The following is a 230686-nucleotide window of genomic DNA, read 5'->3' as shown; positions in this document are numbered from 1 at the left end:
CCTTGGTTAGTGATTTTGAGCAAGCCTTAAAGCTCGAAACGCGTGTTATATACCTGGAAAGCCCCAATACCTTTACATATGAGTTGCAGGATTTAAAAGCCATAGCCGAATTAGCCAAGGCGAAGGGTATAATCACTGTAATTGATAATAGCTATTGCACACCGCTTTTTCAGCAACCGGCTAAACTGGGGATCGACTTGGTAGCGCAGTCAGCAACCAAATATATCAGCGGCCACTCTGATGTTATGGCGGGGGTATTAACCGGCAGCCGTGAGCTTATCAGGCAAATATTTGAGCATGAGTTTATGAACCTTGGCCCCGCCCTTTCGCCACACAGTGCATGGTTATTGCTTCGGGGACTACGTACTTTGCAATTACGCCTGCAAAGCAGTTTTAACAGCACCCAGATAATAACCAAATGGCTTGCCGGCCACGACGCCGTTGAGGCTGTGCTTTGGCCCTTTGGCCCATCCTTTACACAAACTCAACTGGCGCACCAGCAAATGCAGGGTTGCGGCGGCTTGTTCAGCATAGCACTTAAAAACTCTACTTATGCAAAAATTGAGACATTTTGCAACAGCCTGCAACATATGCTGATTGCCGTATCATGGGGCGGTCACGAGAGCTTGGTGTTACCTGCTATAGCATCCATACCACCAGAAAAGTACGACGCCAAAAACCCAAGGCATCAATATATTCGCGTATATATCGGGCTTGAAGATCCGCAATATTTGATCAACGACTTGGAGCAGGCGCTCGAAAAAGTAAAATCAGCCGACGCTGTTTACAGCTGATACTCGCCTAAATATTAAATTATTGCTTTTTAAATTGTTGAGGCGCTACATAGATTGTACCATTGGCCATCATGGTTTTACGGGTAAAGCTTTCCACTTTACCGGCAGCATTACGGTTAACATACAACCGCGAACTGTTAGGCGCAATGTTGGCGTTCAATCCGTTTATCACTAACACATCGGGTTTAACTTCCTGTAATGTAAAGCTTTCAACCGGCTTACCTGGCACGCGGTATTTATAAACCAAGCCATTTTTGGCAGATTCTATGGATACGTTATTAGGATATTTACCTATCAGCTCATTATACTTGCTTTTAATATTCACGGGTTTGTTAGCAGCCATATTGCCGTTATCAATCACCCATTGCGCAGCTTCGCGGGTTATGCTATCCTTGTCAGTTTTAACAATATCTTCCAGTATCAGCTTGCGGGTGGCCAACAGCGCGTCGGCCTTACCGGTATTAACATCAGGGATTACGCCTGTGCCTTCCCAGCCTACATTAGTGCCGGGCCCCACTACCATTTTGAACGGGGTGAAAACAATCAGGTTATTTTTTAGCGCGACGTAAGTGCCGGCTATACCGGCCCCGGCGGTAGTATCACCTACTATGGTTGCACGATTTAACTTCTGCATAGCATACGCAAATCCTTCAGATGCTGATCCGGTACCTCTGCCTACCAACAGGTAAACCTTTGCATCAGGATTACGCCTGCCGGGCACGTAAGCGTAGGTCCACTCCTGCTCATCCTGCTTACGGTCTTTATAAAAACCGTTCAGGTAAAACTGTTCGTGGCCAGCATTATAAAAATACGAAGACAGAAAACGCCCCATCTGTCCGGTACCACCCGGATTATGCCTTATGTCGATGATGATATATTTACTGTAAGAGGCCATATTCATAGCCGCGGCGGCCATCTCAAACGCTTCCTTTGAACCATAGAACGGACCCGGCGCGTCAATATACGCCGTTGATGTAGCTCCATCTATTTCCACCTTTTTAAACCCGTAGTTAGCACGGCGTTCCGAATCATCCTCACGGTGATTACCGCCACCGGCTTGCGGCTCGGTCATGCTTTTATAAACCTGTTCGTTGCGCATAACTCGCAGATGCACGTCCTTATGGGCTTTGTTCAGGTCATCAGTCAGTCGCGATGCCAGCTCGTCCTCACTCAAATTATTGTAGCGGCCTGCGGCTTCTGCCTTTTTTAATGCCTCGCTGTATTTAGCGCTGATCTCTGGGAAAGGGTAAACATCTACCAACTTATCGGCCAGCTTAGTTACGATCTCGTGTCGGTCGCCTTCATTAACTGTTTGGGCTTGGACTTCCTGCTTTGAAACTAACGATATTAAAGCAAATACTATTGCTAATTTATTTTTGAAAGATGTTTTCATATTTATAAGTTATGGGTCTATAAATATAACACAATAGAAAAACGTTTTATCAACTTATTTCTATTATAAACAATCAGCTGATCAAATTAAAAAATGCCAACAATCACAAGCTCAAAACCATTAGCTCTGATTATATCACACCTACGCGAATTTAATTCGTATCAAAAACGTTACATTTGTTTCAAACTATCTGGCCCTAATTAATGAAACTTCTTGCTGGCAAGCATCAGCCTGCACCGGTAAGTAGTGTTTGCATATTTATGAGCCGTTTTTATTAAAAGATTGTGAACCAACGGCAAACAACTGCAAACATTTTATTTATCAATGCTTAAGGATAAACTTACCCTGGATTATCTGTATCCGCGTATTATTCAAAAACGCACTTACCAACGTATTAAAGCCCGAACTATTGACCTCGTTTACCGTGTGTATGACAGGCTTTTGTTTCCACAGAAAAAATATAATCAATACGCCATACTGCTTACCAAAAAAGGCGATCATAGGAATGCCTTAACCGCGCGTCCGTTTAAAACACTGCCCTTAAGCCTGAATTTTGAAGAATTTAGCAACGTAACAGATTTCGGCTTATACGACTTGGTAGTACCTATGACTGTTGATGACGTAACGCGTTGTAATGCTTCCAGAAACGTAATTAAAAGCGATGTTATACCCATTCCGTCGGCAGACGCTATAATGATATGCGACAGAAAGGATTTGCTGATAGAAAAACTAAGGGAATGCGGATTGGGTTGTTTAGTGCCGGCGCAGCGAGACAATTATCCTTACATCCTGAAAAAGAATGCGGGTGATTTTAGTAAGAATGCTTATATCATCACCAGTAAGCAGGATGAGGATACCCACAAGAGTCTATTGGATGACCCGGATTATTTTACGCAGGAACTGATACAAGGTAAAAAGGAATTTGCGTCGCACATTGTGTTTAAAAACGGTAAAATTATAGCCAATGTGACCGTGTGCCACCGTTACGCCGAGGCTGCCTATCTGCAAGGAAAAACCACGTCAAACTCGCGAAACCGTATTGCCAACAGGCATCAGGCGGCATTTACGCAGGTTTTAAACTTGATAGGTTTTGAAGGCCTGTGCTGCATTGATTATAAAGAGGTGAACGGCCAACCTAAAATATTTGAGATTAATCCACGCTTTGGCGGCAGTTTGAGATTTTATTTTAGGGGCTTACTACGCCAGTTGGGTTCAGCTTCGTGACGCCTGCCACATGTTAGTTAACCCTACGAAAAAGCCCTTTCACTTTAAAGTGAAAGGGCTTTAATATTTATTGATATTAAAACAGCTTTGCCTCATTTAAAGTTGCGGCTGCTTCAATCAGCATCATGCCACTGAGTTGTACAGTCAAATCAGTTGAGCCAGATGGTTTCTTTGTCCAATCCGGACTAACCGTGTGAGCAGGCCTTGCTATACCGTTTGTATATAAGGTTTCCGCATTTAGTTTCAAGAATTTTACAAGCTCATTCCTGTCAATAGCTGCCACGGCATCTTCCTGCGCTAACAGGGTAAAATACCTGATCAGGATGCCCTTGAACAAGCCCCCATCGCCCTGACCTTCGCCTTTAAGTATGCCACCCGGTGTAATATCACCGCTTATCAGCGCAGCTTTAGCCGTGCGCACCGCATCACTCAAATAAGCGGCATCGTTGGTTGAATGATAAAGTTCAAGCGCAGCGCCAACAAATATACCTTGGTTATACGTGTACAGGTTTTTGCTGATCTGCCCGTCTCCATTGGCGTTAACACCATCCCACACTAAACCGGTTGATGGGTCAACCAACTTTCCTTTTAGCCAGGTGTACAATGTTTTGGCCAATTCCAGATCTGCCGTGTTATTGTTTATACGCGATAGGCGCGCAGCAAAAATAATAGCAGGAGCATTAGCCGGAGTGTTCTTGTAATCGAGCTGATTTTTACGCCAGGCAATACCTCCACCCTGATTATTGTTTAGGCCGGTTTTAATATCCGTCCATAACGTGTTGGCGGCGGCCAGGTAATCGGCATCATCAGTTGCCTCATATGCCCGCAATGTGGAAAGTGCCAGCCATTCCATATCATCATAATAATCATTGATGAGGCTATTACCGTTGGTTTGCCTGATGCCGTTCAGTTGGGCTTTCATGCGCTGCACATATTTATCGTCGTCGGTACGCAGGTAGCCATCAACCAGCACATCAAGCGCGTGGGCATTAGGCCAGTAATGAAAGGTTGAGTTGCCGGCATCATTCTGCACAAAATAGCGCCCGTTTGCAGACAGGAAGCTGTTGTATAATTTCTCCTGCAGTGTATCAGCCGTTAAGGCCCAGTTGTACGTAACCGCCGGGCGCTGGTTGTTGGAACCGTATAGCGGAAAAGCTTTATCCTTACAGGCCGGCAGCGATAACGCTACCACAGCCGCCGCGGCAAGCTTTATAATAGTTAATTTATTCAGTTTCATAAATCGGTATCTTATTTATGAATGCCGGACTTTGGCAGTTCCGGCATTCATAGATGATAAATCAGTGGTTATTTTACAGTTACTGAATGGGTGTAGGTAGCACCGCTAAAGTCAACCTTAACATCTATGTTATGATTATCAGCGCCAGAAGTGAATTTGAACGAGTAATCATATTGAGAGTTATCAACCGGTACCATTTCGTAATATGAAGCCGCGGTAGACGCATCCGGACGGTTGTTGTCTTTATTTTTGCTGCCATAATACTCGGTGCTTGACTGTCCGGCTGCATTTTTCACCGTAAAGCGGAATTTATAGCGCTCATCCTTTCCCCAGTTTTCGGTTTTGAAAACTATCGGCTTGTCATTAGCTAACCAGGTGCCATTACCCACGTATGGCAGATCAAATAGTATTTTGCCGTCAGGTGAAAACCATAGGCCCAAAGCTGTAATTTCAGTCATTTGTGCTTCACGTGTACCAAAGTCAAGTACCAGGCGCACCACTTTCTCGCCTGCGAAAGCAGTTGAGCCGTTTTCGGCAAGTTTACCTGAAGCGTTAATTGAGAATAATGAAGGCGTACCTTTATTATCTGATGCGAATTGATATTCACCATCTTTCAGTTTAGTAAAGATTTCAAACTTACCGTTACCCAGGTTTTTAAAATGCCTGGCGTTAGCTAAATCCGCACCGCCCTCGGTAGCCGCACCGGTAATGAACAAGTCATTAGGTGTAACAAACGAGTCAGGGCGTTCCACCTCAATTACGTTTGATACGGTAGGTATTTTAGTATTGATGCCCTTTGAGGCAATCACTGTCCATTTCAACTTGCCTGTTTCTGCAGGTTTAATACCCGCCAGCGTTGCCACGCGGTTAAGGTCAGAGAAAGTCATTACCAGCGTGTTATCAAAACCATTGCGGCCAGATGCTACGGAATAAATAGGGTTAACGAAATCACCGTCTTGCTTGGCGAATGCTACCTCATAGCTCACATAGCCATTATCTTCGGCTTTTGCTTGCTGCCATTCAAAGGTTACAGTACCATTTCCGTCAAGCTTAACAAATTTATCGTTCTCCGGAAAATACAGCGCCTGTACAGCGGTTACGTTGGTATGGCTGAGTTCTTTATCCTTTTTACAGCCCGAAAATATAGTTGCTACTATGCCTGCAAGTACTATGCAGAATATATTTTTTTTCATGTTGATTGATCCTTTTAATTGATATTCAAACTAAATATTGTTACCAGCCCGGGTTTTGTCCAAGGTTAGGGTTAAGCAGCCGCTCGTCAAGCGGAACAGGCCACAGGTAATTACGGCTCGCATCAAACCTGCGCTCATTAGCACGGATGTAGCCGTTATCCACATTGGCAGGGCCAAATTTGGCACCATGCGCCCAACCGTTAAGCACATCCTCAGCAATACGCCAGCGACGAATGTCGAAAATGCGCAGGCCTTCCATAGCCAGCTCGGTACGGCGCTCATTACGCACAACGTCACGCTGATTGGCTGATGCATTAAAGTTGATGGCTGCCGGCGCGGTAAAACCTGCACGTTGGCGCAGCAGTTTTATCGTTTTGTCCCAAACAGAGGCATCCATCTGGTTAAGCTCTGTTTTGGCTTCAGCATACATCAGCAATACATCCGCGTAACGAATCAGGATCAGGTTAAGCGCGGCTTGGAAGTTGGTACGCGATTTTGGATCGTAATATTTACGGGTATAATAACCTGTTGGGGATGATATACTACCCGAACGGTACTCATCCGGCGCATTATCATCAGGATCAGTACCTGGCTTAGTATATATTACTTTAGTGCTTCCGCTCGGCAGTTTCCAGTTATACAGGTGATAAACCACGGTGTTGGTTAAACGCGGATCGCGGTTGTTGTATGGATCATTCTCATCATATCCTGAACCTGTCTCGTTTATCCTGCGGCCGTTAAGCATCAGGTAGCTATCAACCAACTCCTGCGTAGGTGCAAGCGCATTCAAGCGGCCACCCACCGACAGCGGCGCCAAATCGTAAAAAGTTTGGTATTCCCTGTCGCCGGTTACATAACCGATGTCATAGATAACCTCGCTGTTGTATTCGTTATCAGGCAAAAACAACCCCTCGTATGATGGGAACAAGCTGTAAGTACCGTTAGCATTGCTGTTCATCAGCTTTTCACATTCGGTAACCACGCCAGCCCAGTTATTTTGATAAAGCAGCACACGTGCCTTTAAAGCGATAACAGCACCCTTGGTTAAACGCCCTTTATCTGCTGCCGGGTAAGCGGTGTTAACTGGCAGTATAGCGGCACATTCATCAAGCTCTTTCAAAATAAAATCTATCACCTGCGCCTTTGGTGTACGGCTTACCACTTTAGTTTCTTCAACCGTTGGGTCTTTGGTAAACAATGGCACATCGCCAAACCAGGTAGTGAGGTAAAAATATTGCCATGCACGTAATACACGGGCTTCAGCCTTCATGCGGTTTTTCAGATTTTCATCCATACCGGCAATACGGTCGATATTTTCGAGCAGGATATTGCTGGTTTTAATACCGGCATAGTGGTCACCCCACTCGCTTTTAAGCCTCGGTAATGACGAATCGTAGGTACCCGCGCCTAATGAGGCTGCACCCTGGTTATCGCCACGGCCGTTAAAGGCATTGTCAGACAGGCCCTCGTTGTAAAAGAACCTATCGGCACCCATTAATTGCGAATACGCTGTGTTTAATACGCTATTTGCCTTGGCTGCGCTGGTCCAGTAATTTGCATCGGTGAAATTATTGGTAGGCACAAGGTCGAGCTTTTTACATGCTGATAATACGCTTACCAGTATGATCAAAAATGCGGTTTTTGTTAGTTGCGATCTTTTCATATTGGTACTATTAAAGAGTTAAATCAATACCTAAACCATAGTAAACAGGCAGTGGATAGCTACGGCCACTATTGGCACCGCCAACACCACGCCCGTTATCAAACTCGGTAGATTCCGGATCGACGAATTTGATACCCGATAAGGTTAGCAGGTTTTGACCTGAGAAATAAGCGCGAGCTTTTTTCATACCTATTTTTTGGGCAATGTTGCCGGGTAAAGTATAACCAAACTGCACATTCTTTAAGCGAACGTAAGCGGCGTTATACAGGTACAGGTCTGAGCCACGGCGGAAATTGTTGGTGTTTGACTGGCTTCCGTTTGCCGCAAGGCGCGGAAACTCGGCATTAGGGTTTTGTGGTGTCCAGTAATCCAGCTGGTGCTGGTACATTACCTGCGAGTAATTAAAGTGGAACGGCTCTATCAGCTCTCCACGTAAAAACATGCTGCGCTTGCCTACGCCTTGAAAGAACAAGTTAAGATCAAACTGTTTGTAGCTGATATCGTAAGTTAAACCGAAAGTATAACGAGGCAGCGGATTGCCTAAAACATGTAAATCATTCTCGTTAATTACACCATCTTTATTCACGTCTACATAACGGATATCGCCTGGCAACACACTTAAACCCGTTGGCTTAGGCCCGCTGTTAACTTCATCAAGGTTTTGGAAATAGCCATCGCGTTTGTAACCTACGTAAGAGTTTATCGGCAATCCAACTTTAAGCAACACCTGCATCTCATCATAACCTGAGATTTGCTGGCCACCCTCAAAGTATAATACCTTGTTTTTGGAGTCAGCAATGTTAAAGCTCACCATGTGTTTAAAGTTTTTGGTGCTTTTACGATAGGTTGCTGTAAACTCCCAACCCTTGTTGTTAACCTCACCTGCGTTAAACGATGGTAAGCCTGAGCCGAATGCGCCGGGTACTGCAGGCGGTATCAGGATATCGCGGGTGGTTTTGTTAAAGTAATCAGCCGAGAAACTAAGGGCGTTTTTAAACAAAGTAGCCTCAAAGCCAATGTTAAATGAAGCAGCACGCTCCCAGCGAATGTCAGGGTTAGCGATATTAAAGCCGGTACCTGAAGTAGCCTGGTTGTTGAACACGTAATTGTTCGGGATGTTAAAGTAAGTGGTTAAGTATTGGTAGTTACCCACACTCTGGTTACCCAGTACACCGTATGAACCACGAATTTTCAAATCACCAAAACGCTCACGATAGTCTTCCATAAAATCTTCCTGGCTGATACGATAACCTGCCGATATTGATGGGAAGAAAGCATTACGGTTCTGCTTGGCAAACTTTGATGATGCATCTATCCTGAAGTTAAATTCACCGTAATACTTGTTATCATAATCATAAGATACACGGCCGAACAGCGAGTTAAGGCTGCTTTCGTTGGTGTTGCCAAGTGTACCGTTGGTGTTAGCTTCGTCTATAATGGTGCCATCAATAGGTGTGCCCAGGTCGGGGTCGGTTAATTTATAACGTAAAGCCGTTCCCCTGTTGGTAACCGACTCATTAGCCACGCCAGCCAATACGCCAACTGTGTGTTTCTTTGCAAATACCTTGTTGTATTCGGCTATAAACTGGGTATTCAGGAACAGGTTCTTCGAGCTTATATCATTCGTATTCGCATCAGCGCCATATACACCTTTCGGCAAGTAGTTAACACGTTGTACCCGCTCCAAAGTATGGTAGCTACCCAGGTTACTGCCAAACACACCACGCACTTTTAAATCCTTGGTAACAGCAAACTCCGCGCTGATGTTCGCGGTAATTACGTCATCGTCAAACTTGCGGTAACCACCTTTTTCCAATATACCCAGCGGGTTAAATTCCGACAGTACGTCGTTAGTCAGGTAATTGCCTTGAGCGTCCTTTATATCATAATAAGTTGGAGTACGTCCGGCATCAACTATAAGCGTACCGGTGCTATACGAGTGCTCTTTACGCTCGGTACGGGCATAGGTTAATATACTGGTCAGCTTTAACCTGCCTATTTCGTTAGTCAGGTTTATACGATAGTTATAACGTCGCGCGCCGTAGTCAGGACCCACCAGGTTGCTGCGCTGATCAAGCAATCCGGCTGATACCAGGTAGCTTGTTGACGCGTTACCACCGGTAATGCTTACGTTATGATTTTGCTGTAAAGCATTTTTCAGGATAGCATCCAGAAACCACTCATGGTCACCTTCCTGCTGAAACTGGCGCACCTGGGCTGGTGTATAAACAGCTGGTAGGTTAGCATTAGCAGCTGCTTCGTTACGCAGAATAGCATTCTCATACGAGTGTACCGGCCTGTAAGTAATACGCGGCACCTGTGTACCCACCAAGCCGTTATAAGCAACGGTTGCTTTACTATCTTTTTTGCCTTTTTTGGTGGTGATTAAAATTACACCGTTGGCAGAGCGCGAACCGTAGATAGCCGCACTACCCGCATCTTTCAACACGGTAGCCGTTTCAATGTCTGATGGGTTAAGATTGTTAATTGCGCCAACATCCTCGCTGATGATACCATCAATTACGAGTAATGGCGAGTTGTTATTAAGCGTACCCAAACCACGTATGTTGATGTTAGGCGTTTGGCCCGGCTCCAGGTTTTTTTGCTGGATGGTTAAGTTAGGCAAAGTACCCTGTAAGGCTTGTATGGCACTTACTGCAGGCTTGCCTTGAATTGCTTCAGACGTAACCTGGTCAATAGCGCCAACTACGCTTGAGCGTTTTTGAGTGCCGTAGCCTACAACAACAACCTCGTTAAGGGCAGTTTGTGCCGGAGCGAGTTTTACATTTATGGTCGACTGGCCATTAACAGCCACTTCCTGTTGGGTATAGCCAATAAAAGAAAATACCAGGGTGGCATCTTCAGGCGCGTCAATGGTGAATACACCCTGCGCATTGGTTACCGCTGCTATGGTGGTACCTTTTACCTTTACGGTTACTCCAGGTAGCGGGAAATCGGTATCATCAGTTACTTTACCACTGATTTTTGCCTGCTTATCCGCGGCTTCCTGCCGGGTAAAAGTGATGGTTTGAGCTGTTGGCTCGCTGATCACGATAACATCACCTATAACTTTATAGCTTAGGTTGAATGGGGCCAGTAGCTGGCTTAATACGTCGCGCACGCTTTTGCCTTGAACGTTAAACGTAACCCGGTAACTTTGCTTTAGCACATTATCGGTATACGCGAAACGAACGTTATTATCGGCGGCAATTTTTTCGAGCGCGTCGGTAAGCTTAATGTTGTTTAGTTTAAGCGTTACCCGCGATTCTAAAAATTGCTGCCCATAAGTATTGTCTGCAATGGCGGTTAGGCACATAAAGCAAACAACAAAACAAACAAGCGAGGTAATTTTCATTAGAATTAGCACATGACGAATCACTCCATTATAAAACAGAGATTTATTCATAATTTTGAGAAAATTAAAGTGTTAGAAACTAAAGTGTTTTGCTACGAATTGCAGCTCTGACGCAAACTCACTTTTATTAACCTGCATTGATTTTTGCCCTGTTCAAATCCGTTTGAACAGGGTTTTTAATTTTAATTAAGTAGATCCTTTTGTCATAATTTAGTTTTTAAGTTTACAACTGGTTATGTACAGTTTAATTTATTGGTTAGCACTTAGCAGCCTTTGCCCTGTAAATGATATACCGTACCGCTTAATGTAGCCTTACCTTTTACCAGGCGGGCAATAACGGCCATAATATCCTTAATGGGCACATTAGTAAAATTGGCCGATATGTTACAGTTGGTTAAATTGGCATCGGCACGTATACTTACTTCAAATTCCCGGTTCAATGTTTTTATCACTTCAGGCAGTGCTGCATTTTTAAATATCAGCTTGCCTGCGCGCCATCCAGAAAGGTTGGCTATATCAATACCACTATTTTTTGATATCGAATTATCTTTTTTATTGAAAGTAATACCTTGTGCAGGTGTAAGGTAAATGGTACTGAATGACAAGGCGCTGCCTTCGGCGGGCACTACGCCTACTTTACCGCTTACCACATCAATGTGCAAAAGCGGATCATCATTATAAGCCTTGATGTTAAAGCTGGTGCCCAATACATGCGTAGTAATGTTGCCCGTATGTACAATAAAAGGCTGGTTGGCATTATGCGCCACATCAAAAAAAGCTTCGCCGGTTACGGTGACTTCACGTTTTTCACCCCTGAATATTTCAGGATAGCTAATGTGGCTACCGCCGTTAAGCCATACTTTGGTACCATCGCCTAATACAATGCTGGTAACGCTGCCACGCTCTGCACTAACTTGCATGGTATGCACCGGCGACACATAATTCAAAATATCATACCGGAAGTAATAAGAAAGCGAGATAAAAACAGCAACGATTGATGCGGCTGCCAGCCAACCGGTGTACGAACGGCGCTTTGGCATTTCATATTCCGCATCTATAGTGTTGAGTATTTTATTGTAAACCCCTTTGCCGTCAAATTCAGCATCGTGCGCGCCGGCCTGTACATTGTCAAGATCAAGGTTTTGAAAATACTTCTCTACCAGTTTTTCCTGCAAACGGCCGTCATTTACCCTTCCGGGTTCATTAGGTTTATTAAATCTTCTCATTGGGTTTACATAAGCAGGATGCAAAAAAAGCATCTACCCCCTAAGCCGAATGAAAAAAAAATTCGATCGTTAAATTTTACTCTGAATAAGCAGTGCCAGAACAGCCACCGGCAGATAATCGGTAAGACCGGTGCGCAGGTAACGCAACGCAATAGTCATTTGGTTTTCAACCGTTTTTACCGAAATGTTCAGCCGCTCGGCTATTTCCTTATTGGTGAGATATTCTTTGCGGCTCAGCAAAAATATCTGGCGGCATTTTTCGGGCAGTGCGGCAATGCCTTCGTTAAGCAGGCGGGCAATATCATTTTGCACCAACTTACTATCGGCACTGTATTGTTCCATTATGCGGTCAATGGTATCAATATCAATAGTAGCTTTTTGTGTGCGTATGTACACCAGCACCCGGTTTTTTATAGCAACCTTAAGGTAGCCCGGCAAACTGTTTATTTGTAAAGCATGGCGTTTAAACCACAAGTCTGTAAATAACTCCTGCACCAGGTCTTCACACACATATTTATCCCTGAAAAGGGCATACGCAACATGAAACACCTTGGCCGAGTAACGGTTATACAACATTTCAAACGCACCCCTGTCATCGAGTTTAATTAACTCTAACAACTTTTCATCGGGCCATAACTGATGTTGCGTTGCTTGGTGCATGGTTTAAAAACTTGCAAAGCGGCTTTGCTAATTGGTAAATTAAAACAGAGGGCATAAAGCTACCTAAAATTTTAATTTAATTGCAAGTAATAAACCTGATGGATTTATCTTAAAAGAACGAGATACAGATTGACTGTTATTTATTTATTGACTACCCAACGGTTAACGGTGTTATACTGTCCCTCAAGTACTACTTTATAAATATTTGACGATGCTACTTTAGTAAGATCGATAACAAATTTACCATCACTTACAGGCACTTCACCAACTAACTTATAAGCATCGGCTTTACCGGTTTGCTTAAAATTGTTGGTAGTGGCCAGCCATACTTTTACTTTACCTTCGCTGTTTTGAGCAGTCCAGGTCAGGTTGATCTTGCTATCCGCTTTAACAGCCTGCGGCTGCGATAATGACACTTTGCCTATAAGCGGAACACCGTCCAGCTCGCGCTGCTGATCGGCCGATAGTTTGATGTTTACAAAACGGGCAATGGTAGGCAATATATCAACCACGGCAACCTGATTTGCTTGCCTTGCATAGCTGTTAAGCGGTTGCGCGTTTGTAGCTATCCATGATGCACGCTCGCGGTCAGTTTGGCCGCCATGCCCCCGGCCTGTTTTAGGATCACGGCCATGGTCGGTAGTTACTACAATCAGCCAATCCTCCTTGTATTTAGCCTTACGCTGTTTAATGGCTTCCCATAGCTGCCCTACACGGCGATCGGCCGCTCGAACGGCATCATAAAATTGTTCACTGTCGCCATACATGTGGCCCATATCATCTGTATACTCCAGATAAACCCATGACAGGTCCGGCGCATCCCGGTTAATGGTTTTTACCGCATCATCAACAACGGCCTGGTCAATATCGGCCATGAATTTTCGCCCCTTATCGTGTGGATACTTTAAAGTATCAAGCTCCAAGCCATCAAAATGATGGTCAAGCTTGATGTTGCCGGTTTGCGGCAATCCCTCGCCTACCAGCTTAGTACGGTTATCCTGCCAGCTCGAAAAAACGGCAGTTTTTTTAGCCGGATACTGATCTTTAAAAAACCTAAAGATGGTTGGGTAATGATAGTTTGGCGCCTTGATGTCATTATCAGGCACGTTATGCTTATGAAACCACACACCGGTAAGCACATTGGTGTAGCCGGGGGCCGAGATAGTTGGCGTTTGGTTAAACTGACCTTTTTCACCGCCCTGGTAAGCGCTCAGCAGTGTACCCTCTTTAGCTATGGCATGCAGGTTAGGTGTTTCCACCTCTTCAATTACATCCTTTGATACACCGTCAATAATTATAAAAATAGCTTTCTTTTTTTGCGCGGAGGCCATGCCTGCAACGAAAACAAGTGCCGCAATGGCTATAATTTTTTTCATGTTTAATAAATCTGGCAATGTTATAATAAATATACTTGCTAATTGAGATAAAATTAAGATTACTGATACATTGACGCCGAGGCACAAGTAATCAGCGGTAAAACAACATGGATAATATTAAACTGACGTGAATTGCTTATTAATAAATACGTGCTATAATTTTTGCAAGACTGAAAGGCATCAACAATTATCTATCGTGAAGCGCACAAAATAGAAAATAAGAGTATAGTTGCTACAATAAAAAGAACCGCTAACCACCCTTTATTACCGGAATTATGATTAGCGATGTAACTGGTGATAGATCGTGGAGGATAGAATATCCTAAGCAAAAGGCTTGATATAATTAGATAAGAAAAGCTTATCAAAAAAACTTTCCCTTTTTGTGTTGGAAGCAAATTTAAAAAGCCAATATCACCATAAAATATTATTAACAAACTCGCTATGTTTAACGTTAGCAGCGCAATAACAACCATTAGTGCCATCCCGTAAGCTATTGTTCGAGTACTTCCGTTATTTTAGTATCTGTAGAATACAGCTATTAAATATTTCATAGTTATAATCTTAAATAAGGTTGGTTTCTAAATGAGATCTATTTCGGCTCTTAAAATAAAAAATGCCGAACATCCAACAGACGTTCAGCATTCAGTGTAGCCCCGACGGGAATCGAACCCATATCTAAAGTTTAGGAAACTTCTATTCTATCCGTTGAACTACAGGGCCGGATATTTTGAGCAGCAAATTTGCAAAATTTAGCTGACGATGGCAATCGCACCGCGTAATTATTTGCCGCACATTTATCGCTTAACAACTTATAAAAGTATTCGTCCAGTTTGACAGAGCCGTTCTCGAAACGCCACTCCCCGTTTTTTATCCCTTATGCTTGCATCTCATTTTATCGTATTATCGATCCGTCAGGCATTTCATCAGCCGGAGCAACAAAGCTTAGTTTACCCTCTGCATTTTCGGCCATCAATATCATGCCTTGCGAGGTAATGCCTTTAATATCCCGCGGTTCAAGGTTTACCAGTATGCTCACCTTCGCGCCTACAACAGCTTCAGGTTCATAACACTCGGCAATGCCTGATACCACCGTACGCTGATCTATTCCCGTATCAATGGTCAGTTTAAGCAGCTTTTTGGTCTTAGCAACTTTTTCGGCAGCTAAAATGGTACCGGTGCGAATATCCAGCCCGGCAAATTGCTCAAAGCTGATATTTTCTTTTGCCGGGGCGACTACAGCTTCTACTACTTGTGTAGCGGCTGCTTTTTGCGCCTGTAGCTTTTGCAATTGCTTTTCTATCACTTCGTCCTCTATCTTTTCAAACAATAACTCCGGCTTGTTCAACTGATGCTCATTTAGAAATGATAGTTCTTCTTCAAAGCCTATTGTATCAACCGGCCAGTTCAGCATGTGGAATATCCTTTTGGCTGTCGCCGGTAAAAACACTTGCAGGCAGGTAGCTAAATGACCTATCAGCACCAAGCTGTTATGTAAGGCCTCCTTAGCCGATTCAGGCTCAGTTTTAATGGTTTTCCAAGGCTCTTTCTCGGTCAGGTAACGGTTACCCAGGCGTGCCATATCAATAACCGACTGTAAGCCCTGGCGGAATTTAAACTCTTCCAATGCTTTGGCCAACTCATCGTAGCCTTTGCCTATCTCTTCATTTAAAGCAGCGTCTGTTAACTCAAGAGACGGGCCGGACGTTTCTATCTTACCCTCGTAAAACTTGTGCATCAGTATCATCACCCGGTTAATGTAGTTACCCAAAATGGCCACCAACTCGTTGTTAACACGTGCCTGGTAATCTTTCCAGGTAAATTCACTGTCGCTGGTTTCGGGCAATATGGAGGTGAGTACGTAACGTAGTTCATCCTGCTTATTCGGGAATTCCTCCAAATACTCATGCAGCCAAACCGCATGATTACGCGAGGTCGATAGCTTATCGCCCTCCAGGTTCAAAAACTCATTGGCCGGTACATTATACGGCAGCACATATTCGCCATGCGCGTGCAATACCGATGGGAAGATGATGCAATGGAAAACAATATTATCCTTACCGATAAAATGTATGAGGCAGGTATCGTCCTCCGTGTTCTGCTGCTTTTTCCAGTACAATTGCCAATCCTTGTTATTATCAATGGCCCATTGTTTGGTGGCCGATACATAACCTATCGGCGCATCCAGCCAAACGTATAGCTTTTTGCCCTTTGCTTCTTCTAAAGGCACGTCAATACCCCAATCCAGATCACGAGTCATAGAGCGGGGTTGCAGGCCCGATTTTAGCCACGATTTGCACTGGCCGAATACGTTTACCTTCCACTCCCCTTCCTTCTCGTCAATCCATTTTTCCAGCCATGGCTGATACTTATCCAAAGGTAAATACCAGTGCTTGGTTGGTTTCAAAACAGGCGTTTTTCCGCTCAGGGTTGATACCGGGTTAATCAGGTCGGTAGGGTTAAGTGATGTACCACATTTTTCGCACTGATCGCCATATGCATTTTCATTATGGCAGTTAGGGCAGGTACCTACAATGTAACGGTCGGCCAGAAACTGCTGGTACTCCTCGTCAAAATATTGTTCAGAAAACTTCTCTTCAAACTCGCCCTTCTCATACAAATTCAAAAAGAATTCCTTTGAAAGATCATGATGGATAGGCGATGAAGTACGGTGATATATATCGAAAGAGATACCGAATTTTTCAAAGCTATCTTTTATCTGATGGTGATATTTATCAATGATAGCCTGCGGCGTGGTACCTTCTTTTTTAGCTTTTATGGTGATAGCGGCGCCATGTTCGTCAGATCCGCATATGTAAACCACATCCCGCTTTTTAAGGCGCAGGTAACGCACAAAAATATCAGCAGGTAAATAAGCCCCTGCCAGGTGCCCGATGTGCAAAGGCCCATTAGCATAGGGTAATGCTGATGTTATGGTATATCGTTTAAATTTATCGAGTTGTGACATTATGTACTGCGTTATTTATAATTTGGCAAAGATAATTCAATATGAGCATAACTCCCCCATATCTTAAAAAAGGTGACAAGATTGCGATCACCTGCCCAGCCAAAAAACTGCCCAAACCCATGACGGATGCCATAAACCTGCTGCAATCATGGGGGCTTGAGGTTATTTTGGGCGAAACGGTTAAGGCATCGTTCCACCAATTCTCCGGCGATGACGCTTTGCGGGCAAAGGATATGCAGCGCTTTGTTGATGATGACAGCGTAAAAGCCATCATTGCCGCCCGTGGCGGTTATGGTACCATCCGAATTATTGACCATGTAAATTTCGATCGGTTAGCTACTAACCCTAAATGGGTTTTAGGCTTTAGCGATATTACCTTGCTGCATAGCCACCTGTACGGCAAATACCAATTACAGAGCATACACGGGCAAATGCCGGTAAACATTCCCGACGCATCGGCACAATCCACACAAACGCTTTACAAGGCGTTGTTCGGTGAGCCTTTTATCTATGAGTACACTTCACCGGGCCACTACAATATCAGCGGAGAAGCTACAGGAACAATAGTTGGCGGCAATCTTACCTTGCTGGTGTGTAGCCTCGGCTCAGTATCCGACTTTGATTATACTGGTAAAATCCTGTTTATTGAAGATGTAGGTGAATATCTATACTCGATAGACCGCCTAATACGTACACTTGACCGCGCAGGAAAACTTAAAAACTTGGCGGGCCTGATAGTAGGTGGGTTTACAGATTTGAAGGACAACGATATTCCTTTTGGCCAAACTGTAGAAGAAATTGTGCTGGATGTGGTAAAAGGTTATGGCTACCCGGCTTGCTTTGATTTTCCGGCGGGCCACATTCCTAATAACCACAGCATAATTCACGGCGCAGCACTACACTTAGTCGTTGATAATCAGCAAGTGAAAGCAAACTATATATAAACGTAACTGTTTATCGTTGTATAATTTCCGATCAATCAAATAAAAACTTATGGCAGTTTTAAGCAACCTTGGGCAGTATAAAGATGCCGGTTTATTAGTATTACGAATTGGCCTTGGCGCCATGATGATTTTTCACGGTTACCCGAAGCTTATAGGCGGGCCTGATGGCTGGACGCAATTAGGCGCATCCGCCAAGTTTGTAGGACTTAATTTTGCTCCGACATTTTGGGGACTGATGGCAGCGTTAGCCGAAGCGGCAGGTGGCGTATTGATTTTACTTGGATTATGGTTTAGGCCCGCAGCGATATTTTTAACGCTTAATATGATTGTGGCTTCAGCCATGCACCTGGGTAAGGGCGATGGATTAATGGAAGCGTCGCACGCTATTGAATTGGGTTTTGTATTTGCAGGGTTGATATTTATTGGCCCAGGGAAGTATAGTATTGATAAACGATAAGTTCAATCAAAACAAAAAAGCCGCTATTAAGCGGCTTTTTCGTTTTAGATAATTGCAGAATTAACGACTTCCTTCAAATGTCCATTTTTCATGGAAAAATGTTCTGTCAGCACCGCCTTGAACCATAATATAACTTACGTCAAGCGTTTTGGTAGTACCATCTACTGAAACAGTAAACTTATTAACACCTGATGGGTCAAGCCTTGCAGCACGATTACTTGAATTGCTACCTTGACCGTAGAAGTTAGTAACACTTGTTACGTTACCATTATCATCCATTGTGAAGATTGGAGCAAAGTTACCATAATATGAGTTTGCTGTACCACTTTTAATAGGGTGACCTTGCAAACCACCAAGATATGTGTTACAGAACATTACTACTGAGTTTGGTGAGGTAGTAATCAAATCCGAATCTAATGGGTAATAACCGGTCAAACCAGGGTTGGTGGCATCAACCATTGGCGCGGTAGCGGTAACTGTATAATTTCCATCATACTTGTTTTTCACACTTACCTTAGTTAAAATGGTACCGTAATTGCCACTAATAGTTGTACCATCGGCATCAGTAATACTGATAGGGAGTACATATTGCGCATCAAAATCTGTTATCAATGTAGTATTCAATTTTACATTGATTTTAACCATGCGCTGCCCTTTCGGAATGGTAACCTCGGCAGGTATCGAATAAAATGCACTTGGTAATAACGAGTAATCTAACGTAATACCGTCTTCGGCTTGTTCTGCAACATACTCGTCAATAGCCTCAGGCTTAATTCCCAGTTTAATTTTAATATCCTTTGGAGCCGCTGAACCACCTGCGTAATTAATTACGTAGGGCATTTCAATGTTTGGATCCAATTCATATGCTCTTTCATACAGAGCATATTTTGTACCTACTGATGAGCTGGGCAACTCAAGAGTTGATGAAGAAAACTCAACAACTGCTGGAGAATTTGTAGGAGTTAAGTTAGGCCTGTCATCCTTTAAACAAGATGTTAAGCTTGTAACGGCAGCAGTGAATAATAATATGCTTAAATACTTTTTCATTTTTTTAAATTTAAATAGATATTAATTTAAATCGTAAAACACACGAGACGTAAACGGATTAATACCTGCAGGAACATTCTGAGCGTTAAGTGCATATTCAGATGCCGGGTACAATACGCGAACAGGCAATTTATCCTGACGAGTAGACACTGACTGAACTGAAGCAAAGTTGTTATATTCATTGCCGCCTGGGCTTGTAACCGGATAACCTGTTCTTCTGTAATCAGACCAGCCTTCATTACTATGAATGTAATTAACAGCTATCCATTTTTGCGTAACAATGGCTTCAAGTTTCTGTGCAGTAGTAGTAGCCACGCCCAAATCAACCAAATAAGGCTTAGAAGCACCGGCATTTTGCTCAACATAGTAATCATAAGACTCTTGTCCCGCTCCGTTGCCTTCAGCGGCATCAGGTTCTGCGGCATAATCAGGCTGCAATGCTTCGTTTTGATCTGTTAACAAATAACGTTGTGAAGCACGGATTCCGCGGGCAAATAACTCATCTTCAGTTAAGCCTGATGAAATAATTCCGAACAATTTAGCTTCAGCCTGAATAAAATAACTCTCAGCAGCTAACATTAAAGGTTGAGCCATTTGCGCTCCCTTAATAGTACCATAACCTGCCGATGCGGCACCGTTACTGTTTCCTGTAAAGAATTGGCCGCCTGTTGCAGAACCAGGTACATCAGCATCAACTACACCTAATTGATTGGCGGTTGTATAGTTTCTGTAGGTTACAACAGGATCGTACAAACCTAAGCCTCTAACATCATCCTCCAATTTATGACCATCGTAAAAACCGACAGCGAAGAAAGTAGGGATTGTAGTTAATTGCGCTGATCCGCCTGTGTAAGTATAAGCATAAGCGTTAAATGACGGATTTTGTTTACCGTCCTGGCCTGATGCATATCCCGGTTGGGCTTTTACATCATAAGTAACAAAAGCGGCGCTTGCAAGCTTTGCCTTTTCGGTATTGAAAGTTGACGAAAGACTTCCAACTTCGCGAATACGTACTAACATTTTAAGCTTTAAAGTATTTGCAAAAGCAGTCCATTTAGCCGTAGGAAAACCGTTAGCTTCCCACTCACCGCCGCCGCTTTGACCAGACGTGATAATATCAATACGTTGGCTGTTAGCGCTGGTTGCAGTAGAGATAGTTGTTTGAGAATTGTTAGCTATTGCTAATGACGCTATTGCAGCATTCAATTCACCAAATAAAGCAACGTATATATCTTCTGCCTTATCATATTTAGGAGTAAGGTTTTCAACTCCTTTCAAGGCGTCAGTATAAGGCACATCATTGTAAACATCGATCAAACGCAGGTAGCAAAAAGCTTTCATTATTTTTGCTATTGCGTTATAGTTCTTATACGGGCCGGTTGCATCAGTTTTATTGATGATAGTTTGATAACTGTTAAGGTTGCTATAGGTAGATGACCACAAACCATTGTTATCACTGGTTGCATAGTTATAAGTCAATACTGAACCAAAACCACCATAGCCACCTGCATTTGCCTGGTAACCACCAGCCCAAGCTCCATAGCTATTAAATGTTACGTTGTTTGCCGCTGTTTGTGCAAGTGCTGCTGGCAGGATCAAGTCCGGACTAACATCAACTGGGTTATTCGGATTATCGTTTACATCCAGATACTTGTTACAAGAGGTGGTTGCTAATAAGGCCCCCCCTAAAAGTATCATATTTAAAAATTTTATCCTTTTCATTGTCTTTTTCTCTTTTTAATTATAATGTTACTGATAGGGTTGCACCAAAGTAACGGGTTGGAGGGGTTTGGCTTAATGATTGGATACCAATAGCGTTACCATCTGTGAAGTTAAACTCAGGGTCGGTGTAAAGGTTTGATTTTGGAACCCACAGGAACAGGTTACGACCTTGTGCGCTGATGGTTACACCTTTAACATATTTTTGGTTACCTAAAATCGATTTTGGTAAATCATATGACAAAGACACCTCACGCAACTTCCATGATGCACCGCTGTAAATATAGTTGGTAGCGATGTTCATGTTATAGTTGTTATCAGCAAAGAACCCTGCGCCACCGTCTGACACGGTGATGTTTGTGTTAGGAACGTAAGAGTTAGTAGCTTCATCAAAATAAGATGAGTTAGGGAACACGAAACGCTCACGGTTATAGTATGCTGTTCTGATACCTGAACCAGAGAAATCGTAAGTACCGGCACCACTGTTGTATACTACGAAACCACCACGGTATTCAGCCAATGCAAATAATCTGAAGCTTTTGTATTTAACCTCCATATTCACGCCAACACGATGTTTAGGGCTGGTGTTACCTAATATAGTTTGAGCAGCATTAGCAATCGGATAACCGGTGGCTCTGTTAATCACTACTCGGCCTTGGTCATCACGAAGATAATCGGTACCCTGTAGTACTGGGTAAGGCAATCCGGTAATAGCATACACCTGCGCAGAAGCGCCAGTGCTCAAAGCAACCTGGTTAAGGTCAGAGCTGATTTCAACAACCTTGTTTATTTGATAGGTGTAGTTACCGCCTAATGTTAATTGCCAATCAGTATTCTTGTATGCTATAACGCTTAAAGTACTTTCCAAACCTTTGTTTAATACGTTACCCGTATTAGTTAAGTAAGAGGTAAAGCCGGTTGCGTTTGATACGCCTGTAGGAACTGTTTGGTTAGTAGTATTTGTTTTGTAGTATGTTAAGCTTGCGCTTACACGTTCGTTAAAGAACAAACCATCAAAACCAGCTTCCCAACCTTTAGTGATCTCCGGACGTAGTGAAGATGATACTAAACGGCTGCTCAGGATGTAACCTGGGCCTGTGCTGAATGGATAACCTGCAGCTTGGCTGTAAGTTGGAACATTAGCATAAGCATCGATGTTAGCCTGACCTACTTTTGATAATGAAGCACGGATTTTTAAGCTGTTAACCATGTCATTATCTTTTAGTGATTCAAAAGCCATTGTTGGCACGAATGAAGCACTTAATGACGGATAGAAGAAAGAGCGGTTATCTCTTGCTAAAACTGAAGTCCAGTCGTTACGGCCCGTACCTTCTAAAGTTAAATAATCTTTATAAGTTACACGTAAATCACCGTAAACACCCATTTGCCTTCTTGTAGCAGAACTTTGGCCTCCACCTGTATTAGCGGTGTAGCGAGCGCCAACGTTAAATAAATCCTCTTGTATTAAACCACTGGCATTGATTGTTTGAGAATTGTCGTTATTCCCACGAAGCTGAGTACCGGCAGTAAATGACACCTTGAAATCGCCATAGGTTTTTTCAAAAGTACCTTGAAACTCTGATAACAATTGAGTGGTGTATGAACTACCGTCTTCAACACTACCTGGAATATTGTTAGCGCCATTGAATTTACCGCTTGCAATTGTATAAGGGGTAAACACAAATTTGTTAACAGTGCTCTTATATGATGTATTGTATGTTGAAATACCCACACGGCCTACAAACGTTAATACATCAATAGGGCGCCACTTTAACTCAGCTTTACCAATTAAATAATCCTGACGGGTTTTGGCACGGCTGTTAGCAGCCCTGTAATAAGGGTTATCGTAATAATCGTTGTAAAAACCGTTAGGGTTAGCAAATTTATTATTGCGCCAATCTTTATAATCAGTAATACGGATGTTATCAGGCTGGTTTAATAAGTTGTCATAAATTGTACCGGTCGCGCTGGTTACATCCAAACGGTTTTGAACATAGTTAGCAGAGTAGTCTAACGAAACGTTGCTACCGATATCACGGGTACCGTTCAAACGCAATGACACACGGTTGTACCTGTCACCAGGAGTTGTACCTTTTTGAGTAAAGTACTGACCTGAAAAATAAGTTGTTGACTTGTCATCACCTGTTTGTAAAGTGAAGTCTGACTGGTTAGCTACACCTGTTTCCCAAAAATCATTTTTTGAGTTTGTTGCTGCGTAAGGAAGTATTTGTTGAGAACCATCTTCAAGCACACGGCCCACTGGTTTTAATGAACCGTCAAACGCAGGTCCGTATTGTTGGTTTTCGTAAGGCGTATATTGTTGGATACCTGACGCAGAACCTGAACCAAACTGGTTTTGAACTTTCGGGAAGTAACTAACCTGCTCTAAACTGGTTGTGTTTGAAAAGCGGATTGATGTTGATCCTTTTTTACCTTTTTTGGTTGTGATCAGGATCGCACCGTTTGACGCGTCCGAACCATAAAGAGCAGCACCAGAAGCACCATTCAACACCTGGATGTCTTCGATATCCTCTGGGTTTAAGCTGTTTAATACCGCATTTGGAACAATGATGTTATCCAACACGATCAGGGCCTGGTTGTTACCAAGTAATGAACGGTTACCACGAAGTACGATACGTACGTTAGGGTTAACACCGCTGCTTACAACGTTAACTTGCAAACCTGCAACTTTACCAGAAAGGGCCGCGGCAACACTTGGGGTTTTACCTTGAGTGATGGCCTGGCTCTTCAGCTGAGTGGTTGCGTAACCTTGCGTACTTTTTTGTACCTGAAGACCGGCAGCTGCAACAACCACCTCATTAAGCTGGTTTGAGCTTGACGACAGGGATACAGAAACGTCAGTACGTGTTCCGATTGATGCATCCTGGCTTTCAAAGCCGATAAAAGAAAAACGTAGCGATTTTGCATTTGCGGGCACAGAGATGGAGAATTTACCTGCCGCATTTGTTTGCGTACCAATTGTAGTTCCCGATACGGTTACACTTACTCCGGGCAACGGAAGGCCGTCGTCCTTTGAAGTAACAGTACCGGTAACTGTCCGATTTTGCGCAAATGTCTGCGTTACGCATAACAACAGAAAGCACAAACTTACGAGTAGAAGTTTTTTCATTTCGTTAATAAATAAGATCAGTTAATAGTTAATTGAACATAAAAGTAATGTTACATTATTAAAAAGTCAAATAATCTGTTAAAAAAAGTTAAAAAACTTTCTCCTGACATACTAAAAAAGAAATTTCAAAAAATTTAGTACTATGTATTGCATAATACATTTTTAAACATATATCTTTGTATTATGATTGTTGAAAATACCCAAACACAAATGAGGAAAGGCATACTGGAGTACTGCATACTTTCCATAATTGCCAAGGGTGAAACATATGCCTCAGACATTATTGCCGAATTAAAAAAAGCGCAACTACTTGTTGTTGAGGGCACTTTGTATCCCCTGCTTACCCGGTTAAAGAATAATGGATTGCTCAGTTATAACTGGGTTGAATCAACTTCCGGGCCGCCGCGCAAATATTACGTCCTGTCAGACGATGGCCGCAAAGTGCTCGAGCAACTCGATAAAACCTGGCAGGAACTCGAGTTTGCCGTTAAAACCGCTATTGGCGACAGAAAGTAACCCTATCCTATCACCCCAAAAGTTATCATCATGAACAAAACCATTATTATAAATATAAACGGCACCGTTTTCCACATAGAAGAGGATGCCTATGAGACACTTAAGAATTACATGACTGACGTTAAACGTCATTTTATGAACTCGGCCGACAGCCTGGAGATTACTACTGATATTGAAAACCGCATAGCCGAAATGCTAAGCGAGATATTGGCGCGCGACGGCAAGCAAGCAATTATTGATGCTGATGTACAACTCGTAATTCAGCAGATGGGACGCGTTGAGGATTTTGCAGGTGCAGACGAAGAAGGCAACATCACCGAACCTATGATTGGCGAAAGCGAACAAACCCATCGTAAACTATTCCGCGATCCTGAGGACAGAGTGATTGGCGGCGTATGCTCCGGTATAGCCAGCTATTTTGACTTTAAAGCCGTTTGGATCAGGCTTGCGTTCGTTATCGCGGTTTTGATGTTTGGCACGGGTATCATTTTATACATTATACTTTGGTTGGTGGTCCCTAAAGCCGCCACCCGGGCCGACCGCATGGCCATGAAGGGCGAAAAATTAAACCTACAGGGTTTTAAACGCAATTTTGAAGAAGAGATGACCGGCTTAAGAGGCAGCATGAACAGTTTTGGTAAAGAAGCGCGCCCCTTTGTTTACCGTGCACGTGATTTCGCGGGCGACTTTTTTACACATTTCGGCACTTTTTTAAGAGGCTTTGGAAAAGTATTGCTTAAAGTATGCGGCATAGCCCTTGTTGCTTCAGCCTTTGCAGGCATCATAAGCCTCGCAGTAGTGATAGTGGCCTTTATAGCATATGGAAATACAGCCTTATACACATGGTTTCCTTTTAACATTGTGAATTACCAGGTAAATGTTATTTTCCTGATATGCGGATTTTTACTGGTAGCCATACCACTACTTACCATTATTTTACTTGCAGTAACGTTGCTCTTTAAAAATTTCAATTTTTCAAAAACTACAGGGCTTACGTTATTGGCTATTTGGTTCACTTCAATATTTGTGGTTATTTACTATTCCGCCAGATCGTTTGCTGATTTTAAGGAAGTGGGCAGATTCAGGAAAACGGTTAACATCAAGCCGGCAAAAGGCACTTATTATTTGAAACTTAATGACATTAAATATCTCACCAGCGAGGATAGTACCCGGCTGAACATTAAAGAGCAGTTTAAAGGCCTGACAATTGTAGAAAACTATTATGATCGTAATAATCCGGAATCCTTTATAAACAATGTATCCATCTCTATTGAAAAAAGCGATGTAGCTACACCTGTACTTATTGAAGAATTCGGATCATATGGCAAGAACTATGAGGAGGCTTTAATTAACGCCAGGGCAACCAACTATCAATTCATTCAGCAAGATTCCGTACTAAAATTTTCACCGAAGCTTGATCGCCGGGCCGGTTCACCTTGGCGCAGGCAATCATTACACCTCACGTTAAAGGTTCCTGTGAATACAAACGTAGTTATTGATGAAGAGCTGGACCGTTATGTTAACAACATCGACGCTTGGAGTTGCAGATCAATGAACGGGCAAGAAAATGCCCCAACTACCAAGTTTGTTATGACGGCAGAAGGCTTGCAGTGCAAGGCAGACACTGCTGCGGCAGCAGTAGCTGCCGCCGTTACTGTTGGTGCCGATTCGGTTGTTATTGCAAAAGACACCATCATCACTACAAAAAAATGAAAGCCCTGATAAAATATATAAGCCTGCTGTTATTCAGCGGGCTTATTATTCCCCTTTATTATTACTACCTGCCCGAGAAAAACAACCGTGTTGACAGACATGCAATTAACGCCGTAACCGATAATACATCGCTCGAAAAAACCCATACCTATCTGCAAAAAATCGCCGCTGAGTTATTCCCAGTGATAAAAAAGTTTGACTAAAACTGTAACCAAGGCACATGTTTCAGCATCTTATGTATAAATAACAGATGCTGGTTTGTTAAACAACATCTACAAGACGGTTCAACCGGAACCGTAAAGCCAAACTTTTTAACTAAACACTTAAAAAAACATGAAAATGCTTTTACAGGATAAGTATTGTCCTAACTTTTATACCTATATTATATACATACGCGCATTTATAATCAGGATAGCGGCAACAATTGCGCTTTTTGCACCAACATTTAGTACAGCGTTTGCTCAAACTTCAACCAAAATATCGGGCTCGGTGTTAAATGAGGCCGGCAAGCCGATGGAATTTGCTACGCTAAGCCTTTTACGCGCTAAAGATTCGAGCATTGTTAAAGGAACAATGGCTGACGCGAATGGAAAATACGCTTTTGACCGTATTGCAGCAGGCGATTATATGATTGCGGCCACCACAATGGGCTATCAAAAAACTTATAGCGCAAAATTCACTGCCGGCGCTCAAGCGGTAACTGTTGCCGCTTTAAGTATGCAGCCCGCCAGCCAAAGCCTTAAAACGGTAAACATTACCGCCGCAAAGCCTTTGGTTGAACGCAAGGCTGACCGCCTGGTGATGAACGTGGAGAACAGCATTGTAGCCACAGGCAACAGCGCCTTAGAGGTGTTGGAACGCGCCCCGGGTGTAACCGTAGATAAGGATGATAATATAAGCTTGCAGGGAAAAGCCGGTGTAACGGTAATGATTAACGATAAACTGACCTACCTTTCGGCCACACAACTGGCCAACCTGCTGCGCTCAACCGACGGCAGCACTATCCAGTCTATCGAACTCATCACTAACCCCTCATCAAAATACGATGCGGCTGGCAATTCCGGTATCATCAACATTAAGTTGAAAAAGAATAAGCAGTCGGGCTTTAACGGCTCGTTAACAGCGGGCGCGGGCTACGGATTAAACTTTAGAAACAACAGCAGCCTTAACCTCAATGTAAAGGAAGGCGATTGGAACTTTTTTGGATCATTTAGTCGTGGTGATATTAAACGCGAAAATAACATGAACCTGCGCCGTACGGTTACTAATAATACCGGCACAACTTACTTTAATCAATATACCGACTTTGTTAATCAGGTGCATTTTAACAACTACCGTTTTGGAGCCGACTACAATACCTCTAAAAGAAACGTTGTAGGTTTTATTGTAAGCGGCGATCACTCCAACGGGTTTGATACCAATGGCAACATTACCAACATCGGTCCATCTTTTGACAGGGTTGACAGTGTTCAGAACACGCCATCAACTATCGATCAATCATTCCGTAACATCGCTTTAAACCTGAATGACAAATTTGATATCGACACACTTGGCCAAAGCATCAGCGTTGATGTGGATTACTCCAAGTTCCGCAATAACTCTAAAGGATATTATAACACCGATTTCTTTTTAGCCGATGGAACCACGCGCTATAGGGATCCTCTCCTGATCGCGAATATTACCCCATCAAAAATTACAATCAACACCCAAAAGGTTGACTATGTAAAACCGATCAACAAAACGCTTAAATTGGAACTGGGCGCCAAATTTAGCTTCGTTAAAACAGACAATGATTTACAGGCGAAGATAGATTCTACCGGAAGTGGACTGGTGGACGATGCCGGCCGCACCAACCATTTTATATACGACGAGAATATTAAGGCCGGTTACTTTAACTTGAGTAAAGAATTCAAAACCACGTCGGTACAATTGGGCTTGCGTGCAGAGCATACCAAATCGAAAGGCGACCTCATTACCACCAACAACGTGGTCGAGCGCAGTTATCTTAACTTTTTCCCTACCCTTTTTGTTAACCAAAAATTGGGAAAAAAACACGAATTGGGATTGAACTATAGCCGCCGTATTGACCGCCCAAGCTACGAGGATTTGAACCCATTTGTTTATTACCTGGATCAGTTTACCTACTCGCAAGGCAATCCATTTTTAAAACCACAATATACTAACTCATTTGAGCTGAACTATACCTACAATAAAACCATCAACCTAAGCTTTAATTACAGCCACACAAGTGATGTTTTTACGGAGATTATATTAACTGATACCGCTAAAAAGGCAACATATCAAACTAATTTGAACTTAAACGCGCAGGATTCGTACTCACTTAACCTGAATACGCCGTTCACTTTTTGGAAATGGTGGACAGGTAATTTAACCTTTACCGGTTTTTACAACAGCTTTAAAGCTAATGACCTGCTTGGTGGAAATTTGAACAGGGGCCGCGCATCGTTCTTCTTTAAAACAACGCACAACTTTTTGCTCCCTAAGGAGATCAAGGCCGAGATTGTAACCTTTTACCAATCAAACGTTACTTATGGTATATACAATATAAAGCCGCAATATTCAATCGATTTGGGCTTTAGCCGTTCGTTCCTGAGTAAAAAACTGAATGTAAAATTAGCCGTGAGCGATGTTTTCTGGATGCGCCGCAACAACATTACGGCAAACTACCAAACAGTTGACCTGGACATTCGCCAGAAACGCGAAACCCGTATTGCCCGTATCAACCTTACGTATAACTTCGGCAATACCAAAATTAAAGCCCGCAACCGCCAAACCGGTGCCGACGATGAAAGTAACAGGGTGAAATCGAGGAATTGATTAGTTCTACGTCATTGCTTCGTACCACGCAATGACGTAGGGGCTTTATCGCTTGTCATGCTGAGCTTGTCGAAGCACTCGCCGCCGGTTAGGCCCCTCGCTCGACCCTTCGACAAGCTCAGGGTGACTTGGCCTTCACTAATATTTGTCATTCCGAACGATAGAGAGGAATCTGTCTGCGCTCATCGTATAGCGGCAGATTTCTCGCTCGTACCTCGTTCGAAATGACAATTTTTAATCCTCTCCAAAGGGGGAGGATTAGGTGGGGTTAAAGCTCCAGATCCAACAGCACCGGGCAATGGTCAGAATGCCTTGCTTCAGACAGGATAGCTGCACGGCGGATGTGTGGCTCCAACGCTGAGGTGGCCATGTTGTAATCAATACGCCAGCCCAGGTTTTTTGCACGGGCATTAGCGCGGAAGCTCCACCAGGTATAGTTATGCGGCTCCTGGTTCAGGTGCCTGAAGGTGTCAATAAAACCTGAATTAATAAAATTCTCCATCCAATCGCGCTCGGCGGGTAAAAAGCCGGATGAATTAGCGTTTGATTTGGGGTTATGAATATCAATCGCCCTGTGGCAAATATTATAATCGCCACAAACCACCAGTTTAGGATGGGTGTGTTTTAACTGTTGCAGGTAAGAGCCAAACTCATCCAGAAAACGAAATTTGAAATCCTGGCGTTCATCGCCACTTGAGCCCGACGGGAAGTACACGCTCATTACCGACACCTCATCGAAATCAACACGTATATTACGGCCTTCACGGTCAAAATCGGCAATACCGCAGCCATATTCTACATGCTTGGGTATTTGTTTAGTAAAAATAGCTGTGCCACTATAGCCTTTCTTTTCTGCCGGGTACCAATAATGCTGATAGCCCATTTCTTCCACTATCAATAAATCGGTCAACACGTCGGGCGTAGCCTTGATCTCTTGCAAACAAACCACATCGGCATCGGTTGCCTGCAGCCATTCCAACCAGTTTTTGCTTATGGCCGAACGTATGCCATTAACATTGTAAGTAATTATCTTCATTATTTATTTCAACTCTTTCTGCATCACAAAATTAATAAGACCCGTTCCTTGAACTTTAACCGTTTGCTGTTTTATCATTTTAAACCCTTTCTTAAGAAAAAACGGCTGGGCCGTTATGCTGGCATGTGTGGTTAATGTTTTTTCTGAAAGGTTATCGATTACATATCTCTCAATCTCAGCTAACAAACCGGTGGCAATGCCCTTACCCTGGTAATGCTGATGCACAAACATTAAATCCAGATACCCATTTGTAGCAACCGAGCTGAAGCCTACTATCTGCTCGCTATGCACTGCAACAATAAAATATTGTGTGCTTAACCTTTTGCGCCATAATTCATCGTTCTCACGGTTGGCAGACCATACTTTGATTTGACTGGCATCATAATCTTTACTGTTAACAGCGTGAATTGTATTATAAAACAGATCGCATATCGCATGTAAATCCTTCAGGTTGGCCTGTCGTATGTCAAGATCCATGTTAAATAGAAAGTATTTTATCCAACTGGTTACACTCCTTTTTGCTGAGCAGCTCAATCGTCATGGGTACATCTTTAAGCGGGCGATCGTTACCGTCGGTTTTTTGGGCGGCTATCAGGTCAACCATATCCAGGCCGGTGATCACTTCGCCAAACACGGTATAACTTTGATCGAGGTGCGGGGTGCCGCCTACCGCTTTATAATACTCACGCCAGCTTAGAGGTATCTTGCGGCCTTTGAGGCGGGTTTGTTCCAGCTTATCCAGTTGCTCGTCGGTAAAACGCTTGCCCTCTACAATATAAAACTGGTAACTGCTTGATGCCTTGTCGGGGTTATCCTCACGAGCCGCTGCTAATACACCTTTTTTATGAAATATGCTGTCGCGAATCTCCGCAGGTACAGTATAAGTTTCTTTACCATTACCCAGAGTATCGCCCGGCTTGGCATCTTTTGAGGTCGGGTCACCGCCCTGAATCATAAAATCCTTGATTACTCTATGGAACAAAGAGCCATTGAGCGTACCGGCCTTAGCCAGCTTTATAAAATTATCGCGATGCAGTGGCGTTTCATTATATAGTCGGATAATGCACGTACCGTACATGGTTTTAATACGAACATACTGGTTTTTAGGCCCTTTAGCATGGGTAGCTATCGCGGTAAACAGCAGTAAAACAGCAAGTAAAATTTTCTTCATATTAATTTTCGTACGGGTATATGTCGGCGAAATAATTTACAATAAGCGTTTTCATTACCATCTCCTGCTCAAGCAGGGTGTAATTCGGGATAGGCTTCACCAACTTCCAGTGCGGCCAGCCATCCTGATCGAGACCCTCAAGTTCGTAAAACCCCATCTGGCTAAAAAGGCGGCAATTGGCAATGTGCATCAATTCCTCTTTTTGGCGCTTGCTGAATTTGCGGGGGCCCTGCCCCAATTCCTGTACGCCAATTAAAAACAGCATCACCTTCATATCAGGCGTGTCGGTATCAAAATCCCTGGCGATGTGCTGCTGCAACTCGTCCCATCTTTTATTTACTTCGGCAGGTTTCATACAGGCAAATATACATTTCACAATTTTGTTACCCTATGCAGATGAATTGTTTATTTGTATTGCTTTATATTTGCACAAATTTCAATCGTCTTGAAAAAGAAGCGTTACACCTTGATCGCCGCCTGGCTTATGCTGTTCTGCTTTATAGCAGGGCAGGTTATAGTGTATTCGCATCAGCACCACATTTTAAAAGGCATCCATAACCACGCTGATGCCAAAACAAAGGGGCTAACGCAGGTAAGCGAAAAATGCCAGATTTGCGATAGCATGCACCATACGGATATGGAGCTGCAACAACATTATGCTGCCATTAACCTGCAGGCGGCGTTATTCACCCATTCTTCTGTCAATATCTACTTTAAATCCTTCGGCCTTATACTTGCCGACGGGCTCTCCCCTCCTGTTTTCATAATATCTTAAAAAGAGAGAACACACCACCTGCGCAAGCAGTATTTATTAATTTTTTCTGAACAAGAATTATGAAATTCAAGCTATTGATATGCTTGCTATTGGTATTTGTCCAAAGCATGGCATCAAACCCTGTTATAACTTTAAAAGGTAAAGTTGTTGATAATAACAGCCAGCCGTTACCCGGTGCTACAGTCACTTTCCCGGATCTAAAAATATCAACCCAAACTGACTTAAATGGTGAGTTTACATTCAATAACCTGCCTGTGCGCGGGAAATTTTTAGTGCAGATACAATTTGTTGGCTTCCGTACCCTTACCCAACTGGTGGATATGGCGGCAACAACGCCACCGGTTTTTACAATGCAAACCAGTGTTATTGAAACCCGCGAGGTAGTAATAACCGGCACCCCAATAAGCGGTAACAGCAAGCAAAACAGCACATCGGCAACCACGGTTACCCGCGAACAGCTATTGCGCCCATCAACCAATATTATTGACGCGTTGGCCTCGCAGGTGCCGGGCATGTCACAAATAACAACCGGGCCATCCATATCAAAACCGGTTATTCGCGGCCTGGGTTATAACCGAGTGGTTACCCTGAGCAATGGCATTAAACAGCAAGGCCAGCAATGGGGCGATGAGCACGGTATTGAGATTGACCAGTACGGTGCCGACCGCGTGGAAGTTTTGCGCGGCGCGGCTTCGCTCCTTTACGGATCGGACGCGCTGGGCGGTGTAATTAATATGCTCGACCCGCTAACCCCGCCAAGCGGACAAATAAAAGGCGAGTTTTTAACCAACTACGCTACCAACAACGGCCTTACCGGTACATCACTGATGTTTACAGGTAACGAGGACGGATTAGTATGGCGAGCCAGAGGATCATACAAGAACGCCTATTCGTTTAAAACACCCGATTATTATTTCCCGAACTCCGGCTTTAACGAAACCAATATCAGCGGTATGCTGGGGTTGAACAAGCAATGGGGTTATTCGCATATCAACTTCTCGTACTTTAAAAACAACATCGGGTTTTACGAGGCGGAGCCGGATAACGGGTTTGACTTTTTGAAAGAAGACGGCGAGCCTTTTACAAAATCAGATTATAAAAGCCGCAGCCTGCTGTTTCCGCGTCAGGATATCAGGCATTATAAAATAAACTGGGATAACAATTTTATTATCGGCAGCGGCTTTTTAAAAGTTAACCTGGGTTACCAGAAAAACCAGCGCCGCGAGCTGGAAGAAAGCGTTGATCCATCTCTGTTCTTTGACTTGAACACCTACACCGGCGATATTAAATATTACCTGCCTGAAAGCAACGGCTGGCAACCTGTTTTTGGTGTAAGTACTGAAATAGGCAAGAGCCTGAACAAAGGCGAAGAATTTTTAGTGCCTGATTATAATTCATACGGAATAGGCGCATTTGCTTATATTAAAAAAACATGGGACAAAAACACCTTTAATGCAGGCATACGCTATGACTACCGCAAAAATACCGGTAAGGGTTTAATCGAAGAGGATGAAGTGCGCTTTGAGCCATTTACAAACAAGTTCTCAAACGTAAGTGGCGCGCTGGGTTTCACACATCAGTTTAATGATCAGCTTAACTTTAAGGCTAATGCAGGTTCGGCATTCCGTGCACCAAACCCGGCCGAGCTGGCATCAAACGGTGTACATGAAGGTACTTTCCGCTACGAGGTTGGTAACCCTAATTTATCGCCCGAGCGCAGTTTTCAGGCCGATGCTACTTTGGAGTATGACAATAAATTCATCAGCGCCAGCGTAGGTATTTATGAGAATTACATACATAATTTCATCTACGCATCGCATACCCCCGGCGATGTGCAGCAAGATGTGGATGAAGATGGCAACCCGAAAGAGTACGATGTTTATCGTTACGGCCAGGTAAATGCCAATTTATATGGCTTTGAGGGTAGCCTTACCATACACCCGGTAAGTTTTATACACCTGGAAAATACTTTTGGCTACACACATGCGCAAAACACCACCTTAGACAGGCCTTTGGCATTTATACCTGCCGGTAGTTTGCGCAACACGCTGCGCTTTGAGCCTAAGGTTAAAGGCTTAAAAGAATCGTATTTATATGTAGGCATTGATAACTTTTTCAGGCAGGGGCGTTTCGATGCTACCTTTGAAACCCCTACCGACGGTTATACCTTATTAAACGCCGGCTTGGGCACCAACGTAAAATTAGGCAACCAACCGCTTAAGCTTTATGTTGCGGGCAATAATCTGCTTAATAAAAAGTATTACGATGCGCTTAGCCGCTACAAACCGGGCCGCTTAAGCAGCGAGGATCCGACTTTTGGTATATACAATCCGGGCCGGAACATTACCTTCGGCGTGTATCTGCCATTATCAATCAAATAAAATGATTTATAAACGCCTCCTGACTTAATCAGGGGGCGTTTTACTTGAAGGTAAACTTTTGCCGGCATCTGCTGTATTTTAATATGATGAAAAAGTTTCTTTTAACGCTATTATCTACCGTTATCTGCCTAAGCGCATTGGCACAGCCTGATACTGTATCCATAACGCTTGATAATATAGCCTATCCTTACCCGGTTAAATTTTTGCCTGTGAGTACTGACGGACAGGATCTGCGTATGGCTTACATGGATGTGCCTCCAACAGTTAACACCAACGGCAAAACAGTGATGCTTTTTCATGGAAAGAATTTTGGCGGATATTATTGGACCAGTGTGATTAAAGCGTTGACAGCGAAAGGTTACCGGGTGGTAGTGCCCGATCAGTTAGGTTTCGGTAAATCATCCAAGGCTTTCATCCATTACAGTTTTTACAAGCTGGCACAGTTAAATAAAAAGCTGCTGGATACGCTGGGAGTAAAAAAGACTTACATCCTTGGTCACTCCATGGGTGGTATGCTAGCCACAAGGTTCACGCTGATGTACCCAGAAACGGTTGAGAAACTATTGCTTGAAAACCCAATCGGCTTGGAGGATTACCTGTCATTCGTGCCCTACAAAAGTGCCGAAGAACTCTATAAAAGCGAAATTAAAACTACCGCTGAAAGCGTAAAGAAATATTACCAGACATCTTATTTTGATGAGTGGAAACCGGCGTATGATTACCTGGTAAAAATAGGCGGCAATGTGAGCAATAGCGCCGATTTTCCGCGCTATGCCATGATATCGGCTTTAACGTATGAAATGATATTTGAGCAGCCCGTTTGCCACGAGTTCGGTAATATAAAAGTACCAACCGTTTTGTTTATTGGCTTGGAGGATAATACTATTGTGGGTAAAGCCTACCTATCGCCGGAAGAACAGACCAGACATGGTAATTATAAAAAACTGGCACCAGCAACGGCCAAGATGATACCCGGTGCCAGGCTGATTAGCTATCCGGGGGTTAAGCATGTACCGCATTGGCAAATACCAGAAAGGTTTTTGAAGGATCTGATAGACAATTTGTAATCAGCTGCCGCCTAACCGCTGCTGATATAACCCGTAATTATCATCATCAAAACATACAAACAGCACTTTAGTAATGGTGTTGTTCTCCGTCAGAAAATCAGTAATGGTTTTGATCGCGATATCCGCGGCTTGTGGTTTGGGGAAGTGATATATACCTGTACTGATATTGGGGAAAGCGATAGTTTTTACACCATTTTTAACCGCCAGTTTTAAACTGTTGCGATAAGCATTAGCTAACAACGTTGCAGCTTTATCAGCGCTATTATTACTCCAAACAGGGCCAACTGCATGGATAACATATTTGGCCGGCAGGTTACCGCCGGTGGTAATTACCGCCTCGCCGGTATTACAACCACCCTGCCTGTCACGAATTTTGATGCACTCCTCTAAAATCGCTTTTCCGCCCGCACGATGTATAGCGCCATCTACGCCGCCGCCACCAAGCAGCGATGAATTGGCTGCGTTAACTACCGCGTTAACCTGTTGTTTGGTGATATCGCCCTGTATTACTTCTACCCTGCTATCTTTCATAAACAGATAACAATTTGTGTAAAGCAATGTTCGGCTATTCGGCTACGGGTAGCATAACCTGTATTTCGGTTCCCATTTGCTCTTCAGATATGATATTGATCGAACCCTGGTGTAGTTTAATGATGTTAAGCGTGAGCGGCAAACCTATACCGTAACCCTCAAATTTACCAGTGTTGGAGGCGCGGAAAAATGGCTCAAAAACGTGTTTCTGCTCCTGCTTAGGTATGCCTATCCCCTTATCAATAACACTAATTTTAATGGTGCCCTTTTGCGATACAATTTTAACAGTAACTGGTTGATTGCTTGAGTATTTACAGGCATTCATTATAATATTGCTCACGGCCAGGTGCAGCAGGTTCATGTTGCCCTCGGTTTGCAGTTGATCGTCATTTTCAGGCAAGGCCGAAAAATCAATATCAATAGTGCACTCTGTCGCTATCTTTTTTACCGACTCCACTGCAGTTATTACTAACTCATCTGCCCTTATCAACTGCCAGTTTTGTTTTTTGCCATCAAAACCGCTCTGCGCCAGTCCGAGCAGGCTGGCCAGTATGTTCTCAAGCTTTTCGGCCTCGTGCAATATGGTATTCACATTGGCAATGGCGTCTGCATCCAAACCCTTGCGCGCAAGCAATAGTTCCGTTTCTCCGCTGATAATGCTTAACGGCGTACGCAGCTCGTGCGAAGCATTGCTTACAAAGTTGTTCTGTGTTTCAAATGCTGTCTCCAGGCGGTTAAGCATATGGTTAAATGTTGATACCAGTTCGGCTATTTCGTCTCTGCCTGTTTCATCAACCCGCATATGCAGGTTATTCGCACTTATATTCTTGACACTCCTGATGAGGTTGCGGATAGGCTTTAAAGCGTAGTAAGAAAATACCCGGCCTGCCACGTAAGCCAGTATAACCGAAATAAAAAATATAATGATCAATATTTTCCTTAACTCGTTTAACTCTTTATAACCGTATGGGTCAATTGCTTCGGCAATTACTACGTATTTACCGTATGGCGTGATAAATAGGGAGCCGGCATAAAAGTGATTTTTGCGATCGTAACGGGCGCGGTTACCGTTAAGTATGGTTGTATAAAATTCATCCGGTAAGTTTAACGGCCGTTTAAAACTACCATCTGAGTTTACGCGTACTACAAAATCGCGTTCACCTTCCAGCATTTCCAGGTTTTTAGTCTTGGCCTCGCGGTAAGCCGCGGTTCGCCCGTCAGGGTGAATTTTTATCTGCGCGGCAAACCGCACGCGTGCTTCCAGCCGCTTAAAAAAATCCTCGAAATTAAAATCAGATACAAAGTAAAATATCGCGGCATTCATCAACAGCAAGCCTACGGCCGATATGACGAGGAACAGCAGCGTTATTTTGGTTTGCAGCTTCATTCACCATCCGTTTTAAACATATAGCCCATGCCAAAAACCGTTTGAATAAGGCGTGTTTCGTAATTATTATCAAGCTTTTTACGCAGGTAATTCACATAAACATCAACTACGTTGGTACCCATATTAAAATCAATATCCCATACGTTTTCCAGTATCTGTATGCGCGATAATACCTTGTTAGGGTTTTTTACAAAATATTCTAATAAGCGGTACTCTGTCGCGGTAAGGTTTATCTGTTTATCGGCACGTTTAGCTGTTTTGGATACCAGGTCAACTTCCAGGTCGGCAACATTAATTACATCTTTGGGGGCAGTGTTATTACGGCTGCGGCGCATTAATGTACGTATGCGCGCTTCAAGCTCGGCAAGCTTAAAGGGTTTTACAATATAATCGTCGGCGCCGCTATCCAAACCGGTAATCACATTCTCGGTGCTTGAAAGGGCCGTTAACATTACTATTGGTATGGCATCGTCCTTTTTTCGTACCTCGCGGCATATCTGAACACCGTTCATGCCGGGTAGCATAATATCCAATATTAACAGATCGAACTGGTAATTGGTAGCCATTTGCAAACCGGTTATACCATCAGGAGCAATACTTACCTCCATGCCGGCAGCGGCGAGCCCACGGCTGATAACGGACGCAAGCCCGGGTTCATCCTCAACTACTAAAACCTTCTTATCTTTCAATATCATAATTCAGGGTTTACGGCAACAATGGTTAATATAAACCAAGTATAAGTAATTAAGTTCGGAGCGAGGCGGTTGAAGCGGTAAAAAGTTGGTTTTTACGCATTGTAACTAATATAATTTAGTCGTAAACATTATTTTATTTTTTTGATGCATTGCCGCAATACGATTTATTTTCAGATTTTCGTTTTACAAGGAATAAACCTGTAAATGAACAAGGCTGATAATTATGATCTGCTCATTATTAAGGTAAATACCTTCATTCGAAAGTATTACTTTAATAACCTTTTGAGAGGCCTTATATTTTTAGGAGCCGGGCTATTTTCGTTGTACCTGTTTGTTACCCTTGCCGAGTATTTTGGTAATTTCAACACTACGCTGCGTTCGGTGCTTTTTTACCTGTTCATAATCATTAACCTCGTTCTGCTGATATGGCTGGTGATACCGTCCCTGCTGGCCTGGTTACGTATTGGCCAAACGCTTACGTACGATGAAGCTGCGGTAATTATTGGCCGGCATTTCGGTAACGTGAACGATAAACTACTGAATACCCTGCAGCTTAAAAGGCAAGCTTTGGCCGACCCAGAAAAACGAGCATTGCTTGAAGCCGGTATAGACCAAAAGGTAAATGAGCTTAGCCCAATCAGCTTTCCCTCGGCGGTTAATTTAAAGGAGAACAGGCGCTATTTAAAGTGGGCGCTTATTCCGCTGGGCATCATCTGCATACTTGCGCTGGCAGCACCATCAATACTTACAGATAGCACAGAACGCTTGCTGAAACACGATAAATATTTCGCTCCGGTTGCGCCTTTTACATTTGTTATTATTAACACGCCTTTGACTGCGGTACAAGGTGACGACCTAACGCTTGACTTGAAACTGGAAGGGAATAACCTACCGGCAGAAGTTTACATACGCAATGGCGACAATACATTTAAGCTTGAAAAAACCGCCGTGAACAGATTTAAATATGACTTTAAAAATTTGCAACGTGACGTTAATTTCACCTTATCAGCAAATGGCTATAATTCTCAAGATTATCAGCTTAAGGTAAACGCCAGGCCAACATTGGTCAGTTTTGATGCAACGTTACAATATCCGGCTTATTTGCATAAACAGCGCGAACTTATACCAAATGCCGGCGACCTTACAGTACCGGCCGGAACTATAGTTAAATGGCACATAAAAACGCAAAATACCTCAGTGCTTACCTTTAAAGTAGACGACGTACTAAATGAACTGAAACCAACTCAAGGTGGAACGTTTGTTTATCAGCAGAAAATAACGCAAAACACAACTTATAAATTAAGCGCGGCAAATCAGTTTGTAAAGCATAACACTGATTCATCGGCCTATAATGTTACTGTAATTGCCGATCAATCTCCATTAATCACTGCCGAACAAAAGCAGGACTCAATAAGCAGTAAAGCTCTATATTTTAATGGTACCGTGCAGGATGATCACGGCTTTACCTCATTAACTTTTAACTACCGTACCGGCAATAAAACTTACCACTTACCGGTCAAGGCTGATCTTTCTCGAAATCAGGCAGGTTTCTTTTTCTTTTGGGATATGAAACAAGTTAAGCTGCCAGAAGGCCGGCAAGTATCCTATTATTTTGAGGTTGCTGACAATGATGCCGTAACCGGCCCGAAGCGCGCTCGAACTCCGGAACAAACGCTCAACATTCCGGACGCAAAGCAGCTTAATGAGCAACTTGAGGCGGGCACTAAATCAGTTGCCGATAAAACACAATCGGCCATAAAACTTGCTGCGCAGATTGAGCGTGAATCACAACGGCTTAACCGGCAACTGCTTGAAAAAAACAGCCTCAGCTTCGAAGAAAAAAAGCAGGTAGAACAACTGCTGCAAAAGCGGATGGAGCTAAATAATCTGGTGAAAGATATACAGGAAGAGAACCGCAAAAACCAGTATAACCGCCAGGAGAACCAGCAGCAAAGTGCAGAATTACAACAAAAACAGCAACAAATTGCGGATTTGTTCAACAACGTGCTCGACCCAAAAACGCAGGAGCTTTTAAAAAAACTGCAGGATATGCTGGAAAAAGGCGATAAGGATGACGCGCGTGACGAGCTAAACAAGATGCAGCAGGACAACCGCTCGCTGAAAAAGGAACTTGACCGGGTGCTTGAACTGTACAAAAAACTGGCTTTTGACCAAAAAGTTGAACAGAATATAAACAAGCTCAATAAGTTAGCTAATGAACAGCAAAAATTAGCGGAGCAAACCCAACAACAAAAACAGGATAAGCAGGCCTTGCTTCAACAGCAGCAAAAATTGAAAGATGAATTTAGCGATGTAAAAAAATCGCTTGATGAATTGAAGAAAGAAAACGACGGCCTGGGCGAGAAAATGAACCTGGACAATCAGAAACAGGAAAGCGATGCCGTTGACCAGCAAATGGATCAAAGCAAGCAAAGCATTCAAAAGAATGACAGGCAGAAGGCGGCAAAGTCACAGCAGCAGGCAGCGCAAAAAATGCAGCGAATGGCGGGTAAAATGCAACAGCAACAGCAAGACGGTGAAGAGAGCGAAAACGCTATCAATGCCGCACAATTGCGCGAGTTGCTTAAAAACTTGGTTAACAGCTCTTTTCAGCAGGAAAAGCTGATGCTGAGCCTGAGAGGAATTAATCCGGCAGATCCGGGCTATAATAAACTTGCCCAGCAGCAAAAGGATATTAAGGACAACTTAAAAACCGCACAGGACAGTTTGTATGCCCTGAGCAAGCGCGTTCCGCAAATACAATCTGCTGTTAATAAAGAGGTGGGTGCCATTAATGATAATATTGATAAAGCGCTGAGCCTTATGGGCGAACGGCGCAGTGGCGAAGCCAATCGCAGCCAGCAATTTGCCATGACAGCCATGAACAATTTGGCATTACTATTGAGTGAAGCGCTTGAACAATTACAAAACGCACAAAACCGCCAGGGTGGCGGTAAAGGCAAAAAACAGCAATCGGTATCGCAATTAGCTAAAATGCAACAGCAGCTTAACCAAAATATGCAAAAAGCAAGGCAGCAGATGCAGCGGCAGGGCAACCAGGGCAAAAGCGCCCAGGGAGAGAGCGGCATGAGCGAGCAGCTGGCGCGTATGGCCCGGCAGCAACAGCAAATACGCCAGGCACTTGAGCAGCTAAACCGTGAGCAGAGCAAGGATGGTAAAAGCGGACTTGGTGACCTTGACAAAATTTCAAAAGAAATGGAACAAACCGAGAACGATATCGTAAACAGAAGAATAACAGAAGAAACCGTAAAAAGACAGCAGCAAATACAAACACGTTTGCTTGATGCCGAAAAGGCAGAACAGCAGCGCGAACAGGATAACCGGCGCCAAAGCAATGCAGGTAATAACTTCCCACCGGGATATATTAAAGCCCTGCAAAATTATCAGCAGCAAAAAAACAAGCAAACAGAGCAACTGCGCACCGTTTCGCCAGCGTTTAACATATATTATAAAAGTAAAATACAAGCCTACTTTGAACAAATTAATGGAAAGTAAAATGGAACATAATAACGTTCACACCAGTGAACTATATACGTTGCAGCTGCCTTCAAAATTGGAAAGCATTAACCAGCTTGAGCTTTTAATTGAAGAGATTGCCGATAAACATCATGTTGGAGACGATGTTTTCGCCAATATGATGACTTGCCTGAACGAAGCCGTTATGAATGCTATAGTACACGGAAACCAGCAGGATGAAAGCAAAATTGTTATAGTTAACGCTGAAGTTGAACTTAAGCGCATTATATGGACAATCACCGACGAGGGCGAAGGTTTTGATTATAACAGCCTGCCAGACCCTACCGCGCCGGAAAACCTGGAAAAACTTACAGGCCGGGGCGTGTTTATATTAAAACAACTGGCCGATCAATGCATATTTAACACGCGCGGTAACGAAATTGAACTTCACTTTAAGATATAATGCCGGCAATTAATTTTTTTGAAGAGGACATAAAATTCAAGCTGAAACAAAAAACCGCCATAAGGCAATGGATAAAAGACACTATTGAAGCCGAAGGTTATAAATTAAAGGAACTCAATTACATTTTTTGCTCGGATGCTTACCTGATCGAGATCAACAGGCAGTATCTTAACCACGATACCTATACCGATATTGTAACGTTTGATAACAGCGAAGTAGAGGGAGATATTGTAGGCGATATTTTTATTTCAGTAGAACGAACGCGTGAAAACGCCGCTAAATTTAGCGTTGCTGATGCTGACGAGTTGCACCGCGTAATAATTCATGGGACACTACACCTGCTTGGCTACCCGGATAAAAAGCCTGCCGATAAAAAAATTATGACACAAAAAGAAGATTTTTATTTAGGCAAACGCTCATTTTAATTCCTAATTTTACCCGTATAAACTGTTTATCAATTTATTAAACCATGAAAACACTGACCATTTTACTGGCTTTGCTTTTTGTTGCACCGGCAAAAAGCGTATACGATTTTAAACTGAAATCCATCGAAGGCAAAGATTTTTCTTTAGCTAAATACAAAGGCAAAAAAGTGCTGATCGTTAATACAGCCTCGCAATGTGGTTACACGCCGCAGTATGCTGAACTGCAAAAGCTGGCCGATCAGTATAAAGATAAGCTGGTAGTGGTAGGCTTCCCGGCAAATAACTTTGGCGGACAGGAACCCGGCGCTAACCTGGAGATCAAGTCTTTCTGCCAAAAAAACTATGGCGTAACTTTTCCACTTAGTGAAAAAGTAAGTGTTAAGGGCGATGATATCAGTCCGCTATTCGCATACCTAACCACTGCCGAAAACCCTGATTTTACAGGCGAGATCAAATGGAACTTCGAAAAATTCCTGATTGATGAAAACGGCAAGCTGATACACCGTTACCGTTCAAAAACAACTCCGTTATCACCGGAAATAACAAATGCATTATAATTGAAAAGGGCGCTTGATAAGCGCCCTTTTTATTTGATGCTTATTGTGCAATACGCTGATCAAGCAAGCGTTAACAGCATGATGAAAACCCTATTGCAATTTTTTAAGAAATCTGAACTATACCTTATACTGGTGCGATACGCTTTGGCAATTACCATGCTGCCCTACGCATTCACCAAAATACTCCGTACACAGTTTGTAGTTACTTCAGCAACCTTATTGCTACCGCTTGAACAAACACCAGGGACTGCTTTAACCTGGGCTTTTTTGGGGCATTCTCCATGGTTTGAGGTATTATTAGGCTTTTGTGAGCTGATACCGGCCCTCCTGCTTCTTTTCAGAAGAACATCCTTCTTAGGCGCTGCGCTTATGCTGCCTGTAACCGTCAACGTATTTTTGATTAACTACGCATTAGAGCTATGGGATGCTACTAAATTAATAGCCTCGATTCTGTTGCTATTGAACCTGTTAATATTTGCAATTGAGTGGTGTAAAGTGAAAAGCATAATAATGCTGATCCTATCTAAAACATCAAAACTTAAATTTTCAGGTATTGAATGGGCCGTTAACGTTTTAATTATTGCAGCGGCTTATTGGCAATTTGTTATGCCTTTAACAGACTATCGAAATACAAGTAATGAGCTGATTGGCGACTGGCTCAATAATCATCCGATTGAATGGGTGCAGGTAGGTGAAACAATAGGAGACAGTACAATCTCTAACAATAATTTAAAATTGTACTTCGGCCAGTTCGGGTTGTATACAGAAACCGGTGGTATAGCGGCACCACCCAATAAATATAAACTTGATGCCAGTAAAAAAACTATTGAATTTACCTACCAATATGATAATTCCAGCTTCGTTTGCAATTACACCCTTTCAGCAGATATATTAGTCGTAGAACGATTAATAGATAAAGATAATCCTAAACGTTTAATCAGAACCTTTGTAAAACGGGTGATGAATTTAAAGATGGCTCGTGATTAATTATCATCCTGCTTTTTCTTAGCCTCTTCTTCTTGTTTTTTACGTTCTTCTTCGGCCTTCTCCTGTGCCCTCTTCTTTTCTTTTTCAGCCTTTTCGTTGGCTTTGCGGATGGAATCTTGTTTGGCTTTGGCTGCCTTTTCCTTCTTTTTAAAGAAACCTCGCAGCAGGAAGTTGCTTTGTGCTGCCTTTAAATCTTCGTGCAGTGTTACCGTAGCGGCGTCAACCGTTTTTATGGTTGATTTGGCTTGCTTAACGGTACCACGTAAATCCTCGGCTATCTTGTCATCATTCAGCAAACGGCCAATGCTGCCCTTGCCATGATTGATTTTATAAACCACATCGGAAAGATTGGCCGATAGCTTCTCGGCATTATCAGCAACGCGGGTTAGCTTGTTGATCATCTTGTCAACATCCAATGGGTTCACCGCTTCAAGCTTATCGCCGTTCTCTACTATCTCCTGCGTTTTAACTCCGCCCGGTGCAATGGCTACCAATTTATCGCCCATCAAACCATCACTGCTGATGCTCACCTTCGAGTCCTTTTTTATGAATTTATTTACGTTGCTGTTCAGCGTAAGGTCAACACGTACCATGCTATCCGTAACAATGGTGATGTTTTCTACAACACCTACATTTATACCTGCAAAGCGCACATTATTTCCTACCTGTAAGCCGCTCACATTCTTAAATTCGCCATACACGTTAAAAGTGGAGTTGAACATACTCTTTTGGCTGCCAATCAGAAAGATGGCCACAATAAGCACCGCGATGCCAACTATGGAGAAGATGCCTATTTTTATTTTTTGTGATGATGTTGCTTTCATTTCTGTTCGTTAAAAAAAGATCGTACAAATTCATTTTCCGAAGCTTGCAGCGCCTCGTAAGTACCCTCGGCTATATATTCGCCATCATTCATTACCACTACCCTGTCGGCGGTTATTTTAGCGCACTCCAAATCGTGTGTGATGATGATTGATGATGTTTTGTATTTACGCTGCATGTTCAATATCAATTCGCTTATTTCGCGCGATGTTATTGGGTCGAGGCCTGTAGTAGGCTCATCGTAAAGCATAATTTCAGGCTTTACAATAAGCGTTCGGGCAAGCCCTATCCGTTTACGCATCCCACCCGATAGGTCGGACGGCATCTTATCGGCTGCATCAGCCAATCCTACGCCCTCTAATACCTCTTCTACCCTTTGGTCTATCTCTTGCTGGTCCTTCAATTTTAAAACGCGTGTAAGCGGAAATTCAAGGTTCTCTCGAACGGTCATAGAATCATACAGCGCCCCACTCTGAAACAGGAAACCTATCTTTATACGCAACTGCTTCAATTCGTCCTCATTCATTTGGGTAACATCCTCGCCAAATACGGTTAACTCCCCATCGTCAGGGGTTAGCAAACCTGCAATGCATTGTATGGTTACGGATTTACCCTGTCCTGATCGGCCTAATACCACCACGTTCTCGCCTCTTTTTAAATCGAGGTTGATATCGCGCAGCACTTCTTTTTCACCGAAAGACTTTTTCAGGCCTTTTATATGAATAACCACCTCGTTAGTGTCCGTTTTAACCGGCTGATCAACTGTCGATATATCTTTGTTGTCTGCCATGGTATCAATAGTATAAAAGGTTGGTTACCTGAACAGCGATCGCATCAATCACAAAAATCCATAACGAAGCGGTGACCACTGCCGAATTAGCCGCGATGCCCACACTCTCAGTTCCCTTATTAGAGTTGTAACCCTTATAACATCCCACAAAACCAATAGCAAAGCCAAAAAATATGGTTTTGATGAATGCCGGTATGAAATCAACAAATTCAATGGAGGCTATACATTTTTGGAAGTAAAGGTAAAAGCTGATATCATCCGTAAGATTAATGGCTATATATCCGCCAAACAGGCCGATCACATCACCAATTAAGGTAAGCAGGGGCACCATAAAAGCGGTAGCAATAATGCGGGTCACCACCAGGTATTGTACCGGGTTAGCGCCCGATACTTCCATAGCGTCAATCTGTTCGGTAACTTTCATACTGCCCAGTTCGGCACCAATGCTGGATGCTATCTTGCCTGCACAAATGATGGCGGTAATAACCGGGCCTATCTCACGTATCAGCGCGATGGACAAGGTTCGCGGCAGCATGCTTTCGGCACCGAAATCAACCATGGTAGGCCGCAATTGTAATATGAGCACCAAGCCCATAATAAATGAAGTTATGCCTACCAGTGTTAACGATTTGTAACCAATTTCATAACACTGGCGAACAAATTCTGACCATTCAAAGCCACCAGCGAAAATATTGCGGACAAAGCGCGTAAAAAATACGCCCTGCTCGCCAATGCCTTCAAGCCACTTTTTCCATGCGGGTATTACCTGCTCTGCCATATTCGTCCAAATTATAATCAGCAACTACATACAAACATTCCCGTTTGTTTTAAGCAACATTGTTCATGACAAACACATGGATAATATGCGCGGAGCGGGCAGGTTACATAGGTACTTCGAGTATCAGTAAACGCGAGTGCGCAACGGTTTCAATGGTTACAGAACTGGTATCATAAACACCCAGTGCGTCTCTTTTGTTTAAAATTGCGCCTGCAATTTCAACGCTTCCCTCTAACAGGAAGATATAAGCTCCGTTTCCAGCCGTTTTCATATCATAATTGATGGTCTTTCCGGTTTCAAATTCGCCCATACTAAAGGTAGCATCCTGATTAATCCAAAGCGTGGCCTCATTTTGATCGGGAGATATTAGCATAGTTAATTCATTTAATTTAAGCGCGTCAATAAAGCTTTTCTGGTCATACCTTGGCTTGATGTTCTGTTCCTTCGGAAATAGCCATATCTGTAAGCTGCTGGTATCTTTATCGCGCAGCGGATTGTATTCGGAATGTGTTATACCCGTGCCTGCTGACATTACTTGCACTTCACCGGCTTTTATTATTCCTACATTGCCCATGCTGTCTTTATGTTCCAACGCACCGTCAAGCACAATGGTAATAATTTCCATGTTATCGTGCGGGTGCGCGCCAAACCCGCGGCCGCGGCCGATAATGTCGTCATTCAGTACGCGCAATGCACCAAAATGTATTTTTTCAGGATCATAATACGGACCGAAGCTAAATGAGAAGTTAGCCTTCAACCAGCCAATATCATTATAACCACGTTGATTAGCAGGATGAAATATCTTTTCCATATCAATGTTATTTAATATATGTTTAAACATTCAATATTTATTCCACAAATTTATTATATGTATTTTTGCATAATTTTTTCAACATTATGGCATACAAAGCGATTATAGCGGGCGCAAGCGGACTTATTGGCAGTAACTTACTGACCATGCTTTTGCAGCACCCTGAATATGATGAGGTTTTGGTGTTAACCCGCCGTCAGTTGCCGGTTGAGCATAAAAAGTTGATACAAGCGGTGATAGATTTTAACGACCTGGACAGATATAGTAATCTGATAAACGGGCATGTCCTGTTTTGTGCTTTGGGTACAACTCAAAAGCAAACGCCAGATCGTATTCAATACCGGCAGATAGATCATGACTACCCCGTTAAGTTGGCGCAATTAGCCGCTAAAAATGGTGTTAATGAGTATCATTTGATTTCTGCTATTGGAGCTAACTCCGCATCATCTAACTATTATTTGAAAACAAAAGGTGATGCAGAACTTGATGTAAAAGCTGCCGGTGTTAAAAGTACCTATATCTATCAGCCATCATTTTTAGAAGGTGATCGTGATGAGCCGCGTTTAGGTGAAAAAATTGCGAATGTAGTATTTGCGGTATTAAATCCTCTGCTGATAGGCGGCTTAAAAAAATACAAAAGCATAAAAGCTGAAACGGTAGCACGGGCAATGCTTAATCAATCATTAACTAACGACAACGGAGTGTTTGTGTACACTACCGAAAAAATAAAACAATTAGCGTGAGCACGTATATATCAGGAGAAAATTTAGGCCATTCGTTTCATGACCACTGGCTGTTTAGGAACATGACCATTGGTATTAACCGTGGGCGCAGGGTGGCCTTAGTGGGCGTTAACGGCGCGGGTAAATCAACCCTGCTCAAAATTTTATCAGGGCAGCTAATGCCTACCGAAGGCAAGGCTGTGCGTGCCCGCGATTTGCGAGTAGGTTACCTGGAGCAAGACCCTGACTTTAAAAGTGCTGTTACCATCAGCGATTATATTTTCAGCGAGGATAACATCCAGCAGCAATTAATAAGGCGCTATGAGGAATTATTAGAGAACGATCCTGAAAATAGTAAGGCGCTCGATAAAATAATGGAGGAGTTGAGTGAGGTTGATGCCTGGGAGTATGAGTATAAGATCAAGACCATTTTGGGCAGATTGGATATTCACCATCTCAATCAAAATATAGCATCATTATCCGGCGGACAAAAGAAACGTTTAGCGCTTGCCCGTTTACTAATCGAAGATCCGGAACTGTATATTTTGGATGAGCCTACCAACCACCTGGACATTGATACGATTGAATGGTTGGAGAAATTGCTTACTGAAGGCAACAAAACCATCCTGATGGTAACGCACGACCGATACTTTTTAGATAACGTTTGCAACGAGATTATCGAGATCGATAAAGGCCGCATATTTACTTATGCCGGCAACTACGGATATTTTCTGGAAAAGAAAGCTGAGCGGGAAGCCAACGATGAAGTGCAGTTTCAAAAAAACAGCAACCTGTTAAAGAAAGAGCTGGAATGGATGCGCAGGCAGCCGCAGGCACGTGGCACCAAATCGCAGGCGCGTATTAATGCTTTTTATGAGCTTGAGGATAAAACCAAGGGTGCAGGCCCAAAGGCGAAAGTTGAGCTTAGTGTTAAGACAGCAAGGCAAGGCAACAAAATAATGGAGCTTGAGCACGTGAATAAAAGCTTTAATGGCCAAACTATCGTCGAGGACTTTGATTATGTATTTAAAAAAGGCGATCGTATTGGTTTAGCCGGTAAAAACGGCAGTGGTAAGTCTACCCTATTGAACATGATCACCGGCAATTTATCACCCGATAAGGGTCAAGTGATCAAAGGTGAAACTACTGTATTAGGTTACTTCCATCAATCGGGCATTACTTTTAAGCCTGATGAAAGGGTGATTGATGTAGTAAAAAACGTTGCCGAGTATATTACGATGGCTGATGGTAAAACCATATCAGCATCACAACTCCTTACGCTGTTCTTATTTCCACCTAAAAAGCAACATAGCTTTATCAGTAACCTGAGTGGTGGTGAAAAGAAGCGCTTACAGTTGATGAGCATCCTGATGAAGAACCCCAACTTCCTGATACTGGATGAGCCAACCAATGATCTGGATATCGATACGCTGAACGTATTAGAGGAGTTTTTAACGGGATATAATGGCGTATTGATGCTTGTATCGCACGACCGTTATTTGCTTGATAAACTTACTGAGCAGCTTTTCATTATGCAAGGCAATGGCGATGTACGCATATTTAACGGTAATTATTCTGAATATCGTAACGAACTGGAAGCTGAAAAAATAGCCGAAAAACAAAAAGCTGAAGTTAAACCGGCACCAGCTCCTGTAGTTGCCGCACCTAAAAAGAATAAGCTTAGCTATAAGGAACAACGTGAGTACGAAGGATTAGAAAACGAAATAGCAAAGCTTGAAAACGATATTAAAGATCATAACGAGAAGCTAAACACATCAGGTTTAGGCAGTGAAGATTTAAATAAAATATTGGCTGACTTAGCTATATTAAACGACAAACTTGATGAGAAAAGTATGCGTTGGCTTGAGTTGACTGAACTGATTGAAGGATAATGTTCCACGTGGAACGTTCGTTATTGTTAAAAATTTATGTTCCACGTGGAACATGGAGGGAATATGTTTAAGAAATATGATGTAATAGTAGTGGGCGCAGGGCACGCAGGCTGTGAAGCGGCGGCAGCAGCAGCCAATATGGGTTCATCCGTACTGCTGGTCACTATGAACATGAATACGATTGCCCAAATGAGCTGCAACCCCGCTATGGGTGGCGTTGCTAAAGGGCAAATAGTGCGTGAGATAGATGCAATGGGTGGTTATTCAGGTATTATAACCGATAAAACATCTATCCAATTCAGGATGCTGAACCTAAGCAAAGGCCCGGCAATGTGGAGTCCACGCGCCCAAAGCGACCGCATGCGCTTTGCGGAAGAGTGGCGTTTAGCTTTGGAAAATACGCCGAACGTAGACTTCTGGCAGGATATGGTTAGCTCCTTATTAGTTAAAGGAAATACTGTATATGGCGTACGTACTTCAATAGGCGTTGAAATAGAAGCGAACTCTGTTGTACTCACTAATGGTACTTTTTTAAATGGCATTATTCACATCGGCGAAAAACGCTTTGGCGGTGGTCGCACCGGTGAAAAATCAGCTACCGGTTTAACCGAACAGTTAACTGAGTTAGGCTTTGAAGCCGGACGTATGAAAACCGGCACCCCACCCCGTGTTGATGGCCGCAGCCTGAATTATTCGTTAATGGAAGAACAGTGGGGCGATGAAGAAAGAGGTCGTTTTTCGTATACCGAAGTTGAGCAAATCCAAGAGCAACGCTGCTGCTGGATAACCTACACTAATTCCGATGTGCATGAAACTTTAAAAGAAGGCTTTGAGAAATCGCCCATGTTTACTGGCCGTATCAAAGGCTTAGGTCCGCGTTATTGCCCATCAATTGAAGATAAGATCAACCGTTTTGCAGAGCGCGAGCGTCATCAAATATTCGTGGAGCCAGAGGGCTTAAATACGGTTGAGATATACGTTAATGGCTTCTCAACCTCTTTACCGGAGGACGTACAATATAAAGCCTTGACCAAAATACCAGGGTTTGAAAATGCTAAAATGTTCCGTCCGGGTTATGCGATAGAATATGATTACTTCCCTCCTACGCAGTTAGGTTTAACGTTAGAAACCAAACTGATCAGCAATCTGTTCTTTGCCGGGCAAATCAACGGTACTACTGGTTATGAAGAAGCGGCATCACAAGGCTTTATTGCAGGCATAAACGCCCACCAGAAAGTACATAATAAACATGAACTGATCATGAAAAGATCAGAATCATATATAGGCGTATTGATCGACGATTTGGCAACAAAAGGAACCGAGGAGCCTTATCGTATGTTTACTTCGCGCGCTGAACATCGCTTACTACTTCGTCAGGACAACGCAGATATACGCTTGTCTCCTATCGGCCATGAACTCGGACTAATATCAGATGAGCGTTTACAAAAAGTAAATGATAAGATCAGAAACTCTGATAACATCGTGGCTTACACCAAATCAAAATCAATAGAACCAGCAAAAGTCAATAGCTTGTTAGATGAATTAGGAACAGCGCCGCTATCACAAAATGCCAAAATATTTAACTTAATCAGCAGGCCACAGGTATCTATAGATGATCTACGAAATACAGACGATGCATTTAATGAATTATTATCAGCTTATGACAAAGAAACTATTGAGCAGGCTGAAATAAAAATTAAATATGAGAGTTATTTTGAAAAGGAACTGGACATTGTTGCCCGGATGAAAAAAATGGAAGACAAAGAGATCAATCCTGATTTTAACTATCATCAACTGGTATCCGTATCAAAAGAAGCGCGCGAAAAATTAATGAAGATAAAACCTCGCACATTAGGCCAGGCTTCACGAATTTCGGGTGTTTCACCGTCGGATATATCAGTTTTGATGGTACATATAACAAAATAATATATAATTAACTGATTATTAGATATTTATAAAATCTCGCTTATAAGGCGTTAATTTTAATTTTTAATATCAGCGTTCATAAAAAATAGAAAATCGCTTATAAGCCTTAAAAATGCTGTCAAATAAAAAAGTAGCTGTTTTTACTAAAAATTTAACTTTTGTAACAGCCATTTTGTTGATGTGGAGCTGTGCCAACATGAAAAGACCGGAAGGCGGGCCCAGAGACCTCACTCCTCCTAAGTTAGTAAAGGCAACACCAGCAAATATGACCCGCAATTTTAACGCAAAACAAATTACACTGGAGTTTGACGAATTTTTTAAACTGAGCAATCAGTATCAGGAAATAAGCATGAGCCCTGCGCAGGAAAAACTGCCGGAATATAATATTCGGGGAACGAGCCTGGTGATCGACTTTAAAGACACCTTGCAGAAGAACACCACTTATGTAATTAATTTTGGAAAATCGATTGCGGATGTAAACGAATCGAACGCATTAAAAAATTTCACGTATGTATTCTCAACAGGGCCGCACATCGACTCGTTGAGTATAAGCGGATCGGTAACCAATACACAAACGCAGCAGAAAGAAAAGGATATCGCCGTTTTACTTTACCCTTTAAGCAAGGACACCGCATTTTACAAAAAGAAAAAGCCGGCCATATTCGCTTTGACGGATTCATCGGGCAATTTTAGTCTGAATAACCTCAAAGAAGACAGGTACCGTATTTATGCTTTGAAGGAAACATCGCCCAATAAGATATATGATAATGATGCGGAGTTAGTAGGTTTCATTAAAGACACCATTAATCTGACCAAAGATACATCGAACATACAACTCCGTATATTTCAGCAGGAGCCCACTAATTTTAGGTTTGTTGACCGTAGGTTTGATACAGACGGAAAAGTATTACTTGCATTTAATAAGCCTTTACAAAAGCCTTCCATAAAAATATTAAATCCTGCTAATCTCGATAATCAAAAGATACTGGAATACAGCAGCAAGCGCGATACGGCACTCATGTACATGCGTACGATGGATTTCGACTCGCTAAGTATTCAGGTGGCAGATAACAATAAGCCCTTAGATACGGTTGTACTACGCAAAAACCGGAAAGAAAGCTTTCAGAAAGTAGTTAAGCTAAGCTTTAATACGGGTAACGATAACAAGCTGAAACCAGGTACTGATCTGATTATAACGGCCAATTTACCTATCGAAACAATTAACAGTACGTTGATTACGCTTAAGGAAGATTCTGCTACTGTAAGCGGTTTTAATATAACCAAGGATAGCACATCGAGAAAATTATCAATGAAATATCGTTGGAAACAAAATGCCACCTACCAGGTAACCCTTGCTGACGACGCGTTGACGGATTTATTCGGTAATAAAAATAAAACCACCGGTAAAAAATTTGACATTGATAAGCCTGAAAATTATAGCATACTTACCTTAAAAATAACCGTACCGGAGCCTAATAAAAACTACGTTATTCAGTTATATCGAGATGAAAAAACCATTTTAAGAAGCGACGTAATTACCAAAAGCACATCTGTAGTATACAACAACTATATTAATGGGAAATACCACGTTAAAGTTATTTACGACGCCAATAAGAATGGCCGGTGGGATAGCGGTAATGTGAAAGAAGGCCGTCAGCCGGAGAATATCTGGTTATATGATAAAGAAATAACCCTTCGCCCTAACTGGGATGCAGAGGAAGCCATAAGTATTCCGAAAGAACCTGTTACTCCATAAACCAATCGGAGTACATAATGTAATTATTGGGCAAACGGATAAGCAATTCCCGTTGCTCATCGGTTAATGGTTTCATTTTTTTTGCGGGCGTACCGGCATATAGATAACCACTTTCACAAATAGTTTTCTCTAAAACCACTGAACCTGCCCCTATAATTACGAAAGGTTCTACCACCGCATCATCCATTACAATAGCGCCCATACCCACCAATACATGATCGTGTAGGGTACAACCATGCACTATGGCATTATGCCCAATGGAAACATTGTTACCAATATTAGTAGGCGCTTTTTGATAAGTCGCATGAATAACTGCACCATCCTGAATATTGCTGTTATTACCTATTTTTATATAATGCACATCACCCCTAACAACCGCATTAAACCATACAGAACAATTATCGCCCATAGTTACATCACCAACAATGGTACTGTTTTCGGCAATAAAACAATCTTTTCCCCAGCTTGGCGACTTATCTTTTACAGGCAAAATAACAGGCATATATAATTTGATTTATTGATTGACTGATTAATTTTATATGTTTGATTTATCAAGCGAAAATAGCTCAGCTGGTAGAGCATCAGTTTCCCAAACTGAAGGTCGCGGGTTCGAACCCCGTTTTTCGCTCAAACTTATATTACCGTATCATATAATTCAGCAGCATGTTCAGGGTAATCAGTAGTATAATGCAGCCCCCTGCTCTCCTTACGTAATGTAGCTGATTTTACAACAAGGTATGATACCTGTATCAAATTACGCAACTCACAAAGTTTAATGGATAGCTTGGTACGCTTATAAAACTCTTCGGTTTCTTCATATAAAAGACCCAAACGGCGCATCGCCCTTTCCAGCCTGAAATCCGAACGAACGATACCTACATAATCATTCATAACCTTTTGCATTTCACGTACATTATGGGTTACCAATATATCTTCGTTTGATAATTGTACACCTTTTTCATCCCAATCCGGTATAGTATCCGGAATCACCGCTGTTTCAAAAGATTTAACTGCATCTTCGTATATGCGATGGGCAAACACAAGCGCCTCCAATAATGAATTTGATGCGAGACGATTAGCACCATGTAAACCTGTTGATGAACATTCGCCGCAGGCATATAACCTTAATATAGACGATCGGCCAACGTGATCTACTGAAATACCACCACACATATAATGACAAGCCGGAGCCACAGGAATCATATCCCGGGTCATATCTAAACCTATATCTAAACACTTGGCATATATGTTAGGGAAGTGCTGTATAATATCCGCTTTGCTACGATGACGAATATCCAGGTACACATAATCTTCGCCCGATTTTTTGATCTCAGAATCGATGGCGCGTGCAACCACATCACGGGGAGCTAATGATTTACGTTCATCATACTCCTGCATAAATTCTTCGCCATTGGTACGTTTTAATATGCCACCAAAACCACGCACAGCTTCAGATATTAAAAAGGAAGGATATTCGCCCGGGTTATATAAGGCCGTTGGATGGAATTGAATGAACTCCATATTACGGACCTTACCTTTTGCACGATATACCATGGCCACACCATCACCGGTTGCTATAGTAGGATTTGTAGTTACTGAATATATATGCCCCGCACCACCGGAAGCCATTACAGTAACCTTTGACAGTATTTTTTCTACCTCATTGGTTTCCGTGTTAAAAGCATATATACCGTAGCAGGTAATGTCTTTTGATGACTTATCCACAAACTCACCTAAATGGTGCTGTGTAATCAAATCTACGGCAAAATAATGCGTAAGTATTTCGATATTAGGGTTTTGATGTATTTGGGCTAACAAAGCGCGTTCTATTTCAAAACCAGTTATGTCTTTATAATGTAGTACCCTGAATTCAGAGTGGCCGCCCTCTTTTGCCAGGTCATAAATACCATCGTTTGTCTTGTCGAAATTGGTTCCGTAATCAATAATTTCATTAATTCGCTCCGGCCCCTCCTTAACAACTATTTCCACAACTTCAGGGTCACATAGCCCATCACCGGCGATAAGGGTATCTTTTATGTGCTTTTCAAACGAATCTTCTTTTTTATCCACAACCACCGCAACACCGCCCTGGGCATACTTAGTGTTTGATTCATCTTCATTTGCCTTTGTAACTATCAGTACCTTACCATGCTTTGCAGCCTTAAGTGCAAAACTTAGTCCGGCGATGCCTGAACCTATTACCAGGAAATCCACATTTCGGGTCATATAATATGTATAGATGTGTAAAAGTAATACTTGTGTTAGTAAGCGGGGTAAAACATGTTAATTTTGTGTAAGTAAAAAAATAATAAACTATAAACACGTGGATAACCCGTAATTTTACGCTGTTGATCGACAAATTTTGCGGGACTTATCAGCATTACAAACATCGAATTCAACATTTTTAACACAGCGAAAATATTAACATAAAAGTTTATTAAATAAATCTTGTTTATCATACCAATCTAATTTTCAATTCACTGAATAAAATTTAATTGGAATAAGATGTTAATAACTATGTGAAAACAACTTTTCGCTCATTTTGTACCATTAGTTTTTAACAAAACTAACAGCTTAATAAACTATAGTTTTCTTACTTATATTAAAAAGTGTTGTTTTTATTGATTTGTTGAAATGGATATCTTCGAAGAAATAAATGTGAAGGGTTTTATGGAGGAAGCGATCGATCCGACGCTTGACCTTTTCGCTGAAATTGAAAAATTAAAAAAGCAAAAAAATGCGGTCATACTTGCCCACTATTATCAGGACGGCGATATACAGGATATAGCCGACTATATTGGAGATAGCTTGGGCTTATCGCAACAGGCCGCGAAAACCGATGCTGACATCATCGTGTTTGCAGGTGTGCATTTTATGGCCGAAACAGCCAAAATATTATCGCCAGGCAAAAAAGTATTATTGCCCGACGTTAAAGCAGGTTGCTCGCTGGCCGATAGTTGCCCGCCGCATCTGTTTAAAAAATTCAAGGAGCAATACCCTGATCATCTGGTAATTACCTATGTGAACTGTACTGCCGAACTGAAAGCTTTAAGCGATATCGTTTGTACATCAAGTAATGCGGTGCAAATTGTAGAAAGCTTGCCGAAAGATCAGAAGATCATCTTCGGGCCTGATAAAAATCTTGGCGCGTACGTAGCCAAAAAAACAGGCCGCGACCTGGTGTTATGGAATGGTGCCTGTATGGTGCACGAAATTTTTTCGCGTGAAAAAATAACCCGTCTAAAAGAGCGCCATCAGGGTGTAAAGCTGTTAGCACACCCTGAATGCGAGGAAGTTATATTGGAAATGGCTGATTATATCGGCTCAACAACCGGTATATTAAAATACGCGACCAATTCCCCTGATAAGGAATTTATTGTAGCGACAGAATCGGGCATATTACATCAGATGCAGAAGGAAAACCCGGATAAAACATTTATTCCGGCACCGCCTAATAACAATTGCGCTTGTAATGATTGTCCGCACATGAAACGTAATACGCTTGAAAAGCTTTACCTGTGCCTTAAAAATGAATTACCAGAAGTAACTGTACCTGAACATATTATAAAGGATGCAGTTAAACCTATTGAGCGTATGCTTGTCATATCTGCGCAACTGGGGCTATAATTTATTATAATATGTTTGATAATATAGATCGTACCAACATACAGGAGTTAGGCGAATTCGGCCTGATAAAACACCTTACTCAAAATATAAAACTTAAACAGCCGTCAAGCTTAAAGGGCGTGGGCGACGATGCCGCGGTGCTTGATCCGGCAGGTAAAAAGGTACTGGTATCGACCGATATGCTTTTGGAGGGCATACACTTTGATTTGGCGTATACTCCACTAAAGCATTTAGGCTATAAAGCCATACAGGTAAACCTGAGTGATATTTATGCTATGAATGGCACAGCTACCCAGGTAACAGTATCATTAGGTTTATCGAGCAAATTCCCTTTAGAGGCTGTTGAGGAACTTTATGAAGGTATGTACATCGCTTGCGAAAAGTACAATGTAGATATTATTGGCGGTGATACTACGTCATCAAAACAAGGCCTGGTGATCAGCGTAACCTCTATTGGTTACGCTGACGACAAGGATATAGTTTACCGTAATACAGCTGAAGAAGGTGACCTGATCTGTGTATCCGGTGACTTAGGTGGTGCCTACATGGGCTTGCAATTGCTGGAGCGTGAAAAACTGGTTTACCTGGAAAACCCAAACATTCAGCCTGACCTGGAGGGTAAGGATTATATTGTTGAACGGCAATTAAAACCCGAAGCACGCCGTGATATTGTGGAATTATTAAGGGAGATAGATGTTAAACCTACAGCCATGATCGATGTGTCTGACGGATTAGCGTCCGAAGTATTACATATTTGTAAGCAAAGCGACAAAGGCTGTAATATTTACGAGGAAAAAATACCGATCGACCCTATGACCTATGAAACAGCCCGGGAGTTTAACCTCGACCCTACCGTGTGCGCCCTGAGTGGCGGCGAGGATTATGAGCTGCTGTTTACCGTTAAACAAGCCGATTACGACAAAATAAAGTTCAAGATGGACTTCACCATCATTGGCCATATTACCGAAGCTTCTGCAGGCTGTAATTTGATCAGCAAAACCGGCAATGTACACGAGTTGACCGCACAGGGCTGGAATGCCTTTAAAAATTAAAATCAATATAAAATGAAAACAACCTTCCTAACCTTATCACTGCTGGTGTCAGTATTGTTTGCCAATGCGCAAAAATCTGTAATATTTAAACTGAAGTATCTGCCGGGACGAAACTATCTATCTAACATGCAGATGAAAATGAGCATGAAGATGGATTTGGACGGGGATTCTGCTTCCGTTGCTAAAGCGAAAGGATCCGGTACAGATTTTCCGATCATAATGGATATGACGGCGGATATGGAAATGACAATGAAAACGAATAATAAGCTGACAACGGCCGGATCATTACCTTTTTTGATGAATTATAACAAGGCCGATGTTGCTGCGACAATGAATGGTAAAACCCTACCGATACCTAATAATCAATTTAAGGATCAAAAAGTGTATGGTACTTGTGTAGATAATTCCGTGCTAAGGATTGACTCAGTCCCAGGAAAGAATATTGATGAAGCCAGAAAGATCATGTTTGCTAAAACATTGAATGATATAACCAGTCAACTCAAGTTTCCTGATAAACCGATTGCGGTAGGCGAATCATTTATGATGGAGGTGCCCATGTCAATGCCTGTAAACGGAAGCAATATGCAAATGATGATTAAGGTGAATTATAAAGTTACTGACATAAAAAATGGTATAGCTTATTGTGATCTTATTTTAAATACCTCGGTGGATATGAATGCTCAGCCATCTGCAATGAAAATGAAGGGAAGCGGAACAGGTAAAATGCAGTATTCTATTAAAGATCAATTTTTTACAAACATGACGCAGGATTTTGCTTTTTCGTATAGTATGAATATGAATGATGTTACCATGAAAGGTGACGCAAAAATGAATAGCGTTTACGACATGAAAATTTCAAACGGAGTAAATTAATAGCTCATATCAAAATATGTTACTGATTGTTTAGCAGACTGCAATTGATAAGCGGAACTGGTAATATATATGTTTGCTGTGCAAGGATTGAAAATCATCGACAATAATTAAAGTTTGAAGATTAGCCGAAATCTTCAAACTTTAATTTAACTATATCATGTATCTTAATAGCTGGATGTTCGTAACTTTTTTCTGGTGTGTCAAGTAGTTTAATTTCTTTACCTCCAGCAAAACCTAATTTATAGCCAATATTATCCTGAGTAGTTAAAAAAACATTGTCATATTCTTTATCTAAAGCCGGGATATAAAGCATCACCTTTTTATTGGCACTTTTTTCAGTTATCCATTCGTCATTACTTTTTGTTGTAGCCCATGCCCGAACATCTGCATTCCATTTAATATCTGTTGGATATTCAAAGTAGTTTACAGCGAAACAAAATGTAGTAAAGTCGATATCATATGGAAAGGTAATTGAAAATTTATTATTGCCAATTTGTGTCAAGCGCAAAATAGCGGTATATGATTCATTGTTATATGTCTTGCAAAAATCAGTGATCGCCTCCCGTACATCGTCTATAGAGGCGTTGTTGATAATAATAATCTTATCATTTTCTTTTAAAACTGCTGGCTTGGTAGCAGGGCCAGGCCGTTTATAGTTTAGCGTGTTGTTTTTTTGTGAAGCAAGGTATTTAAGTGCGAATGCAATTATTAAAATAATGGCGGCTATTATTAAAACTTTTATCATGTTATGTGACAGTATTTATATTTATCATGCTGAAATAAGAAAGCCGCTTAATTAAGCGGCTTTCTTATAAAGTATTTTAATCTTACATTTTCGGCATCCGGCGCATCATGTTGGCCATGGCTGCCGGGTTGCTCATTTGTTTCATCACCTTACGCATATCTTCAAACTGTTTTATCAGCCTGTTCACCTCGCCAATGTCAGTACCCGAGCCTTTGGCTATACGTGTACGGCGGCTTTGGTTAATGCTGTCGGGGTTTTCCTTCTCAAACGGTGTCATAGATTGTATGATGGCTTCAACTGCTTTAAAAGCATTATCATCAACCTCAACGTCCTTCATCATTTTACCTACGCCCGGTATCATACCCATCAGATCCTTCATATTACCCATTTTTTTGATCTGCTGTATCTGGCTATAAAAATCGTTAAAGTCAAACTTGTTCTTACGTATTTTTTTCTGAAGCTCGGCGGCTTGTTTCTCGTCAAACTGCTGTTGCGCGCGTTCAACCAGTGATACCACGTCGCCCATACCTAAAATACGCGAGGCCATACGGTCAGGATGGAAAACGTCCAGCGCTTCCATCTTTTCGCCCGTACCTATAAATTTGATAGGCTTGTTTACTACCGATTTAATTGAAAGTGCAGCACCACCACGGGTATCACCATCAAGCTTGGTTAATACAACGCCGGTAAAGTCAAGCCTGTCATTAAAAGTTTTGGCTGTATTTACCGCGTCCTGGCCGGTCATGGAATCCACCACGAACAATATCTCATGCGGATTAGTAGCGGCTTTAACCTGATCTATCTCCACCATCATGGCCTCGTCAATAGCTAAACGGCCGGCGGTATCAATAATTACTACGTTATTGCCTTGCTGCTTAGCCAGGGCTATACCCTCTTTAGCTATGCCAATAGGATCTTTAGATTCCAGGTTAGCATAAACCGGAACACCTATTTGCTCACCTAAAACCTGCAACTGATCAATAGCCGCGGGGCGGTAAACGTCGCCGGCAACCAGTAAAGGTTTTTTGTTTTTTTGCGTTTTAAGGAAGTTGGCCAGCTTACCGGTAAAGGTGGTTTTACCCGCACCGTTCAAACCAGCTATCAATATAATAGTTGGCGTAGCCGGGAAGCTGATATCTGTAGCTGTACCACCCATTAAGGCGGTCAGCTCATCGTTCATGATCTTGGTAAGCAACTGCCCCGGCGATATAGTGGTCAACACATTTTCGCCCAGCGCTTTTTGTTTTACCTCGTCAGTAAAGGCTTTGGCTGTTTTATAGTTTACGTCGGCATCCAGAAGGGCTTTACGTATTTCCTTCATGGTTTCGGCCACATTTATTTCGGTGATCGATCCCTGTCCCTTCAGGACTTTAAACGCCCTGTCTAATTTATCCGAAAGATTTTCAAACATTGTGTATACCTCTGTTTTTGAGGTTGCAAAGTTAACAATTAGTTGTGAGTTATGTGTGGCTTATATTATACCCTTATTTATGGGAATTTATATAATATGCCCAAAGCCAAACCCTCGGTAGCCTGGATATCATTTGAGGTATCTTTATTGTAAAGTACCGTGCCGTTAATGGTTACGTTTATCAGCTTATTCACGCGTGCCAGTAAGGTGGCATCTAAACGGTGGTTGGTATAAGCTATTGGCCTGCCGTATGGAATGAATAGCGCGTAACGCCAATTCAGGTGCAGGTTTTGCATGATATCCTTGTCAAATAAAGCAATGGCCTGGAATGCGAGCTCGTTACGTATGGTTTTGCCTATAGGTACACCATAATTACCGGGTTGGGTACGGTATATGGTGGTATCGAGCACTAAGGTTTGGCGGGCCGTACCGGTACCTATACGTAGATCAAAAAACCGCGATGGTTTGTACTCCAAACCGAATGATTCTGTAATATAACCAGGCGACATAAATTTAGAGATCAATATCGGCGGGTTGGGATCAGGGTATTGAAAACCCTTATCAACCTGCGACTCCAAACTTAATGAGCCGAACAGATACCAGTTTTGTGATAATTTGGTGGATAGTTTGTTATCAATAAAAATACGGTCGTTTGTTTTACGAGCGCCCTGCCCCTTGTTTTTTGACCGTCCGTATAGAAAGTTAACTTCTGCCGTGTATATAAATGGCGATTTATTGTACTCCGTTCGGTAAATAATGTTGGTACCTACCGCAACAGCACTTACACCACCCGCGGCCCAGTTACTGCTGAATGCCGATTGGTTGAAGTTGATAGCTACTGTAAACCATTTTCGCCAGCGCTTAATTTCATAATCAGGCATATTTACCGGTATGTATTCCGGTTGCAACTGCATTGGCCTTATGCGTAATGGCAACGCGTTTTTACGCGGCTCAATACGATACCTGTTGATCAGGTTGGTATCTACCTTAAATGTATCAACCTTGGCGCTATCGGTTTTAACACTGTCTGTTTGTGCAAATACGCCGGTTGCCAGGCATAGGCCGATGATAATTAATGCGGGTACTTTTTTAATCATAGATAACCGTTTAACAGCACCGCCTATTGCGGTTGGGCCAAATTTAGTTATTTGTTTATAAATAGAAACGCCACCACCAAAAGCCGCGATTTTTAGCATAAACGAGGTTTTCTTCATTTTGATATGCTTCGCGCTCAAATACGATGTTTTTATAGGCCTGGTAATGATTGCGATATTTTATCAAATTAAGAAGATAATTAAACAGATAGGCAATGTAAAAAAATATAACGAGCATTTCCTGCTGTTGTTTAATGTGGATCATCTCGTGATGTATGATCACTCTATCATTCGCCGCGTTTTTATGGTTAACTAATATAAACGGGTAAAGGGCCATGCCGGTAACGCGCAATTTTTTTACTACAATTACAGGGTACCTCATTTGCTGGGTTCAAGCGGCGATACGGTAAAATTACCCGGGTTGCGCATATACCTTTTATAGCTGTTGCGCACATACTTTACAAACTCGTAATCACTCGCGGTAGTAACAAGGTAGTAGCCGGGGCGATATTTTTGCATAAAATCCGTCAGTTGATCGTCTTTGAGGCCGGTTACGTTGCTTACAAAGGTGCGGTTAAAACGGTAATCAATCACATTTTGATGGTAATCGCGCTCAATAACCTCTTTAAGTTTTTCAGCATTGCGGCCGCTGCGGCTAAGCGCGTTATAAAGGGCATCAATACCAATGCCGGCACCCATGCCGTATGGTGAAGTTGTGAGCAAATCGGGGTTTGATGATGGGCCGTATAAACGCGTATAATCTCGGCGGGTAGCGGCCATCCATTTTTCAGGGTTTATCAACTTATCATTGATACGTACTTCCTGTAATTGAATGCCGGTTGTCCGTAAGTTAACAGCTAATGATTTTTTGTCGGTTATTTTAACGGTATCAATAAAATAACCCTCCTTTGAAAAAACCAAACGATCACCAATAGATGCATCTATACTAAACTCGCCTTTTAAATTATTGTAAACAGCTTGCCCGTTATCAATATTACGAATGTTTACCTTGGCAATACGGTCATTAGCCCCCTTATCAAACACAATACCCTCAACCTTTTTATCCTGCGCATAAGCACCTGCACCTATAAACAAAGGCAGCACCAAAAGCCATATTTTCATTACAGCTTTAAAACTAACCATTTGTATAGTCTGGAAACGCATTTTTAACAGATATTAACAGTAAGTTACGGAATAACTACCAGTTTTTGGCCAATTTTTATGCCATCATCCGTAATGTTGTTAAGGGTTTTTAACTGGTCAACTGTTAATGAAAAACGCTTGGATATATTGTAAAGTGTATCGCCCTGTTTTACAATATAAGTTTTATCAACCGGGGTATCTTTGGCTACACTATCGGTAACGGGTTGGTTAATATTATTGTTGATATCAGCTAATACTCGGTCCTCCCTTTTTATTTTTTGAATTTCGGTTTCCGGGCGATCAAACTGATCCAGATTGTAACGTTTGATAACACTGATCAACAATTGCGGGTAGCGCGGATTTGTGGCATATCCGGCGGCTTTTAAGCCATATGCCCAACCTTCGTAATCATTTTTTTCAAGCTCGAACAACTTCGCATAACGCTTTTTCTTAAGAAATTCTGAATGATCGCGGAAGGAGTCCTCCGGATTATTATAAACCCGGAAGCAATCATTGGCATTATCGTCGTCTTTATAATAGCCTTTACCGCCCCAGTCGCCGGTACATTTAATACCGAAGTGATTATTGGCTACCTTGGCCAGCTCGCCATTACCATTGCCCGACTCGAACATGCCTTGCGCCAGGGTAATACTGGCAGGGATGCCATACAAATTCATCTCGGTAATGGCTATACCTTTAAATCGCTCAATGTATTGTTGGGGAGTATAATTGCTATAATTTAAAATAGCATCCTTATTAGCCTTTTGTATGCTCTTGTTATTTTTACGGGCCTGCCTGTTGCTTATCCCTTTTTTACGGGACGAACATGAGGACAATGCTATAGCGGCAACTATAAATAGTAGAAGAATTTTACGCATACGGGTACTTTAGTAATGGCTAACGAATGGGCCAAAATTAAAGTATTTTTTATTTTTCGGTATTTTGGGCAAGCTGCTTAGGCTCGGGCACGCTATCAAGCTCGTTCAATCCGTATCTTTTAATGATACCGATAACTTGTGATGACCATTTTTTACTGCTGCAATAGCCGCTGCGTTGTATGCCTTTTGCCCAACCTTTGTAATCATGCTGGGTAAGTTTATCACCCAAATGACTGAATTGTTTACGCTGCGTAAGTACGCGGGCGAAATCATTAAATGATTCAAGTACAGAATCGTATTTTTTGTAGCTGGTGCGTACTTTACGTTTCTTTTTATAGTAAACTGTACGGGTACTGCCCTTTATTCCAAACTGATTGTTTAGTTTTTTAGCGATGGTAGAGTTACCATTACCTGATTCATGCATGGCTACGGCCATAATAATGCTGGCCGGTATGCCTGTTTCGTGCATAATGCTTATGGCATTATCTTTGAACTGTTCTATGTACGATTGTGAAGTATTTTGCGCGAATGACGCAATTGAGAAAATTGAGAACAGTGTAACGAATAAGAGTTTCTTCATAATTACTTTTTTCTGATGAGCAACAAGCCATCACGTACGGGCAGAATTAATTTTTCAACCCTTGTGTCAACAGCTATCTGCTCATTTAGTTTGCGGAAGCTCTCTGTGTCGGCATCGTTTTGATGTGCATCATACACTTTCCCTTTCCACAAAACATTATCAATAATTAGCAATCCTCCGGATCTGACTTTATCAATTAAAAGTTCAAAGTAAGTAAAATTATTTTTCTTATCCGCATCAATAAACACTATATCAATGTTTTGCCAATTATTTTGTGCTATAATCTGCTCTGCCGCGCCAAAATGGACATTTATTTTTTTCTCCACATTTGTGAGTTTTAAATGTGAATTTATCATTTCTTCCATTTCATGATTTACCTCAATAGTGTGCAAAATGCCACCCTCCGCCAGCCCCTCGGCAAGGCATATTGCCGAATATCCGGTGTAAGTTCCTAATTCCACAATCAGTTTAGGCTGCATCATTTTACTTAGCATGCTCAACAGTCTGCCCTGGTAATGCCCGCTTAGCATATTGGGTTTTAACACCTTTAAATGTGTGTTGCGATTAATTTTTTTTAGTGCTTCAGGCTCATTGTCGGTGTGGTTTTCGAGATAATTGATTAGCGAGGGATTGAATATTTCCATTTTGTCTTAAACCTTGATTTGTGGGATTAATTGATTTTAGGATTTTCGGCAGAGAATAGTAGCTAATTAAGCTCTCGACATATAAGATTGCAACAATATCACCGCCGACACCGTGTCCACCAACTCCTTATTCTGCCGGGCCTTTTTACCCATGCCGCTTTGGGCTATTACTGCAGAGGCCATTTTTGAGGTAAAGCGCTCATCCAACATTTCGACAGGTATTTCAGGGAAAGTCTTTTTCAGCAGGTTAACAAAGCCTTTTACATGTATGGCCGATTGCGATGGCGTGTTGTCCATCTGCTTGGGTTCGCCTACAATAAAGCGTTCCACCTGCGCGGTTTGCAGGTATTTTTTCAGGTAGTCTATAATGTGCATCGGGTGTACGGTATCCAACCCGGTAGCGATGATTTGCAACGGATCGGTTACTGCTATGCCTATGCGTTTGGTGCCGTAATCAAATGCCATTAACCTCATTTTGTAGCTTTATAAGTTGGGCCAAAGGTACGGTATATAGCTGCTTAACTAAAATCACATATGTTAATACTCACATCAATTCACTATCTTGCACCAATGCGGTTTAGTGAAATTGTTGGCCAGCATGCCGTAAAGCAGCGTTTAATTAACTCGGTAAATGAGAACCGGGTGAGCCATGCGCAACTGTTTTTAGGTCCGGAAGGATCAGGCAGTTTGGCGCTCGCTGTTGCCTACGCACAATATTTGTCGTGCGAAGACAGGCAGGCCGACGATTCATGTGGTGTTTGCGCTTCATGCAGAAAATATCAAAAACTGATGCACCCGGATCTGCATTTCTCCTACCCTTTTTTCGCTAAGCATAAGGATGATACCGCTATTACCTTTATTGAGCAATGGCGTGAGGCTATTGAGGCTAATATCTATTTAAGCCTGGATGCCTGGCGAGGCTACCTTGATGCCGAGAACAAGCAAGCCAACATCAACATAGCCGAGTGCCATCAGATTATTAAAAAACTCAGCTTAAAACCTTTTGAGTCGGAGTATAAGATATTGATCCTGTGGTTGCCTGAGTATCTGGATAAGGAAGGTAATGCGTTGCTTAAAATAATTGAAGAGCCGCAGCCCAACACCTTGTTTTTACTGGTGGCGCAAAATCAGGATCAGATACTGAACACCATTCTATCGCGCACGCAACTGGTAAAAATACCACCACTGGAGTATAATGATATAAAAGCTTATTTGCTTAACGAACGCGGTCAGCCCGAGGCTACAGCCGCTGAAATGGCTTATCTGAGCAACGGCAATATGGCCGAAGCTTTAAGCATGTTACAGCACGATGCCAGCAACTATCACAGCCAGTTTATACAATGGCTACGTATGTGCTACAGCAACAAAGGTATTGAGGTGGTTGCCTTTGTAGAGCAACTGGCAAAGCTGGGGCGCGAAAATCAAAAAAACTTTTTACGCTACGGCATAAACTTTATACGCGAGTGTTGCCTGCTGCTGGCCGGTGCCCCTAATCTGGTGCATTTGCCTGCAAGCGAGTTTGACACGGCGCAAAAAATGATTAAAGTAATGAGCATTGAGGCTACCGAAGCCATAAGCAGTGAGCTGGAAACCGCACACTACCATGTGGAACGGAACGCCAACCCTAAAATTTTATTTTTAGATGTATCTTTGCAGATTATAACAATATTACATTATAAAACGATTCGCCAGGGGCGAACACAATATATACCGAAATAACTATGGGATGCGGAAGTTGCTCATCAGGTGGTTGTACACCTGCGGGCTGCAAAAGTAATGGCTCATGCCTTACTAATGGTTGCAGCAAATTAGATGTTTACGACTGGCTGTCGCATATGGACATGCCGGCAAATTATAAACCATTCTCAATCATCGAAATAAAGTTCAAAGGTTCGCGTAAGGAATTCTATAAGAACGTTGATAACATTTACCTTGAGGCGGGTGAACTGGTAGCGGTTGAAACCACCACCGGCGGATATGACATTGGCCATGTATCGTTAACCGGCGAACTGGTTCGCATGCAAATGGTAAAACGCCATGTTAAGGAGGCCGATGTGGTAAAAAAAATATATCGCCGTGCCACCGCTGCTGATGTAGACAAGTGGAAGGCGGCTAAAGACCTGGAATGGGAAACCATGCACCGCTCGCGCAAGCTGGCGTTGGATTTAAACCTGAGCATGAAGATAAGTGATGTGGATTACCAGGGCGATAAAACCAAGGCCACATTCTATTATACTGCTGAAGGACGTGTTGATTTCAGGGAGCTTATCAAAAAAATGGCCGAGGCTTTCAGGATACGTATTGAGATGCGCCAGATTGGTATGCGCCAGGAAGCAAGCCGCCTGGGTGGTATCGGATCATGCGGGCGCGAATTATGCTGCTCAACTTGGTTAACTGATTTTAAAACCGTGTCAACTGCCGCGGCGCGTTACCAAAACTTATCATTAAATACACTAAAACTGGCCGGGCAATGCGGTAAACTGAAATGCTGCCTCAACTACGAGTTGGATACCTATATGGATGCTCTTAAAGGCATTCCTGATGATGTGCATGTCCTGAAAACCAAGGTTGGCGATGCCCGTTTGCAAAAAACGGATATATTTAAAAAGCTGATGTGGTTCAGTTATCCTAATGCCGAATCGTGGATTCCGTTAGAGATAACTAAAGTAAAAGAGATACAAAAGCTAAATAAAGAAGGCATCTTCCCTGATGATATTGTACAGGAAGAGGAAGTTGAAACCAAACCGGCAAAGGCACTCGATTACGAAAACGTAGTTGGGCAGGACAGCCTTACCCGCCTTGACGAACGCGCTAAAAAGAAAAAGAATAATAATAAGAACCGTAATAAGGGCAATAAGCCAACCGGCGACAACAATAACGCACAGCCTCAGCAACAAAGAGCTCAACAACAGCAGCCAAAACCCCAGCAACAAGGGCAGCAGAGGCAGCCGCAAAATAAACAGCCTAATAGTAAACCGCAGCAGCCCAACAACCAGCAGCAGGGCAATAATAATGGCACCGCTGTAAAAGTTGAAGGCAGTAAAGGGAATAACAACAGGCGCCACAGGCATCGGCCTAACAGTGGTAATCAAAATAGTCAACAACCAGGCAGAGAGCAGTGAAAAAGCTGAAATATTTATTAACGCTTACCGCTATAACAGCCTTATTTTCATCATGCGCAAATCCTAATACAGTGCTTGATGAAAATAAGGCCATCCCTAATCATAACTGGGCGTATACAGACCCATTAAAATATGATGTAAAGATTGACGACGCTGCCCTGCTTTATAATATCTACCTGAACTTGCGCGTTACCGGCGATTATAAGTACTCTAATATTTTCATCATATTCCGCCGGGCGGGGCATGGAAAAAAAGCGCAGGCAACCCGGTATGAATTTAAACTGGCTAAACCTGATGGCGAATGGCTGGGTGCAGGATCGGGCAATTTGTATAGCTATCGTTTTGTATTACTTAAAGGCCATAAATTTCCCGAAAAAGGCGTTTATCATGTCGAAATAGAACAAAATATGCGGGATAACCCGCTACGTGAAATTAGCGATGCGGGGCTGTGTGTGGAGAAGGCGAAATAATCCGATATCAATTAAAAGGTAGTCGAAAAAAAGAAAAAGCAGCTGTATCAGCTGCTTTTTCTTTTTTAATTACTTGAACGGCTTTTATCGCCGTCAGATATCTGTTTAATCAAACTGCCCCAGGCCAGCGGGTTAAGCAGGGGATTAGGCTGCAGCGAGTTCTGATTAAGTATACGTGTATGCATAGCACCGGCGTTGGCGGTTTGTATTTCGCGACCGTCGCGGGCAAGCGTATTTTGTAAAGCCATTAGTGATGACCGGCTCACATTCTTTTTCGCTACTTCCAAATCGTCATCAGCTATCTTCATAGCCAAAAAGTCTTTCCTGAATTCATCTGTAGTAGCCCACGGGAATACCCGGAATGTAGGCAGGTTTACAATCTGCGGCTTCAAGGGTACTTTTACCGTATAGCTTTTATTGGCATCAGCAGGTATAACTACCACCATAGGGGCATAACCAACAGATGTAAAACGCAGGCTATCTCCCTCATGAGCAACGAAGGAAAAGTAACCTTTATAGTTAGATGAGCTGGCTGATTTTCCGTTCGACAAATTAGTCACCGTTACATAAGGTACGGCAATGCTCGTACTATCAGCATTAAAGGTAACACCTGAAAACTGAACCAACGGACGCTCTTGCTGCTGCGCGAGGGCAGCAGTGGTAAACATTAAAAATAATATCCCGATCAAATACTTCATCTGCACTTATTATTTTACCACTTTTATGCCAAAAGGTTTAATTGATGGTCAAAAATATCCGCTTTTTTGTAAAGCGGGTATGTTTTAACAATACTTAACAATTAACGCAGGTTTTCAGGCAGCACAGCGTTAGGATCATCAATATCGGTTAAATTGATGGCTTCAACAGCAGTAATTTCAGGCACGGCCTTTTTAATAGCCTGCTCAATGCCGGCTTTCAAGGTCATGATGCTCATTGGGCATGAACCGCATGAGCCCAGTAGTTTTAGTTTAACAACATGCTCAGGAGTAATTTCCTCTATTGATACGTTCCCGCCATCAGCCTCCAGATACGGACGAATAGTATCCAGCGCTTTCTCAACCTGATCTAATAAATCACTCATTTTTATTATTTTATTACTGTAAAGTTAATAATTATTTACAACATTCTTGTCCACCACGCCGCGGGCGTTGTAGATGGATACCTGTTGTGCAACCATCTCGGCCATCTTGATAAAGGCATCAGCGGTTACGGTATTATCCTGTAAAATTACCGGTACTCCGGCATCGCCCGATTCGCTGATGCTTTTTACCAGCGGTATCTCCCCTAAAAACGGCACATCGAGCTGTGTTGCCAGATTTTTGCCGCCATCCTGTCCAAATATGTAGTATTTATTTTCAGGCAATTCAGCCGGGGTAAAGTAGGCCATGTTTTCAACCACGCCTAAAACCGGCACGTTGATAGCGTCCATCATAAACATGCCGATACCCTTTTTGGCGTCAGCAAGTGCTACGTTTTGCGGGGTTGTTACAATAACAGCGCCCGTAACCGGGAAGGTTTGTGTTATGGTGATATGGATATCGCCGGTACCCGGAGGCAGGTCAACCACGAGGTAATCCAGTTCGCCCCAGTCAGCATCATTAAACAATTGTTTTACGGCTGTTGATACCATTGGCCCGCGCCACGGCACCGGTTGGTTTGGATCAGTAAAGAAGCCTATGGATAACAACTTCAAACCAAATTTTTCAATCGGCTCGATACGCGTTTTACCATTTTGCTGGGTAGCATTTGGCCGTGCGCCTTCTAAACCGAACATAATAGGCAATGATGGGCCGTAGATGTCCGCATCAATTAAACCCACTTTAGCGCCTGATTTTGCCAGCCCTAAAGCCAGGTTAACCGCAACGGTTGATTTGCCTACGCCACCCTTACCTGACGCTACCGCGATGATGTTTTTAACTCCCGGCACACCGGTATCTTTTTGCGAGGTAACGCGCGAGGTCATGTTAATATTTACTTCAACATCTTTGCTAATGAAGTGGCCGATGGCATTACGGCAGGCATTCTCTATCAGTCCCTTTAACGGGCAGGCCGGCGTGGTAAGTATAACCGAAAAACTGAGGCGGTTGCCATCAATATGTATATCCTGAATCATATTCAGGGTAACCAGGTCCTTTTTCAGGTCAGGCTCCTCAACATGGCTAAGGGCTTGTAAAACTTGTTCTCTTGTAATTGTCATTTATATATATTAACACAAAAATATGAAAACCGCTTGGGTTTGGTTTTGTTACCGAAATAATTTACTGTACTTTAACGTTTGAAGCGGATAAGAAATACTTAGTTTTGGATAAAATTTACTGATGCGTCGCCTTAACCCGAGATATATCCGGATAGCCGGAATTGTACTTGCCTGTATACTGATAGTAATTGTAATTAGTGGCTTTGTAGCTTACTCTAAACGCGAAGCCCTGCTTCAAAAAGTTATTTACAAAGCTAAAGCCAAAGCAAAAAACGATTATAATTTAGATGTAAAAATAGGTACCGCTCATTTTACAGGGCTTAGCCAGGTAGCTTTCAATAACATCTCGATTGTGCCGGATGGTCGCGACAGCCTGCTCCGTATAAAAAAACTGGTGGTTGATGTAAAGCTGATGCCGCTGGTTTTGGGCGATGTAAAACTATCTGACGTTACCCTCGAAGACGGTTTTGTAAGCCTGACCAACGTAAAAGGCGTTAAGAACTTTGACTTTTTATTTAAAAGGAAAAAGCAAAATACGGAAAGCAAAGGCAAGGTTGACCTGGCCGATCTATCATACCGCCTGATTAATCAGGTTCTTTACAAAGTTCCGGAGAACCTCGACCTGAAAAACTTCAGCATCTCGTACCAGGAAGATACAACCCGTGTTAGTTTACTTGCCAAAACCGCTGTTATTGATGACGGCGACCTGAAATCGACCATCAACGTAAACAACGGTGAATCAACCTGGCACCTTACCGGTAAAATGCACGCTTCAGACAAAGACATCGACGTAAAGCTGTACGCTGATGGTAAAAAGGTAGAGCTGCCCATCATCGAACGTAAGTTTAAAGCCAAACTCAATGCTGATACCATTACCACCCGCTTAACCAAAGTGGAAAAAGACGGTAGTGAAACGCGTATTTACAGCTATTGGGGCGCAAAAAACCTGCTGATCAATCACGCCGGTTTATCCACACAAGATATCATTATCCCGAACGGTGCTATTGACGCCAATGTGTTTATCGGCGAGAATTATGTATCGCTGGATAGCACCTCGACCATTCACTTTAAAAAGATCAAGGCACATCCGTTTATTAAGTACACGCTTAACCCGGTTAAGATATATGAGTTAAAGATAAATACCGGCTGGATGAACGCGCAGGACCTTTTCGATTCTTTCCCGGTAGGCATGTTCGAATCGCTGGATGGCATGAAGGTATCGGGTAAATTAAACTATGCCCTTAACTTTTACATGAACAAAAACCAGGTAGACAGCCTGAAATTTGATTCGCGACTGGATAAAGAAGACTTTAAGATACTCAAGTTCGGTAAAGCCGATCTCACCAAGCTTAATAAACCCTTTGTTTATGTGCCGTATGAAAAAGGCAAGCCAATGGGGCCGCACCTGATCGGGCCGGAAAACCCGGAGTTTACACCATTGAACCGGATACCTGCCGACATGCGTAACGCTATAATGACGGCGGAAGACCCTTCATTTTACCGCCATAACGGCTTTGTGGAACAGTCTATCCGCAGCTCAATCGTTACCGATTTTAAGGAGAAGAAGTTTGTTCGTGGCGGCAGTACCATATCAATGCAGTTAGTTAAAAATGCGTTTTTGAGCCGTAACAAAACGCTTTCGCGCAAAATTGAAGAGATACTGATTGTTTGGCTGATCGAGAATAACCGCATCATGACCAAGAACCGCATGTTGGAGGTTTACTTTAATATTATTGAGTGGGGCCGAAATATTTACGGTATACATGAGGCATCGCATTTTTACTTTGGCAAAAACCCGTCAGACCTTACCCTTGGCGAGAGTATTTACCTGGCCAGTATTGTGCCTAACCCTAAAGCCGGTTTATATGCCTTTAATCCGGATGGTACTTTGCGCCGTGGCTTGCATGGCTACTTTAACCTCATAGGCCGTTTAATGGCAAGCAAAGGGTTGGTAGCACGAGATACTAACGCTTACGGGTTTTACAACGTAAGGCTGCGCGAAGGCTTGCGCCGTGCCGCCCCTGTTGATACTACCGCTGTGCTTGATAGTACCATACTGCAGCAAAACCCGGATGCCATGCCGGTTGAGGAGCCCGAAAAGAAGCTAAACTTCTTCCAGCGCTTATTTGGCGGCGGCAAAAAGGATAGTACCGATAAAGAAGAAAACAAACCGGACTCGGCAGAGATACGTAAGCAGCGCGAGAAAGAAGAGAAGAAAGAACGCAAACGCCGCGAAAAGGAACGCCGCGACGAGTTACGTGAACGTGGATTATTTTAAATTTTAAAACGCTGACAATTACCTGTGAAATAAATTTTTTTTCGGAAAAAATAATGCTTGTATTTCTGAATAATAAAATGCCTATATTACAGGCGGATTGAGGTGTATAGATAAAACAAACAACTAAACAGGCAAAGTAAACTCAACTACTCACTTTACAAGTAAAAATTTAATGAACATTTTCGTAGGAAGCCTTCCTTACCAGTTACAGGAAGAAGATTTAAGGGCCCTTTTTGAACCATTTGGCGAAGTAAGCTCTGCAAAGTTAATTATGGACAGAGAGACAGGCCGTAGCAAGGGCTTTGGTTTTGTTGAAATGCCTGATGATGAAAGCGCACAAACAGCAATTGACGCACTTAATAAAAGCGAAGTTAAAGGCCGTTCAATAGCCGTTAGCCAAGCTGAGAACAAGAAACCAAGCGGCGGCGGTGATCGCAGAGGCGGTGGTGGCTTTAACCGCGGTGGCGGTGGTGGCTACAACCGTGGCGGTGGCGGCGGCTACAGCCGTGAAGGTGGTTATAACCGCGACAGAGGCGGCGACCGCTGGCAGTAAAAATAAAAAAGGCTTTGAGCATTGCTCAAAGCCTTTTTTGTTGCGCTTAACTTTTATTATTTAAGCGACAGAATGTATTTTACCATCTTATCAGCATCGGCAGCTGCAAGGCTTGGGTGCGGCGACATTGGGATCTGGCCCCAAACGCCTGAACCGCCATCAATTACTTTTTTAGAGAGAGCTGCATAATTAGCAGGAGTTGCCGGATATTTCTTGGCCACATCAATATAAGCCGGACCAACCAGCTTTACGTCAGTTTTGTGGCATGATAAACAATCAGATTTAGCAATCAGTGCCTTACCTGCGGCAATTTCAGCAGCAGTAGCTTTGCCACCTACCGGTTTTTTAGCAGCGGCCTTTTTTGCCTTGCTTTGCGCGTTAGCGTTATTTATGGCCGGAGTTGCAAGCAATAATGCCAGCATCATTCCGGGTATAACTAATAATTTTTTCATCCTTATATAATTCAGCTTTATTTTTTACAATTTATAAACTCAATAATAAGATTTTGATTGTTCTGTGACATCAAAATAGTCTAATTTTTAAACGTTCTAAATAGTGGCTTTGTGTTATTGCTACACCAGCTTATTTTATATCCAAAAGGCGACTGTTGGTTTATAACAGACGCCTTTAGTTGACAGCTATAATCATAGACTGATCGAAACCGAATTGGTTTAATTGATAAAATCAAGATCCTATAAACTTTCAGCCATCGACTTAATCTTTAATAACGCTTCATCCCATGCCGCCGACATTTGATCGAAATGTTCCTCGCCCATATCTGAAGATATGGCCAGCACTGTATGCCCGTTGTTTTCGGTTAACAAGTAACTTTCCTTAGCTCCTTTGTAGTTCTGCGCATCCTCGCTTGTGGTATCCGTTACACCGTTTAAAATGAAGCCGTCATATTCAATTACCACTTCAGTATGCGGTTTCCCTACCAAAATAAAACCGGTTATGCCGTTATTACTGCCGTCTGCAAAGGTTACGCGGCTACCTTCGCGCCAATCGGTTTCGGCAAAAGTGCCGGCCGAAAAATAACTTAGCCATTGCCGGTTCAATTCGTTATTAAATAGTACCCGCCAAACTTTCTCGGGCGATGCGGCTATTTCTACTTGCTTTACAATAGGTACGTTTTTCATGATAGTGGTTTATTTAATGGTTTGGATTATAGCTCAGCATCCATTGAATGCCAAATTTGTCGGTAAATGAACAATAGTAATCGCCCCAAAACATCTGTTCCGGCTGCATTTGCACCTTTCCACCCGCAGATAGTTTTTCAAATATGTTATCGGTTTCTTCTTTGCTATCCGTGTTAATAGAGATATAAGTGTTATTGCCCGTAACCAGTTTAAAGCCCATCGCTTCAGGGGCGTCAGTGCCCATCAGTATATTATTTCCTAACGGTAGGGCAATGTGCATAATCATGTCCTTGGTATTAGCGGGCGGTGGGTTTTGCGGCTCTCCGGACATATCGGCACATCCGTTACCGGCATCTGCCCCGTCGCCAAAGCGCATCAATGCTATAAATTCGCCGCCAAAAACTGATCTGTAAAAGTTAAAAGCTTCTTCGGTATTACCGTTAAAGTTTAAGTATGGATTTGCTGATTTCATAATGGGTTGGTTTTGTATAATTAGTTTTCCAGTTTACCTTTCAGGTTACCAAGGCCGGCCTGTAAGTCGTTTCCTATCATCTGCTCTACATCAAAAAACAGGCACATAATGTTAAACGGGTATGGAACATGCTCTTCAAACCCCCAGGTTACCTTGGTCTGTGCCGGAGCGATGCTATCAGTAATCATGTAGGCCGGGGCAACAGCCTCCATTGGTTCTATAAAGCGTATTTCGTAATCCACGCGCTTGCCCTCGTCAACCTTTTTAATTTCCTGCTCGCCTTTGCCCACACTGTCGCGTTCGCTATCCCAGGCAGAAATAAAGCCCGGTTGACCATCTGTACCACGGAATTCCACCTTCATCCCCGGATCCATACGAGCCCATTTACTGTATTCATTTTGGTTTTTTAAGTATTTGATGTAACTGAACACCTCCGTTTTGGGTTTATTAATAACGATTGAGCGCTTGATGGAATAATTGCCGTTTACAAATAGTGCAATGATCAGTGCAACCGCTACGATAGTGAGCAATGAAAGCAAAATAATTTTTAAGATCTTCATGGTTGTTTTAGTTTAATCAACTCAAATATAATGTATTACGAGCGGATGGCAATTACCCGTAATGGCTAATAAATTGAGTTGATTTACCAAAAGTAGCTGAATAAACGTTTGCGTTTGAGGGGTGAAAGAGGCAATTAAAGGGGGCGGGCAGGACACAAAAAAGGGCATCGTTTAAAACGATGCCCGAAGGTGCATTTTGGTAAGAAAGGCCACACCACCGCACTTTCTACAAAATATAGAACACCTTATCTTTTGAGGCTGGTTCTTCAGCCGGTTTATCTTCTTTATAATATTGTTTGAGCATTTGTAATATATCGCGCTCTATAGTACCTGATATGGCCGTTGTCGGCGTATCAGTTGGTTTGTTCTCGAACGGATCCTGCAGGTGAATGGCCATTTTTTCGATCAGGAAAAAGGAACTGGCTATTGCTATAACCATAGGTATTTCTACCAACCCAAAAAACTCTATCAGGCCAAAGGGTAGCAACGCAACAAAAAGGATCAACGCAAAGTGTATATACACCTTATAGGTTGATGGGAATACCGTGTTCTTAATACGTTCGCAGCCACCCATGTGGTTGGAGAATCGTGTTAATGTGGCATCCATCTCTATTTGCTGAAATTCATTGATCCAACCTAATTTATAGGCATGGCGTAAATCGGCGCCGTGCAATTCAAGCAGGGCAACCGCTTTATTGCTGTAGCCTTGTATATACTCAAAATCCTCTTTACACAGCCATTTATCCATTCCGGGCATCGGGTCGTGCCCGCGCAACTGGCGACTGAGCACATAGCACCAGGCGATTTGACGTTTGGCCATACGTTCGCAAAAAGCTATTTCTTCTAATTTGCCGTAATGCGTATCAATGTAAGTGAACAACTGGCGTGTAAGTGTACGTGAATCATTAACTATAGCACCCCAAAGCGTGCGTGCTTCCCACCAGCGATCATACGCCTGGTTTGATTTAAATGCCAGCAACAGCGAAATAACCGTGCCCAGCAATGTAGGTACCGCGATAGGTATTGATATACGCGTAAAATGAAAGTTTTTATACAACAGTGCTATTAACAGCGCATATATAGTAACCAGCATCACCTCGACACGTATTTTGCCGAAGATGTACTTAACGGGTATATTTTCTTGTAATAACATTGCTTAACTTTTTAATGATCAATAAATCATATTTCAGCCATAACCGGTTCCATTGGGTGCGTTTGGCCTATTGCCTCAGCACGATGTGGTTTTATAGGTAATACCGGTAAGCCGCTTTTTTGTATCAAGATGGCCGGGTCAATACTGGCTTTGTTGATTTTACCGGCATAACAATGTTTAAGATCAAGCACCTGGTTTACCGCGTTCGCTTCTAAAAAAGCTTTAAACATGCTTAACGTGCTACCATACAAAAATTCCACCTTTATAGCGCCTATTTGCGGATACTCTTTTTTTAAGGCAGTACAACCGTTATAAAAAGCGTCGCTAACCTGCTCGTACTCCCGGCTTCTTCTTGACAGCATCAGCAAATCGGTAATCGAATCTGATAGCTTAAACATGTGCATAAAAATGAAGTTGAGCGGTTCGCCTTTCATTTGCTCACAAACAAGCGGTACAGCCTTCAGGGCTTCCGTATTAAAATCTGTTGGAATGAGTATGGTTTGCATAGGTGTAATTGTTAATATTAAACCTTAGTTATTTTACCTATGCAATATTACCGGGCAGGTATTAGAGTGTGATAAGGCTTTAATTAGAATATTATTAGAATATACAACAATTTGCGTTTAGGTTTATAATAAATCGCTTGACTTATACTCATTATTCTAATAATTACAACAATTGAATGGATTTTTATTAGAGAATTGTTAGAGCGCTTTGCTTATATTTCAATATAACCCTCAAACACACGCTCGGCAGGGCCTTCTAAAAATATTTCGGTATAGCGCTCGCCGTCGTAATTGAAACGTATGTTCAGATCGCCGCCCAATACCTTTATAGGTGTAGTAATGCTTCCTGTTTGATTATTTTGACTGGCCATTGCCAATGCTACAGCTGTAACGCCGGTGCCACAGGCAAAGGTTTCGTCTTCAACGCCGCGCTCGAAGGTGCGCACAAAGTAACCGTTGTTCTCTGCAAGAGCCTCCACAAAGTTTACATTAATACCGTTTGTTTTATATGTATTGTTATTGCGAATGGCTGAGCCGTCGTTGTAAACGTCTTTGCTCTCAAGATTCTGAGCCAAGGTTACATAATGTGGAGACCCCGTGTTGAGCACATAGGCTTCTCCATCCCGTTCTACCACGTCAACATTAATCATTTGTAAGCTTACCCAGTTGCCTTCGGCTGAAATTTTGGCATAATGCGGTCCATCAACTGCCACAAATTCCGTCTCGTTGCCAATCACGTTTAAATGGCGTGCGAAAGCGACTATACATCTGCCCCCGTTACCACACATACTGCTTGGGTTACCGTCGGCGTTATAATACACCATCTCAAAATCATAGCCATCGGCATTCTGCAAAAACATAATTCCATCAGCGCCAATGCCAAAACGCCTGTCGCACAAACGTGCAAGTAGTTCCGGATTGTTATGATTTACAGCAAGTTGCCTGTTATCAACCAAAATGAAATCGTTGCCGGCACCCTGGTATTTATAAAAATGAAGTTTCACAACGGTACGTATTAATATGTTGTAATATTACCATATAATATTTAAAAAGCTGTCATAGCGCCGTTAAATCAGGTTTAACACTTTTTAACATAAATGCTTATAACATCTCATTGTTCTTACCGTCTATATGGTATTATATTTGAACATTGTAATCAAACCCAGTAAACAAAAAATTATCAATAATAACATGAAAAAAGTTGGTTTAACATTATTAACCGCCTTTGCTGGCGGTGCAATGGCGTTAGGCACCTACAAAATCTTCGAGAAGAAGTATGCCGATAACATGACCTTTGAGGAACGCCAGAAGGTATATTTTACAAATAACCCGGTAACCGTATCATCAGCCGGTTCGGTTGATTTTACCCAGGCCGCCGCAACTGTTACCCCTGCTGTAGTTTATATACGTACCACATATTCATCGCAACAAGGCAATGGCGGCAGCAGCCCGTTTGATGATATGTTCGGTGATTTTTTTGGCCAGCGTATGCGCCCCCGTGGTCCGCAGCAGGCATCAGGCTCTGGTGTAATTATTTCGCCTGACGGTTACATTGTAACCAATAACCACGTGGTTGAAAAAGCGGATAAGATCACCGTTAACCTGAATGACCACCGTACTTTCCAGGCTAAAGTTGTAGGTACCGATCCAAGCACTGACCTTGCCCTGATCAAAATCAGCGGTAATGATTTGCCGATAGTTAAATTAGGTAACTCTGACGATGCTAAAGTTGGAGAGTGGGTATTAGCTGTAGGTAATCCTTTTAACCTTAACTCTACCGTAACCGCCGGTATTGTTAGTGCCAAAGGCCGTAACATAGGCATTATCGGCAGCGAGAATAATGATGAAGACAGCAGTCCTTTTGGCATGCGCCAGCGCCAATCACAGCAGCCAAGGCTTAACAAGGCAATTGAATCATTCATCCAAACTGATGCCGCTATTAACCCTGGAAACAGTGGTGGTGCGCTGGTAAATACAAAAGGCGAGCTGATTGGTATAAACGCAGCTATTGCTTCACATACAGGCTCGTACGAAGGTTATGGCTTCGCCATCCCGATCAACCTGGCTAAAAAAGTATTGAATGATATTAAACAATTTGGCTCTGTAAAACGCGGTTACATTGGCGTTAGCTTTAGAGAGCTTAATGATGATGCCGCTAAAGACCTTGGCATTAGCCGTAACACCGGTTTGTATGTAAGTGAACTGGTTGATGGCGGTGGCGCAGAAGCGGCGGGTGTTCGCAAAGGTGATATCATCACTAAGGTTGAAGGCAATCCGGTTTACGAGTCGTCAGACTTACAAGAACGTGTAGGCCGTTTACAACCCGGTGATAAAATTAACATTACCGTATTGCGCGATGGCAGCGAGAAAAACCTGACTGTGACCCTAAAGGGTGAAGCAGCAGCTCCAAAATCAGCAGCAGTATCAAAATCAGCAGAAGAGCTATTCAATAAACTTGGTGCCAGCTTTCAGCCGCTTACCAAAGAGCAAAAAGCCAAATTCCGTGTAAACAACGGTGTTGTGGTAACACAGGTTCGTCCGGGCCGCTTGTTCTATGAAACCGAGATACCGGTAGGTTCAATTATTACAAATATCAATAAACAGCCAATAAACAGCGTTGCTGATATTGATAAAGCCATAACCAACCTGCGTAATGGCAACCTGATCATAACAGGTGTTTATCCAGACGGAACAAGCTTTAACAACATGTTCCAGGTACAATAATATATTTGATTATTAGTTTGCAAAACGCCCGGCGTCACTGTCGGGCGTTTTGCTTTTATGGCGATTTGAGAATACTTTAATGAGCAGGTTCTGCTGTGAAATTCTGCAATTCATCAGCACTTGGACCGTAGCTACCAGGTATCGGCACATCTAACAATCTTAAAAACACGCCCAACTGCGCACGATGATGTACCAGCTGGCAAAAAGTAGTGCGTATCATTTCGGCGCGGGTGCAGGTAACATATACAATCTCACCATTACGTAGCGTCCAATCAGGCAAAAGCTCCTCTTCGGTCGCATTCTCCAATCTTTCTTTGGCGCTTGCATAGTTTTGCTCAAAAAATTCGGCAGCGGCCGCAGCACTTGGGCAATTATGCTCGGTGTAACCACTTGTAGCAAAGTCGAGTTCATTGGTGTTAAGCACCATTGTTACCCAGGCTGGCAATTCACCTATATGGCTTGTTAGCTGGCGCAACGTCATGCTCTTGGGGTGTGGCTGCCAGTCTAATTTATCTTCAGGAACAATGCTTAACATTTTACGGGTAGTTACGGCCTCTTCGGCCATTTCTTTTAATAACATCGGGATAATTTTCATGATGGTTGTTTTTAAATTTAATTCAAAGTAACCACCCGGTAATGACAGCCCTATGTCAACAGCAATAACAAAAATTAAAAAAGATTTTCTTCGTTACAAAATCTAAAAACACGTCGCTTATTTGATCGGAAACCTGCGCGCCATACAAACGCTTTGCTGAAATTGGTTGACGGTTTTTTGAATAATTTTCTATTGTTTTTTTGAAAAAATAAATGGTTAAACACAATTTTTTTCGGTTTTTAAATGTTTTAAATACATATAAAACAACAAAAACATTTTAGCAGGCGTAAATCAGTTAAAACAATTAAATTTTTATTGTACACCATACAATATTGATTTTTTTGCGTGTTTTTGCGTGTTTTTTATGACATTAACAACGATTGTGTAAGATGTTTGCGATATGCATAATTTGGTGTATTTATATTTAAAATTTTTTTAAAAAATATTTGCACGAAATTAAACTTAGTGTTATCTTTACACCGTTGAAACAACAACACAAAATAGTCTTCTCATAATTTAGGTTTATAATTGGTTAGTAAAGGCCTCCTGCCCATCAGGAGGCTTTACTTTTTTTAAGCCTTTTTTGTTTAGCAAAGCCGATAAATTAGAGGAAAATTTGGGGAAGAGGTGTATCAGTGAAAAGCATTAACGCCTGCGCGCTCAACCGCATTAAAAAGCGTGTTCAGAGAAGTTTGTGAAAGACAGGCCAGCAAAGTAATTTATATTATTGCGCCAATTGCCCGTCCTGATCTTGTACGTCAGGGTTATAATTAAAGAGCCTGCGTTCTTTTATTATAGAAGTTACCTTTTCAGGTACATATTCTTCCCATCCGGGCTTGTTATGCTTAATAAGGTTCAGCACATTGTCTGACACTATTTGCAGATTAACTGCATTAAAGTCGCGGATATCCTCAATTTTATCATTTGCAACCAGGTATTCTAACAAGTCAATCAATTTTGGAGGTAAGGTGAATTTGCCTACGTTCAGTATTTCAACATCTCGTAAGGTAGGATAAACATATAGTTTCACCTTGCGGCTGAACAGGGTAGAAAAGGATTCTAATATACCGCCCGGCAAATTGGTGTAATGATCTTCAGAGAAAATGTACTCGAGATTAGGATAACCCAGCACAATACCAATTTTTAGTTTGGTTATACCTGACAGATAGGCGGCTAATTTATAATACTCATGAAAGTTAGATATCATTACTGTTTGACCCATACTGCAGAGTATGTCCACCCGGTCCAAAAAGTCTTTCTCATCAATCAGCCCGGTTTCATCGTCATCTCTTTCTTTAAGAGATTTCAATGTAAGCTCCGAAAGCACCACGATGTTATCTTTATCTATATCAGGCTCCTGTGTAAACTGCTGTAAACCGCGTTCAAGCATTTCTACATGAACGTTGATCAGCGGCCTGAACCTGCCGCGTACTACTACTATATGTTTTTTGTATAGTATTTCTGAAGGTTGTTGGTTTTTTCCATTAGGTCCGAAGAGCGCCGCGTCTGAGAAACCGTACTTCACCAGGTAAAGGCTCATCAAACGGTTATCGATCTTCTCAAAATCGGGTCCTTCAAAATGGATCATATCGATCTGTATACGCCCGGTGTTAAGATCATGCATCAGCGATAGCAGAAAATCCTCGGGTGATTGCCTGTGATAAAAACAGGCATATAACAGGTTTACCCCTAAAACGCCTACTGCCTGCTGTTGTAGTACATTGTCATTGTCCAGCAGTTTAATGTGTAATATAACCTCGTGCGACGGGCCGTTAGGTACGGTTTGAAAGCGCACGCCGATCCAGCCGTGGCCTTCGTTGGTTTTATGATAGTTCAGGGCCGAAAAAGTGCCCGAAAGTGCAAAGAAAGTAGTGCTGTTTCCGCGCAGTTCGGCAAGCCTTTCTATCAGGAGCTGATACTCATGGTCGAGCATGGCAACCAGCCTTTGGCGGCTTACATACCGCTTAATTTGTTGCGTGCCGTATATCGCGTCAGAAAAGGTCATGTCATAGGCAGACATGGTTTTGGCTATGGTACCTGCTGCCCCGCCCGCCTTAAAAAAATGAGCTGCTATATCCTGCCCGGCGCCTATCTCCGCAAATGATCCATATATCTGCGGATCAAGGTTGATGGCCAGCGCCTTCTGCTTAGTTGATATATAATTGTTTTTCATAATTAATACTTTGTGTTAAACAGCTGCTTTAAAAATCTTTCCTGACCGGCTAATTACCTAACTAAATTATGAATCGTACAAAAATCAACTAAACAAGCTACAAACCTTGTTACCAGACTTAACTACGTTGGTGCAATTATAACAAATGTTCTGCAAGGGGCATCCGCTAACAAGCAATCCTAACGGAATTCTAATACCAATTAAGTACAGCGAAAAAGTATTAAGGTTTTTATTACTGATGGTATCTAAATATGTAACCATGTTAAAAATATACGCGTCACAGGCCTAAATCTTAATCATGTTTCAATTCAATAGCTCAAAAATCTTAATCCTTATTATTCTTAGTTTTTGTTTTTCGATCAGCAAACTGTCTGCCCAAAAGCTGGACAACAAAATTGATAGTGTTATAAAAACGGTGTTTAATGAACGCAATGGCCCGGGAGGGGGATTTATGGTTGCTAAAAAGGGAAAGGTTGTCTATTTAAAAGCATTCGGCAAAGCCAACCTGGAACTTAATGTTGATATGCAAACGAAAAACGTCTTTGAACTTGGCTCAATGACCAAACAATTCACCGCAATAGCGATATTGATGCTTGAGCAGCAGGGCAAACTAAGCGTAAATGACCCGTTATCAAAATTTATGGCTGATTATCCGGCCGGAGATAAGATCACCATACATCACTTACTCACCCATACATCCGGTATTAAGGATTTTACCAAAATGAACACGCTACCAGACATTGCCCAAAAAGAGATGACGCCCAAAATGATGATCGACTTTTTTAAAAATGAACCTGTAGATTTCGCGCCCGGCGAAAAGTTTGAGTATAACAACTCTGGTTATGTATTATTGGGCTATATAATTGAACTCGTATCCGGCGAAACCTATGAGGATTTTATTGCCAAAAACATCTTTGAAAAGGTGGGTATGAAGCATTCATATTATGCGAGCGATAGAAGGGTTATTCCGGGCAGGGCTTATGGCTATCACAAAAAGCCATATGGGTATGTTAACAGAACAGTAATCAGTTTTAGCGTACCCTTTTCGTCCGGTTCGTTAATGTCGACCCTTGACGATATGCTTAATTGGCAGAATGCACTTAATACGAATATTTTGATTGATGCGGCTGAAAGAAAAAAAGCTTTCAGTACTTATACATTAAATAATGGCGAGAAGTTTGAATATGGGTACGGCTGGCATATCAAAACTATAGGTACAACGCCGAGTCGTGAACATGGCGGCAGTATCTTCGGCTTTAAATCCATGGGGGTATATATCCCCGATAAAGAGATCTATGTACTTGGGCTAAGTAATTGCGACTGCAATTCACCTACAAATGTAACGCGTGAAATTGCCAAGCTGGTATTAGTTAATTGAAAAGTATTGGTGCAGATGAGGTAGAAGAAAACCATTGTAGTGAAAATAAATACCGCTTTTAATTATTTTCTTTTTAAGTTGACAACGAACTCCTATATTTGCAGCCCAACCAAACGGGGGATTAGCTCAGCTGGCTAGAGCGCTTGCATGGCATGCAAGAGGTCATCGGTTCGACTCCGATATTCTCCACTAACGAAAAAGCCACCTTTAAAGGTGGCTTTTTCGTTTAATCGATATATTTATATATTCTGCGAGGTTCTGGCTCCAAATTAACTTTCCTTTGCCATTATATTGTAAGAATAGGTTTTTTCATAAAACCTATAGTGTTATAAATCAGTATATATGGTAATACTTTTCTAAAGAAATCGTTAATAAAGCCGAAGCAAGTCTATCTTAAGGTAAAAAACAATATTATGGCAACAGTTGAGAGCATACAAAACACGTATATTGATTATGTGCTGACCGAGGGAACTAAGCCTAAGTCTGTTTACATTTTTGCGAAGCAGAACGAAATGACAGAGGAAGAATTTTATCGTTTCTTCGGGTCTTTTGAGTGTGTGGAGCAAAGCATATGGGCCGATATGGCCAACAAAACGCTTACCGAAATTGAAGCGCAGGAGGTTTGGATTCAATACAGCGCGCGCGAAAAAGCACTGTCATTTTTCTACGCATTTTTTGAGCTATTAAAGGGGCGCCGGAGTTTTGCTGTTTACAGCCTGAACAGCCACGCCCGTACTTTGGGTTCGCCGGTGGTGCTTGACCAGCTCAAGGTTGTTTTTGAAAGCTTTGCTGAAAGTATTTTGAAGCAGGGCCTGGAAAGCGGAGAACTTTCTGACCGCAAATTCTTTGCAAAACGCTACAAGGATGGCCTTTGGATGCAGTTTGGCTTTGTGCTGAATTTTTGGATAAAAGACAATTCGGCCGGGTTTGAAAAGACCGACGAGGCGATTGAAAAAGGCGTGAACGTTACTTTTGATTTGTTTGAGCGTACACCTATTGATAACCTGTTGGAGTACGGCAAATTTTTATACAACAACAGCAATATTAAAGAGAAAGTAGGTTTATAACCCGCAACAGTGAAGGCAGAGCCCGTTAAAGGGCACGATGATTATGAGCGAAACACCAAAAGAACAAAACAGCATACCCACCAGCAAAGTACAACGTTCGGCCAAGTTTGTAAAAACCGGGCTAAAAATAGGCGGTAATTACGTTAAGCACTATTCAAAAAAACTGTTTAATCCGGATATGGATAAAACAGAGCTTGACCAGGATAATGCGGCCGACATCTATCAATCATTGAGCGAGCTTAAGGGCAGCGCGTTAAAGGTTGCGCAAATGCTCAGTATGGATAAAAACCTGTTGCCGCAGGCTTACGTGGATAAGTTTTCGCAGTCGCAATACAATGCACCGCCACTTTCGGGGCCGCTTATTGTGCAAACGTTCCGTAAGTATTTTGGCAAAACGCCCGACCAAATTTATGATAAGTTTAACCTGCGTTCTACTAACGCCGCGTCCATCGGGCAAGTGCACCAGGCAGAATTAAATGGTAAAAAGCTGGCTGTAAAAATTCAGTATCCGGGTGTCGGCAACAGTATATCGTCAGACCTGAAACTGGTTAAACCCTTTGCCTTTCGCCTGTTGGGAATGAACGAGCGAGAACTGGATATTTATATGCGCGAGGTTGAAGATCGCCTGCTTGAAGAAACCGACTATGAACTGGAAGTACGCCGCTCCATCGAGTTTTCAACCGCATGTGCTATTTTAAACAATGTAATATTCCCTTCTTATTACCCCGAACTATCCAGCAAGCGTATTATAACGATGGATTGGCTTGAGGGTAAACATCTGCGCGAATTTCTGGCTACTAATCCATCTCAAGAATTGCGGAATCAAATTGGGCAGGCGCTTTGGGATTTTTACAATTTTCAGCAGCATGAGCTGCGAGCCGTACATGCCGACCCGCATCCGGGTAACTTCTTGATCACCCCTGAAGGTAAATTGGGAGTTATTGATTTCGGTTGCATTAAAGAGATGCCCGAAGATTTTTATACCCCTTTCTTCTCCCTTACTTCAACCGATTTGTTGAGTAATAAAGAGGAAACGATAAAGGCATTCCGTATGCTGGATATGATACATGCCAATGATAGCCCGGCGCAAATTGAGTTTTATTATAATGCTTATAAGGAGATGATCAGCCTGTTTGCTATGCCCTATATTAACAGCACTTTTGATTTTGGGCAAACAGCATTCTTTGATAGCCTGTATCAGTTTGGTGAAAAAATTTCCAAGATGCCGGAGTTTAAACAGCCCCGCGGCGTAAAACACTTCATTTATGTAAACCGCACTAATTTTGGCCTGTACAATATTTTACATGAGCTGAAAGCCGAGGTACGTACTGATACGTATAAACCTCACGTAGTGCTTGAATATTAATTAAAGCTTATTGGATTTGTTTTGCCCTTGATTAAGATAACTATTCGCCACGAAATGATGGCTAAAGCAGGTATACCTAACCAATGAGCCTGAAATGAGTTGTTTAAATTCCCTCTGAAAAGCCAGGAAATAGAATGGCCCAGGCCGCAGCCCGGGCACCAGCCTATGCCCGCCATTTTTAACGGGCATAAACTAAAATGTGTTTCGGCGGCCGGATCAGTAAGCGCGAGTGCTATAATAGCCGCCAACCAAAAAGTTAGTTCAAAATATTTTGCGAACAGTTTTTTAATCAATTTTTTCGGACTTGGTTGCGTATAATAAAGATACACCAAATGCACTTATTACACCAACCAGTAAAGCGCCAAACATGCGGCCAGAAAACTCTTCGAAGTTATTGCCGCTCGATACATAGTTGATGAATACAATAGCTGCAAATACAGCTAAAATGCCACCAAAAATTAATATTTTGAAGCTTTGTACCAAGGCTTCTAAAAAGCCCATGTTGCCGTTAAGGTAATTGTCGCGGTAATCCTTGATAGCTATCAGCAGACCTATGATCGGAATTAATGCCGAAATATATTCAAACGGTGATGCCTTTGAATCTTCGAGATTGTAACCGGTTTTGTACATGATAAATAACCAAAGGCCGCTGAATATACCAATAACCACTCCGGATAGTAATGCGTTTTTCATCGTTATAAATTATAAAAGTTAGGTTAAACTGTACTGCCGGTACTTATAGCACCATGCAGATAATAAAGCGCATTAAAGCTGCTTTTGTTTGAACTTTATGTCACAATTTGGGTTATGCTAAATAAAAAAGGCACTTTTAAGTATATTTGCGGCAATTTTGGATATACGTGAAATTTTAGAACGTTACAAGGCTGATAAAAGGGTAACGGCATTAGCATCAGCGCTAAACGCAAAAAAAAACCCGAGTGTACAGCTGCGCGGTTTGGTTGGCTCAGGTGATGCCGCTATTGCGGTAGCTTTGTACTTTTTGCAGCACAAGCACATGATATTTGTGCTACCCGAGCGCGAAGATGCGGCATACTTTCAGGCCGACCTGGAGAGCCTAACCGGTAAAGAGGTGCTTCTTTTCCCGTCATCATACCGCAAACCATTTGAATTTACCCAGCCCGACAGCAGCAATGTGCTGGCGCGCGCCGAGGTTTTAAATGAGCTTAATCATTCTTCGGAGTATGGCCGCCTGATTGTTACCTACCCCGAGGCTTTGGCTGAAAAGGTGATAGACCGCTCGGCACTTGAAAAAAATACGCTCGAGATGAGCGTAGGCAGCAGCCTGAGTATTGATTTCATCATCGAGTTTTTAGTAGAGTACGATTTTGAGCGGGTTGATTTTGTTTATGAGCCGGGCCAGTTTTCGGTGCGGGGTGGTATAGTTGACATATTTTCGTTCTCGCATAACCTGCCTTACCGGGCGGAGTTTTTTGGTGATTACGTTGAGTCCATCCGGACGTTTGAAATTGAGAGCCAGTTATCGGCCGAGCAGGTTAAGAGCATTACCATCGTACCGAACGTACAATCAAAATTCCTTACCGAAAATAATATATCGCTGCTTGAGTATGTTGAGCCCGATACGCAGGTTTGGATGAAGGATGTACAGTTTACGTTAGACATTATTAAAACTGGCCATAAAAAAGCTACCGAGTTATGGAAGGCTTTATCAGCTGATGAAAAGCAGCAAAACCCGGAGTGGATAGACCCGAAATTCAGTTTTACTGATGAAAAAATGATTGCCGACCAGCTGCGCGATTTTGCCGTAATTGAGTTTGGTAAACAGTTTTTTTATGAGGCTGATGAGCAGTTACATTTTGAAATGCGCCCGCAGCCATCATTTAACAAGGATTTCAGTCTGCTGATCCACAACCTTAAAAACAATGAAGCTGATAAGATAGAGAACTTTATTGTTACGGATTCGCCAAAACAGATAGAGCGCCTTTACGCCATATTGGACGACCTGGACAAAACCATTAAGTTCACACCGATAAATATAGCACTGCGCGAAGGCTTTGTTGATTACGAACAGCACATAGCCTGTTACACCGATCACCAAATATTTGACCGTTATTATAAATACAAGCTCAAAAAAAGCTACCAACGCTCGCAAGCCATTACTTTAAAAGATCTGCGGGAGCTGAAATCAGGCGATTACGTTACCCATATCGATCATGGCATTGGTAAATACGCCGGTTTGGAAAAGGTAGAGGTAAATGGCAAAACGCAGGAGATGATCAGGCTGATTTATGCCGACAACGATTTGCTGTATGTGAACATCAACTCACTTAACCGTATCTCTAAATATAGCGGTAAAGAGGGGCATCAACCTAAAATGAATAAGCTGGGTACTGATACCTGGGAGCGGTTGAAGAAAACCACAAAAAAAAAAGTTAAGGACATAGCCCGCGATCTGATCAAGCTATATGCTGTGCGCAAATCGCAAACGGGTAACGCATTCTCTCCTGACAGCTACCTGCAAACAGAGTTGGAAGCTTCGTTTTTATACGAGGACACGCCTGACCAGGAAAAGGCAACGCTTGATTTCAAAAAGGATATGGAGTCGCCTCACCCGATGGATCGCCTGATTTGCGGTGATGTGGGCTTTGGTAAAACAGAGGTAGCCGTACGTGCGGCATTCAAGGCCGTAGCCGATAGTAAGCAGGTGGCCATATTGGTGCCGACTACCATTTTAGCGGCGCAGCATTACAAAACATTCAGCGATCGCCTTAAAGGCTTCCCATGCAACATTGATTATGTTAACCGCTTTAAGAGCAGTAAACAGATCAAGGATACATTGGAGAAGCTAAAAGAAGGCAAGGTTGACATCATTATCGGCACCCACCGTTTGGTGAGCAAAGATGTTAAGTTCAAGGATCTGGGCCTGATGATCATCGACGAAGAGCAGAAGTTCGGCGTATCAACCAAAGAGAAGCTAAAGCAAATGCGCGCTAATGTGGATACGCTTACCTTAACCGCTACGCCTATACCACGCACGCTGCACTTCTCATTGATGGGCGCGAGAGATTTATCGATCATATCAACCCCGCCACCTAACCGCCAGCCGGTGGTTACCGAACTGCATGTGTTTAACGATAAGCTGATAAAAGAGGCTGTTGAGTTTGAACTGGCACGAGGCGGGCAGGTCTTCTTCATTCATAACCGGGTGAGCGACTTACCGCAGCTTGGTGGCCTGATACGTAAACTGGTACCACAGGCACGTATTGGTATAGCCCACGGACAGTTGGATGGCGATGCGCTGGAAGATGTGATGATGAAGTTTGTGAACGCCGAGTACGATGTATTGGTGGCCACTACCATAATTGAGGCCGGCTTAGATATACCTAACGCCAACACCATCATTATCAACCACGCCCACATGTTCGGCCTAAGCGATTTGCACCAGATGCGCGGCCGTGTTGGTAGAAGCAACAAAAAGGCGTATTGCTATTTGCTGAGTCCACCGCTTTCAACACTTACAACCGAGGCCCGCAAACGCCTGAGCGCGATTGAAGAGTTTAGCGATCTGGGCAGCGGTTTCAACGTAGCCATGCGTGATTTGGATATTCGCGGCAGCGGTAATTTGCTGGGTGCCGAACAAAGCGGTTTTATAGCCGAAATTGGCTTTGAAATGTATCATAAGATATTGGATGAGGCTATACAGGAATTGAAGGATGACGAGTTTAAAGAAGTATTTCCGGATGATAAGCCGCGTGCCTTTATATCGTTTACCCAAATAGATACCGACCAGGAGATATTGATACCGAATGAGTATGTAACCAACCTTTCGGAACGCTACAACTTGTATACTGAGCTATCGAAACTGGAGAATGAAACCGAACTGACGGCATTTAAGCAACAGCTTCACGACCGTTTTGGGCCTGTGCCGCCGCAGGTAAATGACCTGCTGAATACCATGCGCCTGCAATGGCTGGGTAAATCAATCGGTTTTGAAAAAATATCGCTTAAAAAGAATGTGCTGCGCGGCTACTTTATCACCAACCAGCAGTCTCCATATTTTGAAACAGACGCATTCAGGCGGGTACTTACATTTGTGCAGGGCAACCCGCGCCGTACCAACCTTAAAGAAGTTAAGAATACCCTGCGTTTAAGCATTGATAGCGTAAGTACTATTGATGAAGCGGTGGAGTTGTTGAGTGAAATCGCCGGCGCTGTAGAAGTATAATTCAATTTGATAGGTTATAAACAATAAAAGCAGCCCTAAAGCTGCTTTTATTGTTGTATGTAGTGAGGGGTGCTTAATTCACCAATTACCAATTACTATTCTCCAGAAACTATCTCCCTTTTTTAGCGTTCGGGAATTTCATTCTGTAATCAACCTTAACTGCGCCTTTGGAAATATCACCCAGGCGTTTTTCGATCAGGCGTTTACGCAGGGGGCTTAATTTATCAGTAAATAGCTTACCCTCAATGTGGTCGTACTCATGCTGAATAATGCGCGCGGCCATACCCGAAATGGTATCTTCATGGTGTTTCCAGTTCTCATCATAATATGATATTTTGATGGTAGGCTTACGGTAAACATCCTCTCTCACGTCGGGTATGCTCAGGCAGCCCTCGTTGAAGCCCCATTCCTCGCCTGTTTCATCAATAATTTGTGCATTGATGAATGCTTTTTTAAAGTTGGCCAGCTCCGGCTCCTCATCATCAAACGGCGTAGCATCAACCACAAACAAGCGCATTGAAAGGCCAATCTGCGGGGCAGCCAACCCAACGCCGCGCGCATTGTACATGGTTTCAAACATATCATTAACCAGTTCTTTTATATGCGGATATTCGTCGGGCTCAATAGCTGTAGCTTTTTTACGTAAAACAGGATCGCCGTATGCGATAATAGGATACTTCATGGTGCAAAAATACGTGAAAAAATTTATTTAGGTTCAAATACCAACGTCATCAGGCGGTTATTATCAAATACCTCGTTGCAAATCCGCAATACCTGGTCGGCTGTTACAGCGTTTACTTTGGCGAAAACCTCGTCCAAACTATCGGCATGGCCAAAATCGAGCAGGCTTTTAGCCATGGATATGATCAGGCTCATACGGCTTTCTTCAGCCAAGGCAATCTGCCCTATGAACTTCTGTTTTGCCTGATGGAATTGCAGGGTGCCCAATTTATTATCGCGCATCTTTTTCAGCTCCCGCAGTATTAACTTGGTGGCCTTGGCCGCTTTTTCAGCATCTGTACCAAAGTAAATCGAAAACATACCGGTGTCGGTTAGCGATGTGTAATTAGACTCGATGGTGTAGGCAATGCCATGCTTCTCGCGTATCTCCAGGTTGAGCCTGCTGCTCATACCCATGCCCCCAAGCACGTTGTTAGCCAGTAGTAACCCATATTTATCAGCATGCGCCGATGAATAGGCTTGCGTGCCTATAACGCAATGCGTTTGTGTAATGGGCTTTTGCTGGATGATGTAGGCAGACGAATTAGCTGCCGGCGCCAGCCGTTGTTTTTTACTATAATTAGCCGGTACTGGGGCAAAATATTTTTCGGCAAGCTTAACTACCTTTTTAAAATCATAATTGCCGAAAACACCAAACACCATTTCATCGGTAGCGTAATTGGCTTTAATAAATTGGCGGATGTCATCCCCGTTTAATCGCTCAACGGTTTCGGCGGTGCCCAATATGTTATTGCCCAGCGGATGATCGCTGAATAACATACCTTCAAAGTCATCCTGTATGGCTTCTTCCGGCTGATCGAGATAGGAAGCTATCTCATCCTGAATAACGCCCCGCTCCTTCTCCAATTCATCCTGTGGGAAGGTGCTGTGGAATAATATATCCTCAAACAGGTCGGCAGCCCGCTCCAGGTGTTCCTGTAAAAACGAGGCGTGTATGCAGGTATATTCCTTAGTAGTATAAGCATTCAGGTCGGCGCCTACAAGCTCGAGCCGGTTTAATATTTGTGAGGTATTTCGCCGTTCAGTTTCTTTAAACACCAAGTGCTCTATAAAATGAGCGAGGCCATCTTTGCCAGCCGCTTCATCGCGCGAGCCGGCATTGATCAGAAAGCAGCAATGCGTAACGGCGAATGGCGCGTGTTTAAATAATATGCGTATGCCGTTTGGCAACGTATGTAGCTGATAATCCATATTAAGTGCGCAAAGATAGGGTTAATTAACGCAAACATTGTCAGCGTTATGTAGGGTGAAAAGATGTACCTTAAATTAAGGTTAACCGGCTGCCAATTATAATTATTTGCGGTTTTTTGTTTGTTTTGTACTACATTAGTCGTAAAAATTACTTTGCATAGTGAGCCATACCCCAGGCCGTTGCAAAGCGTTTAAAATACTCACATTAAAACTGACATGAATATTAAGATAGCCGACCTTGAATTTGAACCGTTTGTTGCCGCTGATGAGATAGAAAAACGTGTTAGAGTAATAGGCGCTCAGCTTAATGTTGATTTTAAACACACAACGCCAATTATAGTTGGTGTGCTTAACGGTAGCTTTATATTTATAGCCGACCTGATTAAGCAGATAACCATACCTTGCGAAGTTACTTTTACTAAGCTGGCATCATATTACGGCGGTACATCAAGCACACGAAAGGTACGCGAGGATATCGACCTGAGCGTTGATATAGAAGGCCGCGATGTAATATTGATTGAGGATATTGTAGAAAGCGGTAATACCCTGCACTATTTGCTGGATAAACTTGCAGTACGCAAACCAAAATCAGTTACGGTATGCACACTGCTGCTTAAGCCCGCTGCCCTCGATCATAAAATAGATGAGCTGAAATATGTGGGCTTTGAAATTGAAAACGACTTTGTTATAGGCTACGGACTGGATTACCAGGAGTTAGGCCGTAATTTAAAAGAGATTTACAGGAAGGTATAAAAATCCCCTACAGGAAGAACTTAAAATAGTAATTGTCATTTCGACGAGGTACGAGGAGAAATCTGCCGTTCGGCGATAAACGAGTACAAATTCCTTATTAACGTTGGGAATGACTAAGAAACATTTTATAAACCAAAAGAGCCTGCAAAATGCAGGCTCTTTTGGTTTATATTTCCGTAGCTGGTTGCAGCTTTGTTTTTTTTACGTTTACAGGTTGCGGTACTTTTACGTAGTAGCCCGTGCCATCGTAAGTACGCTTACGCGGGTGGCTCATACAGGCATCGCTGCAGCAACCGTCCATTTTGGTGCCGCAGGCATCGCACTGGGTAAAGTGCTCATTACATTCAGGGTTTGCGCAATTAATCATTTTATCGGTAATAGTACCGCAGTTATAACATTTTGAGATAACCTCCGGGTTTACGCTATTTACATCGACGGATAAGCGATTATCGAACACGTAACATTTGCCTTCAAAATCTTTCCCTCCGGCTTCTTTGCCGTATTTAATGATACCGCCATGCAACTGGTAAACATCAGTAAAGCCTTCATGTAATAACAAGGCCGATGCTTTTTCGCATTTGATACCGCCGGTGCAATAGGTTAATATCTTTTTATCCTTGTACTGCGCCAATTCGTTGATCATTGCCGGAAAATCGCGGAAATTATCAATATCCAGCGTAACAGCGTTCTTGAATTTGCCTAAGGAATGTTCGTAATTTGAGCGTACGTCCAATATCACCACATCATCTCTATCCTTCATCTCCATAAACTCAACCGGTTCCAAATGTTTACCGGTTTGTTGCTGCGGGTTGATGATGTGCGGATCGCGCAGGCCCGAGTGCACGATCTCTGACTTGTACCGAACGTGCATTTTTACAAACGAAGGCTCGTCAACCTCGTCAATCTTAAACTCCAGTGAGCCGAAGCGGCCATCGGCTTTAATGGCATCCATATAAGCCTGGCAGGCTTCAACCGTACCGGAAACAGTGCCATTAAGCCCTTCATCAGCCACAATTATGCGACCGGTTAGCCCAAGTTCTTTACAAAATTTAAGGTGATCTGCGGCATACTGCTCCGCATCAGCTATTGTTGTGTAACAATAGTACAGTAGGGTATTATACTTTGCCATAAATACATTGATACCGCTGCAAACGGTGTTAAATGAACCGCAAAGATACTTAATATCGTTTAATCTGTAAATAGCTGATTTTAAACCACAGCAGTACAATTATCGCTTTGCTTCTGCCGCTTTGCTTTCCTGCTGTTTTGCAAAAGCTTTAATAGCCTGATTAAATAGCTTTATATCATGTTCTTTGGTAAGTTTGTCAACATCTTCGCCATCAACTTCATAAGTCATCGTAGAACTTTTCATGGTCGATACCGCTATTTTGTCGCCGTCCACCTCGTATGATAAAAAGCTTTCTGGTTCCATATGCGCAATTTTAGTTTTTGTCTTATCTAAAACGATTGTACCGGAAGTGCTCAACGTTTCAGTGTGGTTTTCTGAACGTACTTCTGTGCGGGTCTCCCTATTAAAGTTACATGATGATATTGCTAAGGCAAGGCCTAAAGCTAAAATAAGTGTTAATTTTTTCATGCTATTACGTGTTGATTTATAGTTAGACGCATAGCGCTTTGCAATTGTTACCTGATGCCGTAATAAAGCCTGATACCCTGCACATATTTTTGATTGCCGGCGAATGATATACCGTAATCAACACGGAAGAACAGCTTTTTAATACCCACATATAGCTCGTAATAATTGCGGCGGTTATTCGCGTTCAGGTAATTAGCACCCACTACTTCTTCAAGCTTAAGGCCCCGTAAAAAGCCGATCTTGTTGAACAGCACGCCCGAAAAATTATGGAAGTAGTGCGCCTCGAGGAAAGACCTGTCGGTACTGAACTCATAGAATGGCAGGAAATGGAAGCTACCCACATAAGTAGGATCAAACGTAGTACCCACGTTACCTAAGAAGTGATTATAGTCCATAAAATACAAAGTATTACGGTTTAAAAAGGTACCCGCGGTTATTTTGTATGATGAACGGCCGTACAGTCCCATAGTAATCTCGTCCTGCGAAAGATCAACCGATGCGAAATCATAATCTACATCAGATCCCAATACGTTATTTATCCCCTTGCGATAGTTGAATATAAGCGTAGGGTATTTTGATTTAACATAGTATTTGCCATCCGGACGGTTGAGGTAACGCGGGTTGAAGGTAAATTCAACCGAGGTTTTAAAAGTAAGCGCATTGTGATCCGGAAACAGAAATGAGCGATCATCCGGTGGCGCGGTAACCGGTGCCAACGGGTTATTTGACCGATAGTCTTTATTCTTTGAATCAAAAATATGATTGAACGAGGTGTTGTATAATTGCCTGCGGTTAGAGTAGCCTAAGCTGGCGTTCCATAATATACCTGCCGCCAACTCACGCTGGTAGCCAACCTCGCCAAATTTTGAGCGGTAATATTTTACGTAGTTGTTTTCGTAAATAAGCGAGCTCACTGTATTAAAGAACAGGGAGCGCGTGCCTACATTGTTAAGGTCGAGCACGTCCGAGCCGAAGCTGGTATAAATTTTCGCGTTGTTAAACTGGTCATACAAATAGCTGGCTTTAACATTCGCGCTAAGCATTTTGCTCGAAAAACCGTAGTGCAGCGTAGGTTGAACGGTAATATTGCTCAGGTTAGTAAACTGCCTGCTAAACGTAGGCCTGAAATCAATACCCCAACCCTCAACCGTATTGTAAAAAATGGTTTTATAAAATGGCTCAATGCGTACCGAACGCTTGGTGCGCCAATCGGTAGCTATGTATGGGAAAATAAGCCATGATACCGGCCTGAACTGGTTCTGCGATTTCTGCATCGAATCGAGATATTCGGCAGAATGCGTTATTTCAAACACGCTATCTTTCCGGATGTAATCTCGCTTCTCTTGCGTGGTGAGCGGTATCGGGCGGGTATTGGTCCAATACTCAGTGGTTTTTTTATTTGCTGCGGTATCTACCTTTAAAATTTCTCCATTAAAAAAGCCGGATTCAAAAGTAGGATCGAGCTTGTAGTTGTTATATATGGCAACGTAATAGCCGGCAAACTGAAAGCCGAACACATTACCACCAAAGTCAAAATGTGCCGAAACTGGCATCCATTTATCATTCTCAACGGGCACAAACTGCTGGCTGATCTGCAAGGTATCAATCAGGTTGATCATATTGGCCTTGCTGGTCAGCATCAGGTCAGCACCGTAAATGCGCCAGTCACCGTGCACAATGTAAATATTACCCTGAAATGCCTGGCTGTATTTACGGCGCGGTATAATCTGTATCTTATCAATTGTTTCGCCGTTTGATACGGTGCTGCCTATCAATTTAAACTGATAAAAATCAAAAGCGTTGTCAGCTACGGGCGTAACAAAGCCACGCGCGCTCAATCCGTTAATGGTAAAAATGTTCTCGTACAGGTTGAATTGTAGATCCGACGCCTTATTGTAGCTAAAGGCAGTGTTTTGACCGGCAACTTTTGAGGCGATGGTTATTTCGCGCACCTTGTTGGGCCTTTCATAATTAAACTGCGACAGGGATTCGGATTGGTATAAAATGCCACGTCCGTTCGAGTCCAGGTCGAGTGCCCGGGCAACTTCCTTACTCATCAGGTTTTTAGGCGCTTTCAACAATTTTTGTACGCCTTTTATATATACCGCGCATGAGTATCCTTTTACTTCTTCAAGATAGAACTTTCGTTTTTTGACCACTTCGCGCATGATAGCCATACCCGGATCGGCATCGGCAGATCGTTTGCCGGTTACAGTGACTTCATTAAGCAAAAAAATCTCGTCCTGCAGTTGAACGTTATTTTCAATGTCCTTATCGGTTACAGTGATTTTTACCACCTTTTCCTTATATCCTACAAAGCGGTATACTACATTGTATTGCCCTGGGCTAAGGCGTAAATCGTAACGCCCGAATTCATTGGCTGTAGTGCCGTAGGTGGAATTCCGGATGTACACGGAGGTAAAGGGGATTACCTTGCCGTCAACATCAGTTATTTTACCCATTAGCTCATATTGCTGCTGGGCAAATGCGGCAAACGTGCTTAACGCGCTTAAAATCAATAGTAAGTATCTTCTCATAGTATTACTCACATAATACTATCGGCTGTAAAAATGTTTTATCAATGCGTATATATTTCAAAGGTTTGATTTTTACGTGTTAATAAAATTTCAATGTGTAATTTTACCCGCATAAATAAACTGACTTTATGTACAATACACTGCAACCTGTGTTACAGCAGGAACTTACCGAAATAGAGAATGCCGGGCTATATAAACGAGAACGCATAATAACCTCACCGCAAGGTGCCGATATAACCGTTCAGAGTGGTAAAGAGGTGATCAACTTCTGTGCTAATAATTACCTGGGCCTGTCATCGCACCCGCGCGTAATTGAGGCGGCAAAGGCCACTATGGATACGCATGGTTATGGCTTGTCGTCCGTACGCTTTATATGCGGTACGCAGGATATACATAAGCAGCTTGAACAAAAAATATCTGAATTTTTAGGTACCGAAGACACCATACTATATGCCGCGGCCTTTGATGCCAACGGTGGTGTTTTTGAGCCTTTGTTTAATGATAAGGATGCCATAATATCCGACGAGTTGAACCATGCTTCCATTATTGACGGTGTACGCTTGTGCAAAGCGCAGCGCCATCGTTATAAGCATGATGACATGGCCGACCTGGAAGAAAAGTTGCAAGCTACGCAGGATCTTCGTCATCGTATTATTGTTACTGATGGGGCGTTCAGTATGGATGGTACTATTGCCCAGTTAGACAAGATTTGCGAGCTGGCCGAAAAATACAATGCCCTGGTGATGATTGACGAGAGCCATTGCTCGGGCTTTATGGGTAAAACCGGCCGTGGCACACATGAGCATCACAATGTAATAGGGAAGATCGATATTATCACTGGTACCCTGGGTAAGGCATTGGGCGGAGCTTCGGGTGGCTTTACCTCAGGCCGTAAAGAGATCATTGATATGCTGCGCCAGCGTTCACGTCCGTACCTGTTCAGCAATACGCTGGCACCGGCTATTACCGGCGCCTCAATAGCTGTGCTGGATATGCTGAGCGAAACCACTGACCTGCGCGATAAACTGGAAAGCAATACCCAATACTTCCGCGAGAAAATGACCGCTGCTGGTTTTGATATAAAACCGGGCGTGCATCCTATTGTACCGGTTATGCTGTACGATGCTAAACTGGCGCAGGAGTTTGCCGCTAAAATGCTTGAAGAGGGTATATATGTTATAGGCTTTTATTACCCGGTAGTGCCGCAAGGCAAAGCGCGCATACGTGTGCAACTATCAGCCGCGCATGAGCAGGAGCATCTGGACAAAGCCATTGCTGCATTTACTAAGGTTGGCAAGGAGCTGGGCGTGATTAAGTAGATTTATACGTATAGTTTAGTTATATTTGTACGTATAAGTAAATGCTATGGCAAAATTAACATTAAGTATTGAGCCTGATGTAATAGAAAACGCTAAACGGTATGCGCGTGGCAAGCATAAAAGTTTGTCGGCCTTGGTGCAAGACTATTTAAAGAAGATAAGCGACGATAATGGTAAGGAGGACGAGTTGCTTAAGCGCCTTAATTTAATGATCATACCGGATGATCTGCAAGCACTGACAGGCATATTGAAGGGGAAATATCCTGACGACGTTAATTACAAGGATATAAAAGGCGATTACCTGAAAGAGAAATATGGTTTATAATCATGTTTTTTTAGATAGCGATATTATCTTAGATATGTTCTTTGATCGTTATCCATTTTCGGACTATACAAAACTATTGTTAATCGAATGCAAAGCCCGGAACATAAAGCTTAGCACCTCGGCAATAGTAATAGCTAATTTAAATTACATACTCTCGAAAAAGTTAGGCAAAACTGATACAAGAGAAAAATTAAAAGAGTTGATGAAATGGCTTACCATACTTTCGGTTGAAAGTATGGTGATAGAAAAGGGATTGAACAGCGATTTTTCTGACCTGGAAGATGCTTTTCAATATTTTACTGCAAAGCGATTTAAATGCGAGGCCATCATCACCCGTAATATAAAAGATTATAAGCATGCCACATTGCCTGTGCTAAGCGCGGAGCAGTTTTTAAGATCGATATAATATAATGCAACAACAAATAGATAAATACACGCAGGAGATCAACAACTTTGTAAAAGCCACAGCCGATGAGCTGGAAGCTTTCCGTATAAAGTTTTTGGGTACCAAGGGTGTGGTAAAAGACCTGTTTGAGCAATTTAAAACCGTTGGCGCCGAAGAAAAACGCACCTTTGGTAAAGTGCTTAACCAGTTTAAGCAACTGGCCGAAACCAAATATAACGAGCTTAAAGAAAGTGCCGGTACCGCTGCCGAAAGCGGCAAAACCGAAGCTGATCTTACGCTGCCGGGTGATGGTTTTGCGTTAGGTTCACGTCATCCGCTATCGCTGGTGCGTAACGAGATCATTGATATTTTTAAGCGCCTGGGTTTTGTTGTGGCCGAGGGGCCTGAAATTGAGGATGACTGGCACAACTTCTCGGCACTTAACTTTCCTGAGGAGCACCCGGCGCGTGATATGCAGGACACCTTCTTTATTAAAAAGAATAATGGTAAAGATGATATTGCGTTGCGTACGCACACCTCATCTGTACAGGTGCGCATGATGGAGAATGGCAAGCCGCCGTTCCGCGCTATTATGCCGGGGCGCGTTTACCGTAACGAAGCTATCTCGGCACGGGCGCATTGCTTTTTTCACCAGGTTGAGGGTTTGTATGTTGATGAAAATGTATCATTTGCTGACCTGAAGCAGACCTTGTTTCACTTTGTACAGGAGCTTTACGGCGAGGGTACTAAGGTGCGTTTCCGCCCGTCGTACTTCCCGTTCACTGAGCCATCTGCAGAGATGGATATATCGTGTACCATTTGTAAGGGCGACGGGTGTAACATGTGTAAATACACCGGCTGGGTTGAAATTTTAGGTTGTGGTATGGTTGACCCGAATGTGCTGGAGAATTGCGGTATCGACAGTAAGAAATACACCGGCTTTGCCTTTGGTATGGGCATCGAACGTATAACCAATCTTAAATACGTTATTCGTGATCTGCGCTTGTTTTCAGAGAACGATGTGCGCTTTTTAAAACAATTTAAAACCGAGATCATCTAAATGAAGGTTGTGCTGTGCGCATTACTGGGTTTATTACTGATTAGCTGCGGTAAGCAGAATGATGTAGTGCCCTATGTGCCGGTAAATATCACGATCCAGCGGGCAGATCCGCGGTATAACAGCATAAGCAGTGCCGGTAGCGTAATCACCTTAAGTGGTGGCGTAGCGGGCATCGTAGTTTATAACACCGGCAGCGGCATTGTAGCTTTTGACCGTTGCAGCAGCTATCAACCTGAAAAGGCTTGTGCGGTTGCGGTTGATGAAGGCTTATTCACGGTAACAGACCCATGCAGTGGATCAAAATTTTCGTTACTGGATGGTTCGCCTGTTAAAGCACCGGCCACGCGGTCACTGCGTTCTTACACTGTAATTATAACCCAGTTTGAGATCAGAATAGTAAACAGTTAATGGAAGCCGATAAAATAAAAGACAGTATAAAGCGGGCAGCGCAGGATCTGTTCCGCAAATTTGGCTACCATAAAACCAGCGTTAATGAGATAGCTAAAAAGGCCAAGATAGCCAAAGCGACCATCTACAAATACTTTGAGAGTAAGGAGGCCGTGTTGCACTCTTTGCTGATGGATTATATACGCGTTAGCGTTGATGAGCTGATTCACATCAATACGCCTGAAAAAAGCGAAGAGGAACACCTTACCAACCTCATCATGAAAACCTGCCGACTTTCGTATACCGTGTGTAACGAGTTCATCGGCTGGGAATTCATCCGGGAATCAGCCAACTCACAGGAGTTTTTAAAGAACCTGTCTAACGAGCTGGAAGATCTCCTGGTGTTATCCTTCACCCAGTTAACCGGTATGCGCAAGCACGAAACATTTCAGCAACGCTTACGCTTTTTGATCAAGAGCAGCAAAAGCATTGTGTTCAGTTTCGCGTTTACCTCGGTTAGTGATGCTGACGTACGCAAGAACTTTGTATCCTTTCAAAAAGAGATACTGCCTTATTTGGTTAAGGCAGCACTCATAGTTTAAAATTATTTTTGGTTACAAGAATACTGGCCTGTCCAGTTTTATAGCTATACGATAGGCCGCGTTCATCAAGCCCACATGGCTGTATGCCTGCGGAAAGTTGCCCCACATGCTGCCTGTTTCTTCGTCCACATCCTCGCTGAATAGTAACAGGTGGTTACAGTATTTCATCAGGTTCTCAAACTCACGCATGGCATCATCCAGCCTGCCTACGCAAGCCAGCGCCTCAACATACCAAAATGCACAGATCAGGAAAGTAGTTTTTGGCTTTCCAAAATCATCGGCATGCAGGTAACGGTAAAACAAACCGTTGGGCGTTTTCAGCTCTTTTTCAAGTGCCGCTAAATGGTCTTTTGCCTTTTGCGATGCCGGGTCAAGGTAGTTCATCATGATAAGTTGCAGCGTACTGGCATCCAGGTGCGGACTACCGGCGGCGTTGGTGTACACCTTGCGTACCGGATCATAACAGCTTTCAATATGCGCGGCGGCGCGTTCCTTAAGTGCTTTTGCCTTTTCTTCTAAATCTTTATTGCCGATGGTAAGCGCCATCTTTTCAGCCGCATTGCAACCTGCCCACTGGAAAAGATTGCTATAGCAATGTATGTTGGCCATGTTGCGGAACTCCCATATACCGGCATCCTTCTCGTCAATGGTACGTTCAATTTTATTGAGTACCGATTCAATCCACCTTACAGAATCCTTTCGTTCGCTGAAAATAAAGCGGTGATCGGTATATAACGGCAGTAGTGATATGAGTACCTGGCCATAAATATCATTTTGAATATGCTCGTACGCCTGGTTGCCTACGCGCACGGGTTTGTCGCCCAGGTAGCCGTCCAGGTGATCCATGATCTCCTCAACCAGTTTCTTTTTGCCGGTAATGCCGTACAGCGGCTGGTAGCGAAATTCGTCTCCCTCTGATATGGAAATGTCGGACACATAATTAAAATACCGCTCCATCTCCTCAAAATGCCCAATGTGGTTTAGCGAGGTAAGTACATAATATGTATCGCGCAGCCAGCAGTAACGATAATCCCAGTTGCGGGTACTGCCCGGGTGTTCGGGTAAGCTGGTTGTACTTGCGGCAATAATAGCCCCGGTATCTTCGTACTGGTGTATTTTAAGGGCCAACGCCGAACGAATAACATAAGGCTGAAAATACCCGGCTATTGATGAATGCTTGATCCACAATCTCCAATATTCAGCCGTATTGCGTAAAAATGTTTCGGCTGTACTTACCAGGGGCGCTTCCAGCGGATCACCGTAAGATAGCAGCAGGTATTTGGCCTCATTCAGCTGAAAATATTGCTCGTCGATAATATAACTTAAAGGTATATTGGTAGTGAGGCGCATGGTTTCCTCGCAACCTGCATAATCAATATGATTGCTGCCGCGGCGCGCCTTTTGTTTGCGGCGACCGTAATCACACACCGGCTCGCATTTTACACGTATTTTTGGTAAACCTTCAAGTGGTTCTATTTTGCGGATCAGCATCAAAGGTTTAAAATACCTGTCGTACTGGCGAAAGCGCGGTGCAAAATCCGTTATCAGGTATTCACCGTCATCGCAACTCACTTTAGTGCAAAGCACATTGGTGTTTTCAAGATAATACTGTTCTGTTTCACAATCACCCTCGGGCAGTATGGAAAACTCGCCGCCTTTTTCTTTATCCAGCAAACTGCCGAAAACAAAAGTGCTGTCAAAACGTGGCCAGCAAAGCCACGTAACATTTGTGTTTTTGTTGATGTGGGCCAGGTAGGCGCAATTGCCTATCAGGCCTGCATTATACATGTGTTTCTCCATACTTTTCCTAACGGATCAAATTAAAAATTTATGCCTCTGCGTACATTAAATCAATTAAAGTGCTGATTTTGTTTGCGTTTTTAGCCATTTAAACCACTTAATGAGCTTTTGTGAAATATTTTTAAGTTTAAAGTGCAACTTATCTACGGGTACCTGCGTCTAATAATCAACAAAGCTTAAACACAATTAACCAATACACTATTAACATCATGAAAGCTATCAATAAAATTATGCTGGCCGCCCTGCTTGTTGCAGGCAGCAATGCGGTTACCCTTGCATCAAACTTCAACAATAAAGCCGTTGTCCGTTCGGCGCAAACTACTGAGGATCGCCACCTTTCGGGCTTTAACGCGGTGTCGGCATCCGGCTCATGGGATGTATACATCACACAGGGATCTACCGAATCCGTTAAGGTTGAGGCGCCGTCAGACGTGATAGGTAAGATCGTTACCGAAGTTGACGGCGGTACCTTAAAAATCTACAACAAGAATGATAACTGGAACTGGAGCTTTAGCAATAAAAAGATCGCCATATATATAACCGCCAAAAGCCTTAATAGTATCACGATGTCAGGCTCGGGCGATATTTTCTTTAAAAACGGGATAAAGGGAGATAAGCTGGCTTTACGTTTAAGCGGATCGGGGGATATCATAGGGCGCGTTACAGTAAATGAACTGGAGAGCAGCATATCAGGCTCAGGGGATATTAAGGTAAGCGGAACAGCCAAAACATCTGCCGTTAAGGTAGTAGGAAGCGGTGACTTCACAGGATCTGACTTGGTTACCCAGATCAGCATGGTTAAGGTGTCAGGCAGCGGCGACGCGCGCGTGAACGCCAGCCAAAAGGTTGATGCATCAGTTGTAGGCAGCGGCGATATATTTTATACCGGCGGCGCTACCAATGTATCCTCGTCAAGCGCGGGAAGCGGCGATATTCACAAATTTTAAGATCACTTTCCCCTGTTAATAAAAAAGCGATGAGCTAGCTCATCGCTTTTTTTGTATTTTAGAGTTTCTAACTATAACCTAAAATGAGTCCTAAACTTCTTCACAACCGGCCCTTAAATGATTATGAAATTAACGACAGCTTTGATTTTTCGATTAAGGCTACCGCTATAAAAAATTTTCTTGAGCAAAATACTGAATCGCTCGACCAAAATAAAATGTTGGTTTTGTATGGTGATTGGGGTAGCGGTAAAACATCTTTAATGCGCCATATTGAGAATATTATTGATAAAGGAATTTATAAGCCTATATTTTTTGAAGCGTGGGAGCATGAAAAGGATCAAAATCTTGCGCTTTCCTTGTGCGATGCACTAACAGAACATATAGAAGGTAACAGTGAGATTATAAAAAATTTCATGAAGGGTGCATTTTCAACATTAAAAGGATTCGCAAGCGGCATCACTTTAAAATCATCTTTATTAACAGGATTAGGAATTGATTTAGAGTTTTCAGGCAAAGACTTTGTTGAGCAGCTTGATAAATCTGACACACCCTCGTTTTATAAATCTAACAAGGAGTTCAAAAAATCTTTTTGGGCTGTTGAAAAAGAGATATTAAAGACTTCTGGAGCACAAAAACTGTTGGTTTTTATTGATGACCTGGATAGGTGCGAACCCGAACACGTACTTAACTTGATTACAGCCTTGAAATTATTTTTTACTTATGGTGACAAAGTAATATTCTTTTGCGGAATCGATAAAGATGCGGTGGCTAAAGCTGTAAAAACAAAATATAACGACGTTGTGAAATCAGAGGAATACTTAGAAAAAGTATTTGATATTGGTTTTAACATGCCGAATGTATATTCCTTACGCAAACTTTTACTGCCCTATTTCAAATCTAAAACACGACTTTCAAACGATGAAGAAATTGATAATGTTGAGCTGATTGAAGAATTCTTTGTAACAATCGGTTTCACCAATCCCCGGCATTTAAAAAAAATATTTAATAAATACACAATACTGTTAGGATATAAAAGATCTAATCTGCCTTCCAATATTGCCAATCTTATACCCAATATAATAAACAATGGCGATGGTGATGTTTTTGAGACAATCTACTGTTTGTTTTTCTTAATACTTTATGATTTTCGTCCAGAAGAGTTTTTAGATATCGAAAAATATGACAGAAAAATAAATACATATATTGAATTATATCTTAGAGACAATAAAGATCAAAATGCTGAAGAGGTTATTAAAGATATAAGAAGTTTAATATCTGTAAACGATATTAGAACTATAGAAATTCGTTCACTATTATCTTCGTCACGCTCCCCATTCGTAAAATTTATTTTGTTTTTTTCACATAGTCAGCCTAAAACTTTTGGGCCAATATATGGTCAAAATCTGTCAAGATACAACGTCTACTTTACGGATAGTTCTATTACCACAGCGTTTTCTCAGTTTCTTATGCAATATGAAGAAGCATTAGTTGATATTCAGAAAGAGTCAAGATATTATATATATAATTTATTTAATCTAGTAAGATATCTTTTATAATCTCGTATAAAACGCCATTTGCACTACATTATTTAATGTACCGCTGCTTATAGCCTTGGTATATTGATTAAGGTAGCCCAACTCTAAATCAAATTTCTTGCTGAAACGATAGCCGAAGGCTACGTAAGCGCGGTTCTGATCAAAAAAGTGGGTGTTTACCTTATTCTTATTCTGCACGTTTAAAAACACTTCATTTTGCAGGGCGATGAACGTTCCCTTGCTGAAATTGGTGTCGCGCCGGGTTGGGATAACCGCGCGGATAAAGTAACGGAAACGCTGTGCAAAATAGTTGTCGTCACGGTCATCAGCCGAATCGCCCAGGTAGCGCTGCTCCAAACGAAAGCGGTGCGATAGCTGTATGCTGACCCCTGTTTTATGCACCTGGGTGAATTGCTCAAATATTCGGCTTTCGGGCCTGAATGTTTTTTCACCGTCCGGGGTGCGCCCGTTGGTAGTTACATATGCATAACCCAGGTTTACAGATTGGTTCTTGTTAAAATGATAAGCTACTGATGGCCGAAGTAAAATATTACGTAAATAGTCAACCTTATCAGCCGAACGGAATTGGCCATCGAACGCGTAACCCCAATGTTCAGATAGTTTTTGCGTATGAAACCATGCCCCCCAAACGCTGAACTGCGAGGTCTGCGCGTACAATTTACTGCCGCTCAGGCACAGCACGGTCAACAGGATAAGGTATTTATTTTTCATAACGCAGGTGGTTGTGTGTTATTAATTAAAGTTAACCAGTTTTTTTCGACCCAAGTCAACCACAATGCGGAATGCCTGCTGGTTATCGTTCAGGTGCGCGGGCGACTGGTGAAAACTGAACACAAACTGGCCTTTAATGTTTTTAAAGAGGAATGGTGTATAGATCACATCCAGACGGTTATACAGCTTTTTAAGGTAGTACGAGTCGCCATAAATAACATGCTGCCCCTGGCCCGCATAAAACTCATCAAACAGCGCTATGCGCTTGTAGCTGAAATAAGCTGCCGCCACAAAGCCGGCGTGGTTTTGGAAACCAATATCGCGGTTCATGCGCTCAAGCGACATCATGCCACCGGCTTCAATACTTAGTGAGTCGAGGCCGGTTAGTTTTGTCAGGTTCATACCCAGCTTGATCTGTGCTGCGCCGTTATCACCCAATGGATGGTTCGGGTCGGCTATTTCGGCACCGGCATCATGCAGCATCATAAAGTAGTGCGACAGGTAGAACATGCCGCTCAGCGATGGCTTAAATTTTCCGGAAAAACCAAACAAAAATTGCTCCCGGTCCGTAGCGGTTTGGCGGCTCACCCAATCCAGCCATACCGTTTCAGTAAAATGTTCGTCGGTATATCGCGTTAGCAAACCTTCCACGTTAGGGCGGTAGTAACGCAGGGTATCATTCAGTATCGAGCGTGGGTAATCAGACAGCAACCCTTCGCGCGGAAACATACCCGCGTTAAACCGCCAGTTTTCGCCATGATACTCGTAGTAAGCAACCGGGTTAACTTTTAAAAAGTAAGGCTTGGCACCAAATTCATGTATGCCATTCATGCCCACAACAAAACGGTTAACGCTATCTATGTTCCAACCCAGATCGAGCGCTAAGCGCGTGCCCGAATAAGTGCGCGAGCGTGGTATAAATGCCTTGTATTCGCGGTTGTCTAAAAACCCAAGCGCATTAAAATGTATATCCAGATTCTGTTGCGCCCAGGCGGCGGTGTTTATCGCAACAAATAATAAAAACAGGTAAAGCTTTTTTAACATGCCCAAATGTACTATTCCACAACGATAGTTATAAAGCCGCTGTTGCGGTTACCGTCAAAAGGTGTTGTGCGTAAGGAGAAAAGCATATCATATTTACCTTTTGTTGACGGAGCTTTTACTGTAAAGGCATAACGCGCATTACGCCCAGGTTCAATTTGCAATTTATTAAAGCTACTATCAGCAGCCTGAACGCCCGCATCCTGTTTGCCGTCAAAAAAAACGGCTTCTAAAGTTACCGTGTGTTTAACGTTATGGTTGCTGAAATTGATGGGGTACTGATAAGGATTGCTTATAGTGAGATTAAATGTATGCGCCTGGCCCGGTTTCAGCGTCAGCTTTTTCTGGTTTGTAGTAATGCTTACACGCTGATAGGTACGCACACTATCAATCAAGCCGGTGTACCATTTTCCGGTGGCGGTTACAAGGGTATCGGTAGTGGCAACGTCAGATTCGCGGGCTACGTAAAACACACGCTTGTTCTGCACGCTGTCTTCCAGTGGCCATATTTCAAATTGCGTCAGGCGGTAGTAGCGCGAATCGTACGAAAAGCACTTAAGCGTATTGTTGTAGTAACAATATTTGGCGGGCAGCTGAAAGCCATCATTCATTACCAACCAGCTATTACCGGCTTTTTGTTTAATGACGTGCGCCCAATCCCTGTACCCAAAGAATTTTTTGATAGCCTGCACCTGCTTTACCGGAGCGGGATGCGCAATTACCAGCATCCGGATTAAAACGATGATCACGATATTAGCTACGGCCAGTTGCTGCAGCCATTTCGGTGGAGTTGTATTGGTTAGCTGCGCGCTCAGCCAGATCAGTAAGGCAGCGAAAGCGATGATGGTCCATTGTGGCTGTACCTCGCCACGCAGTGAAGTAAATAGAAAAAAGAGGATAGTCCCTATAAAATTTACCTTTAATAAGCGTGTGAAGCTATCCGAAGCGCGCAGGGCGAAACCTTTGTAAAACAACAGCCAGCCGGTTAACACACCTGCCATTAACACTTGCGACAGCATGTAGAAAAAAGTGTAATCAAACCGATAAGTTTTCTCCGAACGGTCGGCCAGGTGATACGCAACTGAGGGATAGTTATGGTTGATCTGCCATAAAATGTGCGGGGTGTACAAGGCCAGCGCCACCGCGGCTATTAGCCAGAAGGTGCCGCGCTTTAATATTTTAATATCGGCCAGTATGGTAAAACCAACCAATAATATGCCATGATACTTGCTGTACAACAACCCTGCTAAAATTACACCCAGTAATACGGCTTGCAGCCAGGCATCTTTTTGCAGATAACGTTGATAAACGTAGAAGAATAAGGCGGTGAAAAACAACAGCGGCCCATCGGGCGTGGTGATGAATCCGTAAATATGGAGGGTAAACATACCGCTGGCTACCAGTATAAACCACCTGGCTGAAGCGCCGCAGCGCTCGGCCGTTTTCCATAACAGGAAAAGTGATGCCGTGCTCGAAAATATATTAATAAGCCGCAGGCCAAGCTCATTATGCATCAGCACATCGCCCGCGCGGATAAACAGCGCCACCATTGGCGGATGGTCAAAATAACCCCAATCTAAAAACCGGGAGTACAGCCAGTAATAAGCCTCATCGCTATGCAGCTCAAGCGTGCAGGCTTGTATAATGTTAAACAGCGTCCATACAGCCAGGAAAGAGCCGATATACCTGCCGCTATTTTTAGAATATGTATTTTTTATAGATAACATTAAGTTTTGTAAAGGTAAACTTAATACGGTTAAGTTTATTTTATGACAGGATAAAGAGATTCCTGTTCGGGATAAACAATAAATTAGGAGTTTTAACCACCAACAATTTAACTATGATAAAAGCGATAGAAATATTGCAAAAACCCCGTTTGCAGTTGCTGCAATTGATAGAGTCGCTCGACATACACCTGCTGAACGAAGTTCCTGCCGGTTTTAATAACAACATTGCCTGGAACCTGGGCCACATAGTTGCCGCGCAACAAGGGGTTTGCTATTTGCGTGCCGGCCTGCCCATGCGCATCAGTCAGGATTTGTATGAGCTTTATAAGCCCGGCAGCCGCCCGGAAAAATTTATCAGCGAGGCCGAAATAAAGGAAATCAGCGGCTTGCTCACCACCACATTGGAGCAATTAGAGCAGGATTATACCGAAGGTTTGTTCAGCAATTACACGCCGTGGACGACGCGCTACGGTGTCGAAATAAATAACATAGGCGACGCGATCAGCTTTCTGCCTTTTCATGACGGGTTGCATCATGGTTATGTTTTAGCACAGCGCCGCGCCTTATTTGGCAGGCAACTTTAATGTTGATGGGGTGTCAAATATTGCCCATGCAATAAAAACATAGGTAAATATTTTGCATTTTTGTGATACTGAGGTAGGTTATTATTCTGATAACTATGAGTGAACGGATTATACTGGTTTGGTTTAGAAATGATTTGCGTGTGCACGATAACGAGATTTTGTTAGAAGCTACACGCAAAGCCGATAAAGTATTGCCCGTTTATTGCTTCGATCCTGTTTATTTCACGGCTGATGAGCATGGCCGGTTAAAAACAGGAAGCTTCCGTGCCCGGTTTCTGCTGCAATCTGTAGCTAACCTGCGCGACAACCTGCGTAAGCTTGGAAGCGAATTATTGATCCGTACCGGCAACCCGGCTGAGATTATCCCGCAATTAGCCGCCGAATACGAGGTTAACGAAGTTTACCATCACCGCGAAGTAGCTTTTTTGGAAACCGGTATATCTGAAGAGGTGGAAGCAGCCCTATGGAAGCAAAAGCTGAACCTTAAGCATTTCATCGGGCACACCCTGTATCATAAAGAAGATCTTCCATTCCCAATCAAGGATATTCCGGATAGCTTTTCGGTATTTAAAAAGAAGGTTGAACGCGATAGTAGCGTGAGGCCGGAGACGGATACACCTGAAAAGATCATCACCCCTGATATAACTGATGCGGGCGAATTGCCTACACTTACAGATCTGGGGCTGGAAGAGCCGGTTGACGATCCGCGTGCAGTCATAACTTTCGCCGGCGGAGAGTGTGCGGGCATTGCCGCCCTCGACGAATATTTTAATACCAATACTCCTGTCAAAGCAAAAGCCGCGCGTAACCCGCAGGCTGCCGCCGATAATACCTCAAAGCTATCGCCATGGCTGTCATTGGGTTGCCTGTCCCCACGTAGGGTTTATTTTGAAGTGGCCCGCCACGAAGGGCAAAGCAATAGTAATCCACTGATATTAGAACTGCTTTGGCGTGATTACTTCCGCTTTATGTTTAAAAAGCACGGAAAGAAATTTTTTGATGCGGCAGGATTTAAGGCCGGCGCGCCCGAAACCACAGCTGAGCAGGATGCTTTATTTGCGCAATGGGCAAACGGCACTACCGGCGTGCCTTATGTTGACGCCGCCATGCATCAGTTAAATGCCACTGGTTACATCAACAACTACGCCCGCCAGATAGTTGCCGGATACCTGGTACGTGATCTGAAGGTTGACTGGACCCGCGGAGCACTTTATTTTGAGGAAAAACTGATCGACTACTCGCCGGCCAGTAACTGGGGCAACTGGGCCTTTGTGGCCGGTGTAGGTAATGATCCGCGCGAGAACAAGAATTTTATCACCCGCCAGGTAACCCAACTCGAAACCAAAAGCCCGTTTATTGACACCTGGCTTTCTGCCCATGAGGCCGAACAAGCGGTTTAACGCTTACGCTATTTTAAACTAATCTGTATAACGCTTTTTTAAAACCCTGCTTTAAATGCGCTGTTGAAAGTGCATGGGTAAAACGCTGCGTTTAATTCTTGGCGATCAACTTAATAGCAATCACAGCTGGTTTAAAAAAGTTGATGAGGATGTGATTTACGTGATGATGGAAGTAATGCAGGAGCAAGAGTATGTAATGCATCATGTGCAAAAAATACTGGCTTTTTTTGCCGCCATGCGCAACTTCGCCCACCAGCTTGCAAAAAAAGGCCACAAGGTAATCTACTTCAACCTCGATGATAAACATAACGAACAAACCATTGAGGGTAATATAAAACGTGTTGTTAACGACAATAAAATAGAGCGCTTTGAATACCTGCTGTCTGATGAGTATCGCCTGGATGAACAGTTAAAGCAGATATGTGAAAAGCTAAAAGTTGATACCGCATCAGCTGATACCGAACATTTTTTTACTACCCGCTATGAGGTCAAGGAGTTTTTTGGCGACAAAAACTTTTTAATGGAGAACTTTTACCGCAGCATGCGTGTAAAGCACCAGGTACTAATGCAGGGCAGTAAGCCACTTGGTAACAAGTGGAACTTCGACCATGATAACCGGAAAAAATACGATGGTAAATCGCCTTTAGTACCGCCTATTGAGTTTAATCATGATGTATCGGCGCTTAAGGAAATGATCGACGCAAAAAAGGTAAAATACTTTGGCGAGGTTGATGAAAAGCATTTCCCATGGCCGTTAAGCAGAAAGGAAGCGATTAAGCTGATGAACTATTTCTGTGAGCACCTGCTGCCCCACTTTGGTACTTACGAGGACGCCATGCTGCAGCAACATATTAGCTTATTCCACTCACGTATTTCCTTTGCCCAAAATTCAAAGATGATTGCTCCGCAAGAGATCATAGGTAAGGTACTGACTCATTATAATAAACATCAGCACGAAATAAGTCTCGCTCAGGTTGAGGGTTATATTCGGCAGGTGATGGGTTGGCGTGAATTTATGCGTGGCGTGTATTGGGCAAAAATGCCTGAGTTTGCAACACTCAATTTTTTCAACCATCGCAGCGAACTTCCGGAATGGTTTTGGACAGGTAAAACCAGGATGAACTGCCTGAGCAAATGCATCGGTCAGTCGCTTAACAATGCCTGGGCGCACCACATACAGCGCCTAATGGTTATCGGCAACTTTGCGCTGCTTGCGGGCTTAAACCCCGATGAGGTGGACGCCTGGTATCTGGGCGTTTATATTGATGCTATTGAATGGGTGGAGATCACCAATACGCGCGGCATGAGCCAGTTTGCGGATGGGGGCATTATCGCGTCAAAACCCTATGTGTCATCGGCCGCCTACATTAATAAAATGAGTGATTACTGTGGCAATTGTCATTACGATTATAAAAAGAGAACCGGCGAGAAGGCATGCCCGTTTAACAGCCTGTACTGGAACTTTTTTCACCGTAATGCCGATAGGCTCGAGGGTAATCACCGCATAGGGATGATGTACAACATCCTCAAAAAAATGAACAGGGACGAAATAAACGAAATAAATAAGCAGGCTGATATATACCTCGACGCAATAAATGAGTTATAGTTATAAACATTACCATGTTAGTAACTGTTAAATCATTTTTTAAAATAAGGTTCCGTTAAGCGTATCATTTACAAATAAAATTGAAAGTTTGTAATACGTTATGTTTACTTTTGCACTGATTTTTACATACAATTCACCATGAGTGACCTTGACTATATAAACAGCGGGAACGCTGCATACATCGATTCTTTATACGAAAGTTATAAACAGGACCCGGAATCAGTCGATTTCGGATGGCAAAAATTCTTCGAAGGCTTTGATTTTGGTAAGGGCGCACCGGCTGAGCAGCAGCAGGCAGGGGCAGAAACGCCTGAGCATTTCCTTAAGGAAATTAATGTATTGAACATGATCAACGGGTACCGTACCCGCGGGCACCTGTTCTCAAAAACCAATCCGGTGCGCGAGCGCCGTAAGTATTTTCCGGGTAAAGAGCTTGAAACTTTTGGTTTAAGTGAGGCGGACCTGGATACCGTTTTTAATGCTGGTGTAGAAGTTGGCCTGGGTGCAGCGAAACTGCGCGATATTCACCAGTTACTGGAAGATACGTATTGTGGCCCTATCGGTGCTGAGTACCGTTACATCCGTAACCCGATAAAAATTAAGTGGTTTGAGCAGCGCATGGAAAAACAGCGTAACAAACCGGCTTTTTCTGTTGACGATAAAAAGCACATTCTTAACAAGCTTACCGAGGCGGTTATATTCGAAAACTTTTTAGGCACCAAATTCCTGGGCCAAAAACGCTTTTCACTTGAAGGTGCCGAGGCGTTGATTCCCGCGCTTGATTCGGTAATTCAAAAAGGCGCGCAAATAGGTATCGAAGAGTTTATTATCGGTATGGCGCACCGTGGCCGTTTAAATGTACTGGCCAACATTATGGAGAAAACCTATAAAGAGATTTTCTCTGAATTTGAAGGTAAAAACTACGATTCGGAATCACCATTTGGCGGCGACGTTAAATATCACCTTGGTTTTTCAACTGATGTGGAAGCGGCCAATGGTAAAAAGGTTCACCTGAGCCTTTGCCCTAACCCATCGCACCTGGAAGCGGTTGATCCGGTTGTTGAAGGTTTGACACGATCAAAAATAGATTATAAATACAAAGGCGACTTTACCAAGATAGCACCGATACTTATACACGGTGATGCCTCCATCGCCGGTCAGGGCATTGTGTACGAGGTGTTGCAGATGGAGAAACTGGAAGGTTACCGAACCGGTGGCACTATTCACCTGGTTATTAACAACCAAATAGGTTTTACCACCAACTTTAAGGATGCCCGTTCAAGCACCTACTGTACCGATGTGGCCAAAACGGTGCTTTCGCCGGTTTTCCACGTAAATGGTGATGATGTCGAGGCCCTTACCTACGTAATTAATATGGCGATGGAATACCGTCAGGTTTTCCATGACGATGTGTTTATTGACATATTGTGCTACCGTCGTTACGGCCATAACGAAAGCGATGAGCCTAAATTTACCCAGCCGGTATTATACAAGGCTATCGAAAAACATCCAAACCCGCGCGAAGTATATTTGAAAAAACTGATCGCCGAAGGCAGCGTTACCGAGCAGTTTGCCAAGGATGACGAGAAGCAATTCCGCGCGCAGCTGCAAAAGGAACTGGATGAGGTTAAGGCGCAGGATCGCTTTACCGACCAGTTGCCGATGTTTGCAGGCGCATGGCAAGGCTTACATTTACCAACTGAAAAGGAGCTGATGTTGCCGGTTGACACATCGGTATCTGAGGAAGACTTACTACAGATCGGCCGTGCGATAACCGAGCTGCCCAAGGACAAGGAATTTTTCAAGAAGATAGAGAAGCTTTTTGAAGACCGTAATAAAATGGTGAATGAAACCCGTGTGTTCGATTGGGCAATGGGCGAATTACTGGCTTACGGATCTTTATTAAAAGAAGGCCATCCGGTAAGGTTAAGCGGTGAGGACGTTAAACGCGGTACCTTCTCGCACAGGCACGCGGTGCTTACCCTTGCCGAAAGTGAGAACGAGTACACGCCACTGGAAACAGTAGCCGGCAACACGCCGTTTTATATTTACAACTCCCTGCTTTCTGAGTATGGCGTACTGGGTTTTGAATATGGTTATGCCCTGGCTAACCCTAAAGCCCTTACCATTTGGGAAGCCCAGTTTGGTGATTTCTTTAATGGTGCCCAGATTATAATTGACCAATACATAGCCAGCGCCGAAACTAAATGGCAGCGTGGTAACGGTTTGGTAATGTTGCTGCCGCATGGTTACGAAGGCCAGGGCCCTGAGCACTCATCAGCGCGCGTTGAACGCTTTTTAGAACTTTGCGCCGATAACAATATACAAGTAGCTAACTGTACTACACCGGCCAACTTCTTCCACATACTGCGCCGCCAGATGAAACGCAGCTTCCGTAAGCCGCTGGTTATTTTCACACCAAAGAGCTTACTGCGCAGCCCTAAATGCGTATCTCCTATCGAGGAGTTTACCAAAGGCCGTTTCCACGAGCTGTATGATGATGAGTGGGCTGATCCTAAAAAGGTAAAACGCGTACTGCTTTGTACCGGTAAAATATATTATGAGCTGCTTGAAAAACAGCAAACAGATAACCGTAAGGATGTGGCAATTGTGCGTATTGAGCAATTGTACCCTACGCCAGTGCACCACATATTGAAGATCAAGCAAAAATATGCCAAGGCGAAAGAGTTTATCTGGGTACAGGAAGAGCCTGAAAACATGGGTGGCTGGCCGTATATCTGCCGTAAATTCCATAGTGATAGCGTGTTTAATCTTCACGTAATCTCGCGTAACGAGGGTAGCAGTACCGCGACAGGTTACGCAAAGCAACACGCGGCACAACAGCTATACATCATTAACAAGGCATTTGAAACGCCGGGCGAAAAGGATGTAAAGAAAACCATCGACAAAACAACCAAGAAGATGGCTGAGACCGGCGCGGATTGATATTTGTAGTCGATAGTCCATGGCCTATAGTTAATAGAAAAACGCTATCGCCTATGGACCATGGACTATCGACCAATACACGACTAAGAAACCCAAAATACTATGGACTATGGTCCATGTACTATCGACAAATAAACAACTATAACTACTATCATGAGTTTAGAAATAAAAGTTCCGCCGGTAGGCGAATCAATTACCGAAGTAACCCTGTCGAGCTGGATTAAAAAAGACGGCGACCAGGTAGCCATGGATGAAGTGATCGCCGAGTTAGAATCAGATAAAGCTACATTTGAACTGACCGCCGAAAAAGCAGGAACTTTAAAAACTATTGCCGCCGAAGGTGATACATTAGCCATAGGTGCGGTGGTTGCCAGCATTGAGGATGGCGGCGGCGCAAGCGCTGCTCCGTCAGACACTGATAAAGCCGATGAGTCTGCACCATCTGCGCCGGCGCAACAAGCGGATGCACCTGCACCTGCTGCTGAACCTGCCCAAGGTGGCAGCACACTCGAAATAAAAGTTCCGCCGGTGGGTGAATCAATTACTGAAGTAACGCTTTCGCGCTGGTTGAAAAAAGATGGCGAAGCCGTTGAAATGGACGAAGCCATTGCCGAGCTGGAGTCAGACAAAGCCACGTTTGAATTAACCGCCGAAAAAGCCGGTACCCTAAAAACCCTTGCTGCAGAAGGTGATACTTTACCAATAGGTACCGTAGTTGCCAGCATATCAGGCGGTGGTGCTGCTGCCCCTGCTGCAAAGGCAGAAGCTGCGCCATCTGCTTCACCCGCTCCTGCGGCCGAGGCTTCCACACAAAAAACTTATGCTTCAGGAACACCATCTCCTGCCGCAGGTAAAATATTGGCCGAAAAAGGCGTTGACCCGCAATCAGTAAGCGGAAGCGGCGTTGGTGGCCGTATTACTAAAGAGGATGCTTTGAACGCGCAAAAAGCTTCGCCTGCTCCGGCTAAAACCGAGAGTAAACCTGCTGCTTCAGCGCCAGCCGCTGCTCCTGCTGTAACCGGCGAACGTGGCGAGCGTCGTGAAAAAATGTCATCACTGCGCAAAACGGTTGCAAAGCGTTTGGTTGCCGTTAAAAATGAAACCGCGATGCTGACCACCTTTAACGAGGTTGATATGTCGCCGATCATGGAAATCCGCAGCAAGTACAAAGATAAATTTAAAGAGAAACATGGCGTTGGCTTAGGCTTTATGTCATTTTTTACTAAAGCGGTTACCGAGGCGTTGAAGGATTGGCCTTCTGTTGGTGCCCGTATTGAGGGTGAGGAAATTGTTTACAGCAACTACGCTGACGTTTCTATAGCCGTATCAGCACCTAAAGGCCTGGTGGTTCCGGTTATCCGTAATGCGGATAAATTGAGCCTGGCTGAAATTGAGAAAGAAGTTATCCGCTTAGCTGGTAAAGCCCGCGAAAATAAGCTGGGTATTGACGAGATGAGCGGCGGTACATTCACCATTACCAACGGTGGTGTATTTGGTTCTATGATGTCGACCCCGATCATCAACTCACCGCAATCGGCTATTTTAGGTATGCACAACATTGTGGAGCGCCCTGTGGCGGTAAACGGTCAGGTAGTTATCCGCCCGATGATGTACTTAGCCCTTTCATACGATCATCGTATTATCGATGGCCGCGAATCGGTAAGCTTCCTGGTTAGGGTTAAGCAACTGCTTGAAGATCCTGCAAGGCTTTTATTAGGTGTTTAATAACATCAATTTAATCATAAAAAAAAGCTCAACACTAAGTGTTGAGCTTTTTTTTATGATAGTGATGATCTCGTGTATTAATCTACGCCACCACCGTCGCTGCCATTACTTGTTACGCTGGTAATGGTAAAATCCCACTTTAGGCAGCTAAATGCCGGTATGCTGGTATTTCCGGAAAAGCCATATGCAAGACTGGATGGAACAAGCAACGAAATGCTCTGGGCATTATGCGCCTTGGTTAACCCTTCAATAACGCCCGGTACCAATTGCTCAACAACAAAGCTTGTGCTGGTCGTTGCTTCGTCAATCTTGGTGTTTTTCATGTTATATAAAGCATAGGTAACACCAATGGTTGAAGTTTTATTAATAACTTTTCCGGTATCTGAGCCGGAGAGCTTGTAGTATAAACCGGATGCTGTTTTGGTATAACCACTAAGGCCAATGCCATATGCGTTCGCGTATTTTTGAATGCTCAGATCATCATACGCTTTTTGATCCGATACGATGCGTACCCAGTAATCAAGGCATTGGTTACCTGAAATGCGGTTGCCTGATGTACTGCTACCCGATCCGTATCCTGTAATGCCATAAGCCTGGCGTGATGGAATTAGCAAGCGTGCACTTGCTCCTTTATATTTTAGCACGTTATAAATGGCGTTCTGCAGGCCTTTTGGTAGATTAGATGCCTGGAACTGGCCCAAAAAGCCATAATAATGATTGATAATAGTATCGGAAGCGATATATTTTCCATCAAAACTACGAATGGTATAAACCATAGCCACTCGGTCTGAATATTGAATGCGGGGGCTATCAACCAAACCCTTGTCTATTATTTGGTAATAAAGGCCCGATGTGTCACCATCACTTGTATCGCGTACCATCGCGTTAAGGCCGTTGGTGCTGATATAGTTCTTGATCTGCTGATCGTCATACTCCTTGATGTTAGGGTAAACCTTATCCTTGTTGCACGATGCGAAGATGGCGGTTGATAACAGTAAGAATGTAAAAAGTTTTAATTTCATTTATGTTAGTTCGTTACGTCGTATAGCGTTATATCAAAATCCATCAGTGAGTTAGCCGGTATGCCGTATTTCGGTTGTTCGTAAGGGCCATACGCATACCTTGATGGTGTAAGGATGCGCACCCTGCCTCCTTTTTGTACTTGCGGTATACCCAGTTGCCAGGACCTGATGATGCCGCTACCCAGTGTGTATGACGGATGAAAAGTGCCTGTAGAATCAACCCTCTGGCCTGTAAGTAACAGTTTTGCAGTGTATCCTACGGTAACTTTGGTTGAGTTGGTATAAACCGCGTTGCCACTACCTGCATTAAGCACTATATAATACACACCCGAAGTATCAATACGTTTGGCAACATCCTGCAGGTTATTGTCGGTAATATACTTTTGCATAAGCTCATCATCTATGCGTGCCTGCTCGCGATACCTTTCGGCCCCGACTAACGATTTTTTACAACCTATGGCAAACACCATGGCTGCAAAGCAGCATATAACCAACAGTATCCTGTTCATTTTGATATCTCAACCGGCAAAGTTATCGTTTTATAATTCAAAAACAGCAGCTTAACACTTTTTAACGTTTAACGTTATTGCTGTGGCTTTATTTTAGCCGGGTTAATGTTTATCCGGGTCGTAATTTAGGGTGAGTGTGTTGATCTTTTTCAGCAGATTGCTGAGGTACTCGCGTTCCTTTTCGTTGATGCGGCTGTTAAGGTAATTGTTAAATTGTTTAACCACCTGTCTTGCCAGCTGGCGCTTCTGTTTACCCTCGGCAGTTAAGTAAATTTTAACCGAACGTTTATCTCCTGCATTTATCTCGCGATAGATCAGTCCGGTTGTTTCCAGGTGATTAAGCATGCGCGAAAGGCTGGTTGATTTTAAACCAAGCAGCTGCGCCGCCTGTGATACGGTTGTGCCTTCCGTTTCATCAATATTAATCAGCAGGTAGCCTATTTTTTGGGTGATGCCGTGCTCAATAACAATCTGGTTATAGCGGTTGGCCATGTTTTGCCAAACAATTTTGAGCAGATAATCAATAGTTTCCTGATGCTTTAACGGGTTACGCATAATCAAACATACATAAATTTACAGCCCGCCGGCCTTATCAACCGTATCTAAAAACTTTACCAGCCCATCAAGTGCCCGGGCGCGGTGGCTAATGGCATTCTTTTCATCCAAGTTCATTTGGGCAAAGGTTACGGTATGGCCCTGTGGTTCAAATATAGGGTCGTAACCAAAACCGCCGCTGCCTGCGCGTTCGTGCCTTATGGTGCCTTCAACCGTTCCCTCGAAAAGGTGCTCCTGTCCCTCCCACAGTAACGATATAACAGTTCTAAAACGGGCGGACCGGTTGGTTACGCCTTGCATGTTTTTCAGCACCTTGTCCATGTTGGCATCGTGGTCGCCATGTACACCGGAGTATCTTGCAGAGTAAACACCCGGCTCTCCATTCAGCGCATCTATCTCCAGCCCGCTGTCGTCGGCAAAGCAGTTAATGGCATACCGATCATAAATAAAACGGCTTTTTATGGATGCATTTTCTGTAAAGGTGCTTCCTGTTTCTTCTATATCACCGGCAAAGCCAATATCAGCCAGGGTTAGCAGCTCTATTTTATTCCCGGTCATTTGGGCTACCTCCTCCAGCTTGTGGCGGTTATTGGTAGCCATTATCAGTTTGTGCATGTTTGTTAAAAGTTTTTAACCTGTTCCCAAAAGGCCTTTTTGTTTTCGTTGCTGGTCATCATCTCGCCAAAAGCAAAAGTTATCAGCACCGGCAGATTTTCAAATTGCTGCGGTTGGTTAAATGCTATTTTATTTAACTCAGCTGGTGCCGCTTGCTTACCCAATACCAATAATTTAGTTGGCTTAAGCTGCTCCTGAAGCGCAAATAGGACTAATCCGTTATTACCGGCTAAATTAACGATAGCAATATCATCAATCGTATAATCCTTGCGTTTAAGGGTAGCTTCGAGGGCCGCCTGATGATCTGCAGCTATAAAAGGCTCATCGTTATAGTAGGTTAAAATGAGCAAACCCTTTTTATTTTGGCCAAGATAAGCTGCTGGTTTTAACTCTTCGGCTTTAGCAGGGGTTTCAACTTCAGGTTCCGGTTGTAGCGGTGCTTTATCGGCCCCGGCAATTAATGGTTCCCCGTTGAACAAATGCTTTTCGCTGTTCAGCAAAAAAATATCTTCATTAAATAAATACCGGTACGCTGCTGTGTCTTCTACTCTCACTTTAACAAATTTTAACAAAAGTAATTAAACGCTTTAACGCTTTATGGGCATATTAGCACAATAATAATGTGCATATTTATTTAAACGCGGTAATTAACAATTTTTTACCGAAATTCGTGTTTTTTTAAGGATAGCTATCCGATACAGAATGAGCAAATTAAGATATATCAAAAACATTGCGAATGTGGCGTTAGGGTTAATGCTGATGGCAGGTACCGCGTTCGCGCAAAAAAAACAAACGCTTGATAAGGTTGCCGCCGTAGTTGGTAACAGCCCGATATTACAATCGGACGTTGAATTACAGTACGCCCGTTATCAAGCCGAGGGTGGTACTCCTAATCCGGATATTAAATGCCAGATTATGCAAACCCTGGTGAGCCAAAAGCTGCTTGGCCAGCAAGCGGTTATTGACAGTGTGCAGGTAAAGGATGAAGAAGTAGATAACGAAGTTGACCGCAGAATGCGTGGCATGATACAGCGTGCAGGCGGACAGGAAAGACTTGAGGGTTTCCTGGGCCGATCAGTACTGCAATACAAAGATGAAATTCGTGATGACCTGCGCGAACAGATGATTGCCCAGCGCATGCGCGAAAAGATCATCGAGAAACTGAACGTTACTCCGCAGGAAGTAAAAGAGTTTTTTGAGAAGATACCAAAGGACAGCCTGCCCACCATCAACAAAGAAGTTGAAGTTGGCGAGATTGTTTTTCAGCCAAAGCTTACAAAAGAGGAGAAAGCCGTTTACAAACAAAAGGCAGAGGATTTACGTGCCCGCGTAAAAAAAGGTGAAGATTTCGCCTCACTTGCACGGCTATACTCGCAGGATGGCTCAGCAGCTGAAGGTGGCGACCTGGGTTTTGCCGACCGTAACAGCTACGTTAAGGAATTTGCGGCCTACGCGTTTAAATTAAAAGCAGGTGAAATATCACCTGTGTTTGAAACCGATTATGGCTTTCACTTTTTGCAGGTTATTGAACGTCGCGGCGAACAGGTGCACGTTCGCCATATATTGATTATACCGGCTACTACCGAGGCAAGCCTTACACGTGCCAGCCACATGGCGGATAGTATTTATACTTTGATGAAGAAGAACAAGGCGATCGACTTCTCAAGCGCGGCAGCCTACTACTCTGATAATAAAGATACTAAGTACAATGGCGGCATGATGCTGAACCTGGAGGATGTACAATCGCGCAGTACGCTTATCCCTACCGACAAGCTGGATCCGCAGGTTGCCCTTGTGATTGATACCATGAAGGTTGGCGAGTTTTCAAAACCGCAGCTTTTAGCCGAGAAGGATGGTAAAAAGAATTATAAGATACTTTATCTAAAATCGGTAACGGATGCGCACAAGGCCAGCATTGAAAAGGACTTTCCGAAACTAAAGGAACAGGCTTACAATGCCAAAATGAACCGTATGATAAGCGAGTGGTTTGAGCGTAAGCGTAAGGAAACCTACATCCGTATTGACGACGAGAACGCGGCTTGTCCGCAACTTAAGGGCTGGTCAACGGCAACTACCGCGCAAGCCAACTAATTAATATGCAATACGGATCAGACGTTGAGGCAGCCGAAGCTTTATGCCAGGCCTATAAAAAGCTCCGTGCCGAGATAGGCAAGGTAATTATAGGGCAGGATGAAGTGATCAAATATGTACTGGTGTCCATCTTCAGCAACGGGCATTGCCTGTTGGTTGGGGTGCCGGGGCTTGCCAAAACGCTGCTGGTACAAACCGTAGCGAGCGCCCTGCAGCTCGATTTTAAACGCATACAGTTTACGCCCGACCTGATGCCATCAGACATTATTGGCGCAGAGATTTTAGGCGAAGACCGCAATTTTAAGTTCATCCACGGGCCGGTGTTTTCAAATATCATATTGGCCGATGAAATAAACCGTACGCCGCCTAAAACACAGGCCGCCCTGCTCGAAGCCATGCAGGAGAAGGCCGTTACCGCAGCCGGTATTACACATAAACTGGCACAACCGTTTTTTGTACTGGCCACCCAAAACCCTATTGAGCAGGAAGGCACTTATCCATTACCGGAGGCGCAGCTGGACAGGTTTATGTTTAACGTAACTTTGAGTTACCCAACATTCGCCGAGGAACTGCAGGTGGTTAAAAACACTACAGGTACTATAAAAAGCGAAGTTAACCATATATTAAACGCGCAGCAGATAGTTTACTTTCAGCAATTGGTACGTAACATACCTGTGGCCGATAACGTGTTGGAATACGCCGTAAGGCTGGTTGGCAAAACCCGCCCCAACGGTGAGCTTGCAACCCCGCAGATAAAGCGTTTACTGAATTGGGGCGCAGGCCCGCGGGCATCGCAGTTTTTAATTTTAGGTGCCAAGTGCCATGCGGTAATCAATGGGAAATATTCGCCGGATATTGAAGATGTGCAGGCCATAGCCAAGCCTATTTTAAGTCACCGTATAGTGCGCAGTTACCATGCTGAGGCTGAAGGGCTAAGTAATGATGATATTATACAACAGCTTTTTTAGCTTTGTATTAAACCCATAAAATAAAGGCGGCTTACTGATGAGGTGAGCCGCCTTTGTTATAAAAAAAGCGGATGAACATCTTAAATGCCCATCCGCTCAACTATATAATCACTATTAAAATCTTATTGATCCTCGTCTTCGTCGCCGGTGCTATCGGCAGCCGACTGATCATTGTTATTTTCGGGAACGCCAACCACTTTGTAAACTTTTTTGTCGTTCGCATCGCGGTCTTCCTTATAGTAAACACCCATCTGGTCAACATAAAGCTTTTCGCCATTAAGCTTAACCTTGCGGGTATCCGGCGGCAAATCAACCACTATATCGCCCACTAAAGGCAATTGTTCGTTATAGCCTTCATCGGTATTCAGTTCGCCGTCTTTACCGGCAATCTGGTAAGTGGTAGTACCATCGTCTTTAGTTACCGGTTGATAGTAAACGCCGTTCAATTCATAATATTGAACACCGTTGATCACGATGGACTGCGCTTTTGATGGCAGCTCTTTGATCTCGGCCCCTACCGGCGGTTCAACAACGGTGTACTGATCATCAGTGCCCTGTTGGTAATATAAACCATCGCTATAGTAATACTGTGCGTTGTTCCAGTAAAATGGGTAATAACCAAAAGGTAACACCCCTATGCTAAAGCCAATGTGTGGCATATAGTATGATGAATAAAAACCACGGTAAGGATAATAAAAGCCACCACCATAATAACCACGGCCATAGTAGCGGTCACCGTAGTAACGATTGCCATAATAGCGGTTACCATAATAACGGTTGCCGTAATAACCACGTCCGTTGTATGGAGGGCGAGCGTACACCCTGTTGCCGTAATTATTAAAGCGGCTACCCTGATAGTTATTGAACCTGCCATTTGCCGACACGCTACCGCGGCTGTCGGGGCGGCTAAAGCCAGATACGCCCGGCCTGTTTGATGGCGACGACATACGGGGCCCAGGTGCCGCGCTGCCAAATGATGGCCTTGAGCCACCGCTGAAAGAAGGGCGTGAGCCACTTGAGCTCATTGATGGGCGGGACATACCGCCACCACCGCCAAATGAAGGACGTGAAATGCCTACGCTGCCGCCACCGCCGCCACGCATACCACCACCACCGCCGCCTCCGCGTCCGGCGCGTTGCGCGTCGGCGCTAAATACTGTAAACGAGCAAAGTAGCCCGCTTAAAGCAACATAAAGCAAATTTTTATATGACCTTTTCATCTTAATATTATTAGCTAACAGCTTCGCTGTTATAGTATATATGACTATAAAATAAGTAAACGGTTTAACATGGTTTAAATTATTTTAAAGCGCTCTATATCCGTCATACCCAGGCAATAATTGCCGGCTAATAATAAAACTATATAACTGTATAAATCGTTATATAAGTAATTATAAACCAGATTATTGAAGTATGGAAACTAATCATGATGATTTAAACTACCGCGACGGTGGTTTAAATAAAGAGGAAGGCTCTGCTGTAAAGTTTAATCCGGATGCGCAAAAGCACGCTATCGAAGCTATTGAAGAGGATGAAGCGGCCCGAATTGATGAACCTACCAAAAAGCGGGATGAAGAGGATGATGCAATGGAAGCATACGGGTTGTAATTTATAACTCTTCCGCTATGAACAATTGCGGCAAATTAAACTGCAAACTAATAAAGCCATCATGCGTAGTTCTGAAACAGCCGTTGCCTATTGACTCGAGTCCGCTGGTATGCAGCTCACCGGGATGCGATATAAGCCTGATGAGTTGCCCGGCAGGCTTCCATTTGCTAAAGCCGCTTTGCACCGAGTAAATACGTTCGGTACCGTGCAGTATAACCAGGTTAATCTTGTCTGCAAAGAACACATAGTCCTTAAGCTGCAGGTCGTCGGTTATAATATTAACTGCCGGATAGCCGTGTGTAACCAAAAATTTAAGCGCCGCTACAGCTATATCGTCAGCCCCGGCGGGCATCAGTTTTACGTCTGATTGGAAATGTATATGCGCATCATTTGTGATCAGCCAGTCAATCTTAATGCCATAGGCATGTAGTTGTTCCGCCGTGTCAGGCGTGGCAATAACCGTCGGGCTCCATTCCAACAACTGGCCCAGTAACTCGTCCGAAAACGTATTTAAGCCAAGCACCAGCAAGGCCGGTTCCTGTTTTTCGCGTACTACATGGTGCGATGACATGTGTGTTTCTTAATTAACATGGCATATAGTATTGCAAACTTTTTAACATGCCGGTTCTTTTATCAAAAAGTAATAATAGCGAATCGTCGCTCATTGTTTTTGAAAGGGCTAACCTGAGGCCTGAATAGTTGCCGTCAGCCGTTTTTACATCGGAAACCTCAGCTCCGGCTGCCGGAAACATTTTTTTTATATCGGTAATGTTAGTCTTTCCATCTAACCTCACTTCATCAAAGCTCAAAAAAGTATTGGGATCCCTGGTAAAATCTATGCCCGAAAACACTACAGTGTCGCCATACTTTTCAAAGCTTACACCTTTGGCATAGTACTGCTCAAACTTGCGCTCGTAAAATGATGTGCAAATGTTGTTCATATCGGGTGTTATAATGCTATCCGGCTTACCTAACAATGCTTTTAGCTTTTGCACGTTGCTCTCCATTGGCAGCTTGCCGCAAATACGCATTTCGTTCACGGGCAAAAATTCTTTGTTAACGCTGCTTGTATCAGTGTTAGTGCTATCCACATTGGCTGTTGCATTTTCCGTTGTCGGCCTTAAATTGTTTTTTTTAGCTGTTTGGGTTTGACAGCTTGTCATCGCTATTGAAAAGCTCAGTAGTAACAAAGCTTTAGTTAAGGCAGGTATCTTCATTTTTTATTGGTTTTGGTTTAGTCAAATATAATTGCCTGTAATTATGGAAACCGCTGTTTTTTTAATAATTATTATCCTGCGTTTAAAGTTCTGATAGCAATGATAGCTACTATGCAAATTATGGATAGCCAAAATATCGCCCGCCCATGTTTTCTGTCCGATTCTTTATATCGCAAGATGCGCTCACCGTTTGGCAGGGTTAACTTTGAATAACTGATAAGCCAACCAATGTAAGCTCCTATTGCACCAAACAAAAAAGCGAATATATAGCCTATAATAATCAGGCGTGTGGCATTAGGCTCAGGCGTTTTAAGCTCATCAATGTACGCTTGTTTTGCCTCGGTAATTTGTTGGTCGCTTAGGTTCGCTCCGCGTTCATTCAAAATTCTTTTTGCGAGTAATTGATCGAAGTTGCTCCACTCATCGGTTTTAGTAATAACTTCCATCAACTCGGCATCTGTAAAGGCGAATAAATAATGATCGCTTTGTACTTGGGTTATGTTTTCTGCCTCATGCCGGTTAATGACATCATTGGCCCGTTCAAAATCAGCAGCACGTATCTTAATCAAATAATCCCTGTCAAACTCAACGTTGTTGTCAAAATATGGCTTAAATGATAATGCATCTTCTTCAACAGTATAAGTTATGTTGTTATTTTTTAGCAAAACCACCAGATCTTCGGCCAGGGCCGCATCATTGAATTTTTTAAAAGTAACGAATTCTTTCATTTGGTATCCGGATTTCAAATCTATTTGCTTTTGGCTGCCATATAATCCAGCGTTAAATTGCACAGGGCTTTTACGCCGAGGGTAAAGCCGCTTTCATCAATAAAAAAATCGGGTGTGTGATGTGGCGGGGCGGTTAACGAGTTAACGCCTTTTGGCATTCCGCCCAAAAAGAAGAATATTCCGGGCACTTTTTCCTGGTAAAAACTGAAATCCTCGGCGCCGGTTACCGGAGGCACCTGTAATACGTTGCTTTTACCCGCCGTAGCTTGCAGTGTAGGCAGCATTTTGGCGGTAAGTGCGGGGTCATTGTATGTTACTGGGTAGTGGTTGCTGTAGGGTATCTTTACTTCCGCAGTAGCGTTATAGGCTTCGGCCGTTTTCTCGGCAATTTGCTTTACCCTTTGGGTGATCAGTTTTTCATCGGCATCAGTAAAAAAGCGCAGTGTGCCCTGCATTTCTACCGTTTCGGGTATGATATTGAATCGGGTGCCGCCTTTTATGGCGCCTATAGTAACAACCGCCGGGTTTTGCGTTACATTAACGTTTCGGCTTACAATAGTTTGCAGGCTGCTGATGATCTGTGCCGACACCACCACCGGGTCAACACTTTGCCAGGGATAAGCGCCGTGCGATGATTTACCTTTTACGGTGATCAGCATATCGTTAACGCCTGCCATGGTACCGCCAGGGCGACAGGTTATGGTGCCAACCTCTAAACTTGAATTGATGTGCAGCCCGAAAATGGCATCTACCTTAGGATTTGTTAATACCCCTTGTTTCACCATTTCTTCGGCGCCGCCTTTTTCTCCGTAAGGTGCGCCTTCTTCAGCTGGTTGAAAAATGAATTTTACGGTGCCTGTCAAATCCTTTTTCATCGACGATAAAACCTCGGCTACGGCCATCAATATCGCCATGTGCGAATCATGTCCGCAGGCATGCATGGTGCCAACTTCCTGCCGGTTATAAGTGGTTTTTATTTTTGAGGCGAATGGTAAGTTGACGCGTTCGGTAACGGGCAAACCATCCATATCGGCGCGCAAAGCTACCACCGGACCAGGCTTACCGCCTTTTAGTATCCCAACAACACCTGTTGTGGCGATACCGGTTTTGACCTCTATGCCCAGGCTTTGCAAATGTTTGGCTATAATGCCAGATGTGCGTACCTCACGGTTACCCAGCTCCGGGTTTTGATGAAAATCCCGCCGCCAGGCAACGAGTTTGGCCTGCAGGGCCTCAGCCTTTGTTGCTGCTGTAGCTTTAAGTTTTGTGTTTTGGGCCGATACGGCTAATGATAACAGGGAGAAAGCAATAAGGCAAAACTTTTTCATTTACGAATGTTTTGCCTTAAAGATAATGTTTAAATGGTAGATTAATTGAAGTTGAGCAAGTCAACCACAAAAATCAACGGCGCATTTGGCGGGATGGTGCCCTTGCCGCTTACGCCATATGCCAGTCCTGATGGGATAAGCAGCAAAATGCGCCCACCTGAATTAATACGCGGTATGCCTAACTGCCAACCTTTGATGAAGCCAACCAGCGGATAAGTAGTGTTCCCTTTGTCGAATTGCGTACCGTTTAACAGCTTGCCGGTATAATTAATGCTGATGTTTGAATTAACGGTAGGGTAAGCGCCGGTGCCGGTTTTTAGTATTTCGTAATAAATCCCGTTTTCGTCCTTAACAGCGTTGATTTTTGCGCTTTTGGTGGTGTCGTTATAAGTTTTGATGTAAGCCTGGATATCTTTGTCATCCTTATCTGCTTGTTTTGATGCATCTTTATCGCCATCCTTTTTACAAGCTGTAAAAGCCATCATTACTATGGCCAAAGTGCCAAATAAGTATTTTAATCTGCTCATATATCTTTTTTACAACTAACGTATTTATGCAGCAAAACGCTACAAGCCTGTATTAATTTGTTGTAGCAATGTTCAGTTCTTTCATTTGCTCTGGCGCGATGGTTGACGGCGAATCGATCATCACATCGCGGCCCGAGTTGTTTTTAGGGAAGGCGATCACATCGCGGATGGAATCCAAACCTGCGAAGATGGAGCACAATCTATCAAACCCAAACGCTATCCCGCCATGCGGAGGCGCGCCAAATTCAAAGGCATCAAGCAAAAAACCAAACTGTTTTTGCGCTTCCTCGGCCGAGAACCCCAAGTGTTTGAACATCAGCGATTGTAATGTTTTTTCGTGGATACGGATGGAACCACCACCTATCTCGGTACCGTTAATCACCAGGTCATACGCGTTTGCGCGTACGCTGCCCGGTTCGGTATCTAACAGTGCAATATCTTCTGGTTTTGGCGAGGTGAACGGGTGGTGCATGGCGTGGTAGCGGCCATTTTCCTCATCCCACTCCAGCAGCGGAAAATCAACCACCCACAGCGGTGCAAATTTATCCTTATCGCGTAAGCCTAAACGGCCCCCCATTTCGAGGCGCAATTCATTCAGTTGTTTACGTACCTTATCGGCAGGGCCGGCAAGTACCAGCATTAAGTCGCCTGCTTCCGCTTCAAATGCAGCTGCCCAGTTGGTCAGTTCATCTTCATTATAAAATTTATCAACGGATGATTTTAGCGTACCATCCGTATTGTAACGGCAATAAACCAAACCGCTGGCGCCAATTTGCGGGCGTTTTAGCCAGTCGGTCAGTTCATCAACCTGTTTACGGGTGTAGCCCGCGCAGCCTTTGGCATTGATGCCTACAACCAGTTCCGCATTATCAAAAATGGCGAAGTTTTTGCCTTTAACCACATCATTCAGTTCAACGAATTGCATACCGAAACGCACATCCGGTTTATCTGAACCATACAGGCGCATAGCATCCGAATATTGCATACGCGGAAAAGTATCTAAAGTGATACCCTTAACTACACTGAAAAGGTGACGGGTAAGGCCTTCAAAAATATTTAATATATCTTCCTGTTCAACAAACGAGAGCTCACAGTCAATTTGCGTAAATTCGGGCTGACGGTCGGCACGTAAGTCTTCATCGCGGAAACATTTCACGATCTGAAAATAACGGTCAAAACCGCTCACCATCAGCAACTGCTTAAAGGTTTGCGGCGATTGCGGCAGGGCGTAGAATTCGCCCGGGTTCATGCGGCTTGGCACCACAAAGTCTCGCGCGCCCTCTGGTGTTGATTTAATCAGCACCGGGGTTTCCACTTCAATAAAGCCCTGCGCATCCAGGTACTTGCGTACTTCCTGGCCCATGCGGTGGCGCAGCATCAGGTTTTGGCGTATAGGGTTACGGCGCAAATCAAGGTAACGGTATTTGGCCCGCAGTTCCTCGCCGCCGTCGGTTTCGTCCTCAATTAAAAACGGCGGTATCTTTGCCGCGTTCAGGATATCTAACTCCTCAACGGCAATTTCAATATCGCCGGTTGGTATTTTTGGGTTTTTGCTGGTGCGCTCAAGTACTTTGCCGGTTACTTTAATCACAAATTCGCGCCCAAGGCTGCGTGCCTTTTCACGCAATTCAGCGTCAGTATCTGCATTGAGTATCAACTGGGTTAAGCCGAATCTGTCGCGAATGTCAATAAAGGTAGTGCCTCCAAGGTCGCGTGATTTTTGTACCCATCCGCAAAGGGTTACTGTTTGGCCTAAACTATTGATATTTAATTCGCCGCAAGTATGAGTTCTAAGCATATCCCGTTTTATTTAAAGTGAGCAAAAGTACATTTTTGCCCCGAAAGCCAAAAGGTTTTTCGGTATCATAACAACAGTCGTACGGGCATCGGCAATCAAATCCTGTCCAATTTATAATCATATTTTAATAGTGAATACTTATGCTGAAGAAAATCGCCTAAAATCTTCAAAAAATCACCTTCAAAACTTCATAATCAGCGAAATTCTGATTACGTTTGAATTTTTTGTTGGTGTAGCTTGCATTAATTTTTACCCTGAAAGATCAATGTTACGCGTAGACAGCACCAAGCCCTGTAAAATTATTTATGCCATTGCCAGGCATGATTACCTGGGCTATGTTATTGAACCGCACATTGTTCAGCTTAATCCGAACGGAGAATTTTCGCTCACTCATCAGCGCCTTTTCAGCAACACCGCGCAGGAGTTTAACCATTGCATTGACGAAACCGACCTTAAGTTGATTAAGCTGCTTGAGGAGATGGAACAGGGCAACGTTATCAAGCGCTATTATAAAAAACCTATCCGGCCATTTGAGTTTTTCGCCAAGGTGTTCAACGAGCAGCTTTTTGACATGATACGGCCAAAGATAGAAAAGCGCATGGCAGAGGCGCTGGGCTTGTTGCGCAGCAAGTCCATATTTCTGATGAGCAAGGAGGGCTATCCGGCCGAAAAAGAACTGCATATAGCTGGCGAGCCAGCCTCGGTACTGTTCCATTTCAGGCGCGATGATACTGAGATTCGTTACTTCCCAACCATAAAATACCAAGGGATGCGTATCGAGTTCATGTTTAAAGGTGCCGAGATCATCTGCAACCACCCGGCCTGGATGCTGCTTGATGATACCCTGTATTATTTTGATAAGGATATTGAAGGTAAAAAGCTAATGCCGTTTTTAAATAAGCGATACATTGCTATACCAAAGAGTTCAGAGCAATCCTACTTTGAGCGTTTTGTGGCACCGCTTATTGAAAAGCAGAACGTATATGCCGAGGGCTTTACTATCAACACTGAAAAATATGATGCGCGGCCGGTGCTTAAGCCTATTTATGTAGAGGGCGGTACATCGCAACTACAGTTGTATTTTAAATACGCCGGTTATGTTTTCCCTTACGGGGATGGCAGGCATGTATCTGTGCGGATAGAGAGGAATGGCGATGATTATATTTTTCATCGAATTAAGCGCTCAACCACCTGGGAGCGTAACAAGATGGCTCTGCTGGAAGCCAAAGGGTTGAAAACAGCTTCATCGCTGTTCCAAAACCTGGAGGTGGCACATGGGGGTGATGATACCGATCAATCACTCTCCGTTTTTGAATGGCTCAACGAATATCATAATGAGCTGATTAAAGAGGGGTTTGAGATAGAGCAGCCTGATGGACAAAAGCGCTACATATTCGGCAATACCAAGATAGACCTGGAGATAAAAGAGAATAACGACTGGTTTGATATTAACGCCGTTGTCTATTTCGGTCCTTACCGTATTCCGTTTATCGAACTTAAAAACCATATACTTAACCATAAGCGTGAGTTTGTACTGCCATCAGGTGAGATTGCGGTAATACCCGAAAAATGGTTTTCGCAATACGGCAACCTGCTGCACTTTAGCGAGGGCGGTGAGGACCTGAAACTGCGCCGTCATCATTTAGGGCTGGTAAGTGAACTGGCCGATGGCGAAATGGCCGGCCTGGCCATGACGCGTAAGCTACAGCGCCTTAACGATTTTGAGGCACTGGAAGATGTACCCATGCCGGTTGATTTTGCCGGTGTATTACGCCCTTACCAAAAGGCAGGATATAACTGGTTCCATTTTTTAAAGGACTTTCATTTTGGTGGATGCCTGGCAGATGATATGGGTTTAGGTAAAACCATACAAACGCTGGCGCTGCTGCAAAAACATAAAGAAGATGTTGAGGGCGAAGGTGGGCACAGTACATCGCTGCTGATTATGCCTACCTCGCTGATATATAATTGGCTTAATGAGGCCCGCAAGTTTGCCCCTAAGCTACGCTTGATGGTGCATACAGGTACTTTTCGTTACAAATCGCCGGAGGTATTTAAAAATTACGATGTGATTGTGACCACATACGGTATCAGTCGTATAGACATCGAATTGTTTAAAAGCTATTTTTTCGATTATGTTATATTGGATGAAAGCCAGAATATTAAAAATCCGTCATCCAAATCGTACCAGGCGGTTAAGCAATTAAAGTCACGCTTCCGGCTGATATTGAGCGGTACGCCGGTAGAGAATTCCGTAAATGATTTGTGGACGCAGATGTCGTTCATCAACCCCGGCTTATTAGGCACGCAGCAATTTTTCCAGAACGAGTTTGTTACGCCGATTGAGAAGAAGAAGGACGAGGAAAAAGCCCGCCGCCTGCAGGCACTGATAAAGCCCTTTGTAATGCGCCGAACCAAGGAGCAGGTGGCCACCGAGCTGCCGCCAAAAACCGAGAACTTGTTTTATTGCCAAATGAGCGAGGAGCAGGCCGAGGTTTACGAAAAGATAAAATCAGAATACCGCAATGAGTTGCTGAAAAGTATTGAGGATGGTACGTACTCCAATCAGCAAATACAGGTGCTGCAAGGATTGATCAAGTTACGGCAGATTGCGAACCATCCGATCATGATAGATCAAGATTATGAAGGCGATTCGGGTAAGTTCGAGAATGTGGTGCATACATTGGCCAACGTTTTGGATGGCGGGCACAAGGTGCTCATCTTCTCGCAATTTGTTAAACAATTAGCCTTGTACCGCGAGCATTTGGAAAAGCAAGGCGTGCCGCATGTGTACCTGGATGGCAGCACGCAAAATCGCGGCGATGTGGTTAAGCGTTTCCAGGAAGACGAAAAAACACGCGTTTTCCTGATCTCGATCAAAGCGGGCGGCGTAGGGCTCAACCTTACCCAGGCAGATTATGTGTTCATTTTAGACCCATGGTGGAACCCAGCAGTTGAGCAACAGGCTATTGACCGTACGCACCGCATCGGCCAAACCAAAAACGTGTTCATCTATAAATTCATCACCAAGGATACTGTGGAAGAAAAGATATTAGCCCTGCAAAATCGAAAGTTAAGTGTCGCCCGTTCGCTTATCACTACCGAGGAAAGCTTTATCAAATCTCTCTCGGCAGATGATATTAAGGAAATATTGGGTTAAACAGCATCGCCGCGCTTGCGCAGGTAAAACCAGGCCAGAACCCAAAGGCATATCAGCCCGGAAAGAAAACCACCCAGCACATCAGTAAACCAATGCGCGCCCAAATAAACGCGCGAAAAGGGAATGATGAATATAAATGCCAACGAAATTACAATAACAGGTATACGCAATACCGCCGGGAGCGACCGCTTGGTAAGCATCACAATCACCATAAAACCGAAAAACACTACATAAAACTGGGTATGCCCACTCGGGAAACTTTGCTGAACAGTTTTTTCAATCACCTGCACAATATCTTTTGAAGGCCTGGCACGGTTAACGGCGGCTTTGATAATAGTGCTTACTACGCCTGACAATAAGGTAAGCATGGTAAAAAGCGCCTCTTTCTTGTACTTAAACGCCAGGAATAAAACGGCAATAATGGCTGTCATGGTAACCGATATCCAGGCATAGCCGGGATAGCTAACCAGTTTCATCAGTACATCAAGCATCGGCATGCGGTACTTTTGTACTTTCTCTGAAAATTCAAGGTCGATATGGCTCTCCGGAAAATATGATACAAAAACCGACAACACAACGAAGCCGGCTATCAGGCCAATAAGTGTAAAGGTGAGTATGCGTGTGCGGCGTTCGAGCATATATGGTTAGGGTAAGGTGCAAAAAAAATGTCAGATACCTCGCGTATCTGACATTTTCTAATTAACTATTAACTGACCTCAATATTAAACGAATACTGAGTAAACAAATTTATAGTTGATAAAATCGAGCTGACCCGGATGCAATATCCGGATGGCTCCGTTTTATCAACTGTATTTATAACGACGGGTTTTACGATTTGTTTTATAGAAGGGGGTATTATAATACGAAAACGCTGTTAGAAAATCAATTACGTTTTTGAAAAATCTGTAATACGTATACTTTCTAAATTGTATTTTGCGGTTGCAAGGGTATTGAAGCAATACGTTCAGTAACGACATTTGGCTGTAGTATCACCCTAAAAATAAATACATTATGAATGTTGAAATTTTAGCCCGCATTCAGTTTGCCTTTACTATCGCATTCCACTACATCTATCCGCCCCTGAGCATAGGGCTCGGTTTGATCATGACCATTATGGAAGGCCTGTACATTAAAACCGGCCGAAAGATATACGAGCAGATGGCGCGTTTTTACGTGCGGGTGTTCGCGCTGATATTCGGTATCGGCGTAGCAACCGGTATTGTTATGGAGTTTGAGTTTGGCACCAACTGGGCGGTGTATTCCAAATACGTGGGCGATGTTTTTGGTAGTGCCCTTGCGGCCGAGGGTATTTTTGCTTTCGCCTTAGAGTCGGGTTTTTTGGGTATATTGTTGTTTGGCTGGAATAAAGTGCGGCCAGGTGTGCATTTCTTTTCTACCGTAATGGTAACACTGGGTTCTATGTTTTCGGCGGTGTGGATAGTGGTGGCTAACTCCTGGCAGCAAACCCCGGCGGGCTATCATATTGTAGGCAAAGGCCTAAATGCCCGTGCGGAGATAACGGATTTTTGGGCGATGGTGTTTAACCCGTCGTCGGTAACCCGGCTTACCCACGTTTGGATAGGGTCATTTTTAGCCGGAGCTTTTCTGGTATTGAGCATCAGTGCGTTTTACTTGCTGCGAAACCGCCATGCGCATTTCGCGCGTATCTCGTTCAAAATAGCGTTAGCTGTCGCCACCTTTTTTTCGTTGGCGCAGCTGGCAGTAGGCCATAGCTCTGCCGAAGTTGTTGCAGAATACCAGCCCGCAAAACTGGCCGCTTTAGAAGGGCATTTTGATGGTAATAAAGCTGCTGATATGTTTTTGTTTGGCTATGTCGACCAGAAGAATAACCAAACTAAAGGGCTTGCTATACCCGGCGGCCTCAGTTTTTTAACTAAAGGCGATTTTAAAACGCCGGTAACCGGCCTGAACGATTTTAAGCCGGAAGACCGGCCAGGCGCGGTAAACTTTGTTTTTCAAACATACCATATCATGATCGCTATCGGCATGTTTTTGATAGCGCTAACGCTGTATTCCTCGTTTTTGTGGTGGCGGGGCACCTTGTTTCAAAAACGATGGTTGTTGCATGTGTTCTCTTTTTCGGTACTGCTGCCACAAATCGCCAACCAGGTTGGGTGGTACAGTGCCGAGGTTGGCAGGCAGCCATGGGTGGTTTACGGTTTACTGAGAACATCAAAGGCCCTTTCACAAGCGGTAACTGCCGAGCATGTTATGTTCTCACTGATTTTATTTACCGTAGTTTACGTGATATTATTCATCCTGTTCATCTACCTGTTAAATAAAAAAATAAAACACGGGCCTTATGATAACCATAACATTGATCATAGTCCGCGGCACATTGAAATGGCTGATTCCCTTTAATAAAACATCACATGGCAACATTTATAGGCATTGATTATCAAACCTGGTGGTTCCTGCTCATCGGGGCAGTATTTACAGGTTATATTATTCTGGATGGTTTCGACTTGGGTGCCGGGGCGCTTCACCTGTTTTTTAATAAGGAAGAAAGCCGGCGTATAGCGCTTAACGCTATTGGTCCTGTTTGGGATGGCAACGAGGTATGGATAGTGATTGGCGGCGGGGCACTGTTTGCCGGTTTTCCCGAAGTATATGCTACTATGCTCTCGGCATTTTATATACCTTTTATGCTGTTTCTGGTGGCGATAATTTTCAGAGCGATCTCTATCGAGTTCCGGAGCAAGGAGCCGATGGCGTGGTGGCGTAGAATGTGGGATGTGAGCTATTCTATATCAAGCGCGCTGATCGCCTTTTTATTAGGCGTGGTTTTAGGCAATGTAACCCAGGGCATCAACATGGGTGCCGATCATGTTTTTCGCGGTAGCTTTACCGAGTTTTTAAATCCTTATGCATTATTAACCGGCGTTACCACGCTGGCATTGCTAATGATGCACGGCGCCATTTACCTGGTTATGAAAACCGAGAACCGTCTGTATGCCAAACTAACGGTAATGGTGCGCAATACCACCATATTTTTTGTGATCATGATTTTGCTTACTTCGTTCTACACCCTGCTATACCTGCCGCACATGGCAGCCGTGATACGCCGTTATCCGGAGCTATTTTTTGTGCCGGTATTGATGGTGCTGGCCATAGCCAATATAACACGACAGATAACAAAACGTAAATACATGTTCGCGTTTATATCATCCGCGGTAACTATTAGTTTGCTGATGGTATTGGTAGCCATGGAGCTTTACCCGAATATGCTGCTTTCCAAGCAGGATGCCGCCTATCACCTTACCGTATACAATGCCGCATCCTCACAAAAAACATTAGGTATTATGCTTACCGTAGCGGCCATTGGCGTACCGTTGGTGGTAGGTTACACCACCTTTGTGTTCATGACGTTTAAGGGTAAGGTGGAATTGGATGAGATGAGTTATTAATCGCTTAAATATATATAATCGTTAACTAAAACGCCTTTTTTTGAAAGCGCTTTATTAATCTGCTTCCTCTGCCTGGTTGATAGCCTTGAATGGTTGATATCTAAATGTTTGAGTGAAGGCATACTTTCGAGTATTCTTATTACATCATCCACATTGGTTTTTTTTGCAAAACATATATCGAGTGTGTGCAATTTTTTGAGATTTAGGAAAGATTCCGGGAGCTTACTGACATATAAACCAATAAGTTTTACATCCTCCAATTCAATTAGATGTGTAATTTTATCCAAATATTTAAAATAATGCGCTCCATAGGCAATGTCTACATCACCACCCCATGGTCCCTGGTAGGTATTTTCGCCATTTTCAATGTAAAGGCCTTGAATGTCATTGGGTAGAAAAGTTAGTTGCGTGTCAGCTTCAGCAAGCTTTACAAAGTCTGCGTACTTTTCGTAATGTTTAAAGTTAGCTGTTGGTTTCAGATGTTCAAATTCCATTTAGTTATCCCCCTATTATTAAAGAATCGTCTACCGTAATTCCACTCTTTGAAAGCCTTTTTATAATGTATTTTTGCTGCTCAATTAAGAGCCGTGAACCATAAATATCAAGATATTTCAAAGAGGGCATCTTTTCTAAAGTTTCAAGAATCTGTTCAATATCAGCGGTTTTGCTTAGGCAAATTCCTAAACGTTTAAGTTTTGTTAGCTTTTTAAAGCTTTGAGGCAAATCCTTTACAAACAGCTTGATTAGCCTGATCTCTTCCAATCGCTCTAAATCAGAAATATTTTTTAAGAATTCAAAGTAAAGCCCACCATCCGGTAAATCTTGTTCAACAGACCACGGCGGATGGAAAACAAAGTTTTCATTTTGTATATGTAAAGTTTTAACGTTTGCAGGTATAAATTTAAGTGTAGAATCATTTAGAGCCAATTCTTTGAATTGATCATATGTATAATAGGATACGGTGTCTTGAAAGTTCATCGCTTTGATCTTGCTAAAGTTTATGGATAATACAATTGACAAAAGAATCAGATACTTTTTCATAATATTTTAACTTTATCTATTAGGGCATGATAGGCTTTGTTAGACTCTGACCAGAGGTTTTTTTCTAATCTAATAAATACAGCTTGTTCATTGTTTATATTTTTCATCCCTTGTGTTTTATATAAAATAGCGTCTACTCGTGACTTATACGGTGAGTTATAAAGTTTTTGAAAGCTGTCTTTATCAAATACCAATACGCCCGCTGTCACATTTCTTAGAAATGCCCGATGAATAGTTTGTTGTATTCCTTCTACAAAACTTTTAAACAATACTTCAGATGTATTAGATGGATTATATGTTTTGACTTCATAAGCTACAACTCCTTTATTTATTAATGTAGTTCCATTGACTCTTGAGGATGAATTTCTTTGTAGCCTCAATCTTTTACTGGTAGCATTGCCGTTTAAGTCAGTATAAATCAAATTTATATAAGAATAACCGTCTTCAGCTTCGGGGAGGTTCTGGACTGTCAATAAATCGATAAAAATTATTTTTCCAGGACTTCTATTATCTTCAACTTTAGCTCCGGCATGAGCTTCTGCTAATGTCAACGATGGTATACTTAGTAACCTTTGTGCTATTAATCCTTCCCCGATTGCACCCATTGCCTTACCATAACCATCAGTGCCATTTAATCCTTTACTTGTCTGATGGAAATTTCGTACAGAGGTATTGTTACTCGCTTTGAAAGCATTGTATATATAAATATTGTAGTTTATGATCGCTTGCGATACCGGATGATCAACAGGGTAGCTTTCTGCAGGCAGGTTATTATCAAAAGTGTAAGCGGTCATATTTGAATTGACCACGGTTTTAGATGCAGTTGAAATTGGTAATGCATCTAAATCGAACAAGATGTTATTAATTGTAAATGTTCCTACATCAGGAATATTTACGTTTATTGGATAGCCAAAAGATGGATTTAACGGTGGTCTTAAACTTGAATTTCCGTTAGGATTACCTAAGTTGATATAAGTAATCATTCCATTGCTCAAATTAGGAGCAGGTATAGATGGTAATATTAATAAGCCGTTACTACCTGTGCTAATGTTATTTCCATTGGATGAGCTGTTATTGCCTTTAGGTCCCTTGTCTCCAGCCGAATAATAGATGCCAGTTTTTAGCCGTGCGTAATCGAAACTAGGTGTAAAATAACTAGCTACTAGCTTGCCGTTACTATCTTTAATCTCAACAACTTTACCTATATAATCAATTCCTTCGTCAGTTAAAACAGTTTCAAACGGCTCGAATACTTGATAGCCGCCTTTTTGAAGATCTTTTATTAACTCTTCAAAGTTTGCAAATGTAATTCTACAGTTTAAGCAATCCTTATCCATCCCATAATTCTTAGTTGGTTTTGTTGGTGCGGTAGGACAAGGTGCCGGATCCGTAGGATTTGGGAAACCATCATCTGGTGGCCTTACCAGGTTGACTTTTTTGCCTCCCTTTGTGGTCGAAACGTTTACTGGTACGCATGGCGACGGATCCGGACTCGTGCCTACACTTCCGCCGCTACCGCTTCCTGAGCCGCCTGATCCTGCTCCGGGATTGGTTATCGTAACATCGCCCTGGTCTATTAATATACACTCGGTGTAGCTACGCACATAGTCCGTTGTACAACCTTTAAATATCTCGTACGGATTTTCGGGCGTACCACCCCATTCGCACCAAACCTGGTATACATCATATGCGGTGCATGATTCAACGAGGTTGTTTTTTACACTTTGTACCTTCTTTCTACTGCTGGTGCTATTCTGGTCAACCTTTTTCTGCCGGTTCATTTTCCGCAACAGATTGCCATACTCATAAATCCACCCGCTTACAAACTCACCCTTAGGGGTTGAGTATATTACTATTCCGCTAAAGTCTTTATCACGCTGGTTATACGTGTTCTTTTTAAGTTTGCTGATATCGCCGTTTATATAGCTCGAATCGGCAACTACCGTCATTACGTAGGCGGTTACTTCTTCTCCTTTTTTCAGCAACACAAAAGAGCTATGGCTGTATTTGGGGTTATAGCTTTTACCGTCCGAGTTGTTCAGTCCGATCAGATAATCGCCCGACTCGGCGGATAGTTCTATCACATCATCGTCGCCGCGCCGGTAAACGTCAGCGGCATCCCAATCCGGCTGAATGATCTGACTGATGTCACTCTGGCCATTTGCGCCTGCGTCATTGGTTTGCTTGCCCGATATCGGGTACTTGCCCTGGTACCATGCTTTTACTTTGTTAAGATCGACATCGGCAGGCGCGGTAGTTCCATTTGGTAGAATATCTTACGGCAACTGTAAATAAAAATGCTGGTTAAAAGCAACAGCAAGGCGATGCTGCCGCTTAAAAAAGGTTTAGTTGTTTTCATGAAAGGCTATAGGTTAATTTATGCGAAAGATAAAAACAATAAACCGTTCATGCAAAATAACTTTAGCGAAAAATTCAGACATTAATTTTTAACAACCCGCCAATCTCAAAACCGCTATCTTTAGTCAATCGAAAAACATTATGACTAAACGAGTATTAGAGGTATGCGCGTTCAACGTACAATCGTGCATTATAGCTGAACGTGCCGGGGCAGTTCGGGTCGAACTTTGTGATAATCCGATTGAAGGCGGCACTACGCCAAGCTATGGCGCTATCCGTCAGGCACGCGAAAGTATAGGTATCGACATTTACCCCATCATCCGGCCACGCTCAGGCAATTATTATTACAGCGACGAGGAATATGCGATCATCAAAAAGGATATCGAGCTTTGCCGAGAGTTGGGCTGTAACGGTATATCGGTAGGCACACAAGCCATTGATGCCGAAATTGATACCGAGTGGCTTAAACGTATTGTGGAATGGGCAGGCCCTATGGGTGTTACCTGTAACCGTGCTTTTGATGGTACCCCCGATCCTTTTAAAGCACTTGAAGATATTATTGCCTGCGGATGCGAACGCATACTCACATCGGGGCAGGCCAGCGCGGCGCCGGATGCCGGTGAACTGCTGGGTAAACTGGTAGATCAGGCTGCCGGGCGCATTATTATAATGCCGGGCGCGGGTGTGAAGTCCACTAACCTGCAAAAGCTTATAGAGCAGAGTAATGCAACGCAATACCATTCGTCGGCACGCGTAGTAGCGCCAAACCCGCTTACTTATATTAACACCCAAATAAGCGATTATGGCAACGTTTATATTGCCGATGAAAATGAGGTTGCCAGTATGGTGGCCATATTAAACAACAATTAATATTATATATACAGATGGGCAAGCTAATTGACGATTTTAACGACTACAGAACAAAAATGAACGACCGTATTATGGATACGGCCAATACTAATATAAAACGCTTTTTCGCGCTCGATACCACCACCTATGCTGATGGCGCGCTGGATGTTAAAACCAAGGAAATGCTGGGCTTGGTAGCTTCCATGGTTTTGCGTTGCGATGATTGTATAAAATATCACCTCGGAAAATGTTACGAAGCAGGTGTAAAGCACGATGAAATGAACGAGGTTTTCATGATAGCTAACCTGGTGGGCGGCTCAATTGTAATACCACATTACCGCCGTGCGGTGGAGTATTGGGACGAGTTGAACGAACAGCATACCGTTTAAGCTTTTTATATTGGCAGAAAGTACAACCATATCGCGTGTGCGGGCTATGCTGAGGCAAAACAAACTGGCCGCGTGTGGTTTAGTATTTATTATCTTCAGTATTATTCTGGCAACTCTGGGATATTTAATCATGCCTGATGATACACCACTGGCTAATAACATGTCGGTACAGTTAAGTGTAAAGCATCCCGGGGCCAGTTATACGGTGTTGCGTATCCGTAAGCCTGATAAAGTAGATACCGTAAGCCTCATCAACAAAATGCTTTTTGGCCAGCCCAACGCTTATCGCGAAGTGCCTATAAAATCTTATCGTTTCAAAGCGGATTCTATCTATATTGATGAATACATAGGCGATGAAGATGCTCCTGAAAAACATGCCTATAACATTTTTGAGGTGTTCACCGGCAAAAAGACATCTTATAAAAATGATTCGATAAGCTACATAAAACCCGGTGGTGTACAAATGGCGGTTACATCGGGCGAGGCTATTTATAAGCGGATTCGGGATGAAATTGTTAACAAGCAGATCAGCCGCCACACTTATTATTTAGGCAGTGATATTTACGGGCGCGATGTATTGAGCAGGATCATCTTGGGTGCGCGGGTATCATTAGCCGTGGGTTTTTTAGCGGTGATGATCAGCCTCTTTATCGGTGTATTAATTGGTGCCGCGGCCGGTTATTTTGGTGGTTGGGTTGATGCCGCACTAAGCTGGCTGATGAATATACTTTGGTCATTACCGGCGTTGCTGCTGGTTATCGCCATATCTTTCGCGTTAGGGAAAGGCCTATGGCAAATATTTGTAGCGGTTGGTTTATCCATGTGGGTTGAGGTTGCGCGGCTGGTACGCGGGCAGGTAATGGCCGTTAAAAAAATGGAGTATGTTGAGGCGGCGCGCGCTTTGGGTTATACCAATCGCCGTATTATATTTAAGCATATCTTACCCAACATATCTGGGCCGGTGCTGGTTATCGCGGCATCTAACTTTGCTTCGGCCATTCTGCTCGAGTCGGGCCTGAGTTTTCTGGGTTTTGGCGCGCAGCCGCCCATGCCTACCTGGGGCGGCATGATCAAGGAACACTATGGCTACATCGTCATGGATGCAGCTTATCTGGCCATAATTCCGGGCCTGGCTATTATGCTTACGGTTTTCGCTTTTAACGTACTTACTACCGGCTTGCGCGATGCCTTCGACATAAAATCGCAGAATATTCGGGTATAAATGATATATTTTATATTTTAGCTTTACACCCTTAGTAATAAGTATGCCGCCAAGCGAGATGAATTCAGGGGAAGATGAGCTTATACGATTACTGCTTAAAAGGCAGTCGGAGTTAAACTCGTTATTAGAGCTTACCCGGGCTATCAATAAAAATATTGCTACCCCTGTGCTCATACAGATGCTCGAGGTTATTTGTCGTAACTATCTGCAGATAGGTAAGCTGCGTTTTTTAATAGCTGAGGGTAATAACTACATCTGCATCTCAAAATATGGCGGGCAATTTGAGCCAACCGGCGAACTTTACAAAGCCTGCAAACATTTAAAGAAGATAAAAGAACCGGCGGCCTTACAAGGGGTAAGCCATCCGATATTGGAGGCCTACGACTTTTTTATCCCGATCTACCAAAAAAATAAAGCCATAGCTTACGCCCTTATTGGTGATTTTAACTCGCCCGATGATATGGTGAGTAACGACATCAACTTTATGCAAACCATTATTAACGTGGTGTTAGTGGCGCTTGAGAACAAGAAGCTTTTTAAACAAAGGCTCGAGTCTGAACGTTTGCAGCGCGAAATGGAACTGGCGGCTGAGATGCAGAGCATGCTGATACCGGTTAAAGGATATGCCGATGATCATATAGATTTGAGCGCCCGCTATCTGCCGCATCAAAACGTTGGGGGAGATTACTTTGACTTTATCCAGGTAAACGATCATGAATATTTGTGGTGTATTGCCGATGTGTCGGGTAAAGGAATTTCTGCGGCGCTGTTGATGGCCAACTTTCAGGCCAGCCTGCGCGCTTGGGTATCGGTAGAGGATGACCTGCCTACTATTGTTGAGCGGTTGAATAAAATAGTGTTACGTAATACAAAAGGCGAAAAATTCATCACCTTGTTCATCGCTATTTATAACCATAGCACCCGAAAGCTTACCTATGTAAACGCGGGGCACAACCCGGCTATACTTTACGCAAACGGTAATGCCGTGCAGCTTAAAATGGGGACAACCATTATTGGCGCATTTGATGAGCTGCCGTTTATAAACCCGGGCGAATTGCAAATTGAACCCGGAGCGCTCATATTTAATTATACCGATGGCCTGCTTGACCGGGAGACCGATACAACCAAAATATGGAATGAAGAGCGCCTGATGACCTGTGTAAAAAAGAACGGCAAACTCACTGCCGAAAAGTTTAATCAGGCAATACTTAACCACATTGATAATAACGTAAAAGCCAAGCCAATTGACGATATTACGGTGTTGACGTTAAAGTTTAAGTAACCTTTTATCCGGCCCAGCCTTCCCTGTCCAAACTGCGGAAATGTATAGCCTCTGCCAAATGTTCAAGTAGTATTTCTTCGCTGCCCGCAAGATCGGCAATAGTGCGGGCTACTTTTAGTATACGGTCATAAGCACGTGCAGAAAGGCCGAGCTTTTCCATGGCTTTTTTAAGCAGGTTTTGCCCGGCGGCGTCTATCTTACAGATATCGCGCACCATTTGTGGGCTCATTTGCGCGTTGGCATGCAGGTCGGGCTTATTGCCAAAGCGCTCAATCTGCCTTTCGCGCGCTTTAATTACCCGCTCCCTAATGTCTCCGCTATGTTCTGCCACACGATCTGACGCCAGCTCGCTGAAATTTACAGGTGTAACCTCAACGTGCAGGTCTATCCGGTCTAACAATGGCCCCGATATTTTGCTCATGTATTTCTGTACGGTACCGGGCGGGCAAACACATTCCTTTTCAGGGTGATTGTAGTAGCCGCACGGGCAGGGGTTCATGCTTGCAACCAACATAAAGCTTGATGGGTAGTCAACCGTAAACTTAGCTCGTGATATGGTGATGCGGCGTTCTTCAAGCGGCTGGCGCATTACTTCAAGTACGCTGCGTTTAAACTCAGGTAATTCATCTAAAAATAATACCCCGTTGTGCGCCAGCGAAATCTCGCCCGGTTGCGGATTGCCGCCGCCGCCAACCAGCGCAACATCGCTCACGGTATGGTGCGGTGAGCGGAACGGCCTTATAGTTACCAATGCATCTGTGGTTGAAAGTTTGCCTGCTACCGAATGTATTTTGGTGGTCTCCAGCGACTCATGCAAGGTTAACGGAGGGAGAATAGATGGCAGCCTTTTGGCCAGCATGGTTTTACCCGCTCCCGGCGGACCGATCAGGATCACGTTATGGCCACCTGCTGCGGCTATCTCCAGCGCTCGTTTGATATTCTCCTGCCCGCGTACATCGCTAAAGTCGCTGTCGTAATTGCTAAGGCTGTCGTAAAACTCCTCGCGAGTATTTACTACCTCGCGTCTAAGCTGTTCATCGCCATTAAAAAAGCTGGCTACCTGGCGTATATTTTCTACGCCGTAAACCTCAAGCTCATTCACAATGGCGGCTTCGCGCGCGTTTTGTTTAGGCAGTATAAACCCTTTAAAACCCTCCTTACGTGCTTGTATGGCGATGGGTAATGCACCCTTTATAGGTTGCAAGCCACCATCGAGCGAAAGCTCACCCATAATGAGGTATTTGTCTAACAATTCCGTTTCTATCTGGCCGGAAGCAGCTAAAATAGCTGTGGCAATTGTTAAGTCATACGCCGAACCTTCCTTACGTATATCAGCCGGAGCCATGTTTACCACCACCTGCTGGCGCGGCATTTTATAACCGCAATTTTTTAATGCCGATTCGATACGATAGTAACTTTCTTTGACCGCGTTATCGGGCAAGCCTACAATAAAATATTTTGTACCGGGCGCTATATTCACCTCAACGGTTATAGTAATGGCCTGAATGCCATACACAGCGCTACCGAAAGTTTTAACTAACACGTGTAATAAAGTTTTTCAGTGGAAAGATATCTAATTTTAATCTCAGGCGGAAATGTGATTGATCTTAGAATTAAGCTTGCAAATTACGGAAAAAGTTAATAACAAGCGTAAAACTGCAATTAACCACCACTACCGCAATCAGTAACGCCTGGAATACCACTGGTTATGCTGAAGCAAAGCTTTTTACCGGGTAGGCGTAGCATGTTACATTTGCTTCTCGTATGCGAATAAAAGAAGTTCAGTACAAGAATAAGTTGTAAATCACAATTACTTTTAAAACTAAAACAAACTCGTCTGCTTACCATTCCTTGGAGTAAAAAGCGAATAATCAAAGGGCGGCATCTCCCGACCGGCCATAAAGCGGTTGCAGGCCATGCGAAACATCTGGTGGATGGATTCGGCTATCTTGCCATCGCCGCTCATGCGGCGGCCAAAGTTGCTGTCGTTCAGTTGCCCATCGTGGCATGAGCGTATCATGTTCAGCACTTTCTCCGCACGGTCGGGAAACGCTTTTTGTATCCAGTCGGTAAAAATCTCGGCAATGCTGCCATTGAGCCGTACAACCGTAAACCCTGCAGATACAGCACCTCGGTCTGCAGCCGCTTTAATAATATTGGGAACCTCGTTACTGTTTAAACCCGGGATGATCGGCGCGGCCATTACCCTTACCGGCACGTTTATTTGCGAGAGTTTTTGAATTACCGCCAACCGACCTGTTGCGGTAACGGTTCGTGGTTCCAGCTTTTGCCGCAGGTCTTCTTTTAACGAGGTGATCGAAACATTCACGTGCACCAGGTTAAGCTTGGCCATTTCAGCCAGAATATCCATATCACGCAGTATGAGGTTGTTTTTTGTGATAAAGCTAACCGGGTTGCGGTATTTTAAAAAAACCTCGAGCAGGCGACGGGTTATGCCCAGCCTGCGCTCAATGGGTTGGTAGCAATCGGTATTACCGGATAGCACGATACACACCGGCTCATAGTTTTTTTTGTTGAAGTATTGTTCGAGCAGTTCGGGCGCGTTACGTTTTACGATGATCTTACGCTCAAAATCGAGCCCCGCGCTAAAGCCATAATATTCATGGCTGTTGCGGGCATAACAGTATATACAGCCATGTTCGCATCCCTGGTAAGGATTTATGGAATGCATATGGCTCAGGTCCGGACTGTTTGATTCGCTTACAATCTTTTTGGGTGTTTCCTCATATAGCTGTGTTGCTGTGTTCCCGAGTAAAGGCTCATCAAGCCCTTCAATATGTTCAAGTACGTATTTGCTTTTTAAAAATTTGTTGTGGGTATTTACCTGTGCGCCCCTGCCCTTAAAAAAATCCGGATTATCCTCATGTGCCATTGCACAAATTTGCTAATAAAATTAGCAAATTACAATTCAATCATCTTATTTTTTATGGCGTATAAAACCAGGCCCACCCGGCTTTTAATTTGCAGTTTTTCAAAAAGCTGATCGCGGTAGCCATCAACTGTACGTACGCTAACACACATCTGGTCGGCAATTTCTTTATAAGTGAGCTCGGTACCTGCAAGCCTCAGAAATTCAAGCTCGCGGGTGTTGAGCTTTACATTAGCTGCCTCTTCGTTAAAATTATTGATGAGGTGCCGGGTAACAAATTCCGGGTAATATACCTCACCATCTGCAACCCGCTTTAAAGCGGTTTCAAATTCAGCAGGTTCAGCATCTTTAAGCAGATAACCTTTAACGCCCAGTTTTACCATTGCGAGTACTTTCTCCGCGTCTTCAAACATGGATAATACAATAACGCAAACATCCGGGTAATTGGCGCGCAGCCATTTAGCGGTTTCAATGCCATCCATTACGGGCATGTTTATATCCAGCAGAACAATCTCGGGTTTGTTTTTGGGCGAAATTTTTCGGGTAAACTCTTCGCCGTTACCAGCTTCAAACAGTATACTGAAGCCCGGTAGATTGTTTATCATAGAAACTATTCCGCTTCTAAAAAGTCTGTGGTCATCAACCAGCGCGATCCGGATAGGTTCGGTTAACATATTTTTGTTCTGCTAAGGGGTCAAGCGTTATTTGTATGGAGCAACCGTTGCCGGGTTTACTTTCGAGTTTAGCATGGCCGCCAATAATAGCCGCCCTGTTCCCGATGTTTTTCAAGCCTGATCCGCTGCTGTCATTCAGCTTCTCAGACAACAAAAAACCCTCTCCATCGTCTTCAATGTCCAAAATAAACAGATTTGGAGTATAATTCAAACCAATACTCAAATTTTGTGCCCGCGAGTATTTTAGTGAATTATTGATTGCTTCCTGAAATATACGGAATAACACCAGTTCGCGCTCCGCGCCTAAAGTATAGGGTTCACCCTGAATGTTTAAAGCGGTATGGATAAGACCGCTTTTATCAATACGTTCAAGCTCTGCTGCTACAGAATCTTTTAAACCAATTGCCTTGATCCGCTCAAAACTGAGGCTTTTTGATAGGTCACGTAGGTCGCTTATCGCCTGGGCAATGAGCTCGCGGTTATCATCAATTTTTTTATGCCGCTGTTCGTCGTCAAGTGTTTTTAGGGATGATAAGGAAAGCTTTACAAATGATAATACCTGGCCAATGTTATCATGTATTTCACGGCTGATGTGGTTTAGCGTTTGCTCCTGCACCTCTACCTGAGCTTTTAGCATTTCCTCATTAAACTGCAGGCGCATTAACGAGCGTTCGGTAACATAAGCATTATGCTTGCGTTGGTAGAAAAACATAAAGCCGACGATGAAGATACCCATTAGCAAAAGCAAGATGGTACCGACTATGATGAGTATGAGATTTTCTTGCGACTGAAACATAAGAATGACACTGCCAGGCAAGAATACAAAATAAAATTGGCCATATTAGATATCACCATCCATAATTCAAAGTAATAATAACTTCTTCGGGATACCATATAAGAAAAAGCGCAAAAGAAACAAAACTCCAGCAGGCAAAAGAAAAGTAAACCCGTGTTCACCCAAAAATCCGGGATATGGATAAGTGATATATATTCGTCTGTTTGCTGCTGCATAAGGTTATAAAAATACATACACACAAGCGTTATTAACGTAATATATTGTATGATAATACCAACCGTAGCTAAATTCCAGAAACCTTGGATAAAAGCAATATCAATAATTGTAAAGCCAATTACGGCAAAATTTACCACCCTAATCTTGCGTTTTAAGTTAGGTGGCAATAATTTGGCAATAAAGAAGCTGTAGAAAATAAACTCAATCAAAATTGTATAGTTACTTATCCACGCGTTGTTGCGATGGATATGGAACAGATTTTTGAGCGAACCTAACTCATACAAACATATAAAAAGCAAGTAAGGAAAAAATGCCGCATAACGCGTATGCGACATTTTTTTGTACTGAAACGAAACTACTGTTAATGCCAGTAACTCAAAAAAAAGATATAAATATTGAAACATTGTTAAATATTAACAATTAGGCGGACAAACGTTACCGTGATTCAAGCCATAGCCCGGCCCGCCTTCTTTGTCATCATCAGACTCCTCATCTTCATTAGCATCTCCATCGCCTTTAAGCTGGTCAACATTTCTACCATCTTCTAACTTGGTTGCTACCAACACTACCGTAAGGCGATCATCGTAAGGTGTTGGCGATTGATCTGCATTATGCACGCCAAAATAAACGCGCAATCCATCAGCATCATTATCATTAAACAATGCCTCTACCGCCTTGCGCGGAAACCATACCGATTTAGAATCAAAGTCAGGGTCGTAATCGCTGGCTACGCCGCTATCATCGCCTTTGCGTATACGCTTTACCGTTTCCTGGTAAGTTTTCATCAAGTTTTCCAGCTGTTCGCGAGATACATCTGGCTTTTGGAAATTCGCACTCATAAATATCAATAAATAAAATTAAAAATGGGGTTTTATGGGGTCTAAAGCTACAAAGCATGCGAAAAACACCTACACCGTTTTTTAACGGTATTTATTAAGGTATAACTGCTCATAAAATACCGTTAAGTGGGTATTTACAATTTATGTATACACATAGATATTTGTAACAGCAGAGATATGATATGCGACAGCATGCCGGTTCGTATCATAAAAAATAGGGGTATTTTTTCTGCTTATACAAAATCATCCTCCGTGCATAAGTGCGGGGGATTTTTTGTTAAATCCAATAGAAATAACGGCCATACAAACAACTGCTTATGCAGAACGTTGTCTATATACATCTAAATTAAAAACGTTATGGATAAGTTGGAAATAAAAGGCGGCTGGAATGAGCTGAAAGGAAAAATTAAACAAGCCTACGGCGATCTGACCGATGACGATTTAAAGCACGAAGAGGGCAAAGACGATGAAACCCTTGGCCGTTTGCAGCAAAAACTCGGCAAAAGCCGTGAAGATCTGGTAAAATGGATCAATAGCTTATAAGAATACCAGCCCCCGTTTATCGGGGGCTTTTTATTAAGAGTTGATTATAAAGCTGCTATTTTGGCATCGTCGCAATGAATTATTGGCACATAAGCCTTCGAGCCTATCAGTAAAATTCTCAAAAAGCAATCACAACTTAACATTGCGCTTTGCGGAATGCTTTTTGAATATGCTTCAATATAAAAATTTTAAGAGATGATAAGTTTAGCTTTCGTAATCGGATTTATTACTTATAATTCCGCTATATTTTTGATGCTTGCCATCGCCGTTATCAGCTTTATTGTTCAATGGCGATTTAAAAGTAAGTTTAAGCAGTACTCAGAGATCGGCCTGCTTTCGGGCTTATCCGGAGCTGAGATAGCCGAGCGCATGTTGCGCGATCATGGTATAAGCGATGTCCGCGTAATCTCGGTAGAAGGGCAGTTAACCGACCACTACAACCCTGCTGACAAAACCGTTAACCTTAGCCCTGATGTTTACCATAGCCGCAGCGTTGCCGCTGCAGCCGTTGCCGCGCATGAGTGCGGCCACGCGGTACAACACGCCAAGGCATATAGCTGGTTAACTTTCCGTTCCGCAATGGTGCCTGTAATTAACGTTGCTTCAACGCTTACACAATGGACGTTAACCATCGGTATATTGTTGCTGTTTTTTGCGCACACGCCATGGGTATTGGCCATTGGAGTAGCGGCCTTGGCTTTAGTTACCCTGTTCAGCTTTATAACCTTGCCTGTTGAGTTTGATGCCAGCAACCGTGCGTTGGCTTGGCTAAATAATAATTACAACGTAATGCAAACCCAGGAAGAGCATGCACAGGCTAAAGATGCTTTATGGTGGGCTGCCATGACCTACGTGGTGGCTGCCTTAAGCGCTTTGGCAACGTTATTATATTATGCGCAATTTCTGTTTGGCAGAAGAGACTAATTGAAAATGCAGTTAAAAACGAAAGAGGCTCGCATTTGCGAGCCTCTTTCATTTTATTTTATCTTAGTGTATATTATTTTGAGCTGAACCCGGTAAGGCGAATTTTTACCTAATAAAATTGTACGGCCTGTTGGGTAAGCCGTAGCGGCAATGCTCGGGGCCGTGCTTGTAGAGCTAAGTGACTCGTTAGCGGCGGCAATGTAAGTACCATAATCTTTTACCTTGCCGGTAACCAGATTTTGTATGTATGATGTTAAAAGGAACCTGTATTCGTTTTTAACCGGGATGCCAAAGTTACCACCGAAAAGCAGGCTGAAGTTTGCCGATCCGTTAATCATATCCTCGATATAGGCGCGCTGTTTAGCTATGTCAGATTTATACATAGTTAGCTTAGGCAGCGGGGCGTAAGGTGTAAGTGTACCATTTTTAGGTACAATAACCAGCTCAGCTCGATTGATCACTGCGTCCTTAGGCAATGTCTCGGCAATCTTATCAAACGCAATTTTAACCCGCAATCCACCCATGCCCTTTACATAAGCGGTTTGATTATTTGACGTATTGGAAAGAGCAGATTTTACATTATCGCTATAGTTATGATTAATTTCATTGATATAGCGGCTAATAGGCAAGCCAACAATAGATGTATCTTTGGTTGAGCCACTGGTAACAGTCGTGTAAACCGCAATAGAATCGCCAGTAGTTAAAGCAATGATGCCTCCTGTACCTGTACTGCCGGCTCTGTCAATGTTCACATAAAGGCCACGGGCGAGGTTTTGAAAAGCAAGATTTGACTGTGCAGCTTGTGACGAATTAAGCCAGCTGTATACTAAATCAGTATTTAATTTAATACGTATCTGCGGAACTACACGGATAGCAGTATCGGGACCGCCGTCCACGATTGATGTAACCTTGATTGTATCATGAGGGCGCGCTGAAAAGGTCTTTGAACCTAATACGGTGCTTGAGTGCTGCCACTTTTTACTATTGTAGTACGTAACGTTTAAAGGTTTATCATTTAGCTGATAAACATTAACCTTGTAAGTTGAAGCAAGCGAATCGCCATAAAAACCGGTCGGCGAATACTTAAGCATCAATACGGCCGAATCCACAACTACAGTTCCGGTTGGTTTAGTATAAGCGGTGCCGCCTGGAAGGTTAACATCCGTAATTAACGATGATTCTGTTGTGCCCAATTCGGCGTCATTAAAATAGCCCAGCGTTGAACGGCCTAAATCTGACACAACAACAGAATCTTCTGATACAGTATTCAGCGTTATATTAGTGTCGATCACAAGTGTGCCGCTTAGTTGATTATTCTCATCAACATCTAAACCCACACCGTCGGGGTTTTTGCAGCTGTTTAAAATAAAAAGACTTATCAACAAGGTTAATAAGTCTAATCTGAAAAATCTCATATGTTAAAATATCTTATCCAACTTTATACAACCTGTGCCATTTCTTCGGTGGCAATTTCGTCGTAAAAATTGTAATAATTTTCCACATCCGAAGTGGAATTGTAATCTAAAACAGGTTTATTGCTGTTTTTAACATTATTTAACACTTCTTCCTCTATGTTTTCCGAAGCGAGAATAACACCATCTGAATAGTGAACAGCACCTGCGTAAAGTGCCGAACTGTCAGCCGGTTTGTACACTTCAGTATGAGCCTCGGTCATTCCGTTCATTACTGCTTTTTGTGCAAAATCAGCATTTAACTGACCATCAAACTCCTTGTCATATATGGAGTAAACCAGCTTTGAGTTTTTAAACGTAGGATCGTCTTTATAAGTGGTTTTCAAGTAAGCCGGTACCAGCGCGCTCATCCAGCCGTGGCAATGTATCATGTCCGGCGCCCAGCCAAGTTTCTTAACTGTTTCAAGCGCACCTTTACAGAAAAAGATCATACGCTCATCGTTGTCAGCATAAAACTTGCCATCCTTGTCGGTAAACACATGCTTTCTCTGAAAATACTCTTCGTTATCGAGGAAGTATACCTGCATACGTGCTGAAGGTATTGAAGCCACTTTAATAATCAGCGGGTTATCATTATCATTAATAATGATGTTCATTCCCGATAAACGGATCACTTCATGTAGTCGGTTCCTGCGCTCATTGATATTGCCGAAACGCGGCATCAGGATACGGATCTCGTAACCTTTGTCCTGCATCGCTTGCGGCAAATTACGTACTATTTCAGAAATTTTTGTGAGTTCAAGGAAAGGTGACATTTCATGAGCTATAAACAAAAGCTTAGATTTACCCATCTCTATTATTTGTATTTAGTAAGTATAAGACGTCAAAAAAATTTTTGAGAGTACAAATATACGGATATAATATGAACTATCAATGAATTGCGCAACATAAGTTTGGATATTTTTAATTAATTACCCATTTTCGCCGGATTTTTTAAGCACTTTAACGCATTGAAAAATTTCACCACCAAACAGCGGCTCAACCAGCATTTGCTTGATGCAAGGGCTTCGGGCGCTACCATTGGCTTTGTACCTACAATGGGCGCGCTTCACCAGGGCCACTTATCGTTAATTGCACGCGCCAGGCAGGATTGCGATATTGTAGTGTGCAGTATTTTCGTAAACCCAACTCAGTTTAATGATCCTAAGGATCTGGAGAAATACCCTCGCCCTATTGAAGCCGATATAGTAAAACTTGAACAAGCAGGCTGCGATGTGCTTTTCAATCCGGACGTTACAGAGATGTATGCCGGCAATGAGCAATGGCATTTGGACATTGGCGAGCTGGAACATTTGCTCGAAGGCCAATCGCGCCCGGGTCATTACCAGGGCGTAACCCAGGTAGTTTACAAACTATTTAGCATTGTTGAACCGGATAGCGCTTATTTTGGGCAGAAGGACTTTCAGCAGGTACTGGTGATTAACCGCATGGTTGACCTAATGAAGATGCCGGTAAAAATTGTGATGTGCCCTATTGAGCGTGAAGGTAACGGGCTGGCCATGAGCTCGCGTAATGTGCACCTCTCCGCTACCGACCGTGAGCACGCGCTTGTGCTTTCTCAAGCACTAAAACAGGTGAAAGATAACTTTAACCGCGAGGATATAGCCACACTTAAGCAACAAGCCGAAAATTCCATCAATAACGAGCCTGACGTACAGCTTGATTATTTAGAAATTGCTGACGCGAAGACTTTGCATCCGGCCAATCAAAACACCGCGAACGTTGTTGCGTTAGTAGCAGCAAGGGTAGGCACAACCCGCTTGATTGATAACATGATAATACGTTAACGTTGCATCAACCCATTGTAAATAATTAGTGTAAGGCTAACTATTAAACTTTTACTATAATTCAATTTACTAACTTTGCGCCATGATTATTGAGGTGTTAAAATCCAAGATTCACCGGGTAAAGGTCACCCAGGCCGAACTGAACTACGTGGGCAGTATTACCATTGATGAGGATTTGATGGATGCGGCAAATATTATTGCCAACGAAAAGGTGCAAATTGTGAACAACAACAACGGTGCGCGTTTTGAAACCTACGTTATTCGTGGTGAGCGCGGTACCGGTACCGTGTGCCTTAACGGCGCTACAGCACGCCTGGCCCAGGTAGGTGATATTGTAATTATCATGAGCTACGCCTACATGGAGCGTGATGAAGCTAAAGCTTACGAGCCTGTACTGGTTTTTCCGGATACGGATAACAAACTGATCAAGTAACCAACAAACAACCTTACCTCATTAAATGCACAATAAAATTGCTTTCAGCATAGCAGGATTGCTTTTGTTAGGTAAAGTAACTTTTGCGCAAAACGTTTGGTTTCTTAAAAATGATCGCAGGTTAGTAAATAATAAAGACAGTGCCGATTACATCAGGATTATAAACGCGCCTGACTCCGGCGATGTTTTGTATAACATTACAGAACTATACACCGACAATAAAAAAAAGCTGATTGGTAAATCATTAAGTGAAAAGGGTTTTGTTCCGCAAGGAAAAATACTGACGTATTATTCTAACGGAAAAATTCAAAATATAATTGAATTTTCGAACGGCAAAATATCAGGAGACTTTTATGAATATTTTCCGAACGGCATACTATACACTCACCGGTATTTTACTAAGCCGACAGAATACGCTGACCGAAACAACTTAAAGTTTATAAACAATTATAGCCTTTTATTATGTAATGATGTTGATGGTACAGCATTGGCAAATGATGGTTTTGGTTTATATAAAGTTTATACAGAACGATTTGACGGTTTATTAGAAGCCGGGCTTGTGAAAAATGGTAAGCGCCAGGGCGATTGGAATGGTGTAGATACCGCATTGAATGTAAGTTATACTGAAAAATATGAAGATGGGCTTTTTATCTCAGGTACCTCATTTGATAACCTGGGCGTAAAGCATACCTACGCAACTCAGGATTTGGTACAGCCAGAATTTACCGGCGGGTACGAGGCTTTCATTAAATATCTTCAGCAAAATTTATTATCTACCGCAAAGTCAAAAAAGAACAAAACTAACGGGCGGGTATTTGTAGAATTTACAGTTGACCTTAGCGGCAGGATTGACTCCGTAAGAACTTTGCGATCTCCGAATGAATACCTGTCTGCCGCGGCAGAGCGGGTAATTTTTGATGCCAAGGGTTGGAAACCTGCATCAGAGCGGGGAGTGTATCGAAAAGTTACGCTTACCGTACCGATAGATTTTGGGCCTGAAAAACTTAAGCTTGTAGGCCGGCCAATTGTAAAACAGGCCAAAGCACCTAACGACTGGTTTGAGCAATATTAACCGGGGTTTTAGATTTGTACAAGGCTTAGTTTTTTAGCGGTACTTAAAATTAAATAATAAGTTAAAGCCAATCAAATAACAGCTTTTTACTTTCTAATACAGTACCATTATTTTTTAAATTTTTGTCGCTCATTTAATTCAATAAGTTCTATCTTTGCACCCCGACGCTGAAGTCGGTTTTATCCTCGCTTTCAGCGCATAGGAAACAGTCCGGAAATCCAGTCTAAGTGGATGAAGGCTATAACTTTAACTTTTTGAATTAAAAAAGCCCTATGCCCAAAAACTCTTCCATTAAATCGGTATTGATTATTGGTTCAGGTCCTATCATTATAGGCCAGGCCTGCGAGTTTGATTATTCAGGCTCACAAGCTTCACTTTCTTTAAAAGAAGAAGGTATTAAGGTAACCATCATTAACAGCAACCCCGCCACCATCATGACGGATAAGGTTATTGCTGATAATGTGTACCTGCTGCCGCTAACCTGCGAAAGCATTGAGCAGATTTTGCAGGAACAGCAAATTGATGCCGTACTGCCTACCATGGGTGGCCAAACTGCGCTTAACCTTTGCATAAATGCCGACGAACAAGGCATTTGGCAAAAGTATGGCGTTAAAATTATCGGTGTGGACATTGCCGCCATCGAGAAAACCGAAAACCGCGAGGCCTTCCGCCAGTTAATGGTTGATATTGGCGTCGGCGTTGCTACCTCAAAAATTGCCAACTCGTTTTTAGAGGGCAAAGAGGCCGCGCAACAAATCGGTTTCCCGCTGGTAATACGGCCAAGCTATACCCTGGGTGGTAAAGGTGCAGGCTTTGTACACAAAAAAGAGGAATTTGACGCGGCCCTGAGCCGTGGCCTGCAGGCATCACCAACCCACGAGGTATTGGTTGAGCAAGCGGTTTTAGGCTGGAAAGAATATGAGCTGGAGCTGCTGCGCGACAGCCGCGACAACGTGATCATTATCTGCTCTATCGAGAACTTTGACCCGATGGGCATCCACACCGGCGACTCGATAACCGTGGCTCCTGCCATGACGCTGAGTGACCGCTGTTACCAGGAGATGCGTAACCAGGCCATTAAAATGATGCGCGCCATAGGTAACTTCGCAGGTGGCTGTAACGTACAGTTCTCGGTTAACCCGGCTAATGAGGAAATCATCGCCATCGAAATTAACCCGCGTGTATCACGTTCATCAGCCCTGGCATCAAAAGCAACCGGTTATCCAATTGCCAAGATTGCCGCCAAGCTGGCTATCGGCTATAACCTGGATGAAATAGAAAACCAGATCACGAAAACTACATCAGCTTACTTTGAGCCAACGCTGGATTACGTGATCGTGAAGATACCTCGCTGGAACTTTGATAAATTCAAGGGCGCTAACCGCGAGCTTGGCCTGCAAATGAAATCAGTAGGTGAGGTTATGGGCATTGGCCGTACCTTTATCGAAGCCTTGCAGAAAGCTTGCCAAAGCCTGGAGATCGGCCGTGCCGGCTTAGGTGCCGATGGCCGTCAGAGCCGCAACCTCGACGAGATTATGCACAGCCTTGAGCACCCAAGCTGGGACAGACTGTTCCATATATATGATGCCTTGAGCCTCGGCGTGCCGATCGAATCGGTACGTAAAGCTACCAAAATTGACCGCTGGTTCCTGAACCAGATACAAGAGGTAGTGAGCATGGAAAACGAGCTGCGCCGTTACTCGCTGAATAACATCCCTGAAGATTTCTTCTACACGCTGAAACAAAAAGGTTTCTCTGATGCGCAAATAGCTTATGTGCTCACCAATACAACCGAAGAGGATGTATACCAACGCCGTAAGCAATTAGGTATACGCCGCGTATACAAAATGGTTGATACCTGCGCTGCTGAGTTCCCTGCCAAAACACCTTACTACTACTCAACCTACGAGGGTGAGAATGAATCAATAGTTAGCGACAGGAAAAAGATCATTGTATTAGGCTCGGGCCCTAACCGCATTGGCCAGGGTATTGAGTTTGATTATAGCTGCGTGCATGGCCTGCTTGCAGCAAAAGAAGCCGGTTTTGAGGCGATCATGGTTAACTGTAACCCTGAGACGGTATCAACCGACTTCAACATGGCCGATAAGCTGTACTTTGAGCCGGTATTCTGGGAGCACGTGCGCGAGATCATCGACCTGGAACAACCTTACGGTGTAATTGTACAGTTAGGTGGCCAAACAGCCCTTAAAATGGCTGAAAAGCTGCATGAGCACGGCATCCGCATCATTGGGACATCATTTGATAATATGGACATTGCCGAGGATCGTGGCCGTTTCTCTGACATGTTGAAGGATCTTGACATCCCTTATCCTAAATACGGTGTTGCCGAAAGTGCTGAAGAAGCGCTTGAGGTTGCCCACCATGTTGGTTATCCTGTGCTGGTACGCCCAAGCTACGTATTAGGTGGCCAGGGTATGAGTATCGTGATAAACGATGAAGACCTGGAAAAAGCTGTAGTAAGCTTGTTGAAAAACCTTCCTGGTAACCGCGTACTAATTGACCACTTCCTTGACCGTGCTTTTGAGGCCGAGTCAGACTCAATCAGCGATGGTGAGGATGTACACATTGTTGGTTTGATGGAGCACATTGAACCAGCCGGTATCCACTCAGGCGACTCATACGCGGTATTGCCTCCGTTTGATCTATCAGACAATGTGATCAAGCAAATGGAAGACTATACCGAGAAATTAGCCAAGGCGCTTAACGTGCGCGGCTTGCTGAACATACAGTTTGCCATTAAGGACGAAAAGGTGTATGTGATCGAGGCTAATCCGCGTGCGTCACGTACGGTGCCTTTCATAGCCAAAGCATATGACGTACCTTACATCAACATCGCCGCTAAGATAATGATGGGTGTAAACAAGCTTAAAGACTTTACCATCGTTCGCAAGCCAAAAGGCTACGCCATTAAAGAGCCGGTATTCTCTTACGATAAATTCCCTGAAGTGGCTAAAGAGCTTGGCCCTGAAATGAAGTCGACAGGTGAGGCGATACGCTTTATTCCTGACCTGCAGGACCCATACTTCAGGCATTTGTATAAAGAGAAATCAATGTATTTAAGTAAATAACGGTTTCTCCCGATTTTAGGACTTGTTCTTTAATTAATGGACCATAAGTTAATACAACTAAAAAACGTCGATCGCGAGGATCTGAAACACGTTTTAGTAAAAATAGAAAGATCATTCGGAGTACGTGTCACCCCGGATGATCTTCAACAAATTTATACCGTTGACGATTTGTGTAACGCTGTTCACAGCAAATTAAAGCTCGAACAAAGTGACGTTTGTACCACACAGCATGCTTTTTACATGCTGCGCAACGCCATTACCACCTCAACAACAATTGACCGGTGCTCAATAAACACGAACACCTGTCTGAAAGACGTTTTTCCGGAAGAGGAAAGATTGCAGTTAGTTGCAGACATGGAGCATGAGATGGGATTGCGCTTAAACGTTCTGCAGCCCAAGCAGAGTGTTATCGCTGTGCTAACAGCATTGTTTTTACTGTCGTTAACCGCCATGTATTTTAACTGGCAAATAGGATTGGTTGGTTTAACCGTCTTTGCAGCCGGATCATTCATGGCTAAAAAACGAGGTAAGCAATTGGCGGTTAAAACAGTTGGGCAACTGGCCGAGAAAATAGCCCGCGAACATTACCTGAAATGCCGCCGGGATGCCGCCACCATTAACCGTAAAGAGGTTAATCAAAAAATACGCGAACTGTTTCAGCACGATCTGGATCTCGACGCTTCTGTGTTAAAATCAGGCGCCTCATTTAACTGATAATTTTTTTAAACGGACAAAGCCCTTAAATTAATTTTTAAGGGCTTTGCTCGTTTTGCGTACTTAAACTTAGCTAAAGTTAATTGCAATACTTCTTTCTCTTAATATCTTATTCCCTATATTTAGCCTTTATTAAAATAAGTTACACTCTAAACTTTATCATTTTATGAAAAGAACTCTACTAACATTAGTATTAGTATTCGGCGCCTTTATTTGCAGCTTTGCGCAGGCTGACAAAATTGTAAAACATTCCGGAGAAACAGTTGAAGCAAACGTAATTCGCGTGGGCGAATTCACCGTCATCTATAAGTATGTTAATGAAGATGCGGAGCAGGTAGTGAGCAAATACGCTATTGAAAAAATAATTTATGGCAAAAGCGGCCGTACCGAAAAGCTTACCGACAAAATTGTTGTGGCAGGTAAAAACGATTGGGAAAAGGTAATTGTACTAGAAGATAAGAGCGAAATTGCCGGACTTAGCAAGGGCGGAGATATTAAAGGCAAAACAGCCTTTATTAACTTTCACACAGGTAGCTCAAGTGAAAAATCAGCCGAGAAAAAACTAAAGCAGGCGGCTGCTGAGTTAGGTTGTCCGTTTGTGCTGATCACCTTTGAAAAAGCAACCAATATGGCTAACGGTGGCCTTGGCGGTAATCAGGACATTAAAAAAGGTATAGCTTATAAATATTTATAAATTAAGCTTTCCCAATAAGAAAGACCGCTCAACGGCGGTCTTTTTTATTGATAAATCATCAGCCCTTTAACTTCAAAATTAATGGCTTTGCTCATTTTTGATGTGGTGCTGTAACTGATAGTATCCCCCGCAAAATGTTGATGATCATCAGCGGTAAACTCTCGTTTTGCAACGCCGCTTATAATCACCACACGGCCGGTAATTTGTTTAGGCAGCGTAACGTTAAAATCTCTGAAATGGGCATATATCGGCATCCCGTTGCCGGTACGCATAACAAACCAGCCTCCCTTTTCATCTGTTACCTTCTCAATAGTGCCTTTAACTGAAGTAGTTATCCGCTTCCTTTCACCCATAAAGTTTTGCAGTTTGCCGGCCTCAACAGCATTGGACGTGTCAGATCTTGTTCCGAAGACCATACCATGAGGCAATGCTACCTTTTTCTGTGCGAAAGTTTGAGCCGTAGCCGCAAAGAAAAATATCGATAAAAGTAAATGCCATGCTTTCATGCCTATAACAACAACACGACGGAGTGATGGTTTTATTTGGCTTTATGATCGTAGCTTATAACGCGGGCAATCTTCCATCCATCATCACCATCCTGCTTCCAGATGTGTACAAAGCGCGCGGTGTAAACCAGTTTACGCTTACCATTGGTAACTTTATAAAACCTGCTCAAGCCGGTTTCAACGGCACCATAAAAATCAAGCGGATAAACCTGGGCGCTTACCAAAACGCGCTCCATTCCCCCGTTATCACACATTGACTTCATGGATTTCATGAGATCGTGCCTTGATGAAGTATAACCCGTGCGATCGTTAAAAAATTCTACGTCGCTGTCAAAGTAATCTTCAAATTTATCCAGGTCGCACTTATTATACGCATCAAAAACCTGCTTATCCAGGTTAATGATGGTATTGTATAACGTTTTTCCGGCTGGTGTTTTAGATGATTGCGCGATGGATGGACTGCTTATCGAGATCAATACAAAGCTCAGGGCTAAAAAAATAACGCGTTTCATATTTAAATGTAAATGAGCATTTAATATTTATCAACGCGTTTTTGTTTGCAGTTGTTGTAAATCCGGATGTGCTATCCGAACAAAAGTGTAAATACCTCTTCGATATTGCCTACCGTTTTTACGTCGATAGTATATCTCGAAAAGTCGATGCGCTTTTTATCGCCCGCTTTGGGAAGGTTGTATTTGGAAATTAATATCTGCTCAAAGCCAAGCTTTTGCGCTTCGGCTATGCGTTGCTCCACCCGGTTAACTGCCCTGATCTCGCCTGATAAGCCGATCTCTCCGGCAAAGCAAACTTTCGATGAAATTGGCATATCCTCATGTGAGGAAATGATGGCTGCCGCAAGGCCCAAATCTATTGCGGGGTCTTCAACACGGATACCGCCGGTTATGTTCAGGAACACATCCTTGGCGCCTAATCTGAAGCCACAGCGCTTTTCGAGCACGGCCAGCAACATATTCATACGTTTGGTATCAAAGCCCGTAGCGGTACGCTGTGGCGTGCCATAAGGCGATGTGCTTACCAGTGCCTGTGTTTCTATCAGCATCGGGCGCATACCCTCTAACGTGGCTGATATGGTTACACCACTCAATGGTTCGTCTCGTTGCGACAAAAGTATCTCCGATGGATTAGATACTTCCCGCAAACCCTCACCCAGCATCTCATAAATTCCCAACTCTGACGCTGAGCCAAAACGGTTTTTTACTGCCCTTAAAATGCGGTACACATGATGCCGGTCGCCCTCGAATTGTAGAACGGTGTCAACCATGTGCTCAAGTATTTTGGGGCCCGCTATCATGCCATCCTTTGTAATATGGCCGATCAGGAAAACAGGCGTAGAGGTTTCCTTAGCAAAACGCAGCAACTCCGCAGTACACTCCCGTACCTGCGATACACTGCCCGGCGTTGACTCAATATGTGCGGAATGCAACGTCTGTATCGAATCTATCACCACTAACTCCGGCTCCAGTTGCTCTATCTGCTTAAATATGTTTTGGGTTGATGTTTCAGTCAATATGTAGGCCCCCTTACCTACCTGGTTAACAGCTCCCCCTTCAGGGGGCTGGGGGGCTAAACGTTCCGCCCGCATTTTTATCTGCCTGTCGCTTTCCTCGCCCGATACATAAAGCACTTTCAGATTAGGCATGTTCAATGCAAGCTGCAACATCAGGGTTGATTTACCTATGCCCGGCTCTCCGCCTATTAACACCAGCGATCCGGCTACGATGCCGCCACCCAGCACGCGGTTAAACTCCGCATCGGGTGTAAGCAGGCGATGCTCCTCGCTAAAGGTGATCTCTGATACCGGCACCGGTTTATTTGCGCGTTGTAAGCTGGTTGATGGGCTGGCTTTCCAATCCGGTACCGAGGCATTGTTCTTTTCCAGAATCTCCTCAGCAAAAGTATTCCACTGCCCGCATGACGGGCATTTACCCAGCCATTTAGGCGATTCGTAGCCACAGCTCTGGCAAAAGTAAGCGATCTTGGTTTTAGCCATGTAATTTAGATGTGCAGATTACAGATGTGCAAATGTGCGGATTTGTTTTGAGATAGCACGATAAGATGCTAAAATACTTGGCAATTCGCCTTGATGATAAAAAAAAAGCAGATGCTTTTTCAAACATCTGCTTTTTATAATCTGCGCATTGGCGCTGTTATAATTTAATTTCCTCATCCTTTGATGAGAAAAAGCGGAACTCGGTGATCTGATACGCCGGATTGCTTTTAACTTTAATCCACTGTTTGTACTTAAAGTACCATTTCATCTGGCGTGTGTAAAGGCCTTTTTTAATGTAAGCCTCAATGTAAGGGTGCACGCAAAGCGTAATGTCTTTCTCATTTTGCTCAAGCAGGATGTAGTTGAAATTATTTTCAATATCATCCAGCAGCAAAATGCTTGGGCGTATGGCCCCTGTGCCGTGGCAGGTTGGGCATACCTCGCTGGTAACAATGTTCATTTCGGGGCGTACACGCTGACGCGTAATCTGCACCAAACCAAACTTACTCGGCGGCAATATGGTATGCTTGGCCCTGTCATGTGCCATCTCGGCGCGCAGGTAATCAAAAAGCTCTTTGCGGTTTAGCGGTTTGTGCATATCAATAAAATCGATTACCACAATACCACCCATATCGCGCAGGCGTAATTGCCTGGCTATTTCGCGTGCGGCCTCTTTGTTAACCTGTAAGGCATTCTCCTCCTGGTTCTCTTTATTGGCAGTACGGTTACCGCTGTTCACGTCAATAACGTGCAGCGCCTCTGTATGCTCAATTACCAGGTAAGCGCCCCCGGCAAGGTTTACTGTTTTACCAAAAGCTCCCTTAATCTGCTTTTCAATGCCGTAATGCTCAAATATCGGGTCGCGGTGCTTATGCAGGCGAACAATGTTCTCCAAGTCAGGAGATATTTCATGTACGTATGATTTTACCTCTTCGTACATGCCGTTATCATTCACATATATGCTCTGAAAATCAGAGTTCAATATGTCCCTCAATATAGTTGAGGTACGGTCTATCTCGCCCAGTATCTTTTTGGACGGCTCAACCGACGGGAGTTTGGTTATCAGCGTTTCCCACTTGGCTATCAAGTCAAGCAGGTCCTTTTGCATTTCTGTTACGCCCTTACCCTCAGACACTGTACGTATAATTACGCCAAAGTGCTTAGGTTTTATGCTTTCAACAATTTTGCGTAAACGCTGGCGCTCAGTATTGCTTTTGATCTTTTTGGAGATGGATATCACCTCTGAAAAAGGTACCAGCACTACGTAACGCCCGGCAATTGACAGATCGGCACTCAAGCGCGGGCCTTTTGTTGAAATTGGCTCCTTAGCTATTTGTACCGGCAGCAACTGCCCTTTTGTTAAAACCTCAGATATCTTACCACCTTTATTAATGTCAGCCTCGAGCTTTAGTTGATCTAACAGCTTTGACTGATAACCCCCGCTACGTACCTGCTTGGTTAGCTTTAACAGGCTTTGCACCTGTGGCCCCAAATCAAGGTAATGCAAAAAGGCATCCTTCTCGTATCCAACGTCAACAAATGCAGCATTCAATCCGGGCATTATCTTTTTGATTTTGCCCAGGTAAATATCACCAACTGTATAATTGTTAGTGGTTTGCTCCTTGTGAAGTTCTACGAGTTGTTTATCCTGTAATAATGCAATGGTAGCTCCGCTGGGGGACGAATCGATAATTAATTCTTTTATCAATTGCTACTCCATTTCTTAATGCGGCTATGGTATAACCGCGGGATTAATAAGAAGGTAAAAACAACACATAAAAACAGCCCGCACTATGGCGGGCTATAAGCTGTTAGTTCAGCTTATTTCTTTTTATGCCTGTTTTTTCTTAAACGCTTTTTACGTTTGTGGGTGGCCATTTTGTGTCTTTTACGTTTTTTACCGCTTGGCATAATTTTAATGTTTTTAAAAAATGATTAATTAATTTAATTCCTTTATGTACTCATCAATGCGCTGCCCAAAGGCTGGGTCAGGCATCATTGTTTTACACTTGTTGTAAGCCTCGATAGCCTCTTTTTTACGGCCAAGCTGTTTATAGCTTTCAGCCAGGTAAAAATAAGGTTCAAGCTCGGGCTTTTGTGCAATAACAGTTTTAAAACGTTCAACCGCTTTTTCAAACTGGCCTGATTTCATAGAGAAAACGCCCAAATTTAAATTTGCACTGCGATTGGTCGGGTCCTGCTTTACTACTTCAAGCAACAAGCTTATACCGGCCATAGGGCTCGGCGCGCCACCGTTTACATAAGCAATACCCAAACCCGTTTTAGCATCCAGGTTATCCGGAGCCAACTGGCGAGCTTGCTCGAAGCACTGTACAGCGTTGGTTAAATACGTTGGCTGTGCGGTGGTATCCTGGGTTAGCTTGTAAGCATCATTAAAATGATTACCGGCTGTTATCCAGGCATCGGCTGTTTTATCACTCTCGGCAACGGATTTATAATAAAAAGCAGCCGGCCCGGGTTGGTTTACATCATCCCACTTGGTAGCCAGCTGTTTTTCTATATCCTTTTTAGCATCGCCATCGGCAGCTTTAAGCTTGCCTTCCAATTCAGTAATCGGAGCGGCAAGTGATTGGCCTATTACGTTTTTTGCTGTTTCTGATACCTGCTCAACACTCAAAATAGTAGCCTGAGCCTGTGCAGCAGGGGCGGCCGCTCTGGTATCAGCATGATTAGCATCCTCAGCCTTTTGTAAACCTTTAACAGGTTGTACGTACAAATAGCCCACAATAGCGAGTACTGCTATAATTAAAACTATTTGTGGCTTCTTCATCGGGCTGAATGCTTATTGAATTATTTGCTTGCTTTTGCTGATTTATTGCCGGTTTTTACTTTCTCAACAAAAGTTTTTGCTGGCTTAAAGCTTGGCACAAAATGCTCAGGAATGATTATGGCAGTATTTTTTGAAATGTTACGAGCTGTTTTCTTAGCTCTTTTTTTAACAACGAAACTACCGAAACCTCTCACGTAAACATTCTCGCCGGCAACCATTGAGCCTTTTACCACTTTAAAAAACGCCTCAACAGTTTCCTGTACATCAACTTTCTCAATACCTGTCTTAGATGAGATTTCAGCTATGATTTCTGCCTTAGTCATATCTTATTTTTCTTTAAAATTTTTTATAAATACTTAACTGTTTTGGGGTTGCAAAAGTATCGCTTTATTGGCAAACTCTAAAATAATTAGTGTATTTTTTTTGTTCGTTGCAAAACGGTGATGAAAAAAGCGCACCAACCACATTTGCTGCCTATTTTTGGAGTTATGAATTTTGCCGATGAATTGCTCAACTGGTACCAGGAAAACAAGCGCGACCTGCCATGGCGCCACACAACTAACGCTTATATTATATGGCTATCTGAAATAATATTGCAGCAAACACGTGTAGAGCAAGGCATGCCTTATTTCTACCGTTTTCTGGAGCGTTTTCCGGACGTGAGCAGCTTCGCGGCAGCATCAGAAGATGAGGTGCTGAAACTTTGGCAGGGGCTTGGCTACTACTCGCGTGGGCGCAATATGCTTAAAACCGCGCAGCAGGTGCAGCAGGAATATGGCGGCGTTTTCCCTACTGATTATAATACATTAATTAATCTAAAAGGCATTGGCGAATACACCGCGGCGGCCATATCATCATTCTCGGCCAATGAGCATCGCGCTGTTGTTGATGGCAACGTTTACCGGGTACTCGCCCGCTACTTTGGCATCAGCGAACCGGTTAATACACCGAAGGCAAAAAAGACATTCCAGGAGCTTGCCGACAGTTTAATTAATAAGAAAAACCCTGCGCTGCATAATCAAGCCATGATGGAATTTGGCGCATTGCTTTGCAAGCCTAAAAATCCGGGCTGCGGCATTTGCCCCGTAAGGCTTGGATGTTATGCATTTAAACATAACGCTACAACCCATTTACCCGTAAAACTGAAAACGGTTAAGACCAAGGAGCGCTACCTGAACTATTTTTTGGTTACCGATGGAAAAACCGTGCTGATGAACAAGCGTGGCGATGACGACATATGGGCAAATATGTATGACCTGCCCGTATTGGAAACCAAAGGGTTAATTTCTGTAGAAGAGATACTTAACTCAACGGAAGTACAATATGCTTTTGGCGAAAACGTTAAAGCGGAATACGTATCGCCAATTAATAAACATATACTTACACACCAAAAACTATTTGTTAGGTTAATAAAATTAAGCAACTATCAGGTTAAATTAGAACAAAAATGGTTTTACACAGGAGTAGAAAACTTGAGTAATTTGGCGCTACCCAAAATCATTTTTATATTTCTAAAAAATATTTTTAATTTGTAGAAGAATTTTGCGTTAATTTAAACCATGTCTGGAATAAACAAAGTAATACTAATTGGGCATTTAGGTAAAGACCCCGAAATACGTTATTTGGAAGGAGGTGTATCAGTAGTAAGCTTCCCCCTCGCCACATCCGAAACCTTTAACAAAGACGGAAAAAAGATTGAACAAACCGAGTGGCACAACATTGTTATGTGGCGAAGCCTTGCCGATGTAGCTGCAAAATACTTGCAGAAGGGCAAGCTGGTTTACATAGAAGGGAAGCTGCGTACCCGCTCTTTTGAGGACAAGGAGGGTATAAAAAAATATACTACTGAGGTAGTGGCCGAAAACTTTACCATGCTTGGTCGCAAAAGTGATTTTGAAACGGAAAACCATGCCAACGGACGCGCGATTAAAACAGATGGCGCCGCCGATTACAATACCGCTGACGAAACGGATGACTTGCCTTTCTGACCAGCAATAAACTTATTATCGAAAAGAAAAGCCCGGCTGTTAACTACAGCCGGGCTTTATTATGTATGGGTTGGCTTATCTGCCACCCGGAGGGCAATGCTCCTTTAAATATTTAGTAAATAACGAACGCAAATGTTGCGACGTGCCTGCACCTTCTGATATAGAATGTGTACGGTTAGGGTATGACATGAGCTGAAATTGCTTGTTATATTTTACCAACTCGTTTATCAGTAACTCGGCATTATTGTAATGCACATTATCGTCGCCTGTACCGTGAATGTATAATAAATTCCCTTGCAGATTTTTAGCATTGGTAACGGGCGATCCTTTGATGAACGGCTCGCGGCCTGCATCATCAGTAGGTACACCCATGTAGCGCTCCTGGTAAATGTTATCGTAGGTTAACTGGTAACCAACAGCAGCTACTGCAATGCCGGTTTTGTAAATGTCAGGGTATTGGAACATCAGGTTAAGGGTTGATGAACCGCCACCGCTCCATCCCCAAACAGCAACCCGGCTGCTATCAATATAATTCCATTTTAAAATTTCTTTAGCGGCAAGTGCCTGGTCGCGGATGTTGAGGATACCTATATTTTTATAGATAGCCTTACGCCACTCGCGGCCGCGCGGAGCCGGAGCGCCGCGGTTATCCATCGAGATATACACATAACCGTCGGCAGCCATACCGGGGTACATGCCGTTACGGCCTGCGCCATATACATCCTTAGCGGTTTGTGAGGCCGGCTCGCCGTAAACATAAAACACTACAGGGTATTTTTTAGCAGGATCAAAATTGTCCGGTTTTTTTACCCAACCTTTAATGTCAATACCATCAGATGTTTTTACAGTAAAGAATTCCACCGGATTTTTAGCATCGGTTACCGGCTTAATGGCATCGCCTGTTAAATGTTTATGATCGGGCAGGCTGATGGTTTCACTTTGGTAAGGAGTGTTAGCATTTGAAAAATTGTGCATCGCCATTGTACCGTTTGGCGAAATGGTGTAACCATGCGTGCCTGATTGGTTTGCCGGCGTTAAGCGCTCGGCCTTACCGCCGTTTATTTTTATACGGTATAGGTAAGCCTGGTTAGGGTTATCAGGCGAGGCAATAAAATATATATAACCTGATGGCTCGTCAATAAGCGATACGCTCATTACATCATAATTACCTTTGGTGATCAGCTGCTGCTTGCCATCCAACCCGATTCGGTACAGGTGGTTCCAGCCGTCCTTCTCACTTGCCCAAACAAATTCCTTGCCTTTATTCAGCCAATCCCAGCCGGTAGCCTCTTCCTTTGCGTCAATCCAGGCCTTATCTGTTTCGTTGTATATAACCTTTGCGGTATTGCTTGATACTTTCGCTACGTAAAGTTTACTTTCGTTTTGCGCGCGGTTTAGTTGTTGCAAAATAATCTCGTCAGGATTGCTGGTATACTCCATACGCGGGATGTAATGCTGCACATTATCACCCGGGATATTCAGCCATTTGGTTTGCGCGGTAGCAATATCAACCACCCCGATTTTGCATGAGCTTGGATCCTGCCCTGCGGTTGGATATTCAACCGGAACAACATATGAGTACACCATGCTGTCGGTAGTGTTCAACATCAGGTAATTCTTGATCTTGCGGGCATCAATTTGCCAGTAGGCGATAGACTTACTGTCAGGCGACCAGCGGAAACCATCGCGGCAGCCAAACTCTTCTTCATAAACCCAATCAAAAGTGCCGTTTATCAGGCGGTCGGTGCCGTCGGTTGTAAGGGCTTTGATAGCGTTTGTAGCCAAATCTTCCACGTAAACATTATGGCCGCTTACATAAGCCACTTTGCTGGCATCCGGCGATAGCTTGGCAAACATCAATGATGACTCCGGCTTGCCTTTACCCAGCTGTTTCAGGCTTTTGGCAGCAACATCATACACCCAGTAATCGCCCCGGGTATCATAACGCCAAACCTTTTTAGTGTTAGTATTGATCAGTATCTTCTTACCATCATCAGTAATGGTAAAACGGCGGATGCTGATTGGTTTTTGCCCGGCAGGTGTTAGATCCTGCGCCGTGGCGATGACCGTTTTTTTATTGGCATCGCGCACATCAAATTCGGCAACGCCACCTTCAAACGTTTTGTAATACCGGTATCCGTCCTTAGCCCAGTTAGTTCCGCTCCCGAATTGTGCCTGCGCCCCCTGCCATGTAACTGATAGCAAAAAGGCCATAAGCATTACGGGTAAACTGTAAAATTTACTCTTCATGTACTTTTGTTTGGTCAATTAATTTAAATAGGGTAATGCCCTTCTAATTTTTGCGTTAAATTAGTGTTTTTAAAAAAATCGGCTCGTAACTGTAATGAAAAAAATACTTCTCCTAATTATTACCCTCTTTTTATTCGATAATATCACCCAAGCGCAAAACGCTAACCGCAGCAAATTTGTAACAGATAGCCTGCAGGCCTACATCAGCAGGGCGCTCACCAACTGGCGTGTACCCGGCGCGGCGGTATGTATTGTTAAGGATAATCGTATTGTACTGGTTAAGGGGTTTGGTATTAAGGAACTTGGGTTAAATAATAAGGTTGACGAGAATACACTTTTTATGATAGGGAGTAATACCAAAGCCTTTACTGCTACTGCCATTGCCATGCTGGCTGCTGATAAAAAGCTATCGCTGAACGATAAGGTAACCAAGTACCTGCCCGATTTTAAGTTGGACAATAAAGCAGCCACCGAGTTGCTTACCATTCGCGATTTGCTGTGCCACCGCCTGGGTTTTCAAACCTTTCAGGGCGACTTTACTTTTTACAACACCAATCTTAGCCGCAGTGAGGTTATGAGTAAAATGGCGCTGATGAAAGCGCCTTACGGTTTCCGTACTACGTGGGGTTACACCAATTCCGCTTTTTTAACGGCGGGCGAAATCATCCCTAAAGTAGCCGACCAAAACTGGGACATCTTTTTAAAAGAGAAAATATTTGCACCGTTGGGAATGAATAATACCCTTGGCCTAAGCGTAGCCATGACCAAGGCCTTTAACCGATCCGCCGGGCATACCATAGCCGATAACCGGCTTTTAGCCATTCCGTACGCCAACTTGGATAATATGGCACCAGCCGGCGCTATCAGCTCAACAGCAACAGACATGGGGAAATGGGTAATGACTTTGCTGAACGATGGTAAGGTGGGCAGCAAACAGGTAATTGCAAAGGCGGCCATTGATGCAACCCGCCAGCCGCAGGATATTGTAGGCACAGCCGAACATCTGGACGGCACAAAAAATTTTCAGCTGTATGGTTTAGGTTGGTTTTTGCAGGATTACCACAACCACCGTTTGGTAATGCACGATGGGGGCGTTAACGGTTTTGTATCATCTGTTACGCTGGTGCCGGAAGAAAATCTCGGGATAGTGATTCTGACAAACACCGATCAGAACAACTTATACGAGGCGCTGCGCTGGGAGATATTGGATGCTTACTTTAAACTGCCGTATCGTAACTACAGTGATGCGTACTTAAAAGAATTCAGAAGTTACACAGCCGAACAGCAGGCGGCAGATAAAAAGCTGCGCGATAGCGTGGCACTTAACCCGCGCCCGGCACTTTCGCTAAGTTATTATGAAGGCAAGTTTACCAATCCCTTATACGGCACAGTAAATGTTGAGCGTGGCGACAATAACGACCTGACGATGCGCTTTGAGCATCACCCTAAAATGTATGCCCGCCTGCAACCGCTCGGTGCCAATCGCTTTTATGTAACCTTTAGCGATCCGATTTTAGGCAAGGCCGTGTTTCCGTTTACCGTGCAAAGCGGTAAGGTAAGCGGCTTCAGGCTTAAGGTTGCTGATTTTGTGGAAATGGGCGCTTATGATTTTAAAAGGCAGTAGTTTTGGAGTTTTTTAGTCCGGAAGACGGGAAGTCCGAAAGTCCGGAAGAAATCTTTATATATAAAAATAGCCAGGCATATCGCTTGGCTATTTTTTGTTATACAGGTATTAGAGATAATCGATCAAAAATCTACTCAGTCTTTTCGGACTTCCGGTCTTACCGACTAAAAACTACTTCATCACTTCCGGTATTGGTTGCCCGATACAGCCGCTTGGTTGCTGTATGTGCAGCAGTGATGCTATGGTGGCCGAAATATCCGTCATGTGGGTTTGGCGGGCAATACTGCCATGTTTAATGCCCCAGCCCATAAATACCAACGGGATATGCGCATCGAATGGTGCCCAGGTGCCATGAGTAGTACCTGTACGACCGCCTGAGAAATAACCCGGTTTTAGCATGATCTGTATCACACCGCTGCGCTCCTTGCTGTAACCGTTTATCACACGCTCGCGCAGATGGGCGGGTATGCTGGCTACTGCCGCTTTGGTCATGTCAACAGCATATAATACATCCGGATCTTTTTGCAGGAATTGGATGCAATCTGCTTTCAGGTCTTCCTCATTCAGCTTATTATCGTTTATCACTTTATAATTAAAGTTTACCTGGTAGTTGCTCAGGCTTAATACAATTTTATCAGCCTTGTATTTATCCTTCAAAAATTTATTCAACTCAGTTGCGCCCTCATTCCAGTTGCCGCCGGGTATTTTGTGGTCGGTCAGGAAGGTTGGGTTATGCGCGGCGGCATGGTCTGCAGTAAGGAATACAGTATAGTTGCCTTTGCCCACCTGGCCATCCAAAAAGGTAAAAAATGCCGCCAGATCCTTATCCAAACGCAAATAAGTATCTTCCGTTTCAACCGCGTTTGGGCCAAACTGGTGGCCAACGTAATCTGTCGATGAAAGGCTCACGGCTAAAAAGTCGGTCACTACGTTTTTGCCTAACTGCTCGTTGGTAACGGCGGCTTTTGCCATATCCAGCGTAAACGAGTTGCCATAAGGCGTAGAGCGGATCATGCCTGCATTGCCTTTGTATAATTGCGATGTTTTGATGGGGAAAACCGGCGCTTCAGTACCGCTAAACTTGCCTTCGTATTTCGGACTATTATCCGGCGAGCTTTGCACATAAGTTTCAACCGGGTACAGGGTATTCCAATCCTGTTTCAGGTATTTTTCGGCAAGCTTTTGGTCGTTAAAAGTTTTAACCCAGGCAGGCAGATCATTCATATAATAGGTGCTGGTTATCCAGTTTCCGCTGGCATCATCAAACCAGTAAGCGGCATTGGCTGCGTGCCCGGCAGGTAATATGCCACCCCTGTCTTTAATAGCTACGCCAATAACTTTTGATCGAAAATTGGTTGCCAGCTTTAACTCATCCGTAATAGTGCTGGCCTGTAAATTCCGCGGCGACATTTGTCCGGCTCGTGAGCTGCTGCCTACAGTATTTACAGTTGAATCCTCCGTGCAATACATAGATTTGCCGGTAGCCTGAATAATAAAATCGTTACCCGCTATGCCATGTATCGATGGTACTGAACCGGTATAAACACAGCTGTGCCCCGGCGCGGTGAAGGTAGGCAGGTAGTCAACATCCGTATTTTCGCAGGTAAAGCCCTCGTTTAGCATCCGCTTAAAACCACCGGCTTGGTAGCGGCTGTAAAAACGGTACAGATAGTCCCAGCGCATTTGGTCCACCACAATGCCAACTACCAATTTGGGGCGGGCAACATCATTACCGGCGGTGGGTTGCGTTGCCGCTTTTTTTTGTGCCGATGCCGACCCTACAACAGCCGCCGCGCAGAATAACGAGAAGAGGAATTTATATTTCATTACTATTTGCTTAGTTAACATCTGCAAATATGAAAAACCGAATGTAAACTCAATATGATTTATGAGATTGTTACAAACCCCACCTAATTTTCTCGGCATACATTCGTAGTTGTATTCCGATTATAGAAATTAACAATTGTATTGTCATCTCGAGGATGTAAGACGAGAGAGATCCGTCCGCGTTCATAACAAAGCGACAGATCGCTCGCTATCGCGAGGGTTGGTAAAGTAAAGCGACTTGGGTTCAACAAAAAAAGCCCCCGCAGATCAGTCTGCGGGGGCTTGAATATTTTAACTCGTCAGCGTCATTTAACACCCCTGAACAAGCGGCTCCAGCGTATTTTGCTAAAGAACGATTCGTTGCTGTCCCAACTCATCCAGATAAATAGGGCCTTGCCTACAATGTGATCTTCGGGCACAAAACCCCAGTAGCGAGAGTCGGCGGAATCATGGCGGTTATCGCCCATCATCCAATAGTAATTCATTTTAAAGGTATAGCTGTCGGTTTTCTTTCCGTTGATGGTTATCTCATTACCGTTTACCTGTACGTGGTTACCCTCGTAAACCTGTATAGCGCGTTTGTAAACAGGTATGGTCAGGCTATCCAATTTAACGGTCCAACCTTTTTTAGGGATGATAATCGGACCGTAATTATCTACATTCCATTTAAAGTGCGGATCGTTAGGGAACACCGGATAAAACGGATCGTCAACGTTGCGTACTGCAATGTTTGGGGTGACCGATTTTATGCCCGGATAGCTACGCAGCTTTTTTGCAGATTCCGGTGTCATAGTAAGTTGTCCGTTACCGTTGTAATCTGATACATGTAGCTCTTTATAAACGTCCGGATTGTATTCGCCACCACTGGTTGTACTAACAGTATAATCAGTTTGCCCTTCCGGCGGGTTAGGCGCCATTTTACCATTTACATATACCTGAGCGTTGAGTATGGCCAGCGTATCGCCCGGCTCTCCCTGGCAGCGTTTTATATAGTTCTCACGTTTGTCAACCGGGCGGTAAAAGGGCGAGTCGGCCTCCATCGGATAATTAAATACCACTACATCACCACGCTTAACTTCCTGAAAGCCGGGCAAGCGATAGTATGGCAACTTAATACCATCCCAATAAGCCTTGGTACCTAATATCGGCATGGTATGGTGCGCGAACGGAAACGATACCGGCGTAATCGGCATACGCGCGCCGTAGTTAACCTTGCTCACAAATAAAAAGTCGCCCACCAGTAACGAGCGCTCCATTGATGGGGTTGGTATGGTATAGGCCTCAATAAAAAAAGTACGGATCAGGGTAGCGGCAATTACCGCGAATAATATGGCATCAACCCATTCGCGGGTAGCGCTTTTTTTCTTTTTAGGATCTTTCTTCCTCCAGAATCTCCAGTTCATTATTTGTAATTATAACTGATTAAATATCAAAGTTAAACATGTCGTGCACGGTATAAAAACCTTTTTTGTGCTGCAGCCATTCGGCCGCTAATACCGCGCCCAAGGCGAAACCATTACGGTTGTGGGCGGTATGCTTAAACTCAATGGTATCTACCTCTGAATCGTAAATTACGGTATGCGTACCCGGCACGCTGTCAATACGGTGCGATTCGATTAATAGTTGCTCCGGCTTTAACGGCTCCTGTGGTGTTTCAGGGTTATCAGTTATCAATACGTTGGTCCAGTTGCTTTTACCGGCTACGTTATCTAATATTCCCTCGGCAATAGTAATCGCGGTTCCGCTTGGCGAATCGAGTTTTTGCATGTGATGTATTTCTTCTACCTGCACATCGTAGTACGGGTAGTTGTTCATGATTTTAGCCAGCAGTTGGTTTACCTTAAAAAATACGTTAACCCCAACGCTGTAGTTTGAGGCATACATTACCGCGCCATTGCCTTGCAGGCATTTATCTTTTACGTCTGCGATATGGTCATACCAGCCGGTTGTGCCTACAACTACCGGTACGCCGGCAGCTATACAAACATCGATGTTATGTAGGACCGAAGCGGGTGTGGTAAATTCAATGGCAGCATCGGCCTTTTGCAGGTTTTCTACCGTTAGCTCGTGCAGGTTATCGTAGTCTATTTTTAAAACGATCTCGTGGCCACGGTCAATGGCGATCTTTTCAATGATCTTACCCATTTTACCGTACCCTAATAGCGCAATCTTCATTTTTTTAGTTGTGATGTTTTTGCCGTTAAGTTAGCATTTAAAAGGCAAAGGTAACCTTTATAGCCGGAACAAATGCAGTATTAAAATTACCGGCATACATGGGCTGCCCAATTAAACCCGGGCGCACTTTAAACGAAAGGTTATCATCCATACTGTACGAGTGTATGAATTTGGCATCGATATAAGCATCTATCATTTGTATGCCCCAGCCGCCCAGCATGCCCAAAATGGCCAAATCGCGGTTACGGCGATAACTGTTTACAGCATTTTCAATAAACGTGTCAGACGCGGAGCTGTATGCCTGATACTCGGTATAATATTTATCACCCGGCCCTGGTTGCTCGCCACGGCGACGGTATTGTGCTATGGTTAAAAACTGACTGTAATAGTTTTGATTGAATATAATGGCAGAGCCGATAAGCCCTAAACCGCCGTAAACAATGGGCACTTTCCACCATTTACGGTTATATATTTGGCCCCAACCGGGAATAATTAGTGAGCGTATTACCGCCTTGTGCGGGCTATGCAATGTATCCGGCCTGTTTTTAATGTTATCACGCACCGCGGCAGGCTTAACTGCCGGGCGAACGGGCTCCTTTTTTACCTTGACGGTGTCTGTGGGTTTAGCCACGCTGGCCGTGTCGGGGTTTTGTGCCCGTACCGTTATGGTAAGGCCTGCAAGCAGTAAAAAGATAAACAGCGCTTTATACATTATCAGTCAAATCTATAAATAGTGCGGCATTATCTGAAAATTAATTGCAACCACCGCTTACTATCAACCTAAAAAATAAGTAATTATTGCAGCTGAAACTAAAAGGTTGCGGTAAATTTTAATGAAGGAATGAACCGGTTACTTATTCCCGATGCATAAACAGCTTGATTTATCAAAGATGGCCGAATGTTATAGGACAAATTATCGTCCATACTATAGGAATTAATGAATTTGGCGTCGATATAAGCATCGATCATTTGTATGCCCCAACCACCAAGCATACCCAATATAGCCAAGTCCCGGTTACGGCGATAGCTATTTAACGTGCTCTCCACATAGGCATCGCTTGCCGATCTGTCTTTCAGCGCCATGTATTCCTTATAATACTTATCGCCAGGCGCGGGTTGCTCGCCACGGCGACGGTACTTAGCTATGGTTAAGAATTGACTGTAATAATTTTGATTAAATATAACAGCGGATCCGATAAGCCCTAAACCGCCACAAACAATGGGCACTTTCCACCATTGGCGATTATAAATCTGTCCCCAGCCAGGTACCATGAGAGAACGCATTACAGCCTTGCGCGGATTATGCAAAGTATCCGGAATATTTTGCACTGAAATACCACGGATAACCGACTTAACATGTTTAGGCTTTGACCCGATAGTTGCTTGCTGAGCTTTAGCCGAGGAAATTGCAACTGCCAATAAAACAGTAAAAATGATTTTTTTAGACATTACGGTTCAGATTAAAGCTACAGCAGAAATGCAACCATAGCGTTCGATATGAACATTAAAACCTATAATTTATTGCAGCAAAGCAATCCTTTTTAAGTAGGTGTTTGAGTGCTTCACGAGCTATAAACAACAAAGGCTGGTAATTCAACCAGCCTTTATTTATCATTTATAATGTGGACTATCGTCCGGGATAAACAATTGTTACCAATCCAACATTTCAAGAATGCGGTTTAAATCATCTTCGGACAGGAAGGGTATTTCGATGCTGCCCTTGCCTTGCGTATTCATTTTAAGTTTAACACGTGTGCTGAACTTCGATGCCAGTTCGTCCTGTATCTTTTGCACCTGGAAACTCAACGGCTCCGGCTGCTTACCTTCTTTTTTTACAGTATTGCGCTGCGCCTCGCGTACCATTTCTTCGGTTTTGCGTACCGATAGATCATGGTTGATAATCTGCTGGTGAAAATACAATTGCTGCACCGGGTCACTTACACTAATAAGCGCCTTGGCGTGCCCCATAGATATATCGCCATCACGTAATGATACCTGTATGGCGGGTGGCAGCTTCAGCAACCGCAGGTAATTGGTAACGGTAGACCGGTTTTTACTCACGCGATCGCCCAGTTCTTCCTGTTTCAGGTCCAGCTCATCCAGCATCCGCTGAAAGCTCAGGGCCACCTCAATAGCATTCAGGTTTTCGCGCTGAATGTTCTCTATCAACGCCATTTCCAGCATTTGCTGGTCGTTAGCGGTGCGCACATAAGCAGGGATGCTAACCAAGCCAGCCATTTTTGATGCACGCAAACGGCGTTCGCCCGAAATCAGCTGGTAATGGTTGTGCCCCGCCTTGCGAACGGTAATAGGCTGAATAAGGCCCTGTAGTTTGATTGAGTCTGACAGTTCGGCCAGCGCCTCGCCGTCAAACTCGGTACGTGGCTGATAGGGGTTTACCTCTATCTGATCGATATTTATTTCGTTAACCGACCCCAATCCCCCTGCTTCTGCAGGTTGAGCAGAGCGGGCGTTGTTATTATTTTTACTCGGAAGTACATCAACAGAATCGTTCAGCAGCGCACTTAATCCTTTGCCCAGGGCCTTTCTTTTTTCTGCACTCATGTATTATATCGTCGCTGTAGTTTCCTGTAGTTTGCTTTTCACCAGGCCGTTTTTGTTCACAATCTCGCGGGCCAGGTTAAGGTAGTTGATGGCACCCTTGCAGTTAGCATCGTGCATAATAACAGATACACCAAAGCTCGGCGCTTCGCTTAAACGTGTATTGCGCTGAATAATGGTATCAAAAACCATGTCCTCAAAATGAGTGCGCACCTCTTCAACCACCTGGTTTGACAGGCGCAGCCTTACATCATACATGGTAAGTAAAATACCTTCAATTTCCAGCGTGGTATTCAGGCGCGATTGTACAATTTTTATCGTGTTTAATAATTTACCTAAACCTTCCAACGCAAAATATTCGCACTGTACCGGTACAATTACCGAGTCGGCGGCGGTTAAGGCATTAATGGTGATCAGGCCTAATGATGGCGAACAATCAATGATGATAAAGTCATACTCGTCGCGCACGCTATCAAGCACCTGCTTCATTTTGTATTCGCGGCCCGTTAGGTTAATCATTTCAATTTCGGCACCTACCAGGTCAATGTGTGCCGGTAGCAGATCAAGGTTGGGGGTATCCGTTTTCTGGATAGCCTCATGCGGATCTATCTGGTTAATGATACACTCGTATATACTGGCTTTTATATTTCGCGGGTCAAAGCCAATGCCCGATGTAGAATTGGCCTGCGGATCGGCGTCAACCAGCAGGGTTTTATATTCAAGTACAGCTAAACTCGCGGCCAGGTTAATGGATGAGGTGGTTTTACCCACGCCACCCTTTTGGTTGGCCAAAGCTATTATTTTACTCATGCTTTATTTTTCCTTTACAATCAAGACATATAATAACGAAGAATAGCCACATAAATTCTACCTTCGTGAACGGTTTTTTACCGGATGCTAAGATAAGTAATAAAACCTATCAGAAATCCACAGGAAATGCCAACTTACAAACAATATTTAACATATTGATACCCTAAACAGCCTGATTTAAGCGTAAAGCCACCAGTTGTTTAATGTATCATTTAGCATAACATCAATACCGTGATCACCATCATATCATCCACAAACCGCGAGGGTAGCGCCACCTTAAAACTGGCCGAGTATTATAAAAAACGATTAACTGAAAAAGGGGAGCAAGCACAGGTTTTTTCGCTCGAAGCACTACCGCCAACCTTAATAGCCACCGATCTGTATGGTAAGCGCAGCGAGGCCTTTAAACCCATTCAGGATTTAATTACCGCTACACAAAAATTCATATTCATCATTCCCGAATATAATGGCAGCTTTCCGGGCATACTAAAAGTATTTATTGATGCCTGCGCCTGGCCCGATAGCTTTTATGAAAAGAAGGCCGCATTGGTGGGTGTATCATCAGGCAAGTATGGCAACATTCGCGGGGTTGACCATTTTACCGGCGTTTGTAATTATATGCACCTACACGTTATGCCATTAAAGCTGCATATACCATTAATAAGCAAGGAGTTTGATGCCGAAGGTCACCTGTTTAATGCCGATACCTTAAAATATACCGAAGAGCAGCTGGATAAGTTTATAAAATATTAAACCAGCAATAGCATGAGTTGGTGGCATTTGATTGCACCAGCAAAGGGCCGGAATTATCTTCCTGCCCTTTGCTTTTTATGTTTGATATTATCGTAACCGATCAGCCGAGCGTACCAGCTTTTCATCGCGTTTAATGGCGCGTACGGCCAGTATGATCAATATTATAGCTATCGAACTTAAAAACATACCGATGCCCATGTTGGCAAATTCAACCTGTAAACCGCCGGGAACTACGCCCTTTACCGTTTGCGCCATCCAAAAGCTGTAACCTATTATAACCAGGATAGCGCTGTAGCCCAAGGCTATTTGCTGCTTGCGTTTTTTATAAAAAAAGATGATAAGCGTTGGCAACAGCGCTACCGGTGCGGCAAGGATTTTTATACCTATAAAGTTTATAAAAAAACGTTGGCCATCTGCCAGGCTTTGATATACGCCCTGTATGCTGATGTTTGATATGGTGCCGTTAACATTTACATTGTTTACTAACGGAAAAAGGTATAAGCCGAGTAGTACGAGTGTGGCTAAAAAAAGATAAATGGTTTGTATGCGTTGTATCATGTTGGGTAAAAATGAACCGGTTATGTTTAACCTACGCAGCAAATATAAAATTGTTTAATTATAGCCTGAGTTTTATTTGTAAACAAGAGTTTACTTCGTGCAGATTAATATCCGCATAAACAATTGTTACCTTTGCCGGCGTGACCACCCAACGTTATTTTATTGAACTGGCTTATGATGGTACCCGTTACCATGGCTGGCAGATACAGCCTAACGCGGTAACGGTACAGGAGCTTTTAAATAAAGCGCTTACCACGGTATTGCGGCAGCCCATAGAGGCCACGGGCTGCGGCCGTACGGATACCGGGGTACATGCAACGGAGTTTTTTGCGCATTTTACCCCCCAGCCCCCTGAAGGGGGAGTATTAACCGCTCCCCCTTCAGGGGGCTGGGGGGCTCGCCTAAACGCCATCCTGCCAACTGATATCGCCATAAAAAATATTATACCCGTACACGCCGATGCACATGCGAGGTTTGATGCTACGTTGCGCTCATACCAGTATCATATTCATTTTAACAAGGATCCGTTTAAGCATAATTATTCATGGTTGATTAAGGACAAGCCTGATATCGCGCTGATGAATGAGGCTGCCGCGATTATTATGGAGTACACGGATTTTAGCTGTTTCAGTAAATCAAACACCCAGGTAAAAACCAATAATTGTAAAGTAAGCCGCGCCGAATGGGTGGAAACCGATGGTGGGATAGTATTCCATATTTCGGCAGATCGATTTTTGCGCAACATGGTGCGGGCTATTGTGGGTACGCTGATGCAGGTGGGTCGAAAAGTAATTAAGCCGCAAGATGTGCGCGCCATAATTGAAAGCAAAAACCGCGGCGAAGCCGGAACATCTGTACCCGCATGTGGTTTGTATTTAACAGAAGTAAAGTATCCGTTTTGCCCCTAACCCCTTGAGGGGAACAAATTGAACCGCCAAATGAAATTGTTTAAGATATTCAAAACATCAAAAGCCACTCCTTCAGGGGACGGGGGGAGCGTTACCGGAAAAGCGCTTGATTGGAAACTGCTGGGCAGGGTAATGACCTATGTTAAACCGTATCAGGTTAAGTTTGTGATTTCGTTGGTACTTACTATTTTTTTGGCGGCGATAGCATTGGTTCAACCCATCCTGATCGAGAAAACGCTGGACAACCATATCATCACCGGTGATTATGACGGCCTGGTGTTTATGGTGGGCCTCATGCTGGCGCAGTTACTGGTGCAAACCGTGGCGCAATATTATCAAACCTATTTAACCAATGCTTTAGGGCAGTCGGTTATCCGCGATCTGCGCATTGATGTGTTCAACCACATTACCACGCTACGTTTAAAATATTTCGACCGCACACCTATCGGGATGCTGATCACCCGTACAGTATCTGATTTGGAAACAATTGCCGATATTTTTGCCGAGGGTCTGATCTCCATCATGGGCGATATGCTGCTGCTGTTAGCCATTATCGGCTATATGCTGTGGCAGGACTGGAAACTGGCTTTAATAACCCTACTGCCAATGCCTTTGCTACTGTTTGCCACCTCTATTTTCCAGGCGGCCATAAAATCCGCTTTCCAGGAAGTGCGCACACAGGTAGCACTGTTGAATACTTTTTTACAGGAACATATATCCGGCGTTAGTATTATACAGTATTTTGCCCGCGAGGAGCAGGAATTTCGCAAATTTAACGAGGTTAACGAAAAACACCGCGATGCGCATATACGCAGCAACTGGTCGTACTCCATCTTTTTCCCGGTTATCGAGATTTTGTTTGCCGTTTGTATTGGCCTGTTAGTTTGGTACGGCTGTAAACGCATATTGACTGATGAACAATTAAACTCCATATCAGCATCAAAGCAAGGTATAACCACCGGTACTATTGTAGCTTTTATTACGCTTCTTAACTTACTCTTTAGGCCGATAAGGCAGCTGGCCGATAAGTTTAATACTCTGCAAATGGGCATGGTGGGTGCCGACCGTATTTTTAAGGTGCTGGATACTGATGAAGTAGCCGAAAATGAAGGGTCATTAAAGCCGGCTGTATTAAAAGGCGATATCCGTTTTGATAAGGTTTGGTTTGCTTATAATGACGAGAACTGGGTGCTGAAGGATATCAGCTTCCACGTAAAACCCGGCGAAACACTGGCGCTGGTTGGCGCAACGGGCGCAGGCAAATCATCCACCATAAATATACTTAACAGATTTTATGAGATTGGCAAAGGCGATGTGACTATTGACGGGCAGAATCTGAAGGATTACGAGGTTAATTACCTGCGCTCGCGCATTGCTACCGTAATTCAGGATGTTTTTTTATTCAGCGATACCATTGCCAACAACATTAGCCTGAACAATCCCAACATTAGCCGCGAGCAGGTGATTGCTGCCGCGAAGGACGTAGGCGCGCATGACTTTATTGAGCGCCTGCCGGGCGGCTATGATTATAACGTGCAGGAACGCGGTGCTACTTTATCCGCAGGGCAGGCGCAACTCATCTCTTTCATACGCGCGCTGGTGTATGATCCGGCTATACTGGTATTGGATGAGGCCACCTCATCGGTTGATACTGAAACAGAGCACCTGATACAAAATGCTATTCAAAAACTGATGCAGGGCCGAACCGCCATCGTTATCGCGCACCGCCTGTCAACCATACAAAATGCCGACAACATCATCGTGCTCGATCATGGCGAGATAAAGGAAATGGGTACCCATCAGCAACTATTGCGTATTGAAAACGGCTATTACCGCAAACTTTATGATCTGCAAATTAATTCAACAGGCATCAGCCGCGGTATCATATAGCGCTAATTAATCCGGCTGCACCTGGCCTTTATCCATGCCTTCTTCGGCAGGCGGGGTTTTTACCGGATCAACGGGCTGCTCTTCCTTTTCATGCTGTTTGGCAATGTTCTCCTGCTGAGGCTGATCTTCTTTATAAACTTTGTCTTCCTTTTTTTTCACGGCTTCGCCACCGTTATCGTTAGGCCTGTCGGTCGGCGTGTCTGACGGTGATGGTTTTTGATGGTCGTTTGCTGGCTTTGTCATGCATAATAAACAGGCGTTATTAATTAATTGTTTATGCCATGCAGGCAATTAACCGCGATAGCGTAGCGTTAATTTTTGTTAAACCAGGCCGGTTATACGGTAATAGCTTATTTAATAACATATAAACTTTTACCTTTATAGCAGGTTTGTTAATTTCGCCAGTGTGGTATCGCGATATTGTGATGCCGCCTATGTAAAAACATCTCAAATCTGTTAGTGATAAATGGAAGAATTTGAAGCAAGCGCGTCGGCACAAAAAACCAAGTCGATATATATATCAACCGTATTTGGTTTGGCCATGGTATTATTAATGGTTGGTTTGCTGGGATTGATCCTGGTACATGCCAATAACCTTTCGCGCTACGTGAAGGAGAACATAGTACTTAATATATTTGTTGACGAGTCGGCCCATGAGCCTGATGTGCTCGAGCTGCAAAAACAACTGGAGAGCAATGTAATGGTTAAGCAAACCCAATATGTTACCAAAGAGCTTGCCGCCATGCACCTGAAAAAAGACCTGGGCGAGGATTTTGTGAAGTTCCTGGGTTATAACCCGCTTTCGGGCTCGCTGGATGTTTACTTAAAGGCCGATTATGCCAACAATGCCAGCATCGAAAAATTCAAGGCAAGCCTGCTTAAAAATCCGTTGATCAAAGAGGTAAAGTATCAGCAATCATTGGTTGATGATATGAATAATAATATCACCTCAATCAGCTTGGTTATTTTGGCATTTGCCGCCATATTTGTGGTGGTGTCAGTCGCGCTGATCAATAACACTATCCGGCTGGCTATATACTCGCAGCGGTTCCTGATCAAGTCAATGCAGCTGGTGGGCGCCACTAAAACGTTTATACGCAAGCCTTTTATCATCTACGGCATCTGGCACGGCTTGTTAGGCGGTTTAATAGCCATCATTATCTTAATGGGTACGCTATACTTTGCGCAGGTACAAATACCCGACCTCGTAGTTTTACAAAACTATACCGAGTTCGGCCTGATATTTTTAGGCGTAATAGGTTTAGGTGTATTTATATCAGGCTTTAGCACTTACCTGGCGGTTAACCGCTTTTTAAGGCTAAAAATATATCAGCTATACCGTTAATCCAACAAACACAATCACCAAAAGATAATAATTGAACGCATGGCACAACAACCAGCAAAACCGGTAACTACTTTCAGGACTACGGCAAAAACAACTCAGCCTGAAGCACCTGTGAACTTCATCTTCAATAAGGATAACTATAAGCTATTCATCATCGCGATAGCCATTGTAGCTTTAGGCTTTGTGCTGATGGCCGGAACAACCGATATTTACAGCAATACTAAAATTGTAGTAGCACCCATAGTAGTACTGGCCGGCTTTGGTGTAGGCTTTTACGCTATATTACGCAAACCGGCAAGCAAGGCATGATCAATATGATACATGTCGTCATCCTCGCTATAATTGAGGGGCTGACAGAATTTCTACCTGTGTCATCTACCGGGCACATGATCATTGCTTCATCAGCAATGGGCATCGCGTCCGATCCGTTTATCAAGTTGTTCACCATCGCCATACAATTAGGAGCAATCTTGTCTGTTGTGGTGTTATATTTTAAGCGATTTTTTCAGTCGACAAGATTTTACTTCAAACTGCTGGTGGCTTTTATACCGGCTGCAGTGTTTGGCTTTTTATTGAGCGATGCTATCGATAAGTTGCTTGAAAGCGCCCTTACCGTAGGCATTACGCTGTTTTTAGGCGGTATCATATTATTATTTGTTGATAAGTGGTTTAATAAACCGCTGATTACTAAAGAAGAAGATATAACCTTCCCGATAGCGTTAAAAATAGGCTTTTTTCAATGCCTGGCCATGATACCCGGTATGTCTCGCTCGGCATCAACCATAATTGGTGGTATGACGCAAAAGCTTAGCCGTACCGCGGCTGCCGAGTTTTCCTTTTTTTTAGCTGTACCTACCATGTTTGCGGCAACCGCTAAAAAGTTATTAGATTACTATAAGGACGGCCATACTTTTACCGGCGACGAGATAAAGTTTATGCTTGTAGGTAACGTAGTTGCCTTTATAGTCGCGCTATTGGCCATACGTACATTCATCAGCTTTTTGGAGCGCAAAGGTTTCAGATTATTTGGCTGGTATCGTATTGTTGTGGGTGGCATAATTATAGCACTGTACCTGAGCGGCCACAACCTGGAAGTGATTTAAAATAAAATACCGATATTTGTACTAAGTAGCGATGGATGTTTATCCATCGCTATTTTTGTTAGATAGTATCACGTGAAAGAGAACTACAATCATATAAATGAATTTGCTGAAGGCGAGCTGTTGCTGATCAATAAACCCTATAAATGGACAAGCTTTGATGTGGTGGGCAAAATTCGCAATGCATTTAAGCCCCTAAAACTCAAAGTGGGCCATGCCGGTACACTCGATCCGCTGGCTACGGGGCTGCTTATCATCTGCACCGGTAAAATGACCAAACAGATCGACACCTTTCAGGCGGAAGAAAAGGAATATACCGGTACCATGGTGCTGGGTGCTACCACCCCATCATACGATATGGAAACCGAAGTTGACCAAACGTTTGATATCAGTCATATATCTGTCGAGGCAATGCAAGCCGCTTTGGGGAAGTTTATGGGCACTATCCAACAATATCCGCCTGCGCACTCGGCCATTAAAATTGACGGCGAACGCCTTTACGAAAAAGCCCGCCGTGGCGAAGAGGTGGAACGGCGCGCCCGCGAAGTCACTATATCCGATTTTGAACTAACCCGCATTGAACTGCCCGAAGTTGACTTTAGAGTAGTATGCAGTAAGGGTACCTACATTCGCTCGCTTGTACACGATTTTGGCGCCGCCTTGAGCAATGGAGCCTACCTGTCGCGCCTGCGCCGAACCCGTAGCGGAAACTTTAAAATTGAGGGTGCCCGCGAGGTGATCGAGATGGTGAATATTATTAGAGATTTAAAAGTTTTGAATGAAGCCGAACAGTAATATGGCATTTATGTTACTCGTAAGCATATCTATGAGCAAGGTTAACAATTACATTTGTGCCTAATGAAAATCTACCATCATATTGATGAATTTACCGCTATTAAAAATGCCGTGGTTACTATCGGCACATTTGATGGCGTACATATAGGCCACCGTAAAATTATTACAGGGTTAAAGGAGTTGGCAGCGTCATCAGGCGGCGAAACGGTGATTCTAACCTTTTTTCCGCATCCGCGGATGATATTGCATCCGGAGGATGAGAGTTTAAAACTGATCAATACCATAAATGAGAAAGCTGAACTGCTTGAACAATTGGGTGTCGATCACCTGATCATCACCCCCTTCTCGCGTGATTTCTCCAACCAATCGGCAGAGGAATACATACGGGATATACTGGTAAATAAGATAGGTACCCGTAAGATCGTAATTGGCTATGACCACCGCTTTGGTAAGGACCGGCAGGGCAGCCTGGCAGAGCTTTTGCGCCTGGGCCCCTTGTATGGTTTTGATGTGGAAGAAATACCTGAGCAGGATATTGACGACATTGCCGTGAGCTCTACTCGAATACGCAATGCGCTGCTGAATAACGATATTGAACATGCCAACTCGTTTTTAGGCTATCCGTTTTTTATAACAGGCAAGGTAATGCGTGGCGACCAGATAGGCCGTAAAATAGGTTATCCAACAGCAAACATCCTGATAGAAGAACATTACAAATTGGTACCTGCGGACGGTATTTTCGCGGTAAAAGTTAAACTGAACAATCAACAGTATAAAGGAATGGCTTATATTGGCCAACGGCCAACCATTAATGGTATTACCCGCAATATCGAAGTGAATATATTTGATTTTAACACCGAGATATACGGCGAGCAATTGCGTATGGAGTTTTACCATTATGTGCGCGGCGACATTAAATTTGCCTCGCTTGATGAACTTACCGCCCAACTGGCTAAAGACCAGGAAGCGGTGTTGAAATTGCTTGAATAGAAGCAATTTCGTTTTTATTAAATTTATAATTACATTAACTTGATGGTTGTTATAAAGCCGTTATGTTGAAACAAAACCAATGTCTAAATTAAACCTCGATAAACAGGAGAGTGAGTTTTTAAACAGCACCATCTCTCATTGGGAAAAAGAAGGGCTGCTGGACAATACTCATGCCGAAAAGCTCCGTTCATCATACGAGGTTAAGGGTTTTGACTGGATGCGCCTTGCCAAATATTCCTTTTGGATAGCGCTGGCTTGCGGTATCATAGCTATCGGGTCATTAATAATTAATGATACCGTAATTCAATGGCTGCAGCAACTCTACTACACCCCCGATATAGTCATCAGCATTATTGCCGGTGCCGCCGCCGCCATATTTTACTACCAGGGCCGCAAGCGTGAGCGCCTTTTTCCTGAACAGGTTTTTAGTAACGAGGCGCTGATTTTTACCGGTGTACTTTTCACGGCATGTTGCATAGCTTACCTGGGCAAAAGTTTTGACAATGGCTCGGGGCATTACTCGCTGCTATTTTTACTATCGGTGTTTGTATATGGTTTTTTGGCCTGGCGTATGGACTCCAGCCTTATATGGCTGTTTGCGCTTATCTCGCTGGGTAGCTGGTTCGGTACCGAAACAGGCTACCAAACACGGTGGGCCAATTACTTTTTAGGCATGAACTACCCGCTGCGCTTTGTAGTTTTTGGCATAGTGCTGGTATCCGTAGTTTACCTGCTTCGCTCAAAAAAATGGTTCGAGCGGTTTTGGGAACTCACCTACGTAGTGGGCCTGCTGTACTTATTTTTATCCTTGTGGATGCTAAGCATTTTTGGCAATTACGGCAGTGTGGATGCCTGGTATCAGATCAAACAGATCAGTTTGTATTACTGGGGTATAATATCGGCCGCTGTAGCGGGCTGCTTTTTATGGCTTGGCCTTAAAACCAAGGATGCCATAGCCCGCGAGTTTGGCATTACCTTTTTATTGATATTCATCTACACCAAGTATGTCGAGTACCTGTGGGATCATATAGACCACACCATATTTTTCGCCATACTCGGCCTTTCATTTTGGCTCATCGGCCGCAAGGCAGAACGCATCTGGAACATACGCAGTGCCGATGATAAAAAGCACGACGGTGTAATAAATGCATAAAAAAGAGGCGCTTTAGCGCCTCTTTTTTATGCACAAACTGTTACGCTTAGCTCTGCACGGCATCCTCGTGTATGCCTTCGGCTATTTCTTCAATGGTTTTGCGGTTAAAAGCTTCCAGGTCATCAGGTGTACGGCTGGTAACCAGGCCTTTGTCTGTAACCACTTCCTGGTCTAACCACTCTGCTCCGGCGTTTTGCAAGTCGGTTTGCAGCGATGGGTATGAAGTTAGCGTACGCCCTTTAATCATGCCTGTCTCAATCAGCAGTTGCGGGCCATGGCAAATAGCCGCTACCGGCTTGCCTTCATCTAAAAATGCCGATGCAAATGCTACCGCTTCTTTGTTCAGGCGTAGTTTGTCGGGGTTTAATACGCCGCCTGGTAATACCAGCGCGTCATAATCATCCGGACTGGCCTTGCTCAGTTCAACGTCAACCTCTACCTCAATACCCCAGTCGGTATGGTTCCATGCTTTTATTTTGCCGCTTTTTGGCGATATGATATGCACTGTGGCACCTGCTGCCTCCAATGCTTCTTTAGGGCTGGTTAATTCCACCTGCTCAAAACCTTCCTCGGTAAGGATAGCCACCTTACGGTTACTTAACTTTGCCATAATAGCTGTGTTTTTTAATTTTTACTAAACTTAATTAACTACAATAATTACAGGCAAAGGATGCTAATGGTTTTAAACTTTATTAAATTGGCCGTTCAAACTTCAATCCGCCATGACGAAGAGGTACATCTTTATGTTTATTATCTATACCGCTATAATGGCGGGTGTATACACTATCATATTCGATCAAAAATTTTTGATAGCATTTGTTAAAAGCGTCATCGCCGGGATAATGTTCGTAGGCATTTATCACCTGCTAACCCGTTGGGCTGCCAAACGCCGGGGCGAGGTGTAAATAAAAAGGGATAACCAACCGGCTATCCCATTCATGCTTTTATAGCCCTCTCCCTTGGAGAGGGTTGGGTGAGGTTTTACGCCTCTACGCCTTGTCCTATCAAATTCTTAGCAGCCAGATACTCCGCTATCTGCACAGCATTAGTAGCAGCGCCTTTACGCAGATTGTCTGATACTATCCAGCAGTTCAGTGTATTGTCCTGCGTTTCATCACGGCGGATGCGGCCTACAAAAACCTCGTCCTTATCATGCGCGTCAAGCGGCATCGGGTATTTCAGGTTGGCGGTATCATCAACCACAACAACACCCGGTGCAGCGGCTAATAGCTCGCGTACTTCCGCCAGGTCAAAATCATTCACAAACTCAATGTTTACTGATTCGGAGTGACCGCCCATTACCGGGATACGTACCGTAGTAGCAGTTACCTTAATGCTGTCATCGCCCATTATTTTTTTTGTCTCGAGGATCATTTTCATCTCCTCTTTGGTATAACCGTTTTCGGTAAACACGTCAATCTGTGGTATAACGTTCAGGTCGATAGTATATGGGTACGCCATCGGGCCTTCAACGCCGTTACGCTCGTTAAATAACTGGTCAACCGCTTTAACACCGGTACCGGTTACTGATTGGTAGGTTGATACTACTACGCGTTTAATTTTATACTTATCGTGCAGTGGCTTTAGGGCCACTACCATTTGTATGGTTGAGCAATTCGGATTAGCTATAATTTTATCCTCAGCGGTCAGGGTATCGGCGTTAACCTCGGGTACAACCAGTTTTTTGGTTGGGTCCATACGCCATGCTGATGAGTTATCAACTACCGTAATACCTGCCTCGGCAAATAAAGGAGCCTGGGCCAGTGATGTGCTGCCGCCTGCTGAAAATAAAGCAAGGTCCGGCTTCTGTTTAATCGCATCCTCAACAGAAACCACCTTATACTGCTTACCCTTAAAAGTGATTTCTTTACCAACACTTTTTTCTGAAGCTACGGGGATTAACTCTGTTACCGGGAAGTTGCGTTCATCAAGAACCTGCAACATTTTAGTGCCTACCAAACCTGTAGCACCTACTACTGCGACTTTCATTGTTTTTTAAAAAATTGTTTTTGTGAAGATGATATGGATGCAACACAACATCTTCTGTTTGTTGAATAAATTAATGTAACTGGGTCAGTTAACAAATTCAAATATCAGCAAAAAAACCCATATATACTGATTGTTTGGATAATAACATTTGATAATACGTTTTACCAATGTTATCACAATTCTATTTTTTACATTTGCGCCATATTAACACCTAATGACCGAAATGATTTTAGTGATCGGCGCCAACGGGCAAATTGGTACCGAGCTGGTAACTGCTTTACGTGCTAAACACGGCGAAAGCCAGGTTGTAGCTTCTGACCTTCATCCGCCACGAAATGCCGACAGCAACGGCCCCTTTGAACAGGCAAGCGTTACAGATGCTACAGCGGTACGCGCCATATTTGAAAAGTATAAACCAACCCAGGTTTATTTGCTGGCTGCCATCCTCTCGGCGGTGGGCGAGCAAAAGCCCAAGCTGGCATGGGACTTGAACATGAACGGTTTATTGAACGTGCTCGATCTGGCTGTGGAGTTTAAGGTTGCCAAGGTTTTCTGGCCAAGCTCTATCGCGGTATTCGGCCCTAATTCGCCTAAGCAAAACACGCCGCAGTATTGCGTAATGGACCCCAACAGCGTTTATGGTTTCAGCAAACTGGCGGGCGAACGCTGGTGCGAATATTATTTTGAGAAATACGGGCTTGATGTACGCAGCATACGTTACCCTGGTTTAATAGGCTGGAAAGCCGCTCCGGGTGGTGGAACTACTGACTATGCCGTGCACATTTTCCACGAAGCCCTGGCCAAAGGTGAATATCAAAGCTTTCTTTCCGCAGATACCGAGTTGCCAATGATGCATATGGATGATGCCATCCGCGCTACCATCGGCTTAATGGAGGCGCCGGCTGAGAAACTGAGCATCCGCTCCTCATACAACCTGGCCGGTGTAAGCTTTACGCCTGAGCAGCTGAGCGGGGAAATCAAAAAGCATATTTTTGGGTTTAAACTAACCTATTCAGATAACGATCCGCGGCAGGCTATTGCCGATAGCTGGCCAAAATCAATTGATGACAGTCAGGCACAAAAAGACTGGGGCTGGAAAGCCGAGTTTGACCTGCCGAAACTGGTTGAGGATATGTTACTGAATTTGAGAAAGATAAAATAACAAGCGCGCGTTTCTAAGCTAATCAATGTCATTTCAAACTCAATTTAAAATAAGGGTTTGGAATGACGTTTTTTATTCATACCTTTGCGCCCGATTTGGCAATGTCGCCAAATACGTTATTTAAAATCATGAACCCATTTATTCAACTGGGAATCCGTCATGATATTGTTAATGCCATCACTGAGTTAGGATTTGAAAATCCTACGCCAATCCAGGAACAGTCAATCCCGGTATTGTTAACAGGCAGCAACGATTTTGTCGGATTAGCCCAAACCGGGACCGGTAAAACTGCTGCCTTTGGCCTGCCATTGTTAGAACTGCTGGATTTCGACAACAATCAACCCCAAGCGTTAGTGCTATGCCCTACACGCGAGCTGTGTTTACAAATTGCTAATGATCTTAAGAACTACTCAAAGAATGTTAACAACGTTCATGTAGTAGCCGTGTATGGCGGTGCAAGCATCTCTGATCAGTTACGCCAGATTCGTCGTGGTGTACAAATCGTAGTTGCTACCCCTGGCCGTATGCTTGATATCATTGGCCGTAACGCCATTGATTTTTCGAACGTTAAGTATGTAGTGCTGGATGAAGCTGATGAAATGCTCAATATGGGCTTTCAGGAAGATATAGACAATATCCTTTCTACCACCCCGGAGGAAAAAAAGACCTGGCTGTTTTCAGCCACCATGCCTGCCGAAGTTCGCAGGATCTCTAAAAAATATATGGAAGATCCGTATGAGCTTACCATGGGTACCAAAAATACCGGTAATGCCAACATCGACCATGAGTACTATGTAGTACGTGCCCGCGACAAATACGCCGCGTTTAAACGTATTGTTGATTTTAACCCTGAGATTTTTGGTATTGTATTTTGCCGTACCAAAATTGAAACCCAGGAAATTGCCGAAGCCTTAATTAAGGACGGCTACAATGCCGACTCATTACACGGCGACCTTTCTCAACAACAACGCGATAAGGTGATGAAACGCTACCGCGAGCGCAGCCTGCAATTATTAATTGCTACTGACGTTGCCGCACGTGGTATTGACGTTAACGACGTTACACACGTTATTAACTACTCATTGCCTGATGAGATTGAGAACTACACCCACCGTAGCGGCCGTACAGCCCGTGCCGGTAAAACAGGTGTATCTATCTCTATCATCAACGGTAAGGAGATGGGTAAAATTCGCCAAATTGAAAAAGTAATAGGTAAGCGCTTTGTTAAGGCCGAAATACCAACAGGCTTTGATGTTTGCGAAAAGCAATTATTTGCCCTGGTACATAAGGTACATAATGTTGAAGTGAATGAGCAGCAAATTGAGCAGTACATTCCGCGCATTATGGCTGAGTTTGAAGACTTGAGCAAAGAGGAGATCATCAAACGTTTTGCTTCGTTAGAGTTCAACCGCTTCCTGGATTATTATAAGAACGCACCAGACCTGAACGCTTCATTTGAGGACAGGCCAGCACGCGACGGTGATAAATTTAACCGTACCGGTATGCGTTCAGACTTTACCCGTCTGTTCATCAACCTGGGTTCGGTAGATGAGTTTAACCGTGGCGACTTGTTGGGTTACATCTGTAACAACACCAAAATCAGCGGCCGCACCGTAGGTAAAATCGATGTTAAAGGTGTTTACTCTTTCTTCGAGGTAAACAATGGCGATGTGGATAAAGTATTTGAAGGCTTTAAAAACGTTGACTTTAACGGCCGCGACGTACGTATTGAATTAGCGGGCGAAAGCAGCGGTAATGATCGTCGTTCAGGTGGCGGTGGTTACAAAAAACGCGATGGCGGTGGTTTCCGTGAACGAGGAAGCGAGCGCCGCGACGGTGGTTCAAGAAATGGCGGTGGTTTTCGCGATTTCTCTGGCAAACGCCGCGAAGACCGTACCGAACGCCGTAAACGCTATTAATAAATAAGATAGTTACTGCTCTATCTAAATACTGAGCAGAGTTTTTAGTTGGTTTAGTTTGACAAGCCCTTTCGCTTACCGCGAAGGGGCTTTGTTTTTTAGTTATTAAATTATTGTCAGGATAAATTATATTCTACATTTTCATTTAAATTGCAGAAAATATTGATAACCATTATTATCCACTAAAGTCCGCCTTTTTTGCATGAAACGCCTGTTGCCGGCAATAGTATATTGCTTTTTATTTATTTGCTTTGCCGGTGAGGTACTTGCCCAACGTGTACTGGTAAACGAAGTGCAGAAGCGTAACCTGGAAGATTTCTCCAGGCAGTTATCAGCAAGCTTTAATGCCAGCAGGCAACGGGCGCTATCGCTGGCGGCATCAAAAAACTGGATAACACGTAAAATTACACCAGGCGGGCGTGTTATTGTGCTGCAAGGCGTAAATAGCTTGGGCTTTCCGCGGTTTTTACGTACCAGCAATACCGAGGCTGCCGCCGCTACCCGTACAAACGCCGTACAGCCGGGCGGAGAACTTGATCTGGACTTATCAGGCTCCGCTAATATATTGACCGATAAGCTGGCCATTTGGGATGGCGGAACAGTTTTTCGCGGGCACCAGGAGTTCTCAGGTAAAAATATCACCATCGCTGCAAACCAAACGGGAGCCATTGAACATACTACCCACGTTGCCGGAACGCTGGTAGCGCGGGGTGTAAACCCACTGGCCAGGGGCATGGCTTTCAGCTCAACAACGTTGCGCTCTTTTGACTTTGATAACGATGTATCAGAGATCAGCAGCAACGCTGCCGGCCTGCTTGTTTCCAATCACTCCTACGGCGATATTGCCGGCTGGGATTTTGATGGCGGCAGGTGGACATGGTATGGCCTGCCGGGAGATAGTGAGGATTATTTATTCGGATTTTATGACGAACGTGCCCAGGCCTGGGATAAGATAGCTTTTGAAGCGCCATATTACCTCATTGTCGAATCGGCAGGTAACAGTCACGCTTACACCGGCCCGTCAATCGGATCAACTTATTATGGATATGAAAGCCGCACCGATCAAACCATTGTTGAAAAAGGCCCTCGTACGGAAGGCATCAGCGATAATGATGGTTATGATGTGGTATCAACCACCGGAAACGCTAAAAATATATTAACCGTTGGCTCGGTAAACCAGTTGCCCCAGGGACCGACCGCAAACAGGGTTCAGGTATCAAGCTTCAGCAGCTGGGGGCCTACTGATGACGGGCGCATCAAGCCGGATATCATGGGCATGGGTTCGGGCGTATTTTCAACCTCTGCCAACGGAGCCAACTTATACAGCACACTATCGGGTACTTCAATGGCATCCCCTAACGTGGCCGGATCAATTTTGCTGTTGCAGGAGTACTACGCCCGTTTGCACAATGACAGCGTAATGCGCTCAGCTACGTTAAAGGGCCTGATTTGCCATACCGCTTTTGACGCAGGTAACGCCGGGCCTGATTATATTTACGGCTGGGGCGTGCTTGACATGCGCAAAGCCGCTCAAACTATAACCGACAACGGCACCTTAAGCTACATACACGAAGCCACCTTGCAGCAGGCGCAGGTATCAAATTATCAAATAACCGCGACCAACAACGGCCCCTTATGGGCAACCATATGCTGGACAGATCAGGAAGGTACAGTTGCGGCAGTAGGTACGCTAAATAACCGTACGCCTAAGCTGGTTAACGACCTGGATGTTCGTATCAGCAGCAGTACAGGTGTGGCAAATCCGTGGGTGCTTGATCCGGAAAATCCATCATCCGCGGCAACGCGTGGAGATAACGTGGTAGATAACGTGGAACAGGTTTATATTCCTGCGGCAGTTACCGGTCAAACCTACACGGTAACCGTATCAAACAAAGGTATACTGCGCAATGGTAAACAGGATTATTCTGTAATTGTATCGGGCGGGCGCCTCACCGGAACAACTGCTACAAGCCCGGGTGAAGGTTTAACAGTTTTCCCTGTACCGGCAAGTGATTTTGTAACCGCCTTGCTGAATATAAAGTCCGCTGGTACTGTGCGTGTGCAACTGATTGATATGGGCGGACGGATAGTATATAATAGAACCCAGAACGTACAGGAAGGTACCTTTAACACCCAGATAGCAGTAAACAACCTGGCATCGGGCACCTACGTACTACGCATGATAGCCGGAAGCCAGGTTGAATCAAAGAAGGTTTTAGTAGTAAGGGCTAATTAAAAGGTATACTTAACGCCCAGGCCTGGTGCAAGATCAAAGAAAGGGCCCGCAAGCTCTACGCGCGGGTTTAAGTCAAGGCTGAAAGCTATTGGCGAGTTAGGCAACACATACTCTAAACCCAATACACCATCGGCACCAATCAGTATCTTACTATCCTCAAAAACTTCGTCGCCGCCAAGTTTTTTGTATTTGCCTGCACCAACCGAACCGGCGTGCGCACCAAAGCCATAGTAAAATTTAAGTTTTGGTGTATTGAAAGCCGGTTGGTGAATTTCATATAAACCGGTTATCACCAGCCCACCTCTCCGGAAACCCAGTACGCCCTCAAGCGCGGTATTTTCGTCAGTAAAATGCTTTACGGATATACCATTCTCATAACCGCCAAATTTTAATCCTACAGCGGTATTGTAATCCTGCGCCTTTGCGCTATCCGCAACAAATAATAAGGTAAATGCCGAAACTAATAGTAATAGTGTTTTCTTCATCGAAAGTTGTTGAATTGTTTTGCAAATAAACGGCTTAATAAATATTTTATGTTGCAGCTAAACAAAAAACAGCCTTTTCAATAGGTAAATGAGTAGTTTATAGGTTAAAATCTTTCAAAAGATATTTTAGCCTGGTCAATATATTCCAAAGGTTCATTATTTGAAATACGCTATTTGACTGCTTTGGTGAAGATATGAAAGTCAGCCTGGCGATTGCTTTACATAGTTGTACCGGTTGTCTACCAAACTGTATAACATTCAGGACAATCGGATGACAGTAAGAAACACTATCCGCTTGGTCATTAAACTGCACATCAAAAAATCTTAAAATTCCTTTTTTGACCACTCGAGCCGACAGATTGTATTGCTAATTTATACAACATTGTATGCTATTACTGGCACTTTTTAGCTTCAAACAGGGTGTTTAGTGTAATAAGATTAAGATCAAACCGACGCTCGGGTGGCTATGTTCTGCACGATTTGGCGTTTGGCATTGTATTGGAATAAACTCAATCACAAAACGTCAGCATCATGGTTGTCATCGATAAAAAAAATCTAACAAACGCCGAAGAGGAGCAAACCTGGGAAAACCCGGGCAATCCTGAAAAACCGGCGGATTCGAGAGATCAGGAGCAACTGGAACGCCAGCTTAAAGAAGCGGAACGCCGCAAAGAAAATTTAAGCGACGAGGGTGAAGACGAAAAAACAAAGAACTAATTAACTGACAATAAAAAACTATTCAGCTATGAAAACCTACAGAAAACCATCAATAAGCAAACTGGTAGCAAAGTTTGATAACGAGTTAAAGGCGCTTTTAATGAGTGATCTGAAAGCAATTAAACAAGCTAAAAACCAGTTTGTAAACACAGTGAATAACAACGGCTTGTCGGCTGCGTAATTAATAATTTTTTCAACCTGTAATCATCTACCTATGAAAAGCATTAACAACAAACCGGCAACAAGCAAATTGGCAGCAAAATTTGACAGCCAGCTACGTGATCTATTAATGCAGGATTTGCAAGCTTTCAGAGCTAAGCATCCTAAACAAAGCAACAACCAGGAAACCGAACAACGCAACTTGTCGGCTGCCTGATCAATCATATACATCTACCTATAAATTTTTTCTTACATCACCTATGAAAAACGCAGAGCCTTGCAATTTTGCAGGGCTCTACTTTTTTGTGGTGTATTTAATGATGAGTGCTGCCGTTTTGGCTGACGCGCCCGGGGTGCCCATTCTTTCATCAAGCTGATCGTAATTATCGAGGATCTGCTGGCGGTAGGACTGGTCATTTATTAACCGGTTAAGTTCGGTATATATTTCTTCGGGATTACATTGCTGTTGTATCAGTTCACGTACCACCAGCTTATCCATAATCAGGTTTACCAGCGAAATGAACTTTATTTTAATTACCATACGCCCGATGGCAATAGTGATGGCACTGCCTTTATACACCACTACCTGCGGTACGTTAAACAAGGCGGTTTCTAAGGTAGCTGTGCCCGAAGCTACTACGGCAGCTTCGGCATGTTGCAGCAAGTCGTAAGTAGAATTGAAAACAATAGGTATGTTATGCCCTTTCAGATAAGGTTGATAGTAATCAGTAGTAAAAGACGGCGCCCCGGCAATTGCCAGTTGATGGTTAGGAAAGCGGTCCTGCATGGCCACCATATCAGGCAACAGATAATTAATTTCCTGCTTTCGGCTACCGGGTAACAGGGCGATAAGACGTTTTCCTTCAAGCTGATTATCCCGTAAAAAAGTAGGCGATGGTTTAAATGCGGCGGCGGCATCAAGCAGAGGGTTGCCAACGTAGTCAACCTGCATGTCCCACTGCTTATAAAAGTCTACCTCAAACGGCAGGATACAAAACATATGATCAACAACCTTTTTTATGTTGAGCACACGCTTTTGGTTCCATGCCCAAACTTTAGGGGAAATGTAGTAGCACACTAACAAGCCGTTCTTTTTGGCGTACTCGGCTATCTTCATGTTGAAGCCGGGGAAGTCGATCAGTACCAGTACATCCGGATGCCAAGCCGTGATATCCTGCTTACACTGTTTCATGTTCCTGAGGATAGCGCGCAGGTTAAGCGCAACCTCTAAAAAACCCATGTAGGCCATATCGGCATAATGTTTTACCAGGGTGCCGCCTTCGGCCTGCATCAGGTTGCCGCCAAAATAACGGAACTCTGTATGCGCATCCTGCTCCTTAAGCGCCTTCATTAGGTTAGCCCCATGCAGGTCGCCCGAGGCTTCGCCGGCTACCAGGTAATACTTCATGCGGTAAATATCAGCAATTAATCGTTAAACTTCCAGCTGTTCAAAACCGGAATGGCGTGGTGGGCGGTCATGTCAAACTGTACGGGCACTACTGATACATAGCCATTCTCCAATGCCCAAACATCGGTATCTTCACCTTGGTCATTCAGCTGAAAAACACCGGTGAGCCAATAATAAGGGCGATTATGCGGATCCATGCGCTCGTCAAACTCTTCAGCCCATTTAGCATTAGCCTGGCGGCATATTTTTATTCCTTTTAAAGGCGTAGCCGGAAAGTTCACGTTAAGCAGGGTAGCCGTAGGCAGGCCATGCTCCAGCACTTGCAGGGCTATCTCCTTTACATATTTAACGCAAGGCTCAAAGTTAGCCTGCTGGGTATAATTATCCAGTGAAAAACCTATGGATGGGATGCTCTCGATAGCGCCCTCAACCGCGGCCGACATGGTGCCTGAGTATAATACGTTGATAGAATTGTTCAATCCGTGATTAATGCCCGATACGCACAGATCAGGCTTTTTACCTTTAAAAACCAGGTTTACGGCCAGCTTAACACAATCAACCGGCGTGCCTGAGCATTTGTACATCTCTATACCCTCGTACAGGTCTTCCTTATCAAAACGCAGCGGCTTGCCTATAGTAATGGCATGCCCCATGCCTGATTGCGGACTATCAGGCGCAACCACCACTACGCGGCCAATATCATTCATGGCGTAAATAAGCGCCTTAATGCCCGGCGCGGTGATGCCATCATCGTTCACTACCAATATGGTTGGCTTGTCTTTTTTCATAGACTGCAAAGCTACTATTTAATTAGGACATGGTATTTTTTTTACCTTTGCCGCATGGCATCCATCAAACCATCAGTACCAAAGGGCACCCGTGATTTCTCTCCGGCCGAAATGGCAAAGCGTAACTTTATATTTGATACCATTAAGTCGGTTTTTCGTAAATATGGTTATCAGCAAATAGAAACCCCCGCTATGGAGAACTCTGATACGCTAATGGGGAAATACGGTGACGAAGGCGATAGATTGATATTTAAAATACTTGAGTCAGGAGAATATGCATCTGATTTAAGTAAAGAATTATCGTCGAAAATTGAAGATTTTGAATTAGAAGCATCTGTCAAAAGCATATTTAAACAAATTTCAGTTGATTTTTCCAGACAAATTGCTGAGATGGATTCCGAGCTTTTAAAGGAGGGGGATATATATTTAAAGGATTATCTTACAGATAAATTGTATTCAGAATTGTTTACTTCTGAAATTAAATCTCCTCATTATTTTTTGTCAATTAAGAGGGTGTTTGTTGCATATCTATTTAGGAAGGGCGAAAGCCCTAAATTTCGTCCCTTTAAAAATAGGTTTAGATACTATTTTAGTATAGAAAATATTGGTTCTAGAATAGAAGAGATCAGTAAAGGATTTGAATACCTATTGAATAAAAACAGCAATTTGCAAAGAATTATTGCACATGAAACAGTAATTACGAAGCGATTAAATAATAAATCTCTGACTTCAAGCATATCAAAGAAAGCCCTGCGTTACGATCTGACCGTTCCATTCGCGCGCTACGTAGTGCAGCACCAAAATGATATTACCTTTCCGTTCAAGCGTTTCCAGGTGCAACCGGTTTGGCGTGCCGACAGGCCGCAAAAAGGCCGTTACCGTGAATTTTACCAGTGTGATGCCGATGTAGTTGGGTCTGATTCGCTGCTTAACGAAGCTGAATTTGTGCAGATATATGATGAAGCTTTAAGCAAACTTGGACTGAAGGATTTTACTGTAAAAATCAATAATAGAAAAATACTATCAGGAATCGCCGAAGTTATCAACAAAAGCGATAGTATTATTGATCTTACCGTAGCCATTGATAAGCTGGACAAAATAGGCATGGATGGTGTTACTGCTGAACTAATTACCAAGGGCTTTACTGAGCAAGATATTGAAAAGCTAAAACCGGTGATCTTGCTTCAAGGTACAAATACCGAAAAGCTGACCAGTCTGCGTCAGGCTTTAGCCACATCAGCAACCGGACTTAAAGGTTGCGATGAAATTGAAACCGTATTGAACTTTATTAATGCTGCGCCATTACAAAAGGCGGTTTTAGAATTGGACATTACCCTTGCCCGCGGCTTGAACTACTACACCGGCGCTATCTTCGAGGTTAAAACCAACGAGGTGCAGATGGGGAGCATTGGCGGCGGCGGCCGATATGATGACCTTACAGGTATGTTCGGACTAAAAAACCTTACCGGCGCGGGTATCAGCTTTGGTGCCGATAGGATTTATGATGTGATGGAGGAGCTTAACCTGTTCCCTATCGCGGCGGTGCAAAGCACCAAAGCGCTGATATGCTGCTTCGATAAAGATGCCGAAGCCTACGCCTGGCCGCTTTTACAAAAGCTGCGTGCGCAAGACATTAAAGCCGAGCTTTACCCGGCCGGTGCCAAAATCAAAAAGCAAATGGATTACGCCAATAATAAGCAGATAGCTTATACCATATTAATTGGCAGCGAAGAAATACAAAGCGGCGAACTTGCCTTTAAAAATATGCTGACCGGCGAACAGCAAAAGCTAACCGCCAATGAAATTGTTGAGGCGTTAAAACAGGCCTAAGCCTGTTTTAACCGTTACATCACGATTTCTTTTTACTGCCTAATAGTTCGGCAAGCTTATCATCAAGGTCGTCGCCGCGCAGGTTTTTGGCGATGATCTTGCCATCGGGACCAATCAAAAAGTTTTGCGGGATGGAGCGTACACCGTACAATGCCGCTGCTTCGTTGTTCCAGTACTTAAGGTCAGATACTTGTGTCCACACCAACCCGTCCTGTTTTATGGCGGACAGCCATGCGTCTTTAGCACTTGGCTTATCAAGCGACACTCCAAGTACCGTAAAGTTTTTGTCCTTATATAGGTAATAGGCTCTTACCACATTGGGGTTCTCTGTACGGCACGGGCCGCACCACGATGCCCAAAAGTCGATCAATACATATTTGCCCTTGAATGACGACAGGCTTACAGGCTTGCCGTTTACATCGTTCTGCGTAAAGTCCGGCGCTATGGCACCAATGGCGGTGCTGCGCAAGCTTTCTAATGCGCTTTGAATAGCCTTGCCACCCGATGAGTTTTTGAGTTCATCACTCAATTTACCGAACAAAGGCTCAATTTCTGATGGCTCCGGTGAAGGGCCACCCAGCGAGCTGACTGCCAGCAGGCTGATAAAGCTATCCGGGTTTTCAGTGATAAATTTCCTCATCACCGCTTTTTGTTCGGTTTGCAGCGCTTTGTACTTAGCCTGCATACTGTTTTGGAATGATGCTGAACCCTTTTGCTGGGCGGTAGCGGTAGCAGCTTCAGCGTTTATTTTTTTAGCTTTCTCGTTGATTGGTTTTAGCAGGTCAGTCAGCTTTTTATTGTCATCATTTATTTTTGACCCGTTGATCGTTGCCTTACTTACCGAATCTGTGCCGGTAATAGTAAAACTTTCCTTGCCGATGAAGAATGGCAGCATTTCCGCTGTTTTTGATGGACCACCATCCGGAAAGTTCAGGTCAACATAGCGGTCAAAACCAATACCCCGGCGATCAATAAACAAGGTAGCATTGGTAGGCTCAATTATACGGCCGTTAAACTCAAAGGTGCCATTGTTGAACACAGCCGAATCAGTAACATTATTATCGCCTACGCGATATGCCAGGTAGGCTTTAGCGGGCGCGTTGAGCTTACCCAGTTTTCCGTTTATTTTAAAGGGCGCATCTGTTTGCGCAAAAGCCATTGCCGGCAATAAAAAGGCCACGGCGAACAATATTTTTTTCATTAACTGATTAACGTGTAAATAACTACCTAATTGTATCAGGCCAGTTTTTGATAAGTGCGCCACCATAAGTCGGGCATTTCGCCAGACACGGCGGTTTTATAATCTTCGTACCGGCAAGGCACCAGGTGAAAACGCTCATTCATGGAGCCATGTGTAGGGTAAGGTACCTGCATCCACCAACGGTCGGATTTTTTGCTTTTTACAAACACCAGCTCATGGTCGTCATGCTTCAAACTGGTTTTGTATATTAGGTACTGCGATTTTGGATTGAGCGGAAAATCGCGCTTGCGGTTATAAAAGCCATCTACAAAACACCAAATCATTTGCGCCAGCAACATGGCAGTTTGGCCGTTACTGTCATAAGCGGGGTTGTACTCGTAAAACCCAATCGAGGTCAACTTATCGTTAAAGCCAGCATACCGGCATAACTGGCACGCCTCCTCGCCATAAAAACCATTTGGTGATGCATTAGCGTTACCCATAGCCTCCGCCGAGCGTATGGCCGAGATATCAAAACTGATCATGTTGGCATTGCGAATGATTGGCTCCGTAACGGCAACTTGCCCGCTCAACTCACCCAAACGATGCACATCAAAGTACAGCTTTTCCATTACGCGCAGGCTCTCCTGGCTGGCAAAATAGGTTTGGTAGCCCAGGTTACTGAAATTGAACAGATAGTTAGGCTGATGTAAAAGTATTTTATTAAGATACGATGATGATGTAGTTTCGATGCTCTCTTGATGCGGGTCGTCCTCAATATCTAAGTGCGAATCGATCACGACCAGGTCAACCTTCTGTTCCAGCTTTTCATAACCCAGATACTGGGCATAAGTCAGATCCTGGCTGCCGCCAATAATCAATGGGAAAATATCCTGTTTGATCAGTTCTTCAACTACCGTTTTGAGGGCATAATACGTATCGGTAACTGTAGCACCCTGCCTGATGTTACCCAGGTCAACAATTTTTGTGGTGTAGTTACCTTCGTTCAGGACGTAAAGCTTTTCGCGAACATGATCCGGCCCATGCGAGCAACCATCGTTGTTATCAGCATTACGCCCTTCCTGCACACCTATAATGGCTATGTCGATCTTTTGTTCCAGATCAGGAAAATCAACCGAATAGTGCTCAATTTTTTGCCCTAACTGACTGGTGTAATAGCCTTTTTTTGGCGTTATACGCTTCAGGTCTATTGGTGAAAAAAAATCGGCTAATGACATATTGTTCCTTGGGTATGTAGATGTGCAAAGGTGCGAAATGTTTTAAACACAATTGATCGAATATAATAATTAAGCCAGGCCATAGCCAACAAAAAAACCCGGACGTAAACAAAACATCCGGGCTTTAAATTTTATAAATAAGATAAACTTATATGAGTATCGTTAATTCATGCGGTAAGGCGCTATTAGTTGAAACTCAGGAATAGTTACATCAAATTGAGCGCTATCAAGCAGGCGTACCATGTGATACTCGCCCTTCATGCTACCCATATCGGTTTTCAGGTTACAGCCTGAAACATATTCGTGCGAATTGCCGGGTTCAATAACAGGCTGCTGCCCAACAACACCTTCGCCTTCAACTTCGCGCTTTACACCGTTTGAGTCAAATATTACCCAGTGCCTGCTGATTAGCTGTACAGCGTAAGCACCCATATTTTCAATGTTAATTTTATATGCGAACATAAAATGTTCGTTCGCAGGGTTAGAATATTCCGGCTGATATATGGTCTCGACGGAGACCCTGACGCCGTCAGTAATTGTAGTAACCATGATCAAAGATTCTTGGTGTTAGTCAAATTTAAAAAGTTCAGTCAAAAATCACACCACTTCTGCCGAATATTTTAATTCAACTTCAGAAAGTATATCCTGAACTTCTTCAAGCGTGGCGGCAGTAACCAAACGCATGCGGTATTCCTTAAAATGATTGATGCCCTTAAAGTAATTTGAATAATGCCTGCGCATCTCAAAAATGCCCGTTTTGAGGCCTTTCCATTCTATTGATTTCTCTAAATGGGTACGGCACACCTCAACCCGCTCGGCAACGGTTGGGCCATCTAAAAATTCGCCTGTCTTAAAAAAATGTTTTACTTCCCTGAATATCCATGGATAACCAATAGATGCACGGCCAATCATCATACCGTCCACTTCATACTCCATCCGCCAGTCGGCAGCCTTTTGCGGCGAATCAATATCCCCATTACCAAAAATAGGTATATCTATACGCGGGTTTTTCTTAATATCGCGTATCAGCGTCCAATCTGCCACGCCTTTATACATCTGGGCACGGGTACGGCCATGTATAGTTAAAGCCTTAATACCAACATCCTGCAAGCGTTCTGCAACTTCGTACACATTTTTTGTATCATCGTTCCAGCCTAAACGGGTTTTTACGGTTACGGGCAAATGGGTTGCTTCAACAACTGCCTTGGTCATGGCTACCATCTTGTCAATATCCTGCAGTAAACTGGCACCTGCGCCGCGGCAGGCCACCTGTTTAACCGGGCATCCATAATTTATATCCATCAGGTCGGGCCCGGCCTGGGTGGCAATTTCGGTAGCTTCTCGCATGTGCTCAATGTCACTACCGAATATCTGAATGCCTATGGGGCGCTCATATTCAAAAATATCCAGCTTTTTGATGCTTTTGGCTGCATCACGTATCAATCCCTCGGACGAGATGAATTCTGTATACATCATATCCGCACCATTTTGCTTGCACACGTAACGGAAAGGTGGATCACTCACATCTTCCATCGGCGCCAGCAGCAGCGGGAACTCTCCTAAATCAATATTTCCTATTCGTACAGACATCCCTTATCTTTAAGCCCTGCAAAAATACGATTTTTATAAACATGACGGAAAGCGCTGATTATCATATAAAACCCATAAATCAATTACTGTATCTTATAGCTGTAATCATTGGCTTTGTTCTTATCGCCAACTTACTTGCCATAGCCATTATTGTACTAGTATATGGTAAAGCCGTTTTTTATCAGCTTGGTAATATATCCCCAACATCGCCTCAGCCCATTATCGACGCTGTAAAGATAACACTCGCGCTCGGTACTACCATCGGTATGTTCCTGGCTCCGGCAATTTACTTTGCACGTTATATTATGTATGATGTAGATGAATACATTAAACCTGATACAGGCTTTAACCGCCTGTTACTGCCACTGGTATTCGGCATAATGCTGTTCTCGTTTCCGGTAATGGAGATGCTGGTAAACATTAATCAACAAATGGTACTGCCTGATTTTTTAAAGGGCGTTGAACGATGGATGCGCGAATCAGAAGAAGAAACAGGCCGAATGATACAGTCAGTTTTACAACTTGACAGTGTTGGCCACTTCATCATATCGATGCTTATTGTTGCCGTTTTGCCGGCCATCGGCGAGGAGTTTATGTTTCGTGGTTGCCTGCAAACCATATTCAGGCAATGGACTGGCAACACCCATGCTGCTGTTTGGATAACGGCCGTAATTTTCAGCGCGCTGCACATGCAGTTTTTCGGCTTTTTGCCAAGGCTGATGCTTGGGGCTTTGTTCGGTTATATGGCAGCTTACAGCGGTAGCATATGGCCCGGCGTTTTCGCGCATTTTATAAACAATGGTGCAGCGGTTATCGCGACTTATTTATATCAGAACAAAAAAAGTAATATAGACCCTAACAGTGATCATATTTTTAATTATCCGCTGTATATAATCAGCTTTATAATTATCTTATTTTTGTTCTGGATTTTTAAAAATGTTGCATCGGGCAAAAGGAACATCCCCGAGTATTAATGGAAAAGAACTGGGTAAAGATTTATACTTCAACCAACTTTTATCAATCGGAGATTATTAAACAGGTGCTTACCGAGCACCAGATAGATGCGGTATTGCTTAACCGGCAAGACTCATCGCACCGCACATTTGGCAACATTGAGGTTTATGTACACCATGAGGATTTTAGCCATGCCATTGAGATCATGATCCTCAATCAAATTAATATATGAGATTACGCGCCATTACAGGCTTCTTTTTTGTGATAGTAATGCTGGGCTCCGTTTTGCTTGGCAACGTGGTTTTCACCCTTTTTTACTTAGCGCTGAGCGTTTTTTGCCTGCACGAATTTAACGGACTGGTTAAACAAGGCACTGCCGACCCAAACCTGTACACCGGTTTATTAAACGGCACGTTTGTGTTTTTGGCATTCGCGGCGCAAAGCTATTTTCCATCAAAGTTTCTGCTCTTTATGCTACCGGTTTTGTTAGGGTCTATTTTTATACAGGAGTTGTATAAAAAATCTGAACAGCCATTTAACAACATTGCTTATTGCTTTTTAGGCTTGCTGTTCACCATTACGCCGTTTACATTTTTTCATGGCATGGCATTCATAAGCGGCAGCTTTAATTTTCATATTCCCCTTGGCTTTTTGCTGATGCTTTGGGCTAATGATACCGGCGCTTACGTAGTGGGCAGCCAATTGGGCCGGGTAAAGCTTTTTCCGCGCCATTCTCCTAAAAAAACCTGGGAAGGCTTTATTGGCGGCATACTGATTACCGGGGGCGTGGCGGTTATCTTGAGTCGTTATTATACGGAATACGATTGGAAACAATGGGTATCGGTAGGTATACTAATCAGCACGTTCGGCACAATGGGCGATCTGATTGAGTCCATGTTTAAACGCAGCATTAATGTGAAGGATAGTGGCGGCATACTGCCCGGCCATGGCGGCTTGCTCGACCGGTTTGACGGGCTTTTATTGGCCGCGCCAATTGTTTATGCTTACCTCTACTTCATAACAAATGCGTAGCTTTGCGCCATTAATCAACTTATAAAAAAGTGCCATGACCATTCATAAAGAAGGTTACACCTCCATCGCCCTTTGCATACTGTTTATATTTGTGCTTAACGCGGGCATACAATTTTATTTTCCGCAGGCGTATGTGTTAAAGTGGGTAATCTATATTCTGTCGTTCCTGCTATTTATTATCATCCTGCAGTTTTTCCGCAGCCCGAGCTTACGCATAGCGACTGACGAAACCAAGGTGCTTTGCCCTGCTGATGGTAAGGTGGTAGTAATTGAAGAGACAGAGGAAACCGAGTTTTTGAAAGACAGAAGGATACAACTTTCGGTATTTATGTCCCCGATAAATGTGCACGTTAACCGTAACCCTATAGCGGGTGTAGTCAAATATTTTAAATATCATCCGGGTAAATATTTGGTGGCCTGGCATCCAAAATCATCCACCGAAAACGAGCGTACTACTATCGTGATCGAGAACCATTTGGGGGTACCGGTGTTGTTCCGCCAAATTGCAGGCGCACTTGCCCGCCGTATTGTATGGTATGTAAAGCAAGGTGACGAGGTTGAACAAGGCCAGCAGTTTGGCTTTATCAAATTCGGCTCAAGGGTCGACCTGTTTTTGCCTTTAGGGTCAAAAATCAACGTTAGCATTGGCGAAGTGGTAAAAGGTGGCCGTACCATACTGGCCGAACTGCCTGCCGTAGTTGAACCCGTTAAAGCTACAGTTGCAACTGAAGCATAACTGAAATCAATTTGACAAAAAGAGCGGCGGGTTATTAAACTCGCCGCTCTTTTTTTTGAATTCGTAAACTATTATAAAAATAATCCACCTGATGCTTCGATGCGTTGGGCAGTTACCCAACCAGCCCTGTCGCTGCATAAAAAAGCAACTACTCCGCCAATATCATCAGGCTGGCCAACACGGCCTAATGCTGTTTGCGATATCAGGTAATCCTTAGTGCCCGGGCGTTCAAAAGTCTTTTTGGTGAAATCTGTCTCTATTGGTCCGGGAGCTACGGTATTTGCCGTAATACCGCGGCTGCCAAGCTCTTTAGCCAGGTAACGGGTAAGGTTATCAATAGCTGCCTTCATTGATGAGTAAGCCGAATAACCTGGGGTAGCAAACCTTGCCAATCCGCTTGAAAAGTTTACTATGCGGCCACCATCAGCCAGTACAGGCAGCAGCTTTTGCGTTAAAAAGTAAACGCCTTTAAAATGTACGTTCATCAGGTTATCAAAGGCCTCTTCGGTAGCATCCGAAAACATGGCATACGATTCGATACCGCCATTATTGATCAGGAAGTAGATCTGCTCGGCACCAAATTTCGCTTTAATTTTTTCGAGCAGTTCGGTTTTAAAGCCATCAAAGCTTTTAGTGTTACCGGCATCAAGCTGCAGTACAACCGCGCCTACGCCATGGCTTTCTATTTCGGCAGCAACTTGCTCGGCTTCATCTTTACGGCTGTGGTAGGTAAGCACTACATTATGCCCATCCTGCGCTAATTTAAGCGCTGTGTTACGTCCCAGGCCACGGCTACCACCGGTCACCAAGGCAATCTTGTTACTTTTTTCCATAGTGTTGATAGTTTTTTTAATTATTACTAATACAAAATTGGTGCTTTGTGTGTTGTAAATTATGGTGATAGTTTCAGTTTAAATGGTGACTGTTTCAGTTTTTTAACATCTTTGCCCTTTTATTTGGCATCCGTAACATCTATGAAGAAGTATTTAATCGTAATACCTGTACTGTTTATGCTCTCATGCTCGCAAAGCGAAAAGCAGGAAAACAACAAACTCAATCAGCTTGCCGCGCAATACGTAAAACTGGGGTTAACCATTGGCCAATATGATGAGGACTTTGTTGACGCATATTACGGCCCGGACTCATTAAAACCTAAAACACAACCTGAAGAAACCTTGCCGAAAGATAGCCTGCTGGCGGCGGTGAATATATTGATGAATGATTTGAAGGATGTATCGCGCGCGTCTGAAATTGATTCGAACCGCATGCGTGCTGATTGGATGTACAAGCAACTCATAGCTTTTGGTGAGCGTATTCGTATTTTTTCTGGCGAGTACTTGCCTTTCGACGAGGAATCAAAACAATTGTTTGGCGTAACAGCCCCTACTTATGAGGAAGATTATTTTAAAGCGCAATTAGACGAACTCGATAGCATTTTGCCGGGTAAAGGCAATGTAGGCAACCGCTTTCAGCGACTGGCCAAGAAATTCATCATCCCCAAAGATAAAGTTGATGCCGTGATGAAAGCTGCAATTGCCGAAGCCCGTAAGCGCACGCTGGCGCACTATAAATTACCGGCGGGAGAAGCCTTTACACTGGAGTATGTGAAGGATAAACCATGGTCGGGCTATAACTGGTACAAGGGTAAATACCATAGTGATGTACAGATCAATACCGACCTTGATATTTATATTGACCGCGCCATTGATGTAGGCAGCCATGAAAGCTATCCCGGCCATCATGTATATAATATGCTGCTGGAGAAAAATTTGTATAATGATAAAAAGTGGGTTGAAATTTCATTGTACCCACTGTTTAGTCCGCAATCACTTATAGCCGAAGGCAGCGCAAATTATGGCATAGAGGTAGCTTTTCCGGGTAACGATAAAGTGAATTTTACGCGCAATGTATTACTGCCACTTGCCGGTTTAGATACCGCCGATGTTGACCTTTACTTTAAAGCACTCGCCATCCGTGGTAAACTTAACTATGCGCGCAACGAAGCTGCACGTGGCATTTTAAGCGATGAAATGAGCGACAGCAAGGCCCAACAATGGCTGCGTAAGTACTGCCTGATGGATGACGAGACAGCCAACAAGTCGGTTAAGTTCATCAAAAAATACCGTAGCTATGTAATCAACTACAACTACGGGCAAGACCTGGTGAAAGACTATATAGAGCGTAACGGCGGCACCGCGAAAAACCCGGCTAACCGCTGGGAGCTATTCGGACAGCTGTTGAGCCATGAGGTTAACCCGGCTGATCTGGTTAAGAAATAACAGCTATAAATTTCTTGCTATCCTGAAACCCAAATCATCAATTTTAAATGATGAAGGATGACTGCGCCTGCGATTTGTCGCGATACAGCCTCTTTCTTCGTCAAACCATCCACCGCCCCTGAATATACGGTACGAGCCATATACCTGCTCGTCGTAAATATCATTACACCATTCCCACACGTTGCCGAGCATATCATATAAACCCCAGGCGTTAGGCTCTTTTGAGCCCACAGGGTGTGTTGTAGCGTTAGCGTTTGTTTTATACCAGCCTATTTGATCTAATTCGCCGTAACGAATTAAGTTGGTACCGGCCTTACAAGCGTATTCCCACTCAGCCTCGGTTGGCAAGCGGTAGCCGTTTGCATTGCTGTCGAATTGTACCTGAAAGTCCCTGTTATTAATTTCGTAGCATTTAACTAAGCCCTCAATTCCCGAGAGTTTATTGCAGAACACAACCGCGTCATACCACGACACTGTTTCTACCGGGTGGGTTGGCCCGTCAAAAGCACTGGGGCTTTCGCCGGTTACATGGCGGTAAAATTCTTGCGTAACCTGAAACTTAGAAAGTAAAAATGGATTTAAATCAATCGTCCAGGTGTGTTTTAACCTGTCATCCCGCAAGGTAATGCGCCCTGATGGGATTTCGGTTAATGATAAAAAAGAGGCTATGTTTGAAACTGCTTGCATAGATTTATTTAACCATACGCAATTTAGTCGATTGATATTACAATTGGCTTTAGCTATTTACAGTTAATAAGCTTTTACGGTACTGTGAAGGAGTAATATGTTCAAAGAATTTAAACCATTTGGTAAAATTAGATGGATCGTAAGTAAGCCTTCGGGCAACGTCAGCTATGGATAGCTCGGGGTCGGCCAGCATATTTTTGGCTACAGTAACCAGCTTTTGTTCGTAAAAATAGCAGGGATGTAGGCCGGTGTGTTGCTTAATTACGTTACTTAAATGGGTAGGATGGATGAACAGTAAAGCGGCCAGATCTCGCAACTCAAACATTTCCTCAACACGGCCTTCAAGCACATCATCAATATGCTTATCTATCAGCTGTAAATAATTCTGGAAGATCTCTTCCTTACGGTTTAAATATTTTAGCGGTACTTTAGCCATATTGTATCGGTAAAAGCCCTAAAATAGAAAAACCTTTCCGCAATTATACATGCAGAAAGGTTTTGTATGATGTTGCCCGAAGGCTGAAATTAAACGCGTTTTGATTTGATACGGGCAGCTTTACCGGTAAGCGCGCGCAGGTAGAATAGTTTAGCACGACGTACTTTACCGTAGCTGTTAACTTCTACTTTATCAATATTTGGCGAGTTTACAGGGAAAATACGCTCAACACCAATACCGTTTGATACTTTGCGTACAGTAAAAGTTTCAGAAACGCCAACACTGTTACGTTGAATAACCACACCCTGGTAAACCTGGATACGCTCTTTGTTACCTTCCCTGATTTTATAATATACGCTAACAGTATCGCCTGCTTTAAATGCAGGAATCTCTTTTTTTACTACTGATTGCTCTTCTACAAATTTTACTAAATCCATGATTTTTAGCCTTTAAATCCAATTTTTAGCCCGTAAAAATTGGATTGCAAGTATAGGCATTTTTTTGGTTATATAAAAACAGATTTTAAAAATTTCAACATTTATTGTTTTATCCACAAAAAAAGCCCTGTTGCGCTGTATTTAAGCGCTTTAATTTTCGCGCTGATAATTGCTGTGGGTTATTAAAACACTTGCCCGCTCCTCTTTATGCAGCGGGACATCCCAGTTGCCCTGGTAGCTAACTTTTACCGGTAGCAGCTCGCCATTAAAGTTATTCATCTCAATATTCATCCGCACGTTAAAGCTCACAAACATGTTGCTAAAGCTCATATCAATAAACCGCCCCATTATCTGGAAGGTACGCGTATCAAAAATAGTCGTCATTTCATTAATCATCACATCGCCGGGTGCGGTACTCGGTTTGCGTATCACCTTAAAGCGGTATACCGGTATACTGTCCAGATACGTACCGCGTGCAAATTGATAGTAATAAAACTGTTTGAGTTCGGGAGAAAAAATCTCCGTTTTTCCACTGATAAATGGTATGCCGCTGACCTTGGTACCCGGCCTGAAAATAAGCGTTTTGAGTTTGCTTTTGTACGATGCGTTTTTACCAGCATTACCTTTTGAACTGTTACCCGGGACAGCCAATGGCTTGTTGTAAGTATTGCTGAAGAGATAATCAAACATTTCTACCGTATACAATTGGTATTTGCCGTTCTTTTTATAAACCTGCCCGCTATCGCTTTTTGCCAGATATTGAATATTAGGCTTACCACCAGCGCGACTGTAATTCATCTTACGGTAGATCTTACCGCTCACACGGTCCTTTTTATCATAAATATAAATGCTGTTCTCTGCTGAATAGCTGTACAGCCGCATACTTTGAAAGGCTTTGTAAAAACTGGTATCGGTAGTTACAGCATCAATAAAATCCTGCACATTCAGTTTGTGCGAGTTGATATTGATCACTGAGTCGAGCACGATGGTTTTTATTGTATCCGGATTGTAGCGGGGTATTTGCTGGGCACTTGCAACGGATGATATTAGCAATAGAAATAGGGCACCCAATCCTTTGAAAGTCATATTCAAGTTAACAGATGTTTGAGCTATTTGGCGTACTGATAATACATCTCATCAATAAGCATTCCCGCCCCATATGTGCACATAGAATTAACTTTTTGATCGGACGCAGTAAATGCTATAGCACATCCAAGTCTTCCTCCGGTTGCTCTTGAGGAATAATATGCTTTAAATATTTGAATATTCTTGCTAAAGTAACGTATCTCAACAGCGGTGTCACAATATGAGCTTGAGCTATTTTTCGCTTTTGTTATAAGATCTTTAAAAAAGATCAAATGAGTGGGATGGGCGGTCTTGTAAACCTTGGCTTTCTTTAGTTTAAGATAATGAACCTCAACTCTGTCAGTTTGCCTTATTTTTTTTACGAATGATGCTCTGTATTGAGGCTTAGCGTTGATACTTAAAGTCAGCATAAACAATATCAATATCTTGTTCATCATAACTGTAATTTTAATTACCCAACTGCTTAACAGCTAAATAAGCCATCAGGCCGGTACTGGTTTGCAGGGCGGTTTCATCCACATCAAAGGTAGGGGTATGTACAGATGAAGTAATGCCACGTTCCTCGTTACGGGTACCCAGCCGGTAAAAACAGCTGTTGGCAACCTGCGAGTAATAAGCAAAATCCTCAGCGGCCATCCATATATCCAGATCGAGCACGTTCTCTTTACCCAGGTAATCCTCGGCGTGTAAGCGGACGTTATTGGTCAGCTTTTCTTCATTGATCAGGAAGGGATAACCCTTCATGATGTTGAATTCGCAGCTGCCGCCCATACTTTCGGCAATGCCTTCGGCCATTTTTTTCATGCGCTTGTGCGCTTCCTGGCGCCAGGCTTCGTCCATGGTACGGAAGGTGCCTTCCAGGTAAACCTCATTAGGGATAACGTTGGTAGCGCCGTTGGCGATAACTTTACCGAATGACAGTACCGAGGGGCTCTTAGGGTCGGCAAAGCGGCTAACCACCTGTTGCAAGGCGGTTAATATATGCGCGGTGATGATTACCGGGTCAACATTTTGTTGTGGTTGTGCACCGTGGCCGCCTTTACCTTTTACAGTAACATACAGCTCATCTGTACTGGCCATGTATTTGCCCGCACGGAAGCCCACCTTACCGGCATCTATCAGCGGCATTACATGTTGGCCGATCACGGCATCAGGTTTCGGGTTTTCCAGCACGCCTTCTTTAATCATCAGGCTGGCGCCACCGGGCAGTTTTTCTTCCGCCGGTTGAAATATGAGTTTAACGGTACCGCCAAACTCGCTTTTTAGTTGAGTAAGTATTTTTGCTGTACCTAATAATGATGAGGTATGCACATCGTGCCCGCAAGCATGCATAACACCCGGATTTCGCGATTTATAAGGCACATCATTAGCCTCAACTATCGGCAGTGCGTCCATATCGGCACGCAGGGCAATTACTTTGTCCGACGGCTTATCGCCCTTGATTAAAGCTACCAAACCGGTATCAGCCATTTTATGATATTCCAAACCTATCTCTTCCAGCTTACGCGCCACAAAAGCCGAGGTTTGTATCTCGTGGAATGAAAGTTCAGGGTTGGCATGCAAGTGGCGGCGGTTGCCCACCACATCATCATAAATATTTTTGGCTAATTCCTGTATCTTTTCCTTAATCATTACCAGTATTTAATTTAGGGGGATTGATCTTACCCGGAATAACAAACATGCCCGAGAAGTAGGGCTTCAACTCTTCAAGCATTTTTTGCGCTTCAAGCCTTGTCCTGAAATCGCCGGCATGTACCCTGAAGTTCGGGTCGCGATAGCTGATGTAAGTCCGCATATCGGGGTGCATATCCTGAAAACGGTTTTGCGCCTTGTAAGCATCCTTGCGGTTCGATCCGTTGAATATCTGCACACGGTAACCATAATTAGAGCTACGTACGCTGCCGCCCTTGCTCAGATCAGCCCAGCGGTTGATCAGTGTGTCAACCCTTGGGTCTTTTATCACTTCAACGCGGCCACGCTGCGCGGAGGCGCTTATAGCTATCAGCATAAAAAAAACACAGCACCCGGCTACTTTGGCAATTAATGCTTTGTATTTGGATGCTGTGTTATTCATTTTAATTTTCTATTAGGATAAATCTAATTGCAGCACAATAATAAACTGCTTACAGATTTTTCCTCGTACCTCATCGAGATGACATTGAGCTTTGTTATTGATTACGCCAAGCCTATGCCGTGGCAGTTTTTATATTTTTTTCCGCTACCGCAAGGGCAAGGGTCATTACGGCCTATGCGCTGCTCAACACGTACCGGGCTGGCTTTTTCCAATTCGCGGGTATCATCTACCGGTACGCCATTACTTTCCTGCACTACTTCGGCCTTTGAAGCTTTTACCTGGCGCAGATCCGTTTTCGGCTGTGGCCTTGCTTCGCGAATTTCTTCAGGATGCTGTTGCTGTACCGGTATGCCACCACGGAACAGGAAGCTCACCAGCTCCTTATTCACATTGGCCAGCATCTGGCGGAACAATTCGAATGCCTCGAACTTGTAAACCAGCAATGGATCCTTTTGCTCATAAACCGCGTTTTGTACGGATTGTTTCAGCTCATCCATTTCGCGCAGGTGCTCTTTCCAGGCATCGTCAATCAGGTAAAGCACCACGTTTTTCTCAAACGATTTGATTACTTCCTGGCCGTGATTCTCAACCGACTTTTTAAGCGGAACGGCTATTTGTATGCCATGTACACCATCAGTAAACGGCACTACAATGTTTTCAACCTGCGCACCGCGGGTTTCAAATACATCTTTTAATACCGGGTAAGCCTGGTTGGCAATAGCATCCGATTTACGTTTGTAGAATTCGGTAACCTCAGCAAATGTTTTATCAACCAGGTTGTTTAATGATATGCTGCTGAATTCGTCTTCGGTTAATTCAACATCAACCGAGAATATGCGGATTACTTCCAGCTTAAAGCCTTCATAGTTGTTTGACTCTTTGTACTCGGTAACAATATCTTCAACTACATCAAAAATGGTGTTGTTGATATCTACATCCAAACGCTCGCCAAACAGGGCATTTTTACGTTTAGCGTAAATTACCGTACGCTGCGAGTTCATTACGTCATCATACTCCAACAAACGTTTACGTATACCAAAGTTGTTTTCCTCAACCTTTTTCTGCGCGCGCTCGATGGATTTTGAGATCATAGAGTGCTGTATAACCTCACCCTCTTCAATGCCCATACGTACCATCAGGCTCGATATACGTTCTGAACCGAACAAACGCATCAGGTTATCCTCCAACGATACGAAGAACTGGGAAGAACCCGGGTCGCCCTGACGGCCTGCACGACCGCGCAGCTGCCTGTCAACACGGCGCGACTCATGCCTTTCCGTACCAATGATGGCTAAACCTCCGGCTTCCTTAACACCAGCGCCCAGCTTAATATCCGTACCACGGCCTGCCATGTTGGTAGCAATGGTTACCGTACCTGCTTTACCAGCTTCGGCAACTATGTCTGCCTCTTTCTGGTGCATTTTAGCGTTAAGTACGTTATGTTTAATGCCGCGCAGTTTCAGCATGCGGCTCAATAATTCCGAAATTTCAACCGAGGTTGTACCCACAAGTACCGGGCGGCCTGCCTGCGTCATCTTAACAATTTCGTCGGCAACAGCATTGTATTTTTCGCGAACTGTACGGTACACCAGATCCTGACGGTCCTCGCGGCGTGTTGGCGTGTTGGTTGGTATTTCAACAACATCCAGCTTATATATCTGCCATAGCTCACCTGCTTCGGTAACGGCAGTACCCGTCATACCACAAAGCTTGTGGTACATTCTGAAGTAGTTTTGCAGGGTGATGGTTGCAAAGGTTTGGGTAGCATCTTCAACCTTCACGTTCTCTTTAGCTTCAATAGCCTGGTGTAAACCATCAGAGTAACGGCGGCCATCCAATACACGGCCGGTTTGCTCGTCAACTATCTTAACCTTTCCGTCATCAACAATGTACTCGGTATCTTTCTCAAATAAGGTATAAGCCTTTAACAGCTGGTTAACCGAGTGAATACGTTCTGATTTAATGGAGAAATCACGCATTAAGGCATCTTTTTGAGCTATTTTCTCTTCAGCACTTAGGTCTGATTTTTCAATAGCTGCTATCTCGGTACCCACATCGGGCATCACGAAGAAGTTAGGATCTTCGCCTGAAGCAGTGATCAGTTCAATGCCTTTTTCGGCAAGCTCAACTGAATTGCTTTTTTCGTCGATAACAAAGAAAAGCTCGGCATCCACCTTTGGCATTTCCTTGTTTTGATCCTGCATATAGTGGTTCTCCGTTTTTTGAAGTACCTGCCTGTTTGAGCCTTCGCTCAGGAATTTTATAAGCGCTTTGTTTTTTGGCAAACCACGGTGAGCACGCAATAACGCTAAGCCGCCATCATCAATACCGGTTTTGCCATCGTTAATTTGCTTTTTGGCATCGTTTAATACGCCGGTAATGTAGTTACGCTGCGCGTTAACCAAACGCTCAATGCGTGGCTTCAGTTCATAAAATTCATGCTCATCGCCACGCGGTATAGGGCCTGAAATGATCAGCGGTGTACGGGCATCGTCAACCAAAACAGAGTCAACCTCATCCACCATAGCAAAATGCAGTTTGCGTTGTACCAGCTCTTCCGGGCTGCGTGTCATATTGTCACGCAGGTAGTCAAAGCCAAATTCGTTATTGGTACCAAAAGTAATATCGGCCAAATAAGCGCGGCGGCGAGAATCTGAATTCGGCTCGTGCTTGTCGATACAATCAACCGACAGGCCGTGGAACTCATACAGCGGACCCATCCACTCCGAGTCACGACGGGCGAGATAATCGTTCACTGTTACTATGTGCACACCCTGGCCTGCCAGCGCGTTTAGGTAAGCAGGCAGCGTAGCTACCAGTGTTTTACCCTCACCTGTTGCCATCTCGGCAATTTTACCCTGGTGCAATACAATACCGCCAATAAGCTGTACGTCATAATGCACCATGTTCCAGGTAACCTCGTTGCCGGCGGCTATCCAGGTATTATGGTGAATAGCTTTATCGCCCTGTATAACAACATTCTTTTTGCGTGATGCCAGGTCGCGGTCAAACGGTGTGGCTGTAACCTCGATGGTAGGGTTGCCTGCAAGGCGGCGCGCGGTTTCTTTAACTACGGCGAATGCTTCAGGCAATATATCCATCAGCACCACTTCAAGCTCCTTGTCGCGGTCTTTACCCAATTTATCTAACTGGGTGTACAGCTCAACCTTTTCGCTAACGTCCAGATCGGGGTTATTGTCAGTCTGCTCTTTAATGGCAGCTATCTGCTCATCAATACCGGCAAGCTTTTCTTGTATGGTTTGCTTAAATTGTATGGTTTTGGCGCGAAGCTCATCATGGCTCAATACGTCAAGCTTAGCAAACTCGGCCTTTATCTTATCTACTATAGGATTAATGCCTTTTACGTCGCGTTCTGATTTGCTCCCAAAAAGCTTACTGAAAAAATTTAACATATGTTTTTAAATAGCTATGGTTCATAACTCAACAATTGCGCCACAGCACATTGCAAAGCCATTTTGACAGGCAAATGTAAGATTTTGATTTGAAATGACAGGAGAACTGCGGCTGCTTTGTTTAATGCTATTTTACCTGAGGTAATAAAACCAATTGCTCCCGTATTTTTTGTCGAAATTTTCTTTGCTATCTAAACATATAGATATACTGTAAACTGTGATATAGTTATATTCATCATACTTTTTTATAAGAGGAAAATATTTGAGAGAAAGTTTTTCCTTGAAGGCACTGTTGTCAAACTCCTTTAAATTTGATTCAGTATAAAAAAAGAAAATTGCATGCGTGCTGTTCCTGACAATCCGCCATATTTCAATTTCAGCTATTTGTTTTTTTAACAGCTGGATATCCTCATCTGAAATATTACTATTGGCTTCCTCAATAGCCAAAGGCATAAACGATGATGAAGTAACTAATGGTTCATTTTTAAAATATGGCAATGGTTTTAACAGCCAGTTTAAAAGCTTATTTTCACTCCTTACATCTATATTCCATTTAAAAAACTTTAAAATTTTCTTTTTTATGGCACCTTTTAACACAAATTGATTTTCAAGAAAGAGCTTTTGCTGCTCACAATATTCGAATATAATCTCGATTGTGCGCGTCCGTTCGCCAGCGTTTAAAGTGTTAGTATAGATTATATTCAAAGGCGCTACACCATATTTTTTTAACATCCAATCCGCTAAAGGCACCATTTCCGGGTTCATATGCGAAGCCCCCTGTTTCACTTTTTTGGTTTGAATATATGCATCATCAAATACCGTTATCATCAAGAATATATTTTTATATCAGATAATATTATTCAATAAATTTGAATTTGCGTAATATACGCTATGGCATGAGGTCTGCGTTTTTCACATAACAATCAATCAGCTATCATCTATAGCCTATCTCTAAGCCAAAATAGTATCTTTGCGGACATGAACATCCTGATCCTCGGTTCGGGCGGAAGGGAAAGTGCCTTCGCCTGGAAATTGTCGCAAAGCCCAAAATGCGAATCGTTGTTTATTGCCCCCGGCAATGCCGGTACCGGGCAATACGGCACCAACGTTGATATTAAGGTTACCGATTTTGCCGCTATTAAGCAGTTTGTGCTTGCCAACAACATCAATATGGTATTGGTGGGCCCTGAGGAGCCACTGGTAAAAGGCGTGCACGATTTCTTTTTGGCGGATGATGAGATAAAACACATCCCGGTGATAGGTCCGCAGGCCGAGGGTGCGCAACTGGAGGGCAGCAAGGATTTTTCAAAACAGTTTATGCAACGCCATAATGTTCCGACAGCGGCATCGCGCACGTTCACGCGCGAAACCCTGCAGGAAGGCCTTGAGTTTTTACCAACCATTGGTTTGCCGGTTGTACTAAAAGCCGACGGGCTTGCAGCAGGCAAGGGCGTGCTGATCTGCCTTACTTTAGAGGAAGCCCAGCTTGAACTGACCGAGATGCTAACGAACGCTAAATTTGGCGAGGCCAGCTCAAAAGTAGTAATTGAGCAGTTTTTGCAGGGCATTGAACTTTCGGTATTTGTATTGACCGATGGTAATAGCTATAAGGTGCTGCCATCTGCCAAAGATTATAAGCGTATTGGCGAGGGCGATACCGGCCTGAATACCGGTGGTATGGGCTCTGTTTCGCCGGTGCCGTTTGCTGATGAGGAATTTTTAAAAAAGGTTGAGGAGCGCATTATCATCCCTACTGTTGAAGGCTTAAAACAGGATAACATACCTTATAAAGGCTTTATTTTTATAGGCCTGATGAATTGCGGCGGCGACCCTTATGTAATTGAATATAACTGCCGCATGGGCGACCCGGAAACGGAGAGCGTATTACCACGCATTGAGAGCGACCTGGTTGATTTGCTGGAAGGCGTTGCTGAAGGCACGCTGATCGACAAGCAGTTTACCATATCAAACAAAGTAGCGGCTACCATAGTATGCGTAGCGGGCGGCTACCCGGGCGAATACCTGAAAGATAAAACCATTACCGGTATTGAGAATATTCGCGATTCGATCGTTTTCCACGCGGGTACTACCGCTGTTGGCGAGGATGTACGTACCGCAGGCGGCCGTGTATTAGCGATAACTACTTTGCAGGATAACTTGTTTGATGCCTTACAGCAAGCCACTGCCGATGCCAGCCGTATTTATTACGACGGCGTTTATTTCAGGAAAGATATCGGATTTGATTTGGTTTAATTAATAGTTGCAGCCAGCATTGAGCAATCTTTCGGGCTATCTGTTATATGGTAAAACGGAAGATTGCTTTGTGCCCCACTTTTTTAAAAAACAAAATAAACATAAACTCTATTAAGCATATCACAGCATAATTTATAAACATAGGGCTTAACAACAAATGGCAATCCTTATCAATATAGCAATCGTTATAGCCACTATAGCTTTTATGGAGGGTTTCTCATGGTTTATTCATAAATATCTGTTTCACGGGCCGCTGTGGTTTATTCATAAAACGCACCACCAGCAAAGGCATGGCTGGTTTGAGTTGAATGATGTTTTCAGTATCGGCTTTGCCGTGCTGGCCTTATGGCTGATGTGGACCGGGCATCAAACGCTTGATTATCGCTTTTGGATAGGCACCGGCATCAGCATGTACGGAACTATTTATTTTATTTTTCATGATTGGTTTATACATAACCGCTTTAAGGCATTTAAAAGCAGCAACCGTTATTTAATGGGTATCCGCAGGGCTCATAAAATACACCATAAGTCAACCGAGAAAAATCCGTCAGCGGAGTTTGGCTTATTGGTGGCGAGCAGGAAGTGGTTCAAATAATGAGGTTTGTTGGAGGAAAAATCAATATGTACATGCGGATACATTAACCTTACTAACAATCTTTTTTAACAGATTTAGATGCCTGAAATAGATAATTGCCAGGTTTATACCTCCCACACCAAATAGAAATACTGGACCAGCCCATATTGACCTATTAAATATCATACCAATGAGGGCTATCATAACTGCTTTTACAATTAAACCCCCGATTGATATCCGGTAGTTAATAACGACGTGATCATTATTTTCAGATACTGAAAAATTTCCTTCATCGATAAATTTGAAGATATTCCATTCATTACTTTCCTGCGTACTGCTGTAAAATATCTCTTGACCCTGCAAATTGATATTACCGGCCTTTCGTTCTAAGAGTTCACAATCAATAATTGCTTTGATACGATCAATATCAGTATAAAGCGACTTTTTGCTGAGTGATTTTTTATAATTGATAGGTAAGACTAATTTCATTGTTGTTACTTCTGTATAACAAATATAATATTAGGACTGTGTTATCATACTTTTACACGCAATTTTTAAAAAATTGCTACCTTCGTTTTGCTAATATTTTTATCAAATGACGCCTGTTGTTTTAATTGTTCTTGCTGTTGTTATTTTGCTTGTGGCGGTACTGCTGTTTATAAAACGCCCGAAACCGGTTGCTATTGATACCGACGAATTAGTGCGCCTGAAAAACGAGGCGGACGGTTTACGCATAGCGCTTGCCAAGGCAGAAGAACGCGCTTCAGGCTTACTGGCCGAGCGCGATAAGGCCGACCGCACCTTACATGATGAACGCGTCCGGTTGGAAGGCGTTGTTACCGCGCTTAACCAGGATTTGCTAACTGAGCGCAGCCGTATGGCCAAGGCCGAAGAAGCTTTTAAAGCACAGCGAGAACGCCTGGGCGAGCAGGAAAAATATATCCAGGAACTACAGCAAAAATTCAAATTGGAGTTTGAGAATATAGCCGAAAAGCTACTTAAGGAAAAATCGCGCGAGTTTGTGGATGTAAACAAACACAACCTCGACAACATATTAAATCCGCTGAAGGAAAACCTGAAGATTTTTGAGGAAAAGGTTGACAAGGTTTACAATATGGAAGCCGCAGAACGCAATACGCTTAAGGGAGTAATTACCCAGCTGATGGAGCTTAACCGCCAGATTAGCGACGAAGCGCAGAACCTCACCAAAGCACTTAAAGGTGATAACAAGCGTCAGGGTAATTGGGGAGAAGTGATACTCGAAAGAGTGCTTGAACGCTCAGGACTGGTCAAGGATCGTGAATACCGCATACAGGCCAGCATGACCACTAACGAAAACATGCGCCTGCAACCCGATGTGGTGATAGACTTGCCGGACGATAAGAACCTGATTATTGACTCCAAGGTATCACTTGTAGCATACGAACGCCTGGTAAACAGCGAGAGCGAGGAAGAGCGCAAGCTGTATTCAAAAGCACATATTGAATCCATCAGGAGCCATGTGCATAACCTGTCATCTAAAAACTACCACGATCTGTACCAGATCAACTCGCCCGACTTTGTATTGCTGTTCATCCCTATAGAATCATCGTTCAGTATAGCCGTGCAGATAGATGCAGAGCTTTTCAGCGATGCCTGGGATAAGCGGGTGGTGATTGTTAGCCCGTCGACACTTTTGGCTACGCTACGCACCATTGCCAGCATGTGGAAGCAAGAGCGTCAAAACCGTAACGTTTTGGAGATTGCCCGCCTGAGCGGTGAGATGTATGATAAGTTTGTGGGCTTTGTTACTGATATGGAAAGCATCGGTAAAAACATTAAACAAAGCCAGGATGCTTATGATAAGGCTCTTAACAAACTGGCTGACGGCCGTGGTAACCTAACTATCACTGCCGAAAAAATTAAGAAACTGGGTGCCAAGGCCAATAAACAGATTGATCAGAAATACATAGGCGAGGAATAGTATTAAGGCCGGTATGCAAATGTCAATTAATCTGTTTATTATTACTTAAGCTAATTGACTATGCATAAATATTTACTATCCCTTGCGCTGCTGGCTGTGTATGCAAAAGCCAACGCACAGGCGCTCGTTCCGGCGGTTGATGTGCAGCATTATACCTTTAATATTACGCTTAATGATCAGGACGATGTGATCAAAGGCCAGGCCGATTTACAGTTATCATTATGCCGTGATGTAAATTCAGTAACGTTTGATCTGGATGGTAAGGCGGCCAATGGTAAAGGCATGCAGGTACTCGCCGTAACAGAGGGTGGTAAAAAGTTAAACTTTACCCACACTGATGATAAGCTAATCATAAAAACAGCGGCCAAATCGGGTACTAACCATACCTATCATGTTACCTACAGCGGTATACCTGCTGATGGGCTCATCATCTCTAAAAACAAATACGGCGACCGCACATTCTTTGGCGATAACTGGCTGCACCGTGCGCAGAAATGGTTGCCTTGTGTTGATGATGTGGCCGATAAAGCCGGTGTCGACTTTATCGTAAACGCCCCTGCGCATTACAGCGTCGTGGCCAACGGCTTAAAAATAAGCGAAAAGCAAAGTGGCGATATCAAAACGACCCATTGGCATGAGGATGTGCCGGTATCAACCAAGGTAATGGTGATCGGCGTGGCCGATTTTGCCATAAGTACACCTGAGTTTATAAATCAGGTACCTGTAAATGCTTATACTTTTAAACAAGATAAGAGCAACGGATTTAAAGCTTACGCCTGCGCGCCCGAGATCCTGAATTTCTATAATCAGCAGATAGGGCCCTACGCGTATAAAAAGTTGGCCAATGTACAATCAAAAACTGTTTTTGGCGGCATGGAAAATGCCAGCAATATTTTTTATTACGAAAACTCGGTAGATGATAGGGCTATTGAAGCATTGGTAGCACATGAAGTTGCACACCAATGGTTTGGCGATGCCGCTACCGAGAGCGACGTGGCACATGTTTGGCTAAGCGAAGGTTTTGCCACGTATTTTACGCACTATTACCATGAGCATAAATATGGAATTGATAGCCTGAAGAAACGTATGATGGTAGACCGCACCGGCATTTTCGCTTTTGAAAAAGAGCGCATGACCCCGGTGGTGGATCAAACTAAAGAGAAAGCCGATATTACTTTGCTTAACAATAACAGTTACCAAAAAGCCAGTTGGGTGCTATATATGTTAAGGCATAAACTGGGTGATGAAAAGTTTATGAAAGGTATACGCACCTATTACAGCACCTACAAAAATGGCAATGCCGGCACTGAAAATTTTAGAGATGTAATGGAGAAAGCCAGTGGTCAAAACCTGGAACAATTCTTTAAGCAGTGGTTATACACAGCAGGGCATCCTAAATTGCGCATCAGTTACGAAACGGATAAAACCAATCATGGTATTCACCTGCATATTGAGCAGTTGCAAAAGTATGTTTATCAGCTAAGTGTCGATCTAAAGGTAGGTAGCACCCGGTTTACTGCTGACATGAGAGATAAGACACTTGACCTGAACATTGCCGCGCCGACTGAAGCCGGCGAACTCGTGGCAGATCCTGATGTGAGATTATTGGCAGAGTATGAAATTGTAAAGGAAAAGACCAAATAAGCATGTATTTATTGCGCACGGTATTTTAGTAGACTTTATTTATATGCTATTTATAACGGTCAATGCGAAGGGGGGGGTGTGGGAATCTCTTGCTTTATAACTAAAGATTTATATATTTTTTGCTGTTGATGGAGATTGCATTGAATGAAAAATGTGATATTACTTACTCTATTAAATAGCGGCTTTGGTAAGGCAATCAAGCTGCAAGTTTTTCCTTCGTAAAACACTGCTAAAAGATAAAAAATAAAAAAGCGCCTCGAGGGCGCTTTTTCTAATATTTAAACAGCAGTTTATGCTTCCTCTGCTTCTAAAGCCATTTGCTCATCAACCAGGATACGGCCGCAGTGCTCGCAAACGATAATTTTTTTGCGCTGACGGATATCTGACTGGCGTTGAGGCGGGATCTGGTTAAAGCAACCTGAGCATGAATCGCGCTGAATAGTTACCACAGCCAAACCGTTTTTAGCGTTTTTGCGCAAACGAGTGTAAGCAGTAAGCAAACGTTCCTCGATGTTACCGGTAGCTTTTTCAGCCTGGCCAAGCAGTTCGTTCTCTTCTTTTTCAGTTTCAGCAGTAATGGTGCCTAACTCTGCTTTCTTAGCGTCAAGATCGGCCTTACGTGCTTCCAAATCCGCAAGTGCTTTTTCGTAAACCTGGGTTTTGTTGCTGATCTCAAAACCAAACTCGCGGATTTTTTTCTCGCTTACCTGTATGTCAAGGCCTTGAATTTCGATCTCTTTAGAGATAGCATCGTACTCACGGTTGTTCTTAACATCGTTAAGTTGCGCTTCGTATTTTTTGATGTTGGCCTGAGCATCTTTGATCAGGTTTTTACGGTTAACGATTTCGTCCTCAACATCATCAAGCTCGTATTTAAGCTTTTGGATGCGGGTTTCCAAACCGGCAACATCATCTTCCAGGTCGGCTACCTCAACAGGTAATTCACCGCGCACCTGGCGTATTCTATCAATTTTAGTATGTATTGTCTGAAGTTCGTATAAAGCTTTCAGCTTTTGTTCAACGGTTTGTTCCATTAAATAAAATATTTGACGGGGTTCGTATTTATCGTTGTTAAACGGACGGCAAAGGTAGCGAATTTTTTCTGAATAATTTCAAACAATAATTGCTGCGTAAATTGCTCACTTTCAAAATGTCCGATATCTGCTATCACTATCTTGCCGTCGGCATCAAAAAAGTCATGGTATTTATAATCTGCCGTTACAAAAACATCGGCACCGGCGGCTATGGCCTGCTTTAGCAAAAAGCCACCTGAGCCGCCACATACCGCTATTTTTTTAACTTCGCGGTCGCGCAGTTGCGTATATTTAATAACGCCGGTATGCATCTTTTCCTTAAGTGATCTTAAAAAATCGTGCTCGCTCAAAGCCACGTCAAGTTCACCAATCATGCCTGAGCCAATTTGATTATGCTGATTGCTAAGGGTGTACAGATCATAAGCCACTTCCTCATACGGATGGTTCAAAACTAAAGCCATCAATATTTTGCTTTCTAAATTGGCAGGGTAAATAGTTTCTATGCGTAGTTCGGCTTCGCGGTGGCGGGTGCCAGGCTCACCAACGTAGGGGTTGGTATCATCATTACCCTTAAAGGTACCTGTGCCCTCGGTGCCAAAGCTGCATTCGCTGTAGTTGCCAATATTACCTGCGCCGGCAGCAAACAGCGCGTTCTTTACCCGCTCTGCATCGTTAACCGGTACATAGGTAACCAGCTTTTTAAGCAATCCGTTTTTAGGCGCGAGTATGCGGGTATTCTTCAAACCCAGCATCTCGCATATTTTGGAGTTTACACCCCCGGTTATATTATCCAGGTTGGTATGGATAGCGTAAACGGCAATATCATGCTTAATGGCTTTTTCAACCACGCGCTCTATATAGGTTCGGCCGTTAAATTTTTTCAGTCCTTTAAAAACAATGGGATGGTGCGATATGATTACCTGGCAACCGGTGGCAATGGCTTCGTCAACCACGGCCTCGGTACAATCAAGTGATATAAGCGCCTGGTTAACCTCTTTATCCAGGCGACCAACAATAAGGCCTGCATTATCATAATCTTCCTGATAGGCCAGCGGTGCCAGGCTTTCCAGGTAGTTAGTTAGCTCTGCTAATTTCATCCAACTAAATTACTATTTAATGTAATTGCCCCGTCCCGCTGGCATAATTTTTTGTGATGTGTTATGAAATGTAAATGACAAATGTTTAGCAGCGCATGTGTAATTTTGTAAGGTAAACTTACAAGTTAAGCTTATAATTAAATGGACAAGAATACAAGGCAACTGGCAGCGCAACTGCGCGAAACAACTACCCGATTGGTAAAAAAGCTGCGCAAGCAATCATTAACCGGCGAAAAGCTTTCGTTAACTGAGCGTTCAACCATTGCCCTGCTCGATCAGCATGGGCAGTTGCTGCCCAGCGAGTTGGCCTCCATGGAGAAGATCACGACGCAATCCATGTCGCAGATATTGAACCACCTGCTTGAGTTGGGTTACATTAACCGCGAGCCATCAAAAACGGACAAGCGTAAGGTAATCATTTCCTTATCTGACGCTGGTCGCGAAGTGCTGTATCGGGTACGTAACGAGCGGGAGGAGTGGCTGTATACCGCCATAAGTGATTTGTGCACAACTGAAGACCGCGCATCCTTGAACAATGCCTTAAGCTTGCTTAAAAAGATTATCGAACACGAATAATTATCAAATAAACAAAGAGGGGACGGAAATTAGATGAACATTAGTACTTTCAACGCGTTTAAAAGCCGCAACTACAGGCTTTTCTTTTTTGGCCAATCGTTTTCGCTGATTGGCACCTGGATGCAAAAAACTGCTGTAAGCTGGGTAGTATACGCCTTAACACATTCTGAATTTATGCTGGGTGTAACCATGTTCGCCAGCTTATTTCCCTCATTTATACTTTCTTTTTTAGGCGGCGTTGTAGCCGATAGGTATGACCGTTATAAGGTATTGCTTATTACGCAGATCGCCTCAATGATACAGGCACTGCTGCTTACCTTACTGGTTTACTTTAAACAATACGAAGTTTGGCAAATCATCTCATTAAGCGTGGTTTTGGGCGTTATCAATGCGTTTGACGTACCAGCCCGGCAGTCGCTGGTTTATGAGATGATTGACAATAAGGAACACCTGCCTAATGCTTTGGCGCTTAATTCATCCATGGTCAACCTGTCGCGGTTGATAGGGCCTGGTATTGCAGGTTTGCTGATAGAAAAGCTGGGCGAGGATGCTTGTTTTGGCCTGAATACTCTGAGCTTTATAGCGGTGATTGGTTCCTTATTAGCAATGCGATTACCTAAATACGAGGCCAAGCCGCATAATAAAGATGTTGTAGCCGATTTGAAAGAAGGCTTTACTTATATTAAAAACACACCATCTATAGGTTTTATACTACTGATGCTTTGCCTAATGAGTGTACTGGTGCTGCCTTTTGCTACGCTGATACCGGTTTACGCGCGCGATATTTTTAAGGGCACAGCATCAACTTTTGGGGTTATTGATAGCGTTATCGGATTGGGAGCTTTTGCCGGGGCCATCTTCCTGGCATCATTAAAACCAGGCAGCAATTTAAAGCTGATACTGGCCATTAATACACTGGTATTGGGTACGGGCCTTGCGCTTTTCTCGCATGAAGAAATTTACCCGGTTGCGCTGGTGTTTGCCATGATCAGCGGTTTCGGTATGATGTCTCAGGTTACCATCAGTAATACGGTTATACAAACTACGGTTAGCCCGGATATGCGTGGACGAGTGATCAGTTTTTACGCCATGGTTTTATTCGGTTTGCAGCCGATAGGCGGTTTGCTTATTGGTACGGTATCACAATATATTAACGCGCAAAACACCCTGCTTGCCGAGGGGATAGCCGCCCTGCTTATAGGCGGAATTCACTTATACTTTTTACGTAAGCAAAAGACAGATAAAAACGCGCAGCAATTGGCGCCGCCTGTTAAAATGCAGCAAGCGCTAAATACTTAAGCCGGTAAAGCGGACGCATCCTTATCCTGCTTGAATTTTTCATCATGAGTAAGCAGCACCCGTTGCAATGGCAGGCTTTCGGGGTAATTGTCTCTTAAAAAGTTGATCAGGTTTTCGCGGATGTAGCAGCGTAAATCAAACGCCTGCGATGAATTGCGCGCGCTCATTAACGCGCGAATCTCGATGGTTCGTTCCTTGGCGTCAGTAACCTGTATTACTTTAACCCGTTTATCCCAAAGGTTAGTATTATCAAGCAGCCTATCGAACTCTGCACGGATGGCATCAACAGGGGTATTGTAATCGAGATATAAAAAAACAGTGCCTAAAATTTGCGATGTGGTACGCGTCCAGTTTTGAAAGGGCTTTTCAATAAAATAGTTAATCGGTAAAATCAGCCTGCGCTGATCCCAGATGTTTAACACAACGTAAGTCAGGGTAATATCCTCTACACGGCCCCATTCGCCCTCTACAACCAGCACGTCATCAATCCTTATCGGTTGCGTAAACGCTATCTGAAATCCGGCCAAAAAATTAGCTAAAGATTTTTGGGCTGCGAAACCTATAATAATACCGCCAATGCCGACACCGGTAAGTAAACCGGCACCAATTTTACGTACGTTATCAAAGCTTAACAATACCACCGCAACGGCTATCAGTACTATAAATGTTACCAGTATTCGCCTTATAAATTGTA

The 230686-nt window shown here is 43.5% G+C and carries 217 protein-coding genes and 3 tRNA genes (2 of these 220 running past the window's edge); 99 read left to right on the top strand and 121 right to left on the bottom strand.

Annotated features, from left to right (window positions below):
- Positions 1-794 carry the 3' portion of a trans-sulfuration enzyme family protein gene (locus LT679_RS13100; protein WP_232178045.1) on the top strand. The gene continues 391 nt to the left of window position 1, outside the view, so the window shows 794 of its 1185 coding nt (coding positions 392-1185); its start codon lies beyond the left edge, outside the window; it ends in the stop codon at positions 792-794.
- A 19-nt stretch (positions 795-813) separates the two neighbouring features.
- On the opposite strand, the gene LT679_RS13095 is transcribed toward LT679_RS13100, so the two are convergent.
- Positions 814-2187, bottom strand: coding sequence for a S41 family peptidase (locus LT679_RS13095; RefSeq protein WP_232178044.1), 1374 nt, complete (start codon positions 2185-2187; stop codon positions 814-816).
- A gap of 324 nt (positions 2188-2511) precedes the next feature.
- Here LT679_RS13095 and LT679_RS13090 point away from each other — a divergent pair, with 324 nt between their 5' ends.
- Entirely contained in the window at positions 2512-3411 is a 900-nt protein-coding gene (locus LT679_RS13090; protein ID WP_232178043.1) for an ATP-grasp domain-containing protein, read from the top strand.
- Between the two features lie 76 nt (positions 3412-3487).
- Here the strand turns inward: LT679_RS13090 and LT679_RS13085 are convergent, their stop codons facing one another.
- The 9 genes from LT679_RS13085 to metG form a co-directional block, all read right to left on the bottom strand.
- The gene (locus LT679_RS13085) at positions 3488-4648 is read right to left on the bottom strand and encodes a glycoside hydrolase family 76 protein (protein ID WP_232178042.1); all 1161 of its coding nucleotides are present in this window, start codon (positions 4646-4648) and stop codon (positions 3488-3490) included.
- Between the two features lie 68 nt (positions 4649-4716).
- Positions 4717-5841 (bottom strand): SusE domain-containing protein, encoded by a 1125-nt coding sequence (locus tag LT679_RS13080; protein WP_232178041.1) that lies wholly within the window; start codon positions 5839-5841, stop codon positions 4717-4719.
- 40 nt (positions 5842-5881) lie between these two features.
- Positions 5882-7504 carry a RagB/SusD family nutrient uptake outer membrane protein gene (locus LT679_RS13075; protein ID WP_232178040.1) on the bottom strand — a complete coding sequence of 541 codons (1623 nt, stop codon included), beginning with the start codon at positions 7502-7504 and terminating at the stop codon, positions 5882-5884.
- Positions 7505-7514: 10 nt separating this feature from the next.
- A complete protein-coding gene (locus LT679_RS13070; RefSeq protein ID WP_232178039.1) occupies positions 7515-10820 on the bottom strand; it encodes a TonB-dependent receptor in 3306 nt (1101 codons plus the stop codon).
- A 302-nt stretch (positions 10821-11122) separates the two neighbouring features.
- Positions 11123-12085 carry a FecR family protein gene (locus LT679_RS13065; RefSeq protein WP_232178038.1) on the bottom strand — a complete coding sequence of 321 codons (963 nt, stop codon included), beginning with the start codon at positions 12083-12085 and terminating at the stop codon, positions 11123-11125.
- Positions 12086-12154: 69 nt separating this feature from the next.
- The gene (locus LT679_RS13060) at positions 12155-12745 is read right to left on the bottom strand and encodes an RNA polymerase sigma-70 factor (protein WP_232178037.1); all 591 of its coding nucleotides are present in this window, start codon (positions 12743-12745) and stop codon (positions 12155-12157) included.
- A gap of 140 nt (positions 12746-12885) precedes the next feature.
- Positions 12886-14121 (bottom strand): alkaline phosphatase family protein, encoded by a 1236-nt coding sequence (locus LT679_RS13055; RefSeq protein ID WP_232178036.1) that lies wholly within the window; start codon positions 14119-14121, stop codon positions 12886-12888.
- A gap of 648 nt (positions 14122-14769) precedes the next feature.
- A tRNA-Arg gene (locus LT679_RS13050) sits at positions 14770-14841 on the bottom strand.
- Positions 14842-15013: 172 nt separating this feature from the next.
- Positions 15014-17086 (bottom strand): methionine--tRNA ligase, encoded by a 2073-nt coding sequence (metG, locus tag LT679_RS13045; RefSeq protein ID WP_232178035.1) that lies wholly within the window; start codon positions 17084-17086, stop codon positions 15014-15016.
- 41 nt (positions 17087-17127) lie between these two features.
- Between metG and LT679_RS13040 the strand changes: the two genes are divergently transcribed.
- Positions 17128-18030: a S66 peptidase family protein gene (locus LT679_RS13040; RefSeq protein WP_232178034.1), complete on the top strand. Its 903-nt coding sequence runs from the start codon at positions 17128-17130 to the stop codon at positions 18028-18030.
- A 49-nt stretch (positions 18031-18079) separates the two neighbouring features.
- Complete coding sequence (locus tag LT679_RS13035; RefSeq protein ID WP_232178033.1) at positions 18080-18487, top strand: DoxX family protein; 408 nt, start codon at positions 18080-18082, stop codon at positions 18485-18487.
- Between the two features lie 60 nt (positions 18488-18547).
- On the opposite strand, the gene LT679_RS13030 is transcribed toward LT679_RS13035, so the two are convergent.
- Positions 18548-19327 carry a DUF1735 domain-containing protein gene (locus LT679_RS13030; RefSeq protein ID WP_232178032.1) on the bottom strand — a complete coding sequence of 260 codons (780 nt, stop codon included), beginning with the start codon at positions 19325-19327 and terminating at the stop codon, positions 18548-18550.
- 4 nt (positions 19328-19331) lie between these two features.
- Between LT679_RS13030 and LT679_RS13025 the strand changes: the two genes are divergently transcribed.
- Positions 19332-19559 (top strand): hypothetical protein, encoded by a 228-nt coding sequence (locus LT679_RS13025; protein WP_232178031.1) that lies wholly within the window; start codon positions 19332-19334, stop codon positions 19557-19559.
- Here the strand turns inward: LT679_RS13025 and LT679_RS13020 are convergent.
- The gene (locus LT679_RS13020; protein ID WP_232178030.1) at positions 19556-21256 is read right to left on the bottom strand and encodes a SusD/RagB family nutrient-binding outer membrane lipoprotein; all 1701 of its coding nucleotides are present in this window, start codon (positions 21254-21256) and stop codon (positions 19556-19558) included. The genes LT679_RS13025 and LT679_RS13020 overlap by 4 nt on opposite strands.
- A gap of 19 nt (positions 21257-21275) precedes the next feature.
- The gene (locus LT679_RS13015) at positions 21276-24383 is read right to left on the bottom strand and encodes a SusC/RagA family TonB-linked outer membrane protein (protein ID WP_232178029.1); all 3108 of its coding nucleotides are present in this window, start codon (positions 24381-24383) and stop codon (positions 21276-21278) included.
- 183 nt (positions 24384-24566) lie between these two features.
- Between LT679_RS13015 and LT679_RS13010 the strand changes: the two genes are divergently transcribed.
- The 4 genes from LT679_RS13010 (at position 24567) to LT679_RS12995 (ending at position 29450) form a co-directional block, all read left to right on the top strand.
- Positions 24567-24899: a PadR family transcriptional regulator gene (locus LT679_RS13010; protein ID WP_232178028.1), complete on the top strand. Its 333-nt coding sequence runs from the start codon at positions 24567-24569 to the stop codon at positions 24897-24899.
- A 30-nt stretch (positions 24900-24929) separates the two neighbouring features.
- The gene (locus tag LT679_RS13005) at positions 24930-26612 is read left to right on the top strand and encodes a PspC domain-containing protein (RefSeq protein ID WP_232178027.1); all 1683 of its coding nucleotides are present in this window, start codon (positions 24930-24932) and stop codon (positions 26610-26612) included.
- Positions 26609-26815, top strand: coding sequence for a hypothetical protein (locus LT679_RS13000; protein ID WP_232178026.1), 207 nt, complete (start codon positions 26609-26611; stop codon positions 26813-26815). Before LT679_RS13005 ends, LT679_RS13000 begins: the two co-directional genes overlap by 4 nt.
- A 130-nt stretch (positions 26816-26945) precedes the next feature.
- Positions 26946-29450, top strand: a complete 2505-nt coding sequence (locus LT679_RS12995) for an outer membrane beta-barrel family protein (RefSeq protein ID WP_232178025.1) — start codon at positions 26946-26948, stop codon at positions 29448-29450.
- Positions 29451-29718: 268 nt separating this feature from the next.
- Here the strand turns inward: LT679_RS12995 and LT679_RS12990 are convergent, their stop codons facing one another.
- From LT679_RS12990 to LT679_RS12975, 4 genes are read right to left on the bottom strand one after another with little or no spacing between them, the layout of a single operon-like run.
- Positions 29719-30486 carry an exodeoxyribonuclease III gene (locus tag LT679_RS12990; protein ID WP_232178024.1) on the bottom strand — a complete coding sequence of 256 codons (768 nt, stop codon included), beginning with the start codon at positions 30484-30486 and terminating at the stop codon, positions 29719-29721.
- Between the two features lie 3 nt (positions 30487-30489).
- On the bottom strand, positions 30490-30963 hold the full coding sequence (locus LT679_RS12985; RefSeq protein WP_232178023.1) for a GNAT family N-acetyltransferase: 474 nt from the start codon (positions 30961-30963) through the stop codon (positions 30490-30492).
- A gap of 1 nt (position 30964) precedes the next feature.
- The gene (locus LT679_RS12980; protein WP_232178022.1) at positions 30965-31657 is read right to left on the bottom strand and encodes a peptidylprolyl isomerase; all 693 of its coding nucleotides are present in this window, start codon (positions 31655-31657) and stop codon (positions 30965-30967) included.
- Position 31658: 1 nt separating this feature from the next.
- The gene (locus tag LT679_RS12975) at positions 31659-32012 is read right to left on the bottom strand and encodes a hypothetical protein (protein WP_232178021.1); all 354 of its coding nucleotides are present in this window, start codon (positions 32010-32012) and stop codon (positions 31659-31661) included.
- A gap of 90 nt (positions 32013-32102) precedes the next feature.
- On the opposite strand from LT679_RS12975, the gene LT679_RS12970 reads away from it, so the two are divergent.
- From LT679_RS12970 to LT679_RS12960, 3 genes are all read left to right on the top strand, one after another.
- Positions 32103-32432, top strand: a complete 330-nt coding sequence (locus LT679_RS12970; protein WP_232178020.1) for a hypothetical protein — start codon at positions 32103-32105, stop codon at positions 32430-32432.
- A gap of 59 nt (positions 32433-32491) precedes the next feature.
- The gene (locus LT679_RS12965; RefSeq protein ID WP_232178019.1) at positions 32492-34813 is read left to right on the top strand and encodes a TonB-dependent receptor; all 2322 of its coding nucleotides are present in this window, start codon (positions 32492-32494) and stop codon (positions 34811-34813) included.
- An 83-nt stretch (positions 34814-34896) separates the two neighbouring features.
- On the top strand, positions 34897-35880 hold the full coding sequence (locus tag LT679_RS12960) for an alpha/beta fold hydrolase (protein ID WP_232178018.1): 984 nt from the start codon (positions 34897-34899) through the stop codon (positions 35878-35880).
- Here LT679_RS12960 and LT679_RS12955 read toward each other — a convergent pair whose 3' ends face one another.
- From LT679_RS12955 to LT679_RS12945, 3 genes are read right to left on the bottom strand one after another with little or no spacing between them, the layout of a single operon-like run.
- Positions 35881-36411, bottom strand: coding sequence for an O-acetyl-ADP-ribose deacetylase (locus LT679_RS12955; RefSeq protein ID WP_232178017.1), 531 nt, complete (start codon positions 36409-36411; stop codon positions 35881-35883).
- Positions 36412-36445: 34 nt separating this feature from the next.
- Positions 36446-37798, bottom strand: coding sequence for a HAMP domain-containing sensor histidine kinase (locus tag LT679_RS12950; protein WP_232178016.1), 1353 nt, complete (start codon positions 37796-37798; stop codon positions 36446-36448).
- Entirely contained in the window at positions 37795-38493 is a 699-nt protein-coding gene (locus tag LT679_RS12945) for a response regulator transcription factor (RefSeq protein ID WP_232178015.1), read from the bottom strand. Before LT679_RS12945 ends, LT679_RS12950 begins: the two co-directional genes overlap by 4 nt.
- Before the next feature lie 204 nt (positions 38494-38697).
- Here LT679_RS12945 and LT679_RS12940 point away from each other — a divergent pair, with 204 nt between their 5' ends.
- The 5 genes from LT679_RS12940 to LT679_RS12920 all read left to right on the top strand — a co-directional run bounded on the left by LT679_RS12940 (position 38698) and on the right by LT679_RS12920 (position 44402).
- Complete coding sequence (locus LT679_RS12940; RefSeq protein ID WP_232178014.1) at positions 38698-42009, top strand: DUF4175 family protein; 3312 nt, start codon at positions 38698-38700, stop codon at positions 42007-42009.
- A gap of 1 nt (position 42010) precedes the next feature.
- Positions 42011-42433 (top strand): ATP-binding protein, encoded by a 423-nt coding sequence (locus LT679_RS12935; RefSeq protein ID WP_232178013.1) that lies wholly within the window; start codon positions 42011-42013, stop codon positions 42431-42433.
- Positions 42433-42858 carry an rRNA maturation RNase YbeY gene (gene ybeY / locus LT679_RS12930; protein WP_232178012.1) on the top strand — a complete coding sequence of 142 codons (426 nt, stop codon included), beginning with the start codon at positions 42433-42435 and terminating at the stop codon, positions 42856-42858. Before LT679_RS12935 ends, ybeY begins: the two co-directional genes overlap by 1 nt.
- A gap of 44 nt (positions 42859-42902) precedes the next feature.
- On the top strand, positions 42903-43415 hold the full coding sequence (locus LT679_RS12925) for a glutathione peroxidase (RefSeq protein WP_232178011.1): 513 nt from the start codon (positions 42903-42905) through the stop codon (positions 43413-43415).
- Positions 43416-43493: 78 nt separating this feature from the next.
- Positions 43494-44402, top strand: coding sequence for a hypothetical protein (locus tag LT679_RS12920; RefSeq protein ID WP_232178010.1), 909 nt, complete (start codon positions 43494-43496; stop codon positions 44400-44402).
- Here LT679_RS12920 and LT679_RS12915 read toward each other — a convergent pair.
- The 4 genes from LT679_RS12915 to LT679_RS12900 all read right to left on the bottom strand — a co-directional run bounded on the left by LT679_RS12915 (position 44399) and on the right by LT679_RS12900 (position 47603).
- Complete coding sequence (locus LT679_RS12915) at positions 44399-45226, bottom strand: MlaD family protein (protein WP_232178009.1); 828 nt, start codon at positions 45224-45226, stop codon at positions 44399-44401. The two genes, LT679_RS12920 and LT679_RS12915, sit on opposite strands and share 4 nt — an antisense overlap.
- Positions 45223-46014: an ABC transporter ATP-binding protein gene (locus LT679_RS12910; RefSeq protein ID WP_232178008.1), complete on the bottom strand. Its 792-nt coding sequence runs from the start codon at positions 46012-46014 to the stop codon at positions 45223-45225. Before LT679_RS12910 ends, LT679_RS12915 begins: the two co-directional genes overlap by 4 nt.
- 4 nt (positions 46015-46018) lie before the next feature.
- Positions 46019-46792, bottom strand: coding sequence for an MlaE family ABC transporter permease (locus tag LT679_RS12905; RefSeq protein ID WP_232178007.1), 774 nt, complete (start codon positions 46790-46792; stop codon positions 46019-46021).
- Positions 46793-46895: 103 nt separating this feature from the next.
- On the bottom strand, positions 46896-47603 hold the full coding sequence (locus tag LT679_RS12900) for a pirin family protein (protein ID WP_232178006.1): 708 nt from the start codon (positions 47601-47603) through the stop codon (positions 46896-46898).
- A gap of 86 nt (positions 47604-47689) precedes the next feature.
- Here LT679_RS12900 and LT679_RS12895 point away from each other — a divergent pair, with 86 nt between their 5' ends.
- The 4 genes from LT679_RS12895 (at position 47690) to LT679_RS12880 (ending at position 53899) form a co-directional block, all read left to right on the top strand.
- On the top strand, positions 47690-48346 hold the full coding sequence (locus tag LT679_RS12895; protein WP_232178005.1) for an NAD(P)H-binding protein: 657 nt from the start codon (positions 47690-47692) through the stop codon (positions 48344-48346).
- Positions 48343-50217, top strand: a complete 1875-nt coding sequence (locus LT679_RS12890; protein ID WP_232178004.1) for an ABC-F family ATP-binding cassette domain-containing protein — start codon at positions 48343-48345, stop codon at positions 50215-50217. The genes LT679_RS12895 and LT679_RS12890 overlap by 4 nt, the downstream gene beginning before the upstream one ends.
- Before the next feature lie 63 nt (positions 50218-50280).
- Positions 50281-52143 (top strand): tRNA uridine-5-carboxymethylaminomethyl(34) synthesis enzyme MnmG, encoded by a 1863-nt coding sequence (gene mnmG, locus LT679_RS12885; protein WP_232178003.1) that lies wholly within the window; start codon positions 50281-50283, stop codon positions 52141-52143.
- A 196-nt stretch (positions 52144-52339) separates the two neighbouring features.
- Positions 52340-53899: an Ig-like domain-containing protein gene (locus LT679_RS12880; protein ID WP_232178002.1), complete on the top strand. Its 1560-nt coding sequence runs from the start codon at positions 52340-52342 to the stop codon at positions 53897-53899.
- On the opposite strand, the gene LT679_RS12875 is transcribed toward LT679_RS12880, so the two are convergent.
- Positions 53889-54401, bottom strand: a complete 513-nt coding sequence (locus LT679_RS12875; RefSeq protein ID WP_232178001.1) for a gamma carbonic anhydrase family protein — start codon at positions 54399-54401, stop codon at positions 53889-53891. The genes LT679_RS12880 and LT679_RS12875 overlap by 11 nt on opposite strands.
- Before the next feature lie 53 nt (positions 54402-54454).
- Between LT679_RS12875 and LT679_RS12870 the strand changes: the two genes are divergently transcribed.
- Positions 54455-54527, top strand: a tRNA-Gly gene (locus LT679_RS12870).
- A gap of 5 nt (positions 54528-54532) precedes the next feature.
- Here LT679_RS12870 and nadB read toward each other — a convergent pair.
- Positions 54533-56125, bottom strand: a complete 1593-nt coding sequence (gene nadB, locus LT679_RS12865; RefSeq protein WP_232178000.1) for an L-aspartate oxidase — start codon at positions 56123-56125, stop codon at positions 54533-54535.
- Between the two features lie 408 nt (positions 56126-56533).
- Here nadB and nadA point away from each other — a divergent pair, with 408 nt between their 5' ends.
- Genes nadA through LT679_RS12850 form a run of 3 tightly spaced genes read left to right on the top strand, consistent with a single transcriptional unit; the run spans position 56534 to position 59451 of the window.
- Positions 56534-57526 carry a quinolinate synthase NadA gene (gene nadA, locus LT679_RS12860; protein ID WP_232177999.1) on the top strand — a complete coding sequence of 331 codons (993 nt, stop codon included), beginning with the start codon at positions 56534-56536 and terminating at the stop codon, positions 57524-57526.
- Positions 57527-57537: 11 nt separating this feature from the next.
- On the top strand, positions 57538-58578 hold the full coding sequence (thiL, locus tag LT679_RS12855) for a thiamine-phosphate kinase (RefSeq protein ID WP_232177998.1): 1041 nt from the start codon (positions 57538-57540) through the stop codon (positions 58576-58578).
- Positions 58579-58590: 12 nt separating this feature from the next.
- A complete protein-coding gene (locus tag LT679_RS12850; protein ID WP_232177997.1) occupies positions 58591-59451 on the top strand; it encodes a hypothetical protein in 861 nt (286 codons plus the stop codon).
- A gap of 121 nt (positions 59452-59572) precedes the next feature.
- Here the strand turns inward: LT679_RS12850 and LT679_RS12845 are convergent, their stop codons facing one another.
- From LT679_RS12845 to ruvX, 9 genes are all read right to left on the bottom strand, one after another.
- Positions 59573-60196, bottom strand: coding sequence for a hypothetical protein (locus LT679_RS12845; protein ID WP_232177996.1), 624 nt, complete (start codon positions 60194-60196; stop codon positions 59573-59575).
- Positions 60197-60278: 82 nt separating this feature from the next.
- Complete coding sequence (ffh, locus tag LT679_RS12840; RefSeq protein WP_232177995.1) at positions 60279-61607, bottom strand: signal recognition particle protein; 1329 nt, start codon at positions 61605-61607, stop codon at positions 60279-60281.
- A 77-nt stretch (positions 61608-61684) separates the two neighbouring features.
- Positions 61685-62821: a DUF3078 domain-containing protein gene (locus tag LT679_RS12835; RefSeq protein ID WP_232177994.1), complete on the bottom strand. Its 1137-nt coding sequence runs from the start codon at positions 62819-62821 to the stop codon at positions 61685-61687.
- Positions 62760-63083 (bottom strand): hypothetical protein, encoded by a 324-nt coding sequence (locus LT679_RS12830; RefSeq protein WP_232177993.1) that lies wholly within the window; start codon positions 63081-63083, stop codon positions 62760-62762. Before LT679_RS12830 ends, LT679_RS12835 begins: the two co-directional genes overlap by 62 nt.
- The gene (locus LT679_RS12825) at positions 63080-63823 is read right to left on the bottom strand and encodes a carboxypeptidase-like regulatory domain-containing protein (protein ID WP_232177992.1); all 744 of its coding nucleotides are present in this window, start codon (positions 63821-63823) and stop codon (positions 63080-63082) included. The genes LT679_RS12830 and LT679_RS12825 overlap by 4 nt, the downstream gene beginning before the upstream one ends.
- Positions 63824-63888: 65 nt before the next feature.
- Positions 63889-64722 carry a glucosaminidase domain-containing protein gene (locus tag LT679_RS12820; RefSeq protein WP_232177991.1) on the bottom strand — a complete coding sequence of 278 codons (834 nt, stop codon included), beginning with the start codon at positions 64720-64722 and terminating at the stop codon, positions 63889-63891.
- A 49-nt stretch (positions 64723-64771) separates the two neighbouring features.
- Positions 64772-65302, bottom strand: coding sequence for a glycoside hydrolase family 73 protein (locus LT679_RS12815; RefSeq protein WP_232177990.1), 531 nt, complete (start codon positions 65300-65302; stop codon positions 64772-64774).
- A 2-nt stretch (positions 65303-65304) separates the two neighbouring features.
- Positions 65305-65946 carry an O-methyltransferase gene (locus tag LT679_RS12810; RefSeq protein WP_232177989.1) on the bottom strand — a complete coding sequence of 214 codons (642 nt, stop codon included), beginning with the start codon at positions 65944-65946 and terminating at the stop codon, positions 65305-65307.
- A gap of 66 nt (positions 65947-66012) precedes the next feature.
- On the bottom strand, positions 66013-66420 hold the full coding sequence (ruvX, locus tag LT679_RS12805) for a Holliday junction resolvase RuvX (protein WP_232177988.1): 408 nt from the start codon (positions 66418-66420) through the stop codon (positions 66013-66015).
- A gap of 96 nt (positions 66421-66516) precedes the next feature.
- Between ruvX and LT679_RS12800 the strand changes: the two genes are divergently transcribed.
- The 3 genes from LT679_RS12800 to LT679_RS12790 are packed head-to-tail and all read left to right on the top strand — an operon-like array spanning position 66517 to position 69538.
- Positions 66517-67665, top strand: a complete 1149-nt coding sequence (locus LT679_RS12800) for a DNA polymerase III subunit (protein ID WP_232177987.1) — start codon at positions 66517-66519, stop codon at positions 67663-67665.
- 2 nt (positions 67666-67667) lie between these two features.
- Entirely contained in the window at positions 67668-69068 is a 1401-nt protein-coding gene (locus tag LT679_RS12795; RefSeq protein ID WP_232177986.1) for a PSP1 domain-containing protein, read from the top strand.
- Complete coding sequence (locus tag LT679_RS12790) at positions 69065-69538, top strand: gliding motility lipoprotein GldH (protein ID WP_232177985.1); 474 nt, start codon at positions 69065-69067, stop codon at positions 69536-69538. Before LT679_RS12795 ends, LT679_RS12790 begins: the two co-directional genes overlap by 4 nt.
- Positions 69539-69603: 65 nt before the next feature.
- Here the strand turns inward: LT679_RS12790 and LT679_RS12785 are convergent, their stop codons facing one another.
- The 3 genes from LT679_RS12785 to LT679_RS12775 all read right to left on the bottom strand — a co-directional run bounded on the left by LT679_RS12785 (position 69604) and on the right by LT679_RS12775 (position 71735).
- Positions 69604-70236, bottom strand: a complete 633-nt coding sequence (locus LT679_RS12785; protein WP_232177984.1) for a peptidase associated/transthyretin-like domain-containing protein — start codon at positions 70234-70236, stop codon at positions 69604-69606.
- Between the two features lie 101 nt (positions 70237-70337).
- A complete protein-coding gene (locus LT679_RS12780) occupies positions 70338-70619 on the bottom strand; it encodes a NifU family protein (protein WP_232177983.1) in 282 nt (93 codons plus the stop codon).
- 24 nt (positions 70620-70643) lie between these two features.
- Positions 70644-71735 (bottom strand): Mrp/NBP35 family ATP-binding protein, encoded by a 1092-nt coding sequence (locus LT679_RS12775; protein ID WP_232177982.1) that lies wholly within the window; start codon positions 71733-71735, stop codon positions 70644-70646.
- Between the two features lie 121 nt (positions 71736-71856).
- On the opposite strand from LT679_RS12775, the gene LT679_RS12770 reads away from it, so the two are divergent.
- Together LT679_RS12770 and LT679_RS12765 are read left to right on the top strand one after the other, a co-directional pair.
- Complete coding sequence (locus LT679_RS12770; RefSeq protein WP_232177981.1) at positions 71857-74013, top strand: biosynthetic peptidoglycan transglycosylase; 2157 nt, start codon at positions 71857-71859, stop codon at positions 74011-74013.
- A gap of 172 nt (positions 74014-74185) precedes the next feature.
- Complete coding sequence (locus tag LT679_RS12765; RefSeq protein ID WP_232177980.1) at positions 74186-74566, top strand: RNA recognition motif domain-containing protein; 381 nt, start codon at positions 74186-74188, stop codon at positions 74564-74566.
- Positions 74567-74622: 56 nt separating this feature from the next.
- Here LT679_RS12765 and LT679_RS12760 read toward each other — a convergent pair whose 3' ends face one another.
- From LT679_RS12760 to dapF, 7 genes are all read right to left on the bottom strand, one after another.
- The gene (locus LT679_RS12760) at positions 74623-75018 is read right to left on the bottom strand and encodes a c-type cytochrome (RefSeq protein WP_232177979.1); all 396 of its coding nucleotides are present in this window, start codon (positions 75016-75018) and stop codon (positions 74623-74625) included.
- 240 nt (positions 75019-75258) lie between these two features.
- Complete coding sequence (locus LT679_RS12755) at positions 75259-75705, bottom strand: SRPBCC family protein (protein ID WP_232177978.1); 447 nt, start codon at positions 75703-75705, stop codon at positions 75259-75261.
- A gap of 13 nt (positions 75706-75718) precedes the next feature.
- Entirely contained in the window at positions 75719-76177 is a 459-nt protein-coding gene (locus LT679_RS12750; protein ID WP_232177977.1) for a VOC family protein, read from the bottom strand.
- 20 nt (positions 76178-76197) lie between these two features.
- Positions 76198-76737 (bottom strand): SRPBCC family protein, encoded by a 540-nt coding sequence (locus LT679_RS12745; RefSeq protein WP_232177976.1) that lies wholly within the window; start codon positions 76735-76737, stop codon positions 76198-76200.
- A gap of 226 nt (positions 76738-76963) precedes the next feature.
- Positions 76964-77890, bottom strand: coding sequence for a bestrophin family protein (locus LT679_RS12740; protein ID WP_232177975.1), 927 nt, complete (start codon positions 77888-77890; stop codon positions 76964-76966).
- A 26-nt stretch (positions 77891-77916) separates the two neighbouring features.
- Positions 77917-78396: a hypothetical protein gene (locus LT679_RS12735; protein WP_232177974.1), complete on the bottom strand. Its 480-nt coding sequence runs from the start codon at positions 78394-78396 to the stop codon at positions 77917-77919.
- A gap of 212 nt (positions 78397-78608) precedes the next feature.
- A complete protein-coding gene (gene dapF, locus LT679_RS12730) occupies positions 78609-79400 on the bottom strand; it encodes a diaminopimelate epimerase (RefSeq protein ID WP_232177973.1) in 792 nt (263 codons plus the stop codon).
- A 187-nt stretch (positions 79401-79587) separates the two neighbouring features.
- Here dapF and LT679_RS12725 point away from each other — a divergent pair, with 187 nt between their 5' ends.
- On the top strand, positions 79588-81120 hold the full coding sequence (locus LT679_RS12725) for a Do family serine endopeptidase (RefSeq protein ID WP_232177972.1): 1533 nt from the start codon (positions 79588-79590) through the stop codon (positions 81118-81120).
- Positions 81121-81196: 76 nt separating this feature from the next.
- On the opposite strand, the gene LT679_RS12720 is transcribed toward LT679_RS12725, so the two are convergent.
- Both LT679_RS12720 and LT679_RS12715 read right to left on the bottom strand, forming a co-directional pair.
- Positions 81197-81715, bottom strand: coding sequence for a DinB family protein (locus LT679_RS12720; protein ID WP_232177971.1), 519 nt, complete (start codon positions 81713-81715; stop codon positions 81197-81199).
- 724 nt (positions 81716-82439) lie between these two features.
- Positions 82440-83888 carry a TonB-dependent receptor gene (locus LT679_RS12715; RefSeq protein ID WP_232177970.1) on the bottom strand — a complete coding sequence of 483 codons (1449 nt, stop codon included), beginning with the start codon at positions 83886-83888 and terminating at the stop codon, positions 82440-82442.
- A 298-nt stretch (positions 83889-84186) separates the two neighbouring features.
- Between LT679_RS12715 and LT679_RS12710 the strand changes: the two genes are divergently transcribed.
- The 4 genes from LT679_RS12710 (at position 84187) to LT679_RS12695 (ending at position 87699) form a co-directional block, all read left to right on the top strand.
- Positions 84187-85266 (top strand): serine hydrolase domain-containing protein, encoded by a 1080-nt coding sequence (locus LT679_RS12710; protein ID WP_262909283.1) that lies wholly within the window; start codon positions 84187-84189, stop codon positions 85264-85266.
- 115 nt (positions 85267-85381) lie between these two features.
- Positions 85382-85455: transfer RNA gene (locus tag LT679_RS12705), tRNA-Ala, on the top strand.
- A gap of 224 nt (positions 85456-85679) precedes the next feature.
- Positions 85680-86333: a TetR family transcriptional regulator C-terminal domain-containing protein gene (locus LT679_RS12700; protein WP_232177968.1), complete on the top strand. Its 654-nt coding sequence runs from the start codon at positions 85680-85682 to the stop codon at positions 86331-86333.
- A gap of 43 nt (positions 86334-86376) precedes the next feature.
- Positions 86377-87699 (top strand): ABC1 kinase family protein, encoded by a 1323-nt coding sequence (locus tag LT679_RS12695; protein WP_232177967.1) that lies wholly within the window; start codon positions 86377-86379, stop codon positions 87697-87699.
- On the opposite strand, the gene LT679_RS12690 is transcribed toward LT679_RS12695, so the two are convergent.
- A complete protein-coding gene (locus tag LT679_RS12690) occupies positions 87696-87875 on the bottom strand; it encodes a DUF2752 domain-containing protein (RefSeq protein ID WP_232178073.1) in 180 nt (59 codons plus the stop codon). The genes LT679_RS12695 and LT679_RS12690 overlap by 4 nt on opposite strands.
- A 109-nt stretch (positions 87876-87984) precedes the next feature.
- Positions 87985-88392: a DUF4199 domain-containing protein gene (locus tag LT679_RS12685; RefSeq protein WP_232177966.1), complete on the bottom strand. Its 408-nt coding sequence runs from the start codon at positions 88390-88392 to the stop codon at positions 87985-87987.
- Between the two features lie 157 nt (positions 88393-88549).
- Here LT679_RS12685 and mfd point away from each other — a divergent pair, with 157 nt between their 5' ends.
- The gene (gene mfd / locus LT679_RS12680) at positions 88550-91903 is read left to right on the top strand and encodes a transcription-repair coupling factor (RefSeq protein WP_232177965.1); all 3354 of its coding nucleotides are present in this window, start codon (positions 88550-88552) and stop codon (positions 91901-91903) included.
- 109 nt (positions 91904-92012) lie between these two features.
- Here mfd and def read toward each other — a convergent pair whose 3' ends face one another.
- Both def and LT679_RS12670 read right to left on the bottom strand, forming a co-directional pair.
- Positions 92013-92585: a peptide deformylase gene (def, locus tag LT679_RS12675; RefSeq protein ID WP_232177964.1), complete on the bottom strand. Its 573-nt coding sequence runs from the start codon at positions 92583-92585 to the stop codon at positions 92013-92015.
- Positions 92586-92608: 23 nt separating this feature from the next.
- Positions 92609-93835 (bottom strand): M16 family metallopeptidase, encoded by a 1227-nt coding sequence (locus tag LT679_RS12670; protein ID WP_232177963.1) that lies wholly within the window; start codon positions 93833-93835, stop codon positions 92609-92611.
- 216 nt (positions 93836-94051) lie between these two features.
- Here LT679_RS12670 and hpt point away from each other — a divergent pair, with 216 nt between their 5' ends.
- Entirely contained in the window at positions 94052-94588 is a 537-nt protein-coding gene (gene hpt / locus LT679_RS12665; protein ID WP_232177962.1) for a hypoxanthine phosphoribosyltransferase, read from the top strand.
- A 166-nt stretch (positions 94589-94754) separates the two neighbouring features.
- Here the strand turns inward: hpt and trhO are convergent, their stop codons facing one another.
- From trhO to LT679_RS12650, 3 genes are all read right to left on the bottom strand, one after another.
- Positions 94755-95717: an oxygen-dependent tRNA uridine(34) hydroxylase TrhO gene (trhO, locus tag LT679_RS12660; protein WP_232177961.1), complete on the bottom strand. Its 963-nt coding sequence runs from the start codon at positions 95715-95717 to the stop codon at positions 94755-94757.
- A gap of 99 nt (positions 95718-95816) precedes the next feature.
- The gene (locus LT679_RS12655; RefSeq protein ID WP_232177960.1) at positions 95817-96185 is read right to left on the bottom strand and encodes a hypothetical protein; all 369 of its coding nucleotides are present in this window, start codon (positions 96183-96185) and stop codon (positions 95817-95819) included.
- Between the two features lie 47 nt (positions 96186-96232).
- The gene (locus LT679_RS12650) at positions 96233-98722 is read right to left on the bottom strand and encodes a DUF5686 and carboxypeptidase regulatory-like domain-containing protein (RefSeq protein ID WP_232177959.1); all 2490 of its coding nucleotides are present in this window, start codon (positions 98720-98722) and stop codon (positions 96233-96235) included.
- Positions 98723-98850: 128 nt separating this feature from the next.
- On the opposite strand from LT679_RS12650, the gene kbl reads away from it, so the two are divergent.
- Genes kbl through LT679_RS12620 form a run of 6 tightly spaced genes read left to right on the top strand, consistent with a single transcriptional unit; the run spans position 98851 to position 102800 of the window.
- Positions 98851-100041, top strand: coding sequence for a glycine C-acetyltransferase (gene kbl / locus LT679_RS12645; RefSeq protein WP_232177958.1), 1191 nt, complete (start codon positions 98851-98853; stop codon positions 100039-100041).
- Positions 100042-100087: 46 nt separating this feature from the next.
- Positions 100088-100366 carry a DUF6364 family protein gene (locus LT679_RS12640; protein ID WP_232177957.1) on the top strand — a complete coding sequence of 93 codons (279 nt, stop codon included), beginning with the start codon at positions 100088-100090 and terminating at the stop codon, positions 100364-100366.
- Complete coding sequence (locus LT679_RS12635; RefSeq protein ID WP_232177956.1) at positions 100356-100772, top strand: type II toxin-antitoxin system VapC family toxin; 417 nt, start codon at positions 100356-100358, stop codon at positions 100770-100772. The genes LT679_RS12640 and LT679_RS12635 overlap by 11 nt, the downstream gene beginning before the upstream one ends.
- A 4-nt stretch (positions 100773-100776) precedes the next feature.
- Positions 100777-101811, top strand: a complete 1035-nt coding sequence (gene pheS, locus LT679_RS12630) for a phenylalanine--tRNA ligase subunit alpha (protein WP_232177955.1) — start codon at positions 100777-100779, stop codon at positions 101809-101811.
- Positions 101812-102219, top strand: coding sequence for a Rieske (2Fe-2S) protein (locus LT679_RS12625; protein WP_232177954.1), 408 nt, complete (start codon positions 101812-101814; stop codon positions 102217-102219).
- The gene (locus tag LT679_RS12620) at positions 102219-102800 is read left to right on the top strand and encodes a TetR/AcrR family transcriptional regulator (RefSeq protein WP_232177953.1); all 582 of its coding nucleotides are present in this window, start codon (positions 102219-102221) and stop codon (positions 102798-102800) included. The genes LT679_RS12625 and LT679_RS12620 overlap by 1 nt, the downstream gene beginning before the upstream one ends.
- Positions 102801-102812: 12 nt before the next feature.
- Here LT679_RS12620 and LT679_RS12615 read toward each other — a convergent pair whose 3' ends face one another.
- A complete protein-coding gene (locus LT679_RS12615; RefSeq protein WP_232177952.1) occupies positions 102813-104600 on the bottom strand; it encodes a glycoside hydrolase family 15 protein in 1788 nt (595 codons plus the stop codon).
- Positions 104601-104809: 209 nt separating this feature from the next.
- Here LT679_RS12615 and LT679_RS12610 point away from each other — a divergent pair, with 209 nt between their 5' ends.
- Both LT679_RS12610 and LT679_RS12605 read left to right on the top strand, forming a co-directional pair.
- On the top strand, positions 104810-105547 hold the full coding sequence (locus tag LT679_RS12610; RefSeq protein ID WP_232177951.1) for a head GIN domain-containing protein: 738 nt from the start codon (positions 104810-104812) through the stop codon (positions 105545-105547).
- 83 nt (positions 105548-105630) lie between these two features.
- On the top strand, positions 105631-107103 hold the full coding sequence (locus tag LT679_RS12605) for a KAP family P-loop NTPase fold protein (protein WP_232177950.1): 1473 nt from the start codon (positions 105631-105633) through the stop codon (positions 107101-107103).
- Here LT679_RS12605 and LT679_RS12600 read toward each other — a convergent pair.
- From LT679_RS12600 to LT679_RS12590, 3 genes are read right to left on the bottom strand one after another with little or no spacing between them, the layout of a single operon-like run.
- On the bottom strand, positions 107098-107814 hold the full coding sequence (locus tag LT679_RS12600) for a DUF2490 domain-containing protein (RefSeq protein ID WP_232177949.1): 717 nt from the start codon (positions 107812-107814) through the stop codon (positions 107098-107100). The genes LT679_RS12605 and LT679_RS12600 overlap by 6 nt on opposite strands.
- A 21-nt stretch (positions 107815-107835) precedes the next feature.
- Positions 107836-108858, bottom strand: a complete 1023-nt coding sequence (locus LT679_RS12595; protein ID WP_232177948.1) for a hypothetical protein — start codon at positions 108856-108858, stop codon at positions 107836-107838.
- 11 nt (positions 108859-108869) lie between these two features.
- A complete protein-coding gene (locus LT679_RS12590; RefSeq protein ID WP_232177947.1) occupies positions 108870-110582 on the bottom strand; it encodes a glycosyltransferase family 39 protein in 1713 nt (570 codons plus the stop codon).
- 113 nt (positions 110583-110695) lie between these two features.
- On the opposite strand from LT679_RS12590, the gene LT679_RS12585 reads away from it, so the two are divergent.
- The 5 genes from LT679_RS12585 to odhB all read left to right on the top strand — a co-directional run bounded on the left by LT679_RS12585 (position 110696) and on the right by odhB (position 118843).
- Positions 110696-111166 (top strand): DinB family protein, encoded by a 471-nt coding sequence (locus LT679_RS12585; RefSeq protein WP_232177946.1) that lies wholly within the window; start codon positions 110696-110698, stop codon positions 111164-111166.
- A 95-nt stretch (positions 111167-111261) separates the two neighbouring features.
- Positions 111262-112566 carry a DASH family cryptochrome gene (locus LT679_RS12580; protein ID WP_232177945.1) on the top strand — a complete coding sequence of 435 codons (1305 nt, stop codon included), beginning with the start codon at positions 111262-111264 and terminating at the stop codon, positions 112564-112566.
- Positions 112567-112639: 73 nt separating this feature from the next.
- Complete coding sequence (locus tag LT679_RS12575; RefSeq protein WP_232177944.1) at positions 112640-114172, top strand: cryptochrome/photolyase family protein; 1533 nt, start codon at positions 112640-112642, stop codon at positions 114170-114172.
- Positions 114173-114310: 138 nt separating this feature from the next.
- Positions 114311-117118, top strand: coding sequence for a 2-oxoglutarate dehydrogenase E1 component (locus LT679_RS12570; protein WP_232177943.1), 2808 nt, complete (start codon positions 114311-114313; stop codon positions 117116-117118).
- Between the two features lie 153 nt (positions 117119-117271).
- Positions 117272-118843 carry a 2-oxoglutarate dehydrogenase complex dihydrolipoyllysine-residue succinyltransferase gene (gene odhB, locus LT679_RS12565; protein WP_232177942.1) on the top strand — a complete coding sequence of 524 codons (1572 nt, stop codon included), beginning with the start codon at positions 117272-117274 and terminating at the stop codon, positions 118841-118843.
- 77 nt (positions 118844-118920) lie between these two features.
- On the opposite strand, the gene LT679_RS12560 is transcribed toward odhB, so the two are convergent.
- From LT679_RS12560 to LT679_RS12540, 5 genes are all read right to left on the bottom strand, one after another.
- Positions 118921-119865, bottom strand: a complete 945-nt coding sequence (locus LT679_RS12560) for an FKBP-type peptidyl-prolyl cis-trans isomerase (RefSeq protein ID WP_232177941.1) — start codon at positions 119863-119865, stop codon at positions 118921-118923.
- A 5-nt stretch (positions 119866-119870) separates the two neighbouring features.
- The gene (locus LT679_RS12555; protein WP_232177940.1) at positions 119871-120374 is read right to left on the bottom strand and encodes an FKBP-type peptidyl-prolyl cis-trans isomerase; all 504 of its coding nucleotides are present in this window, start codon (positions 120372-120374) and stop codon (positions 119871-119873) included.
- 102 nt (positions 120375-120476) lie between these two features.
- Positions 120477-120929, bottom strand: coding sequence for a MarR family winged helix-turn-helix transcriptional regulator (locus LT679_RS12550; protein ID WP_232177939.1), 453 nt, complete (start codon positions 120927-120929; stop codon positions 120477-120479).
- Between the two features lie 18 nt (positions 120930-120947).
- Complete coding sequence (gene rdgB / locus LT679_RS12545) at positions 120948-121544, bottom strand: RdgB/HAM1 family non-canonical purine NTP pyrophosphatase (RefSeq protein WP_232177938.1); 597 nt, start codon at positions 121542-121544, stop codon at positions 120948-120950.
- Between the two features lie 5 nt (positions 121545-121549).
- A complete protein-coding gene (locus tag LT679_RS12540; RefSeq protein ID WP_232177937.1) occupies positions 121550-122098 on the bottom strand; it encodes a hypothetical protein in 549 nt (182 codons plus the stop codon).
- A gap of 148 nt (positions 122099-122246) precedes the next feature.
- Between LT679_RS12540 and LT679_RS12535 the strand changes: the two genes are divergently transcribed.
- Together LT679_RS12535 and LT679_RS12530 are read left to right on the top strand one after the other, a co-directional pair.
- The gene (locus LT679_RS12535; protein ID WP_232177936.1) at positions 122247-123635 is read left to right on the top strand and encodes a peptidylprolyl isomerase; all 1389 of its coding nucleotides are present in this window, start codon (positions 122247-122249) and stop codon (positions 123633-123635) included.
- Between the two features lie 5 nt (positions 123636-123640).
- Positions 123641-124603, top strand: a complete 963-nt coding sequence (locus tag LT679_RS12530; RefSeq protein WP_232177935.1) for an AAA family ATPase — start codon at positions 123641-123643, stop codon at positions 124601-124603.
- Between the two features lie 122 nt (positions 124604-124725).
- On the opposite strand, the gene LT679_RS12525 is transcribed toward LT679_RS12530, so the two are convergent.
- Positions 124726-125823, bottom strand: a complete 1098-nt coding sequence (locus LT679_RS12525; RefSeq protein WP_232177934.1) for a DUF6515 family protein — start codon at positions 125821-125823, stop codon at positions 124726-124728.
- Between the two features lie 193 nt (positions 125824-126016).
- On the opposite strand from LT679_RS12525, the gene LT679_RS12520 reads away from it, so the two are divergent.
- Positions 126017-126211, top strand: a complete 195-nt coding sequence (locus tag LT679_RS12520; protein ID WP_232177933.1) for a hypothetical protein — start codon at positions 126017-126019, stop codon at positions 126209-126211.
- A gap of 1 nt (position 126212) precedes the next feature.
- On the opposite strand, the gene LT679_RS12515 is transcribed toward LT679_RS12520, so the two are convergent.
- The 6 genes from LT679_RS12515 to aspS all read right to left on the bottom strand — a co-directional run bounded on the left by LT679_RS12515 (position 126213) and on the right by aspS (position 131809).
- A complete protein-coding gene (locus LT679_RS12515; RefSeq protein WP_232177932.1) occupies positions 126213-126782 on the bottom strand; it encodes a thiamine pyrophosphokinase in 570 nt (189 codons plus the stop codon).
- 13 nt (positions 126783-126795) lie between these two features.
- Positions 126796-127428: a hypothetical protein gene (locus LT679_RS12510; protein WP_232177931.1), complete on the bottom strand. Its 633-nt coding sequence runs from the start codon at positions 127426-127428 to the stop codon at positions 126796-126798.
- Positions 127429-127499: 71 nt separating this feature from the next.
- On the bottom strand, positions 127500-128156 hold the full coding sequence (locus tag LT679_RS12505) for a hypothetical protein (protein ID WP_232177930.1): 657 nt from the start codon (positions 128154-128156) through the stop codon (positions 127500-127502).
- 20 nt (positions 128157-128176) lie between these two features.
- Complete coding sequence (locus LT679_RS12500; protein WP_232177929.1) at positions 128177-129484, bottom strand: amidohydrolase; 1308 nt, start codon at positions 129482-129484, stop codon at positions 128177-128179.
- A 41-nt stretch (positions 129485-129525) separates the two neighbouring features.
- Positions 129526-130011 (bottom strand): FKBP-type peptidyl-prolyl cis-trans isomerase, encoded by a 486-nt coding sequence (locus LT679_RS12495; protein WP_232177928.1) that lies wholly within the window; start codon positions 130009-130011, stop codon positions 129526-129528.
- 52 nt (positions 130012-130063) lie between these two features.
- Complete coding sequence (aspS, locus tag LT679_RS12490; RefSeq protein WP_232177927.1) at positions 130064-131809, bottom strand: aspartate--tRNA ligase; 1746 nt, start codon at positions 131807-131809, stop codon at positions 130064-130066.
- Positions 131810-132074: 265 nt separating this feature from the next.
- On the opposite strand from aspS, the gene LT679_RS12485 reads away from it, so the two are divergent.
- A complete protein-coding gene (locus tag LT679_RS12485; protein ID WP_232177926.1) occupies positions 132075-134969 on the top strand; it encodes a DEAD/DEAH box helicase in 2895 nt (964 codons plus the stop codon).
- Here the strand turns inward: LT679_RS12485 and LT679_RS12480 are convergent.
- Positions 134966-135607, bottom strand: coding sequence for a phosphatase PAP2 family protein (locus LT679_RS12480; protein ID WP_232177925.1), 642 nt, complete (start codon positions 135605-135607; stop codon positions 134966-134968). The two genes, LT679_RS12485 and LT679_RS12480, sit on opposite strands and share 4 nt — an antisense overlap.
- A 373-nt stretch (positions 135608-135980) precedes the next feature.
- Here LT679_RS12480 and LT679_RS12475 point away from each other — a divergent pair, with 373 nt between their 5' ends.
- Together LT679_RS12475 and cydB are read left to right on the top strand one after the other, a co-directional pair.
- Positions 135981-137351: a cytochrome ubiquinol oxidase subunit I gene (locus tag LT679_RS12475; protein WP_232177924.1), complete on the top strand. Its 1371-nt coding sequence runs from the start codon at positions 135981-135983 to the stop codon at positions 137349-137351.
- Between the two features lie 11 nt (positions 137352-137362).
- Positions 137363-138397, top strand: coding sequence for a cytochrome d ubiquinol oxidase subunit II (gene cydB / locus LT679_RS12470; RefSeq protein WP_232177923.1), 1035 nt, complete (start codon positions 137363-137365; stop codon positions 138395-138397).
- On the opposite strand, the gene LT679_RS12465 is transcribed toward cydB, so the two are convergent.
- From LT679_RS12465 to LT679_RS12450, 4 genes are all read right to left on the bottom strand, one after another.
- Positions 138394-138891, bottom strand: a complete 498-nt coding sequence (locus LT679_RS12465; RefSeq protein WP_232177922.1) for a hypothetical protein — start codon at positions 138889-138891, stop codon at positions 138394-138396. The genes cydB and LT679_RS12465 overlap by 4 nt on opposite strands.
- Before the next feature lie 4 nt (positions 138892-138895).
- A complete protein-coding gene (locus LT679_RS12460; protein WP_232177921.1) occupies positions 138896-139438 on the bottom strand; it encodes a leucine-rich repeat domain-containing protein in 543 nt (180 codons plus the stop codon).
- On the bottom strand, positions 139435-141522 hold the full coding sequence (locus LT679_RS12455) for a hypothetical protein (RefSeq protein WP_232177920.1): 2088 nt from the start codon (positions 141520-141522) through the stop codon (positions 139435-139437). Before LT679_RS12455 ends, LT679_RS12460 begins: the two co-directional genes overlap by 4 nt.
- A 137-nt stretch (positions 141523-141659) precedes the next feature.
- Entirely contained in the window at positions 141660-141797 is a 138-nt protein-coding gene (locus LT679_RS12450; protein WP_232177919.1) for a hypothetical protein, read from the bottom strand.
- A 140-nt stretch (positions 141798-141937) separates the two neighbouring features.
- Between LT679_RS12450 and LT679_RS12445 the strand changes: the two genes are divergently transcribed.
- Genes LT679_RS12445 through LT679_RS12430 form a run of 4 tightly spaced genes read left to right on the top strand, consistent with a single transcriptional unit; the run spans position 141938 to position 145538 of the window.
- Positions 141938-142666 (top strand): copper homeostasis protein CutC, encoded by a 729-nt coding sequence (locus tag LT679_RS12445; RefSeq protein ID WP_232177918.1) that lies wholly within the window; start codon positions 141938-141940, stop codon positions 142664-142666.
- 14 nt (positions 142667-142680) lie between these two features.
- On the top strand, positions 142681-143034 hold the full coding sequence (locus LT679_RS12440) for a carboxymuconolactone decarboxylase family protein (protein WP_232177917.1): 354 nt from the start codon (positions 142681-142683) through the stop codon (positions 143032-143034).
- 46 nt (positions 143035-143080) lie between these two features.
- A complete protein-coding gene (locus LT679_RS12435) occupies positions 143081-144256 on the top strand; it encodes an ABC transporter permease (RefSeq protein ID WP_394800144.1) in 1176 nt (391 codons plus the stop codon).
- Between the two features lie 58 nt (positions 144257-144314).
- A complete protein-coding gene (locus tag LT679_RS12430) occupies positions 144315-145538 on the top strand; it encodes a PP2C family protein-serine/threonine phosphatase (protein ID WP_232177915.1) in 1224 nt (407 codons plus the stop codon).
- Between the two features lie 4 nt (positions 145539-145542).
- On the opposite strand, the gene LT679_RS12425 is transcribed toward LT679_RS12430, so the two are convergent.
- The 5 genes from LT679_RS12425 to LT679_RS12405 form a co-directional block, all read right to left on the bottom strand.
- Positions 145543-147081: a YifB family Mg chelatase-like AAA ATPase gene (locus LT679_RS12425; protein ID WP_232177914.1), complete on the bottom strand. Its 1539-nt coding sequence runs from the start codon at positions 147079-147081 to the stop codon at positions 145543-145545.
- A 279-nt stretch (positions 147082-147360) separates the two neighbouring features.
- Complete coding sequence (locus LT679_RS12420; RefSeq protein ID WP_232177913.1) at positions 147361-148431, bottom strand: PA0069 family radical SAM protein; 1071 nt, start codon at positions 148429-148431, stop codon at positions 147361-147363.
- Between the two features lie 29 nt (positions 148432-148460).
- Positions 148461-149033 carry a response regulator gene (locus LT679_RS12415; RefSeq protein ID WP_232177912.1) on the bottom strand — a complete coding sequence of 191 codons (573 nt, stop codon included), beginning with the start codon at positions 149031-149033 and terminating at the stop codon, positions 148461-148463.
- Between the two features lie 34 nt (positions 149034-149067).
- Complete coding sequence (locus LT679_RS12410) at positions 149068-149898, bottom strand: sensor histidine kinase (protein WP_232177911.1); 831 nt, start codon at positions 149896-149898, stop codon at positions 149068-149070.
- Positions 149899-150527: 629 nt separating this feature from the next.
- Entirely contained in the window at positions 150528-150953 is a 426-nt protein-coding gene (locus LT679_RS12405; protein ID WP_232177910.1) for a hypothetical protein, read from the bottom strand.
- 357 nt (positions 150954-151310) lie between these two features.
- Here LT679_RS12405 and LT679_RS12400 point away from each other — a divergent pair, with 357 nt between their 5' ends.
- Positions 151311-151496: a CsbD family protein gene (locus LT679_RS12400; protein ID WP_228952965.1), complete on the top strand. Its 186-nt coding sequence runs from the start codon at positions 151311-151313 to the stop codon at positions 151494-151496.
- A 195-nt stretch (positions 151497-151691) separates the two neighbouring features.
- Positions 151692-152420, top strand: coding sequence for a zinc metallopeptidase (locus tag LT679_RS12395; protein WP_232177909.1), 729 nt, complete (start codon positions 151692-151694; stop codon positions 152418-152420).
- A 53-nt stretch (positions 152421-152473) separates the two neighbouring features.
- On the opposite strand, the gene LT679_RS12390 is transcribed toward LT679_RS12395, so the two are convergent.
- Both LT679_RS12390 and LT679_RS12385 read right to left on the bottom strand, forming a co-directional pair.
- A complete protein-coding gene (locus LT679_RS12390; RefSeq protein WP_232177908.1) occupies positions 152474-153835 on the bottom strand; it encodes a DUF4270 family protein in 1362 nt (453 codons plus the stop codon).
- A gap of 23 nt (positions 153836-153858) precedes the next feature.
- The gene (locus LT679_RS12385; protein WP_232177907.1) at positions 153859-154683 is read right to left on the bottom strand and encodes a glycogen/starch synthase; all 825 of its coding nucleotides are present in this window, start codon (positions 154681-154683) and stop codon (positions 153859-153861) included.
- A 159-nt stretch (positions 154684-154842) separates the two neighbouring features.
- Between LT679_RS12385 and panC the strand changes: the two genes are divergently transcribed.
- The 6 genes from panC (at position 154843) to LT679_RS12355 (ending at position 161681) form a co-directional block, all read left to right on the top strand.
- The gene (gene panC / locus LT679_RS12380) at positions 154843-155679 is read left to right on the top strand and encodes a pantoate--beta-alanine ligase (protein ID WP_232177906.1); all 837 of its coding nucleotides are present in this window, start codon (positions 154843-154845) and stop codon (positions 155677-155679) included.
- Between the two features lie 82 nt (positions 155680-155761).
- Positions 155762-156112: an aspartate 1-decarboxylase gene (gene panD, locus LT679_RS12375; RefSeq protein ID WP_232177905.1), complete on the top strand. Its 351-nt coding sequence runs from the start codon at positions 155762-155764 to the stop codon at positions 156110-156112.
- A gap of 25 nt (positions 156113-156137) precedes the next feature.
- The gene (locus tag LT679_RS12370) at positions 156138-157184 is read left to right on the top strand and encodes an energy transducer TonB family protein (RefSeq protein ID WP_232177904.1); all 1047 of its coding nucleotides are present in this window, start codon (positions 156138-156140) and stop codon (positions 157182-157184) included.
- Positions 157185-157456: 272 nt separating this feature from the next.
- Positions 157457-160273, top strand: coding sequence for a carbamoyl-phosphate synthase large subunit (gene carB / locus LT679_RS12365; RefSeq protein ID WP_232177903.1), 2817 nt, complete (start codon positions 157457-157459; stop codon positions 160271-160273).
- Positions 160274-160309: 36 nt separating this feature from the next.
- On the top strand, positions 160310-160987 hold the full coding sequence (locus LT679_RS12360) for an acyl carrier protein (protein ID WP_232177902.1): 678 nt from the start codon (positions 160310-160312) through the stop codon (positions 160985-160987).
- Between the two features lie 166 nt (positions 160988-161153).
- Positions 161154-161681 (top strand): hypothetical protein, encoded by a 528-nt coding sequence (locus LT679_RS12355; RefSeq protein WP_232177901.1) that lies wholly within the window; start codon positions 161154-161156, stop codon positions 161679-161681.
- Between the two features lie 44 nt (positions 161682-161725).
- Here the strand turns inward: LT679_RS12355 and LT679_RS12350 are convergent, their stop codons facing one another.
- The 6 genes from LT679_RS12350 to LT679_RS12320 form a co-directional block, all read right to left on the bottom strand.
- Positions 161726-162187 (bottom strand): DUF4920 domain-containing protein, encoded by a 462-nt coding sequence (locus LT679_RS12350; RefSeq protein WP_232177900.1) that lies wholly within the window; start codon positions 162185-162187, stop codon positions 161726-161728.
- Positions 162188-162219: 32 nt separating this feature from the next.
- A complete protein-coding gene (locus LT679_RS12345; protein WP_232177899.1) occupies positions 162220-162699 on the bottom strand; it encodes a nuclear transport factor 2 family protein in 480 nt (159 codons plus the stop codon).
- Positions 162700-162770: 71 nt separating this feature from the next.
- Positions 162771-164198 (bottom strand): DNA repair protein RadA, encoded by a 1428-nt coding sequence (gene radA / locus LT679_RS12340; RefSeq protein ID WP_232177898.1) that lies wholly within the window; start codon positions 164196-164198, stop codon positions 162771-162773.
- Positions 164199-164355: 157 nt separating this feature from the next.
- Positions 164356-165906, bottom strand: coding sequence for an Rne/Rng family ribonuclease (locus LT679_RS12335; protein ID WP_232177897.1), 1551 nt, complete (start codon positions 165904-165906; stop codon positions 164356-164358).
- A gap of 231 nt (positions 165907-166137) precedes the next feature.
- Positions 166138-166989: a tetratricopeptide repeat protein gene (locus tag LT679_RS12325; RefSeq protein WP_232177896.1), complete on the bottom strand. Its 852-nt coding sequence runs from the start codon at positions 166987-166989 to the stop codon at positions 166138-166140.
- Positions 166990-167009: 20 nt separating this feature from the next.
- A complete protein-coding gene (locus LT679_RS12320) occupies positions 167010-167312 on the bottom strand; it encodes an HU family DNA-binding protein (RefSeq protein WP_232177895.1) in 303 nt (100 codons plus the stop codon).
- Positions 167313-167432: 120 nt separating this feature from the next.
- On the opposite strand from LT679_RS12320, the gene mutY reads away from it, so the two are divergent.
- Together mutY and LT679_RS12310 are read left to right on the top strand one after the other, a co-directional pair.
- Positions 167433-168524, top strand: coding sequence for an A/G-specific adenine glycosylase (gene mutY / locus LT679_RS12315; protein WP_232177894.1), 1092 nt, complete (start codon positions 167433-167435; stop codon positions 168522-168524).
- Positions 168525-168548: 24 nt separating this feature from the next.
- Entirely contained in the window at positions 168549-168977 is a 429-nt protein-coding gene (locus LT679_RS12310) for a single-stranded DNA-binding protein (RefSeq protein WP_232177893.1), read from the top strand.
- Between the two features lie 75 nt (positions 168978-169052).
- Here the strand turns inward: LT679_RS12310 and LT679_RS12305 are convergent, their stop codons facing one another.
- Positions 169053-171227 (bottom strand): S9 family peptidase, encoded by a 2175-nt coding sequence (locus tag LT679_RS12305; RefSeq protein ID WP_232177892.1) that lies wholly within the window; start codon positions 171225-171227, stop codon positions 169053-169055.
- 94 nt (positions 171228-171321) lie between these two features.
- Between LT679_RS12305 and LT679_RS12300 the strand changes: the two genes are divergently transcribed.
- Entirely contained in the window at positions 171322-172851 is a 1530-nt protein-coding gene (locus LT679_RS12300; protein WP_232177891.1) for a serine hydrolase, read from the top strand.
- A 171-nt stretch (positions 172852-173022) separates the two neighbouring features.
- On the opposite strand, the gene pafA is transcribed toward LT679_RS12300, so the two are convergent.
- The 7 genes from pafA to LT679_RS12265 all read right to left on the bottom strand — a co-directional run bounded on the left by pafA (position 173023) and on the right by LT679_RS12265 (position 180225).
- Positions 173023-174678 (bottom strand): alkaline phosphatase PafA, encoded by a 1656-nt coding sequence (gene pafA / locus LT679_RS12295; protein ID WP_232177890.1) that lies wholly within the window; start codon positions 174676-174678, stop codon positions 173023-173025.
- A gap of 305 nt (positions 174679-174983) precedes the next feature.
- Complete coding sequence (lepB, locus tag LT679_RS12290; protein ID WP_232177889.1) at positions 174984-176081, bottom strand: signal peptidase I; 1098 nt, start codon at positions 176079-176081, stop codon at positions 174984-174986.
- A gap of 19 nt (positions 176082-176100) precedes the next feature.
- Positions 176101-176853: a 4-hydroxy-tetrahydrodipicolinate reductase gene (dapB, locus tag LT679_RS12285; protein ID WP_232177888.1), complete on the bottom strand. Its 753-nt coding sequence runs from the start codon at positions 176851-176853 to the stop codon at positions 176101-176103.
- Positions 176854-176890: 37 nt separating this feature from the next.
- Complete coding sequence (locus LT679_RS12280; protein WP_232177887.1) at positions 176891-177565, bottom strand: DUF5683 domain-containing protein; 675 nt, start codon at positions 177563-177565, stop codon at positions 176891-176893.
- A gap of 98 nt (positions 177566-177663) precedes the next feature.
- On the bottom strand, positions 177664-178302 hold the full coding sequence (locus LT679_RS12275; protein ID WP_232177886.1) for a DUF5683 domain-containing protein: 639 nt from the start codon (positions 178300-178302) through the stop codon (positions 177664-177666).
- A gap of 201 nt (positions 178303-178503) precedes the next feature.
- Positions 178504-179418, bottom strand: a complete 915-nt coding sequence (locus LT679_RS12270) for a ParB/RepB/Spo0J family partition protein (protein ID WP_232177885.1) — start codon at positions 179416-179418, stop codon at positions 178504-178506.
- Positions 179419-179421: 3 nt separating this feature from the next.
- Positions 179422-180225: a ParA family protein gene (locus LT679_RS12265; RefSeq protein ID WP_232177884.1), complete on the bottom strand. Its 804-nt coding sequence runs from the start codon at positions 180223-180225 to the stop codon at positions 179422-179424.
- 231 nt (positions 180226-180456) lie between these two features.
- Between LT679_RS12265 and LT679_RS12260 the strand changes: the two genes are divergently transcribed.
- Entirely contained in the window at positions 180457-180978 is a 522-nt protein-coding gene (locus LT679_RS12260) for an NADPH-dependent FMN reductase (protein WP_232177883.1), read from the top strand.
- Between the two features lie 87 nt (positions 180979-181065).
- Here the strand turns inward: LT679_RS12260 and LT679_RS12255 are convergent, their stop codons facing one another.
- On the bottom strand, positions 181066-181536 hold the full coding sequence (locus tag LT679_RS12255) for a DUF4293 domain-containing protein (RefSeq protein ID WP_232177882.1): 471 nt from the start codon (positions 181534-181536) through the stop codon (positions 181066-181068).
- A gap of 140 nt (positions 181537-181676) precedes the next feature.
- On the opposite strand from LT679_RS12255, the gene truA reads away from it, so the two are divergent.
- Positions 181677-182444, top strand: coding sequence for a tRNA pseudouridine(38-40) synthase TruA (gene truA, locus LT679_RS12250; protein WP_232177881.1), 768 nt, complete (start codon positions 181677-181679; stop codon positions 182442-182444).
- Positions 182445-182474: 30 nt separating this feature from the next.
- A complete protein-coding gene (locus LT679_RS12245) occupies positions 182475-184334 on the top strand; it encodes an ABC transporter ATP-binding protein (protein ID WP_232177880.1) in 1860 nt (619 codons plus the stop codon).
- 6 nt (positions 184335-184340) lie between these two features.
- On the opposite strand, the gene LT679_RS12240 is transcribed toward LT679_RS12245, so the two are convergent.
- Positions 184341-184577: a hypothetical protein gene (locus LT679_RS12240; RefSeq protein WP_232177879.1), complete on the bottom strand. Its 237-nt coding sequence runs from the start codon at positions 184575-184577 to the stop codon at positions 184341-184343.
- 223 nt (positions 184578-184800) lie between these two features.
- On the opposite strand from LT679_RS12240, the gene LT679_RS12235 reads away from it, so the two are divergent.
- The 6 genes from LT679_RS12235 to LT679_RS12210 all read left to right on the top strand — a co-directional run bounded on the left by LT679_RS12235 (position 184801) and on the right by LT679_RS12210 (position 189717).
- Positions 184801-185679: a cell division protein FtsX gene (locus LT679_RS12235; RefSeq protein ID WP_232177878.1), complete on the top strand. Its 879-nt coding sequence runs from the start codon at positions 184801-184803 to the stop codon at positions 185677-185679.
- 39 nt (positions 185680-185718) lie between these two features.
- Positions 185719-185988, top strand: coding sequence for a DUF3098 domain-containing protein (locus LT679_RS12230; protein WP_232177877.1), 270 nt, complete (start codon positions 185719-185721; stop codon positions 185986-185988).
- Positions 185988-186782, top strand: a complete 795-nt coding sequence (locus LT679_RS12225; RefSeq protein WP_232178072.1) for an undecaprenyl-diphosphate phosphatase — start codon at positions 185988-185990, stop codon at positions 186780-186782. Before LT679_RS12230 ends, LT679_RS12225 begins: the two co-directional genes overlap by 1 nt.
- 72 nt (positions 186783-186854) lie before the next feature.
- Positions 186855-187574 (top strand): tRNA pseudouridine(55) synthase TruB, encoded by a 720-nt coding sequence (gene truB, locus LT679_RS12220; RefSeq protein ID WP_232177876.1) that lies wholly within the window; start codon positions 186855-186857, stop codon positions 187572-187574.
- A 63-nt stretch (positions 187575-187637) separates the two neighbouring features.
- Positions 187638-188564 carry a bifunctional riboflavin kinase/FAD synthetase gene (locus LT679_RS12215; RefSeq protein WP_232177875.1) on the top strand — a complete coding sequence of 309 codons (927 nt, stop codon included), beginning with the start codon at positions 187638-187640 and terminating at the stop codon, positions 188562-188564.
- Positions 188565-188643: 79 nt separating this feature from the next.
- Positions 188644-189717, top strand: a complete 1074-nt coding sequence (locus LT679_RS12210; RefSeq protein ID WP_232177874.1) for a DUF2157 domain-containing protein — start codon at positions 188644-188646, stop codon at positions 189715-189717.
- A gap of 46 nt (positions 189718-189763) precedes the next feature.
- Here LT679_RS12210 and LT679_RS12205 read toward each other — a convergent pair whose 3' ends face one another.
- Positions 189764-190327: a type 1 glutamine amidotransferase domain-containing protein gene (locus LT679_RS12205; RefSeq protein WP_232177873.1), complete on the bottom strand. Its 564-nt coding sequence runs from the start codon at positions 190325-190327 to the stop codon at positions 189764-189766.
- Between the two features lie 112 nt (positions 190328-190439).
- Between LT679_RS12205 and LT679_RS12200 the strand changes: the two genes are divergently transcribed.
- The gene (locus LT679_RS12200; RefSeq protein ID WP_232177872.1) at positions 190440-190622 is read left to right on the top strand and encodes a hypothetical protein; all 183 of its coding nucleotides are present in this window, start codon (positions 190440-190442) and stop codon (positions 190620-190622) included.
- Positions 190623-190698: 76 nt separating this feature from the next.
- Here the strand turns inward: LT679_RS12200 and LT679_RS12195 are convergent, their stop codons facing one another.
- Positions 190699-191706: an aspartate-semialdehyde dehydrogenase gene (locus LT679_RS12195; RefSeq protein WP_194101720.1), complete on the bottom strand. Its 1008-nt coding sequence runs from the start codon at positions 191704-191706 to the stop codon at positions 190699-190701.
- Between the two features lie 214 nt (positions 191707-191920).
- Between LT679_RS12195 and LT679_RS12190 the strand changes: the two genes are divergently transcribed.
- From LT679_RS12190 to LT679_RS12180, 3 genes are all read left to right on the top strand, one after another.
- Positions 191921-192868, top strand: coding sequence for an NAD-dependent epimerase/dehydratase family protein (locus LT679_RS12190; RefSeq protein ID WP_232177871.1), 948 nt, complete (start codon positions 191921-191923; stop codon positions 192866-192868).
- 128 nt (positions 192869-192996) lie between these two features.
- Positions 192997-194787: a DEAD/DEAH box helicase gene (locus LT679_RS12185; RefSeq protein ID WP_232177870.1), complete on the top strand. Its 1791-nt coding sequence runs from the start codon at positions 192997-192999 to the stop codon at positions 194785-194787.
- A 202-nt stretch (positions 194788-194989) separates the two neighbouring features.
- Positions 194990-197023, top strand: a complete 2034-nt coding sequence (locus tag LT679_RS12180) for a S8 family serine peptidase (protein ID WP_232177869.1) — start codon at positions 194990-194992, stop codon at positions 197021-197023.
- Here LT679_RS12180 and LT679_RS12175 read toward each other — a convergent pair.
- A complete protein-coding gene (locus LT679_RS12175) occupies positions 197020-197508 on the bottom strand; it encodes a hypothetical protein (protein WP_232177868.1) in 489 nt (162 codons plus the stop codon). The genes LT679_RS12180 and LT679_RS12175 overlap by 4 nt on opposite strands.
- 531 nt (positions 197509-198039) lie before the next feature.
- Here LT679_RS12175 and LT679_RS12170 point away from each other — a divergent pair.
- From LT679_RS12170 to LT679_RS12160, 3 genes are read left to right on the top strand one after another with little or no spacing between them, the layout of a single operon-like run.
- The gene (locus tag LT679_RS12170; protein WP_232177867.1) at positions 198040-198225 is read left to right on the top strand and encodes a hypothetical protein; all 186 of its coding nucleotides are present in this window, start codon (positions 198040-198042) and stop codon (positions 198223-198225) included.
- Between the two features lie 28 nt (positions 198226-198253).
- On the top strand, positions 198254-198406 hold the full coding sequence (locus LT679_RS12165; RefSeq protein ID WP_232177866.1) for a hypothetical protein: 153 nt from the start codon (positions 198254-198256) through the stop codon (positions 198404-198406).
- Between the two features lie 33 nt (positions 198407-198439).
- Positions 198440-198601 (top strand): hypothetical protein, encoded by a 162-nt coding sequence (locus LT679_RS12160; RefSeq protein ID WP_232177865.1) that lies wholly within the window; start codon positions 198440-198442, stop codon positions 198599-198601.
- A 78-nt stretch (positions 198602-198679) separates the two neighbouring features.
- On the opposite strand, the gene lpxB is transcribed toward LT679_RS12160, so the two are convergent.
- Both lpxB and surE read right to left on the bottom strand, forming a co-directional pair.
- On the bottom strand, positions 198680-199792 hold the full coding sequence (lpxB, locus tag LT679_RS12155) for a lipid-A-disaccharide synthase (protein ID WP_232177864.1): 1113 nt from the start codon (positions 199790-199792) through the stop codon (positions 198680-198682).
- Positions 199793-199809: 17 nt separating this feature from the next.
- Positions 199810-200580, bottom strand: a complete 771-nt coding sequence (surE, locus tag LT679_RS12150) for a 5'/3'-nucleotidase SurE (protein WP_232177863.1) — start codon at positions 200578-200580, stop codon at positions 199810-199812.
- Positions 200581-200634: 54 nt separating this feature from the next.
- On the opposite strand from surE, the gene hisS reads away from it, so the two are divergent.
- Positions 200635-202410, top strand: coding sequence for a histidine--tRNA ligase (gene hisS / locus LT679_RS12145; RefSeq protein WP_232177862.1), 1776 nt, complete (start codon positions 200635-200637; stop codon positions 202408-202410).
- A gap of 19 nt (positions 202411-202429) precedes the next feature.
- Here the strand turns inward: hisS and LT679_RS12140 are convergent, their stop codons facing one another.
- The 4 genes from LT679_RS12140 to dusB all read right to left on the bottom strand — a co-directional run bounded on the left by LT679_RS12140 (position 202430) and on the right by dusB (position 206418).
- Complete coding sequence (locus tag LT679_RS12140) at positions 202430-203611, bottom strand: TlpA disulfide reductase family protein (RefSeq protein WP_232177861.1); 1182 nt, start codon at positions 203609-203611, stop codon at positions 202430-202432.
- A 35-nt stretch (positions 203612-203646) separates the two neighbouring features.
- Entirely contained in the window at positions 203647-204828 is a 1182-nt protein-coding gene (locus LT679_RS12135) for a formimidoylglutamase (protein WP_232177860.1), read from the bottom strand.
- Positions 204829-204990: 162 nt separating this feature from the next.
- The gene (gene apaG / locus LT679_RS12130) at positions 204991-205377 is read right to left on the bottom strand and encodes a Co2+/Mg2+ efflux protein ApaG (RefSeq protein WP_232177859.1); all 387 of its coding nucleotides are present in this window, start codon (positions 205375-205377) and stop codon (positions 204991-204993) included.
- Positions 205378-205425: 48 nt separating this feature from the next.
- Entirely contained in the window at positions 205426-206418 is a 993-nt protein-coding gene (dusB, locus tag LT679_RS12125; protein ID WP_232177858.1) for a tRNA dihydrouridine synthase DusB, read from the bottom strand.
- A 41-nt stretch (positions 206419-206459) separates the two neighbouring features.
- Here dusB and LT679_RS12120 point away from each other — a divergent pair, with 41 nt between their 5' ends.
- The 4 genes from LT679_RS12120 to LT679_RS12105 are packed head-to-tail and all read left to right on the top strand — an operon-like array spanning position 206460 to position 209140.
- Positions 206460-207392, top strand: a complete 933-nt coding sequence (locus LT679_RS12120; RefSeq protein ID WP_232177857.1) for a CPBP family intramembrane glutamic endopeptidase — start codon at positions 206460-206462, stop codon at positions 207390-207392.
- Complete coding sequence (locus tag LT679_RS12115) at positions 207392-207604, top strand: putative signal transducing protein (RefSeq protein ID WP_232177856.1); 213 nt, start codon at positions 207392-207394, stop codon at positions 207602-207604. Before LT679_RS12120 ends, LT679_RS12115 begins: the two co-directional genes overlap by 1 nt.
- A complete protein-coding gene (locus LT679_RS12110; RefSeq protein WP_232177855.1) occupies positions 207601-208404 on the top strand; it encodes a phosphatidate cytidylyltransferase in 804 nt (267 codons plus the stop codon). The genes LT679_RS12115 and LT679_RS12110 overlap by 4 nt, the downstream gene beginning before the upstream one ends.
- Positions 208405-208438: 34 nt before the next feature.
- Positions 208439-209140 (top strand): phosphatidylserine decarboxylase family protein, encoded by a 702-nt coding sequence (locus tag LT679_RS12105; RefSeq protein WP_232177854.1) that lies wholly within the window; start codon positions 208439-208441, stop codon positions 209138-209140.
- Between the two features lie 71 nt (positions 209141-209211).
- Here LT679_RS12105 and LT679_RS12100 read toward each other — a convergent pair whose 3' ends face one another.
- Positions 209212-209973 (bottom strand): SDR family NAD(P)-dependent oxidoreductase, encoded by a 762-nt coding sequence (locus tag LT679_RS12100; RefSeq protein WP_232177853.1) that lies wholly within the window; start codon positions 209971-209973, stop codon positions 209212-209214.
- A gap of 141 nt (positions 209974-210114) precedes the next feature.
- Here LT679_RS12100 and LT679_RS12095 point away from each other — a divergent pair, with 141 nt between their 5' ends.
- Positions 210115-211419 (top strand): hypothetical protein, encoded by a 1305-nt coding sequence (locus LT679_RS12095; RefSeq protein WP_232177852.1) that lies wholly within the window; start codon positions 210115-210117, stop codon positions 211417-211419.
- Between the two features lie 3 nt (positions 211420-211422).
- Here the strand turns inward: LT679_RS12095 and LT679_RS12090 are convergent, their stop codons facing one another.
- The 9 genes from LT679_RS12090 to LT679_RS12050 form a co-directional block, all read right to left on the bottom strand.
- Entirely contained in the window at positions 211423-212106 is a 684-nt protein-coding gene (locus LT679_RS12090; protein ID WP_232177851.1) for a formylglycine-generating enzyme family protein, read from the bottom strand.
- A gap of 49 nt (positions 212107-212155) precedes the next feature.
- Entirely contained in the window at positions 212156-212542 is a 387-nt protein-coding gene (locus LT679_RS12085) for a helix-turn-helix domain-containing protein (protein WP_232177850.1), read from the bottom strand.
- An 89-nt stretch (positions 212543-212631) separates the two neighbouring features.
- Positions 212632-212979, bottom strand: coding sequence for a 50S ribosomal protein L19 (rplS, locus tag LT679_RS12080; protein ID WP_262909279.1), 348 nt, complete (start codon positions 212977-212979; stop codon positions 212632-212634).
- 150 nt (positions 212980-213129) lie between these two features.
- Positions 213130-214065 carry a hypothetical protein gene (locus tag LT679_RS12075; RefSeq protein WP_232177849.1) on the bottom strand — a complete coding sequence of 312 codons (936 nt, stop codon included), beginning with the start codon at positions 214063-214065 and terminating at the stop codon, positions 213130-213132.
- 23 nt (positions 214066-214088) lie between these two features.
- A complete protein-coding gene (locus LT679_RS12070; RefSeq protein ID WP_232177848.1) occupies positions 214089-214502 on the bottom strand; it encodes a hypothetical protein in 414 nt (137 codons plus the stop codon).
- Between the two features lie 10 nt (positions 214503-214512).
- On the bottom strand, positions 214513-215697 hold the full coding sequence (locus tag LT679_RS12065; RefSeq protein ID WP_232177847.1) for a M20 metallopeptidase family protein: 1185 nt from the start codon (positions 215695-215697) through the stop codon (positions 214513-214515).
- Positions 215690-216139 carry an SPOR domain-containing protein gene (locus LT679_RS12060; RefSeq protein ID WP_232177846.1) on the bottom strand — a complete coding sequence of 150 codons (450 nt, stop codon included), beginning with the start codon at positions 216137-216139 and terminating at the stop codon, positions 215690-215692. Before LT679_RS12060 ends, LT679_RS12065 begins: the two co-directional genes overlap by 8 nt.
- 101 nt (positions 216140-216240) lie before the next feature.
- Positions 216241-219552 carry a preprotein translocase subunit SecA gene (secA, locus tag LT679_RS12055; RefSeq protein WP_232177845.1) on the bottom strand — a complete coding sequence of 1104 codons (3312 nt, stop codon included), beginning with the start codon at positions 219550-219552 and terminating at the stop codon, positions 216241-216243.
- Positions 219553-219684: 132 nt separating this feature from the next.
- Positions 219685-220380, bottom strand: coding sequence for a hypothetical protein (locus tag LT679_RS12050; RefSeq protein ID WP_232177844.1), 696 nt, complete (start codon positions 220378-220380; stop codon positions 219685-219687).
- 150 nt (positions 220381-220530) lie between these two features.
- Between LT679_RS12050 and purD the strand changes: the two genes are divergently transcribed.
- Together purD and LT679_RS12040 are read left to right on the top strand one after the other, a co-directional pair.
- Positions 220531-221805, top strand: coding sequence for a phosphoribosylamine--glycine ligase (gene purD / locus LT679_RS12045; RefSeq protein ID WP_232177843.1), 1275 nt, complete (start codon positions 220531-220533; stop codon positions 221803-221805).
- 157 nt (positions 221806-221962) lie between these two features.
- A complete protein-coding gene (locus LT679_RS12040) occupies positions 221963-222400 on the top strand; it encodes a sterol desaturase family protein (protein ID WP_232177842.1) in 438 nt (145 codons plus the stop codon).
- Between the two features lie 21 nt (positions 222401-222421).
- Here LT679_RS12040 and LT679_RS12035 read toward each other — a convergent pair whose 3' ends face one another.
- The gene (locus LT679_RS12035; RefSeq protein WP_232177841.1) at positions 222422-222868 is read right to left on the bottom strand and encodes a hypothetical protein; all 447 of its coding nucleotides are present in this window, start codon (positions 222866-222868) and stop codon (positions 222422-222424) included.
- A gap of 106 nt (positions 222869-222974) precedes the next feature.
- Here LT679_RS12035 and rmuC point away from each other — a divergent pair, with 106 nt between their 5' ends.
- Together rmuC and LT679_RS12025 are read left to right on the top strand one after the other, a co-directional pair.
- Positions 222975-224342: a DNA recombination protein RmuC gene (gene rmuC / locus LT679_RS12030; protein WP_232177840.1), complete on the top strand. Its 1368-nt coding sequence runs from the start codon at positions 222975-222977 to the stop codon at positions 224340-224342.
- A 60-nt stretch (positions 224343-224402) separates the two neighbouring features.
- The gene (locus tag LT679_RS12025) at positions 224403-225986 is read left to right on the top strand and encodes a M1 family metallopeptidase (protein WP_232177839.1); all 1584 of its coding nucleotides are present in this window, start codon (positions 224403-224405) and stop codon (positions 225984-225986) included.
- Between the two features lie 290 nt (positions 225987-226276).
- Here the strand turns inward: LT679_RS12025 and LT679_RS12020 are convergent, their stop codons facing one another.
- Complete coding sequence (locus LT679_RS12020; RefSeq protein WP_232177838.1) at positions 226277-227020, bottom strand: zinc ribbon domain-containing protein; 744 nt, start codon at positions 227018-227020, stop codon at positions 226277-226279.
- Positions 227020-228117 (bottom strand): Nif3-like dinuclear metal center hexameric protein, encoded by a 1098-nt coding sequence (locus LT679_RS12015; RefSeq protein ID WP_232177837.1) that lies wholly within the window; start codon positions 228115-228117, stop codon positions 227020-227022. The genes LT679_RS12020 and LT679_RS12015 overlap by 1 nt, the downstream gene beginning before the upstream one ends.
- Before the next feature lie 141 nt (positions 228118-228258).
- On the opposite strand from LT679_RS12015, the gene LT679_RS12010 reads away from it, so the two are divergent.
- Both LT679_RS12010 and LT679_RS12005 read left to right on the top strand, forming a co-directional pair.
- Positions 228259-228693, top strand: a complete 435-nt coding sequence (locus LT679_RS12010; protein WP_232177836.1) for a MarR family winged helix-turn-helix transcriptional regulator — start codon at positions 228259-228261, stop codon at positions 228691-228693.
- Positions 228694-228726: 33 nt separating this feature from the next.
- Positions 228727-229992: an MFS transporter gene (locus LT679_RS12005; RefSeq protein WP_232177835.1), complete on the top strand. Its 1266-nt coding sequence runs from the start codon at positions 228727-228729 to the stop codon at positions 229990-229992.
- Here LT679_RS12005 and LT679_RS12000 read toward each other — a convergent pair.
- Positions 229989-230686, bottom strand: the 3' portion of a protein-coding gene (locus LT679_RS12000; protein ID WP_232177834.1) for a mechanosensitive ion channel family protein. The gene runs 409 nt beyond the window's last position; 698 of the gene's 1107 nt are visible here — the last part of the coding sequence; its start codon lies beyond the right edge, outside the window — the gene reads right to left on this strand; its stop codon occupies positions 229989-229991. The two genes, LT679_RS12005 and LT679_RS12000, sit on opposite strands and share 4 nt — an antisense overlap.

Origin of the sequence: Mucilaginibacter roseus (assembly GCF_021215455.1) — a bacterium.
GTDB lineage: Bacteria > Bacteroidota > Bacteroidia > Sphingobacteriales > Sphingobacteriaceae > Mucilaginibacter > Mucilaginibacter roseus.
Note: the sequence above shows the minus strand (reverse complement) of the source record. Positions and strands in the feature narration are given on the sequence as shown.

What these genes read in the sequence shown, in the direction of transcription:
- LT679_RS13095 (WP_232178044.1), bottom strand. Translation starts at nt 2,187, where the DNA reads ATGAAAACATCTTTCAAAAATAAATTAGCAATAGTATTTGCTTTAATA.
- LT679_RS13090 (WP_232178043.1), top strand. Translation starts at nt 2,512, where the DNA reads ATGCTTAAGGATAAACTTACCCTGGATTATCTGTATCCGCGTATTATT.
- LT679_RS13085 (WP_232178042.1), bottom strand. Translation starts at nt 4,648, where the DNA reads ATGAAACTGAATAAATTAACTATTATAAAGCTTGCCGCGGCGGCTGTG.
- LT679_RS13080 (WP_232178041.1), bottom strand. Translation starts at nt 5,841, where the DNA reads ATGAAAAAAAATATATTCTGCATAGTACTTGCAGGCATAGTAGCAACT.
- LT679_RS13075 (WP_232178040.1), bottom strand. Translation starts at nt 7,504, where the DNA reads ATGAAAAGATCGCAACTAACAAAAACCGCATTTTTGATCATACTGGTA.
- LT679_RS13070 (WP_232178039.1), bottom strand. Translation starts at nt 10,820, where the DNA reads ATGTGCCTAACCGCCATTGCAGACAATACTTATGGGCAGCAATTTTTA.
- LT679_RS13065 (WP_232178038.1), bottom strand. Translation starts at nt 12,085, where the DNA reads ATGAGAAGATTTAATAAACCTAATGAACCCGGAAGGGTAAATGACGGC.
- LT679_RS13060 (WP_232178037.1), bottom strand. Translation starts at nt 12,745, where the DNA reads ATGCACCAAGCAACGCAACATCAGTTATGGCCCGATGAAAAGTTGTTA.
- LT679_RS13055 (WP_232178036.1), bottom strand. Translation starts at nt 14,121, where the DNA reads ATGAAAAAAATTATAGCCATTGCGGCACTTGTTTTCGTTGCAGGCATG.
- metG (WP_232178035.1), bottom strand. Translation starts at nt 17,086, where the DNA reads ATGTCACAACTCGATAAATTTAAACGATATACCATAACATCAGCATTA.
- LT679_RS13040 (WP_232178034.1), top strand. Translation starts at nt 17,128, where the DNA reads ATGAGCATAACTCCCCCATATCTTAAAAAAGGTGACAAGATTGCGATC.
- LT679_RS13035 (WP_232178033.1), top strand. Translation starts at nt 18,080, where the DNA reads ATGGCAGTTTTAAGCAACCTTGGGCAGTATAAAGATGCCGGTTTATTA.
- LT679_RS13030 (WP_232178032.1), bottom strand. Translation starts at nt 19,327, where the DNA reads ATGCCCTACGTAATTAATTACGCAGGTGGTTCAGCGGCTCCAAAGGAT.
- LT679_RS13025 (WP_232178031.1), top strand. Translation starts at nt 19,332, where the DNA reads ATGTTTGGATCCAATTCATATGCTCTTTCATACAGAGCATATTTTGTA.
- LT679_RS13020 (WP_232178030.1), bottom strand. Translation starts at nt 21,256, where the DNA reads ATGAAAAGGATAAAATTTTTAAATATGATACTTTTAGGGGGGGCCTTA.
- LT679_RS13015 (WP_232178029.1), bottom strand. Translation starts at nt 24,383, where the DNA reads ATGAAAAAACTTCTACTCGTAAGTTTGTGCTTTCTGTTGTTATGCGTA.
- LT679_RS13010 (WP_232178028.1), top strand. Translation starts at nt 24,567, where the DNA reads ATGATTGTTGAAAATACCCAAACACAAATGAGGAAAGGCATACTGGAG.
- LT679_RS13005 (WP_232178027.1), top strand. Translation starts at nt 24,930, where the DNA reads ATGAACAAAACCATTATTATAAATATAAACGGCACCGTTTTCCACATA.
- LT679_RS13000 (WP_232178026.1), top strand. Translation starts at nt 26,609, where the DNA reads ATGAAAGCCCTGATAAAATATATAAGCCTGCTGTTATTCAGCGGGCTT.
- LT679_RS12995 (WP_232178025.1), top strand. Translation starts at nt 26,946, where the DNA reads ATGAAAATGCTTTTACAGGATAAGTATTGTCCTAACTTTTATACCTAT.
- LT679_RS12990 (WP_232178024.1), bottom strand. Translation starts at nt 30,486, where the DNA reads ATGAAGATAATTACTTACAATGTTAATGGCATACGTTCGGCCATAAGC.
- LT679_RS12985 (WP_232178023.1), bottom strand. Translation starts at nt 30,963, where the DNA reads ATGGATCTTGACATACGACAGGCCAACCTGAAGGATTTACATGCGATA.
- LT679_RS12980 (WP_232178022.1), bottom strand. Translation starts at nt 31,657, where the DNA reads ATGAAGAAAATTTTACTTGCTGTTTTACTGCTGTTTACCGCGATAGCT.
- LT679_RS12975 (WP_232178021.1), bottom strand. Translation starts at nt 32,012, where the DNA reads ATGAAACCTGCCGAAGTAAATAAAAGATGGGACGAGTTGCAGCAGCAC.
- LT679_RS12965 (WP_232178019.1), top strand. Translation starts at nt 32,492, where the DNA reads ATGAAATTCAAGCTATTGATATGCTTGCTATTGGTATTTGTCCAAAGC.
- LT679_RS12960 (WP_232178018.1), top strand. Translation starts at nt 34,897, where the DNA reads ATGATGAAAAAGTTTCTTTTAACGCTATTATCTACCGTTATCTGCCTA.
- LT679_RS12955 (WP_232178017.1), bottom strand. Translation starts at nt 36,411, where the DNA reads ATGAAAGATAGCAGGGTAGAAGTAATACAGGGCGATATCACCAAACAA.
- LT679_RS12950 (WP_232178016.1), bottom strand. Translation starts at nt 37,798, where the DNA reads ATGAAGCTGCAAACCAAAATAACGCTGCTGTTCCTCGTCATATCGGCC.
- LT679_RS12945 (WP_232178015.1), bottom strand. Translation starts at nt 38,493, where the DNA reads ATGATATTGAAAGATAAGAAGGTTTTAGTAGTTGAGGATGAACCCGGG.
- LT679_RS12940 (WP_232178014.1), top strand. Translation starts at nt 38,698, where the DNA reads ATGAACAAGGCTGATAATTATGATCTGCTCATTATTAAGGTAAATACC.
- LT679_RS12935 (WP_232178013.1), top strand. Translation starts at nt 42,011, where the DNA reads ATGGAACATAATAACGTTCACACCAGTGAACTATATACGTTGCAGCTG.
- ybeY (WP_232178012.1), top strand. Translation starts at nt 42,433, where the DNA reads ATGCCGGCAATTAATTTTTTTGAAGAGGACATAAAATTCAAGCTGAAA.
- LT679_RS12925 (WP_232178011.1), top strand. Translation starts at nt 42,903, where the DNA reads ATGAAAACACTGACCATTTTACTGGCTTTGCTTTTTGTTGCACCGGCA.
- LT679_RS12920 (WP_232178010.1), top strand. Translation starts at nt 43,494, where the DNA reads ATGATGAAAACCCTATTGCAATTTTTTAAGAAATCTGAACTATACCTT.
- LT679_RS12915 (WP_232178009.1), bottom strand. Translation starts at nt 45,226, where the DNA reads ATGAAAGCAACATCATCACAAAAAATAAAAATAGGCATCTTCTCCATA.
- LT679_RS12910 (WP_232178008.1), bottom strand. Translation starts at nt 46,014, where the DNA reads ATGGCAGACAACAAAGATATATCGACAGTTGATCAGCCGGTTAAAACG.
- LT679_RS12905 (WP_232178007.1), bottom strand. Translation starts at nt 46,792, where the DNA reads ATGGCAGAGCAGGTAATACCCGCATGGAAAAAGTGGCTTGAAGGCATT.
- LT679_RS12900 (WP_232178006.1), bottom strand. Translation starts at nt 47,603, where the DNA reads ATGGAAAAGATATTTCATCCTGCTAATCAACGTGGTTATAATGATATT.
- LT679_RS12895 (WP_232178005.1), top strand. Translation starts at nt 47,690, where the DNA reads ATGGCATACAAAGCGATTATAGCGGGCGCAAGCGGACTTATTGGCAGT.
- mnmG (WP_232178003.1), top strand. Translation starts at nt 50,281, where the DNA reads ATGTTTAAGAAATATGATGTAATAGTAGTGGGCGCAGGGCACGCAGGC.
- LT679_RS12880 (WP_232178002.1), top strand. Translation starts at nt 52,340, where the DNA reads ATGAAAAGACCGGAAGGCGGGCCCAGAGACCTCACTCCTCCTAAGTTA.
- LT679_RS12875 (WP_232178001.1), bottom strand. Translation starts at nt 54,401, where the DNA reads ATGCCTGTTATTTTGCCTGTAAAAGATAAGTCGCCAAGCTGGGGAAAA.
- nadB (WP_232178000.1), bottom strand. Translation starts at nt 56,125, where the DNA reads ATGACCCGAAATGTGGATTTCCTGGTAATAGGTTCAGGCATCGCCGGA.
- nadA (WP_232177999.1), top strand. Translation starts at nt 56,534, where the DNA reads ATGGATATCTTCGAAGAAATAAATGTGAAGGGTTTTATGGAGGAAGCG.
- thiL (WP_232177998.1), top strand. Translation starts at nt 57,538, where the DNA reads ATGTTTGATAATATAGATCGTACCAACATACAGGAGTTAGGCGAATTC.
- LT679_RS12850 (WP_232177997.1), top strand. Translation starts at nt 58,591, where the DNA reads ATGAAAACAACCTTCCTAACCTTATCACTGCTGGTGTCAGTATTGTTT.
- LT679_RS12845 (WP_232177996.1), bottom strand. Translation starts at nt 60,196, where the DNA reads ATGATAAAAGTTTTAATAATAGCCGCCATTATTTTAATAATTGCATTC.
- ffh (WP_232177995.1), bottom strand. Translation starts at nt 61,607, where the DNA reads ATGTTTGAAAATCTTTCGGATAAATTAGACAGGGCGTTTAAAGTCCTG.
- LT679_RS12835 (WP_232177994.1), bottom strand. Translation starts at nt 62,821, where the DNA reads ATGAAGAAAACCTCGTTTATGCTAAAAATCGCGGCTTTTGGTGGTGGC.
- LT679_RS12830 (WP_232177993.1), bottom strand. Translation starts at nt 63,083, where the DNA reads ATGAGGTACCCTGTAATTGTAGTAAAAAAATTGCGCGTTACCGGCATG.
- LT679_RS12825 (WP_232177992.1), bottom strand. Translation starts at nt 63,823, where the DNA reads ATGAAAATATGGCTTTTGGTGCTGCCTTTGTTTATAGGTGCAGGTGCT.
- LT679_RS12820 (WP_232177991.1), bottom strand. Translation starts at nt 64,722, where the DNA reads ATGCGTAAAATTCTTCTACTATTTATAGTTGCCGCTATAGCATTGTCC.
- LT679_RS12815 (WP_232177990.1), bottom strand. Translation starts at nt 65,302, where the DNA reads ATGAAGAAACTCTTATTCGTTACACTGTTCTCAATTTTCTCAATTGCG.
- LT679_RS12810 (WP_232177989.1), bottom strand. Translation starts at nt 65,946, where the DNA reads ATGGAAATATTCAATCCCTCGCTAATCAATTATCTCGAAAACCACACC.
- ruvX (WP_232177988.1), bottom strand. Translation starts at nt 66,420, where the DNA reads ATGAGGTTAATGGCATTTGATTACGGCACCAAACGCATAGGCATAGCA.
- LT679_RS12800 (WP_232177987.1), top strand. Translation starts at nt 66,517, where the DNA reads ATGCGGTTTAGTGAAATTGTTGGCCAGCATGCCGTAAAGCAGCGTTTA.
- LT679_RS12795 (WP_232177986.1), top strand. Translation starts at nt 67,668, where the DNA reads ATGGGATGCGGAAGTTGCTCATCAGGTGGTTGTACACCTGCGGGCTGC.
- LT679_RS12785 (WP_232177984.1), bottom strand. Translation starts at nt 70,236, where the DNA reads ATGAAGTATTTGATCGGGATATTATTTTTAATGTTTACCACTGCTGCC.
- LT679_RS12780 (WP_232177983.1), bottom strand. Translation starts at nt 70,619, where the DNA reads ATGAGTGATTTATTAGATCAGGTTGAGAAAGCGCTGGATACTATTCGT.
- LT679_RS12775 (WP_232177982.1), bottom strand. Translation starts at nt 71,735, where the DNA reads ATGACAATTACAAGAGAACAAGTTTTACAAGCCCTTAGCCATGTTGAG.
- LT679_RS12770 (WP_232177981.1), top strand. Translation starts at nt 71,857, where the DNA reads ATGCGTCGCCTTAACCCGAGATATATCCGGATAGCCGGAATTGTACTT.
- LT679_RS12765 (WP_232177980.1), top strand. Translation starts at nt 74,186, where the DNA reads ATGAACATTTTCGTAGGAAGCCTTCCTTACCAGTTACAGGAAGAAGAT.
- LT679_RS12760 (WP_232177979.1), bottom strand. Translation starts at nt 75,018, where the DNA reads ATGAAAAAATTATTAGTTATACCCGGAATGATGCTGGCATTATTGCTT.
- LT679_RS12755 (WP_232177978.1), bottom strand. Translation starts at nt 75,705, where the DNA reads ATGAAAAACGTACCTATTGTAAAGCAAGTAGAAATAGCCGCATCGCCC.
- LT679_RS12750 (WP_232177977.1), bottom strand. Translation starts at nt 76,177, where the DNA reads ATGAAATCAGCAAATCCATACTTAAACTTTAACGGTAATACCGAAGAA.
- LT679_RS12745 (WP_232177976.1), bottom strand. Translation starts at nt 76,737, where the DNA reads ATGAAGATCTTAAAAATTATTTTGCTTTCATTGCTCACTATCGTAGCG.
- LT679_RS12740 (WP_232177975.1), bottom strand. Translation starts at nt 77,890, where the DNA reads ATGTTATTACAAGAAAATATACCCGTTAAGTACATCTTCGGCAAAATA.
- LT679_RS12735 (WP_232177974.1), bottom strand. Translation starts at nt 78,396, where the DNA reads ATGCAAACCATACTCATTCCAACAGATTTTAATACGGAAGCCCTGAAG.
- LT679_RS12725 (WP_232177972.1), top strand. Translation starts at nt 79,588, where the DNA reads ATGAAAAAAGTTGGTTTAACATTATTAACCGCCTTTGCTGGCGGTGCA.
- LT679_RS12720 (WP_232177971.1), bottom strand. Translation starts at nt 81,715, where the DNA reads ATGAAAATTATCCCGATGTTATTAAAAGAAATGGCCGAAGAGGCCGTA.
- LT679_RS12715 (WP_232177970.1), bottom strand. Translation starts at nt 83,888, where the DNA reads ATGAAAAACAATTATATATCAACTAAGCAGAAGGCGCTGGCCATCAAC.
- LT679_RS12710 (WP_262909283.1), top strand. Translation starts at nt 84,187, where the DNA reads ATGTTTCAATTCAATAGCTCAAAAATCTTAATCCTTATTATTCTTAGT.
- LT679_RS12700 (WP_232177968.1), top strand. Translation starts at nt 85,680, where the DNA reads ATGGCAACAGTTGAGAGCATACAAAACACGTATATTGATTATGTGCTG.
- LT679_RS12695 (WP_232177967.1), top strand. Translation starts at nt 86,377, where the DNA reads ATGAGCGAAACACCAAAAGAACAAAACAGCATACCCACCAGCAAAGTA.
- LT679_RS12690 (WP_232178073.1), bottom strand. Translation starts at nt 87,875, where the DNA reads ATGGCGGGCATAGGCTGGTGCCCGGGCTGCGGCCTGGGCCATTCTATT.
- LT679_RS12685 (WP_232177966.1), bottom strand. Translation starts at nt 88,392, where the DNA reads ATGAAAAACGCATTACTATCCGGAGTGGTTATTGGTATATTCAGCGGC.
- def (WP_232177964.1), bottom strand. Translation starts at nt 92,585, where the DNA reads ATGAAGTATCCTATTATCGCATACGGCGATCCTGTTTTACGTAAAAAA.
- LT679_RS12670 (WP_232177963.1), bottom strand. Translation starts at nt 93,835, where the DNA reads ATGGATTATCAGCTACATACGTTGCCAAACGGCATACGCATATTATTT.
- hpt (WP_232177962.1), top strand. Translation starts at nt 94,052, where the DNA reads ATGAATATTAAGATAGCCGACCTTGAATTTGAACCGTTTGTTGCCGCT.
- trhO (WP_232177961.1), bottom strand. Translation starts at nt 95,717, where the DNA reads ATGGCAAAGTATAATACCCTACTGTACTATTGTTACACAACAATAGCT.
- LT679_RS12655 (WP_232177960.1), bottom strand. Translation starts at nt 96,185, where the DNA reads ATGAAAAAATTAACACTTATTTTAGCTTTAGGCCTTGCCTTAGCAATA.
- LT679_RS12650 (WP_232177959.1), bottom strand. Translation starts at nt 98,722, where the DNA reads ATGAGAAGATACTTACTATTGATTTTAAGCGCGTTAAGCACGTTTGCC.
- kbl (WP_232177958.1), top strand. Translation starts at nt 98,851, where the DNA reads ATGTACAATACACTGCAACCTGTGTTACAGCAGGAACTTACCGAAATA.
- LT679_RS12640 (WP_232177957.1), top strand. Translation starts at nt 100,088, where the DNA reads ATGGCAAAATTAACATTAAGTATTGAGCCTGATGTAATAGAAAACGCT.
- LT679_RS12635 (WP_232177956.1), top strand. Translation starts at nt 100,356, where the DNA reads ATGGTTTATAATCATGTTTTTTTAGATAGCGATATTATCTTAGATATG.
- pheS (WP_232177955.1), top strand. Translation starts at nt 100,777, where the DNA reads ATGCAACAACAAATAGATAAATACACGCAGGAGATCAACAACTTTGTA.
- LT679_RS12625 (WP_232177954.1), top strand. Translation starts at nt 101,812, where the DNA reads ATGAAGGTTGTGCTGTGCGCATTACTGGGTTTATTACTGATTAGCTGC.
- LT679_RS12620 (WP_232177953.1), top strand. Translation starts at nt 102,219, where the DNA reads ATGGAAGCCGATAAAATAAAAGACAGTATAAAGCGGGCAGCGCAGGAT.
- LT679_RS12615 (WP_232177952.1), bottom strand. Translation starts at nt 104,600, where the DNA reads ATGGAGAAACACATGTATAATGCAGGCCTGATAGGCAATTGCGCCTAC.
- LT679_RS12610 (WP_232177951.1), top strand. Translation starts at nt 104,810, where the DNA reads ATGAAAGCTATCAATAAAATTATGCTGGCCGCCCTGCTTGTTGCAGGC.
- LT679_RS12605 (WP_232177950.1), top strand. Translation starts at nt 105,631, where the DNA reads ATGAGTCCTAAACTTCTTCACAACCGGCCCTTAAATGATTATGAAATT.
- LT679_RS12600 (WP_232177949.1), bottom strand. Translation starts at nt 107,814, where the DNA reads ATGAAAAATAAATACCTTATCCTGTTGACCGTGCTGTGCCTGAGCGGC.
- LT679_RS12595 (WP_232177948.1), bottom strand. Translation starts at nt 108,858, where the DNA reads ATGTTAAAAAAGCTTTACCTGTTTTTATTATTTGTTGCGATAAACACC.
- LT679_RS12590 (WP_232177947.1), bottom strand. Translation starts at nt 110,582, where the DNA reads ATGTTATCTATAAAAAATACATATTCTAAAAATAGCGGCAGGTATATC.
- LT679_RS12585 (WP_232177946.1), top strand. Translation starts at nt 110,696, where the DNA reads ATGATAAAAGCGATAGAAATATTGCAAAAACCCCGTTTGCAGTTGCTG.
- LT679_RS12580 (WP_232177945.1), top strand. Translation starts at nt 111,262, where the DNA reads ATGAGTGAACGGATTATACTGGTTTGGTTTAGAAATGATTTGCGTGTG.
- LT679_RS12575 (WP_232177944.1), top strand. Translation starts at nt 112,640, where the DNA reads ATGGGTAAAACGCTGCGTTTAATTCTTGGCGATCAACTTAATAGCAAT.
- LT679_RS12570 (WP_232177943.1), top strand. Translation starts at nt 114,311, where the DNA reads ATGAGTGACCTTGACTATATAAACAGCGGGAACGCTGCATACATCGAT.
- odhB (WP_232177942.1), top strand. Translation starts at nt 117,272, where the DNA reads ATGAGTTTAGAAATAAAAGTTCCGCCGGTAGGCGAATCAATTACCGAA.
- LT679_RS12560 (WP_232177941.1), bottom strand. Translation starts at nt 119,865, where the DNA reads ATGAAATTAAAACTTTTTACATTCTTACTGTTATCAACCGCCATCTTC.
- LT679_RS12555 (WP_232177940.1), bottom strand. Translation starts at nt 120,374, where the DNA reads ATGAACAGGATACTGTTGGTTATATGCTGCTTTGCAGCCATGGTGTTT.
- LT679_RS12550 (WP_232177939.1), bottom strand. Translation starts at nt 120,929, where the DNA reads ATGCGTAACCCGTTAAAGCATCAGGAAACTATTGATTATCTGCTCAAA.
- rdgB (WP_232177938.1), bottom strand. Translation starts at nt 121,544, where the DNA reads ATGCACAAACTGATAATGGCTACCAATAACCGCCACAAGCTGGAGGAG.
- LT679_RS12535 (WP_232177936.1), top strand. Translation starts at nt 122,247, where the DNA reads ATGAGCAAATTAAGATATATCAAAAACATTGCGAATGTGGCGTTAGGG.
- LT679_RS12530 (WP_232177935.1), top strand. Translation starts at nt 123,641, where the DNA reads ATGCAATACGGATCAGACGTTGAGGCAGCCGAAGCTTTATGCCAGGCC.
- LT679_RS12525 (WP_232177934.1), bottom strand. Translation starts at nt 125,823, where the DNA reads ATGAAAAGGTCATATAAAAATTTGCTTTATGTTGCTTTAAGCGGGCTA.
- LT679_RS12520 (WP_232177933.1), top strand. Translation starts at nt 126,017, where the DNA reads ATGGAAACTAATCATGATGATTTAAACTACCGCGACGGTGGTTTAAAT.
- LT679_RS12515 (WP_232177932.1), bottom strand. Translation starts at nt 126,782, where the DNA reads ATGTCATCGCACCATGTAGTACGCGAAAAACAGGAACCGGCCTTGCTG.
- LT679_RS12510 (WP_232177931.1), bottom strand. Translation starts at nt 127,428, where the DNA reads ATGAAGATACCTGCCTTAACTAAAGCTTTGTTACTACTGAGCTTTTCA.
- LT679_RS12505 (WP_232177930.1), bottom strand. Translation starts at nt 128,156, where the DNA reads ATGAAAGAATTCGTTACTTTTAAAAAATTCAATGATGCGGCCCTGGCC.
- LT679_RS12500 (WP_232177929.1), bottom strand. Translation starts at nt 129,484, where the DNA reads ATGAAAAAGTTTTGCCTTATTGCTTTCTCCCTGTTATCATTAGCCGTA.
- LT679_RS12495 (WP_232177928.1), bottom strand. Translation starts at nt 130,011, where the DNA reads ATGAGCAGATTAAAATACTTATTTGGCACTTTGGCCATAGTAATGATG.
- aspS (WP_232177927.1), bottom strand. Translation starts at nt 131,809, where the DNA reads ATGCTTAGAACTCATACTTGCGGCGAATTAAATATCAATAGTTTAGGC.
- LT679_RS12485 (WP_232177926.1), top strand. Translation starts at nt 132,075, where the DNA reads ATGTTACGCGTAGACAGCACCAAGCCCTGTAAAATTATTTATGCCATT.
- LT679_RS12480 (WP_232177925.1), bottom strand. Translation starts at nt 135,607, where the DNA reads ATGCTCGAACGCCGCACACGCATACTCACCTTTACACTTATTGGCCTG.
- LT679_RS12475 (WP_232177924.1), top strand. Translation starts at nt 135,981, where the DNA reads ATGAATGTTGAAATTTTAGCCCGCATTCAGTTTGCCTTTACTATCGCA.
- cydB (WP_232177923.1), top strand. Translation starts at nt 137,363, where the DNA reads ATGGCAACATTTATAGGCATTGATTATCAAACCTGGTGGTTCCTGCTC.
- LT679_RS12465 (WP_232177922.1), bottom strand. Translation starts at nt 138,891, where the DNA reads ATGGAATTTGAACATCTGAAACCAACAGCTAACTTTAAACATTACGAA.
- LT679_RS12460 (WP_232177921.1), bottom strand. Translation starts at nt 139,438, where the DNA reads ATGAAAAAGTATCTGATTCTTTTGTCAATTGTATTATCCATAAACTTT.
- LT679_RS12450 (WP_232177919.1), bottom strand. Translation starts at nt 141,797, where the DNA reads ATGAAAACAACTAAACCTTTTTTAAGCGGCAGCATCGCCTTGCTGTTG.
- LT679_RS12445 (WP_232177918.1), top strand. Translation starts at nt 141,938, where the DNA reads ATGACTAAACGAGTATTAGAGGTATGCGCGTTCAACGTACAATCGTGC.
- LT679_RS12440 (WP_232177917.1), top strand. Translation starts at nt 142,681, where the DNA reads ATGGGCAAGCTAATTGACGATTTTAACGACTACAGAACAAAAATGAAC.
- LT679_RS12435 (WP_394800144.1), top strand. Translation starts at nt 143,081, where the DNA reads ATGCTGAGGCAAAACAAACTGGCCGCGTGTGGTTTAGTATTTATTATC.
- LT679_RS12430 (WP_232177915.1), top strand. Translation starts at nt 144,315, where the DNA reads ATGAATTCAGGGGAAGATGAGCTTATACGATTACTGCTTAAAAGGCAG.
- LT679_RS12420 (WP_232177913.1), bottom strand. Translation starts at nt 148,431, where the DNA reads ATGGCACATGAGGATAATCCGGATTTTTTTAAGGGCAGGGGCGCACAG.
- LT679_RS12415 (WP_232177912.1), bottom strand. Translation starts at nt 149,033, where the DNA reads ATGATAAACAATCTACCGGGCTTCAGTATACTGTTTGAAGCTGGTAAC.
- LT679_RS12410 (WP_232177911.1), bottom strand. Translation starts at nt 149,898, where the DNA reads ATGTTTCAGTCGCAAGAAAATCTCATACTCATCATAGTCGGTACCATC.
- LT679_RS12405 (WP_232177910.1), bottom strand. Translation starts at nt 150,953, where the DNA reads ATGAGTGCGAATTTCCAAAAGCCAGATGTATCTCGCGAACAGCTGGAA.
- LT679_RS12400 (WP_228952965.1), top strand. Translation starts at nt 151,311, where the DNA reads ATGGATAAGTTGGAAATAAAAGGCGGCTGGAATGAGCTGAAAGGAAAA.
- LT679_RS12395 (WP_232177909.1), top strand. Translation starts at nt 151,692, where the DNA reads ATGATAAGTTTAGCTTTCGTAATCGGATTTATTACTTATAATTCCGCT.
- LT679_RS12390 (WP_232177908.1), bottom strand. Translation starts at nt 153,835, where the DNA reads ATGAGATTTTTCAGATTAGACTTATTAACCTTGTTGATAAGTCTTTTT.
- LT679_RS12385 (WP_232177907.1), bottom strand. Translation starts at nt 154,683, where the DNA reads ATGGGTAAATCTAAGCTTTTGTTTATAGCTCATGAAATGTCACCTTTC.
- panD (WP_232177905.1), top strand. Translation starts at nt 155,762, where the DNA reads ATGATTATTGAGGTGTTAAAATCCAAGATTCACCGGGTAAAGGTCACC.
- LT679_RS12370 (WP_232177904.1), top strand. Translation starts at nt 156,138, where the DNA reads ATGCACAATAAAATTGCTTTCAGCATAGCAGGATTGCTTTTGTTAGGT.
- carB (WP_232177903.1), top strand. Translation starts at nt 157,457, where the DNA reads ATGCCCAAAAACTCTTCCATTAAATCGGTATTGATTATTGGTTCAGGT.
- LT679_RS12360 (WP_232177902.1), top strand. Translation starts at nt 160,310, where the DNA reads ATGGACCATAAGTTAATACAACTAAAAAACGTCGATCGCGAGGATCTG.
- LT679_RS12355 (WP_232177901.1), top strand. Translation starts at nt 161,154, where the DNA reads ATGAAAAGAACTCTACTAACATTAGTATTAGTATTCGGCGCCTTTATT.
- LT679_RS12350 (WP_232177900.1), bottom strand. Translation starts at nt 162,187, where the DNA reads ATGAAAGCATGGCATTTACTTTTATCGATATTTTTCTTTGCGGCTACG.
- LT679_RS12345 (WP_232177899.1), bottom strand. Translation starts at nt 162,699, where the DNA reads ATGAAACGCGTTATTTTTTTAGCCCTGAGCTTTGTATTGATCTCGATA.
- radA (WP_232177898.1), bottom strand. Translation starts at nt 164,198, where the DNA reads ATGGCTAAAACCAAGATCGCTTACTTTTGCCAGAGCTGTGGCTACGAA.
- LT679_RS12325 (WP_232177896.1), bottom strand. Translation starts at nt 166,989, where the DNA reads ATGAAGAAGCCACAAATAGTTTTAATTATAGCAGTACTCGCTATTGTG.
- LT679_RS12320 (WP_232177895.1), bottom strand. Translation starts at nt 167,312, where the DNA reads ATGACTAAGGCAGAAATCATAGCTGAAATCTCATCTAAGACAGGTATT.
- mutY (WP_232177894.1), top strand. Translation starts at nt 167,433, where the DNA reads ATGAAAAAAGCGCACCAACCACATTTGCTGCCTATTTTTGGAGTTATG.
- LT679_RS12310 (WP_232177893.1), top strand. Translation starts at nt 168,549, where the DNA reads ATGTCTGGAATAAACAAAGTAATACTAATTGGGCATTTAGGTAAAGAC.
- LT679_RS12305 (WP_232177892.1), bottom strand. Translation starts at nt 171,227, where the DNA reads ATGAAGAGTAAATTTTACAGTTTACCCGTAATGCTTATGGCCTTTTTG.
- LT679_RS12300 (WP_232177891.1), top strand. Translation starts at nt 171,322, where the DNA reads ATGAAAAAAATACTTCTCCTAATTATTACCCTCTTTTTATTCGATAAT.
- pafA (WP_232177890.1), bottom strand. Translation starts at nt 174,678, where the DNA reads ATGAAATATAAATTCCTCTTCTCGTTATTCTGCGCGGCGGCTGTTGTA.
- lepB (WP_232177889.1), bottom strand. Translation starts at nt 176,081, where the DNA reads ATGAACTGGAGATTCTGGAGGAAGAAAGATCCTAAAAAGAAAAAAAGC.
- dapB (WP_232177888.1), bottom strand. Translation starts at nt 176,853, where the DNA reads ATGAAGATTGCGCTATTAGGGTACGGTAAAATGGGTAAGATCATTGAA.
- LT679_RS12280 (WP_232177887.1), bottom strand. Translation starts at nt 177,565, where the DNA reads ATGTATAAAGCGCTGTTTATCTTTTTACTGCTTGCAGGCCTTACCATA.
- LT679_RS12275 (WP_232177886.1), bottom strand. Translation starts at nt 178,302, where the DNA reads ATGTCTAAAAAAATCATTTTTACTGTTTTATTGGCAGTTGCAATTTCC.
- LT679_RS12270 (WP_232177885.1), bottom strand. Translation starts at nt 179,418, where the DNA reads ATGAGTGCAGAAAAAAGAAAGGCCCTGGGCAAAGGATTAAGTGCGCTG.
- LT679_RS12265 (WP_232177884.1), bottom strand. Translation starts at nt 180,225, where the DNA reads ATGAGTAAAATAATAGCTTTGGCCAACCAAAAGGGTGGCGTGGGTAAA.
- LT679_RS12255 (WP_232177882.1), bottom strand. Translation starts at nt 181,536, where the DNA reads ATGATACAACGCATACAAACCATTTATCTTTTTTTAGCCACACTCGTA.
- LT679_RS12245 (WP_232177880.1), top strand. Translation starts at nt 182,475, where the DNA reads ATGAAATTGTTTAAGATATTCAAAACATCAAAAGCCACTCCTTCAGGG.
- LT679_RS12240 (WP_232177879.1), bottom strand. Translation starts at nt 184,577, where the DNA reads ATGACAAAGCCAGCAAACGACCATCAAAAACCATCACCGTCAGACACG.
- LT679_RS12235 (WP_232177878.1), top strand. Translation starts at nt 184,801, where the DNA reads ATGGAAGAATTTGAAGCAAGCGCGTCGGCACAAAAAACCAAGTCGATA.
- LT679_RS12230 (WP_232177877.1), top strand. Translation starts at nt 185,719, where the DNA reads ATGGCACAACAACCAGCAAAACCGGTAACTACTTTCAGGACTACGGCA.
- LT679_RS12215 (WP_232177875.1), top strand. Translation starts at nt 187,638, where the DNA reads ATGAAAATCTACCATCATATTGATGAATTTACCGCTATTAAAAATGCC.
- LT679_RS12210 (WP_232177874.1), top strand. Translation starts at nt 188,644, where the DNA reads ATGTCTAAATTAAACCTCGATAAACAGGAGAGTGAGTTTTTAAACAGC.
- LT679_RS12205 (WP_232177873.1), bottom strand. Translation starts at nt 190,327, where the DNA reads ATGGCAAAGTTAAGTAACCGTAAGGTGGCTATCCTTACCGAGGAAGGT.
- LT679_RS12200 (WP_232177872.1), top strand. Translation starts at nt 190,440, where the DNA reads ATGACGAAGAGGTACATCTTTATGTTTATTATCTATACCGCTATAATG.
- LT679_RS12195 (WP_194101720.1), bottom strand. Translation starts at nt 191,706, where the DNA reads ATGAAAGTCGCAGTAGTAGGTGCTACAGGTTTGGTAGGCACTAAAATG.
- LT679_RS12190 (WP_232177871.1), top strand. Translation starts at nt 191,921, where the DNA reads ATGACCGAAATGATTTTAGTGATCGGCGCCAACGGGCAAATTGGTACC.
- LT679_RS12185 (WP_232177870.1), top strand. Translation starts at nt 192,997, where the DNA reads ATGAACCCATTTATTCAACTGGGAATCCGTCATGATATTGTTAATGCC.
- LT679_RS12180 (WP_232177869.1), top strand. Translation starts at nt 194,990, where the DNA reads ATGAAACGCCTGTTGCCGGCAATAGTATATTGCTTTTTATTTATTTGC.
- LT679_RS12175 (WP_232177868.1), bottom strand. Translation starts at nt 197,508, where the DNA reads ATGAAGAAAACACTATTACTATTAGTTTCGGCATTTACCTTATTATTT.
- LT679_RS12170 (WP_232177867.1), top strand. Translation starts at nt 198,040, where the DNA reads ATGGTTGTCATCGATAAAAAAAATCTAACAAACGCCGAAGAGGAGCAA.
- LT679_RS12165 (WP_232177866.1), top strand. Translation starts at nt 198,254, where the DNA reads ATGAAAACCTACAGAAAACCATCAATAAGCAAACTGGTAGCAAAGTTT.
- LT679_RS12160 (WP_232177865.1), top strand. Translation starts at nt 198,440, where the DNA reads ATGAAAAGCATTAACAACAAACCGGCAACAAGCAAATTGGCAGCAAAA.
- lpxB (WP_232177864.1), bottom strand. Translation starts at nt 199,792, where the DNA reads ATGAAGTATTACCTGGTAGCCGGCGAAGCCTCGGGCGACCTGCATGGG.
- surE (WP_232177863.1), bottom strand. Translation starts at nt 200,580, where the DNA reads ATGAAAAAAGACAAGCCAACCATATTGGTAGTGAACGATGATGGCATC.
- hisS (WP_232177862.1), top strand. Translation starts at nt 200,635, where the DNA reads ATGGCATCCATCAAACCATCAGTACCAAAGGGCACCCGTGATTTCTCT.
- LT679_RS12140 (WP_232177861.1), bottom strand. Translation starts at nt 203,611, where the DNA reads ATGAAAAAAATATTGTTCGCCGTGGCCTTTTTATTGCCGGCAATGGCT.
- LT679_RS12135 (WP_232177860.1), bottom strand. Translation starts at nt 204,828, where the DNA reads ATGTCATTAGCCGATTTTTTTTCACCAATAGACCTGAAGCGTATAACG.
- apaG (WP_232177859.1), bottom strand. Translation starts at nt 205,377, where the DNA reads ATGGTTACTACAATTACTGACGGCGTCAGGGTCTCCGTCGAGACCATA.
- dusB (WP_232177858.1), bottom strand. Translation starts at nt 206,418, where the DNA reads ATGTCTGTACGAATAGGAAATATTGATTTAGGAGAGTTCCCGCTGCTG.
- LT679_RS12120 (WP_232177857.1), top strand. Translation starts at nt 206,460, where the DNA reads ATGACGGAAAGCGCTGATTATCATATAAAACCCATAAATCAATTACTG.
- LT679_RS12115 (WP_232177856.1), top strand. Translation starts at nt 207,392, where the DNA reads ATGGAAAAGAACTGGGTAAAGATTTATACTTCAACCAACTTTTATCAA.
- LT679_RS12110 (WP_232177855.1), top strand. Translation starts at nt 207,601, where the DNA reads ATGAGATTACGCGCCATTACAGGCTTCTTTTTTGTGATAGTAATGCTG.
- LT679_RS12105 (WP_232177854.1), top strand. Translation starts at nt 208,439, where the DNA reads ATGACCATTCATAAAGAAGGTTACACCTCCATCGCCCTTTGCATACTG.
- LT679_RS12100 (WP_232177853.1), bottom strand. Translation starts at nt 209,973, where the DNA reads ATGGAAAAAAGTAACAAGATTGCCTTGGTGACCGGTGGTAGCCGTGGC.
- LT679_RS12095 (WP_232177852.1), top strand. Translation starts at nt 210,115, where the DNA reads ATGAAGAAGTATTTAATCGTAATACCTGTACTGTTTATGCTCTCATGC.
- LT679_RS12090 (WP_232177851.1), bottom strand. Translation starts at nt 212,106, where the DNA reads ATGCAAGCAGTTTCAAACATAGCCTCTTTTTTATCATTAACCGAAATC.
- LT679_RS12085 (WP_232177850.1), bottom strand. Translation starts at nt 212,542, where the DNA reads ATGGCTAAAGTACCGCTAAAATATTTAAACCGTAAGGAAGAGATCTTC.
- rplS (WP_262909279.1), bottom strand. Translation starts at nt 212,979, where the DNA reads ATGGATTTAGTAAAATTTGTAGAAGAGCAATCAGTAGTAAAAAAAGAG.
- LT679_RS12075 (WP_232177849.1), bottom strand. Translation starts at nt 214,065, where the DNA reads ATGACTTTCAAAGGATTGGGTGCCCTATTTCTATTGCTAATATCATCC.
- LT679_RS12070 (WP_232177848.1), bottom strand. Translation starts at nt 214,502, where the DNA reads ATGATGAACAAGATATTGATATTGTTTATGCTGACTTTAAGTATCAAC.
- LT679_RS12065 (WP_232177847.1), bottom strand. Translation starts at nt 215,697, where the DNA reads ATGATTAAGGAAAAGATACAGGAATTAGCCAAAAATATTTATGATGAT.
- LT679_RS12060 (WP_232177846.1), bottom strand. Translation starts at nt 216,139, where the DNA reads ATGAATAACACAGCATCCAAATACAAAGCATTAATTGCCAAAGTAGCC.
- secA (WP_232177845.1), bottom strand. Translation starts at nt 219,552, where the DNA reads ATGTTAAATTTTTTCAGTAAGCTTTTTGGGAGCAAATCAGAACGCGAC.
- LT679_RS12050 (WP_232177844.1), bottom strand. Translation starts at nt 220,380, where the DNA reads ATGATAACGGTATTTGATGATGCATATATTCAAACCAAAAAAGTGAAA.
- purD (WP_232177843.1), top strand. Translation starts at nt 220,531, where the DNA reads ATGAACATCCTGATCCTCGGTTCGGGCGGAAGGGAAAGTGCCTTCGCC.
- LT679_RS12040 (WP_232177842.1), top strand. Translation starts at nt 221,963, where the DNA reads ATGGCAATCCTTATCAATATAGCAATCGTTATAGCCACTATAGCTTTT.
- LT679_RS12035 (WP_232177841.1), bottom strand. Translation starts at nt 222,868, where the DNA reads ATGAAATTAGTCTTACCTATCAATTATAAAAAATCACTCAGCAAAAAG.
- rmuC (WP_232177840.1), top strand. Translation starts at nt 222,975, where the DNA reads ATGACGCCTGTTGTTTTAATTGTTCTTGCTGTTGTTATTTTGCTTGTG.
- LT679_RS12025 (WP_232177839.1), top strand. Translation starts at nt 224,403, where the DNA reads ATGCATAAATATTTACTATCCCTTGCGCTGCTGGCTGTGTATGCAAAA.
- LT679_RS12020 (WP_232177838.1), bottom strand. Translation starts at nt 227,020, where the DNA reads ATGGAACAAACCGTTGAACAAAAGCTGAAAGCTTTATACGAACTTCAG.
- LT679_RS12015 (WP_232177837.1), bottom strand. Translation starts at nt 228,117, where the DNA reads ATGAAATTAGCAGAGCTAACTAACTACCTGGAAAGCCTGGCACCGCTG.
- LT679_RS12010 (WP_232177836.1), top strand. Translation starts at nt 228,259, where the DNA reads ATGGACAAGAATACAAGGCAACTGGCAGCGCAACTGCGCGAAACAACT.
- LT679_RS12005 (WP_232177835.1), top strand. Translation starts at nt 228,727, where the DNA reads ATGAACATTAGTACTTTCAACGCGTTTAAAAGCCGCAACTACAGGCTT.